The organism is Streptomyces sp. NPDC058008 (assembly GCF_042886395.1).
Lineage (GTDB): Bacteria > Actinomycetota > Actinomycetes > Streptomycetales > Streptomycetaceae > Streptomyces.
In genome coordinates this window covers 1-209,860 of record NZ_JBHVQX010000013.1, presented here as the reverse complement: position 1 = coordinate 209,860, position 209,860 = coordinate 1, and the positions used below count along the sequence as shown (strand labels likewise).

Annotated in this window: 167 protein-coding genes, 2 tRNA genes and 4 pseudogenes; 69 read left to right on the top strand and 104 right to left on the bottom strand. The window is 71.7% G+C overall.

Annotated elements, in window-relative coordinates; all coding sequences use genetic code 11:
- Positions 1-279 precede the first annotated feature (279 nt).
- Positions 280-1,290, bottom strand: a complete 1,011-nt coding sequence (locus tag ACFVS9_RS15885; protein ID WP_383117770.1) for a GlxA family transcriptional regulator — start codon at positions 1,288-1,290, stop codon at positions 280-282.
- 74 nt (positions 1,291-1,364) lie between these two features.
- Here ACFVS9_RS15885 and ACFVS9_RS15880 point away from each other — a divergent pair, with 74 nt between their 5' ends.
- Positions 1,365-1,949 carry a cysteine hydrolase family protein gene (locus ACFVS9_RS15880; RefSeq protein WP_389932643.1) on the top strand — a complete coding sequence of 195 codons (585 nt, stop codon included), beginning with the start codon at positions 1,365-1,367 and terminating at the stop codon, positions 1,947-1,949.
- 4 nt (positions 1,950-1,953) lie between these two features.
- Here the strand turns inward: ACFVS9_RS15880 and proC are convergent, their stop codons facing one another.
- From proC to ACFVS9_RS15850, 6 genes are all read right to left on the bottom strand, one after another.
- Entirely contained in the window at positions 1,954-2,763 is an 810-nt protein-coding gene (proC, locus tag ACFVS9_RS15875) for a pyrroline-5-carboxylate reductase (protein WP_389932640.1), read from the bottom strand.
- A 65-nt stretch (positions 2,764-2,828) separates the two neighbouring features.
- Complete coding sequence (locus ACFVS9_RS15870; protein WP_389932637.1) at positions 2,829-3,587, bottom strand: ABC transporter permease; 759 nt, start codon at positions 3,585-3,587, stop codon at positions 2,829-2,831.
- A complete protein-coding gene (locus ACFVS9_RS15865; RefSeq protein WP_389932634.1) occupies positions 3,584-4,411 on the bottom strand; it encodes an ABC transporter ATP-binding protein in 828 nt (275 codons plus the stop codon). The genes ACFVS9_RS15870 and ACFVS9_RS15865 overlap by 4 nt, the downstream gene beginning before the upstream one ends.
- Before the next feature lie 33 nt (positions 4,412-4,444).
- Positions 4,445-5,245 carry a class I SAM-dependent methyltransferase gene (locus tag ACFVS9_RS15860; RefSeq protein ID WP_389932632.1) on the bottom strand — a complete coding sequence of 267 codons (801 nt, stop codon included), beginning with the start codon at positions 5,243-5,245 and terminating at the stop codon, positions 4,445-4,447.
- Positions 5,246-5,333: 88 nt separating this feature from the next.
- Positions 5,334-5,873 (bottom strand): hypothetical protein, encoded by a 540-nt coding sequence (locus tag ACFVS9_RS15855; protein WP_383117776.1) that lies wholly within the window; start codon positions 5,871-5,873, stop codon positions 5,334-5,336.
- Positions 5,874-5,907: 34 nt separating this feature from the next.
- Positions 5,908-6,237 carry an SH3 domain-containing protein gene (locus tag ACFVS9_RS15850; RefSeq protein ID WP_383117777.1) on the bottom strand — a complete coding sequence of 110 codons (330 nt, stop codon included), beginning with the start codon at positions 6,235-6,237 and terminating at the stop codon, positions 5,908-5,910.
- Between the two features lie 123 nt (positions 6,238-6,360).
- Between ACFVS9_RS15850 and ACFVS9_RS15845 the strand changes: the two genes are divergently transcribed.
- Positions 6,361-8,502 carry a PQQ-binding-like beta-propeller repeat protein gene (locus ACFVS9_RS15845; RefSeq protein WP_383117778.1) on the top strand — a complete coding sequence of 714 codons (2,142 nt, stop codon included), beginning with the start codon at positions 6,361-6,363 and terminating at the stop codon, positions 8,500-8,502.
- Positions 8,503-8,536: 34 nt separating this feature from the next.
- Here ACFVS9_RS15845 and ilvD read toward each other — a convergent pair whose 3' ends face one another.
- From ilvD to ACFVS9_RS15825, 4 genes are all read right to left on the bottom strand, one after another.
- On the bottom strand, positions 8,537-10,387 hold the full coding sequence (gene ilvD / locus ACFVS9_RS15840) for a dihydroxy-acid dehydratase (RefSeq protein WP_383117779.1): 1,851 nt from the start codon (positions 10,385-10,387) through the stop codon (positions 8,537-8,539).
- A 207-nt stretch (positions 10,388-10,594) separates the two neighbouring features.
- Positions 10,595-11,218, bottom strand: coding sequence for a TetR family transcriptional regulator (locus tag ACFVS9_RS15835; protein ID WP_383117780.1), 624 nt, complete (start codon positions 11,216-11,218; stop codon positions 10,595-10,597).
- On the bottom strand, positions 11,215-12,024 hold the full coding sequence (locus ACFVS9_RS15830; RefSeq protein WP_383117791.1) for a sugar phosphate isomerase/epimerase family protein: 810 nt from the start codon (positions 12,022-12,024) through the stop codon (positions 11,215-11,217). Before ACFVS9_RS15830 ends, ACFVS9_RS15835 begins: the two co-directional genes overlap by 4 nt.
- A gap of 95 nt (positions 12,025-12,119) precedes the next feature.
- Complete coding sequence (locus ACFVS9_RS15825; protein ID WP_389932626.1) at positions 12,120-13,067, bottom strand: Ppx/GppA family phosphatase; 948 nt, start codon at positions 13,065-13,067, stop codon at positions 12,120-12,122.
- Positions 13,068-13,099: 32 nt separating this feature from the next.
- On the opposite strand from ACFVS9_RS15825, the gene ACFVS9_RS15820 reads away from it, so the two are divergent.
- Positions 13,100-13,942, top strand: a complete 843-nt coding sequence (locus tag ACFVS9_RS15820; RefSeq protein ID WP_389932623.1) for a hypothetical protein — start codon at positions 13,100-13,102, stop codon at positions 13,940-13,942.
- Between the two features lie 619 nt (positions 13,943-14,561).
- On the opposite strand, the gene ACFVS9_RS15815 is transcribed toward ACFVS9_RS15820, so the two are convergent.
- Positions 14,562-16,382 carry a hypothetical protein gene (locus ACFVS9_RS15815; RefSeq protein WP_389932620.1) on the bottom strand — a complete coding sequence of 607 codons (1,821 nt, stop codon included), beginning with the start codon at positions 16,380-16,382 and terminating at the stop codon, positions 14,562-14,564.
- 135 nt (positions 16,383-16,517) lie between these two features.
- On the opposite strand from ACFVS9_RS15815, the gene radA reads away from it, so the two are divergent.
- Both radA and disA read left to right on the top strand, forming a co-directional pair.
- Positions 16,518-17,930, top strand: coding sequence for a DNA repair protein RadA (radA, locus tag ACFVS9_RS15810; RefSeq protein WP_383117784.1), 1,413 nt, complete (start codon positions 16,518-16,520; stop codon positions 17,928-17,930).
- An 80-nt stretch (positions 17,931-18,010) separates the two neighbouring features.
- Positions 18,011-19,135: a DNA integrity scanning diadenylate cyclase DisA gene (disA, locus tag ACFVS9_RS15805; protein ID WP_383117785.1), complete on the top strand. Its 1,125-nt coding sequence runs from the start codon at positions 18,011-18,013 to the stop codon at positions 19,133-19,135.
- A 301-nt stretch (positions 19,136-19,436) separates the two neighbouring features.
- Here disA and ACFVS9_RS15800 read toward each other — a convergent pair whose 3' ends face one another.
- From ACFVS9_RS15800 to ACFVS9_RS15790, 3 genes are read right to left on the bottom strand one after another with little or no spacing between them, the layout of a single operon-like run.
- The gene (locus tag ACFVS9_RS15800) at positions 19,437-20,423 is read right to left on the bottom strand and encodes an aldo/keto reductase (protein WP_383117786.1); all 987 of its coding nucleotides are present in this window, start codon (positions 20,421-20,423) and stop codon (positions 19,437-19,439) included.
- A 46-nt stretch (positions 20,424-20,469) separates the two neighbouring features.
- Positions 20,470-21,237 (bottom strand): thioesterase II family protein, encoded by a 768-nt coding sequence (locus tag ACFVS9_RS15795; protein ID WP_389932615.1) that lies wholly within the window; start codon positions 21,235-21,237, stop codon positions 20,470-20,472.
- On the bottom strand, positions 21,234-22,472 hold the full coding sequence (locus ACFVS9_RS15790) for a cytochrome P450 (RefSeq protein WP_383117788.1): 1,239 nt from the start codon (positions 22,470-22,472) through the stop codon (positions 21,234-21,236). The genes ACFVS9_RS15795 and ACFVS9_RS15790 overlap by 4 nt, the downstream gene beginning before the upstream one ends.
- A gap of 262 nt (positions 22,473-22,734) precedes the next feature.
- Between ACFVS9_RS15790 and ACFVS9_RS15785 the strand changes: the two genes are divergently transcribed.
- From ACFVS9_RS15785 to ACFVS9_RS15745, 9 genes are all read left to right on the top strand, one after another.
- Positions 22,735-24,459 (top strand): condensation domain-containing protein, encoded by a 1,725-nt coding sequence (locus ACFVS9_RS15785; protein WP_389932611.1) that lies wholly within the window; start codon positions 22,735-22,737, stop codon positions 24,457-24,459.
- Entirely contained in the window at positions 24,459-27,893 is a 3,435-nt protein-coding gene (locus ACFVS9_RS15780; RefSeq protein ID WP_389932608.1) for an amino acid adenylation domain-containing protein, read from the top strand. Before ACFVS9_RS15785 ends, ACFVS9_RS15780 begins: the two co-directional genes overlap by 1 nt.
- Positions 27,890-29,071, top strand: coding sequence for a cytochrome P450 (locus ACFVS9_RS15775; RefSeq protein ID WP_389932605.1), 1,182 nt, complete (start codon positions 27,890-27,892; stop codon positions 29,069-29,071). The genes ACFVS9_RS15780 and ACFVS9_RS15775 overlap by 4 nt, the downstream gene beginning before the upstream one ends.
- Positions 29,072-29,073: 2 nt before the next feature.
- Complete coding sequence (locus ACFVS9_RS15770; protein ID WP_389932603.1) at positions 29,074-32,751, top strand: type I polyketide synthase; 3,678 nt, start codon at positions 29,074-29,076, stop codon at positions 32,749-32,751.
- Positions 32,748-34,106: an MFS transporter gene (locus tag ACFVS9_RS15765; RefSeq protein ID WP_383115591.1), complete on the top strand. Its 1,359-nt coding sequence runs from the start codon at positions 32,748-32,750 to the stop codon at positions 34,104-34,106. Before ACFVS9_RS15770 ends, ACFVS9_RS15765 begins: the two co-directional genes overlap by 4 nt.
- A complete protein-coding gene (locus ACFVS9_RS15760; RefSeq protein ID WP_389932600.1) occupies positions 34,106-35,353 on the top strand; it encodes a cytochrome P450 in 1,248 nt (415 codons plus the stop codon). Before ACFVS9_RS15765 ends, ACFVS9_RS15760 begins: the two co-directional genes overlap by 1 nt.
- A 1-nt stretch (position 35,354) precedes the next feature.
- Positions 35,355-36,089 (top strand): thioesterase II family protein, encoded by a 735-nt coding sequence (locus ACFVS9_RS15755; protein WP_389932598.1) that lies wholly within the window; start codon positions 35,355-35,357, stop codon positions 36,087-36,089.
- Positions 36,080-36,904: an SDR family oxidoreductase gene (locus tag ACFVS9_RS15750; protein ID WP_389932595.1), complete on the top strand. Its 825-nt coding sequence runs from the start codon at positions 36,080-36,082 to the stop codon at positions 36,902-36,904. Before ACFVS9_RS15755 ends, ACFVS9_RS15750 begins: the two co-directional genes overlap by 10 nt.
- 118 nt (positions 36,905-37,022) lie before the next feature.
- On the top strand, positions 37,023-39,740 hold the full coding sequence (locus ACFVS9_RS15745; protein WP_389932592.1) for an amino acid adenylation domain-containing protein: 2,718 nt from the start codon (positions 37,023-37,025) through the stop codon (positions 39,738-39,740).
- 19 nt (positions 39,741-39,759) lie between these two features.
- Here the strand turns inward: ACFVS9_RS15745 and ACFVS9_RS15740 are convergent, their stop codons facing one another.
- Positions 39,760-40,569 (bottom strand): hypothetical protein, encoded by an 810-nt coding sequence (locus ACFVS9_RS15740; protein ID WP_389932656.1) that lies wholly within the window; start codon positions 40,567-40,569, stop codon positions 39,760-39,762.
- Between the two features lie 261 nt (positions 40,570-40,830).
- Here ACFVS9_RS15740 and ACFVS9_RS15735 point away from each other — a divergent pair, with 261 nt between their 5' ends.
- The 5 genes from ACFVS9_RS15735 to cseC all read left to right on the top strand — a co-directional run bounded on the left by ACFVS9_RS15735 (position 40,831) and on the right by cseC (position 45,226).
- Positions 40,831-41,733, top strand: coding sequence for an A/G-specific adenine glycosylase (locus ACFVS9_RS15735; protein ID WP_389932589.1), 903 nt, complete (start codon positions 40,831-40,833; stop codon positions 41,731-41,733).
- 184 nt (positions 41,734-41,917) lie between these two features.
- A complete protein-coding gene (locus ACFVS9_RS15730) occupies positions 41,918-42,502 on the top strand; it encodes a SigE family RNA polymerase sigma factor (protein WP_383115585.1) in 585 nt (194 codons plus the stop codon).
- The gene (locus ACFVS9_RS15725; protein ID WP_389932586.1) at positions 42,490-43,185 is read left to right on the top strand and encodes a hypothetical protein; all 696 of its coding nucleotides are present in this window, start codon (positions 42,490-42,492) and stop codon (positions 43,183-43,185) included. Before ACFVS9_RS15730 ends, ACFVS9_RS15725 begins: the two co-directional genes overlap by 13 nt.
- Positions 43,186-43,196: 11 nt before the next feature.
- Complete coding sequence (gene cseB, locus ACFVS9_RS15720; RefSeq protein ID WP_383115583.1) at positions 43,197-43,907, top strand: two-component system response regulator CseB; 711 nt, start codon at positions 43,197-43,199, stop codon at positions 43,905-43,907.
- On the top strand, positions 43,904-45,226 hold the full coding sequence (gene cseC, locus ACFVS9_RS15715; RefSeq protein ID WP_383115582.1) for a two-component system sensor histidine kinase CseC: 1,323 nt from the start codon (positions 43,904-43,906) through the stop codon (positions 45,224-45,226). Before cseB ends, cseC begins: the two co-directional genes overlap by 4 nt.
- A gap of 91 nt (positions 45,227-45,317) precedes the next feature.
- Here cseC and ACFVS9_RS15710 read toward each other — a convergent pair whose 3' ends face one another.
- Complete coding sequence (locus ACFVS9_RS15710; protein WP_389932582.1) at positions 45,318-46,907, bottom strand: MDR family MFS transporter; 1,590 nt, start codon at positions 46,905-46,907, stop codon at positions 45,318-45,320.
- A 130-nt stretch (positions 46,908-47,037) separates the two neighbouring features.
- On the opposite strand from ACFVS9_RS15710, the gene ACFVS9_RS15705 reads away from it, so the two are divergent.
- Positions 47,038-47,622 carry a TetR/AcrR family transcriptional regulator gene (locus tag ACFVS9_RS15705; protein ID WP_383115580.1) on the top strand — a complete coding sequence of 195 codons (585 nt, stop codon included), beginning with the start codon at positions 47,038-47,040 and terminating at the stop codon, positions 47,620-47,622.
- Positions 47,623-47,647: 25 nt separating this feature from the next.
- Here the strand turns inward: ACFVS9_RS15705 and ACFVS9_RS15700 are convergent, their stop codons facing one another.
- Positions 47,648-48,337 carry a M23 family metallopeptidase gene (locus ACFVS9_RS15700; protein WP_383115579.1) on the bottom strand — a complete coding sequence of 230 codons (690 nt, stop codon included), beginning with the start codon at positions 48,335-48,337 and terminating at the stop codon, positions 47,648-47,650.
- 2,384 nt (positions 48,338-50,721) lie between these two features.
- Positions 50,722-53,247, bottom strand: coding sequence for an ATP-dependent Clp protease ATP-binding subunit (locus ACFVS9_RS15695; RefSeq protein WP_389932577.1), 2,526 nt, complete (start codon positions 53,245-53,247; stop codon positions 50,722-50,724).
- Positions 53,248-53,675: 428 nt separating this feature from the next.
- Between ACFVS9_RS15695 and ACFVS9_RS15690 the strand changes: the two genes are divergently transcribed.
- Entirely contained in the window at positions 53,676-54,260 is a 585-nt protein-coding gene (locus tag ACFVS9_RS15690) for an SCO3374 family protein (RefSeq protein WP_383115577.1), read from the top strand.
- Here ACFVS9_RS15690 and ACFVS9_RS15685 read toward each other — a convergent pair.
- The 11 genes from ACFVS9_RS15685 to ACFVS9_RS15635 form a co-directional block, all read right to left on the bottom strand.
- Positions 54,239-54,574 carry an Lsr2 family protein gene (locus ACFVS9_RS15685; protein ID WP_099173598.1) on the bottom strand — a complete coding sequence of 112 codons (336 nt, stop codon included), beginning with the start codon at positions 54,572-54,574 and terminating at the stop codon, positions 54,239-54,241. The two genes, ACFVS9_RS15690 and ACFVS9_RS15685, sit on opposite strands and share 22 nt — an antisense overlap.
- Before the next feature lie 144 nt (positions 54,575-54,718).
- The gene (locus ACFVS9_RS15680) at positions 54,719-55,336 is read right to left on the bottom strand and encodes an amino-acid N-acetyltransferase (RefSeq protein WP_383115576.1); all 618 of its coding nucleotides are present in this window, start codon (positions 55,334-55,336) and stop codon (positions 54,719-54,721) included.
- Between the two features lie 9 nt (positions 55,337-55,345).
- Positions 55,346-55,780, bottom strand: coding sequence for a BlaI/MecI/CopY family transcriptional regulator (locus ACFVS9_RS15675; protein ID WP_383115575.1), 435 nt, complete (start codon positions 55,778-55,780; stop codon positions 55,346-55,348).
- Positions 55,781-55,881: 101 nt separating this feature from the next.
- Positions 55,882-56,061 carry a hypothetical protein gene (locus ACFVS9_RS15670; RefSeq protein WP_383115574.1) on the bottom strand — a complete coding sequence of 60 codons (180 nt, stop codon included), beginning with the start codon at positions 56,059-56,061 and terminating at the stop codon, positions 55,882-55,884.
- A 66-nt stretch (positions 56,062-56,127) separates the two neighbouring features.
- A complete protein-coding gene (locus tag ACFVS9_RS15665; RefSeq protein ID WP_383115595.1) occupies positions 56,128-56,721 on the bottom strand; it encodes a hypothetical protein in 594 nt (197 codons plus the stop codon).
- A 140-nt stretch (positions 56,722-56,861) separates the two neighbouring features.
- Positions 56,862-57,659, bottom strand: a complete 798-nt coding sequence (locus ACFVS9_RS15660) for a type III pantothenate kinase (RefSeq protein WP_383115573.1) — start codon at positions 57,657-57,659, stop codon at positions 56,862-56,864.
- Positions 57,659-58,702 carry a carboxylating nicotinate-nucleotide diphosphorylase gene (gene nadC / locus ACFVS9_RS15655; protein WP_383115572.1) on the bottom strand — a complete coding sequence of 348 codons (1,044 nt, stop codon included), beginning with the start codon at positions 58,700-58,702 and terminating at the stop codon, positions 57,659-57,661. Before nadC ends, ACFVS9_RS15660 begins: the two co-directional genes overlap by 1 nt.
- A 2-nt stretch (positions 58,703-58,704) precedes the next feature.
- Positions 58,705-60,468: an L-aspartate oxidase gene (locus ACFVS9_RS15650; protein WP_389932569.1), complete on the bottom strand. Its 1,764-nt coding sequence runs from the start codon at positions 60,466-60,468 to the stop codon at positions 58,705-58,707.
- A complete protein-coding gene (panC, locus tag ACFVS9_RS15645; RefSeq protein ID WP_389932566.1) occupies positions 60,465-61,478 on the bottom strand; it encodes a pantoate--beta-alanine ligase in 1,014 nt (337 codons plus the stop codon). The genes ACFVS9_RS15650 and panC overlap by 4 nt, the downstream gene beginning before the upstream one ends.
- Complete coding sequence (locus tag ACFVS9_RS15640; protein WP_383115569.1) at positions 61,475-62,449, bottom strand: Rossmann-like and DUF2520 domain-containing protein; 975 nt, start codon at positions 62,447-62,449, stop codon at positions 61,475-61,477. Before ACFVS9_RS15640 ends, panC begins: the two co-directional genes overlap by 4 nt.
- A 398-nt stretch (positions 62,450-62,847) precedes the next feature.
- Positions 62,848-63,006: a hypothetical protein gene (locus ACFVS9_RS15635; protein WP_383115568.1), complete on the bottom strand. Its 159-nt coding sequence runs from the start codon at positions 63,004-63,006 to the stop codon at positions 62,848-62,850.
- Between the two features lie 104 nt (positions 63,007-63,110).
- Here ACFVS9_RS15635 and ACFVS9_RS15630 point away from each other — a divergent pair, with 104 nt between their 5' ends.
- Positions 63,111-64,223, top strand: coding sequence for a DUF5937 family protein (locus ACFVS9_RS15630; RefSeq protein ID WP_383115594.1), 1,113 nt, complete (start codon positions 63,111-63,113; stop codon positions 64,221-64,223).
- 60 nt (positions 64,224-64,283) lie between these two features.
- On the opposite strand, the pseudogene ACFVS9_RS15625 reads toward ACFVS9_RS15630, so the two are convergent.
- The 3 genes and pseudogenes from ACFVS9_RS15625 to ACFVS9_RS15615 all read right to left on the bottom strand — a co-directional run.
- Positions 64,284-64,865, bottom strand: a pseudogene (locus ACFVS9_RS15625) (ATP-binding protein); the annotation flags it as partial.
- An 11-nt stretch (positions 64,866-64,876) separates the two neighbouring features.
- A complete protein-coding gene (locus ACFVS9_RS15620) occupies positions 64,877-65,551 on the bottom strand; it encodes a response regulator (protein WP_383115567.1) in 675 nt (224 codons plus the stop codon).
- A 19-nt stretch (positions 65,552-65,570) separates the two neighbouring features.
- Positions 65,571-66,779, bottom strand: coding sequence for a sensor histidine kinase (locus tag ACFVS9_RS15615; RefSeq protein WP_383115566.1), 1,209 nt, complete (start codon positions 66,777-66,779; stop codon positions 65,571-65,573).
- Positions 66,780-66,875: 96 nt separating this feature from the next.
- Between ACFVS9_RS15615 and ACFVS9_RS15610 the strand changes: the two genes are divergently transcribed.
- The gene (locus tag ACFVS9_RS15610; protein ID WP_389932560.1) at positions 66,876-67,877 is read left to right on the top strand and encodes an SAM-dependent methyltransferase; all 1,002 of its coding nucleotides are present in this window, start codon (positions 66,876-66,878) and stop codon (positions 67,875-67,877) included.
- Positions 67,874-69,016: an NADH-quinone oxidoreductase subunit D gene (locus tag ACFVS9_RS15605; RefSeq protein ID WP_383115564.1), complete on the top strand. Its 1,143-nt coding sequence runs from the start codon at positions 67,874-67,876 to the stop codon at positions 69,014-69,016. The genes ACFVS9_RS15610 and ACFVS9_RS15605 overlap by 4 nt, the downstream gene beginning before the upstream one ends.
- Before the next feature lie 35 nt (positions 69,017-69,051).
- On the opposite strand, the gene ACFVS9_RS15600 is transcribed toward ACFVS9_RS15605, so the two are convergent.
- From ACFVS9_RS15600 to ACFVS9_RS15585, 4 genes are all read right to left on the bottom strand, one after another.
- The gene (locus ACFVS9_RS15600; protein WP_383115563.1) at positions 69,052-70,077 is read right to left on the bottom strand and encodes a hypothetical protein; all 1,026 of its coding nucleotides are present in this window, start codon (positions 70,075-70,077) and stop codon (positions 69,052-69,054) included.
- 104 nt (positions 70,078-70,181) lie between these two features.
- Positions 70,182-71,162, bottom strand: coding sequence for an ABC transporter substrate-binding protein (locus ACFVS9_RS15595; protein ID WP_389932557.1), 981 nt, complete (start codon positions 71,160-71,162; stop codon positions 70,182-70,184).
- Positions 71,163-71,219: 57 nt separating this feature from the next.
- Positions 71,220-71,894: an ABC transporter permease gene (locus ACFVS9_RS15590; protein ID WP_383115561.1), complete on the bottom strand. Its 675-nt coding sequence runs from the start codon at positions 71,892-71,894 to the stop codon at positions 71,220-71,222.
- A 3-nt stretch (positions 71,895-71,897) separates the two neighbouring features.
- A complete protein-coding gene (locus ACFVS9_RS15585; RefSeq protein ID WP_383115560.1) occupies positions 71,898-72,605 on the bottom strand; it encodes an ABC transporter permease in 708 nt (235 codons plus the stop codon).
- 141 nt (positions 72,606-72,746) lie between these two features.
- Here ACFVS9_RS15585 and ACFVS9_RS15580 point away from each other — a divergent pair, with 141 nt between their 5' ends.
- The 6 genes from ACFVS9_RS15580 (at position 72,747) to ACFVS9_RS15555 (ending at position 77,277) form a co-directional block, all read left to right on the top strand.
- Positions 72,747-73,922, top strand: coding sequence for a betaine/proline/choline family ABC transporter ATP-binding protein (locus tag ACFVS9_RS15580; RefSeq protein ID WP_383115559.1), 1,176 nt, complete (start codon positions 72,747-72,749; stop codon positions 73,920-73,922).
- Positions 73,923-74,218: 296 nt separating this feature from the next.
- The gene (gene folP / locus ACFVS9_RS15575; protein WP_389932553.1) at positions 74,219-75,079 is read left to right on the top strand and encodes a dihydropteroate synthase; all 861 of its coding nucleotides are present in this window, start codon (positions 74,219-74,221) and stop codon (positions 75,077-75,079) included.
- Complete coding sequence (locus ACFVS9_RS15570) at positions 75,076-75,558, top strand: nuclear transport factor 2 family protein (protein ID WP_389932550.1); 483 nt, start codon at positions 75,076-75,078, stop codon at positions 75,556-75,558. The genes folP and ACFVS9_RS15570 overlap by 4 nt, the downstream gene beginning before the upstream one ends.
- Positions 75,559-75,752: 194 nt before the next feature.
- A complete protein-coding gene (gene folB, locus ACFVS9_RS15565) occupies positions 75,753-76,112 on the top strand; it encodes a dihydroneopterin aldolase (RefSeq protein ID WP_383115556.1) in 360 nt (119 codons plus the stop codon).
- Positions 76,109-76,720: a 2-amino-4-hydroxy-6-hydroxymethyldihydropteridine diphosphokinase gene (gene folK / locus ACFVS9_RS15560; RefSeq protein ID WP_389932547.1), complete on the top strand. Its 612-nt coding sequence runs from the start codon at positions 76,109-76,111 to the stop codon at positions 76,718-76,720. Before folB ends, folK begins: the two co-directional genes overlap by 4 nt.
- A gap of 71 nt (positions 76,721-76,791) precedes the next feature.
- Complete coding sequence (locus tag ACFVS9_RS15555; RefSeq protein ID WP_389932544.1) at positions 76,792-77,277, top strand: DUF3180 domain-containing protein; 486 nt, start codon at positions 76,792-76,794, stop codon at positions 77,275-77,277.
- Positions 77,278-78,040: 763 nt separating this feature from the next.
- Here ACFVS9_RS15555 and folE read toward each other — a convergent pair.
- From folE to dacB, 6 genes are all read right to left on the bottom strand, one after another.
- A complete protein-coding gene (gene folE / locus ACFVS9_RS15550) occupies positions 78,041-78,646 on the bottom strand; it encodes a GTP cyclohydrolase I FolE (RefSeq protein WP_383115553.1) in 606 nt (201 codons plus the stop codon).
- A gap of 183 nt (positions 78,647-78,829) precedes the next feature.
- A complete protein-coding gene (gene ftsH, locus ACFVS9_RS15545) occupies positions 78,830-80,878 on the bottom strand; it encodes an ATP-dependent zinc metalloprotease FtsH (protein ID WP_383115552.1) in 2,049 nt (682 codons plus the stop codon).
- Positions 80,879-81,088: 210 nt separating this feature from the next.
- Positions 81,089-81,628 (bottom strand): hypoxanthine phosphoribosyltransferase, encoded by a 540-nt coding sequence (gene hpt, locus ACFVS9_RS15540; RefSeq protein ID WP_014155504.1) that lies wholly within the window; start codon positions 81,626-81,628, stop codon positions 81,089-81,091.
- A gap of 99 nt (positions 81,629-81,727) precedes the next feature.
- Positions 81,728-82,801: a tRNA lysidine(34) synthetase TilS gene (gene tilS / locus ACFVS9_RS15535; protein WP_389932540.1), complete on the bottom strand. Its 1,074-nt coding sequence runs from the start codon at positions 82,799-82,801 to the stop codon at positions 81,728-81,730.
- A 188-nt stretch (positions 82,802-82,989) separates the two neighbouring features.
- Positions 82,990-84,132, bottom strand: a complete 1,143-nt coding sequence (locus tag ACFVS9_RS15530; RefSeq protein ID WP_383115550.1) for a zinc-dependent metalloprotease — start codon at positions 84,130-84,132, stop codon at positions 82,990-82,992.
- A 48-nt stretch (positions 84,133-84,180) separates the two neighbouring features.
- Entirely contained in the window at positions 84,181-85,665 is a 1,485-nt protein-coding gene (gene dacB, locus ACFVS9_RS15525) for a D-alanyl-D-alanine carboxypeptidase/D-alanyl-D-alanine-endopeptidase (protein ID WP_389932536.1), read from the bottom strand.
- A gap of 86 nt (positions 85,666-85,751) precedes the next feature.
- Here dacB and ACFVS9_RS15520 point away from each other — a divergent pair, with 86 nt between their 5' ends.
- Both ACFVS9_RS15520 and ACFVS9_RS15515 read left to right on the top strand, forming a co-directional pair.
- Positions 85,752-86,246 (top strand): inorganic diphosphatase, encoded by a 495-nt coding sequence (locus ACFVS9_RS15520; protein ID WP_145809691.1) that lies wholly within the window; start codon positions 85,752-85,754, stop codon positions 86,244-86,246.
- Positions 86,247-86,443: 197 nt separating this feature from the next.
- The gene (locus ACFVS9_RS15515; protein WP_389932533.1) at positions 86,444-88,138 is read left to right on the top strand and encodes a threonine/serine exporter ThrE family protein; all 1,695 of its coding nucleotides are present in this window, start codon (positions 86,444-86,446) and stop codon (positions 88,136-88,138) included.
- A gap of 60 nt (positions 88,139-88,198) precedes the next feature.
- On the opposite strand, the gene ACFVS9_RS15510 is transcribed toward ACFVS9_RS15515, so the two are convergent.
- A complete protein-coding gene (locus ACFVS9_RS15510) occupies positions 88,199-89,608 on the bottom strand; it encodes a DedA family protein (protein WP_389932530.1) in 1,410 nt (469 codons plus the stop codon).
- A gap of 149 nt (positions 89,609-89,757) precedes the next feature.
- Here ACFVS9_RS15510 and ACFVS9_RS15505 point away from each other — a divergent pair, with 149 nt between their 5' ends.
- The 3 genes from ACFVS9_RS15505 to ACFVS9_RS15495 all read left to right on the top strand — a co-directional run bounded on the left by ACFVS9_RS15505 (position 89,758) and on the right by ACFVS9_RS15495 (position 92,261).
- Positions 89,758-90,123 (top strand): YbjQ family protein, encoded by a 366-nt coding sequence (locus tag ACFVS9_RS15505; protein WP_383114442.1) that lies wholly within the window; start codon positions 89,758-89,760, stop codon positions 90,121-90,123.
- 74 nt (positions 90,124-90,197) lie between these two features.
- Positions 90,198-90,821 (top strand): NAD(P)H:quinone oxidoreductase, encoded by a 624-nt coding sequence (wrbA, locus tag ACFVS9_RS15500; protein WP_389932527.1) that lies wholly within the window; start codon positions 90,198-90,200, stop codon positions 90,819-90,821.
- Positions 90,822-90,836: 15 nt separating this feature from the next.
- A complete protein-coding gene (locus ACFVS9_RS15495; RefSeq protein ID WP_389932524.1) occupies positions 90,837-92,261 on the top strand; it encodes a glutamate decarboxylase in 1,425 nt (474 codons plus the stop codon).
- 172 nt (positions 92,262-92,433) lie between these two features.
- Here ACFVS9_RS15495 and ACFVS9_RS15490 read toward each other — a convergent pair whose 3' ends face one another.
- The 4 genes from ACFVS9_RS15490 to ACFVS9_RS15475 form a co-directional block, all read right to left on the bottom strand.
- Complete coding sequence (locus ACFVS9_RS15490; RefSeq protein WP_389932521.1) at positions 92,434-93,075, bottom strand: PadR family transcriptional regulator; 642 nt, start codon at positions 93,073-93,075, stop codon at positions 92,434-92,436.
- 17 nt (positions 93,076-93,092) lie between these two features.
- Positions 93,093-93,647: a DinB family protein gene (locus ACFVS9_RS15485; protein WP_383114438.1), complete on the bottom strand. Its 555-nt coding sequence runs from the start codon at positions 93,645-93,647 to the stop codon at positions 93,093-93,095.
- Positions 93,648-93,743: 96 nt separating this feature from the next.
- Positions 93,744-95,201 (bottom strand): aldehyde dehydrogenase family protein, encoded by a 1,458-nt coding sequence (locus tag ACFVS9_RS15480; RefSeq protein WP_383114437.1) that lies wholly within the window; start codon positions 95,199-95,201, stop codon positions 93,744-93,746.
- Between the two features lie 54 nt (positions 95,202-95,255).
- The gene (locus ACFVS9_RS15475; protein ID WP_383114436.1) at positions 95,256-96,140 is read right to left on the bottom strand and encodes a helix-turn-helix domain-containing protein; all 885 of its coding nucleotides are present in this window, start codon (positions 96,138-96,140) and stop codon (positions 95,256-95,258) included.
- Positions 96,141-96,483: 343 nt separating this feature from the next.
- Between ACFVS9_RS15475 and ACFVS9_RS15470 the strand changes: the two genes are divergently transcribed.
- Entirely contained in the window at positions 96,484-97,023 is a 540-nt protein-coding gene (locus tag ACFVS9_RS15470) for an ATP-binding protein (RefSeq protein ID WP_389932516.1), read from the top strand.
- A 132-nt stretch (positions 97,024-97,155) separates the two neighbouring features.
- On the opposite strand, the gene ACFVS9_RS15465 is transcribed toward ACFVS9_RS15470, so the two are convergent.
- Complete coding sequence (locus ACFVS9_RS15465; RefSeq protein WP_383114434.1) at positions 97,156-97,398, bottom strand: DUF397 domain-containing protein; 243 nt, start codon at positions 97,396-97,398, stop codon at positions 97,156-97,158.
- 274 nt (positions 97,399-97,672) lie between these two features.
- Here ACFVS9_RS15465 and ACFVS9_RS15460 point away from each other — a divergent pair, with 274 nt between their 5' ends.
- Positions 97,673-98,161: a hypothetical protein gene (locus tag ACFVS9_RS15460; RefSeq protein ID WP_389932513.1), complete on the top strand. Its 489-nt coding sequence runs from the start codon at positions 97,673-97,675 to the stop codon at positions 98,159-98,161.
- A 16-nt stretch (positions 98,162-98,177) separates the two neighbouring features.
- On the opposite strand, the gene ACFVS9_RS15455 is transcribed toward ACFVS9_RS15460, so the two are convergent.
- From ACFVS9_RS15455 to ACFVS9_RS15445, 3 genes are all read right to left on the bottom strand, one after another.
- Positions 98,178-100,259: an FUSC family protein gene (locus ACFVS9_RS15455; RefSeq protein ID WP_389932510.1), complete on the bottom strand. Its 2,082-nt coding sequence runs from the start codon at positions 100,257-100,259 to the stop codon at positions 98,178-98,180.
- A 54-nt stretch (positions 100,260-100,313) separates the two neighbouring features.
- Positions 100,314-101,489 carry a DUF2786 domain-containing protein gene (locus ACFVS9_RS15450; protein WP_389932507.1) on the bottom strand — a complete coding sequence of 392 codons (1,176 nt, stop codon included), beginning with the start codon at positions 101,487-101,489 and terminating at the stop codon, positions 100,314-100,316.
- A gap of 454 nt (positions 101,490-101,943) precedes the next feature.
- Complete coding sequence (locus tag ACFVS9_RS15445; protein WP_389932504.1) at positions 101,944-102,873, bottom strand: NADP-dependent oxidoreductase; 930 nt, start codon at positions 102,871-102,873, stop codon at positions 101,944-101,946.
- 155 nt (positions 102,874-103,028) lie between these two features.
- Between ACFVS9_RS15445 and ACFVS9_RS15440 the strand changes: the two genes are divergently transcribed.
- Positions 103,029-104,735, top strand: a complete 1,707-nt coding sequence (locus ACFVS9_RS15440; protein WP_389932501.1) for a bifunctional 3'-5' exonuclease/DNA polymerase — start codon at positions 103,029-103,031, stop codon at positions 104,733-104,735.
- A gap of 86 nt (positions 104,736-104,821) precedes the next feature.
- Here ACFVS9_RS15440 and ACFVS9_RS15435 read toward each other — a convergent pair whose 3' ends face one another.
- Positions 104,822-106,189 carry an alpha-lytic protease prodomain-containing protein gene (locus ACFVS9_RS15435; RefSeq protein ID WP_389932498.1) on the bottom strand — a complete coding sequence of 456 codons (1,368 nt, stop codon included), beginning with the start codon at positions 106,187-106,189 and terminating at the stop codon, positions 104,822-104,824.
- A gap of 646 nt (positions 106,190-106,835) precedes the next feature.
- Here ACFVS9_RS15435 and ACFVS9_RS15430 point away from each other — a divergent pair.
- Together ACFVS9_RS15430 and ACFVS9_RS15425 are read left to right on the top strand one after the other, a co-directional pair.
- Positions 106,836-107,891, top strand: coding sequence for a DUF2804 domain-containing protein (locus ACFVS9_RS15430; RefSeq protein WP_389932495.1), 1,056 nt, complete (start codon positions 106,836-106,838; stop codon positions 107,889-107,891).
- A gap of 37 nt (positions 107,892-107,928) precedes the next feature.
- Entirely contained in the window at positions 107,929-108,633 is a 705-nt protein-coding gene (locus ACFVS9_RS15425) for a phosphotransferase (protein ID WP_389932492.1), read from the top strand.
- Between the two features lie 598 nt (positions 108,634-109,231).
- Here ACFVS9_RS15425 and ACFVS9_RS15420 read toward each other — a convergent pair.
- The 11 genes from ACFVS9_RS15420 to bldG form a co-directional block, all read right to left on the bottom strand.
- Positions 109,232-109,305 (bottom strand) — tRNA-Thr (locus ACFVS9_RS15420).
- A 98-nt stretch (positions 109,306-109,403) separates the two neighbouring features.
- Positions 109,404-110,933 (bottom strand): alpha/beta hydrolase, encoded by a 1,530-nt coding sequence (locus tag ACFVS9_RS15415; RefSeq protein WP_389932489.1) that lies wholly within the window; start codon positions 110,931-110,933, stop codon positions 109,404-109,406.
- A gap of 196 nt (positions 110,934-111,129) precedes the next feature.
- A complete protein-coding gene (locus tag ACFVS9_RS15410; RefSeq protein ID WP_389932486.1) occupies positions 111,130-112,335 on the bottom strand; it encodes a DNA polymerase III subunit delta' in 1,206 nt (401 codons plus the stop codon).
- Between the two features lie 118 nt (positions 112,336-112,453).
- Positions 112,454-115,576, bottom strand: coding sequence for a dTMP kinase (gene tmk / locus ACFVS9_RS15405; RefSeq protein ID WP_383114423.1), 3,123 nt, complete (start codon positions 115,574-115,576; stop codon positions 112,454-112,456).
- Between the two features lie 705 nt (positions 115,577-116,281).
- Positions 116,282-119,149 (bottom strand): type I DNA topoisomerase, encoded by a 2,868-nt coding sequence (gene topA, locus ACFVS9_RS15400; RefSeq protein WP_383114422.1) that lies wholly within the window; start codon positions 119,147-119,149, stop codon positions 116,282-116,284.
- A gap of 280 nt (positions 119,150-119,429) precedes the next feature.
- Positions 119,430-119,627: a hypothetical protein gene (locus tag ACFVS9_RS15395; RefSeq protein ID WP_383114421.1), complete on the bottom strand. Its 198-nt coding sequence runs from the start codon at positions 119,625-119,627 to the stop codon at positions 119,430-119,432.
- Between the two features lie 782 nt (positions 119,628-120,409).
- Positions 120,410-121,915, bottom strand: coding sequence for a methyltransferase (locus ACFVS9_RS15390; protein WP_383114420.1), 1,506 nt, complete (start codon positions 121,913-121,915; stop codon positions 120,410-120,412).
- Positions 121,916-122,543: 628 nt separating this feature from the next.
- Entirely contained in the window at positions 122,544-123,170 is a 627-nt protein-coding gene (locus tag ACFVS9_RS15385; RefSeq protein WP_383114419.1) for a small secreted protein, read from the bottom strand.
- A 313-nt stretch (positions 123,171-123,483) separates the two neighbouring features.
- Complete coding sequence (locus tag ACFVS9_RS15380) at positions 123,484-125,931, bottom strand: sodium-translocating pyrophosphatase (RefSeq protein WP_389932481.1); 2,448 nt, start codon at positions 125,929-125,931, stop codon at positions 123,484-123,486.
- Between the two features lie 1,385 nt (positions 125,932-127,316).
- Positions 127,317-127,766 carry an ATP-binding protein gene (locus ACFVS9_RS15375; RefSeq protein ID WP_383114417.1) on the bottom strand — a complete coding sequence of 150 codons (450 nt, stop codon included), beginning with the start codon at positions 127,764-127,766 and terminating at the stop codon, positions 127,317-127,319.
- A 206-nt stretch (positions 127,767-127,972) separates the two neighbouring features.
- Positions 127,973-128,326, bottom strand: a complete 354-nt coding sequence (gene bldG, locus ACFVS9_RS15370; RefSeq protein ID WP_078075833.1) for an anti-sigma factor antagonist BldG — start codon at positions 128,324-128,326, stop codon at positions 127,973-127,975.
- Positions 128,327-128,405: 79 nt separating this feature from the next.
- Here bldG and ACFVS9_RS15365 point away from each other — a divergent pair, with 79 nt between their 5' ends.
- Positions 128,406-130,913 carry a DEAD/DEAH box helicase gene (locus ACFVS9_RS15365; RefSeq protein ID WP_389932477.1) on the top strand — a complete coding sequence of 836 codons (2,508 nt, stop codon included), beginning with the start codon at positions 128,406-128,408 and terminating at the stop codon, positions 130,911-130,913.
- Between the two features lie 194 nt (positions 130,914-131,107).
- Here ACFVS9_RS15365 and ACFVS9_RS15360 read toward each other — a convergent pair.
- The 7 genes and pseudogenes from ACFVS9_RS15360 to ssd all read right to left on the bottom strand — a co-directional run.
- Positions 131,108-131,305: pseudogene (locus ACFVS9_RS15360) on the bottom strand (Rv3654c family TadE-like protein); the annotation flags it as partial.
- 77 nt (positions 131,306-131,382) lie between these two features.
- Positions 131,383-131,763, bottom strand: coding sequence for a TadE family type IV pilus minor pilin (locus ACFVS9_RS15355; protein WP_383114415.1), 381 nt, complete (start codon positions 131,761-131,763; stop codon positions 131,383-131,385).
- Complete coding sequence (locus ACFVS9_RS15350; RefSeq protein WP_383114414.1) at positions 131,750-131,995, bottom strand: DUF4244 domain-containing protein; 246 nt, start codon at positions 131,993-131,995, stop codon at positions 131,750-131,752. The genes ACFVS9_RS15355 and ACFVS9_RS15350 overlap by 14 nt, the downstream gene beginning before the upstream one ends.
- A gap of 341 nt (positions 131,996-132,336) precedes the next feature.
- Positions 132,337-133,152, bottom strand: a complete 816-nt coding sequence (locus ACFVS9_RS15345) for a type II secretion system F family protein (protein WP_389932473.1) — start codon at positions 133,150-133,152, stop codon at positions 132,337-132,339.
- Positions 133,149-133,970, bottom strand: coding sequence for a type II secretion system F family protein (locus tag ACFVS9_RS15340; RefSeq protein ID WP_389932651.1), 822 nt, complete (start codon positions 133,968-133,970; stop codon positions 133,149-133,151). Before ACFVS9_RS15340 ends, ACFVS9_RS15345 begins: the two co-directional genes overlap by 4 nt.
- Positions 133,971-134,014: 44 nt before the next feature.
- The gene (locus tag ACFVS9_RS15335; RefSeq protein WP_389932470.1) at positions 134,015-135,163 is read right to left on the bottom strand and encodes a TadA family conjugal transfer-associated ATPase; all 1,149 of its coding nucleotides are present in this window, start codon (positions 135,161-135,163) and stop codon (positions 134,015-134,017) included.
- Positions 135,160-136,233, bottom strand: coding sequence for a septum site-determining protein Ssd (gene ssd, locus ACFVS9_RS15330; protein WP_389932467.1), 1,074 nt, complete (start codon positions 136,231-136,233; stop codon positions 135,160-135,162). Before ssd ends, ACFVS9_RS15335 begins: the two co-directional genes overlap by 4 nt.
- A 565-nt stretch (positions 136,234-136,798) precedes the next feature.
- On the opposite strand from ssd, the gene ACFVS9_RS15325 reads away from it, so the two are divergent.
- Entirely contained in the window at positions 136,799-137,638 is an 840-nt protein-coding gene (locus ACFVS9_RS15325) for an HAD family hydrolase (RefSeq protein ID WP_383114410.1), read from the top strand.
- A 479-nt stretch (positions 137,639-138,117) separates the two neighbouring features.
- On the opposite strand, the gene ACFVS9_RS15320 is transcribed toward ACFVS9_RS15325, so the two are convergent.
- Positions 138,118-138,942: an oxidoreductase gene (locus ACFVS9_RS15320; protein ID WP_389932464.1), complete on the bottom strand. Its 825-nt coding sequence runs from the start codon at positions 138,940-138,942 to the stop codon at positions 138,118-138,120.
- Positions 138,943-139,044: 102 nt separating this feature from the next.
- Here ACFVS9_RS15320 and ACFVS9_RS15315 point away from each other — a divergent pair, with 102 nt between their 5' ends.
- Positions 139,045-140,040, top strand: coding sequence for an ATP-binding protein (locus ACFVS9_RS15315; protein ID WP_383114408.1), 996 nt, complete (start codon positions 139,045-139,047; stop codon positions 140,038-140,040).
- 28 nt (positions 140,041-140,068) lie between these two features.
- On the opposite strand, the gene ACFVS9_RS15310 is transcribed toward ACFVS9_RS15315, so the two are convergent.
- Positions 140,069-141,391, bottom strand: coding sequence for a hypothetical protein (locus ACFVS9_RS15310; RefSeq protein ID WP_389932462.1), 1,323 nt, complete (start codon positions 141,389-141,391; stop codon positions 140,069-140,071).
- 299 nt (positions 141,392-141,690) lie between these two features.
- Between ACFVS9_RS15310 and ACFVS9_RS15305 the strand changes: the two genes are divergently transcribed.
- The 6 genes from ACFVS9_RS15305 (at position 141,691) to ACFVS9_RS15280 (ending at position 150,017) form a co-directional block, all read left to right on the top strand.
- Positions 141,691-144,198 (top strand): SulP family inorganic anion transporter, encoded by a 2,508-nt coding sequence (locus tag ACFVS9_RS15305; RefSeq protein ID WP_389932461.1) that lies wholly within the window; start codon positions 141,691-141,693, stop codon positions 144,196-144,198.
- A gap of 185 nt (positions 144,199-144,383) precedes the next feature.
- A complete protein-coding gene (gene acs, locus ACFVS9_RS15300) occupies positions 144,384-146,351 on the top strand; it encodes an acetate--CoA ligase (protein ID WP_389932459.1) in 1,968 nt (655 codons plus the stop codon).
- Between the two features lie 412 nt (positions 146,352-146,763).
- Positions 146,764-148,164 carry a Na+/H+ antiporter NhaA gene (gene nhaA, locus ACFVS9_RS15295; protein WP_389932456.1) on the top strand — a complete coding sequence of 467 codons (1,401 nt, stop codon included), beginning with the start codon at positions 146,764-146,766 and terminating at the stop codon, positions 148,162-148,164.
- Positions 148,165-148,203: 39 nt separating this feature from the next.
- Positions 148,204-148,734, top strand: coding sequence for a phage holin family protein (locus ACFVS9_RS15290; protein ID WP_389932454.1), 531 nt, complete (start codon positions 148,204-148,206; stop codon positions 148,732-148,734).
- A complete protein-coding gene (locus ACFVS9_RS15285) occupies positions 148,731-149,708 on the top strand; it encodes an alpha/beta fold hydrolase (protein WP_383114401.1) in 978 nt (325 codons plus the stop codon). The genes ACFVS9_RS15290 and ACFVS9_RS15285 overlap by 4 nt, the downstream gene beginning before the upstream one ends.
- A gap of 105 nt (positions 149,709-149,813) precedes the next feature.
- Entirely contained in the window at positions 149,814-150,017 is a 204-nt protein-coding gene (locus ACFVS9_RS15280; RefSeq protein WP_383114400.1) for a hypothetical protein, read from the top strand.
- A 431-nt stretch (positions 150,018-150,448) separates the two neighbouring features.
- On the opposite strand, the gene ACFVS9_RS15275 is transcribed toward ACFVS9_RS15280, so the two are convergent.
- From ACFVS9_RS15275 to nth, 3 genes are all read right to left on the bottom strand, one after another.
- Positions 150,449-151,654 carry a MarP family serine protease gene (locus tag ACFVS9_RS15275; RefSeq protein ID WP_389932450.1) on the bottom strand — a complete coding sequence of 402 codons (1,206 nt, stop codon included), beginning with the start codon at positions 151,652-151,654 and terminating at the stop codon, positions 150,449-150,451.
- Between the two features lie 91 nt (positions 151,655-151,745).
- Positions 151,746-152,483: an NUDIX hydrolase gene (locus ACFVS9_RS15270; RefSeq protein ID WP_389932447.1), complete on the bottom strand. Its 738-nt coding sequence runs from the start codon at positions 152,481-152,483 to the stop codon at positions 151,746-151,748.
- Between the two features lie 120 nt (positions 152,484-152,603).
- Complete coding sequence (gene nth, locus ACFVS9_RS15265) at positions 152,604-153,422, bottom strand: endonuclease III (RefSeq protein ID WP_383114397.1); 819 nt, start codon at positions 153,420-153,422, stop codon at positions 152,604-152,606.
- 277 nt (positions 153,423-153,699) lie between these two features.
- Between nth and ACFVS9_RS15260 the strand changes: the two genes are divergently transcribed.
- Positions 153,700-154,374 carry a Crp/Fnr family transcriptional regulator gene (locus ACFVS9_RS15260; RefSeq protein WP_031090867.1) on the top strand — a complete coding sequence of 225 codons (675 nt, stop codon included), beginning with the start codon at positions 153,700-153,702 and terminating at the stop codon, positions 154,372-154,374.
- Between the two features lie 61 nt (positions 154,375-154,435).
- Here ACFVS9_RS15260 and ACFVS9_RS15255 read toward each other — a convergent pair whose 3' ends face one another.
- The 4 genes from ACFVS9_RS15255 to ACFVS9_RS15240 all read right to left on the bottom strand — a co-directional run bounded on the left by ACFVS9_RS15255 (position 154,436) and on the right by ACFVS9_RS15240 (position 156,908).
- Positions 154,436-155,266 (bottom strand): MBL fold metallo-hydrolase, encoded by an 831-nt coding sequence (locus ACFVS9_RS15255; protein ID WP_383114396.1) that lies wholly within the window; start codon positions 155,264-155,266, stop codon positions 154,436-154,438.
- A complete protein-coding gene (locus tag ACFVS9_RS15250; protein ID WP_389932442.1) occupies positions 155,263-156,162 on the bottom strand; it encodes an NUDIX hydrolase in 900 nt (299 codons plus the stop codon). The genes ACFVS9_RS15255 and ACFVS9_RS15250 overlap by 4 nt, the downstream gene beginning before the upstream one ends.
- A 117-nt stretch (positions 156,163-156,279) precedes the next feature.
- Entirely contained in the window at positions 156,280-156,750 is a 471-nt protein-coding gene (locus ACFVS9_RS15245; RefSeq protein ID WP_383114394.1) for a RidA family protein, read from the bottom strand.
- Positions 156,750-156,908 (bottom strand): DUF4177 domain-containing protein, encoded by a 159-nt coding sequence (locus tag ACFVS9_RS15240; RefSeq protein ID WP_003967454.1) that lies wholly within the window; start codon positions 156,906-156,908, stop codon positions 156,750-156,752. The genes ACFVS9_RS15245 and ACFVS9_RS15240 overlap by 1 nt, the downstream gene beginning before the upstream one ends.
- A gap of 71 nt (positions 156,909-156,979) precedes the next feature.
- On the opposite strand from ACFVS9_RS15240, the gene ACFVS9_RS15235 reads away from it, so the two are divergent.
- Together ACFVS9_RS15235 and ACFVS9_RS15230 are read left to right on the top strand one after the other, a co-directional pair.
- Positions 156,980-158,014 (top strand): ArsA family ATPase, encoded by a 1,035-nt coding sequence (locus tag ACFVS9_RS15235; protein WP_383114393.1) that lies wholly within the window; start codon positions 156,980-156,982, stop codon positions 158,012-158,014.
- Positions 158,011-159,447, top strand: a complete 1,437-nt coding sequence (locus tag ACFVS9_RS15230; protein ID WP_389932439.1) for an ArsA family ATPase — start codon at positions 158,011-158,013, stop codon at positions 159,445-159,447. Before ACFVS9_RS15235 ends, ACFVS9_RS15230 begins: the two co-directional genes overlap by 4 nt.
- 61 nt (positions 159,448-159,508) lie before the next feature.
- Here ACFVS9_RS15230 and ACFVS9_RS15225 read toward each other — a convergent pair whose 3' ends face one another.
- Entirely contained in the window at positions 159,509-159,871 is a 363-nt protein-coding gene (locus tag ACFVS9_RS15225) for a WhiB family transcriptional regulator (protein ID WP_383114391.1), read from the bottom strand.
- A 398-nt stretch (positions 159,872-160,269) separates the two neighbouring features.
- Between ACFVS9_RS15225 and ACFVS9_RS15220 the strand changes: the two genes are divergently transcribed.
- Entirely contained in the window at positions 160,270-162,501 is a 2,232-nt protein-coding gene (locus ACFVS9_RS15220; RefSeq protein ID WP_389932437.1) for a transglycosylase domain-containing protein, read from the top strand.
- A gap of 267 nt (positions 162,502-162,768) precedes the next feature.
- Here ACFVS9_RS15220 and ACFVS9_RS15215 read toward each other — a convergent pair whose 3' ends face one another.
- A complete protein-coding gene (locus tag ACFVS9_RS15215; RefSeq protein WP_356532350.1) occupies positions 162,769-163,233 on the bottom strand; it encodes a GatB/YqeY domain-containing protein in 465 nt (154 codons plus the stop codon).
- Between the two features lie 79 nt (positions 163,234-163,312).
- Between ACFVS9_RS15215 and ACFVS9_RS15210 the strand changes: the two genes are divergently transcribed.
- From ACFVS9_RS15210 to ACFVS9_RS15180, 7 genes and pseudogenes are all read left to right on the top strand, one after another.
- Complete coding sequence (locus ACFVS9_RS15210) at positions 163,313-164,251, top strand: metallophosphoesterase (RefSeq protein WP_383118787.1); 939 nt, start codon at positions 163,313-163,315, stop codon at positions 164,249-164,251.
- Positions 164,252-164,339: 88 nt separating this feature from the next.
- A tRNA-Pro gene (locus ACFVS9_RS15205) sits at positions 164,340-164,413 on the top strand.
- Between the two features lie 333 nt (positions 164,414-164,746).
- Positions 164,747-165,997, top strand: a complete 1,251-nt coding sequence (locus ACFVS9_RS15200) for a hypothetical protein (protein WP_389932432.1) — start codon at positions 164,747-164,749, stop codon at positions 165,995-165,997.
- A 501-nt stretch (positions 165,998-166,498) separates the two neighbouring features.
- Positions 166,499-166,786 carry a mobilization protein gene (locus tag ACFVS9_RS15195; protein WP_389932429.1) on the top strand — a complete coding sequence of 96 codons (288 nt, stop codon included), beginning with the start codon at positions 166,499-166,501 and terminating at the stop codon, positions 166,784-166,786.
- Positions 166,783-167,232 (top strand): annotated as a pseudogene (locus ACFVS9_RS15190) (mobilization protein); the annotation flags it as partial. The gene ACFVS9_RS15195 and the pseudogene ACFVS9_RS15190, both read left to right, overlap by 4 nt.
- A gap of 33 nt (positions 167,233-167,265) precedes the next feature.
- A pseudogene (locus ACFVS9_RS15185) lies at positions 167,266-167,688 on the top strand (ATP-binding protein); the annotation flags it as partial.
- Between the two features lie 289 nt (positions 167,689-167,977).
- Complete coding sequence (locus ACFVS9_RS15180; RefSeq protein WP_389932426.1) at positions 167,978-170,479, top strand: N-6 DNA methylase; 2,502 nt, start codon at positions 167,978-167,980, stop codon at positions 170,477-170,479.
- 452 nt (positions 170,480-170,931) lie between these two features.
- Here ACFVS9_RS15180 and ACFVS9_RS15175 read toward each other — a convergent pair whose 3' ends face one another.
- The 6 genes from ACFVS9_RS15175 to ACFVS9_RS15150 form a co-directional block, all read right to left on the bottom strand.
- Entirely contained in the window at positions 170,932-172,929 is a 1,998-nt protein-coding gene (locus tag ACFVS9_RS15175) for a hypothetical protein (RefSeq protein WP_389932423.1), read from the bottom strand.
- 1,788 nt (positions 172,930-174,717) lie between these two features.
- Complete coding sequence (locus ACFVS9_RS15170) at positions 174,718-176,049, bottom strand: MFS transporter (RefSeq protein ID WP_389932420.1); 1,332 nt, start codon at positions 176,047-176,049, stop codon at positions 174,718-174,720.
- A gap of 257 nt (positions 176,050-176,306) precedes the next feature.
- Entirely contained in the window at positions 176,307-177,257 is a 951-nt protein-coding gene (locus ACFVS9_RS15165) for a catechol 2,3-dioxygenase (protein ID WP_383117331.1), read from the bottom strand.
- Complete coding sequence (locus ACFVS9_RS15160; protein ID WP_389932416.1) at positions 177,238-178,371, bottom strand: 4-oxalomesaconate tautomerase; 1,134 nt, start codon at positions 178,369-178,371, stop codon at positions 177,238-177,240. Before ACFVS9_RS15160 ends, ACFVS9_RS15165 begins: the two co-directional genes overlap by 20 nt.
- A 490-nt stretch (positions 178,372-178,861) precedes the next feature.
- Positions 178,862-179,512 (bottom strand): GntR family transcriptional regulator, encoded by a 651-nt coding sequence (locus ACFVS9_RS15155; protein ID WP_383117333.1) that lies wholly within the window; start codon positions 179,510-179,512, stop codon positions 178,862-178,864.
- A 211-nt stretch (positions 179,513-179,723) separates the two neighbouring features.
- Complete coding sequence (locus ACFVS9_RS15150; protein WP_383117334.1) at positions 179,724-180,281, bottom strand: NAD(P)H-dependent oxidoreductase; 558 nt, start codon at positions 180,279-180,281, stop codon at positions 179,724-179,726.
- A 117-nt stretch (positions 180,282-180,398) separates the two neighbouring features.
- On the opposite strand from ACFVS9_RS15150, the gene ACFVS9_RS15145 reads away from it, so the two are divergent.
- Positions 180,399-181,040 carry a TetR/AcrR family transcriptional regulator gene (locus ACFVS9_RS15145; RefSeq protein ID WP_383117335.1) on the top strand — a complete coding sequence of 214 codons (642 nt, stop codon included), beginning with the start codon at positions 180,399-180,401 and terminating at the stop codon, positions 181,038-181,040.
- 20 nt (positions 181,041-181,060) lie between these two features.
- Here the strand turns inward: ACFVS9_RS15145 and ACFVS9_RS15140 are convergent, their stop codons facing one another.
- Positions 181,061-182,320 (bottom strand): damage-control phosphatase ARMT1 family protein, encoded by a 1,260-nt coding sequence (locus ACFVS9_RS15140; RefSeq protein WP_389932411.1) that lies wholly within the window; start codon positions 182,318-182,320, stop codon positions 181,061-181,063.
- Between the two features lie 269 nt (positions 182,321-182,589).
- Here ACFVS9_RS15140 and htpG point away from each other — a divergent pair, with 269 nt between their 5' ends.
- A complete protein-coding gene (gene htpG / locus ACFVS9_RS15135; protein WP_383117337.1) occupies positions 182,590-184,503 on the top strand; it encodes a molecular chaperone HtpG in 1,914 nt (637 codons plus the stop codon).
- 360 nt (positions 184,504-184,863) lie between these two features.
- A complete protein-coding gene (locus tag ACFVS9_RS15130) occupies positions 184,864-185,658 on the top strand; it encodes an SGNH/GDSL hydrolase family protein (RefSeq protein ID WP_383117338.1) in 795 nt (264 codons plus the stop codon).
- 758 nt (positions 185,659-186,416) lie between these two features.
- Here the strand turns inward: ACFVS9_RS15130 and ACFVS9_RS15125 are convergent.
- Positions 186,417-186,677 (bottom strand): hypothetical protein, encoded by a 261-nt coding sequence (locus ACFVS9_RS15125; protein WP_389932407.1) that lies wholly within the window; start codon positions 186,675-186,677, stop codon positions 186,417-186,419.
- 352 nt (positions 186,678-187,029) lie between these two features.
- On the opposite strand from ACFVS9_RS15125, the gene ACFVS9_RS15120 reads away from it, so the two are divergent.
- Positions 187,030-187,785, top strand: a complete 756-nt coding sequence (locus ACFVS9_RS15120) for a helix-turn-helix domain-containing protein (protein WP_389932404.1) — start codon at positions 187,030-187,032, stop codon at positions 187,783-187,785.
- 93 nt (positions 187,786-187,878) lie between these two features.
- Here the strand turns inward: ACFVS9_RS15120 and ACFVS9_RS15115 are convergent, their stop codons facing one another.
- Positions 187,879-188,298, bottom strand: coding sequence for a nuclear transport factor 2 family protein (locus tag ACFVS9_RS15115; protein WP_383117341.1), 420 nt, complete (start codon positions 188,296-188,298; stop codon positions 187,879-187,881).
- Between the two features lie 50 nt (positions 188,299-188,348).
- The gene (locus ACFVS9_RS15110; RefSeq protein WP_383117342.1) at positions 188,349-189,185 is read right to left on the bottom strand and encodes a class I SAM-dependent methyltransferase; all 837 of its coding nucleotides are present in this window, start codon (positions 189,183-189,185) and stop codon (positions 188,349-188,351) included.
- Positions 189,186-189,275: 90 nt separating this feature from the next.
- Between ACFVS9_RS15110 and ACFVS9_RS15105 the strand changes: the two genes are divergently transcribed.
- Both ACFVS9_RS15105 and ACFVS9_RS15100 read left to right on the top strand, forming a co-directional pair.
- Positions 189,276-191,132, top strand: a complete 1,857-nt coding sequence (locus tag ACFVS9_RS15105; protein ID WP_389932400.1) for a S9 family peptidase — start codon at positions 189,276-189,278, stop codon at positions 191,130-191,132.
- A 98-nt stretch (positions 191,133-191,230) separates the two neighbouring features.
- Positions 191,231-192,010, top strand: coding sequence for an SURF1 family protein (locus tag ACFVS9_RS15100; protein WP_389932397.1), 780 nt, complete (start codon positions 191,231-191,233; stop codon positions 192,008-192,010).
- Between the two features lie 345 nt (positions 192,011-192,355).
- Here ACFVS9_RS15100 and ACFVS9_RS15095 read toward each other — a convergent pair whose 3' ends face one another.
- The 7 genes from ACFVS9_RS15095 to ACFVS9_RS15065 all read right to left on the bottom strand — a co-directional run bounded on the left by ACFVS9_RS15095 (position 192,356) and on the right by ACFVS9_RS15065 (position 199,394).
- Entirely contained in the window at positions 192,356-193,513 is a 1,158-nt protein-coding gene (locus ACFVS9_RS15095) for a hypothetical protein (RefSeq protein ID WP_383117345.1), read from the bottom strand.
- 653 nt (positions 193,514-194,166) lie between these two features.
- On the bottom strand, positions 194,167-194,742 hold the full coding sequence (locus ACFVS9_RS15090) for a SigE family RNA polymerase sigma factor (RefSeq protein WP_383117357.1): 576 nt from the start codon (positions 194,740-194,742) through the stop codon (positions 194,167-194,169).
- Between the two features lie 359 nt (positions 194,743-195,101).
- The gene (locus ACFVS9_RS15085; RefSeq protein WP_383117347.1) at positions 195,102-196,166 is read right to left on the bottom strand and encodes an aspartate-semialdehyde dehydrogenase; all 1,065 of its coding nucleotides are present in this window, start codon (positions 196,164-196,166) and stop codon (positions 195,102-195,104) included.
- On the bottom strand, positions 196,163-197,434 hold the full coding sequence (locus ACFVS9_RS15080) for an aspartate kinase (protein ID WP_383117348.1): 1,272 nt from the start codon (positions 197,432-197,434) through the stop codon (positions 196,163-196,165). Before ACFVS9_RS15080 ends, ACFVS9_RS15085 begins: the two co-directional genes overlap by 4 nt.
- A 220-nt stretch (positions 197,435-197,654) precedes the next feature.
- On the bottom strand, positions 197,655-198,314 hold the full coding sequence (locus ACFVS9_RS15075) for a DUF5063 domain-containing protein (RefSeq protein WP_383117349.1): 660 nt from the start codon (positions 198,312-198,314) through the stop codon (positions 197,655-197,657).
- Between the two features lie 83 nt (positions 198,315-198,397).
- Positions 198,398-198,997, bottom strand: coding sequence for a recombination mediator RecR (gene recR / locus ACFVS9_RS15070; protein ID WP_358969837.1), 600 nt, complete (start codon positions 198,995-198,997; stop codon positions 198,398-198,400).
- Between the two features lie 61 nt (positions 198,998-199,058).
- Complete coding sequence (locus ACFVS9_RS15065; RefSeq protein WP_383117358.1) at positions 199,059-199,394, bottom strand: YbaB/EbfC family nucleoid-associated protein; 336 nt, start codon at positions 199,392-199,394, stop codon at positions 199,059-199,061.
- A 361-nt stretch (positions 199,395-199,755) separates the two neighbouring features.
- Between ACFVS9_RS15065 and ACFVS9_RS15060 the strand changes: the two genes are divergently transcribed.
- Positions 199,756-200,544: an SLATT domain-containing protein gene (locus ACFVS9_RS15060; RefSeq protein ID WP_383117350.1), complete on the top strand. Its 789-nt coding sequence runs from the start codon at positions 199,756-199,758 to the stop codon at positions 200,542-200,544.
- Positions 200,545-200,679: 135 nt separating this feature from the next.
- On the opposite strand, the gene ACFVS9_RS15055 is transcribed toward ACFVS9_RS15060, so the two are convergent.
- The 3 genes from ACFVS9_RS15055 to ACFVS9_RS15045 all read right to left on the bottom strand — a co-directional run bounded on the left by ACFVS9_RS15055 (position 200,680) and on the right by ACFVS9_RS15045 (position 203,677).
- The gene (locus tag ACFVS9_RS15055) at positions 200,680-201,330 is read right to left on the bottom strand and encodes a hypothetical protein (protein ID WP_389932391.1); all 651 of its coding nucleotides are present in this window, start codon (positions 201,328-201,330) and stop codon (positions 200,680-200,682) included.
- Between the two features lie 167 nt (positions 201,331-201,497).
- On the bottom strand, positions 201,498-202,211 hold the full coding sequence (locus ACFVS9_RS15050) for a GntR family transcriptional regulator (RefSeq protein ID WP_383117352.1): 714 nt from the start codon (positions 202,209-202,211) through the stop codon (positions 201,498-201,500).
- A gap of 92 nt (positions 202,212-202,303) precedes the next feature.
- On the bottom strand, positions 202,304-203,677 hold the full coding sequence (locus tag ACFVS9_RS15045; protein ID WP_389932388.1) for an aspartate aminotransferase family protein: 1,374 nt from the start codon (positions 203,675-203,677) through the stop codon (positions 202,304-202,306).
- Between the two features lie 679 nt (positions 203,678-204,356).
- Here ACFVS9_RS15045 and ACFVS9_RS15040 point away from each other — a divergent pair.
- Positions 204,357-206,147, top strand: coding sequence for a serine/threonine-protein kinase (locus tag ACFVS9_RS15040; RefSeq protein WP_389932385.1), 1,791 nt, complete (start codon positions 204,357-204,359; stop codon positions 206,145-206,147).
- A gap of 5 nt (positions 206,148-206,152) precedes the next feature.
- Here ACFVS9_RS15040 and ACFVS9_RS15035 read toward each other — a convergent pair whose 3' ends face one another.
- Entirely contained in the window at positions 206,153-207,604 is a 1,452-nt protein-coding gene (locus ACFVS9_RS15035) for a helix-turn-helix domain-containing protein (RefSeq protein ID WP_389932646.1), read from the bottom strand.
- 360 nt (positions 207,605-207,964) lie between these two features.
- Here ACFVS9_RS15035 and dnaN point away from each other — a divergent pair, with 360 nt between their 5' ends.
- A complete protein-coding gene (dnaN, locus tag ACFVS9_RS15030; protein WP_389932382.1) occupies positions 207,965-209,083 on the top strand; it encodes a DNA polymerase III subunit beta in 1,119 nt (372 codons plus the stop codon).
- Between the two features lie 120 nt (positions 209,084-209,203).
- Here dnaN and ACFVS9_RS15025 read toward each other — a convergent pair whose 3' ends face one another.
- Positions 209,204-209,695 carry a hypothetical protein gene (locus ACFVS9_RS15025; protein ID WP_383117356.1) on the bottom strand — a complete coding sequence of 164 codons (492 nt, stop codon included), beginning with the start codon at positions 209,693-209,695 and terminating at the stop codon, positions 209,204-209,206.
- Positions 209,696-209,860 lie beyond the last annotated feature (165 nt).

Below are 209,860 nucleotides of genomic sequence, written 5' to 3'. Positions count from 1 at the left end.
TTTCCCTTTCCGGCGAGTCCGACTCTATCAGATCCTTTCGGGCCTGATTCCCAGTCAGCGGGGTTCGTCTTCCCGGCCCTTGGGCCGTTCCGACGAGTGAGACTTTAGCGGAATCCCCGGCCCCGACGCTAATCGGGCTCCTTCGAACGCTGATTCCTCATTTCGCACGTGCGCACATAAAAACGCACGACAGATGTCGTTCGTTTCGAGTGGTTACTGCGGAATGGCTGTCCGGGGACCGACCGGAGTCGGAGCTCACGTCGGACAACTCGGAGCACACTACGGATGCATGCCGGGCGTGTCAACCCCGGTCGGGCCGCCCCGGTCGTGGAAGGCGCGCCTGTAGTCGCGCGGGCTGGTGGTCAGGTGTGTCGCGAAGTGCTGGCGCATCGTGATCTCGCTGCCGAACCCCGCACGACGGGCCACCTCGGGGAGGGGCAGGTCGGTTCTCTCCAACAGCTTCTGCGCTGCGGCGACGCGCTGGATGATCAGCCACCGCATCGGCGTCGTCCCGGTGGTGGCCTGGAACCGGCGGGCGAACGTGCGGGCCGACATGCCCGCTCCGGCGGCGAGGGTCGCGACCGTGTGCGGTTCCGCCAGACGGGTCAGTACATGGGCGCGGACCTCCGCCAAGGCGTCCGCGTCACGGTCGGCGCGTGGCGTGGGGTGCTCGATGAACTGCGCCTGGGTCCCCGTGCGGAACGGGGCCGTGACCATCGAACGCGCGATCGTCGCCGCCGCTTCGGCTCCGTGGGCGGTCCGCACCAGGTGCAGGCACAGGTCGATGCCCGCCGCGGTGCCGGCCGAGGTCCAGATGTTGTCGTCGTGGAGGAAGAGGGCGTCCCGCGTCACGGTCACCCGCGGATGCAGTGCCGTGAGCAGTTCGGTCAGGTCCCAGTGGGTGACGGCCCTGCGGCCGTCCAGGAGCCCGGCCTGGGCGAGGGTGAACGCGCCGCCGCAGAGCGCCGCGAGGGGAGTACCCCGGTCGTGGGCGCGTCGCAGTGCTTCGAGCACCGGACCGGGCGCGGGCGTCCGGTGGTCGTCGAGTCCGGGGACCACGACGAGGTCCGCGCCGGCGAGCCAGTCCAGGGTCCGGTCGGGGGCGAGGGAGAGCCCGCCCCTGAGCTGGACGGGTCCCGGCTCGCCCGCCACGCGCCGCAGCTCGAAGGCGGGTACCCCACGGTCGGTGCGGTCCACCCCCCACACCTCGGTGATGACCGAGACGTCGAAGGCGCGGATGCCGGGGAAGGCGACCAGGGCGATACGGGTGGGGTCCGGGAGCGCGGTCATCGTGGCAGTAAAACATCGATCGATGGCTTTCGCGCCTCTGGGAACGGTCCGCCGCCGGGAGCAGAGTGGCGTGCATGGAGATCGCGGAGAGCGCAGCGCTGGTGGTCGTCGACGTACAGCAGGGGTTCGAGGAGGAGGCGTACTGGGGGCCGCGTGACAATCCGGAGGCCGACCGGAACATCGCGAGGCTGCTCGACGCCTGGCAGCCGAGCGGCCGGCCCGTCGTCTTCGTACGGCACGACTCGCTCACGCCGGACTCACCCCTGCGGGAGGGATACCCGGGGAACGCGTTCAAGGGGTACGTCGAGGAGAGGCGGGGAAGGGGGCCGGGGCCGGAGCTGTTCCTGACGAAGTCGGTGAACTCGGCCTTCTACGGGACCCCCGATCTGGACGCCTGGCTGCGGGAGGCCGGGGTACGGCAGATCGTGGTGGCGGGGATCCAGACCAACATGTGCGCGGAGACGACGGCCCGCATGGGCGGCAATCTCGGCTACGAGGTCCTCTTCGCGCTCGACGCGACCCACACCTTCGACGCGGTGGGCCCGTGGGGGTGGAGGCTGAGCGCGCGGGAGCTGGCGCGTGCCACCGCCGTGACCCTGCACGGCGGTGGGTTCGCGAGTGTCGTGCGCACCGAGGACCTGGTGGCCTCGGTGGCGTAGCCGCTCAGCCGTTGCCGGTGGCCAGCTCGCGGCTCCGGTCGCGGGCGGCTTCGAGGGCCGCGATGAGGGCGGCCCGCACCCCGTGGTTCTCCAGCTCCCGGATGGCGCTGATCGTCGTGCCGGCCGGGCTGGTCACGGCCTCGCGGAGCTTGACGGGGTGTTCACCGCTGTCGCGGAGCATCACCGCCGCTCCGATGGCGGCCTGGACGATCAGGTCGTGGGCCTGGGCGCGGGGCAGGCCGAGCAGGATCCCGGCGTCGGTCATCGCCTCGACGAGGAAGTAGAAGTACGCGGGTCCCGAACCGGAGAGCGCCGTGGCCGCGTCCTGCTGGGACTCGGGGACCCGGAGCGTCTTGCCGACGCCGCCGAAGATCGACTCGGCGTGAGCGAGGTGTTCCGCGGTGGCGTGGCTGCCCGCGGAGATGACGGACATGCCCTCGTCGACCAGGACGGGGGTGTTCGGCATGACGCGGACGACCGGGGTGCCGGGGGCGAGGCTCTCCTCGATGAAGGCGGTGGTGATCCCGGCGGCCGCGCTGATGACGAGGCGGTCGGCGGTGAGGTGGGGGGCGAGCTCGTCGAGGAGCTTGCCCATGTCCTGGGGCTTCACCGCGAGGATGAGGATGTCGGCGCTCTTGGCGGCCTCGGCGTTGGTGACGGCCTCGACGCCGTAGCGCGTACGGAGCTTCTCGGCGTGCTCGGGGCGGCGGGTGGTCACCAGCAGGTCGCCCGGCCGCCATCCGGCCCTGATCATGCCGCTGAGCAGGGCCTCGCCGATCTTGCCTGTACCGAGGACTGCGACGGTCTGGGTCATGCGGTTCATCCTCCGGGTGGCGGTGCGCGGTACGCGGGGTGGTTCGCCATCCTCGCACCGCGCCGTCACGCGGTGCGGCGGCGGAGGGTGGCGGCGCCCAGGCAGAGGACGAGCAGCGCACAGCCGGCGACGATCAGGACGTCGCGCGTGAAGGCCGCGGTGACGCCGGTGTGGGTGAGGACCTGGTTCATGCCGTCGACGGCGTAGGACATCGGCAGGACGTCGGAGACGGCTTCGAGGACGGGGTGCATCCGGTCGCGCGGTGTGAACAGTCCGCACAGCAGCAGCTGCGGGAAGATCACGGCGGGCATGAACTGGACGGCCTGGAACTCCGAGGCGGCGAACGCCGAGACGAACAGGCCGAGGGCCGTGCCGAGGAGCGCGTCGAGCAGGGCGACCAGGAGCAGCAGCCAGGGGGAGCCGACGACGTCGAGTCCGAGGACCCACACGGACATCGCGGTGGCCAGGAGGGACTGGAGGACCGCGACGGCGCCGAAGGCCAGCGCGTAGCCGCCGATCAGGTCGCCCTTGCCCAGGGGCAGGGCGAGGAGGCGCTCCAGGGTGCCGGAGGTGCGTTCGCGCAGGGTGGCGATCGAGGTCACCAGGAACATCGTGATCAGGGGGAAGACGCCGAGCAGTGAGGCGCCGACGGCGTCGAAGGTCCCCGGGCCCGCGTCGAAGACGTAGCGCAGCAGCGTGATCATCAGGACCGGGACGGCCAGCAGCAGCGCGACGGTGCGGGGGTCGTGGCGGAGCTGGCGCAGGACGCGTGCGGCGGTGGCGAGCATCCGGGCCGGGGAGAGGGCGGGGGTGCGGGTGCTCATCGGGTCTCCTCCCGGCGGGCGGCGGCGTCTTCGTCCGCGTCGGGTGCGTCCGTGGGCGTCGGGCGCCCCGCGGCTCCGTCCACGAGCCGGAGGAAGGCCTCCTCCACGGTGGCGGAGCCGGTACGGGCGCGGAGGGCGTCGGGGGTGTCGTCGGCGAGGATCCCGCCCTCCCGCATGAGGAGCAGCCGGTGGCAGCGCTCGGCCTCGTCCATGACGTGGGAGGAGACGAGGATCGTGGTGCCCCGCTCGTCGGCCAGGGTGTGGAAGAGGTTCCACAGGTCGCGGCGCAGTACGGGATCGAGGCCGACGGTCGGCTCGTCGAGGACCAGGAGTTCGGGGGTGCCGAGCAGGGCGACGGCGAGGGAGACGCGGCTGAGCTGACCGCCGGAGAGGGTACCGGCGAGGGCGTCGGCCCGTGCGGTGAGGTCCACGTCCCCGAGGGCGCGGGTGACCGCTTCCGCGCGGGAGTCCCGGTGCCCGCGTCCCGGCCGGAGCACGGCCGCGAAGTAGTCGAGGTTCTGCCGCACGGTCAGGTCGGTGTAGACGGACGGTGCCTGCGTGACATAGCCGACGCGTGCGCGCAGGGACGGGTGGCCCGCGGGGCGGCCGAGGACGTCGAGCGTTCCCGTGACCTTCGCCTGGGTGCCGACGACGGCGCGCAGGAGGGTGGACTTGCCGCAGCCGGAGGGGCCGAGGAGACCGGTGATCCTGCCCGGCTCGACGGTGAAGCCGAGGCCGCTCAGGACGGTGCGGTCCCCTCGTACGACGGTGAGGTCACGCGCCCGGACGGCCCCCGCGTCCGTGGCACGCAGAGAATTCATCATGCGATGAATATTGATCCCGCCGAAGGGACCGCGTCAAGGGACGGCGTCCACCGGCGTACGGGGTCGGCGCACCAGCACCGCGAGCTCCACCACGTAGCGCTCCTCGACCCTTCCGTCGGGGAACACCCGGGCCAGATGTGCGCGCTCCTCGTCCAGGAACCGGCGGGTGGACTCCTCGCCGGCCGCGCCGCGCACGAGGAAGGCGGAGTGGCTGGAGAGGTTGGCGAGATGGGTGGCGGCCGGCACCGTCCTGGACCACCGCAGCAGCCGTCGTGTGAACGTGCCGCCGGACAGCCGCGCGAGGTTGCGGGAGCCGGCGCCGCCCGGAGTGCCGTGGGCGCTCTCGTCCGCCCCGAAGTGACGCCGCAGCCGGGCGTCCTGGTCGGCGGCCCAGCGCACGGAGTGGTCGGAGACGTTCCACCAGAGCGCGAGGGCGCCGCCCGGACGCAGGACGCGCAGCGCCTCGGGGAGGGCCAGCTCCGGGTCGGTCCAGTGCCACGACTGGGCGTAGGTGATCAGGTCCGCCGACGCGGTGGCGAGGGGCAGGCGGTTGCCGTCGCCCCGGACGAGCGGCACGGACGGCAGCGTCCTGTGCAGCTCGGCCGCCATCCCGGGACCCGGCTCGACGGCGGTGACCCGGGCGCCGCGGGCGTCCATCAGCCGGGTCGCGATGCCCGTGCCCGCGCCGACGTCGACGGCGCGGGCACCGTCCAGCGGGCGGCCGGCCAGTTCCTCGACGGTGTCCAGGAGTGCGGGCGGGTATCCGGGGCGCGCCGCCGCGTACAGAGCGGCGGCGCGGTCGAACGAGAGGGCGCGGGGCGTGGATGCGGGCATGGCCTCATCGTGCACGCACTCCGGCGTACGCGAGGCGGTTCCGGAACGTCACCCGCGCCCGGAGCGCTCCGCCCGCGTCAGGGGCGCGTCACCCGCGCCGCTTCCCCTTGGCGCCCTTGCGGGCCGCCGGGTTGCCGGTCCGGGCCGAGCGGCGCTTCGTGTACTGGGCCAGCGCCGTCTCGTACTCCGTGCGCCGCAGCTTCTCGCCCGGCGCCTCCTGGAAGGAGCGGATGAAGTAGGCGAGGAGCGAGCCGATGAAGCCGATCGACTTGAGGCCGCGCAGCCTGTCCTCGTGGGCCGGGTCGGCGGGGCGGCGGGTGAAGCCCTCCCAGGTCTTGCGGAAGGCGATGGCGCTGCACACGGCGAACATCAGCACGACCAGCATGCCGACGAGGCCGCCCACCTCGGCGATCTCCAGGCCCTGGTAGGCGAAGCGCAGGACCAGGCACGCGACGACGGCCGCGACGAGGGAGCCGGCGGTGGCGGCCGCGCGCCGCAGCCCGTACCCGCCGTCGTGGTCGACCCAGGTCGTACCGAAGAAACGGAGGGGTTCGGGCCGCGGCCCTGGCGCGGTGCCGCCCGAAGGCGTGGCCGGGGACGTTCCGGAGGCTTCGCTGTTCTCGCTCACGGAATCGATTGTCCCAGGACGCGTGGCGGTGCTGTCAGTCGCAGCGCGGCGCGATGTAGCCGTCACTGCCCGTTCTGACGTAGGCGTCCGACACGAACTGGCCGTTGGCGATGTTGTCCCAGATGTTCGACGTGCCGTACGGGCCGGAGACCCGCTCCCCCGGCTTCTGGCAGTACACCGGGACGCTCATGCCGTACGGCAGCGTCCGCACGATCCCGTACTGGGTGCCGGGCCCCCTGCGGACGTTGACGCGGTAGCCGGGAGCGATCGGGTAGACGACGGTGGCCGCGGCGAGCGCCGTCGCCTCCCCCGCCGCCGCGCCGTCCGCCGTGACCGTGCCGACGGTGTTCTCCTCAACGCCCATGAAGGCCTCCCCCGTTGAAAGTGGTGCGTGTGACGCGCAGGCTAACAAGCCCCACGTTCCTCGCACGCACCATCGACTAGGCTCCGTGCGTCGCGCTTGCGGACGAACACACGGGGGTGGGCGATGCCGCCGCTGCGAGGGACCGGATCACATCCGGAAGCGGAGCATCCTGAGTACGCCGGGCAGTACCGGCTGGAGGCATGTCTCGGAGCGGGCGGCATGGGTGTCGTACACCTGGCGCGCTCCGCCTCGGGGCTCCAGCTCGCGGTCAAGGTGGTGCACCGGCAGCATGCGGCGGACCCGGAGTTCAGGGCACGTTTCCGGCAGGAGGTCGCGGCGGCCCGGCGGGTCAGCGGAGCGTTCACCGCGCCGGTCGTGGACGCCGACCCGGGAGCGGTGCTGCCCTGGATGGCCACCCTGTACGTCCCCGGCCCCACGCTCTCCGCGCAGGTGAAGCGGAACGGGCCGATGAGTCCCGCCGAACTGCGCAGGCTGACGGCCGGGCTCGCCGAGGCCCTGCGCGACATCCACCGGGCCGGGGTCATCCACCGCGATCTCAAGCCGAGCAACGTCCTGCTCCCCGACTCCGGGCCCAAGGTCATCGACTTCGGGATCTCCCGGCCCTACGACAGCGATCTGCGCACGGAGACGGGCAAGCTGATCGGGTCGCCGCCGTACATGGCGCCCGAGCAGTTCCAGCGGCCCCGCGAGGTCGGTCCGGCCGCGGACGTGTTCGCGCTGGGGGCGGTGCTGGTGCACGCGGCGACGGGCCGGGGGCCCTTCGACTCGGACAGCCCGTACCTCGTGGCCTACCAGGTGGTGCACGACGAGGCCGACCTGGCCGGGGTGCCGGCGGACCTCGCGCCGCTGGTCGGGCGCTGCCTGGCCAAGGACCCCGCGGACCGTCCCACCCCGGACGAGATCATGGCCGCGCTGCACCCTCCGTCGTACGAGGCCGCCGCCTTCATACCCGTCCAGCGCAGGCCGCCGGCCGTCGAGTCGGTGGAGGCGGAGGAGGGGACCACGCACGTGCGGGCGGGCGACGGGCTGCCGACCGGACCCGGGACGGCCACGCGGCCTCGCGGGCGGCGTCGCCTCGTGGCCGCCGCGGCGGCACTGCTGGTGGTGGCCGGAGGCCTGTGGGCGGCCGGATTCCCGGGCGGCGCCGGAACCCCTGAGCCGGAGGCCGGAGCGCCGGAGGCCCGCCCGGCCGCGTCCCTGCCGTGGCGGACGGCGCTGCGCCCGGCGGGCGGCTCCACTCCTTCCTGCGTCCCGGGGGCCGACGCCGCGCTGTACTGCGTCACCGCCGGGGCCGGCACGTCCCGGCTGGATCCTTCGGACGGCGACGTCCTCTGGTCGCACCCGGACACGTCGTCGAAGGGACCCGGCGGCACGGTCGCCGCGGGCCCGGCCTTCACCGTCGTGGCCGGCGGCACGCTCCGGGCGTACTCCCCCGGTGACGGCGCGGAGCTCTGGCACACGGGGCTCTCCGCCTATCTGGACACCCCCCTCCCGGCGGGCGGCTCTCTGCTGGCGGTCCGCCAGGACGGGACGGTGCAGGCACTCGACGCGGCGACCGGCGGCTCACGCTGGCGGCACGCCGTCCCCGGGCACACGATGCCGGGGCTCGCGCTGTACGACGCGGAAACCGCTCTCGCGTACGCGTTCGAGGGCTCGGCGGACGGGACCACCACCCTGGTCACGGCCGTCGAGGCGGAGACCGGCGGCACGGTGTGGCAGCGCAGGCTGGACGGGATGCTCACCCCGGCGGGGGCGTCGGGCGGCGCGCTCCTGCTCACCGCCATGAACGAGCGCTCGCAGACCACCGCGCTGGTCCGCTACGACCCGGGAACGCGCGGCACGACCCGCATCGCGCTGCCCTTCCGGATGAACGGGCCGGAGACCGTGGTGGACGGGGACACGGCCCTGCTGCTGGAACGCGGCGGGACGCTGCTGGCCCTGGACACCCGTGCGGGCGCCGGGCGCGCGGAGCGGTGGCGGCTGGAGACGGCCGTCGGCATGACCTCGGCGCCGGTGCTCGGACCGGGCGGACGGCTGTACTTCTCGGCTGCCGACGGGCGGCTGCTCGCCGTCGGTACGGAGCGCGGGGCGCTCCTCGGGCAGACCCGCCCCCGGCTCACGGACGGGAAGCTCGGCCACGCCTCGTCCCTGCCCGCCCCCGTCGTGGTGGGCGGGAGCGTCGTCGGCACCGCCCCGGACGGGTCCGTCTTCGCCGTGGACGCGGACGACCCCGCCCGCTGGTGAGACCAGGGACGGGGCCGGACGGGACCGCCGGGGTTCAGCCGAGCTTGGAGACGTCGCGGACGGCGCCCCGGTCCGCGCTCGTGGCCATCGCCGCGTAGGCGCGCAGGGCCGCCGAGACCTTGCGGTCGCGGTTCTTCGGGGCGTACACGCCGTTCAGTGCCGCGCGGCGGGCGGCGAGCTCCTCGTCGCCGACGAGCAGCTCGATCGAGCGGTTCGGGATGTCGATCCGGATCCGGTCGCCGTCCTCCACGAGGGCGATCGTGCCGCCGGACGCCGCCTCGGGCGAGGCGTGCCCGATGGAGAGACCGGAGGTGCCGCCGGAGAACCGGCCGTCGGTGACGAGCGCGCAGGTCTTGCCGAGGCCGCGGCCCTTCAGGAAGGACGTCGGGTAGAGCATCTCCTGCATGCCGGGGCCGCCGCGCGGGCCCTCGTAGCGGATGACGACGACGTCGCCGTGCTCGATCTCCTTGCGGAGGATCTTGTCGACGGCGTCCTCCTGCGACTCGCAGACGACGGCCGGGCCCTCGAAGGTCCAGATCGACTCGTCGACGCCCGCCGTCTTCACGACGCAGCCGTCCACGGCGAGGTTGCCCCTGAGGACCGCCAGACCGCCGTCCTTGGAGTACGCGTGCGCCACGTCGCGGATGCAGCCGCCGGCCGCGTCCAGGTCGAGGGTGTCCCAGCGCTCGGACTGGGAGAAGGCGGTCGCGCTGCGGACGCAGCCCGGGGCGGCGTGCCAGAGCTCCACGGCCTCGGGGGACGGGGAGCCGCCCCGGACGTCCCAGTCCTTCAGCCACTCGGCGAGGGTGTCGGAGTGCACCGCGTGCACGTCCTCGTTGAGCAGCCCGCCGCGGTGCAGCTCCCCGAGCAGGGCGGGGATGCCGCCCGCCCGGTGGACGTCCTCCATGTAGTACGTGCCGCCGGGGGCCACGTTGGGGGCGACCTTGGACAGGCACGGGACGCGGCGCGAGACCTCGTTGATGTCGTCGAGGTCGTACGCCAGCTCCGCCTCCTCGGCGGCGGCCAGCAGGTGCAGGATCGTGTTGGTCGAGCCGCCCATGGCGATGTCCAGCGCCATGGCGTTGTCGAACGCGGCGCGGGTGCCGATGGAGCGCGGCAGGACGGTCTCGTCGTCCTGCTCGTAGTAGCGCTGGGTGATCTCGACGACCGTGCGGCCCGCGTTCTCGTACAGCGCCTTGCGGGCGGTGTGCGTGGCGAGGACGGAGCCGTTGCCGGGCAGAGACAGGCCCAGGACCTCGGTCAGGCAGTTCATCGAGTTGGCCGTGAACATGCCGGAACAGCTGCCGCAGGTGGGGCAGGCGTTCTCCTCGATGCGGAGGATGTCCTCGTCGGAGACGCTCTCGTCGACCGCGTCGCTGATGGCGTTGACCAGGTCGAGCTTGCGGACGGTGCCGTCGACGAGGGTGGCCTTGCCTGCCTCCATCGGACCGCCGGAGACGAACACCGTGGGGATGTTGAGGCGCATCGCGGCCATCAGCATGCCGGGGGTGATCTTGTCGCAGTTGGAGATGCAGATCAGGGCGTCCGCGCAGTGCGCCTCGACCATGTACTCGACGCTGTCGGCGATGAGGTCCCGGGAGGGCAGGCTGTAGAGCATGCCGCCGTGTCCCATGGCGATGCCGTCGTCCACCGCGATGGTGTTGAACTCGCGGGGCACCGCGCCCGCCGCCTTGATCGCCTCGGAGACGATCCGGCCGACGGGGGCGAGGTGGGTGTGGCCGGGCACGAACTCGGTGAAGGAGTTGGCCACCGCGATGATCGGCTTGCCAATGTCCTCACTGGCTACGCCGGACGCCCGCATAAGGGCGCGGGCGCCCGCCATGTTGCGGCCGTGGGTGACAGTGCGGGACCTCAGCTGGGGCATCGTCGCTCGCTCCTTCGACAGAAAAGACTGTCTCCGAGCGTACGCCTCCCGTGCCAAGATCTGGACATACTGTCCGGCACTCGGGACGGGGTGCCCGGTGGGCGGGCAGCGGGGAGGCCCCTCAGCGGCCGCCGGACCGCCACGGGAGCACCCGGCGGCGACGGGACCGGACCGGGGCCGGCCGGCCGGACCGCGGGCGGGCTGCCCTCACTCCTCGCAGAGGTACCGCTGGAGCGTGGGGGCGACCATCGCGATGATCTCCTCCGGGTCCGCCGACGCCAGGGGCTCCGCCCGGATCACGTACCGCAGGATCGCGATGCCGATCATGTGGGAGGCGGCGAGCTCCGCACGGAAGGTCGGGTCCGGCACCTCCAGGTCCGCCGCGATCCGCTCCAGCAGCCGGCGCAGCACGAAGCCGCGCAGCACCTTCGCCGCCGCCTCGTGCGTGAGCGCGGAGCGGACGACCGCCAGCAGCGGCGCCCGGGACGCCGGGTTCTCCCACACGCCGATGAAGTACCGGGCCAGCCGCTCCCCCCGGTCCTGGGAGGGGCCGCCCAGGATCTGGGGGATGACGAGAGCGGGCTCGAAGGAGACCTCGACGGCCGCGGCGAAGACCTCGTCCTTCGTACCGAAGTAGTGGTGGACCAGGGCCGCGTCGACGTCCGCCGCCCTGGCGATGCCGCGGACCGACGTCCTGTCGTAGCCGCGCTCGGCGAACTCCGTGCGGGCCGCCTCCAGGATCCGGGTCCTGGCGTCGGGGCCCCCGGCGTCCGCCGTGCGGGAGGGCCGGCCCCTGCGCCGGGCGGGCGGGCCGTCGGCGCCCGGGGTCACGGGCGGGGGGTCCGCGCCGGCGACGCGAGGTGGAGCCGGGTGAAGGCGAGCGCCTCCGCGAGGTCGGCCTCGCGTTCGGCCGACGACATGGCGCGGCGGGTGTTGACCTCGATGACCACGTGCCCGTCGAAGCCGGTACGGGCCAGCCGTTCCAGCAGTTCCGCGCACGGCTGGTCGCCCCGGCCGGGCACCAGGTGCTCGTCCTTGCCGGAGCCCTTGCCGTCGGCGAGGTGGACGTGCGCGAGCCGGTCGCCCATCCGGTCCACCATGGCCAGACCGTCGGTGCGCGCGGTCGCGGTGTGCGAGAGGTCCACGGTGAAGTGCCGGTAGTCGTCGTCGCTGACGTCCCAGGCGGGGGCGTACGCGAGCATCTCGCGGTCCCGGTAGCGCCACGGGTACATGTTCTCGACGGCGAAGCGCACATCGGTCTCGTCCGCCATGCGCCAGATTCCGCTGACGAAGTCGCGGGCGTAGTTGCGCTGCCAGCGGAACGGCGGGTGGACGACCACCGTCGACGCGCCGAGCGTCTCGGCCGCCGCCCTGGCCCGCTGGAGTTTGACCCAGGGATCGGTGGACCAGACCCGCTGGGTGATCAGCAGACAGGGCGCGTGCACGGCCAGGATCGGCACCTGGTGGTAGTCCGACAGCCGCCTCAGCGCCTCGACGTCCTGGCTGACGGGATCCGTCCAGACCATGACCTCGACACCGTCGTAACCCAGGCGCGCCGCGATCTCGAAGGCCGTCGCCGTCGACTCCGGATAGACGGAGGCCGTCGACAGGGCGACCTTCGCATCCGGGATGCGCACCACTGGTTCTGCCACCTGGCCAGGGTACGGGCAGCGGCAGGCGGCGCCGAGGGAGCCCGGCTGAAAGTGAGAAGGACCATGAAGGGGAGGCGGGGTCAGACCGTGGCGGCCTGCTCGGCCGGCAGGTGGTCGAGGCGGCGCAGGATGACTCCCTCGCGCAGCGCCCAGGGACAGATCTCCAGCTCCTCGACCCCGAAGAGGTCCATCGCGCCCTCGGCGACGAGCGCCCCCGCGAGGAGCTGGGCAGCACGCCCCTCGGTGACCCCGGGCAGACCGCCCCGCTGCTCGGCGGTCATCACCGAGAGCTTCGGCACCCACTCCTCCAGTGCCTTGCGGGTGAGGACGCGCTGTACGTACAGCCCCTCGCCGGAGCGGGCGGCGCCGGTGATCCGGGCGAGCTGCCGGAACGTCTTGGAGGTCCCGACGACGTGGTCGGGCGGTCCCAGCCGGGTGAACTCGCCGACCGTACGGGCGATACCGGCACGGACGTGGCGGCGCAGCGCCCGTACGGCCGCCGGGTCCGGCGGGTCGCCCGGGAGCCAGGCGGCGGTGAGGCGCCCGGCGCCGAACGGCAGCGAGACGGCGGCGTCGGGCTCCTCGTCCATCCCGAAGCCGACCTCCAGCGAACCGCCGCCGATGTCCAGGACGAGCAGCTTCCCGGCGGACCAGCCGAACCAGCGGCGGGTGGCCAGGAAGGTCAGCCGGGCCTCCTCCTCACCGCTGAGGACGGTGAGGGCGACTCCGGTCTCGTCCCGCACGCGGGCCAGCACCTGGTCCGCGTTGCGCGCCTCGCGCACGGCGGAGGTGGCGAACGCCAGCACGTCCTCGCAGCCCTTGTCCTCGGCCGCCTGGAGGGCGTCGGCGACCGTCGCCACGAGGCGGTCCACACCTTCGGGGCCGATCGCCCCGTCCTTGTCGAGGAGTTCGGCGAGCCGCAGCTCCGCCTTGTGCGAGTGGGCGGGCAACGGACGGGCGCCGGGGTGCGCGTCGACGACCAGCAGATGCACCGTGTTCGATCCCACGTCGAGGACTCCGAGTCTCATACGGGAACGCTACTGCGGCTTACTCTGGGCAGGTGCCAAAGACGAAAAAGGCGAAGCCGGACAAAGCCACGAAGAAGCAGCAGAAATCGAAGCGGGAGACGCAGCAGCCGGAAGCAACGGGGCCGGACGGGCCCGACGAGAAGGGCCTCGACTTCGCGCGGGCCTGGGCCGAGTTCCCCGACCCCGCCGACGACGAGCAGGTCTTCCGCTGCGATCTGACCTGGCTGACGTCCAGGTGGACCTGCATCTTCGGCAGCGGCTGCCAGGGGATCCAGGCCGGCCGTGCGGACGACGGCTGCTGCACGCTGGGCGCGCACTTCTCCGACAAGGACGACGAGAAGCGGGTGGCCGGGCACGTCGCGCGGCTCACACCGGAGCTGTGGCAGTTCCACGACGTCGGCACGAAGACCGGCTGGGTCGGTGTCGACGAGGACGGTGAGCGCCAGACCCGGCGCTGGGAGGGCTCCTGCATCTTCCAGAACCGGCCCGGATTCGCGGGCGGCGCGGGCTGCTCGCTGCACATCCTCGCCCTGCGGGAGGGCAAGGAACCGCTGGAGACCAAGCCGGACGTGTGCTGGCAGCTGCCGGTGCGCCGTACGTACGACTGGATCGAACGGCCCGACGACACGCGCGTGCTCCAGATCTCGATCGGGGAGTACGACCGCCGCGGCTGGGGTCCGGGCGGTCACGACCTGCACTGGTGGTGCACGTCGGCGACGTCCGCGCACGGGGCGGGTGACCCGGTCTACGTCTCCTACCGGCCCGAGCTCACCGAGCTGATGGGCAAGGAGGCCTACGACCGGCTGGCCGAGCTCTGCGAGCAGCGGCTGGCCGCGCTGCTGCCGATGGCACCGCATCCGGCGGATCCGGCCTGACCGGAGGGGTGGGAGCAGAGCTGGAGCGGGGCCGGAGCGAGGGTGGGGCGGCAGCGGAGGACGACCGGTGGCGGGGCTGAGAATGGGCTGAAAACAGCTGCTCGCCGACCCGCCGGAAGGCTCTGAGGGCCCCCGGCGGAGGCCCTCCGGCCCCTTCGAGGGCTGCGGGAGGACCCTGGTGGGGGTGCTCCGGCCCGCCGGAAGGCTCGGGGGAGAGCCCCGGCGGTGACCCCTCGCCCCGGGCGAAGGCTCCGGGAGGGTCCTGGCGGAGACCTCTCGGCCCGTCCGAAAGCTCCACAAGCGTCCCGGCGGAGACCCTCCAGCCCGCACGAAGGCTCCGCCAGGACCCCCGGCGGAGACCCCTCGGCCCGTCCGAAAGCTCCACAAGCGTCCCGGCGGAGACCCTCCGGCCCGCCCGAAGGCTCCGCCAGGACCCCGGCCCGCCGTGTACGGACGCCTCGGCCCGTTTCGCCGTCCGGTCCGCACCTCTGTGGCGTCCTTGTCCGCACCCCTGTGACGTCCTTGTCCGCACCCCTCCGGGGTCCCCGGTCCGCACCCCTGTGACGTCCCGGTGTGCGGCGCACAAACGTTCCGTCGTGCACCGGGGTGCCGTTCGCCGTCAGCCCGTGGGCCCGGACGGTTCGTCCGGGCTCGCCGTCGGGCCGGACGACGGGGTCGGTGAGGCGGATCCCTCCGAGGGCGACGGTGAGGGCCCGGGTGACTCCGGCGGGTCCGTCGCGGGATCCGTCGGTGTGGGCGTCGGGTCCGGCGTGCCGGTGGGGTCCGTGGGGCTCGGGTCGGGATCCGGCGACGGGGGCGGGGAGGACGACGAGGGGCCCGGGGTCCCCGTGGACGGCTCCGTGGCTCCGGGGCGCGGGGCCGTCGCGCCGTGACCGGTGATCGCCACGGCGGTCCCCGACGGGGCGAACAGGACGCGGGCGCCCCACGCCCCCCGCGGCTCGGCCGAGCGGTTCACGAGGACGTGCACGGTGGTGCTCCGGCCGGCCGCGAGCGTGCCCGACGTGCGGCTGAGGCGCAGCCACGCGGCGTCCCCCCGCGCCGACCAGACGACGGCTTCATCCCCCGTCGCGGTGAGCGTGATCACCGTACGGCCGCCGGACGAGCGGGCCGAGACCGCGAGCGAGCCCGGGCCGTCCGGATCCGCGCCGGCGCTCACGACCTCGGCCGACACGTCCGGGCTCCCGGCGCCGTCCGTGAAGCCGCCGTCGGGACCGGCCTCGCCCGCGTCCCCGTGGGGGCCGTACGGATCACCCTCGGTGCCGGGCCGCCCGGCCACGTCGCTCGCGGTGATCGATGTGCCGCGGCCCTCGCCGGTCAGCGGCGCGCCCCGGTAGGCGGCCCACAGGGCGATCACGGGGGCGGCGACGACGGTCGCGACGACCGTCGTCGTCATGACCCGGGCACGCAGCCGGTCCCGGCGCGCGGCGTGGTCCTTGGGGTCCAGCGGGAAGCCGGTCCGGCCGAAGCGCGGGGCGCCGGAGCGGGAGCGGCGCGCGTGCGTCAGGGCCACGCGGACCGAGGGGCGGGGCGCCTCGACCACCCGCAGCGGCGCGACCGGGGTGACGGTCGCCCCGGGCCAGGGGCCCGAGGCGCCGGCCCGCTCGGCGGCGCGGCGGCAGCGGGGGCAGTCGTCGACGTGCCGGACCAGCTCGCGGCGCAGGGCCGCCGAGAGCAGCACCTGGTGGGCGCCGGTGAGCCGGGCGACGGCCGCGCAGTTCCCCTTCTCCACGACGGCGAGGGCGGCGCGGGTCCGCTCCACCTCGCAGGCGGCTCCGGCCAGCAGCTCCCTGGCGCTTCCGGGGTCGAGGCCGAGGACGGCGGCGACACCGCGCGGGGTGAGCCCGTGGCGCACGGCGAGTTCGAGCGCCTCGCGCTGCTCGGGAGTGGTGCCGGCGGCCTCGGGCCAGGCCAGCTGCGCGAGTTCGCGCCGGCGCGCCTCGGTGACCGGGGACTCGGCGGGGGCCCCGGGAACGGCGGCGTCCTCGGGCGTGCCGTGGGTGCGGCGGGTGCCCCCGTGGGCCGCCGGGCCGCGCGGTGCGGTCGGGCGCCGGTGGGCCTGACGACCCCGCCGCTGCTCGGTGAGCGCCCGCAGACAGGTCCACCTGGCCAGGGCGTACAGCCAGGATTTACGTTCCTCCTCGGCCGCGGGGCACCGGCCGTCCTGCCGTTCGGCGATCACCAGGACCGAGCCGAGCGCCTCGGTGGCCGCCTCGTGGTCGCAGAGCACGGAGAGGCAGTAGGTGAAGAGGCCGTCGAGGTACGGCTCGTAACGTGCGGACGACCGCCGCGCCGGGGGGCCCGCCTCGCGGCGGTGCGCCCGGTGTGCGCCGGTGGTGTGCGTGGGGGTCCCCAGCCTGCTGCTCGTCACCTTGCGACCGTAGGCAGACGCGGGAGACACCCTGGCGGTACTTTCCGACATTTAACCCTTACGAGTGACGCTCCCCCTCGAAAGAGGACAGTGATCCCGGATTCCTCCGTAACCACCGCATCGGGCACATGTTCGCCTCCCGTGCCCACGCCCGGTGCTGTCGGTCCTCACCTATACGGTGACGCCATGGCTGCCCGTACGAAATCCGCGAAGGACCGGCCCTCCTACCGCTGCACCGAGTGCGGCTGGACGACCGCCAAATGGCTCGGCCGCTGCCCCGAGTGCCAGGCCTGGGGGACGGTCGAGGAGTTCGGCGGCGCCCCCGCGGTCCGCACGACGGCGGCGGGCCGGGTGTCCACCGCCGCCCTGCCGATCGGGCAGGTCGACAGCCGGCAGGCGACCGCCCGCTCGACCGGGGTCGGAGAGCTGGACCGCGTGCTCGGCGGGGGGCTCGTGCCGGGCGCCGTCGTGCTGCTCGCGGGCGAGCCGGGCGTCGGCAAGTCGACGCTGCTGCTGGACGTGGCGGCCAAGGCCGCGAGCGACGAACACCGCACGCTCTACGTCACGGCCGAGGAGTCGGCCAGCCAGGTGCGGATGCGGGCCGACCGGATCCGGGCGATCAACGACCACCTGTACCTCGCCGCCGAGACGGACCTCTCGGCGGTCCTGGGGCATCTGGACGCGGTCAAGCCGTCCCTGCTGGTCCTGGACTCCGTGCAGACCGTCGCCTCGCCGGAGATCGACGGCGCCCCCGGCGGCATGGCCCAGGTCCGCGAGGTCGCGGGAGCGCTCATCCGGGCCTCGAAGGAGCGCGGCATGTCCACGCTCCTGGTGGGCCACGTCACCAAGGACGGCGCGATCGCGGGGCCCCGCCTCCTGGAGCACCTCGTCGACGTGGTGCTCTCCTTCGAGGGCGACCGGCACGCACGCCTCCGTCTCGTGCGCGGCGTCAAGAACCGGTACGGCGCCACGGACGAGGTCGGCTGCTTCGAGCTGCACGACGAGGGCATCACCGGGCTGGCGGACCCCTCCGGGCTCTTCCTCACCCGCCGCGACGAGCCGGTGCCGGGCACCTGCCTGACGGTCACCCTGGAGGGCAAGCGCCCCCTGGTCGCCGAGGTGCAGGCGCTGACGGTCGACTCCCAGATCCCCTCGCCCCGGCGCACCACCTCGGGCCTGGAGACCTCCCGGGTCTCGATGATGCTGGCGGTCCTCGAACAGCGGGGCCGGATCAGCGCGCTCGGCAAGCGGGACATCTACAGCGCGACGGTGGGCGGCGTGAAGCTCACCGAGCCGGCCGCGGACCTCGCGGTCGCGCTGGCGCTGGCGAGCGCGGCCAGTGACACACCGCTCCCCAAGAACCTGGTCGCGATCGGCGAGGTGGGCCTCGCCGGTGAGGTCAGGAGGGTGACGGGGGTCCAGCGCAGGCTGGCGGAGGCGTACCGTCTCGGGTTCAAGCACGCCCTGGTCCCGAGGGACCCGGGGCAGGTCCCGGCCGGCATGAAGGTCACGGAAGTGGCCGACATGGGCGACGCCCTGCGAGTCCTCCCCCGCCGCTCTCGGCCGGACGGACCACAGGACGACGGCGCACGCCGGTAGACTTTGCCCTGGTCTCGCCCGCCCGTACGAACGGTGTGAGGGACGCAAGGGCACCGCAAACCTGTGACCGGAGGAGTGCAGTGGCAGCCAACGACCGGGCAGCATCGCCCGGAAAGTCCGGCCAAGGCACGGGTAACGAGGCGCTGATGCGCGCCTCGTTGAGCGCGGTCGCGCCCGGAACGGCACTCCGCGACGGCCTGGAGCGCATTCTCCGCGGCAACACCGGCGGACTGATCGTCCTCGGCATGGACAGAACCGTCGAATCCATGTGTACCGGCGGATTCGTGCTGGACGTGGAGTTCACCGCGACCCGCCTGCGCGAACTGTGCAAGCTGGACGGCGCGATGATCCTCGACAAGGAGATGACCAAGATCCTGCGGGCCGGCGTACAGCTGGTCCCGGACGCCTCCATCCCCACCGAGGAGACGGGCACCCGGCACCGCACGGCGGACCGGGTCTCCAAGGCGTGCGGTTTCCCCGTGGTGTCGGTCTCCCAGTCGATGCGCCTGATCGCGCTCTACGTGGACGGGGAGCGGCGGGTCCTGGAGGAGTCCTCCGCGATCCTGTCCCGTGCCAACCAGGCGCTCGCCACCCTGGAGCGGTACAAGCTCAGGCTGGACGAGGTCGCCGGGACGCTCTCCGCGCTGGAGATCGAGGACCTGGTGACGGTCCGGGACGTGACGGCGGTCTCCCAGCGGCTGGAGATGGTGCGCCGGATCGCGACCGAGATCGCCGAGTACGTGGTGGAGCTGGGCACCGACGGCCGCCTCCTGGCCCTCCAGCTGGACGAGTTGATCGCCGGTGTGGAGCCGGAGCGGGAGCTGGTCGTACGCGACTACGTCCCCGAGCCGACCGCCAAGCGTTCCCGCACGGTCGGAGAGGCGCTGGCCGAGCTGGACACCCTCACCCACACCGAGCTGCTCGAACTGCCCGTGGTCGCACGGGCACTGGGCTACAGCGGATCGCCCGAGACGCTGGACTCGGCGGTCTCCCCGCGCGGCTACCGGCTGCTGGCGAAGGTGCCCCGGCTGCCCGGGGCGATCATCGAGCGGCTGGTGGAGCACTTCGGCGGCCTGCAGAAGCTGCTCGCGGCGAGCGTGGACGACCTCCAGGCCGTGGACGGGGTCGGCGAGGCGAGGGCCCGGAGTGTGCGCGAGGGTCTCTCGCGGCTGGCGGAGTCCTCGATCCTGGAGCGGTACGTCTAGGCACCGGTAGCCGGCCGGAGGGCCAGGCCTACGCCGGACCGTGAGGGCCTGCCGTCCGCCCGCCGGCAGATCCGGCGGCGGTACGCCCGGCCCGCGCCGTGCGCTCCGTGCCGGAGGCAGGGCGAACGGCCGTAGGTCAGCGTGAACGGCCGGATCGCGGCCCCGGCCCCGTGAGCCGCCGGATCACGGCCCCGCCCCCGCGCGGCCGGTCCGCCGCCCGCCCTGTGCCGCCTCGTCACACACCCGAGCCCCGCCGGTCAGGACCGGCGGGGCTCGGGTGCTTCCCGGTAGGGCGTCGGACTCAGTTCGTGGAGTCGAGCTTCTTGCGCTGCTCCGGGGTCAGTTCGAGCTCCACCGCGGCCAGGCTCTCGTCGAGCTGTGCGATCGACGAGGCGCCGACGAGGGGAAGGATCGGGATGTCCCCGCCCAGCAGCCAGGACAGGACGACCTGGTTGACGGTCGCCCCGGCCTCCTCGGCCACCTCGGCGAGGGCCGCGAGGCGGGGCGCGGTGCCGGCGTGCTCGAAGCCGGGACCGAGCGGCTTGTCGTCACGGACGTACGCGCCGGAGAGCAGCGGGGTGTACGCGACCTGGGTGAGCGAGGGGGTGGCCCGCACATAGCTGAGCAGGTCACCGCTGACCAGGCCCTGGTTCCCGTCGGGGGAGCGCAGGCTCGGGGTGTCGGTGCGCTGGCGCAGGTAGCTGTGGTGGTGCTGGAGCACCTCGTAGCCGGGCAGCCCGGCCGCCGCGGCCAGGGCACGGGCCCGCTCCACGCGCCAGGCCCAGTGGTTGCTCGCACCGAGGAGTCCGGCGATGCCGTCGTCGACGACCCCGCCGAAGGCCTCGACGGTCTCCTCCAGGGGGGTGTTCTCGTCCATGACGTGCGCGTAGAGCAGGTGGATCCGCTCGATGCCGAGCCGCTCGCGGCTGCGCTCGGCGGACTCGCGGATCACCTTGGCCGACAGCCCCTCGATGTCGAGGCTGAAGCCGCTGGTGGGAGCGTTCGGGCGGGCGCCGAGCTTGGTCGCGAAGGTGATCTCGTCGCCGATTCCACGGCTGCGGATCCAACGGCCGAGCAGCTCCTCGCTTTCTCCGCCCTGGGTTCCGTTGACCCAGAACGAGTAGTTGTTGGACGTGTCGATGAAGGTGCCGCCCGCCTCGACGAAACGGTCGAGAAGGGCGAAGGACGTCGCTTCGTCGGTCACCGTTCCGAAGAGCATCGAACCGAGACTCACCACACTGACCTCGCGGCGGGTGCTCGGGTCGCTGCCGATGACGCGGTATTTCATGGTGGGTCCTATTCGGAGGGAGGGAACCGTACTGAAAACGGAATTGTTAATTCTGCGTTGACAATGTTTGAACGTCCGGAACCGACAGGGACATCGTTTCCGCTATGGCTTCGAGATGCGGGACCAGATAGAAGTGACCACCGCTGAAGACATGGAGCCTGAAGTCGTCCGTGGTGTGGTCGGCCCAGGCCTCCGCCATGGGGACGTCCACCCGCGGGTCGACGTCCCCGATGAACGCGGTGATCGGACAGTCGAGCCGGGGGGCGCCCTGGTAGCGGTACGTCTCCGTGGCGACGTAGTCGCTCCGTACGGCCGGAAGGATAGCGTCCAGCAGGTCCGGGTTCTCCAGCATCTGGGTACTGGTGCCGCCCAGGTACTCCATGTCGGCGATGAGCTTCTCGTCGGTGGCGAGGTGGACCGACCCCGGCGCGGGGACGGACGGGGCCCGCCGCCCGGAGACGAACAGGGCGGTCGCCTCGGCTCCCTGGGCCCGCAGCCGGCAGGCGACCTCGAAGGCCACGGTGGCGCCCATGCTGTGCCCGAAGAGGGCGAAGGGCTCACCGGTCAGGCCGTCCAGCTCGCCGGCGATGACGTCGGCCATCTCCGTCAGGCTCTCGATGCGGGGCTCGTTGAACCGCTCCTGCCGGCCCGGGTACTGGACGGCCAGCATCTCGATCCGGGGCGCGAGGAGCGCCGAGAGCGGGTAGTAGTACGAGGCGTTCCCGCCGGCGTGCGGGAAGCAGAAGAGCCGCAGCGCGCCGGGGTGCGCGGGGTGGAAGCGGCGCAGCCACGGAGTGGCGGGCGGTGGGGTCATCGGGGCCGGGCCGTGATGGGGACGCGCTTGTAGCCGGAGACGAAGTTCGAGGCCAGCCGCTCGGGCTTGCCGGCCGGCCGGAAGTCCTCGAACCGGGTGAGGAGTTCCTCGAAGAGGATGCGCAGGGTGATCCGGGCGACGCTGTGGCCGATGCAGTAGTGCGGGCCGATGCCGAACGCGATGTGCTTGTTGGGCTTGCGCCGGATGTCGAAGGTCGTGGCGTCGGGGAAGACGGCCTCGTCACGGTTGGCGGCGCCGAGCCAGACCACCACCGCGTCACCCGAGGCGATCGGGGTGTTGCGGATCTCCGTGTCGCACGTGGCGTAGCGCAGGAAGTGGTTGACCGGCGAGGCCCAGCGCAGCGCCTCCTCGACGGCGGTGGAGTTGACCTCCGGGTGCGCCGCCCAGTCCTCCAGCACCCCGCTGTCGATGAACTCGGCCATGACGTAGTTGGGTGAGTGCGGGGTGGTGACGTTGGCGCCGAGGAGCAGGCTGTAGCAGTTCGCCACGATCTCCCCGGAGTCCATGTGGCGGCCCTCGAACTCGGTGGAGATCAGCACGCTCAGCAGGTCGTCGCCGAGGTTGCCGCGGCGGAACCTGACCAGGTCCTGGAAGTAGGCGAACAGCTCCCGGTGCGCCGCCTCCAGGGTGGCCTCCTTGCCGCCCAGGTCCTGGTAGTCCGGGTCGTCGGCGGCTATGCACACCGTGGTGAGGCGGCTGAGCCAGGGCCAGTCGCTGCTGGGCAGGCCCATCATCGTGCCGGTCACGGACATCGGCATGGCCAGCATCGCCTGGGCGAAGTCGAAGGTGCCGCCGTCGCCGAGCGGGCTGATCAGGTCGATGATCAGCGGACGGATCATGTCCTTCTGCCGCTCGACGGCCTTGACCGCGAGCGCCTTCTTCAGCCGGGTCTGCATCTCGGTGTGCCGGGGCGGGTCGGTGACGGCCAGTTGCTTCCCGCCGGCCGGGTCGTCGGTGCCCAGGAGGTCCAGCATGGTGCCACGCTCGGAGGTGAAGACCGAGGTGTCGCGCAGTACCCGCTCGGCGTCGTCGAACCCGACGATGTTCCAGAAGCCGCGCTTGTCGTCGACCTCCTGCCGGGTCAGCGTGCCGAGGCTCCGCATCCGCTGCCACACGGCGTGGGCGTCACCGTCGCTGTAGAGCAGCGGGTCGACGAGGTCGGTGGCTCCCGGGTGAACGGGGCATCTGGAAATGGCGGCATCGTGGACTTTCAAGGGCTGTTGTCCTTCCGTCCGGTTCGGAGCCGACCCCACGGCATTCCTGTGGGAGGAGTGGCGCGGGACAACATACAGGCGGAATGCGAAGACGGGCATCGCTTTCCAGCCACGCGATGCCGGTCAAGTCACTTTGTCGAAATTTTATAAATGGCGCGTTCAGGACTGCGCCGAGCCCGGCAAGATCGCCCTTGACTCCCCATATTCGGGTGACGTAGCGTCCCCCCGGCTGAGAACAGGCTGCTTTCCCGTTCGGGTCCGAATGGGAAAGGTGGGGGCATGGGCGGCGGCTAACAGGGGGAGTTCTTCAGTGGTGCCCGATCGGCAATTGGAAGAGAATCCCTGGTATCCGGCTACGCCGATGCAGCAGGGCCTGTGGGTACTGGACCGGGACGAACTGCTGCGGCCCACGCAGCTGGTCCCCTCGGTCGTCGAGTTCACCGGCCCCGTCGATCATCCTCTGCTGGTCTCCGCGGTCCGGCGGGCCCTCGGCCGGCATCCCTCGTTACGGGCCCGGTTCCGGCTGGATCTGAAGCATCGCCGGGTCGAGTACAGCACCCATGGGGATCCGGCCGACGCCGGTTTCCTGGACGCGGCCGGCGAGGGCTGGACCGACGCCGAGACGGACCGGCTGGTGCGGGCGCTGTGCGCCACCCCGTTCGATCTGGCCGCCGAGCCGCCCGCGCGGGCCGAGGTCATCCGGACCGGCCCCGACCGCACCCTCCTGGTGCTCACCTCGCACCACATCGTGTTCGACGGGCTGTCGCGCACCATGCTGCTGGAGGAGATCTTCACCATCTACCGGGCCGGACTGGCGGGCCAGGAACCCCGGTTGAGCACCCCCGCCCATCCGGCCTCGGTGGTCACCACCCCTTCCGCGGAGGACGTGGCCGCGCAGGTCGAAGAGGTGGTCGCCCGGCTGCGCGGGGCTCCCACCGAGGTGCGGCTGCCCTTCGAGCGCTCCGCCGAGGCCAAAGAGGAAACGTCACTGCTCGGCACCACCCTCGCCACCGCCCTCGACCCGGAGCGGACCGCCAAGGCCGTGGCCGTGGCCACCGAGGAGGGCTGCACCACCTTCATGCTGGGCGTCGCGCTGCTGGCCGGGACCCTGGCCCGCCGCAGCGACCAGCGGGACTTCCTCATCGCCTTCGCCTGGCCGGGCCGCGACCACCCCGACGCCGCCGACGTCATCGGCATGTTCATCACGACCGTGGTGCTACGCGTGTCACTCGACGCGGACACCACCTGGCGTGAGCTGCTGGGCAACGCCCGCGTCGGCAGCATGGAGGCGTTCATGGACAGCGACGTGCCGCTGGACGCCATCTCCGCCGAGCTCAACCCCGACCGCAACGCCCTCTGGCCGCCCCTGACACCGGTGCTCCTCAACCTGGACGACGCGCCGCACGCCCCCGAACTCGCGCCGGGCGTCACGGGCCGGCTGCGTCCGCTCGATCCGCTGTACATCAAGTACGACCTCGCGCTGTTCGTCCGCATCGAGGACGGCGCCGAAGGACGGCGACTGGAACTGTCCCTGGACTACCCGGCAGACGTCAACGATCACTCCACCGTCTCCGCCTTCCTGTCGGATCTGCGGCGCAGTGCTGCGGACCTTGCCACTTCTCCGGAGGAAACCGTGCTCGAACAGTCCGTCAACGCGATCGACCTCGACGACCCGGCCGCCCGGCTCGACCTCGTACGGTCCATCTGGCAGGAGGTCCTCCAGAGCGACGACATCGACGACGACGTCAGCTTCTTCGAGTCGGGCGGCGACTCCCTCCTGCTCGTGATGCTCGTCGAGCGGCTGAGCCAGGCCTCCGGCCGGATGCTGCGTACCGTCGACCTCTTCCGGTCGGCCACGGTCAGCGGCCAGGCGGACCTGCTCGCGGCCCCCGCCGGGCAACCGCGCGCGGCGGCCGCGCCCGGCACCGACCGGCTCGGCATGCTCGACGCCGCCCGTAACCGGCGCACCGCCGAAGAGGCCGTCTGATGACCGGCGCCGACCTGGCCGTGTCCGTCCTCGGTGAGGGGACCGACCCGGCGGACTTCGCCACGGAGAGCTTCATCTCGCTCGGCGGCGACTCGCTGCGCGCCATGCGCCTGGCCGCACTGGTCCAGGAACAGCTCGGCCTGAGCGTCGCGGTGAAGGACTTACTGGGCGCGAGACCGCTCGCCGCGGTGCTCTCCGGGGCCGGTCCGGTGACGGACCCCGGCACGGAGCCCGCGGCCGGTGCCGCCCCGGACGACACCGCCCTCTCCCCGGCGCAGCGCGGGATGTGGCTCATCGAGAGCCTGGCCGGCGGTTCCCCCTACAACCTGGTGTTCAGCTGCTTCGTGGAGGAGGGCGGGCTGGACCGGGACTATCTGGCGAAGGCCCTGGCCGAGACCGTCGGCCGGCACGAGGGGCTGCGCACCGTCTTCCGCGAGACGGACAGCGACGTCGTGCGCGAGGTCCTGGCCGCCCACGTGCCCGAGCTGACGACGTACGTGTACGACGGCCCGGCGGACGGATTCGAGGAGTACGTGCGCCGCGAGGGCGCCGCGCGGGGACGCAGGCCCTTCGACCTGTCGGCCGCCCCCGCCTACCGCTTCCTGCACTTCTCCCGGCCCGGGGGCGGCGAGGCCGTCGTCCTGGCCGCGCACCACATGGTGCTCGACGGCCGGGCGGTGGGGCTGCTCCTCACGGAGGTCTTCGCCCGCTACGGCGCGCTGAGCGACGGCGTGTCCGAACCGGACCTCGGTCCGGACGTCCCGGTGGGAGTGCTCTCCCGCCGTCACGAGGCCCTGCGCGCCTCCGGCGTGTGGGACGGCCGGGCCGAGCTGTGGAAGCGTCAGCTCGACGGCGTGCCCACGGTGCTGGAGCTGCCCGCCGACCGGCAGCGCCCCGCCGTGCAGGACGCCCGCGGCAGCCGCAGCGCGCTGGACCTCGGGCCCGGGGCGACCGCGGCGGTGGCCGGCCGGGCCAGGGAGCTCGGCATCACCCCGTACGCCTTCCTCCTCGGCGCCTTCGGCCTGACCCTGGGCCGGCTGACCGGCAGCCGCAGCCTGCTCGTCGGCGTGCCGCTGCTGGGGCGGGGGTCGTCGGAGCTGGAACACCTGATAGCGGTGACGGGCAACCTCGTCCCCGTGCGCGTCGACATCGACGACGACGCGACCGCCGCCGGATACCTCCGCTCCGTGCACGCGTCCCTGGGGCGCAGCATCGACGCCGGGGACCTGCCCTTCGAGGAGCTGGTGGCCCGTCTGGGCGTCGAGCGGAGCCTCGGCTGCCACCCGCTCGTCCAGGTCTGCTTCGGCATGCACGACCAGCTCGTTCCGCAGGGGCTGCGTGCCGGGTCCGCCCGGCTGCGGGTCGAGGAGGGGCACGGCGGCGGTTCGCAGTTCGACCTCACGATGCTCATCGGGCACGCCGATCCGTCGTTCGCCGGTCATGTGGAGTACGCGACGGGCGTCTGGAGCGAGGACGAGACCCTCGCGTTCATCGCGGACTTCCGCTCCGCCGTCGAGCAGCTGGCCGCCGAGCCGGCCGCCCGGCTGGAGGACGTCCGCTGTGTGTCCGAGGGCAGCCGCGCCCGGATCGACGGCATCAACGCGTGGAGCGGGGACGTCCGCGAGACCTCCCTCGACGCACTGTTCCGGGAGGTGGCGGCGCGTACGCCCGACGCGGTCGCCGTGCGCGACGAGGCGTCCTCCCTCACCTACGCCCAGCTGGCGGACGCCGCCGCCGGGCAGGCCCGCCTGCTGCGGGAGGCGGGTGTCGGACCGGGCGACCGGGTGCTGGTCGCCGTGGACCGCTCGGTCGCCGAGGCCGTCGCCGTGCTGGGGGTGCAGTGGGCGGGCGCCGCGTACGTCGGAGTGGAACAGGGCGTGACCGACGCCCACCTGGCCGGGATCGTGGAACGCGCCGCGCCGGCCGCGGCGCTGGCGGGGCCGGTGTCCGGTCCCGCCGCGACGCGGGCCGCCGCGCTCGGCGTCGTCCCGGTCGCCACCTGGGAGCCGTCCTGGCCCGCCACGTCCGGGGACGACGCCGTACCGTACGCGCCCGAGGACCCCGCACGGCTCGCCTACGTGGCCTTCACCTCGGGTTCGACCGGTGAGCCCAAGGGCGTGTCCGTCCCGCACCGCGCCGTGATCCGGCTGACCGGCGAGCCCGGGTTCGTGACGCTGGGGCCCGGTGAGCGGATGCTGCGCCTCTCGCCGCTGGCGTTCGACGCCTCGACGCTGGAACTGTGGGGCGCCCTGCTGACCGGGGCGACCCTGGAGGTCCACCCGGCGGGTCTCGCCTCGCCCACCGAGCTCGGCGCGTTCCTGCGCGAGCGCGGGATCACCGTCGCCTGGCTGACCGCGGGACTGTTCCGGCTGGTCGAGGAGTTCGCCCCCGACTCGTTCGCCGGGATGCGCCGGCTGCTCACCGGCGGCGACGTCGTACCGCACGAGCACGCGGCACGCGCGCTCGCCCGCCACCCGGGGCTGGCCGTCACCAACGGCTACGGGCCGACGGAGAACACCACCTTCACCACCACCCACACCGTGCGGCGGCCCGAGGACATCGACGGTCCGCTGCCCATCGGCACCCCGGTGCCGGGCACGCGGGTGTACGTCCTGGACGAGCGCCGGCGGGTGGTGCCGGCGGGCGCGGTCGGCGAACTGTACGCGGGCGGCGCGGGACTGGCCGACGGCTACCTCGGCGACGAGGCGGAGACGGCGCGCTCGTTCGGGACGTTCTCGCCGGACGTGGCCGAACGCCTCTACCGCACGGGCGACGTCGTCCGCATGGACGGCCTCGGGCGGCTGCGCTTCCTCGGCCGGGCCGACGACCAGGTCAAACTGCGCGGCTACCGGGTCGAACTGGGCGCGATCGGCGACGTGCTGACCGCGCACCCGGAGGTGCGGGACGCCGTCGTGCACGTCACGGGCGCCGACAGCGCGGACAAGCGGCTGGTGGCCTCGGTGGTCCTGGCGCCCGGGGCGGAGACCGACGCGGTCGCCCTGCGCGCCCTGCTCCAGGAGCGGCTCCCGGCCTACATGGTGCCCGGCCTCTGGACCGTCGGGGACCGGCTGCCGCTGACGGCCAACGGCAAGGTCGACCTGCGCGCCCTGGCCGCCCTCGCGGTGCCGGCCGCGCGGGCCGGACGGCCCGTGGCGGCCCCGGCCGCCGCGCCCGCGGAACCGGAGGAGGCCGTGCCCTCCCTGACGGAGCGGATCGCGGAGCTGTTCCTCGCGGTCATCGAGAGTCCCGACCCGGCCGCCGCCGTCGCGCCCGACACCGACTTCTTCATGGTCGGCGGCAACTCCCTGGGCGCGGTACGGCTGATGCGCAGACTCAAGGGGGAGCTGGGGGTGAGCGTGCGGCTGCGCGACTTCCTGCTCTCCCCCACGCCCGACGGGCTGCGGGCCCTCGTGGAGAAGGCCGGCACCGAGTGAACCGCACGCGGACTCCCGCCCCGGCGCCGTCCCTCCCGGACGGCGCCGGGGCCCCGGAGTGGGACGAGGGGCTGGAGTGCTGGGTCGTCGCCGACCCGCGGCTGGCCCGGCAGGTCCTCAACCACCCCGGCTTCGCCTCCGGAACCTTCGCGCGCTCCTTCCAGCTGTACATGTCGGAGGCGTCGCGCGAGGAGTACCGCGCGCTCACCGACTTCCTGCGCCTCTGGTTCGTCCAGACCGACGCCCCGGAGCACACGGCGCTGCGCCGCCCCGTGCAGCGGATCATGTCGGCCTCGTACGTCCGCTCCCTGGCTCCGCGCGTCGAGGAGATCGTCGACGCCTGCCTCGACGACCTCGCCGCGGCCCGGCCGCACGACGTGATGCCGACGGTCGCCGACGGCATCTCCGGCAAGGTCATGGCGCACGTCGTCGGCGTCGACGAGGAGCCGGCGGTCCTGCACCGCTGGTCGCGGGCGCTGTCCCTGTTCATCGGGGCCATGTACCGGCGTGACCACGCGGAGCGGGCGCACACCGCCATGGAGGAGATGGCGGAGGCCCTGTCCCGGGCCTCCGCCCCCGCGGCCTTCCCGCGCGACACCCCGCTCGACCGGGCCCGTACGACCGCGACCTGGGCGATGAACCTCTTCGGCGGCCTGGAGACGACGGCGTCGCTGCTCGGCTCCGTCGTCCTGACCGCGCTCGGCGACCGGGCCGTGTGGGACGCGATCCGCGCGGAGCGGGAGGGCGCCGCGGAGGCGCTCGTGGAGACCGTGCTCGTGGCACGGCCCCCGCTGCGGCACCTGGGCCGTGTCGTCGCCTACGACCAGGAGGTGGCGGGGAGCCTGCTGAAGGAGGGCGACCTCGTGCTCGTCAGCCTCACCGGGGACGGTCTCCTCGCGGAGGAGGACGGACCGGCCGCCCCGCCCGCCGGCTGCCCGGTCACCGGAGCGGGAGCGGACACGGCGGCCGGGTCCGGCCGGCCGGAGCAGCACCTCGTCTTCGGCCACGGCCCGCACTACTGCGTCGGCGCGCCGCTGGCCCGCCTGGAGGCCGCCGTCCTGCTGCGCCGTTTCGCGAAGCGCTTCCCGGACGCCCGGCTCACCGGCGAGGCCGCCGTCTGGGGACCCAACCTCTCCTACGTCGGCCTCGACCACCTCTACGTCGACCTGGGGGTGTGACCGTGCCGACGGAGAACGCCGTCGCCGTGGTCGGCATGGCCTGCCGCCTGCCGGGCGCCGACGACACGGGCCGGTACTGGGAGGCGCTGACCGGCGGGGTGGACGGGATCAGCAGGTTCACCCCCGAGTGGCTGCTGTCCCAGGGGGCCGACCCGGACTACGTGGGCCGGGAGAACTTCGTCCCGGCCATGGGCGTCATCAGCGGCTCCCGCCGCTTCGACTGGACGTACTTCCGGTACAGCAGGGCCGAGGCCGCGGCGACGGACCCGCAGCAGCGCGTCTTCCTGGAGTGCGCGGCCACGGCCGTCGACGACGCGGGCATCGACCCCACCCGGTTCCCGGGCCGGATCGGGGTCTACGCGGGGGCCGACCGGGTCGGCCGCCGGGCCGACGACTCGCTGGGCGAACTCGCCCTCTACATCGGCCAGGAGAAGGACTTCCTCGCCACACGCGTCGCGTACAAGCTGGGCCTGCGCGGTCCCGCGCTCACCGTCCAGACGGCCTGTTCGACCTCGCTGACCGCGCTGCACCTCGCCGCGCGCGCCCTGGCCGGGGGCGAGTGCGACGCGGCGCTCGCCGGCGGTGTCACCGTGATGCCCAGGGGCGAGTGGGGCTACCTCCACGAGCCGGGCGGCATCCTGTCGTCCGACGGGCGCTGCCGGCCGTTCGACGCGCGGGCGGAGGGCACCGTGCCCGCCGAGGGCGTCGCCGTGGTGGTGCTCAAGCGACTCGCGGACGCGCTGCGGGACGGCGACCGGATAGCCGGGGTGATCGCGGGCAGCGCGATCAACAACGACGGCTCGGACAAGATGGCGTACACCGCGCCGTCCGCCACCGGTCAGAGCGAAGTGGTCCGCGCAGCCCAGCGGATCGCCGGGATCGACCCGGCGGACATCGACTACGTCGAGGCGCACGGCACGGCGACCCGGCTCGGCGACCCGATCGAGGTGGAGGCCCTGACCGACGTCTTCCGGGACTCCACCGACGCCACCGGATGGTGCCGGCTCGGCGCGGCCAAGGGGAACATCGGGCACACCGGCGTGGTGGCCGGAGTCGCCGGGCTGATCAAGACCGTACTCATGCTGGAGCGCGGGCAGATCGTGCCCACCGCCCACTTCACCGCCCCCAACCCCCTGCTGGACCTGGAAGGTTCGCCCTTCCGGATCGCCGCGGACAACGAGCCCTGGCCCGATCGCGGGACCCGTCTCGCGGCCGTCAGCTCCTTCGGGGTGGGCGGCACCAACGCCCACGTCGTGCTTCAGGCCGCGCCCAGCCGCGCACCGCGGACGGGACGGCCCGGCCCGCTGCCGCTCACCCTGTCGGCGGCCTCCCCGGACGCCCTGGAACGGCTCGCCGGGGCCCTGGCCGACCGGCTGGATCCGGCCACCCCGGACGCACCGGTCCCGGCGCTCGCCGAGGTGTCCCGCACCCTGGCCGAGCGGCGTGTGCACCGGCACCGCACGGCACTGGTGGCGGAGGACTCCGCGGCGGCGGCACGGCTCCTGAGAGGGACGGCAGCGGGCGCACCGCGCCGGAAGCTGGGCAAGGTCGCCTTCCTCTTCCCCGGGCAGGGCACCCTGCGGCACGGCGCGGGCGCCGCCGCGTACCGGCTGCTGCCCGGCTTCCGGGCGGCGTTCGAGGAGATACGCAAGACCGTGCGCGACGCGCACGGCATCGACCTGGCCCCCGTCGTCACCGAGGCGGCGGATCAGGACTGGTTCGCCGGCACCGTCCACCAGCAACTGGGCCTGTTCGCCCTCGGGTACGCCTTCGGGCGGCAGCTGGAGACCTGGTGCGTACGCCCCGCCGCGATGCTGGGCAACAGCGTCGGCGAGTACGTGGCCGCCGCCCTCGCGGGGGTCTGGGCCCCGGAGGACGCAGCGGACCTGGTGTACCGGCGCGCCCGCGCGATGTGGGACACCGAACCGGGCCGCATGGTGAGCGTCAGCGCCTCCGCCGAGGAGGTCGCCGCCCGGCTGCCCGAGGACGGCGAGGTCGTCATCGCCATCGAGGCCACCGGCTCCGTCGTCCTGTCCGGACCCGAGACGGCCATGACGGAACTGCTCGCGGGCCCCCGTCTGGCGGGCCTCGGAACCACCCCGATCCACACCCGGCGGGCCTTCCACTCGAAGGCCATGGACCGGGCTGCCGAGGAGGTGCGGGCCGCCATTTCGTCGATGCCCGCCCGCCCGCCTCGGCAGCCCCTCGTCTCCGGCACCACCGGCGACTGGGCCGACCCCCAGGAGCTGGCCGGCCCCGGCTACTGGGCCGCGCAGCTGCGCAGCCCCGTCCTCCTCGGCAGGGCGATGACCACCCTGCTCGGCTCGGGGTGCACGACGTACGTCGAACTGGGGCCCGGCAGCTCGATGATCGGCGGCCTGCGCCGCAACCCGGCCTGGGACAGCTCCCGCACCGCGGTGCCGCTGACCTCGCGGCGCGAGGACCCGGCCGAGGCCGGGCTGCTGCGCGCGCTCGGCACCCTGTGGGAACTGGGCGCGGACCGTGCGCTGGAGGACGTGCTCGGCACGGCGCCCGGCGCCGGCGGGGAACGGCCGGCGCGCTGCTCGCTGCCCGGGTACCAGTTCCTCGGCGAGGACCCGGAACAGGCCGCGGAGCCGTCCGTACCGGCGGTACGCCGCGCCGTGGCGTCCGCCCCGGCGCCCCGGCCGGGCCCGCCGGCCGGCACGCGGGACGTGCTGGCGGAGCTGTGGTGCCGCACCCTGGGCGTCCCGGCGGCGCTGGACGCCGACAGCTTCTTCGCCCTGGGCGGCGAGTCGCTCATGGCCGTCACGCTGACGGCACGGGTCAGGGAACTCACCGGCTGCGTGCTGTCCGTCACCGACTTCTCCCGGGCCCCGACGTTCGGCGGGCTGGTCGCGACCGTCGAGCGGCAGCTTCCCGCGCGGACCGCCGCGGGACCGGTGGACCCGCTCCCGGTCGAGGGTGTCGCCACCCTCGCCGAGGGCGGGACCGGACGGCCGCTGTTCCTCGTCGCGGACGCCACCGGCACCGCGCTCCCCTACCGGAGCCTGGCCGCCCTGCTGGCACCCCTCGCCGGGGACCGGCCGGTCCTCGGCCTGGAGGACCCCGGGGGCCCGCGCACCCGCACCGTCCCCGCCATCGCGGCGGCCCACGTCACCGCGCTGCTCCGCGCCCAGCCCGAGGGCCCGTACACGATCGGCGGCTGGTCCTTCGGCGCGGTCGTCGCGCATGAGATGGCGTACCGGCTCACCCGGCTCGGCAGGCGCGTGGACCTGCTCGTCTGCCTGGACGGCTTCGTCCCGGACACCGGCGGGCAACCGGTGGCCCTCGCACCCGAGTTCCTGCTCGCCGGCCTGCGGGCCCAGGCCGAGGCGCTGCTCGGGGTCGGGCCGGTCGCCCGGCGCCTGCGGCACGGTGCCGCGCTGCGCAAGCGGTTCACCGCGAACCAGGCGGCGCTGCTGCGCTACCGGCCGCGTCCCGTCGCGTGCCCGGCGGTGCTCTTCAAGGCGTCGAGCGGACCGGCGGAGGCGGACCGGCTGCGCGGCCGGCTGTCGGGGCTCTACGGGGACGGGATCCGGGTCGAGCCGGTCGGCGGCGACCACTGGTCGATGCTCACCGGCCCGCACGCGGAGGAACTGGCGCTGAAGCTGGCGCACGCGCTTCCGGCCGAAGCATCGGCCGAGCAGGGAGAGATATGACCAAGTCCGACACACCTTCCGGCGGGATCGACACCCCCGATCCCGGCGCCGTGACCACGGCGGGCCCGGACGGGGCACCGGGCGCGGCCCCCGCGGAGACCCCGCTGCTGCGCAACGGCGACTTCCAGGCGCTGTGGACCTCGGAGGCCTTCGCCGCCCTGGCCAAGGAGGCCGCGGAGGTCGCCTATCCGCTGCTGATCCTCACCACCACCGGCTCCGCCTTCTACGCCGGCGCGGTGGGGTCGGCGCAGCTGCTCACCGCGAGCGTGATGTCGATCCCGGGCGGCACCCTGGCGGACCGGGTCGACCGGCGGATGATGCTCATCGTCTGCAACCTGGTCCGCGTCGTCCTGCTCGGGCTGTTCGCCCTGCTGATCTGGACCGGGGACGTCAACCCGTTCATCATCTTCGGCATCGCCATCGGTTCGGCGGTCTGCCTGGGCATCTCGAACCCGACGGGCCTCGCGGTGATCAAGCAGCTGGTGCCCCCGTCGCAGCTCACCCAGGCCACCGCGCAGAACCAGGTCAGGTACTTCGCGGCGACCATGGGGGGCCCGCCCCTGGGCGGCTCCCTCTTCGCGGTCGGCCGGGCGTTCCCGTTCCTGAGCTCGGCCGTGGCCTTCCTGTTCTCCACGCTGCTGCTGCTGTTCATCCGCAAGCCCCTCAAGGTGGAGAACGCGGCTCCGGGGGAGAAGCGCAACGCCGTCGAGGGCTTCAAGTTCCTGGCCCGGCAGCCCGTCCTGCGCCTCCTGATCATCTGGATCATGGGCTCCAACATGGCGTTCACCCACACCGGGGTCTTCCTCGCGCTGATCGCCACCGCCGAGAGCCGGGGCGCCTCCCCGGCCTTCACCGGCATGCTGCTGTCCATCGCGGGGGTCGGCGGGCTGGCCGGGTCGCTGCTGGCGGGCCCGATCATCAAGCGCGTACGCCCGCCGGTGCTGTTCCTCACCGCCGCCTGGATCGGACCGGTGGCCGCCGTCCTGCTGGCGAACGTCTCCGGGCTGATCCCGCTCGGCATCATCGTGGCCTGCGTGTTCCTGCGCGGTCCGGTCACCAGCGCGCTGTTCCTCGCCTACCTGGCGGCCATGGCCCCCGACAAGGTGCAGGGCCGCGTGCTGGGCGCCGTGATGTTCATGTCGATGATCGCGGCACCGGTCGGTGTGTTCGCGGTCGGCACCATCTTCGACCTGGCCGGTGCCACCTGGGTGTTCACCACCATGGCGATCGTCTCGGCCCTCGCGGCCCTGCCCACGCTCAGCCCCGTCATCCGCAAGCTTGCCCCGCCCGAGCACTACGCCGAGGCCGGCGCCGAGGCCGCCCCCGACGCACACCCCACTCCCAAGGAGACGTGATGGCCGACACCGACCAGCTGCCGCCGGAGTTCTTCACGGCACCCGAGCCCGGCGACACCCACGCGGCCAACAAGCGCCTGCGCGCGGCCGGCTGCCCCGTGCGCGCCATCAACTACCCGCCCGGGGGCGACGCGTACGTGGTCGCCGACTACGAGACCGCGCTCAAGGGCTTCAGCGACCCCCGCCTCTCCAAGCAGGTCGAGAACTCCCCGGCCTGGTTCCGCGACCTCCTCGAGGACAGCAGCCCGGTCCTCATCCGCAACATGATCACCGCGGACGCGCCGGAGCACACCCGGCTGCGCAGGCTGGTGAGCAGGGCCTTCGTACCGCGCCGGATGGCGCTGTTGCAGCCCCGCATCCAGGAGATCACCGACGAGATCATCGACGACTTCCCCGAGTCGGGCGAGATCGACCTGATGGAGTTCGCGTTCACCCTGCCGATGCGGGTCATCTGCGAGTTCCTCGGCGTACCGATCGAGGACCGCCCCGAGCTGCACGCCTGGGGCTACTGGCTCAGCGGCGCCCCGTTCGCGGACGACGAGTCGAACCGGCAGCTGAAGCTGGCGAGCGACGGCATCGAGCGCTACCTCGTCGACCTGCTGGACCAGCGCCGGAGTTCCGGCCTCGGCGAGGACCTGGTCAGCATCCTGCTGCGCGCCGCCGACGAGGACGTCTTCACCAACGACGAGCTCGTCTCGACCCTCGTCCTGCTGATCATCGCCGGCCACAAGACCACGGCCAACCTGATCGGCAACGGGATGCAGGCCCTGTTCAGCCACCCGGACCAGCTCGAACTGCTGCGCGCGAAGCCGGAGCTGGCCGAGACGGCCGTCGAGGAGTTCCTGCGCTTCGAGCCGCCGGTCTACCGCGGCACGCTGCGGGTGGCCACCGAGGACATGGAGCTGGCGGGCTGCCCGATACCCAAGGAGGGCTTCGTCCACATCCTGATGGACTCCGCCAACCGGGACCCGGAGGCGTTCGAGGACCCCGACCGGCTCGACATCACCCGCACCTCCAACCGTCACCTGGCCTTCGGCCAGGGAGCGCACTTCTGCGTGGGCGCCCCGCTCTCCCGCGTCGAGGGGCTGGTGGCCTTCCCGACCCTGCTGCGCAGGCTGCGCGGCCTGGAGCTGGCGGTCCCGCACGACCAGCTCGACTGGGTCTTCGACAACTCCACCAGCCGCGGCCTGAAGTCGCTGCCGGTGCGGTACACGGCCCGGCTGGCCGCCGACGGCCTGGAGGGCTGAGATGTCCCTGCCCACCACCCTCGTCTGCCTGCCCTTCGCGGGCGCCGGCGCCTCCTTCTTCCGCCCCTGGCAACGGCTGGCCGACGACGGGCTGACGATCCTGCCGCTCCAGCTCCCGGGCCGGGAACGGCGGATCGACGAGGACCCGTACACGGACGCGGGGGCCGCGGCGGACGGCCTGCTGGCCGATCTCCGCCAGGCCCTGGACCCCTCCGGACGGCCGCACCGGATCGCGCTGTTCGGGCACAGTCTGGGTGCCGTGCTCGCCTACGAGCTGGCGCACCGGCTGACCGCCGAACCGGGCGTCGAGCTGGTCCGGCTGTTCGTCAGCGGATCCCCCCAGCCCGCCGAGCAGCGCTCCCGGCGCGCCACCGGTCTGCCGGACGACGCCTTCCTCGCCCGCGTCAACGAGTTCGCGGGCTACACCCACGAGGCCCTGGAAGACCCCGAGATGCGGGAGATGATCCTGCCGACCCTGCGGGCGGACGTCGAGATGCACGAGAACTACGTACCGGGCACGGATCTGCCGCTGTCCGTCCCCCTCACCTCGCTGCGCGCCGCCGACGACGAGCTGGTCAGCCGGGACGAGGCGGCCGCCTGGTCGAAGGCCGCCGGCGCGGGCTTCCGTTTCGTGGAACCGGCGGGCGGCCACATGTACCTCACCGAGTCGCCCCGGGGGCTGCTGGAGATCATCTCCGGCGAGCTCGGCGCAGGGACGGGCGAGCCGTGCGCCTGAAGGGGAAGACCGTCGTCGTCACCGGGGCGGCCCGCGGCCTGGGCCGCGCCACCTCGGTGGCGTGCGCGGCCGAGGGCGCCGACCTGATGCTGCTCGACCTCTGCCGGGACCTGCCCGGTGTGCCGTATCCGCTGGGTACGGCGGGCCAGCTGGCGCACACGGCGGCCCTCTGCCGCGAGGAGGGCTCCGCGGTGGCCACGGCGGAGTGCGACGTGCGCGACCTGGGGTCGGTGGAGGCGGCGATGGCCCTGGCCGAGGACCGTTTCGGCCGGATCGACGCCGTGGTCAACAACGCCGGGATCGCGGCCCCTTCGGGCAGGCCCGCGCACGAGATCGGCGAGGACGAGTGGTCGCTGATGATCGACGTGGACCTCTCGGGCGCCTGGCGGGTGATCCGTACGGTCGGCAGGGCGATGAGCGCCCGCCGTTCGGGCAGCATCGTCAACATCAGCTCCACGGCGGGCCTGGTCGGGTACCGGCACTTCGCCGGGTACGTGGCGGCCAAGCACGGCCTGATCGGACTGACGAAGGCCGCCGCCCTCGACTACGCCCCCACGAAGGTGCGCGTCAACGCCGTCTGCCCGGGGTCGGTGCGCGACGACCCGGTGGTGGAGGGCCGGATGCTGGCCGAGATCGCGCGGGCGCTCGACGTGCCGGTCAGCGAGCACGAACGGACCTTCGTCGAGGCGCAGCCGATGAACGCGCTGGTCGAGCCGGAGGACGTGGCCGCCGCCGTGGTCTACCTGGTCTCGGACGACTCCCGGCAGGTGACGGGATCGGTACTGACCGTCGACGGCGGGTTCACCACCCGTTGAGAACCCGCCGGAAGCCCGCCGGGGGCCCGGGCATCCCGCCGGAAGCCGCCCGGGGCCCGCGGGAGGCCCGTCGAACAGCCGGCCGGACGACCGGCCGAACAGACAGGGGAGGACACCCGTGCTGGGTGCACAGTGCCATGCGGTCCGCGTCCGGCTGACCGGGCCTCCGGTCCCGGAGCGGACTCTCGCCGACCGGTTGTCCGCCGCAGGTCCCTGGCGGCTGTGGGTGGACGACGTACCCGCCGGGGCGGAGGACCCGCTCGCCGTCCGCCGCCGGGAGGCCGAGCTGACGCGGCCCGCGTCCGGCGTGCGGTGCGTCCTGCTCCGGTACGCCGACGGCGAGGCGGACCTGGTGGCCGTCGCGGACCGGGGACGGCTCGACGTCCACGGACTGCGGAGGCTGACGGCGGTCCTGACCGGGACGCGCCCCGCCGAGGCCTGCCCGCCACCCGCCGCGGGCCCCGCCCTTCGGCCGTCCGAGGGGCCCGCGCCGGACTGGGGCCAGGGCGAGCCCGGCTCCCTCCGGCACGGTACGCACCACCTGGACCTGCCCCCGGGCCCGGCCGGACAGGAACGTCTGACGGCCGCGCTCGCCCTCACCCTGAGCCGGTACGACGGACACGGCTCGACGGGCGCCGTGACCGTCGCGGGCGCCCGTACCGGCACGCGGGAGATCACCGTGGACCCGGCCGCCACCCTCGCGGACCTCACCGCCCGGTGCGGGTCCGCCCCGGTCACCGTGGACCGTCCCGCCACCGTCGGACTGCTCGACGACCCCGGCACCGGCCGGGACGGGTCTCCGGGCGACGGCTACCGGCCCTTCCTGGCCCCCCTGTTCCCGCTGACGATCGCGCTCGTCCCACTGCCGGACGGGGGCTCGCGCCTGTGGTTCGCCTACCGGCGCAGCCACTTCTCCGCCGGGGCCGTCGAGGGGTTCGCCCGGCACCTGGCCCATGTGTACGCGCTCTCGGAGCACGCCCCGCGGACCACGGTCGCCGACGCGGAACTGCTGGACGCCGCCGAACAGGACCGGGTCGCACGGCTCGGCCGCCCGCGCGCCACGCTCGTCCCCGAGGAGATCTCACTGCTCGGAGCGTTCCGGCGGTCCGCGTCCGCGGCCCCCGACGCCGTCGCGGTGTGCGGGGACGGCGTCAGCCTCACCTACCGCGAACTGGACGACCGGGGCACGCTGCTCGCCGCGGGCCTGCGCGCCCACGGCGTCCGGCCCGGCGACCGGGTCGGCATCTGCCTGGAGCGGACCGTCGACCTGGTCGTCACCATGCTCGGCGTGCTCAAGGCGGGTGCCGCGTACGTGCCCTCCGACCCGGCCTACCCCGCCGACCGCCTGGCCTACACGGCGTCCGACGCCGGTCTGCGCGTGGTGGTCAGCGAACTCCCCGAGTTCCCGCGCGGCGAGGACACCGTCGTGCTGACCCCCGGCGCCCTGCTCGCGGCCGCCGCGGAGCCGGACGCTCCGGCCGCCGGCGCGGGGCCGGACCCGGGCCCGGACGATCCGGCGTACGTCATCTACACCTCGGGCTCCACCGGGCGCCCCAAGGGCGTCGTCGTGCCGCACCGCAACGTCGTCGCGCTCGTCGGGGCCACCCGTGACGAGTACCGGCTCGGCACCGGTGACGTGTGGACGCTGTTCCACTCCGGGGCCTTCGACTTCTCCGTGTGGGAGATCTGGGGCTGCCTGCTGACGGGCGGGCGGCTCGTGGTCGTGCCGTACTTCGTCTCCCGCGATCCCGACCGGTTCCGTGACCTGCTGGCCGCCGAACGGGTCACGGTCCTCAGCCAGACCCCGTCCGCCTTCTCCCAGCTGCTCCGCACCGACCACACCGGACTCCCGGTCCGGCTCGTGGTGTTCGGCGGCGAGCCGCTCGACAGCCGGATGCTGCTGCCGTGGTTCGACCGGCACCCGCAGGACACCTGCCGCATGGTGAACATGTTCGGCATCACGGAGACGACGGTGCACGTCACCGCCCAGACCCTCACCCGTGGACTCGCCCTGGCCGGGTCGCGTTCCGTGGGCCCCGCCCTCCCCGGCTGGCACCTGTACGTCATGGACGCGGGCGGGCGGCCGGTCCCCCCGGGGGTGACCGGCGAGATCTGCGTGGGCGGCGCCGGGGTCGCCGCCGGCTACCTCGACCGGCCCGAACTGACCGCGCAGCGCTTCGTGACCGACCCGGTCACCGGCGGGCGGATGTACCGCAGCGGGGACCTCGGGCGGCTGCTGCCCGACGGCAGGCTGGAACACCTCGGGCGGATCGACAGCCAGGTCAAGATCCGCGGGTTCCGCATCGAGCTCGACGAGATCCGCTCGGTGCTGCTGGAGGACCCCGACGTCCGTGCCGCCGCCGTCGTCGTACGCCGGGACGATCCCGACGACCCCGCCGCCGCCCGTCTGGACGCCTACGTCGTCCTGTCCGGGGGCGGGAGCGGCGCCGACACCTCCGGCATCCGCAAACGCACCGCGGAAGTCCTGCCCGGCCACATGGTCCCCACCACCGTCACCGCCGTGGACGCGCTCCCCCTGACGACCAACGGCAAGCTGGACACCGCCCGTCTCCCCGCCCCGGCCCGGCCCGCCGCCCCTCCGGCCCGCCCGGCCGGGCCGGGCGCGGACACGGGACTGTCCGAGGCGCTCCTGGACATCTGGGCGAGCGTCCTCGGCACCCCCGTGGGCCTCGACGACGACTTCTTCGAACTGGGCGGCAACTCCCTCTTCGCGGTCCGCGTCAGCGCCGCCCTGCGCGACCGCGGCCTGCCGTCCCTGCCCCTGCGCGACCTCTACCGCACCCCCACCATCCGCGCCCTGACCGAGGGCGTGTGACGGGGGCGCCGCCGGGCCGTCAGTCCTTGGCGAGGACGAACGAGGCCCGCTGGACGTTCTCGCCCGCGACCCTGGCCTCCAGCAGGTAGGTCCCCGGGGCGGCGGTGCGGACGGGCGGGGTGGCGCACGCGGGCGCGCTGCCCTTGCGGTCCCACTCCACGGTGTGGACGACCGTCGCCCCCGCCGGGACCCTCAGGAAGAGGGATCCGTTCGTCGGGCAGTCCTTGGAGGACCACACCTGCGCGTCGTCCTCGCCCGCCTCGGTGATGGTGAACACGGCGCTCTTCGGGCCGAAGTCGGCCTTGCAGTCGGCCGCCGAGGTGTTCCTGGCGCTCAGCCGGAACTCCGGCTCGTCGTCGGGCCCGTAGCTGAGGGCCGTCCTCAGGCTCAGCTGGAGGACGGCGGGTGTGCAGACGGGCAGCGGCGAACCGGCCGGCACCTGCTGGCCCGCCGTACCGCCGCCCCCGGTGCCCGCGCTCGCGTCCGGCGACGCGGAGCCGCCCGTACCCGCGGCGCCCGAACCCTCGGAGCCGCCCGTACCGGTGTCCCCGCCGCCCTCTCCGGAGCCCCCGTCCGTGCCGGGGTCCTCGGACTCGTCGCGTCCCCCGGGAGGCCGGCCGACGACGGGGCCGGAACCGGAGGGGCCGGGGGTGATGGACGGAGCGGGGCCGGAGCCTCCGGGCTTCCCGTCGTCCTGCCCGCCGCCACCGCCGCCGCGCGAGGTGACGGCCCACGCGGCCAGCCCCGCGAGCAGCGCGATCACCAGCACCGCTACTGCTCTCCGACGCCAGTAGATGCTGGAGGGAAGCGGCCCGACCGGATTGCGCATAGAACCCACGGACCGAACTGTACGAGAGATCACGGCCAACTCCGGCCCCCCAACCGCTGCTCCGGCCGACAAGTTTCCGGATCATCATCCCGGCGGTGCCGTTCGCGGGCGGTTCACGCCGCTTTGCACCGGTCCGGAGATGGTCCGCCCCGGACGAAGAGACAGAACGGGTGGCATTACCACCCTCAGAGCCCCCGGCCGGGCCCGACACCCCCGCAGCCGTCCCCGCCGTCCGGTCTTCCGTGCCAGGATCGTGGGGCGATGACTGCCACGACTGCGACACAGACGCCCCCCGCCTCCCTCCACGCCCCCGTCATCGGGTGGTTCGAGCAGCACGCCCGCGATCTGCCATGGCGCCGCCCCGAAGCGGGCGCCTGGGGTGTGATGGTGAGCGAGTTCATGCTGCAGCAGACCCCGGTGAGCAGGGTCCTCCCGGTCTACGAACAGTGGATGGCCCGCTGGCCCCGCCCCGCCGACCTGGCCGCCGACGCACCGGGCGAAGCCGTCCGCGCCTGGGGCCGGCTCGGTTACCCCCGGCGGGCTCTGCGGCTCCACGGGGCGGCGCAGGCGATAACGGAACGCCACGGCGGGGACGTGCCGAGCGAGCACGGCCAGCTGCTCGCACTGCCCGGCATCGGGGAGTACACGGCCGCGGCCGTGGCCTCGTTCGCGTACGGGCAGCGCCATGCCGTGCTGGACACCAACGTCCGCAGGGTGTTCGCGCGGGCCGCCACCGGCATCCAGTACCCGCCGAACGCGACCACCGCCGCCGAACGCAAGCTCGCCCGCGCCCTGCTCCCCGAGGAGGACGAGCGCGCCGCGAGCTGGGCGGCGGCCACGATGGAGCTCGGCGCCCTCGTGTGCACCGCGAAGAACGAGGACTGCACGCGCTGCCCGATCTCCGGGCAGTGCGCCTGGCGGCTGGCCGGGAAGCCCGCCCACCAGGGCCCGCCGCGCCGCGGCCAGACCTACGCCGGCACGGACCGGCAGGTGCGCGGGCGGCTGCTCGCGGTGCTGCGGGACGCGGTCACCCCGGTGCCGCAGTCCGCGCTGGACGCGGTGTGGGAGGAGCCCGTGCAACGGGCCCGCGCCCTGGACGGCCTGGTCGCGGACGGTCTCGTCGAGCCGCTGGCGAACGGCAGGTACCGGCTGCCCCTGACCTGACCCGCGGCCCCGGACGCACGGCTGCCCATCGGCTGTTACACAACCGATGGGCAGCCGTGCGTCCGCCTACGGGTGCTCCGCACACCCTCGTGACAACGCCTCCGTAACGTCACCGGACGTCGGCAACGGGACCAGCCGTCCGACGGGCGGTACACGGGGATCGACGGGGACGGAGGCGGTTGTAATGGCGCAGGGCGAGGTGCTCGGATTCGAGGAGTACGTACGGACCCGGCAGGACGCGCTGCTGCGCAGCGCACGCCGGCTCGTCCCTGATCCGGTGGACGCGCAGGACCTGCTGCAGACCGCCCTGGTCCGCACCTTCGGCCGCTGGGACGGCATCGCGGACAAGTCCCTGGCCGACGCGTATCTGCGCCGCGTCATGATCAACACGCGTACGGAGTGGTGGCGGGCCCGCAAGCTCGACGAGGTGCCCACCGAGCAGCTCCCCGACGCCAGCGTCGACGACGGCGCCGAGCAGCGCGCCGACCGCGCTCTGCTCATGGACGTCCTCGGGGTGCTCGCTCCGAAGCAGCGCAGCGTCGTCGTGCTGCGACACTGGGAGCAGATGAGCACGGAGGAGACGGCCGCGGCGCTCGGTATGTCCGCCGGTACGGTCAAGAGCACGCTGCACCGCGCGCTGGCACGCCTGCGCCAGGAGCTGGAGGACCGCGCGGCCCTCGGCCGCGAGGCCGAGGAGGCGCCGGCGGGGATTCCCACGCAGCGGAGGCGGCGTCATGACGAGCGGGGGCAAGAGCGGTGCGCGGCCTGACGGGCAGCACAGGAGGCACGGCGGCCGGCCGGGGAAGGCTCGGGGCCGGCCTGGTGGCGGGGAGTTCGGCGGTGGCCGGGCTCGCCGCCTTCGGGCTGTTGTGCGCCGGATGTTCCGCCGGGGGCACGGGCACCCGTGACGAGGGCCCGGCGAGCGCCCGGAAGGCCGCCCGCTCCACACCGTCGGACGTGGTTCCGGCGGGGACGGCCAACCCCTCCCCGCGGGTGAACGCCGTGACGCTCGTCAAGGGCGACCCCAAGGTGAGCCGTCAGCTCAAGGCCGACCTGAAGCCCTGTGCCGGTGACGAGTACCCGGTCGACACCTCGTACGGCACGCTCACCGGCGGTACCGCGCCCGATGTCGTGGTCAACGTGATGACCTGCGGCGATTCGGTGGGCGTCGGCACCTACGTGTACCAGCGGCAGACCGACGGCTCGTACGGCAACGTCTTCGCCGCCGAGGTGCCCGCGGTCTACGGCACGATCGACCGGGGCGACCTGGTGGTGACGACCCAGGTGTACGGGTCGAAGGACTCGCTGGCCTACCCCTCCGGCGAGGACGTCGTCACCTACCGCTGGGCCGCCGCCCGCTTCGCCGAGACCGACCGGGTGCACAACGATTTCAACCGGGCCGTCGGCAGCGGTGAGGGCGACCTCCCCACGCCCCGGACGACGACGAACTGAGAGCCGCGCGCATGGCCGAGACCCAGGTCCTCTTCGTCGAGGACGACGACGTCATCCGTGAGGCCACCCAGCTCGCACTGGAGCGGGTGGGCTTCTCCGTCACCGCGGTGCCCGACGGCTTGCAGGGCCTGGAGGCCTTCCGCGCGGACCGCCCCGACATCGCCCTGCTGGACGTCATGGTGCCGGGCCTGGACGGGGTCAGCCTGTGCCGCCGCATCCGCGACGAGTCGACCGTGCCCGTGATCATGCTGTCGGCCCGCGCGGACGCGATCGACGTGGTGCTCGGCCTGGAGGCGGGGGCCGACGACTACGTCACCAAACCGTTCGACGGGGCCGTGCTCGTCGCCCGCATCCGCGCCGTGCTGCGGCGCTTCGGCCACGCCGCCGGAGCGGCCGGTACACCCGCTGGGGCCGGCGGGGCACAGGACGGGGCCGGCGGGGTGCTGGTCTTCGGCGACGTGGAGATCGACACCGAGGGCATGGAGGTACGCCGGGGGGGCGCACACGTGAACCTGACACCGACGGAGATGCGGCTGCTGCTGGAGTTCTCCTCGGCGCCGGGCACCGTGCTCTCCCGGGACAGGCTCCTGGAGCGGGTCTGGGACTACGGCTGGGGCGGGGACACCCGCGTCGTCGACGTCCATGTGCAGCGGCTGCGCACCAAGATCGGGCAGGACCGGATCGAGACGGTCCGCGGCTTCGGCTACAAGCTGCGCCCATGAGGCGGCTGGCGCTGCGGACCGGGGTCCGCTGGAAGATCAGCATCGCGATCGCCGCCGTCGGCGCGCTCATCGCGCTGGCGCTGAGCCTCGTCGTGCACAACGCGGCCCGCGTCTCGATGCTGGAGAACGCGCGCGAGGTCCAGCTGGAGCGGCTGCTGTTCGCGCAGCGGCTGTACGAGGCGGGAACACCGAAGCAGTCGCCGAAGTTCGGCGCCAAGATCAACGACCCGGCGCTTCCGGCCAGTCTGCGCGGGCAGATCAGGGACAACCGGCGCGCCACGCACGTCGACGAGTACGAGGACGGGGTCCCCGACGTCTGGGCGGCCGTGCCGCTGGGCAACGGCGACATCCTGTCCCTGCACACCCGCTTCGCGGACCGCAGCGCCATGATCATGGGCGACCTCGACCGGGCCCTGGTCATCGGCTCGGTCTCGGTCGTCTTCGGCGGCTGCGCGCTGGGCGTCCTGATCGGCGGCCAGCTGTCCCGGCGGCTGCGCAAGGCGGCCGCGGCGGCGGGCAAGGTCGCCCAGGGCAATACGGAGGTACGGGTACGGGAGGCCGTGGGCGGGGTCGTACGGGACGAGACCGACGAGCTGGCCCGTGCCGTGGACGCGCTCACCGACGCGCTGAACGAGCGGATCGAGGCGGAGCGCCGGGTCACCGCCGACATCGCCCATGAGCTGCGCACCCCGGTGACCGGGCTGCTCACCGCCGCGGAGCTGCTGCCCCCGGGGCGGCCCACGGAGCTCGTCCGGGACCGGGCCCAGGCGATGCGGACCCTGGTCGAGGACGTCCTGGAGGTGGCGCGGCTGGACAGCGCCTCGGAGCGGGCCGAACTCCAGGAGCTTCAGCTCGGCGAATTCGTCAGCCGCCGGATCCGGCTGCTGGACCCGGAGGTCACGGTGCGGGTGGTGCACGAGTCCTGGGTGTCATCGGATCCCCGGCGGCTGGAACGGGTCCTGGGCAATCTGCTCGGCAACGCGGCCGAGCACGGGGCCGGCCCGGTCGAGGTCACCGTCGAGGGCCGGGTGGTGCGGGTCCGCGACCACGGGCCGGGGTTCCCCGAGGCACTGCTGCGCGAGGGGCCGAGCCGGTTCCGTACCGGCAGCAGCGACCGGGCCGGGCGCGGCCACGGCCTGGGGCTCACCATCGCGGCCGGGCAGGCGCGGGTCCTGGGGGCCAGGCTCACGTTCCGCAACGCGGGACCCACCGGGAGCACCGACGGCACCGGGGGAGCGGTCGCCGTGCTGTGGCTGCCCGAGCACGCGCCGACGAACACCGGGAGCTTCCCCGTGCTGCGGGAGCCGGGCACGGGCTGAGGGCCGGCCGCCGGGACGCCGCGGGACCCGGGGACATCGCGTCCCCGGGTCCCGTTCCGCCGTTTCCGGGGCCTGCGGCGCCCCCGCCCGGTCAGACGGACTGCGACTCCATCGCCGCCGCCGGCCGTCCCGGTGCCGTTCCGTCGCCGTCCGAGGACGCCTCGGGCTGCGCCATGCCGCGCAGCGGGACCTCCTTGACGAACAGGGCCGCCAGCAGGGCCACCACCGCGACCGAACCGCCCACCAGGAAGGCGAGGTGGGTCCCGGAGGCCACGGCGTACTCGTACGCCTCCCGCACGGCGGCGGGCAGCTTCGCCAGGCTCGTCGCGTCCAGCTGTGCGGAGCCCTGCGTGACGCCGCCGCCACCGCGCGCCGTCATCTCGTCCTGCACCCGTCCGGTGAACAGTGCGCCCATGATCGCGACTCCGAAGGAGCTGCCGAGGGTGCGGAAGAGGGTGGTCGCGGACGAGGCGACACCCATGTCCTTGAGCTCGACGCTGTTCTGCGCGACGAGCATGGTGATCTGCATCAGGAAGCCCATGCCGGCCCCGAGCACCGCCATGTAGACACCGGAGGTGAAGCGGGTGGTGCCGGTGTCCATGGAGGCGAGGAGGAACAGGCCCGCGACCATCAGGACGCTGCCCAGGATCGGGAAGATCTTGTACTTTCCGGTGCTCGTGGTGACGCGGCCCGCGACGAGCGAGACGACCATCATCGAGAGCAGCATCGGCAGGAGCAGCAGCCCGGAGTTCGTCGCGGACGCGCCCTGGACCGACTGCTGGTACAGCGGGAGGAAGAGGACCGCTCCGAACATCACGAAGCCGGCCATGAAGCCGACCACCGACATGAGGGTGAAGTTGAGGCTGCGGAAGATGTGCAGCGGCATGATCGGTTCGGCGGCCTTGGTCTCGACGAAGACGAACCCGACGAGGGAGGCCACCCCGAGCGCGATGAGCTCCATGATCACGGCCGAGCCCCAGGCGTACTCCGTACCGCCCCAGGTGGTGACCAGCACGATCGCGGTGATGCCCACGGTGAGGAGGGCGGCGCCCAGGTAGTCGACCTTGGCCGTCGAGCGCTCCTTGTGGGGCAGGTGCAGCACCGTCGTCACCATGGCGAGCGCGACCGCGCCCAGCGGGAGGTTGATGTAGAAGCTCCAGCGCCAGCCCAGGTGGTCGGTGATCGCACCGCCGACCAGCGGCCCGCCGATCATGGCGAACGCCATCACGCCGGCCATCATCCCCTGGTACCTGCCGCGCTCCCGGGGCGGCACGAGGTCACCGAGGATGGCCATCACGCCCACCATCAGACCGCCCGCGCCGAGGCCCTGGACCGCGCGGAAGCCGATCAGCTGGCCCATGTCCTGGGCCATTCCGCTCAGGACCGAGCCGATCAGGAAGATCACGATGGACGTGAGGAAGATGCCCTTGCGCCCGTACAGGTCGCCGAGCTTGCCCCAGATGGGGGTGGAGGCCGCAGTGGCCAGGGTGTAGGCGGTGACCACCCAGGAGAGGTGTTCCAGGCCGCCCAGATCGCCGACGATCGTCGGCATCGCGGTGCCGACGATGAGGTTGTCGAGCATCGCCAGCAGCATCGTGATCATCAGGGCGAGCACCACCACCCTGATGTTGCGGGCGCGTGGTCCGGCCGGTTCGGCCGCCGCCTTCTTGAGTTCCGCCATGTCGTCTCCCCTGGTCCCCTGGTGTCCGGTCCGCCGACCCGACACTTACTTGCCGCCCGGCTAGTTGGCTACACTGAGGAAAGTAGACCCGTAACTAGCCGGGCGTCAAGTAAGTTCTTGGGAGAGTCGCATGGGCACCACGCCGCAGCCGCGCCGGGGCAACACCCGCCAGCGCATTCAGGACGTCGCCCTGGAGCTCTTCGCGGAACAGGGGTACGAGAAGACGTCACTCCGCGAGATCGCCGAGCGGCTGGGGGTCACCAAGGCTGCGCTGTACTACCACTTCAAGACCAAGGAGGACATCCTCAGCGGCATCTTCGACGACCTGAACCGGCCGGTCGAGGAGCTCGTGGAGTGGGGCCGGGACCGGCCGCGGACCCTGGAGACCAAGAAGGAGATCCTGGTCCGCTACAGCGAGGCGCTCAAGGCCGCCGCGCCGCTCTTCGTCTTCATGCAGGAGAACCAGGCGACGGTGCGCGAGCTGAGCATCGGCCACACCATGAAGCGCCGGCTCGTCGGCCTGGTCGACCTGATCAAGGACCCCGGCGCCCCGCTCACGGACCAGGTGCGCTGCTTCACCGCGCTCTTCGCGATGCACGCCGGGATGATGGCCCTCAGGGACGCCGAAGGCGACCCCGAGGAGAAGCGCGAGGCTGCTCTCGAGGTCGCCATCGAACTGGTGACCAAGGCCCATGACCCGGGGCCCGCCGCCTGACCCGGCGACTACGGGGGCGCGTCGGTCAGAGGCCGACGTGCACGGTCTTCAGGAACGCGACCGGGTCGAGCGCGGAACCGTAGTTGGGCGAGTTCCGGATCTCGAAGTGCAGGTGCGGACCGCTGGAGTTGCCGGTGTTGCCGGACCGGGCGATCTCGTCGCCCGTCTTCACGTGGTCGCCGACCTTGACCTCGATCTTCGACAGGTGCGCGTACTGCGAGTACTTGCCGTTCGCGTGCTTGATCACGATGGCGTTGCCGTACGCGGGACCGTCGCCGCCGCCGTTCGGACCGGCCTTGACGACCGTGCCGGTGTTGGCGGCCTCGACCTTGGTGCCGACCGGCACCGCGAAGTCCTGACCGGAGTGCTTGTGGGCCCAGCGGTCACCGCCGGTGCCGTAGGTGGCGCTCAGCGTGTAGTGGCTGACCGGGGCCTCCCACGAGGTGGCCTTCTTGGCAGCCGCCTTCTTCGCGGCAGCGGCCTTGTCGGCCTTCGCCTTCGCGGCCTTGCTCTGGGCGGTCGCCTGCTGGGCGACGGAGTCGGCGGTGGCCGCGCCGGCGAGGGCCGCGGTGTCCGCGGTGCCCGTCGTGCCGGACGCGAACGCCGCGCCCGCGCCGAACACCATCGACGCACCCAGGCCTGCGGCCACGACGGCGCCGCTGACACGGGAGATGGACGGGCGGCGGGAGTGCTGGGACGTAACGCGCTTCGACATGCGGTGAGTACCTCCGGGGTGTCTGGACCCGGTGCTCGACCGGGCTTGCTCCACCTTGGTAACCCGCACCCCCGACAACACTCAAACACCCCATCTACGAACAAAAGCCGTAGCCAAGGGGCCGGGAATTCTCCGCGTCCACCGGGCCGGCCGCGACGGACGATCTTCGTGGCGTTTTTCGCGGGGCGCGTTTAACCCCAGGTCCGCAGCCACCCTTACCGGACACGGGACACCAATCCGGGCATATCAACCGAAACGCCGAAAGTCTCCATGCGGGCGGGACGAAAGTCCCTCGGCCGGTCACAGCCGTTTCCCCTAGCCCGCCTAGTAGGCCTCCGACGGCCTGTGCGCCTTGTCACCGCCGGTGGGCCGAAAGCCTGTCCGTTTCGGGACCTTCGGCGGCGGCCCGATCCCGCCGCCGGAGACCTGCCGGGCGCCCGGGACCGACGGCCGGCGACGGCACGACCGCCTCCCGGGGCAGCGCACGCCCGGCAGCCGCCGACTCCCACCCATAGGGCCGGGAACCGCCCACCCGCACGCCCATACAGCCGGGGGCCGGGGCAGGCTGCCGGTGCGGCCATACAGCTGGGGGCCGGGGGCCGGGGGGGCAGGCTGCCGGTGCGGCCATACAGCCGGGGGCCGGCTGCCTGTGCGGCCATACCAGGAGCATCCGCCCGTGCGGCCATACGGCCGGGAACACCCAGCCATGCGCCCCCGCACCCCCGGATCCCGGCAACCATGCACCGCGGCCGGCAGGATCCGGGCTCGACCGTGCTCCGGGGGTCCGGGCGCCGGAGGCGCCCGACAGCCGCCGACTCCCACGCATACGGCCGGGAACCGCCCACCCGCACGCCCATACAGCCGGGGCCGGCTGCCCGTGCGCCCTCACAGCCGGGAGCGTCCGCCCACGCGGGCCCCGCACTCCCGGATCCCGCCAACCACGCACCGCGCCCGGCAGGATCCGGGCTCGACGTGAGCGGGGGGCCGGGCACCGGCGTCCGGGCATCCGGCGTCCGGATCGGCTGTGATCCGGGCGTCCAGCGTCCGGCTCGACCGTGGTCCGGGCGGCCGGGCGTCATGGCGTCCACCGTCCGCCGTCCGGAACCACGCTGATCCGGCCGTCCGGGGGCGATCCGGGGGCGAGGCTCGGCGTCCGGGCATCCAGCGTCCCGATCGGCCGTGGTCCGGGCGGCCGGGCATCGTGGCGTCCGCCGACCGGATCGACGCTGATCCGGGCCCTCAACGTCCGGCTCGACCGTCGTGCGGGCGTCCGGATCGACCGTGGTCCCGACGCCGGCTGTCTGCGCGCACCTGCTGCGGACCTGCCGCCGAACGCCTCTCTGCGCTCCAGGTGGGGCGCGTCGGGCCCCGATCCCGCGAACACCGGGCGGACGCCGGCTCTCGCTGACACCGGGCAGACGGTTCCCCGACCGCGCGGTCGCGAGCTTCCCGTGTCCAGCCGTAGGGCGCACGGCACCACGTGGAGCGGGCCGGAGGGCCGGACCCCACGACGGTCCTGCCATGGGCGGGACGGACCCTCCCACCCACCAGAACCATGGACACCCCAGCACCCCGCCCAGCAGGCCGGAACCACGGGCAGCCCGGGCGGCCCGGCTCGGCGTCCGCCGGACCGGAACCCCACCACGGCCCCGCCGACGGCAGGACGAACCCTCCCGCCGGAACCACGAGCGAGCAGCCTGGGCGCACGGCTCTACGTCCGTCAGGGCCTGAACCCCACAACGCCCTGCCGACAGCGGAAACGAACCTTCCCACCCACCAGAACCACGGGCGGCCCAGCACCCTGCACCCCGCCCGGCAGGCCAGGGCCCCACCACGGCCCCCGCCAACGGCCCCAGTCACTCCCACCCACCGGAACCACGTGCCCAGCCCTGGGCACACGGCTCCGCCTACGACGCCCCCACCCACGCCCCCGCAGGGCTTCCGGCGCGAGCGGGGTACGTGGGGCGGCGATCGGCGCCGCGTACCGGTGTACGGCGGCTCCGGGCCGGGCCCACCGGGCCGACACGCCCCCGCGCGGGACCCCAGGCACGGGACAGCCAGGGGCGTCGGCACGGCGTACGCGAGCCCGGTGCCCCGGCCCCGCGCATCCGGGACCGGACGCGCGGGGCCGCTCCTCGTCCACCGCTCCCCGCCACCGGGGACCCCGGAGAGGGACCCGTTACGGACCCCAGGGGCGCGGCGGACCTGGCGCGGGCACCCCTGGGGGCCCACCGGGCCCCTGCCCGACCCGGTGATCCGGGCCCGCTGCGGAAACCGGCCCCGGATCAGCCGTCGGCGGGCGGGCAGAGGACGAAAAAAAGGGGCTGCCCCGGACCGTGACCGGTCCGGGGCAGCCCCTTCGACGCTCAGGCGCTACGCGCGCCCTACGCTTCCTTCGTCAGGTTCGGGCCGCCGCCCGCTGCCTGCTCGATCGGCGGGACGTCGGGCAGAGCCGACTTCTCCTCGCCGCGGAACGAGAACTTCTTCTCGTCCCCCTCGCCCTCGGTGCCCACGACCACGATCGAACCGGGCCGCAGCTCCCCGAAGAGGATCTTCTCGGAGAGGATGTCCTCGATCTCGCGCTGGATCGTCCGGCGCAGCGGCCGGGCGCCCATCACGGGGTCGTAGCCCTTCTTCGCCAGGAGCGACTTGGCCTCGGCGCTGAGCTCGATGCCCATGTCGCGGTCCTTGAGGCGCTCGTCCACCTTGGCGACCATGAGGTCGACGATCTGGATGATGTCTTCCTCGGTGAGCTGGTGGAAGACGACCGTGTCGTCGACACGGTTGAGGAACTCGGGGCGGAAGTGCTGCTTGAGCTCTTCGTTGACCTTGTTCTTCATCCGGTCGTAGTTCGTCTTCACATCGCCCTGGGCGGCGAAGCCCAGGTTGAAGCCCTTCGAGATGTCCCGGGTCCCGAGGTTGGTCGTCATGATGATGACCGTGTTCTTGAAGTCCACGACCCGGCCCTGGGAGTCGGTCAGGCGACCGTCTTCCAGAATCTGGAGCAGGGAATTGAAGATATCGGGGTGGGCCTTCTCGACCTCGTCGAAGAGGACGACGGAGAACGGCTTCCGGCGCACCTTCTCGGTGAGCTGGCCGCCCTCCTCGTAACCCACGTAACCGGGGGGCGAACCGAAGAGACGGGAAACCGTGTGCTTCTCGCTGAACTCCGACATGTCGAGGGCGATCAGCGCGTCCTCGTCACCGAAGAGGAATTCGGCCAGCGTCTTGGAGAGCTCCGTCTTACCGACACCGGACGGACCGGCGAAGATGAACGAACCACCGGGACGCTTCGGGTCCTTCAGGCCTGCCCGCGTACGGCGGATCGCCTGCGAGAGGGCCTTGATGGCGTCCTTCTGGCCGATGACGCGCTTGTGGAGCTCGTCCTCCATGCGCAGCAGACGCGAGGACTCCTCCTCCGTCAGCTTGAAGACCGGGATGCCGGTGGCGGTGGCCAGGACCTCGGCGATGAGCTCGCCGTCGACCTCGGCGACGACGTCCATGTCGCCGGCCTTCCACTCCTTCTCCCGCTTGGCCTTCGCCGCCAGCAGCTGCTTCTCCTTGTCGCGGAGCGAAGCTGCCTTCTCGAAGTCCTGGGAGTCGATCGCCGACTCCTTGTCGCGGCGGACGCCCGCGATCTTCTCGTCGAACTCGCGGAGGTCCGGCGGCGCGGTCATCCGGCGGATGCGCATCCGGGAGCCGGCCTCGTCGATCAGGTCGATCGCCTTGTCCGGCAGGAAGCGGTCCGAGATGTAGCGGTCGGCCAGCGTGGCGGCCTGCACCAGCGCCTCGTCCGTGATGGAGACCCTGTGGTGGGCCTCGTAACGGTCGCGCAGACCCTTGAGGATCTCGATGGTGTGCGGCAGCGACGGCTCCGCGACCTGGATGGGCTGGAAGCGGCGCTCGAGCGCGGCGTCCTTCTCCAGGTGCTTGCGGTACTCGTCGAGCGTCGTGGCGCCGATGGTCTGGAGCTCGCCTCGCGCCAGCATGGGCTTGAGGATGCTCGCGGCGTCGATCGCGCCCTCGGCGGCGCCCGCACCCACCAGGGTGTGGAGCTCGTCGATGAACAGGATGATGTCGCCGCGGGTGCGGATCTCCTTGAGGACCTTCTTCAGGCGCTCCTCGAAGTCACCGCGGTAGCGGGATCCCGCGACCAGGGCACCGAGGTCCAGGGTGTAGAGGTGCTTGTCCTTGAGGGTCTCGGGCACCTCGCCCTTGACGATGGCCTGGGCCAGGCCCTCGACGACCGCCGTCTTGCCGACGCCGGGCTCGCCGATGAGGACCGGGTTGTTCTTGGTACGGCGGGACAGCACCTGCATGACCCGCTCGATCTCCTTCTCGCGCCCGATGACCGGGTCGAGCTTGGACTCACGAGCGGCCTGGGTGAGGTTCCGGCCGAACTGGTCGAGCACCAGGGACGTGGAGGGCGTGCCCTCCGCGGGGCCGCCCGCTGTGGCCGCCTCCTTGCCTCCCGAGTACCCGGAGAGCAGCTGGATGACCTGCTGCCGCACCCGGTTCAGGTCGGCGCCCAGCTTCACGAGGACCTGGGCGGCGACGCCCTCGCCCTCGCGGATCAGGCCGAGCAGGATGTGCTCGGTACCGATGTAGTTGTGGCCGAGCTGAAGTGCCTCACGGAGCGACAGCTCCAGGACCTTCTTGGCCCGGGGCGTGAAGGGGATGTGCCCGGACGGGGCCTGCTGGCCCTGACCGATGATCTCCTCCACCTGCTGGCGGACCGCCTCGAGCGAAATCCCGAGGCTCTCCAGGGCCTTAGCGGCGACACCCTCACCCTCGTGGATCAGGCCCAGGAGGATGTGCTCGGTGCCGATGTAGTTGTGGTTGAGCATCCGGGCTTCTTCCTGAGCCAGGACGACAACCCGCCGCGCGCGGTCGGTGAACCTCTCGAACATCGTTAATCGCTCCTCAGAGCGGTCAGGCAGTAAGGGGTCGGTCCCCTCCCTGTCCTTCCGCAGCTTAGTCCCGCAAGCGGGGACCGCTCATTTCAACTGCCGACACCCGTCGTGGCCTCCTGCCCCGAACGCCGACAACTGCTCCAACCCGATGGTGCGAGACGATGTTCCCGCAGGCCAGGCAGATAGCCCTTTCGCCAGTACGCCGATGGCGAACGTGAGACGTTTTTGCCCGCGTGTCGCCCCTTCCCACTAGGGATGTCTTACCCGCACTCACCGACAGTCCATGCGGCGCACCCCCGTTTCCTCCGCTACGGGCGAACAACTTGGCGCCGTCGGACGCTTCTGTGCGCCCCCTTCACGGACACGCAGCGCATCCGGTCCGCGACGACGCGTAACTCCGGGGCGGGTTCGGCGTTTCATCGGACATGGCTTCCCTCGTCCCGCCTCCCCGCTCGTCGCCGGAATCCGGCGACCGCGCGCAGTGGTACGCCCGCGCACTCGACTGGGCCACGGCGGGCACCTCGCCGGTACGGCTGTTGACGGGGCTCCGCTTCGACGTGCTGGAGCTGCCCGCGGAGGCGGGTCACGCCACACTGCGCCGGATCGGACGCACCGGTCCGGTGGCGATGGCCGGGCGGCGGATGCGGCTCCTGGTGGCGGCGGGCAGTTCCGAGGAGCTGCCGGGCCTGCTCGACTGGCTGGAATGGGGCGGGATCGACCTCGACCTGTCCGCCCTCGGCGCCGGCGGGCACATCACGGCCCCGGCGCCGCCGGGCTGGGCGACGGGCTCACCGGGGGCCGCGTCCTGGCTGCGGCCCCCCGGACCGCGCCAGGAGACGGAACAGTCGCTCCCGGCCTTCGGCGGCCTCGGGAGCAGGGGTGGGGATGCTCCCGATCTCGTACGACTCGTGGACGCGGCGGCGACGGAATGCCACCGGGCCACGCTCGCGCGCGCCCGGGCAGGCCTGCGGACCCATCGGCCGACAGGTCAGCCGTTGGCCTTCTCGTAAGCCTCACGGATCTCGGCGGGAACGCGGCCGCGGTCATTCACGTTGTGGCCGTTCTCGCGCGCCCACCTACGGATCTCGGCCGTGTCCTTGTTGCCACCCGTGACGGCGCGACCCTTGCCGCGGCCGGTCGCGGCGCGGCCACCGGTGCGACGCCCACTCTTGGTGTACGGCTCGAGAAGACCACGGAGCTTGTCCGCGTTGGACGTGGTGAGGTCGATCTCGTAGGTCTTGCCGTCCAGAGCGAACGTCACGGTCTCGTCCGCCTCGCCACCGTCGAGGTCATCAACAAGAAGGACCTGAACCTTCTGTGCCACCGGATTTCCTTTCATCGAAAATGCAGTACGCGGAAAGGAAACCGCTTTTCCCCGGAAAACACAAACCCCTGGGAGAGGTTCAGCAGCGCTAGAACGCGGGAAACATGCGCGATTCGGACATAGGGTTCCGGCGCCTTCCACCGTTCACAGGTGCAGAAGCATCCGGCTGTTGCCCAAGGTGTTCGGCTTCACTCGTTCGAGACCCAGGAACTCGGCGACACCCTCGTCATAGGAACGCAGCAGCTCGCTGTAGACATCTCCGTCGACCGGCGTCTCCCCGATCTCGCTGAAGCCGTGCGCCGCGAAGAACTCGACTTCGAACGTGAGGCAGAAAACCCGGCGGACACCCAGCCAGCGCGCGGTCTGCAGGAGCTTGTCCAGGACCTGATGCCCCACTCCGGCGCCCCTGATGCCGTGGTCGACGGCGAGAGTACGCACTTCGGCCAGGTCTTCCCACATCACGTGGAGTGCGCCGCAGCCGACGACGCGGGCGTCCTCGTCGCGTTCGGCGACCCAGAACTCCTGGATGTCCTCGTAAAGCGTCACCGTCGCTTTGTCGAGCAGGATGCCTTCGGAGACGTAGCCGTCAAGGAGCGCGCGGACGGATGCCACATCGCTCGTCCTGGCGCGGCGGACGGTGATGGCCGGCCTATTTACCGACGGGCCGGTATGAAGATCTGCGCGAGATCCGGTTTCCGGCGTGCCGAGAGCCCCGGTTTGCGACTCGGCACGCTGCTCGGTATGCGACTGCTCTGAGGACATCCTCCGACGCTATCGCCCGTCCCCCGGCGGTGCTTCATCGGCCGTGGCCCCGTCGTCGGGCCGGCTCTCCGCGGGTTCGGGGAAGGTGGGTGCCACGACGCGCATCGCGTCCCTCAGCGCTTCGCGCTGCTCCGCGGACATCATGCCGAAGAAGGCGACCAGCGCGGCCGCCGGGTTGTCGCTCTGCGACCAGGCTTCGTTCATCAGTGCGGCCGAGTACGCGGCCCGCGTGGAGACGGCCGTATATCGATATGCCCGGCCGTCCACTTCCCGGCGGACCCAGCCCTTCTGATGGAGATTGTCCATTACCGTCATGACGGTCGTGTACGCGATGGACCGTTCCTGTTGAAGGTCCTCGAGAACTTCCCGCACGGTGACCGGACGGTTCCATTGCCAGACCCGTGTCATCACGGCGTCTTCCAGCTCTCCCAATTGGCGAGGCACAGTGTCACCTTAGTGCTATATGTCTGGAATGGGGTAATTCCTGGGACGCCAAAAGGGCGCACGGCTCCGAGGAGCCGTGCGCCCTTCGTGCTCGGTCCGGGTCAGACGCCCTCGGGCCGCGGAGCCTGCTGGGCCGACTCGGCGCGGGCGAGCGCCGCGTCCACCGCGGCGTCCTCCTTGGCCTTGTTCGGGCCACCCTGGCTCTTGATGATCGTCACGACGAGGCCGATGAAGAAGACGGCCATCACCACGGGGGGAACGAGCGCGGATACGTAGTCCATGCCGTCCAGGGTAGCGAGCCCGGCATTCCGGCCCCTCCCGGGCACCCCCCGGGCGCGTCGGCCCCTTCAGGAAGCGGCGCGCTCCTCGGGCGGGGGCGCCGGCGCGGGCCTGCGGCGGGGCGGGAAGACCTCGGACGGCTTGGGCATCGGGCGCTCCCCCGGGGCCGGCCGGGCCGGCACGGGCGGCTTCGACGGGGTCCGGGGCCGCTCGGGCTCCTTGGCCGCCGCCAGGCCGCCGGGGAGGGCCAGCAGCCTGCTCCGCGGCGCGGGTGTCGTCACGGACACCGCACGGCCGGCCAGGCGCGCCCGCACCGAGCGCTCGGCGAGCACCTGGCAGCGCTCCAGAAGGGCCGCGGCGACCGGCCCGGCACGCAGTGCGCGCAGGGCCGCGAGGTCGTCGGGGCGGGGGTCGTAGCCCGCCGCGAGAGCGTCCTGGAGGAGCTCCAGGTAGCCGCTGAGCGAGCCGGGGAGCGCTTCGCGGTAGCGGGCGAGATCGGCGAGGAGGAAGGCGCGCAGCCGGCCCGCCTCGCTCACCACCTCGTCCACCGCGCCCGCGAGGCGCAGGCAGTCCTGGACATCCTCTTCGGGCAGGGGCGTGGGGTGGAGGGCGTTGGCGAGAGCACGTCGGAGCACCCGGAGCTCGTCCGCGCTGAACGCCATGCCGCCACGTGATCCGTAGGGCGTGGGCATGACGCGACAATACGTGCTAAATGGACAAAATCCGTTTAACTCACCGCTCGGCGGCGCGCCGTCGGGCGCCGCGCCGCCGGGCCGTTCCCGCAGGTGGTCGCGGGCGCGCCCTACATCCGGGCCATGTTGCGCTCGTACACGAGGCGCAGCCCGATGAGCGTCAGCCAGGGCTCGTGTTCGTCGATGACGGAGGACTCTCCCAACACCATCGGAGCAAGGCCGCCGGTCGCGATGACGGTGACGTCGTCGGGGTCCGCCGCCAGCTCCTTCTTCATGCGCTCGACCACGCCGTCGATCTGGCCCGCGAAACCGTAGACGATGCCGGACTGCATGGCCTCGACGGTGTTCTTGCCGATCACGCTGCGGGGCCTGGCCAGCTCGATCTTGCGGAGCTGGGCGCCCTTCACCCCGAGGGCCTCCACGGAGATCTCGATACCGGGCGCGATCACACCGCCCGTGTACTCGCCGCGCGCGGAGACCGCGTCGAAGGTGGTGGCCGTGCCGAGGTCGACGACGATGGCCGGGCCGCCGTAGAGCTCGACGGCGGCGACCGCGTTGATGATGCGGTCCGCGCCAACCTCCTTCGGGTTGTCGGTCAGGACGGGCACGCCGGTCTTGACGCCCGGCTCCACCAGGACCGCGGGCACGTCGCCGTAGTAGCGGCGGGTGACCTCGCGGAGCTCGTGCAGGACCGCGGGGACGGTCGAGCAGATCGCGATGCCCTCGATGCCGTCGCCGAGTTCGACGCCGAGCAGCGGGTGCATGCCCATGAGTCCCTGGAGCAGCACGGCGAGTTCGTCGGCGGTGCGGCGGGCGTCGGTGGAGATCCGCCAGTGCTCGACGATCTCCTCGCCGTCGAAGAGGCCGAGGACGGTGTGCGAGTTTCCGACGTCGATGGTGAGCAGCATCAGGCGCCGGCCCCGTCGTTCCCCGCAGCCGCGCGGAAGTCCAGGCCGATGTCGAGGATCGGCGAGGAGTGCGTGAGCGCCCCGACGGCCAGGTAGTCGACCCCGGCCTCGGCGTAGGCACGGGCGGAGTCGAGGGACAGCCGGCCCGAGGACTCCAGGACCGCGCGGCCGCCGACGAGCGCGACCGCCTCGGCGGTGGCGGACGGGGTGAAGTTGTCCAGCAGGATCAGGTCGGCACCGGCGTCGAGCACCTCGCGGACCTGCTCCAGGGTGTCGGCCTCCACCTCGATCGCGAGCTCCGGGAACGCCTTCCTGACCCGCGTGAACGCCTCGGCGACGCCGCCCGCGGCGATCACGTGGTTGTCCTTGACCAGCGCCGCGTCCACCAGGGACATGCGGTGGTTGACGCCGCCGCCGCAGCGCACCGCGTACTTCTCCAGCGCGCGCAGCCCCGGAGTCGTCTTGCGGGTGTCGCGGACCCTGGCCTTCGTGCCCTCCAGCACGTCCGCCCAGGCGCGGGTCGCGGTCGCGATGCCGGAGAGCCGGCAGAGCAGGTTGAGCGCGCTGCGCTCGCCGGTGAGCAGGTCGCGGGTGCGGGTGGTGACGGTGAGCAGCTTCTGCCCGGCCACGACGCGGTCGCCGTCCTCGACGTGGCGCTCGACCTCGAACTCGTCGGTGCAGACGATCGACAGGACGGCCTCGGCGACGCGCAGACCCGCGACGACGCCCGCCTCACGCGCGGTGAAGTCGCCGGTGGCGACGGCGTCCTCCGGGACCGTCGCGACGGTGGTGACGTCCTCGCCCCCGTCGAGGTCCTCCTCGATCGCGACGTGGGCGATGTCCTCGACCTGGACCGGGTCCAGCCCGGCCTCGGCCAGCAGCTGGGCCAGGGCGGGGTCGAGGCCGCACTCCAGGCCGTCGGGGTCGTAGCCGTCACCGCAGCCGCAGCCGTCGCCGCAGCCCCCGGACTCGGCGGGTGCGCCGATGTGGATCAGCGGTACGTCCACGGGGGTGGGGCGCGGATTCTCTTCGGGCGTGCTCACGGTTACGGCTCCTCGGGGGCGTCGGCGGGGTGGTTCGGGAGGCCTGCGGGCAGAGCGGAGTCTGCCGGGTCTCCGGGGCGTACGGGCGGGAACGCGGAAGTGTCCGTCGTGCGGACGACGGGCCGCAGGTCCTGGTCGGCCCGGACGACCAGGTGACGGCGCCAGGCGTCGTCCCGCTCAGGGCGGTCCTCGCGCCAGTGGCAGCCGCGGGTCTCCTCGCGCTCCCGGGCGGCGGCGACCAGGACCTGCGCGACGAGGAGGAGGTTCGTGGCCTCCCACGCCTCCACCCCGGGTACGGCGTCCTTGGGGCCGTCCTCCTCGGCTGCCGCCGCGGCGCCCCGGAGCGCTTCCAGTTCGTCGGCCGCGCGGGCGAGGCCGTCGGCCGAGCGGATGACACCGGCTCCCCTGCTCATGACGCGCTGGATCCCGGTCCGGGACTCCGCGGTGAGCAGCGGGACGGTGCGGTCTCCGGCGGGGGGCACCGCCGGGACGGTCCGGGACGCGGGCGCGGCGTCGGTCCGGGGTCCGTCCACGATGTCCGCCGCGATGCGCTCGGCGAAGACCAGGCCCTCCAGGAGGGAGTTGGACGCCAGCCGGTTCGCGCCGTGCACGCCCGTGCAGGCGACCTCCCCGCAGGCGTACAGGCCGGGCACGGTCGTACGGCCGCGCAGGTCGGTGCGTACGCCGCCCGAGGCGTAGTGGGCGGCAGGCGCGACGGGGACCGGCTCCGTCACGGGGTCGATGCCGTGGGCCCGGCAGGCCGCCAGGATCGTCGGGAAGCGCTGTTCCCACATGGCGGCGCCGAAGTGGCGGGCGTCGAGGTACATGTGCTCGGCGCCCTGGAGGTGCATCTGACGGGTGATGGCCTTGGCGACGATGTCGCGGGGCGCGAGCTCGGCCAGCTCGTGCTGCCCGAGCATGAAGCGGGTGCCGGAGGCGTCCACGAGATGGGCGCCCTCGCCGCGTACCGCTTCGGACACCAGCGGCTGCTGGCCCTCGGATCCGGCGCCCAGAAACAGGACGGTCGGATGGAACTGGACGAATTCCAGGTCCGAGACCTCCGCTCCCGCCCGCAGCGCGAGCGCCACCCCGTCGCCCGTGGAGACCGGCGGGTTGGTGGTGGCGGAGAAGACCTGGCCCATGCCGCCGGTCGCGAGGACCACGGCCGGGGCGCGGACCGCGCCGACGCCGTCGTGCTGGCCCTCGCCCATGACGTGCAGGGTGACGCCCTCGGCACGGCCGTCGGCGTCCGTGAGCAGGTCCAGGACCAGGGCGTTCTCGATGATGCGCAGGGCGGCCGACCGGACCGCCCCGACCAGGGCGCGGGAGATCTCGGCGCCCGTCGCGTCGCCGCCGGCGTGCGCGATGCGGCGGCGGTGGTGGCCGCCCTCGCGGGTCAGGGCGATGGCACCCGTGTCGGTGGTGTCGAAGTGGGCGCCCGTGTCGATCAGCCGCCGGACGGCGTCGGGACCCTCGGTGACCAGGGTGCGCACCGCCGTCTCGTCGCAGAGGCCCGCGCCGGCGACCAGGGTGTCGTCGAGGTGCTGCTCGGGGGTGTCGCCCTCGCCGAGCGCGGCGGCGATGCCTCCCTGGGCCCAGCGGGTGGAGCCGTCGTCGAGACGGGCCTTGGTGACGACGACGGTCGCGAGGCCCGCCGCCGCGCAGCGCAGGGCGGTGGTGAGACCGGCCACGCCGGAGCCGACCACGACGACGTCCGCGTCGATGGCCCAGCCGGGGGCGGGGGCGGTCAGCCGTATTCCGGTCACGTGAGGGCTCCGAGGGTCAGCGGGATGTTGTCGATCAGGCGGGTGGCCCCCACCCGCGCCGCCACGGCGAGGACCGCCTCGCCGCTGACACGGTCGTCGGGGAGATCCGTGAAGTCCGCCGGATCCACGAGCGCCACGTAGTCCAGGGCGAGGGGTACGTCGTCCCCGGCTGCCTCGTCCAGGACGGCCCGGGCGGCGGCCAGCACCGCCGCGGGGACGACCGTCGGCCTGGCCAGCGCCACGGCCTGGGTGTCGGCGGCGGCGCGGGCCTCCCCGAGCCGGGTGAGCGCCGCGGCCCGGCCCTCGTGCTCCGGGACCGTCCGGGCGCGGGCGTGCAGCGTCTGCTGGGCGGCCAGCCGGTCACGGGCGGCGAACAGGGCCCTGGGCAGGGCGAGCGCGGTCCGGCGCTCCTCGGCGGAGAGGAAGCGGTTGCGGCTGGAGAGCGCCAGTCCGTCGGGGTCGCGGACGGTCGGCACCGCGACGATGTCGATGCCGAAGTTGAGGTCGCGCACCATGCGGCGGACGAGGGCGAGCTGCTGGGCGTCCTTCTGCCCGAAGAACGCCGCGTCCGGCCGGGTGAGGTGCAGGAGCTTGGCGACGACGGTGAGCATGCCGTCGAAGTGCCCGGGGCGGGCGGCGCCTTCCAGCCGCTCGCCCATCGGGCCCGCGGTGATCCTCACCTGGGGCTCGCCGCCGGGGTAGACCTCGTCCACGGACGGGGCGAAGACGGCGTCGGCACCCGCCTCCGAGGCGACGGCGAGGTCGGCCTCCAGGGTGCGGGGGTAGCGGTCGAGGTCGGCGGCCTCGCCGAACTGCAACGGGTTGACGAAGACGGTGACCACGACCTGGCCGCCGGGTCCGGCAGCGTCCCGTGCCGCGCGGATGAGGGTGGCGTGGCCGTGGTGGAGGGCGCCCATCGTCATCACGACGGCGCGGCGGGCCCCGGCCGCCCGGTCGAGGGCTTCCAGCTCCGCGGCGGACCGCAGGAGGGTGGCGGGTGCGGTGTTCATCGCTTCTCCCCCGGCCCGGACTCGTCCCGGCCGTGTGGTCCGTCCGTGCCGTTCACGGCGTTGCTGTCCGACAGGACGCCGAGGAGGTCCTCCGCGAACTCCGGCTTGAGCAGGCCGTGGTCCAGCGCCCGGTCGGCCGTGGCGCGCGCCATGGCGAGGTATCCGGCAACCGTCCGGGGGGCGTGCGCCCGCAGCTCGCGGATGTGCGCGGAGACCGTCCCCGCGTCGCCCCGGGCGACGGGGCCGGTCAGCGCGGCGTCGCCGGAGCGCAGGGCGTTGTCGAGCGCGGCGCCGAGCAGGGGTCCGAGCATCCGGTCGGGGGCGCCCACACCGGCCTGGCGGAGCAGGTCCATCGACTGCGCGACGAGCGTGACCAGGTGGTTCGCCCCGAGGGCGAGCGCCGCGTGGTAGAGCGGCCGGGACTCCTCGGCGATCCATTCGGGCTCGCCGCCCATCTCGATGACGAGCGCCTCGGCGGCGAGCCTGAGCTCCTCGGGGGCGGTGACCCCGAACGAGCAGCCGGCCAGCCGCTGGACGTCCACGGAGCTGCCGGTGAAGGTCATCGCCGGATGCAGGGCGAGCGGCAGGGCACCGGCCCGCAGGGCGGGGTCGAGCACCTTCGCGCCGTACCGCCCGGAGGTGTGGACGAGCAGCTGGCCCGGCCGGACGGCGCCGGTCTCGGCGAGGCCTTCGACCAGGCCGGGCAGCGCGTCGTCGGGGACGGTCAGCAGCACGAGCTCGGCACGGGCGAGGACCTCGGCCGGGGTCACCAGGGGGACATCGGGGAGCAGCGCGGCGGCCCGGCGCACGGAGGCGTCGGAGACGCCCGACACCGCGACCGGGCGGTGTCCGGCGAGCTGCAGCGAGGCGGCGAGGGCGGGCCCGACCCGTCCGGCGCCCACGACGCCGACGGTGAGGCGGGCGGGTCGGTCCCTCGCGTCGAGGGCTTCCTTGGAAACTGATGCGTTCACGCGGCGACGGCCTTCCGTTCCAGTCCGCGGGGGGTACCGGACGTTTCCTCTGCATGCTACGCCAGCGTTTCGCCGCACCCCCCAGCCGTCCACAGCCTGTGGATAACTTCTCGCGTGACGGGAACCCGCGAAAGGCGGCGTACTGGCGGTCCGGGTGGTGATCGTCCCACGGTGGCCGGCGCGGCAGGGGGTGCGGCGCATCGGACCCGGCGCACCTCGGCCGGGTGCGGCGCGCCGGGGAGGCGGCCGTCGCGTGCGCCTTCTCCCCGGAGGCGGCGCACCCGGGGCGCGGGCGCCGCCCCGCCGGGGCTTCAGCGCGCCGAGGCTCCGGCATCAGCGTCTTCCGCGCAGCGGGGCTCCCGCGCACCGATATCTCAGGGCCTCAGCACCTCAGGGCTTCAGGGCAGGGGCGGCCGGTACACGGCCGCCCAGGCGCGGATACGCCGGCGGATTCCGCGCAGGACGTCCCGGTCGCGGGAGCCGGGCAGCGGAGGCGGGGCCTCACCACGCTGCGCGGCGCGATAGCTGTCGAGCAGGTATTGCTGAACGGTGTCCATGAATCCAGCCTGACTCCGCCGCGAGGGGCGCGCCCGTGGATTGACGACCGCGGTCAAGTGTCACCGGAACCGGCGCCCGCACCCCGCACTATGGAGGGGTGAGCGTGCACATCGACATCGCGGGCCTGCCCCCCGGACGCATGGTCTTCGAGACCTCCCCCCTCGCCGAGCTGGGGCTCGCCCTCCACGCGCTCTCCGAGCCCGGGCACCACCCCGGCCTCCACGGCTGGGCGACCGCGACCTCCGCCGCCCTGGAGCCGGACCTCGCGGACCGGCTGCACGAGGCGGAGTTCCTGTGGCGGAACACCTTCTCCGACGTCTTCATGCCGTTCGCCGGTGTCCGCGGCGGGGACGGCAGGACCGGCTCGACCCTGGCCGAGGACCTGGACATCCTGGACCGGCTGGACGACGAGCGGTTCGTCTCGGCGGCTCTCGAGTTCACCTGCACGAGCCTGTACGGAACGGGGGCGCCCTCACCGCTCGCCGACGCCTCGATGCGGACCCGCGCCCTCGACATGGCATCGGCCAGGGGACCGAAGCAGCTCGACTTCACCCGGCAGCTGCTGGCCGACCCCGGCTCCGTACGCGGCTGGGTCCGGCGCCTCTTCGAGGACTGCGACCAGGCCTTCTTCGCCGACACCTGGCGCCGGGTCCGCGTCCAGCTCACCGCCGACGCCCGGCACAAGACGGAGGTGCTGCGGCGCAAGGGCGTCGGAGCGGCTCTGGAGGCGGTCTCCGCCGCCCTGTCGCTGGACGAGGAGACCGGCAGGATCAGTGTGGACAAGCTGACCACGGGCCGGACGGATGCCACCGGCTCGGCAGCGGGCACGGGCCTCACCCTCGTCCCGACCAGCTTCGGCTGGCCGCACCTCATGGTGCTGCACGCCCCCGGCTGGCGCCCGGTGATCCACTACCCGGTGCACCGCCCCGAGCTGCCCTCCCCCGCCCCGGTCGAGCTGCTCCAGCTCCGCATGGAGGCGCTGGCCCACCCCATGCGGATGCGGATCTGCCGCAACCTGGCCCGCTCCCCGTACACCACCGGGGAACTCGCCGAGTCGCACGGCATCACGTCCCCCGAGGTCTCCCGCCACCTGGCGCTGCTCAAGAAGGCCGGCCTGGTCACCACCCGCAGGCGCGGCCGGTACGTCCTGCACTCCCTGGACCTCACGGTCGTGGCCCGCCTGGGCAGCGACTTCCTGGAGGGCGTGCTGCGCTGAACAGCGGGTCCGCCCCTCGCCGCGCCCTGAGGACACGAACCGGCGGGAAGGACCGGTCCGGTCGAGGCGGATGTGCCTGAGGCCCGTCCGGGTGCGCCGGACGCGGTGCCGCAGCGGACCGTCCGCGTCCGGTACGGGCCGGAGCCCGGCCGACTCCGCGATCCGGTCGGCCACCTGGGGGACGGTCAGCCGGCCGGTGCGGATGTGCGCGGCGAACTCCGGTTCCCGCGGCCGCTCCAGGCGGTGGTCCAGCCGTCCCACGGCGAAGCTCTCGCGCTTCGGCCCGCGCCCCTCGCCACACTCCCCCAGCCCCCGCCCGGCGGGCGGCGCGAAGTGGTGCACCGTGTGCCCGTCCACGCGGAGCCGCCCGACGATCTCCTCGAAGTGACCGCCGTGGACGAGGGTCATCGGCGCGATCACGGGACCCGGGTGCCCCCGCAGGGCCAGGTCCAGGACCTCCCGTACGCCGTGGCGCCACGCGCCCAGGTCCTGGAAGTCGCCCCGCGGTCCGGGCGGCAGCATCCGGTGCGGGCCGGAACCGGGGTGCCCGGGGTCGCGGACCACACTGCCGGGCGGCCGGCGCCGCAGTTCGTACGCCGTCCGTGTCCTGCCACCGCCGAACGGTCCGTCGACCCGGATCAGGGGCGGTACCGTCAGCCCTGCCCGCCGCCTGCCCTGACCAGGCCCGTCTCGTAGGCGAGGACGACCACCTGGACGCGGTCGCGCAGGCCCAGCTTGGTGAGGATGCGGCCCACATGGGTCTTCACGGTCGCCTCGGAGAGCACCAGACGGCCCGCGATCTCGCCGTTCGACAGGCCCTGGGCGACCAGCAGCATCACCTCGCGCTCGCGCTCGGTCAGCTTCTCGACGTGCTTGTGGTGCGGCTCCTTCCTGCCGCTCGGCAGCATCGGCGAGAACCGGTCGAGGAGCCTGCGCGTGGTGGACGGCGCCACGACGGCGTCCCCGCTGTGCACCGAGCGGATCGCGGAGAGCAGCTCGCCGGGCGGCACGTCCTTGAGCATGAAGCCGCTGGCGCCCGCCTTCAGCCCGGAGAACGCGTACTCGTCCAGGTCGAACGTGGTGAGGATCAGCACCTTGGGCGGGTCGGTCCGCTCGCGGATGCGCCGGGTCGCCTCGACGCCGTCCAGCCGCGGCATGCGGACGTCCATCAGCACCACGTCCACGGCCGTGGACCGCAGGACCTCGACCGCCTCGGCCCCGTCGCCCGCCTCCGCCACGACCTCCATGTCCGGCTGGGCGGCGAGCACCATCCGGAAGCCGGTGCGCAACAGCACCTGGTCGTCGACGAGCATCACACGGATGGCCATGGGGTTCCCTGTCCTTCTGTCACTGGTCGGCCGGCTTGAGCGGAAGCAGGGCGCTGATCCGGAAGCCGCCGCCCTGGCGCGGGCCCGCGTCCAGCGTGCCGCCGACCATGCCGACCCGCTCGCGCATACCGATCATTCCCTGGCCCGCGCCGTCGGCCCCGCCGTCCTCGTAGAGCTCGTGCGGGGCACCGCGGCCGTCGTCCTCGACCAGCAGGCCCAGCCCGTCGTCGAAGTAGACGAGCCGCACGCTCGCCCCGGCGTCCGGACCGCCGTGCTTGCGGGTGTTGGTGAGCGCCTCCTGGACGATGCGGTACGCGGTCAGCTCGACCCCGCTCGGCAGCGGACGCGGGGTGCCCTCGATCTTGAAGTCCACCGTCAGACCCGTCTCCCTGACCTTGCCGACGAGCTCCTCGATCTGCTGGACGTCCGGCTGGGGGACGTACTCCCCGCTCTCCTGGGAATCACCGGTCCTGAGCACGCCGAGCAGCCGCCGCATCTCGGCGAGCGCCTGGCGGCCGGTGCCGGAGATGGTCTCCAGCGCCTGCCGGGCCTGGTCCGGGGACGAGTCCATGACATACGCGGCGCCGTCGGCCTGGACCACCATCACCGAGACGTTGTGGGCGACGACGTCGTGCAGCTCGCGGGCGATACGGGCCCGTTCGGCGGCCACGGCGACCTTCGCCTGCGCCTCGCGCTCCCTCTCCAGCCGGGCGGCACGCTCCTCCAGCTGGCTGAAGTAGGCCCGCCGGGTCCGTATGGAGTCCCCGAGCACCCAGGCCAGGACGAAGGGCACGGTCATGATGACGACGTACCCGGCGGCCTGCACCCAGCCGCCCGTCTCCACGTCGTGGGCCCAGCGCAGCCGGGAGATCCCCGCGGCGGCCAGGCTGCACCCGAGGGCGAGCCGGGAGGCCCAGCGCTCCCCCATCGTGGCCACGGTGTACGTGATCACCAGCATGGCGAAGTCCGCCACGTCGGGCCGCACGTCGAACACCAGCTGGGTGAGCCCCATCAGGACGGCGAGCAGCAGCATCTTCTCCGGCGCGCGGCGGCGCAGCGCCACCACGACCGACAGCCCCACGGCGACCGGCACCGCGACGACGCGCTCCAGGCCGCTGCCCGTCTGGCCCTCCACGATGGACACGCCGGAGAACCCGAGGAGGAGGACAGCCCAGAGGATGTCGACGCCCGTCGGGTGTCTGCGGATGAATTCGTAGAAGCGCTGCACGTTACCCAGCGTAGGGACAGCTGATCGGTGACCGGGTCAGCCGAAGGGCCGATCCGGGTCCTGGGACCGTACTCCCCAAGGTGGAGACTTGCCTACGTGACGTATGACTGGTGCCGCTGGCGGGAAGCCGCCGAGACCGCTTTGTACGGGGAAGGGGGGTTCTACCGGCGCCCGGAGGGCCCCGCGGGCCATTTCCGCACCTCGGTGCACGCCTCCCCCCTCTTCGCGACCGCCGTCGCGCGGCTGCTGGCCGCCACGGCGCGGGAGCTGGGGACCGACTCGGTCGGCCTGGTGGACGTCGGAGCGGGCCGCGGCGAACTGCTGACCGGAGTCCTGGCGGCCCTGCGCGACGGGACCCTGGCCCCCGGCCTCTCCGTGGAGGCGTACGCCGTCGAGGTCGCCCCCCGCCCGCCCGGCCTGGACCCGGCCGTCGAGTGGTGTGCCGAGCTCCCGCGGGGCGTGCGGGGGCTGCTGTTCGCCAACGAGTGGCTGGACAACGTCCCGACGGACATCGCCGAGGCCGACGCGGACGGGGTGCCCCGCTACGTCCTCGTACGGCGGGCCGACGGCACCGAGCGGCTCGGCGACCCGGTGACCGGGGCGGACGCCCGGTGGCTGGGCCGCTGGTGGCCGCTCTCCCGGCCGGGCGACCGCGCGGAGATCGGCCTGCCCCGCGACGAGGCCTGGGCACGGGCCGTCGGTTCGCTGGCCGGCGGGACGGCCGTGGCGGTGGACTACGCCCATGTACGGGCGTCGAGGCCGCCGTTCGGGACGCTCACCGGATTCCGGGGAGGCCGCGAGGTGCCGCCCGTGCCCGACGGGAGCCGGGACCTGACGTCGCACGTCGCGCTGGACGCCTGCGCGGCGGCGGCGGGCGGCGTGGCCGAACTCCTGGACCAGCGGACGGCACTGCGGGAACTGGGGGTCAGCGGCGAACGCCCCCCGCTCTCCCGGGCGTCGGCCGACCCCGCCGGCTATGTGCGGGCGCTCGCCTCGGCGGGGCAGGCGGCGGAGCTCACGGCGCGGGGCGGGCTGGGCGACTTCGGCTGGCTGCGGCATCGGGTCCCGGACCGTGAAGGGGGATACTGTCCCGCATGACGGAGACGACGATCGGCATCGGCGGCGCGGCGGAGAGCACCGACATGGTGCTGAACATCGGTCCGCAGCACCCCTCCACCCACGGCGTGCTCCGGCTGCGGCTCGTCCTGGACGGGGAGCGGATCCAGCAGGCCGAGCCCGTCATCGGCTACATGCACCGGGGCGCCGAGAAGCTCTTCGAGGCCAGGGACTACCGGCAGATCATCATGCTCGCCAACCGCCACGACTGGCTGTCGGCGTTCTCCAACGAGCTCGGGGTCGTCATGGCCGTCGAGCGGATGCTCGGCATGGAGGTCCCCGAGCGGGCCGTCTGGACGAGGACGCTGCTGGCGGAGCTGAACCGGGTCCTCAACCACCTGATGTTCCTGGGCTCCTACCCCCTCGAACTCGGCGGGATCACCCCGATGTTCCACGCCTTCCGGGAGCGCGAGGAGCTCCAGGCCGTGATGGAGGAGGTCTCCGGCGGCCGGATGCACTACATGTTCAACCGGGTCGGCGGCCTCAAGGAGGACCTGCCCGCCGGCTGGCTCGGCAGGGCCAGGGACGCCGTGGCGTCCGTGCGTTCGCGGATGGACGTCTACGACCGGCTGGTGCTCGGCAACGAGATCTTCCGGGGCCGCACCCGCGGGGTGGGAGTGCTCTCCGCCGGGGCCGTGCACGCCTACGGGGTGTCCGGCCCGATCGCCAGGGCCTCCGGGGTCGACTTCGACCTGCGGCGCGACGAGCCGTACCTCGCGTACGGGGAGCTGCGGGACACCCTCGAGGTCGTCACCAGGACCGAGGGCGACTGCCTGGCACGCTTCGAATGCCTCCTGGAGCAGACGCACAACGCGCTGGCCCTCGCCGACGCGTGCCTGGACCGGATGGCCGAACTGCCGCCCGGCCCCATCAACCAGCGGCTGCCCAAGGTGCTCAAGGCGCCCGAGGGACACACCTACGCGTGGACCGAGAACCCGCTGGGCATCAACGGCTACTATCTGGTGTCCACCGGCGAGAAGACCCCGTACCGGCTGAAGCTGCGCTCCGCCTCGTTCAACAACATCCAGGCGCTCACCGAGCTGCTGCCGGGCACCCTCGTCTCCGACATGGTGGCGATCCTGGGATCGCTCTTCTTCGTCGTCGGGGACATCGACAAGTAGCCCGGCCCTCCCGGCCGGGCCCGCCCGTCACGCGGCTACGAGGAGACCGCGCTGCGCAGCTCGACGACTTCCAGCTGCTCGGTGTCGTCGTGCGCCGTGAGGTCGATGACCTTGCCGACGGCCCGGTTCTCGGCCGTGCCCGTTCGGTGCGCCGCCAGTGCCTCCTCGCCCACCACGTCCGCGAGGTCCTCGTTCTGCACGGACTCGATCGCGGCGTCCGACTTCTGCGTGCCGAAGAAGTCGAAGCTCCCCTGCGGCACGAGGTGGCGGCGCGCGGCGTAGGGCACGACGGCGGACGCGGCGGGGACGGCCCGGGGCGGGCGCACGGGTGCGGGCGACAGCTGCGGCGCGGGCAGGGCGGCCTGGGGACGGCGGTGCTGGAGGTCACCCGCTCCGGCCACCGCCGCGTGCTTCCCCTTCGGGCCGTCGCCCTCCGGGTCCCGGTCGGCGGACCGGTCGGCGATGTCCCGCCGGCGGGCCGACTCCGCGGTACGGCGCGCCTCCTGGAGCGCGGCGTTGCGCGTCAGGTCCTGGAGGGCCTGGGCGGCCCGCAGGTACGAGCCCGGGGTGGGCGTCGAGCGGGCGGGGAGCAGCTCGCGCGGCGCGGTCGCCTCGATGGCGAGCTGACGGCGGCCCTCCAGCGCGCTGGCCCGCTCCGTCTCGGCGTTGGCGTACCGGCGCAGCAGCGCGGCGTGTTCGCCCCGCAGCCCGGCGAGCTCGACGCGCTTGCGGCGCAGCCGGTTCTCCAGCCGGGTGCGCAGCTCCCTTGATTCCTCGAGGTCCGCCTCGAGTTCGGCTATGCGCTCCTCGGTCTTCCACTCGTCGCTGGCCCGCGCACGGGTCAGCTCCGCGACGCGCATCCCCGCGGCCCGGTCCCAGCCGCGCATCAGGAAGGCACCGGTGACGGCGGCGGCCGCGGTCACGGCCACCAGGCCGCGCAGGGCGAGGGGTTCCGCGAGGAACCAGGCCCCGGCGGCACAGGCCGCCGGCACCCCGGCCACCACGGCGGGAGGCAGGATGCGGTGAAGGGGCGGCGAATGGCGGTGGCGTCCTCGTGGCATGGCCCGAAATTTACCGTGCGCACGGGTCACTTGGGAGACCGCCCGGCAATCTGTTCCCCGCCGGTTACCTGGCGGCCTCTCATGCGGCCCTCCGGTGCGCCTTTTTACTTCTTGATCAGCCCCTTCGACCGGAGATAGTCCTTGGCCGCGTCGGCGGGCTTGGCGCGCTCCGCGTCGACCTTGCGGTTCAGTTCCGCGAGATCCTCCGTGGTGAGTACGCCGGTGAGCTTCCCGAGCGCCTCCGCGATCTCCGGCGCGCCCGCGTCCTTGGCATTGAGAACCGGAAGGACGTTGTCCGCGTTCTGCAGCTTCTTGTCGTCGTCCAGGAACACCAGCCCGTAGCTGTCGAGCACCGCGTCCGTGGTGGTCGTGAGGACCAGCTGGTCCTTGCCGTCCTTGACCGCCTGCTTGGACTGCGGCGTACCGACTCCCTTGGGGTCGATCCCGGTGACGTCGATGCCGTACGTCTTCTTCAGCCCGGGCGCGCAGAACGGGCGCACCTCGCACTCGTCGCCCGCCGCGATCTTCACCTTGATCTTCGAGCTGCCGAGGTCGGAAAGCGTCGTGAGGCTGTTCTTCTCCGCGAATTCCTTCGAGACCGCGAAGGCGTTCTGGTCGACCGCCTCGCCGGCCGGAAGGACCTTCAGCCCGAGCGGGGTGGCGAGCTTCTCCAGAGCGGCGACGGTGGCCGTCACGTCACCCGAGGCGACCGGCTTCTTCTCCGCCTCCGCCGCGCCGTTGACCTTGGCGTTGAGGAATTCCGCGAGGGTCGCCGCGTATTCCGGGACGACGTCGATCTCGCCCTTCTCCAGCGACGGCTCGTACAGTTCGCGGTTCTTCACCGTGGTGATCGAGGCGTCGTATCCGGCGTTGCCCAGGACCTGGGCGTACAGCTCGGCGAGCACCTTGGACTCGGTGAAACCGGCCGCGCCCACCACGAGCGAGCCCTTCCCCGAGCCGGCTCCGGCGCCCGTGTCCGAGCCGCCCTTCTCCTTCTCCAGGCTGTCGCCGCCGCAGGCGGCGAGCGATCCCGCCAGGACGACCGCTCCGACGACCGCGCCCGCTATTCGCGAGGTCCTGCTCATGTCTGTTCTCCGTCCGAGGGAAAAAATGGTGTGCACAGTCCGGGGTGTCCGCGCGGCTCACACGGTCCGGCGCCGGCGCAACGGCGACAGCAGCCGGTCCAGCGCCACGAGGACGCCCTCCACCACCAGGGCGAGGAGGGCGACGAGCACGGCGCCCGCGAAGACCTGCGCCGTGTCATAGGTGTTGAATCCGGCGGTGATGATCCGGCCGAGACCGCCGAGACCCACCATCGCCGCGATCGAGGCGGTGGCGATCACCTGCACGGCGGCGGACCGGAGGCCGGTCATGATCATGGGGTAGGCGAGCGGGAGCTCGACCCGCACGAAGAGCTGCGCGCCGGACATCCCCATGCCCCGCGCGGCCTCCAGCACCGACCGGTCCACCTCCGTCATGCCGACGTAGGCGTTGGTCAGCAGCGGGGGCACGGCGAACAGCACCAGGGCGATGACGGTGGGCAGATAGCCGGAGTTGCGCAGGGGCGTCATCATGAAGAGCGCCAGCACCGCGAAGACCGGGACCGCGCGGCCCACGTTGGAGATGTTGACGGCGAGCCCGCCGCCCTTGCCCGCGTGGCCGAGGTACAGGGCGACCGGCAGCGCGATGACGCAGGCCACCGCGAGGGCGATCCCGCTGACGTACAGGTGCTCGGCCAGCCGGTGCGCGGCCCCGCCCTCACCCGACCAGTTGGCGCCCGTGGTGAGCCAGGCCCAGGCCTCTCCTACGACTCCCATGGGTCAGCCCGCCTCCGTCTTCGTGGGGCCCGCCCCGGCGGGCGTCCGTATCCGGGTCCAGGGCGTGAGCAGGCGCTGCACACCGAGCAGCAGCAGGTCCGCGGCCACCGCGAGCAGCACGCAGAGCACGGACGCGGCGAGTACCTGGGCCTTGAAGAAGCTCGGCAGCGCGTCCTCGATGAGATTGCCGAGCCCGCCCTTGCCGACGAGGGAGCCGACCGTGGTCAGCGCGACCGTCGACACCGTGGCGATCCGCAGCCCGGCCATCAGCGCGGGCAGCGCGAGGGGGAGCTCGACCTCCCACAGGAGCCGGACGGGCCCGTACCCCATGCCCTGGGCCGCTTCCCTGGCCTCCTGCGGGACCGCTTCGAGGCCGGCCAGGATGTTGCGCACGAGAATGGTCAGCGAATAGAGCACCAGGCCGGTGACGACGAGCGCCGCCGACAGCCCGAAGAACGGCAGCAGCAGCGAGAACATCGCCAGTGACGGCACGGTGTAGAGCACGGTGGTCAGCCCCAGCACGGGGCCCGCGAAATGCCGGCCCCGGCGGGCGAGCAGGGCGAGCGGGAATGCCACCGCGAGCCCTATCAGCACGGAGAGCGCCGTGATCCAGATGTGCTGGACGGCCGCCTCGGTCAACTCGTGGCTGCGGGAACGCAGATACTCTCCGCAGATCCAGTCGTTCGCCACCAGGCAGTTCTGCTCGGCCATCCGCCCCCACCTCCTGTTTGCCGTCGTGATGCCGTCCCGGTTCCGGTCCTGGGTGACCCTATCCCCGACCACCGACAATCGCCGAGGCTGTCGCATTCCGGCAACATGGCCTTCACAGAACCCGCGTCACAATGGGGAATCATGATCCGTTTCGAGCACGTCACCAAGCGGTACGCGGACGGCACCACCGCCGTCGACGACCTTTCCTTCGAGGTCGCCGAGGGGGAACTGGTCACGCTCGTCGGACCTTCGGGCTGCGGCAAGACGACCACCATGAAAATGGTGAACCGTCTCACCGAACCGACCGGCGGCCGGATATTTCTCGATGGGGACGACATATCCGCCATCGATCCCGTCCAGCTCCGCCGCCGTATCGGCTATGTGATCCAGCAGGTCGGGCTCTTCCCGCACAAGACGGTCCTGGAGAACACGGCGACCGTTCCGCATCTCCTGGGCTGGGGGCGGGAAAAGGGCAGGAAGCGCGCGGCCGAACTGCTCGACCTCGTCGGACTGGACCCGTCCCTCTACGGCAGCCGCTATCCCGAGCAGCTTTCCGGCGGTCAGCGCCAACGCGTCGGCGTGGCACGCGCCTTGGCCGCGGACCCGCCGGTCCTGCTGATGGACGAGCCTTTCGGCGCGGTCGACCCGGTCGTGCGGGAAAGGCTGCAGAACGAATTCCTGAAACTACAGGCGCAGGTCCGCAAGACCGTGCTGTTCGTCACCCACGACATCGAGGAAGCCGTCCGGCTCGGCGACCGGATCGCCGTGTACGGGCAGGGCCGGATCGAGCAGTTCGACACCCCGGCCACGGTGCTCGGGGCTCCCGCGACACCGTACGTCGCCGACTTCGTCGGGGCGGACCGCGGGCTGAAGCGGCTCTCGGTCACGCCCATCGAGGAGAGCGACCTGGACCAGCCGCCGGTCGTCCATCTCGACGACCCGCTGGCGAAGGCCACCGAGCGGCTGCGGGCCGAGGGGGCTCGCTGGGCGGTCGTCCTGGACGGCCAGGACAATCTGCACGGCTGGATCCCGGCGGGCGACGGGGCGGCGGCCCGGGGCACGGTCCGTGAGCACGCCCGCCGCATGGAGGCCTGGCTCCCGCTCGGCGCGCCGCTGAAGCAGGCCTTCGCCACGATGCTTCAGCACGACGCCGGCTGGATCGCCGTCATCGACGAGGAGGGCACCGGCCGCTTCCTGGGCGTCCTCACCCCGGCCCGCCTCCACGAGGCCCTGCGCCGCTCCATCGACGCGGACGCGCAGGACGTGCCGCGCGCCGAGGTCGCCGTGGAGACCGTGGCGGGCACCGGCTCCTCCTGAACCGTCGTAGGCGCACCCACGCGCCGCTCCCCCGGGGGGACGGACGGGGCCGGCCCCGTCCGTCCGGCTGAACCGGGGCGGACGGATCACGGAGGGCGGGAGCCCACGGGGCGGCCCCGCCCCGAGGGCCCTCCGGGCAGGGCGCCCGGCCCGGCAGGGGGCGGATCCGCCGACGGCCACCGCGCCGACGGCGCCCGGCCTCCCCTCCCCGGGCCCGGGGTCCTCCGTCCGGGTCGGGGCCTGGCCGGGGCGCGCGAGCCCGGCACGACCCGAACGGGAGGCCCTAGGCTGGTCGCATGAGTACGTTGCGAGGACGGGGCACGGTGCGGGGTCTGCCGGAATGGGACCGCTGCGCGGTCATGGGGGTCGTCAATGTGACGCCCGACTCCTTCTCCGACGGGGGCCGCTGGTTCGACACCACGGCGGCGATCAAGCACGGCCTCGAACTGGTGGCCGAAGGCGCTGACCTCGTCGACGTCGGCGGTGAGTCGACCCGTCCGGGCGCGAGCAGGGTGGACGAGGCCGAGGAGCTGCGCCGGGTCATCCCCGTCGTGCGCGGGCTGGCCTCCGAGGGCGTCACCGTCTCCGTGGACACCATGCGGGCCGTCGTCGCCGAGCAGTCCGTCTCCGCGGGCGCGGCCCTGGTCAACGACGTCAGCGGCGGTCTCGCCGACCCGGACATGGTCCGGGTCGTGGCGGACGCGGGGGTGCCGTTCGTCGTCATGCACTGGCGCGGTTTCAGCGAGTCGATGAACAGCCGGGCGGTGTACGGGGACGTCGTCGGCGATGTCCTCGCGGAGCTCCGGCAGCGCATGGAGGCCGTCGTCGAGGGCGGCGTGGACCCCGGGCAGCTGGTGATCGACCCGGGGCTCGGCTTCGCCAAGGACGCCGCCCAGGACCTCGCGCTCGTCGCCCGTCTCGACCGGCTGCACGAACTCGGCAGGCCCCTGCTGGTCGCGGCCTCCCGCAAGAGGTTCCTCGGCCATGTCCTGGCGGGTGAGGGCGCGGCCCCGCCGCCGGCCCGCGAACGGGACGCGGCGACGGCCGCCGTCTCCGCCCTCTCCGCCGCCGCCGGCGCCTGGGCGGTGCGGGTGCACGCGGTCCGGCCCACGGCGGACGCGGTCCGCGTCGTCCGGGCCGTCGAGGGAGCCGCGTGAGCGCCGCCCGCGACGAGCACGAGGAGGCCGCGGCCGACATCGCCTCGGTGGAGCGGGCGAACACCGCCTTCTACGAGGCGCTGGAGCGCGGCGACTTCGACGAGCTCTCCGGGCTGTGGCTGCCCGGCGAGGACCTCACCGTCTCCTGCGTCCACCCGGGCTGGCCCGTGCTCACGGGCCGCGGCGAGGTGCTGCGGAGCTACGCGCTGATCATGGCGAACACCGAGTACATCCAGTTCTTCCTGACCGACGTCGGGGTCGCCATGACCGGTGACACCGCCCTGGTGACCTGCACCGAGAACATCCTCAGCGGGGGCCCCGCCGAGGAGGGCAACGCGCTCGGCCCGCTCGTCGGGCAGCTCGTCGTCGCCACCAACGTGTTCCGGCGCACCCAGGAGGGCTGGAAGCTCTGGTCCCACCACGGCTCCCCCGTACTGGCCGAGAGCGGCGAGGAGGAGGACGAGGAGCCGACCGTCTGAGCGAATGGCACGGATCACAGGATTGGGCTCCCGGATCACGGGGTATACGCGGCTACCAACCCCCCACGCAGGGCCGGTCCGCGCCCCCGCGGGCAGGCGCTGTCGGTGCTCGCGGGTAGATTCGGAAGATGGCACTTCGCCGCCCGCACGCGGCCGGGTGCCTCCAGAGACGACGAACAGCAGGAGTGATTCGCGTGGATCGTGTCGCGCTGCGCGGCCTCAAGGCCCGTGGGCACCACGGTGTCTTCCCCAAGGAACGGGAAGAGGGCCAGACCTTCATCGTGGATCTGGTGCTCGGCCTCGACACCCGGCCCGCGGCAGCCGCGGACGACCTGTCGAAGACCGTCCACTACGGCGTGGTCGCGGAAGAGGTCGTCGACGTCGTCAGGGGTGAACCGGTCGATCTGATCGAGACCCTCGCCGAGCGCATCGCGCAGCAGTGTCTCAAGCACGAAGGGGTCCAGGAGGTCGAGGTCGTCGTCCACAAGCCGGACGCCCCCATCACCGTCCCCTTCGACGACGTGACCATCACCATCACCCGGAGCCGAGCATGACAGCGTTTTCCACCGAGGGGCAGAGCGACCCGACCGTACAGCCGGTGCCCGCGTCCGTGGTCGAGCAGGTCGACGCGGCGGACGTCACCCTCTCCAACCCCAAACTGGCCGTGATCTCCCTCGGCTCCAACCTCGGCAACCGCCTCGAAACGCTCCAGGGCGCCATCGACGCGCTGGAGGACACCCCCGGCCTCCGGGTCAAGGCGGTCTCCCAGGTCTACGAGACGGAGCCGTGGGGCGTCGACCCGGGCTCCCAGCCGTCGTACTTCAACGCGGTGATCGTCGTGAAGACGACCCTGCCCCCCTCGTCGCTGCTGGAGCGCGGCCAGGCCATCGAGGAGGCCTTCGACCGGGTCCGCGAGGAGCGCTGGGGGCCGCGCACCATCGACGTCGACATCGTGTCGTACGCCGACGTGGTCTCGGACGACCCGCTGCTGACCCTCCCGCACCCGCGCGCCCGCGAGCGCGCCTTCGTCCTCGCCCCCTGGCTGGACGTGGACCCGGAGGCCCAGCTGCCCGGCGCCGGACCGGTCTCCGGCCTGCTGGAGGGCGTCGGCTGCGAGGGCGTGCTTCCCCGGCCCGACCTGGAACTCCGTCTCCCCGAGTAGTCGTTAGGCTCATGGACGACCGCCCGTGGGCGGACGGCACGGGCGAACGGCGATGAAGGGCGGCACTCTCGGTGAAGCAACTACGGCTCGGCCTCCTGGCCGGACTCTTCGCCGGAGCCGGCGTTCTCTCCTGGGGCGCGGCCCGCCTCTGGGACGCCTTGGGGACGCTGCCGAGCGTGCCGCTCGCCGCGCCCATCGTGCTGGCCGCGATCGCCGTCGTGCTGCTGGCCGCCGCCCTGTCGATCCGCGCGCGGCTCCGCGCGCAGCGGGAGCGGCGTCCCGGGGCGAAGGGTGTGGAACCGATGATGGCGGCGCGCGCCCTGGTCTTCGGCCAGGCCAGCGCGCTCGTCGCCGCGCTCGTCGCGGGAATGTACGGCGGCACGGGCGTCTTCCTGCTGGGCTCCCTCGACATCCCGCCCCGGCGGGACCAGGCCATCTACGCGGGCTTCGCCGTCCTGGCCGCCGTCGCGGTCATCGCCGCGGCCTTCTTCCTCGAACGGGTCTGCAAGCTTCCCGACGACGGGGACGACGAGCGGCACAACGCCCAGGCCGCCTGAGGGCCCGCCCCTGTCCCTGCCCGCCGTCATGGACGCGGCAGCTGGACCGCGCGAGGGACGCCCCCGCAAGCAGGCCGGCTCGGACCGCGCGGACGAAGGCCCGGCCGAACCGCATCACACCGTGAGGTCTGAGCAGACCCGACCGGATGCGCAGGGCCACCGGGGCGTCTGGGCTTCGGGCTTCGGGCTTCGGGCTTCGGGCTTCGGGCTTCGGGCTTCGGGCTTCGGGCTTCGGGCTTCGGGCTTCGGGCTCCAACGGGTCACCGCGACCCTGATCACGCCTGCGCGGCCATCGTCAGGGCCAAGGGCAGCAACGAGCCGGGCCGGGCCGGGTGCCCCTGGACCGCTGGGCGGCCGGCCCCCTGGACCTGAGAACGCCCGGTCCGGTCCATCCGCCACCAGGTCGGGCGATACACCCGCCGCACGCCACCGGGCGACACGACACCCCTCGGCCAGGCGCACACACGCGGCCACAGGAAGGCCGACGCCCGGCATGACCCTGGCCCGCTCCCCTCGGACCCGCCCCGTGGAAGGAACGCATGGGGCCGCCCGTACCGCGCGCCCACCCACGCGTCGGCCGCCACGGATGACAGACCACACAGCGCAGGAGCATGAGCTGACCCGGCACCCGGCACCCGGCACCCACGAGCGGCCCTCGGTGGATCCGGCCGCGCCGGCCGCTTCCGCCGCCAGGGTCTCCCCCACCGCGCGATCCCACCGCCTCCCGGCTTCTCGGGAGGCGGTGGGATCGGCAGAGGTCCGGCTAGCGGGCCATGATGAGGCTCATCGCCTCGGCACGCGTGGCCGGGTCGCGCAGCTGGCCGCGGACCGCGGACGTGAGCGTCTTGGCTCCGGGCTTGCGGATGCCCCGCATCGACATGCACATGTGCTCGCACTCCACGACCACGATGACCCCGCGCGGTTCCAGGATCGACATCAGGGACTCGGCGATCTGCGTGGTGAGCCGCTCCTGGACCTGGGGCCGCCGGGCGTACACGTCGACCAGCCTGGCCAGCTTCGAGAGCCCCGTGATCTTCCCGCTGGTCGCCGGGATGTACCCCACGTGCGCGACCCCGCGGAACGGCACCAGGTGGTGCTCACAGGTGCTGAACACCTCGATGTCCTTGACCAGCACCATCTCGTCGTGACCCAGGTCGAACGTCGTCGTCAGGACGTCCTCGGGCTCCTGGTAGAGGCCCGCGAATATCTCCTTGTACGCACGTGCCACCCGCCCCGGCGTCTCGCGCAGACCCTCGCGGTCCGGGTCCTCCCCGACCGCGATGAGGAGCTCCCGCACGGCGGACTCGGCCCTTTTCTCGTCGAATACGCCGATCGGGCCCTGCCCGTCGAGCGTCACGGGGTCGGTCATTCTGTGCCTCGTTCCTCTGTGCAGTCACATACGCGGACCCGCCCGGCCCTCACCGAGTCACGGCAGGCACAGCGCGGGCGTACGAAAAAGCCGCGCCCCCACAGGCTAGAACCTGGGGGGCGCGGCATCCATTCCGGGCCTGGTGGAGCCCCCGTGACAGGGGACACACCGGGTCAGGGCGGGCTAGCTCTCGGGGCGGTCCTCGGGACGCGCTTCCGTGGAGTTGCCGTTGTTCTTCGTCAAGTCCGTCGGAGCGATCTCCGGAGTGCCCGAGCCGTTGGCGGAACCATTGGTGAGGGCGAGCTCCTTGGGGGAGAGCACGGGCGGACGCGTCGACGGGGTACGCCGGGCGGAACCGGTCCACGCCGGACGAGCCGGGCGCTTCACGATCGGGGCGAAGATCTCGGCGATCTGCTCCTTGCCGAGCGTCTCCTTCTCGAGAAGCTCCAGGACCAGGGCGTCGAGGATGTCGCGGTTCTCGACGAGGATCTCCCACGCGTCGTTGTGCGCGGTCTCGATGAGCTTCTTGACCTCTTCGTCGACGAGCGCCGCGACCTCTTCCGAGTAGTCGCGCTGGTGGCCCATCTCCCGGCCGACGAACGGCTCGGTGTTGTCCCCACCGAACTTGATCGCACCGAGGCGCTCGGTCATGCCGTACTGCGTGACCATCGCGCGGGCCGTGGCGGTGGCCTTCTCGATGTCGTTCGCAGCACCGGTCGTCGGGTCGTGGAAGACCAGCTCCTCGGCCGCGCGCCCGCCCAGCATGTACGCCAGCTGGTCGAGCATCTCGTTGCGCGTCGTGGAGTACTTGTCCTCCTCCGGGAGCACCATCGTGTAACCGAGGGCACGGCCGCGGGAGAGGATCGTGATCTTGTGGACCGGGTCCGACTGAGGTGAGGCCGCCGCGACCAGGGCGTGTCCGCCCTCGTGGTACGCGGTGATCTTCTTCTCCTTCTCGGACATGATCCGGGTCCGCTTCTGCGGGCCCGCCACGACGCGGTCGATGGCCTCGTCGAGCATCTGGTTGTCGATCAGCTTCTTGTTGCTGCGCGCCGTCAGGAGCGCCGCCTCGTTCAGCACGTTCGACAGGTCGGCACCGGTGAAGCCGGGCGTACGACGGGCGACCGCGTTGAGGTCGACGTCCTCCGCGACCGGCTTGCCCTTCTGGTGCACCTTGAGGATCTCGAGACGGCCCTGCATGTCCGGCCGGTCGACCGCGATCTGCCGGTCGAAACGTCCGGGACGCAGCAGCGCCGGGTCCAGGATGTCCGGGCGGTTCGTGGCGGCGATCAGGATGACGCCGCCCTTCACGTCGAAGCCGTCCATCTCGACGAGCAGCTGGTTGAGGGTCTGCTCCCGCTCGTCGTGGCCGCCGCCCATGCCGGCGCCGCGGTGGCGTCCGACGGCGTCGATCTCGTCGACGAAGACGATCGCCGGGGCGTTCGCCTTGGCCTGCTCGAAGAGGTCACGCACACGGGAGGCACCGACACCGACGAACATCTCGACGAAGTCGGAACCGGAGATCGAGTAGAACGGGACACCCGCCTCGCCGGCGACGGCGCGGGCGAGCAGCGTCTTGCCCGTACCGGGCGGCCCGTACAGCAGGACGCCCTTCGGGATCTTGGCGCCGACGGCCTGGAACTTCGCCGGCTCCTGGAGGAATTCCTTGATCTCGTACAGTTCCTCGACGGCCTCGTCCGAGCCCGCCACGTCGGCGAACGTCGTCTTCGGCGTGTCCTTGGTGATCAGCTTGGCCTTGGACTTGCCGAACTGCATGACCTTGGAGCCGCCGCCCTGCATCTGATTCATCAGAAACAGGAACACGACCACGATCAGGACGAAGGGCAGCAGCGAGAGAAGGATCGAGACGAACGGGGACTGCTTCGACGGCGAGACGGTGTAACCCTTCTCGATGTCACCGCTCTCGAACTTCTGCTGCAGTGTGTTGGCGAGCTCGACACCCTGGTTGCCGATGTAGCTCGCCTGGAACTTGGTGCCGGACTCGCCCTGGAGCTTCTGCTTGTCCTTCAGCTCGATCTTCAGGATCTGTTCGTCACCGGTGGTCAGCTTGGCCTGCTGCACCTGGTTCTTGCTGATCGCCTGGATCACCTTGCCGGTGTCCACCGTCTTGTAGCCGCCGGACGAGCCGACGACCTGCATCAACACGACCACGGCGAGGACGGCCAGCACGATCCACATGACCGGCCCACGGAAGTATCGCTTCACGTCCATCCATACGGAGCGAAGTCGCCCCGTCCCTCCTGCCCGTAGGTAAATGCTGCTGTGAGAAAAGAGTGTTCTTCGGACGGTACCCCAGCATTGTCACCCGTGACCGCAGGGGAGGTCTGACAAACCCGTCTCCGAAGGCTCCAACGGCGGGAACACCACGAGGGTTCCCAGGAGTCCGGCCGGGTTCGGCCGGGTCCCGTCGGGGCGGTCGCCTCAGCCGCCGTAGACGTGAGGGGCGAGCGTACCGACGAAGGGGAGGTTGCGGTACTTCTCCGCGTAGTCCAGCCCGTAGCCGACCACGAACTCGTTGGGGATGTCGAAGCCGACCCACTTCACGTCGATCGCGACCTTTGCGGCATCCGGCTTGCGGAGCAGGGTGCAGACCTCGAGGCTCGCGGGTTCGCGCGAGCCGAGGTTGGTCAGCAGCCAGGACAGGGTCAGACCGGAGTCGATGATGTCCTCGACGATCAGGACGTGCTTGCCCTTGATGTCGGTGTCGAGGTCCTTGAGGATCCGGACGACGCCCGAGGACTGGGTGCCCGCGCCGTACGACGAGACGGCCATCCAGTCCATGGTGACGGGGGTGGACAGCGCACGGGCCAGGTCCGCCATGACCATCACCGCGCCCTTGAGCACGCCGACGATGAGCAGGTCCTTGCCCGCGTACTCCGCGTCGATCTTCGCTGCCAGCTCGACGAGCTTCGCGTCGATCTCTTCCTTGGTGAGGAGCACCGACTGAAGGTCGGTGCCCATGTCCTTCTCGTTCACCCGCGTCTCTTTCTCTGCCCTGCCGGACCCGGACTGTTCCCCGGGCCGGACCGGCGTTTCGCCTGCATGTCAGCCGCTTGCGCTTCAGCTCTGCCGAATCACCAGTCTGCCACCCTGCCGCCGCACCTCGACGCGGCCGGGCAGGTTGATGGCGCCCTGGCCCCGCCAGCCGGTGATGAGCCGGTCGACTTCCTCGATGTGACGGGCGAAGAGCGAACCCGCCGGGGACCCGGCGTCGATCACGGCCCTGCGCAGCACCCGGCGGCGTACCGCGGGCGGCAGCACGGAGAGCTTGGAGCACTCCAGCCGGCCGGCGTCGTCGCGGACCGAGCGGGCGGCCTCGGCGGCCCAGGTGTCGAGGGCGTCGGCGTCGTCACGGGAGAGCTGCGCCGTCCGGGCGAGGGCCTCCACGACGCCCTTGCCCAGCGCCTTCTCCAGGGCGGGCAGGCCCTCGTGGCGCAGCCGGGAGCGGGTGTAGGCGGGGTCGATGTTGTGGGGGTCGTCCCAGACGGGGATCGACTGGACCAGGCAGGCCTTGCGGGCGGTCTGCCGGTCGAGCTGGAGGAAGGGGCGGCGGTAGCGGCCGGCCGGCCCGGAGGCGGCGGCCATCCCGGAGAGCGAGCGGATGCCGGATCCCCGGGCGAGGCCCAGCAGGACGGTCTCGGCCTGGTCGTCGCGGGTGTGGCCGAGGAGGACGGCGGCGGCGCCGTGGCGCTCGGCCGCGGCGTCCAGAGCGGCGTAGCGGGCGTCGCGGGCGGCGGCCTCGGGACCGCCGTCACGGCCGACCCGCACGGCGACGGCCTCGACCGGGTCGAGGCGCATCTCGGCGAGCCGGGCGACGACCTCGTCCGCGCGGAGGCCGGAGCCCGGCTGGAGGTTGTGGTCGACGGTGATGCCGCCGGCGCGGACGGGCAGCTTGCGCGCCTCGAAGGCGAGGGCGGAGGCGAGAGCCATGGAGTCGGCGCCCCCGGAGCAGGCGACGAGCACCAGCGGGGTGTCCGGCCGTTCGGGAAGCGCGGAACGCCGCCCTCCCGCCCCGGCTTCGGCGAACTCGGCGTGTCCCGCCTGTTCGGTCTGACGGTGGTGTTCGGTGACGACGTCGTGGAGTACGCGGCGGACCGCCAGGCGTATCGCCGCGACCGCAGGATGGGGACCCATGTCCGGTGCCCTTCGGGTGAAGTTTTGGGGGGTGCCTCGGAGCGCGCGGGAACGGGTCCCGTCACTCAGAGTGCGTCGATGGTGACAGAGCAAAGCCGTTCACCGAGCATTGCACGCCTTCCCATGCCCCTACGGTCCCTCGGATGGGTGATTGGGGAGGCAATCTTCCGCCACCGGACCGGCCAAGATCACGAATCTGCCTTACGGTGCACCCGCGCCACCCAGTCCGCCGGAGCGGCGATCTCGGCTTTGGTGGGAAGGGTGTTGGGGGAGGTCCACACCCGGTTGAACCCGTCCATACCGACCTCGTCCACCACGGCCCGCACGAACTTCTCACCGTCGCGGTACTGCCGCAGCTTGGCGTCCAGCCCCAGGAGCTTGCGCAGCGCGAGGTCCAGCCGGCTCGCGCCGCGTGCCCTGCGGCGCTGGAACTTCTCCCGGATCTCCGCGACGGAGGCGACCACGTCGGGGCCCACCCCGTCCATCACGAAGTCCGCGTGCCCCTCCAGCAGGGACATCACCGCGGTGAGACGGCCCAGGATCTCGCGCTGGGCGGGCGTCTGGACGATCTCGACGAGGCTGTGCCCGCCGTCGCCCTCCTCGCCCTGTTCGCCCTCGGGCCGGCTGCCGCCCGAGAACGCCTGCGCGGCCTCACGGAGGCGTTCGAGCATGGTCATCGGGTCGACGTCGGTCTCGTCGAGGAACGACTGGATTTCGCCCTGCAAGTGGTCGCGGAGCCAGGGGACACCGGTGAACTGGGTGCGGTGCGTCTCCTCGTGGAGGGCCACCCAGAGCCGGAAGTCGTGCGGGTCGACCTCCAGTTCGCGTTCGACGTGGACGATGTTCGGGGCCACCAGCAGCAGCCTGCCGCCACCCTTGGCCGACGCGGGCAGTTCCCGGGAGGCGGGGGCGAAGGTCTCGTACTGTCCGAGGACCCGGGACGACAGGAACGACAGGAGCATGCCCAGCTCGACGCCGGTCACCTTGCCGCCGACCGCGCCCAGCACGGCGTTGCCCGGACCGCCGCCCCGGCGGTCCTGCATCTTCCCGAGCAGCGGACGCAGCAGCTCACGGAAGCCCGCGACGTTCGCCCTGATCCATCCGGCCCGGTCGACGACCAGGACCGGGGTGTCCTCGGGTTCGTGTCCCTCCGGAATCATCCGGGTGAACGAACGGACGTGCTCCTCCGAGGCCTTGGCGTGCCTGCGGAGCTCCGCGACGACGGCCCGGGCCTCCTCGCGGCTGATCTCGGGACCCGGCCGCACGAGGCGGGTCGCGGTCGCGACCGCGAGATTCCAGTCGACCATCTCGGCACCACCGATGCTCGTCATGCGTCAACCGTACGTGAGGTGGTCGCTCCGTGGTGGGGTGTCAGCCTCTCACCCGGCGCCCCGGGTGAGAGCGGTGGCCAGGGTGTCCAGCGAGTCCTCCGCCGCGTCCGGGGAAGTGGTGCCCGAGGCCAGGAAGGCGAAGGCGAGGAGTCTGCCCCGGGCGTCGACCGCGGTCCCCGCGAGGCTGTTCACCCCGGTGAGGGTGCCCGTCTTGGCCCTGATCAGGCCCGTCGCCGGGGACGTCGCGTCGTAGCGGTCCCCGAGCGTGCCGCTGAATCCGGCGACCGGGAGGCCGGTGAGGACGGGGCGGAGCTCCGGGTGGTCGGGTCCGGCGGCGAGCGCCAGCAGCCGGGCCAGGAGACCCGCCGTCACCTTGTCCGCGCGGTCCAGACCGCTGCCGTCCGCGAACCGGGCTCCGGCCAGCGGCAGGCCCAGGGCCTTCAACCGGGCGGTGACGGCGTTCCGGCCGCCGGCGAAGGAGCCCGGCTGCCCGGCCTTCAGCGCGGTCTGCCGGGCCAGGGCCTCGGCGATGTCGTTGTCGCTGTTGGTCAGGGCCCGCTCGACCAGCGCGGAGAGCGGCTCCGACAGATGGGTCGCCACCGTCCGGGAACCGGCCGCGGTCCTCCCGGACGCGGGGGCCGCCCGGACGGCGGCACCCGCGTCGCCCAGGAGACCGGCGAAGGTGCGCGCGGCGTCACCCGCCGGGTCGTCCGTACGGGGGGCGGGTCCCCGGTCGCTCCTGTCCAGGCGGCCCTCGTCGGCCATGAGCGCGCTGACGGGCGCGATGTTCTCGTTGGGGCCGATGGGGTGGAGCGCGGGCCCGGAGTAGCGCGAGGTGTCGTACGTCAGGCGGACGGGCCCGGTGCCGCCGTCGCGCAGGGCGCGCGCCGTCTCGGCGGCCAGGGCGCGCAGGGCCGCCTTGTCCAGGGTGGGATCGCCGCCGCCGACGAGGGTGAGCGTCCGGGAGTCCGGGGAGAGCGCCACCGTCGTCGCGATGCGGTGGTCGGGGCCGAGCGCGGAGAGCGCGGCGGCGGCCGTGGCGATCTTCACCGTGGAGGCGGGGGTCATGGGGGTCGTCGCGCCGCGCGCGTACAGCTGCTCGCCGGTGGCCGCGTCGAGGACCACGGCGGTGCGTACGGAGCCCAGGGCCGGCACGTCCAGCAAAGGGGTGAGAGCGGTCTTCAGGCCGCCCGCGCCCGCTGCGGCCGGACGGCCGTCGGTGGCGCCGAGCGCGTTCAGGACGGGGGGCGCGCTGGGAGCGGCCTGCGGCCCGTCGGGCGCCGTCCCCTCGTGATGTGCGCCACCTGCGCGCTGCTGCACGGCCGCCCGGTCCCGCTCGGCCTTACGCTGACCGGAGTCCCAGGGACCGGTGGCCAGTACGGCGCCGGCGGCGACCACCAGGCCGAGCACCGCGGAGCCTGCGGCGAGCCGGAGACCGTCAGGGTCGCTCCCCCGCTCCAGGAACTTCGGGACCCGCCACCTGTTCCACCTGTTCAACGGTTCGTCCGTCGGTCTCTCCACCGGCTCGGCCACCGTCGACCAGCCCCTTTCGCGAGCACTCGTCTGCGTGAGGGACACTTAACCACCAGTCGTATGTGTTGATCATGGAGGAGCCACCCGTGGAGTTCGACGTCACCATCGAGATCCCGAAGGGTTCGCGGAACAAGTACGAGGTGGACCACGAGACCGGTCGGATCCGCCTGGACCGTCGACTCTTCACCTCGACCAGCTACCCGGCCGACTACGGCTTCGTCGAGAACACCCTCGGCGAGGACGGCGACCCGCTGGACGCGCTGGTCATCCTTGACGAGCCGACCTTCCCCGGATGCCTGATCAAGTGCCGCGCCATCGGCATGTTCCGGATGACCGACGAGGCCGGCGGCGACGACAAGCTGCTGTGCGTCCCGGCGTCCGACCCCCGGGTGGAGCACCTGCGCGACATCCACCACGTGTCGGAGTTCGACCGCCTGGAGATCCAGCACTTCTTCGAGGTCTACAAGGACCTGGAGCCGGGCAAGTCCGTCGAGGGCGCCGACTGGGTCGGCCGCGCCGAGGCCGAGGCCGAGATCGAGGCCTCCTACAAGCGCCTCGAGGCGCAGGGCGGCTCGCACTGACGCGGTTCCCCCGGCCCCGCTCATGAGCGGGGCGGCGCGGATCGCGGCGCACGGGGCCGACCGGCCCAGCTGACCGTACGGACGACGGGCGGCGCACCTTCACCGGTGCGCCGCCCGTCGCGTGTGGTGGCCCATGTCCGTGCACATACTGGGCAGAAGCGCTCCCGTGACGGGCGGTCGAGAAGGAACGAGGTCGAGTGGTGGCGGAACAGGGCGGTCCCGAGGACCAGAAGCCCCAGTCCGACGAGGCGCGCAGCGCCTTCGTCCCGCCCGCAGGCGTGGAGCAGCCGGCGGCTCCCCAGGAGGACGACCACCCCACGTCGGAATTCGCTCTTCCGGCCGGTCTGCACACCGACCCTTCGGGGGCCCCTGACGGGCCGGGGAACGGTTCCAACGGCGAGCATCTGTCGTCCGCCTTCGTTCCGCCGAGCGGGTACAACGCGCAGCACCAGCCGCCCGCGTTCACCCCGGCGCACGGCATTCCGATGGTCCGGCTGACCAAGGAGGCCCCTTGGCAGGACCGGATGCGCACGATGCTGCGGATGCCGGTGTTCGAGCGTCCGGCACCCGAGAGCGTGCAGAAGACCGACGACTCGGGACCCGCCGTCCCCCGTGTGCTCGACCTGACGCTCCGCATCGGTGAGCTGCTGCTCGCCGGCGGTGAGGGCGCCGAGGACGTCGAGGCGGCCATGTTCGCGGTGTCGCGTTCGTACGGGCTGGACCGCTGCGAGCCGACCGTCACCTTCACGCTGCTGTCCATCTCGCACCAGCCGTCGCTGGTCGACGACCCCGTGACGGCGAGCCGCACCGTACGCCGTCGGGGTACCGACTACACCCGGCTGGCGGCCGTGTTCCGGCTGATCGACGACATCACCACGGCGGAGCACGTCGAGGTCTCGCTGGAGGAGGCCTACCGGCGTCTCGCCGAGATCCGCCGCAACCGGCACCCCTACCCGGGCTGGGTGCTGACGTCCGCCGCCGGTCTCCTCGCCGGCTCCGCTTCGGTGCTGGTCGGCGGCGGGGTGCTGGTCTTCGTCGTGGCGGCGGCGGGCGCGATGCTCGGGGACCGGCTGGCCTGGCTCTGCGCCGGGCGCGGGCTGCCCGAGTTCTACCAGTTCACGGCCGCGGCCATGCCGCCGGCCGCGATGGGCATCGCGCTGACGCTCACCCATTCGACCGATGTGCGGCCCTCCGCCGTCATCACCGGTGGACTCTTCGCGCTGCTGCCGGGACGAGCCCTCGTCGCCGGGGTGCAGGACGGCCTGACCGGCTACTACATCACCGCGGGGGCCCGGCTCCTGGAGGTCATGTACTTCTTCATCGGGATCGTGGCGGGCGTGCTGCTGATGCTCTACCTGGGCGTCCAGCTCGGCGCGCAGCTCAACCCGGAGGCCCGGTTCGTGCCCAACGACCGGCCGGTGCTCCAGATCCTCGCCTCGATGGCCCTCACGCTGGCCTTCGCCATCCTGCTCCAGCAGGAACGTTCCACTGTGCTGGCCGTGACCCTCAACGGCGGGGTGGCCTGGGTCATCTACGGGGCGATGGCCCGGACCGGGGGCATCTCCCCGGTGGCGGCGACGGCGGTCGCGGCCGGCCTGGTGGGGCTGTTCGGCCAGCTGTTCTCGCGCTACCGCTACACCTCGTCGCTGCCCTACATCACGGCGGCGATCGGCCCGCTGCTGCCCGGTTCGGCGACCTACTTCGGTCTGCTCGGCGTGGCCCAGAACGAGGTCGACGCCGGACTCACCTCGCTCTTCACCGCTGTCGCCACGGCGCTCGCCATCGCCATCGGGGTCAATCTGGGGAGCGAGATCTCCCGGCTGTTCATGCGGGTGCCGGGCGCCGTCGAGGGCCCGTCCCGCCGGGCGGCCAAGCGGACCAGAGGCTTCTGACCCACGGACGGCGCCCCGGCCCCCTGAGGGGACCGGGGCGCCGTCGGCGTGCGCGTGGGGTCAGCGCCTGTCCTGCCACCCGTACTGGCCCGGGTCGTCCTCCTGGCCCTCGGCCGGACGGGGCGCGGGCCGGGCGCCGTACCGGCCGCCCTGGTCGCTGCCGTACTGGCCCTGGCCGCCGTACTGACCGGCCTGCTGGCCGCCGTACTGGCCCTGCCCGCCGTTGTACTGACCGTTCTGGTCCGCGGCGCCGTACGAGGGGCCGCCGCCGTACGGGCCGGCCTGGCCGGGGCCGTACGAACCGCCCTGGTCCGAGCCGTACTGACCGCCACCGTACGGGGCGCCCTGCGCGGCACCGTACGGGGCGCCCTGGCCGCCGCCGTACTGGCCCTGACCGCCGTACTGACCGCCCTGGTCGGCGGCGCCGTACTGACCGCCGCCCTGCTGAGCGCCGTACTGGCCGCCACCCTGCTGGGCGCCGTACTGGCCACCGCCCTGCTGAGCGCCGTACTGACCGCCACCCTGCTGGCCGTACTGGCCACCGTCGTACTGCTGGGGACCCTGGCCGCCGTACTGGGCGCCCTGACCGCCGCCGTACTGACCGCCTTCCTGGGCGCCGTACTGACCCGGCCGTCCGTCGCCGTACGGGGCGTCCTGGCCGCCGTACGGGGCCGCCTGGCCCGTGCCGTACTGGCTGCCGTACTGGGCGCCGCCGTACGGGGCAGCCTGGTCGCCCGTGTACTGGTGGGCGGCCGGGCCCTGGCCGTCGTGTCCCGCTCCGCCCCGGGGGCCGGCGTCGGGACCGCCGTCCTCGGGACCGTGGCCGTCCGCCTGCAGGCGGGCTTCCTTCTTCGACCTGCTGCGGGCGCGCAGGAACTCGATCACGATCGGCACCACGGAGATCAGCACGATCAGGATGAGGATCATCTCGATGTTCTCGTGCACGAAGTCGATCTTGCCGAGAGCCGCGCCGAGCAGCGTCACACCGACGCCCCAGAGGATGCCGCCGATGATGTTGAACGTGATGAACGAGCGGTAGTCCATCCGGCTCACACCGGCGATGATCGGCGTGAACGTCCGGACGATGGGCACGAAGCGGGCCAGCACCAGGGACTTCGGACCGTACTTCTCGAAGAACTCGTGGGCCTTCTCGACGTTCTCCTGCTTGAAGAGCCGGGAGTCCGGGCGCTTGAAGAGGGCCGGGCCCACCTTGCGGCCGAAGAGGTAGCCGACCTGGTCGCCGATGATCGCCGCGAGGGCGACCAGGACACAGACCAGCCACAGGGGGTACTTGAGGTCGCCGGTCGTCACCAGGAGGCCCGTGGTGAACAACAGGGAGTCGCCGGGCAGGAAGAACCCGATCAGCAGTCCGGACTCGGCGAACACGATGAGCAGGAGGCCGGGCAGCCCGAAGGTGTTGAGAAGGTAATCCGGGTCCAGCCAGCTCGGGCCGAGCGCAAGCGTATTCAAGGGTCCGGGCTCCAGGGTTGGTCGATGTGCGCGGCTGCGTGGCCGCCCCAAGCTATCAACGCCGCAGCGGATCCCTGGGTTCCACTGGCGTAAGCGAGGATGCGCACGGCACGAACCGGGGCAAAGCTTTCCGCAGGAGGTGCCACATCATGGGCATTGAGGACTACGGCGGCGGTCAGACGCCCCGGGCTGACGTCCTGGTCGTCACCACGAACGACGTTCCCGGCTACCGGGTGACCGAGGTCATCGGCGAGGTGTTCGGACTCACGGTCCGCTCCCGCCACCTCGGCAGCCAGATCGGCGCGGGCCTGAAGTCGATGATCGGCGGCGAGCTCAAGGGGCTCACCAAGACCCTGGTCGAGACCCGCAACCAGGCGATGGAGCGGCTCGTCGACCAGGCCAGGGCGCGTGGCGCGAACGCGGTGCTGATGATGCGGTTCGACGTGAGCGAGGCGGCGGACGTGGGCACCGAGGTCTGCGCCTACGGAACGGCCGCGGTCATCAGCGCCACCTGATCCGCACGCCCCCTCTCCCCCGGCCTCACGGCTCCCCCGCAGTCCGCCCCGCGTCCACGTCCCGGAGGTCCCCCATGCCCACGTCCGTCAACGTCGCCGTCATCTACTACTCCTCCACCGGCACCGTCTCCACGATCGCCAAGGCCGTCGCCGGGGACGCCGAGAGCGCGGGCGCGCAGGTACGCCTGCGCAAGGTGCCCGAGCTCGCCCCCCAGGCGGCGATCGACTCCAATCCGGCCTGGGCCGAACACGCCAGGGCGACCGCCGGCATTCCGGAGGTCGTGCAGGACGACATGGTCTGGGCGGACGCGGTCATCTTCGGCACGCCCACCCGGTACGGCAACGTCACCGCCCAGCTCAAGCAGTTCCTGGACACCCTGGGCGGCCTCTGGCAGGAGGGCCGGCTCGCCGACAAGGTGTACAGCGGATTCACCGCGAGCAGCACCACCCACGGCGGCCAGGAGTCCACCCTGCTGGCCCTGTACAACACGATCTACCACTTCGGCGGCATCCTGGTCCCCCCGGGCTACACCGACGCCTCGAAGTTCGTCGACGGCAATCCCTACGGCACCTCCCACGTCTCGGGGCAGGGCGACATCCCGGTCGCCGAGCAGACCCTGACCGCCGCGCGGGTCCAGGCCGAGCGCGTCGTGAAGTTCACCCGGGCCATCAAGGCCGGACTCGCGGCAGAGAACTGAGGGGACGGCTCACCGATGGCACTGCACCAGGGACGGCACGGCAAACCGGCACCGTCCGAGGAGCACCGCAGGCTGGCGCTCAACCCGTTCTTCGGCGAGGCCGACCCGACCGCCCCGATGGTCGCGGCGCCGCCCACGCACCGGCTCCCGGACGGCCCGCTGCCGCCGTCGACCGCCTACCGGCTCGTCCACGACGAGCTGATGCTCGACGGGAACTCCCGGCTCAACCTCGCCACCTTCGTCACCACCTGGATGGAGCCCCAGGCCGGTGTGCTGATGAGCGAGTGCCGGGACAAGAACATGATCGACAAGGACGAGTACCCGCGCACCGCCGAACTGGAGCGGCGCTGCGTGGCCATGCTCGCCGATCTCTGGAACGCGCCCGACCCCACGACCACGGTGGGCTGCTCGACCACGGGTTCCAGCGAGGCCTGCATGCTGGCGGGCATGGCGCTCAAGCGGCGCTGGTCGTCCCGGAACGGCGACCGCTATCCGGCGACGGCGCGGCCCAATCTGGTGATGGGCGTCAACGTGCAGGTCTGCTGGGAGAAGTTCTGCACGTTCTGGGAGATCGAGCCGCGCCAGGTCCCGATGGACGGTGAGCGCTTCCATCTGGACCCGCAGGCGGCCGCCGAGCTGTGCGACGAGAACACCATCGGGGTGATCGGGATCCTCGGCTCCACCTTCGACGGGTCCTACGAGCCGATCGCCGATCTCTGCGCCGCGCTCGACGACCTCCAGGAGCGCACGGGCCTCGACATCCCGGTCCACGTGGACGGGGCGTCCGGGGCGATGATCGCCCCGTTCCTCGACGAGGACCTGGTCTGGGACTTCCGGCTGCCCCGGGTGTCCTCGATCAACACCTCGGGGCACAAGTACGGGCTGGTCTACCCGGGCGTCGGCTGGGCACTGTGGCGTTCGCCGGCCGAGCTGCCGGAGGAACTGGTCTTCCGGGTCAACTACCTCGGCGGCGACATGCCGACCTTCGCGCTGAACTTCTCCCGGCCCGGCGCGCAGGTGGTGGCGCAGTACTACACCTTCCTGCGGCTGGGCCGGGAGGGCTACCGGGCCGTGCAGCAGGCGTCCCGGGACATCGCACGCCGGCTGGCCACGGAGTTCGAGGCCCTGGACGACTTCCGGCTGCTGACCCGGGGCGACGAACTCCCGGTGTTCGCCGTGACGACGAAACCCGAGGTGAAGGCGTACGACGTCTTCGACGTGTCGAGGCGGCTGCGCGAGCGCGGCTGGCTGGTGCCCGCGTACACGTTCCCCGCCAACCGCCAGGACCTCTCGGTGCTGCGGGTCGTCTGCCGCAACGGCTTCTCCTCGGACCTCGCGGAGCTGCTGCTGGACGACCTGCGCACCCTGCTGCCGGAACTCCGATCACAGCCGCATCCGTTGAACCGGGATCCCGGGGTCCAGACGGCCTTCCACCACTGAGCACCCGACGGGGCTCCGGCGGCCGGGAGGGGGCACGTCCCCGTTCCTTTCCGGCGGACGACGCCGCAGCGAACCCCACCGGCCCGACGCGTGACGGACGTTCGGCGGTCCGGGTCCTCTCCCGGGCCGCCGGAGGGGCCGCGTACCGGCGCCACCCGTGCGTCGCACGGGGTCAGCCGTCGTCCCCGCGGCCGGGGACTCCGGTGGCGTAGGGGTTCTTCCGGCCCTCGGCGAGCACCCCGACGAAGGGGGCGCCCTCGCCCGCGAAGGTGTAGGCCCCCGCCTCGATGCGCGCGATCAGGCCGCGCGTCCACTCGGCACCCGCGTCCGCCGAGTGGACCCACATGTTCATGATCTCGCCGATGTGCCCCAGGGACTCCGGGCCCTCCGACGGCGTGTAATGCCCGGCGACCGTGGCCCGCCAGCCCTCGATGGCCGCGACACGCTCCCGCAGCAGGGCCACCGCCTCGTCCCGCTCCAGGTCGACGATGAAACCGATGCCGGCCGAGAGCACGTCCACGCTCTGGTCGTACGAGGTCAGCGAGGCCCGCAGCAGGGTGAAGAACTCCTCGGTGCCCCGGCCGGTGATCTCGTACTCGGTGCGGGGCGGGCCGCCGGCAGTGGACGGGGCGACCTCATGGGCGAGGAGCAGCCCCTGCTTGGCCATCTGCTTGAGCGCGTGGTAGATCGATCCGGGCTTGGCGTTGGACCACTCGTGGGCCCCCCAGTACTCCAGGTCGTTGCGCACCTGGTAGCCGTGTGCGCGGCCGTGCTGGCGCACAGCGCCCAGGACCAGGAGACGGATCGCCGACATACCACCCACCCTTGCACTCAACCCCGACCAGAGTAGCCCGCCTCCTCGGCCACCAGATCGAGGGCCTTCCTGCCGTCCAGCATCTCCCGCAGCATGTCGGCGTGCCCCGCGTGGCGGCCGGTCTCCTCGACGAGATGGACCAGCAGCCAGCGCATGGAGCAGCGTTCGTCCTCGGGGAACCAGGGCGCCGGGGGCAGCGGGAAGGTGTCGTCCATGCTCTCGACGTCGTACCGGATGAAGGACTCCGTCTCGGCGGCGGTCTTCGCCCAGAACTCCAGCGTCTGCGGGATCGTCTCCCCGTCGAGGAGCCGGAAGCTGTCGCCCCGGTTCTCGGCGGTCCGTGCCCTCTCGTTCGGACGCTGCTGGGCCATCCGCAGCCAGTTCAGCTCGGTCTCGGCGACGTGCTTGAGCAGTCCGGAGAGGGTGAGTTCGCTGACCCCGGGACGGCTCGCGGCCTGTTCCTCCGTGAGGCCGAGGACCGAGCGCCGGACCGCACCGCGCTGCGCCTCGACGAAGGCGAGGAGTGCGCCGCGCTCGTCGCCGGGAGCCTCTGAGGGAACGTGGGTGACCATGATGTGCTTCTTTCGGTGGTACGTGACTGCGCTTGCCTTCCTGCGCCGTCAACGTACCGATCCATCAGGTCGGATTCCGTCCTCGTTCCCGCCGCGTCAGAAGGGAAAAACCGTTCGCCCGTGCTGCACCGAGATCCACTTCCGGGTGGTGAACGCCTCCACGGCGGCCTCGCCGTTGAGCCGTCCCATGCCGGACCTCTTCTCGCCGCCGAAGGCGACCGCCGGATCGTCCTGCACGGTCGCGCCGTTCACATGGAACATCCCGCCGGTGATGCGCCGGGCGAACCGCACACCGCGCTCCGCGTCCGCCGTGTGGACGGCGCCGCTCAGCCCGTAGGGGCTGTCGTTGACGATGCGTACGGCGTCGTCCTCGCCGTCGAACGGGACCAGCAGCGCCACGGGGCCGAATATCTCCTGCTCCAGCAGCGGTGACCCCTCCGGCAGCCCGGTCAGCACGGTCGGCTCGACGAGATTGCCCCGCGTACGCCCCCGTACGAGCGCGGTGGCACCGGCCTCGACCGCCCCGTCGACCAGCGCGGTGAGCGCCTCGGCCTGGAACGTGCTGATGACCGGGCCGATACGGGTGCCGGGGTCACGCGGATCGCCCGTCGGAAGGGCGGACACCGCGGCGGTGAACCGCCCGGTGAACTCCTCCTCCACGGACCGGTCCACCAGGATCCGGTTGGCGGCCATGCTGACCTGCCCCTGGAACAGGAAGCGGCTGTAGACGGCCGCCCGGACCGCGTGGTCGAGGTCGGCGTCCTCCAGCACGACGAGGGCGCTGTTGCCGCTCAGTTCGAGGATGGTCCTCTTGAACAGCCCGGCGGCGACGGCCGCGACATGCCGGCCGACCCGGTCCGATCCGGTGAACGAGATCACCTTGGGCACCGGGTGCCGGATGAAGGAGTCACCGATCTCGGCGCTGTCGGTGACGACGACGTTGAGGACCCCCGCGGGCAGTCCCGCGTCCTCGAGGATCCGGGCGACCAGGCCTCCGCCGGCGACCGGGGCGTTCTGATGGGGCTTCACCACGACGGCGTTGCCGAGCGCGAGTGCCGGCGCGGCGGTCTTCATCGTCACCAGGAAAGGGAAATTGAAGGCGCTGATCACCCCTATGACCCCGACGGGGATCCGGTAGACCCGGTTCTCCTTGCCGTCGGTGACCGAGGGCATCAGCCGGGCCTCGGGGCGCATCGCCTGCCCGGCGGCCTCGCGCAGGAACTCCTGCGCGGCACGCACCTCGTATTCGGCCCTCGGCCGGGTGGCGCCGAGTTCATCGATGATGAGCTCGGTGATTTCACCGGCACGTTCCCCGACGAGCCGCACGGCGTTCTCCAGAACGTCACGCCGCGCATAAGGACCGGCCTCGGCCCATTCCCGCTGAGCGCGTTCGGCCGCGCGGTAGGCCTGATCCACTTCCGCCGCGGTGGCCACGGTGACGGAGCAGAGTTTCTCGCCGTTGTAAGGGTTGAAATCAATGATGTCCCACGCACCGTTGCCGGTCAGCCACTCGCCGTCGATGTACTGGCGGGCCAGTTCACTGGGGAAGGACATGCAATCCCTTACTGCAGGCGCAGATTCCTGTCAGTAAGTCACCTTACCGGCGAATCAGGTCAGTTGAAGGAGTCCTCGGAGAAGATCCCGGCTCTCCTCGGGCCCCGGGCTGTCCTCGTGGAGGCGGACCATGGCTTTCTCGTACTGGGCGACTTCTTCTGCCTTGTCCAGATAGAGCGCACTTGTCAGCTGCTCCAGGTAGACGATGTCCGACAGATCGGATTCCGGGAATCGCAGCATCGTGAAAGCCCCGCTCTCACCGGCATGACCGCCGAAGCTGAAGGGCATCACCTGGAGGGTGATATTCGGCTGCTCCGACATATCGATCAGATGCCGCAACTGCGCACGCATCACCTCGCGCCCGCCGTACGGGCGGCGCAGGGCCGCCTCGTCCAGCACGGCGTGGAAGCGGGGCGCCCGTTCGGAGACGAGCGCCTTCTGCCGCGCCAGCCGCAGCGCGACCCTGCGGTCGATCTCGGCCGCGGGCGCGCCGGGCATGCCGCGGGTGACGACGGCATGGGCGTACGCCTCGGTCTGCAACAGCCCGTGGACGAACTGCACTTCGTAGATCCGGATGAGCGAGGCCGCCCCCTCCAGACCGATATACGTCTGGAACCAGCCGGGCAGCACGTCGCCGTAGCTGTGCCACCAGCCCGCCACATTGGCCTCACGGGCGAGACCGAGGAGCGATTCCCGCTCCGCCTCGTCCGTGACTCCGTAGAGCGTGAGCAGGTCCTCGACGTCCCTGGCCTTGAAGCTCACCCGTCCCAACTCCATGCGGCTGATCTTCGATTCGGAGGCACGGATGGAGTAGCCGGCCGCCTCACGGGTGATGCCGCGCGACTCGCGCAGGCGTCTGAGCTGTGAGCCCAGCAGGATGCGCCGCACCACAGAACCACTCGACTCGCCTGCCGACACCGGCTTCCCAACCCTCCCCATCGCTTCCCGTACTCCGGAGTTCCCCCGAACCCCGGAGGCGGATTCTGCCACCAAAACGCTTCAGCCCGTACTCATTCGATTACAGAGATGGCCAGACTTTCTCAAAGCTTCGGATCAGGGAAGCGGAAGAAATGAGTCTGAACCGGCACGCTCCCGGGCAGACCCGTCACGTGCACGTGCATCTGCCCTTGCATCTGCTCTGCGCATTCGGAACCATGGTCCTCGCGCAGCTGCGTGCTTGCTCGTTCGTGTTGTGCCGCTGTACCCGCAGTGCCCGCCAGAAGCAGTGCCGCTACAGCCGCGAATCCCGGGAGTGCCTCGCATGGGGACGAATGGATCGACGATGCTCGAGCCGTTACGGCAGGGGCTTCCCCCCATCGACCCGTCGGCGATCGCCGGTTCGGCGTCCTGCACGCTGCCGGCCCGGTTCGAAGCGGTGGGCGGGGCACGGAGATTCACCCGTACGACGATGACCTCGTGGGACCTGGGCGACCGTTTCGACGATGTCGCCCTGGTCGTCTCCGAGCTGGTCACCAACGCGCTGCGGCACGCCCTCCCGGCCGAGGCGGCACGGGAGAACCAGGACTCCTGCGTCCGGCTGCACCTGATGCGCTGGACCTCGCGCCTGGTGTGCGCGGTGCGCGATCCCAGCCGACGGGGTCCGGTCGTGGGCGAGGCGCCCGATTCGGCGGAGTCGGGGCGCGGGCTCTTCCTCGTCGAGTCGTTCAGCGACTCCTGGGGCTGGCACCCCTCCCCCGTACCGGCCGGGGACACGGCGTCCGAGGGCGGGCTCGGCAAGGTGGTCTGGGCCCTGTTCCGGCTGACGGACCACGCGGTGCCGGAGCGCCCCGTACCGTTCGGCGCGCTCACCGACGGCCTGTAGGACGCGGACGGCGGGCGCAGGCCCGCCCACGGACGGTCACGGGCCGGGCGGGCAGGCGTGCGGGATCTCCCCGCGCGCACAGGGCCGTGGGCGGCCGCGGAATTGTCCTCCCGGGCCGAACGGGCCCTGGGATCAGGCCCCGGCGGCCAGGTGGTCGAACTCCCCGTCCTTGACGCCCAGCAGCAGCGCCTCGATCTCGGCCGGTGTATAGACCAGCGCGGGCCCGTCGGGGTGGCGCGAGTTCCGCATCGCCACATTCCCTCCGGGCAGTTTCGCGAACTCCACGCATGATCCCTGTGAGTTGCTGTGTCTGCTCTTCTGCCAGACGACCCCGCGAAGCTCTGTGGCCGCCATGCCGTTGTACACGTCGTGCACAGGACGCTCCCCGAGTTGCAAGGTGCAAGTGTCAACTAGCTCGGATCATAGCTGTGTTCATATGCCAATGCATGAGCAGATGCACGTGCACGCGGGGTGCGCACGCGATTACAGTTTTCCCCGATCGGTCCGTCCCTCGGCCCGCCGTTCCCCCGCCTCTATGAGGAACAGACGAACGGCACGCCAATTTGGCTCCCAGTTCCGCGAGTTGTTCTGTTCGTGCCTGGTAGCTTGGCGCCGTCTTTCGGCCGTGAATCCACAAGGGGGAACTCCAATGGACAGGCTCACGCGCTCCGGCGCCCTCGCGGCCGCCGGTCTCGCCGCCGCGCTCGCACTGACCGCCTGCGGCAGCGACGACCCCGCCGCGGACAGGACGTCGGACGACCGCCCGGCCACCGCCTCCGGGCCGGCCACCCCCTCCGGGGCCGCCACGGCGGACGCCGCGGTCGCCGCGGCGGCCGCGGCGCTCGCGGGCACCTGGACGGGTACCTCCGACGGCCTGCCCGTCGTGCTGTCGGCCACCTCGGGCAAGGTGGCGCTCTCCGCCGGACAGCACATCTGCCAGGGCGAGTTGAAGAACATGGGCACGGTGATGATCGCGCTGAAGTGCCTCGACGGGGACACCGCCCGCACCATGGGATCCATCGAGTCCAACGACGGCGGGAAGCTCGTCGTCTCCTGGAACGCGGGGGCCACGGACACCCTGTCCAGGGCCGCCGACGCGAAGCTGCCGAAGGACCTGCCCACGCTGCCCGCCCCCTGACGCGGCGCGGCCCTCCCTACGCCCGCCCGCTGCTGATCTCCAGCGCCCGGGAGAAGTCCTCCAGGGCGCGGAGCAGCAGGACGGCCCCGTTGCGCACGAAGGCGTCGGGCGGCGGCCCGGGCTCGGCGTCCCGGCGGTCCAGGGCCTCCCTGACGGGCCCCCACTCCGGTACACGGCGCTCCCGCACCGCCTTGGCCCCCTCCTCGGTGGCGCGGCGCAGGGCCTCGGCCAGCGCGGCGGCCTCGGGGACCGGGGTGGCGGACACGGCGGGCAGATGGGCCTCCATGAGCATCGCCACCCTGCCGAACTGGGCCAGCGCGTCCTGGGCGTCCGCCGCGGAGGTCCGGGAGATGCCCCGGTGGCGTACGGGCTCGTGCCGGGCCGTCTCCAGCGCCTCCTGCCAGACGACGCGGGCCTCCCGGGTGGTGAGCAGGGCGGCGCGCACGTCCTCCAGGCTCCTGGAGGCGGGATCGGCGTACCGGTCGAGGACCGTGGCCGCGTAGCGCCCGTCCGTGACCACCCAGCCGGCCAGCCGGTCGCGCAGCCTGGGCGTCTCCCAGGCCGGGTAGAGGGCGTACGCGATCATCGCGAGGAGCCCGCCGATGAGGGTCAGCACGACGCGCTCGGGCACGGTCTGCGACCAGTCGTCGCCCGCCATGCCGAGCAGGAAGACGACGTAGGCGGAGACACAGACCTGGCCGACCGCGTACCCGGTGCGCATCAGCAGGTACATCAGGCCCGCGCTGAGGACGGCGAGCAGGGCGGACAGTTCCGCGTTCGGGTGCGCGGCCTGCACGATGCCGGTGGCGACGGCGACGCCGACCACGGTCCCCATGAAGCGGGCCACGGACCGGGAGTACGTCTGGGTGAACTCCGGGCGCATCACCATCACGGCGGTCATCGGCGCCCAGTAGCCGTGGCCGAACGGCAGGACCGCCCCCAGGAGGTAGCCGGCCGGGGCCACCGCCGCCACCCGGATCGCGTGGCGCAGGATCGTCGACCCCCGGCGCAGTTCGCGGCGCATGGAGCGGTAGACGACCGGGACCAGCCGCAGCAGGGTGGGCCGCCTGCGGTGCGGTACGAGGGGCTCGCCGGGCGTCCGGTCGTCGGTGCCGGTCCCCTCGGCGATCTCGATGACGTCGGCGAGCAGCGAGGTGAGCCGGTCGGCGGCCCGGCGGGGCGGGCCCGTGAGGATGACCTCGGTGTCGGGGGACTTCAGCACGGAGAGCGCCGTCTCGTCGAGCCGCACCGGGTCCCCGTGGCGCACCGCGCGGGCCGCGGAGTCCAGGAGGGACCCGGCGGCGCCGAGGATCTCCCGCGCCCAGTAGCGTTCGGGCCCCTCGGCCGGGACTCCCAGGGCGGGGTCCGCCAGCGAGGCGAGGACCGGCCGCAGCCGTTCGGCGACCCCACGGGCGCCGTGCAGGTCGGCGGGTCGGCGGCGGGCCTGGCGCGGGGTGACGGCGGCGGCGTTGCGGGCGGTCATCAGCGGTACGGGGTCGAAGGGCGCGACCGGGTCGTGCCGCAGCCTGCGGGCGTAGTCGGCCACCCCGGCCAGCGCGTCGGCGAGCGCGTCGCGCTGGGCGCCCCATCTGCGGACCGGGAACAGCACGATCAGCGCCGCCTGGACGAACCCGCCGAACGCCATCATCCCGGCGTGGGCCGCCGCGTCGGCGACGGAGGTGGGCAGGGTGATCGTGACCAGCATGATCGAGACGTTGGACCCCGCGATGATGCCGCCGGTCGGGCCCGCCGCCCAGGCCATCCCGGCGGCGAACGTCCACAGGACCAGCAGGATCAGGAACAGGACGGTGTGGGACACGGTGACGTAGCCGACGAACGTCGACACGGCCAGGCTGACCCCGGAGACCAGTGCGAGCACGGGCCGGGGGCGCCAGCTGCGCTGGAAGGTGGCGATGGCCGCCTGGAACGCGCCGAACGCCGACCCGGCGGCGATCACCGGGCCGAAGAGCGCCAGGCTCACCCCGACGACGAGGGCGAGACCCGCGGCGCCGCGCACCGCGATGAGCGGTTCGAGACGCCGTCGCTCGATCTCCAGCCCCGACCGGGCCGTCTCCCTCAGCGCCCGGAGCCAGCTCATGGGCAGAGCCTAGCCGGATTACCCCACAACCCCGGCTTATGCCGCTCTACGGATCTAGCGGCTGATTTCCGGACCTTCCCGGCCCATCCGCGCACGGTCCGCCGCGGCCGTGCCGTGCGTCCAGCCCTCGGCGTCCGTCGCCCCGCGCAGCCGGGTCGTGGTGGTCCTCGGGAACATCCGCTCCGCCGTGTCGGTGACGGCGACGTCCCGGGCGGCGAGGACCGGGAGCAGGTCGCCGGGGCCGCCGGCCGGGCTCCCGGAGCCGGTCCCCGAGCCGGCCTCGGCGGTGACCCGCGCGGTGTCCGCCGCGAGACGGCTGCCCAGGCGCTGGGCGTACGCCATCAGGAAGGACTGCCGGAAGGTCTTGGTCCGCTTGCGCCCGCCGGCCCGCTGCCCGGCCTCCGCCTTCGTCATCGCGGCGGTGCCCTGCACCAGGAGGGAGGTGAAGAGCAGCTCCACGGCGTCCAGGTCCGGGTCGAAGCCGACGACCGTGGTGAAGCCCAGGTCGCTGTTCCACACGGCGCGGCAGCGGTTCGCGGAGGCGACCGAGTCGAGCAGGACGGCCTTCGCGCTCTCGTAGGGCGCGTCGACGCCGATCCGGACGGCCCCCGGCGTATCGGCGCTGTGCGTACGGGCGGCGAGGAGCGCCTCGTCGATGCTGTGCCGGGCCATCAGCTCCTGCGCCTTGGTGGTGAGCGCCTCGGCCTCCTCCGGGAAACCGGTCGCCTCCGCCTTGGCGAGCAGCGCCCGGATCCTGGTGAGCATGCGGGGTTCGCCGTGGGCCGGGGGCCGGTGCGGGGCCTCGGCGGCCGTGCCGGGCGGCGGCCCGGCCGGCTCGATGACCGGGAGCCGCAGCAGCAGCCGGTACAGCCCGAGGAGCTCGGAGGCGTACGTGAACCGGTCGGGACGGTTGCGCGGCGCCGGGGCGGGCAGCGCGGCGAGCTGGTCGGCCCAGCGCGGGGGGAGCTGCCCGTACGCCGCCGTCTCCGCCGTGATCAGGGCGGCCACGAGCGCGGCCCCGGCCTCGTCCAGCTCGCGCCGGACGGTCCGTACGACGTCGGCGGGCTGCCAGCCGCGCGCCCAGGCCCGCCGGACGAACTCCTCGCCCCGGCGGTGCAGCTCCTCGTCGGCGGACGGGTCCGCCGCGAGGAGGGAGGCGCCGGTGTCCAGGCCCGCGTCACCGTCCGAGTACAGGGCCGCGGCGCACGCCCGGTCGATCACCGATTCCATCGGGCCAGGCTAAGGGCTGCCCCGGCCACGATCGGCCGGCGGCCCCCGGGGACGCCGGCGGCACGCAGCTGGGGGTGGGGGGCGGGGTGGGGCGGGGTAGGGCGCGTGGGTGAGGGGGTGCGTGCGGTAGACCCGGGCAGCGTGGGTGAGGGACCTCGTGCATGCGGCCGACGCGGGCCGTGCAGGCGGTGGGCGGGGCCTCGCTCGTGCGGTGGACGGGGCGTGTGCGTGGCGACGAGGCCTCGCCCGTTGTGGACGGGGCCGTGGCCGCGGGCCGCGCGTGCGGCGGACCGGGGCCGCGTGGCCGACGGACGGCGGCCGACGCGGGCCGTGCACGCGGTGGACCGGGGCCTAGCGTGCGGCCGACACGGGCCGTGCACGCGGTGGACGGCGGCCTTGCATGCGGCCGGTGGGGCTGTGCACGCGGTGGACGGGGGCTCGTGTGGGTGGGGGCTCAGTGCTCCCCGGGGAGCAGGATGAGCTTGCCGCGTACGTGCCCGGCTTCGCTGGTCTCCTGGGCGCGCGCCGCCTCCGCCAGCGTGAACGTCTGCTCCACGGGGATGCGCAGGCCGCCCGCCGCCGCGGTCTCGGCGTACTCCGCCAGCCTCCTGCCCTCGCCCGGAGAGGTTCCGCCGCCCGCCGAGAACGGCACGCCGTAACGCGCCGCGTCCGGGTCGGCGATGGTGGAGATCCGGTCGGCCGTGCCGCCGCGCAGCTCGACCGACTCCCCCAGGACCCCCTTGCCCGCCACGTCGAAGACCGCGTCCACGCCCTGCGGCGCGGCGTCCCGCACCCGGTCCACCAGCCCGGGCCCGTACGCCACGGGGACCGCGCCGAGCACCCGCAGATAGTCGTGGTTGGCCGGGGAGGCCGTTCCGATGACGGTGGCACCCCGGGCGGCGGCCAGCTGGACCGCGGCGGAGCCGACCGCGCCGGACGCCCCGTGCACCAGCAGGGTCTCGCCCGCCGAGACCCCCAGCTCGTCCAGCACCCGGGTGGCGGTCGCGGTCGCGAGCGGCAGCGCGGCGGCCTCCGCCCAGTCCAGTCCCTCCGGCTTGCGCGCGACGGCGCCCACGTCGGCCAGGGCGTACTGCGCGTACGCCCCGCTCGTGCTCCGGCCGAGGACCTCGTCGCCCACCGCGAACTCCGTGACGCCCTCACCGGTCTCGTCGACGACCCCGGAGAACTCGCTGCCGGGTGTGGCGGGCAGCGGGGTGGGGAACGCGGCCTCCATCCAGCCGTTGCGGATCTTGTAGTCGACCGGATTGACCCCTGCCGCCCTGACCGCCACCCGGATCTGCCCGGGGCCCGCGTGGACGTCCTCGACCCGGTCCAGGCGCAGGACGTCGGGGCCGCCGAACTCCTCGTACACGATCGCTTCCATCACCGTCTCCTCCGCTGTCTTCCGGGTTCCCGGCACGCGCCACGCGCACCCTCCCTCCGATCCTCCCGGCAGTCGGGCCCGCCCGCCCGGTGAGCCGGGGCCCGTCTGCCGGTGAGCCGGGGTCCGCTGTCAGTGCCGGGTGCAAGACTCGGCCCATGACCGAACGTTGGGCTCTGGCCATCGCGGAAGGGGGCGGCGCGCTCCTCGTGCCGCTGACGCGCGACGGCCTGCCCGCCGGTCCCGTCCTGGCCGAGCCGGACCTCGTGGAGGCCGTCCGCTCCCGCCCCGGAGTGGTCCGCTGGGTCTGGCGTTCGACGGCCGCGGTCTACCCCCGCCTGCTCGCGGCGGGCGTGCGCGTCGAGCGCTGCTACGACATCGAGTGCGCCGAGCTGCTGCTGCTCGGCCACGAGGGGCGGCTCGGGGAGCCGCGCTCGGCCGCCGCGGCCTGGGCCAGGCTGTGCCACGCCCCGGTGCCGCCCGACCCGCCGCCCCGCTCGGCGGAGCCGGGCTCCCAGTCCTCCCTCTTCGAACCGCGCTCCGGCACCGACCTGCCCTTCGAGGCGCTCCTCCAGGTCTACGCCGACCAGCTGCGCCGCCACGACGCGGCGGAGCACCCCGGCCGGATGCGGCTGCTCACGGCCGCCGAGTCGGCGGGCATGCTGGTCGCCGCCGAGATGAACGGATCCGGGCTTCCCTGGCGGGCCGACGTGCACCGCGAGGTGCTGAACGGCCTCCTCGGCGAGCGGTACGCGGGCGGCGGCGAGCCCCGCAGGCTCGCCGAGGCCGCCGACGAGGTGTCCGCGGCGTTCGGGAGACGGGTGCGCCCCGACCTGCCGGCCGATGTCGTGAAGGCGTTCGCGCAGGCCGGGATCAAGGTGAAGTCGACCCGGCGGTGGGAGCTGGACAAGCTCGACCACCCGGCGGTCGAGCCGCTGATCCGCTACAAGAAGATGTACCGCGTCTGGACGGCCCACGGCTGGAGCTGGCTCCAGGACTGGGTGCGCGACGGCCGCTTCCGCCCCGAGTACCAGCCGGGGGGCACGGTCAGCGGCCGCTGGACGACCAACGGCGGCGGGGCGCTCCAGATCCCCAAGGTGATACGCCAGGCGGTCGTCGCCGACGAGGGCTGGCGGCTGGTCGTGGCGGACGCCGACCAGATGGAACCGCGCGTGCTGGCCGCGATCTCCCGTGACCGGGGGCTGATGGAGGTGGCCGGACACGAGGGCGACCTCTACAAGGCACTGTCCGACCGGGCGTTCCACGGCGACCGCGACCACGCCAAGCTGGCCCTGCTCGGCGCGATCTACGGGCAGACCTCGGGCGACGGCCTGAAGAACCTGGCGGCGCTGCGACGACGGTTCCCGCACGCCGTCTCCTACGTCGACGACGCAGCGAGGGCCGGCGAGGAGGGCCGCCTCGTCCGCACCTGGCTGGGCCGCACGAGCCCGCCCGCCGCCGGGGCGGACGAGGACGGGGAGGCGGGCATCCCGCAGGAGAGCGAGGAACCGCCGGCCGGGGAGGAGACCGGCGGCCCCGGCTTCACCCCGGGGTACGCCTCGTCGAACGCCCGGGCCCGGGGCCGCTTCACGCGCAACTTCGTGGTCCAGGGCAGCGCCGCCGACTGGGCCCTGCTGCTCCTGGCGGCGCTGCGCAAGACGCTCGCCGACGGGGGGATGCGCGCCGAGCTGGTGTTCTTCCAGCACGACGAGGTGATCGTGCACTGCCCGGCCGGGGAGGCACCCGCGGTCGTGGAGGCGATCCGCGAGGCCGGGGAGCTGGCCGGCCGGGTCGCGTTCGGGGAGACGCCGGTGCGGTTCCCCTTCAGCACGGCGGTCGTCGAGCGGTACTCCGACGCCAAGTAGCCCGGACGCCGAGCAGCGCGCCCCGTTCGGCGACGGCCGGATGCCCGGACCGGGACGTCACCCCGGTCCGGGCCCCCGCCTCGCGCCTACCCGCGCTCCCACAGCGCGGGGACGAGCGGCGGCTCCCAGCCGGCCTGCGCCCGGTGCCCCTGGAGACAGCGGTAGCGCGTGCCGCCGTAGGTCACGACCGCTCCGGCGGCGTACGTGGTGCCCGCGGCCCAGGTGCCGCCCGGCTCCGTCGGCGGGTCGGTCGGATCGGTGGGCGGGTCGGTCGGCGTACCGCTGGTGACGAGGGTCAGTCCGTACGCGGCCAGCGCGGGGCCGACCGGCTGGTAGTACGTCGTACCGCCCTGGGAGCAGTTGCCGGAGCCGCCCGAGGTGACGCCCTGCGCCTGGCTGCCCGAGATGAACGAGCCGCCGGAGTCACCGGGTTCGGCGCAGACGCTGGTGCGGGTCACGCCGGAGATGGTGCCCTCCGGGTAGGTGACGCTGCTGTTGTGCTGCTGGATCGTGCCGCAGTGCCAGCCCGTCGTGGAACCCGACCGGCAGACCGAGGAGCCCACGACGGCCTGGGTGGATCCGGTGACGGTCACATCGCCGTTGCCGTATCCGTTCACCAGGGCGCGGGGCGTCCAGTTGGCGTTGACCGCCACCCAGGCGTAGTCGCGGCCGGGGAAGGTGGAGCCCTGGAAGGACCCCTGCGCCTGCTGGTCGAACCCGCTGGTGGTGACGCCGGGCGTCCCGCAGTGGCCGGCGGTGACGAAGCCGTTCTGGGTGCCGCGCCTGACCGGGAAGCCGATGGAACAGCGGCCCGTTCCGTTCATGTAGTACGCGTCACCACCGCGCAGGTCCGCGTAGGCACGCGGCTGTTCGGACGAGCGGTCGATCCGCACGAGAGCGCGGGGGACCCCCGCGGCGGCGAGGAGGCGGTCCGCGGCGGCCGTGCGGGCGGCGTTCACGACGAGCCGGTTGGCACGGAGGTCGACGTACCAGGACGGCACCTCCCGCGGGGCCTTCTTGAGCGCCACCTCGTCCAGGGCCGCCTTGGCCGCCTCGAGACGGTCCAGGCTGTGGCCGACGACCTCGGCGCGGGCTCCCGCCGCGTCGATCCGGGCGACGTCGGCGGGGTCGGTCGTGGAGACGACCAGGACCGACGGGTCGTCGCCCAGCCTGGCTCCGGCGAAGTCGGCACCGAGTGACTTCTCCAGCGCCGCCGCCAGGGCTGCGGCCCGGCGCTCGTGCGCTATGCGGGCCGTGGCCTCGCCGGCGTCGAGGCCGAGGTCCCGCCTCATCGCGTCGGCCAGTCCCTGCGGGAGCCGCTCGGCCACGGGCACGGCGCCGCGCGCCTGGCCGGCCGAGGCGACACCGGTCAGACCGGCGAGGGCGAGCGCGCCCACCGCCACGGCGGCGGCTGCTGAGGCGAACGCGCGTCTGCGGAGCACGGTTGTCTCCACGTCACTCTCCTTGGGCTCGGGGGCGTCGGGCTCCGGGGGAGCGGAGACCCGAGGGGGGTGGGGAACTGCCGGAAACGTAGCCGCGCGCACCCCCGCCGCAGGAGATCCCGTCCGCCCCCTACCACCGCGTTATGGCCCCCTCGTACGGCGGTTGGGGGGAGTGTGCGGGGCAGGCGGGCTCGGGGTGGTGAGGGTGGGGATGTACGGCGGCCTGGGGGGTGGGGGCGTGCGCCGGTCGAGGGGGGCGGGCTGGAAGCGCGCGGGAGCGGGGAAGCCGGGCTGGGCGGGAGGGCGCTGCGGTCGGGGAGGGGAGCCGGGCAGATGGCGGGGTACTGCGGCCAGGCCGGACAGCAGGACAGGCCCGTCCCGCGACTGGCCGAGTGCGGGGCCCGGCACCGGCGTACGGCAGGCGGGAAGCACGGCCGGGACGGGCAGGAGGCGGGGTCGGTAGTGACGGAACACGGCACGGGCAGCAGGCAGCAGGCGGGGCCCGGTACCGGCGGAACACGGCACAGGCAGCAGGCAGAGTCAGGTCCCGTACTGACGGAACACAGAACACGGGGCCCGGCGCGGACCGGAGGCGGGTGCGGGTCCAGCTGCAACCGCCGCCCCTTTCACGGTCCCTGGCCGCTATAGGCTCCGGGCCATGGCGACGCACGAGCACGAGATCACCGGGCCCGTCGACCTGTGTCTGCCCGACGGCAGCCTGAACCCGGCGGCCGTCGGCTGGTCCAGGACACCCCTGCACCGGACCGGGATGCGGGGCTGGGGCCGTACGAAGCGGTGGGAGTACTGGTGCGTGACCACGCCCACCCACCTGGTGGCCCTGACGGTCAGCGACCTCGACTTCATGGCGCTGAACACGGTCTACCTGCTGGAATTCGGCCCCGGTGGCCGCGAGTTCGAGCGTTCCTCCGTCATCCCCCTGGGCCACGGCGTGCGGCTCCCGGACGCCGTGGCCGGGGCACCCGGCTCCGAGGACGTGACCGTCGGCCCCGCCCGGCCCACCGGGAACAAGGTGCGCGTCGAGATCCGCGACGAGAACTCGGGAACCAGGCTGCGGGCCCGTTGCCTGACACCGGACCGGCAGCCGGTGGAGGTCAGCCTGCTGGTGTCGCGGCCGGACGGCCATGAATCGCTCTCGGTGGTCGTGCCGTGGAACGGCCGGCGCTTCCAGTACACGTCCAAGCACACGGCCCTCCCCGCCCGGGGCAGTGTGCGCATCGGCGGCGAGACCGTGGAGTTCGGCGGGGAGGGCTCCGAGAGCTGGGCCGTCCTGGACCACGGCCGGGGGCGCTGGCCGCGCACCGCCGACTGGAACTGGGGTGCTGCGTCCGGCCGTACGGGCGGCCACACGGTCGGCCTCCAGTTCGGCGGGCGCTGGACGGAAGGCACCGGATCCACCGAGAACGGCCTCTGCGTGGACGGCCGGGTCACCAAGATCGGCGAGGAGCTGGACTGGCGCTGGTCCGCCGCCGACCCGCTGGCCCCCTGGACCCTCCGGACCCCCTCGTCGGACCAGGTGGACCTGACGTTCGAACCGTTCCACAACCGCACCGCCCGCACCGACCTCGGCCTGCTCGCCAACCGGACCGACCAGTGCTTCGGGCACTACAACGGCCGGATCAGGACCGACGACGACGAGGAGATCGCGGTGGAGCAACTCCTGGGCTGGGCCGAGGATGTTCACATGCGCTGGTGACTCCCCCGCGCGGGACGGCGCGGGTAGGTTTCCCCTCATGCATATAGGCCCACTCCTGGGCTCGGGACGCACCGCCGACGTCTACGCACTCGACGGCCCCTGGGTCCTGCGCCGCCACCGCCACGGCATCGACACCACCGGTGAACTGGCCGTGATGTCGTACCTCGCGGCCTCGGGTTTCCCGGTCCCGCGCATCGGGCCGCCGGGCGAGGACGCCCTGCCCACGGACCTGGTGGTGCAGCGGCTGGAGGGGCCGACACTCACCGAGGCGCTGCTGGCGGGCACGGTCACCGAGGCCGCGGGCGCGGACCTGCTGGCGCGGCTCCTGCGGGAGCTGCACGCGATACCCCCACGGCTCTCCCAGGACCCCGAGGACCGGATCCTGCACCTGGACCTGCACCCGGAGAACGTGATCCTCGCCCCCGAGGGCGCCATGGTGACCGACTGGCTGACGGCCCGTGAGGGGCCGGCCTGCCTGGACCGTGCCATGACCTCCCTGATCCTGGCCCAGGTGGCGCTCGACCCGTCGTTCACCGAGGGCGGGCACCTGCGGGGCCTGCTGGCGGCGCTGCTCTCCCGCTTCGCAGCGGACGGCGGTGTACCCGCCGACTGCCTGGCCCGCGCGACCGCCCTGCGCGCGGAGGACCCACGGCTCACCGCCCACGAGACGGCCGCACTGGACGAGGCCGCGGGCCTGGTCGCATCACTGACGGACCCGGGCGCCGCCCACTCGCGGAGGTAGGCCGGCACCGCAAGGACCTGGCGGTTCGTCTCATCGGCCGGAGAAGGTCCGGCTGGGCGGTCCAGCTGGGCAGGGGACCCGGCCGAAGTGCCCGCCGACCGCACCCCCGCTGACCGCCAGCACCCCGGCAACCACGCCGATCGACCGGCCCTCCGCCATCGGGGCCGCCGCCTCCCGCTCCGGAGCGGTCAGCCGTGGCAGCGGATCGCGACGGTGCCGCAGGAGCGGACGCGCCACCTCCGAACCGACGACCGCGACCGACGACCGGCAACCGGCGACCGGCGACCGGCGACCGGCGACCGGCGACCGGCGACCGGCGACGATGCCACCGCCGACGCACCGCTGGAGCGAGGCCGAGCCCCAGACCCGCTCGACGCAGCCCTCGCCGGGAGCCGCGGCCGGGGGCGCTCAGGCTCCACCGCCGAACCTGGTCCACCGCCGGGCCCCGCCGATCCCTGTGACACCACTGCCGCAGCCGATCCGCGCCCCCACCAGCACCCCGAACCTCCACGGCGCGCCAGACGCACAGACCTCACCCGCGCCGCTCCGGGCATGAAAAAACCCCAGGTCACGGCGAGTGAGTCCTGGGGTAATTCCGAGCCGCCTTCGGGATTCGAACCCGAGACCTACGCATTACGAGTGCGTTGCTCTGGCCAACTGAGCTAAGGCGGCACGCTCTGTCGCACCATGGTGCGGTCAGCAGCGACGCCAAGTCTACACAGTTTCCAGGGGTGCTCCGCACCGCCCGCCCTCGTGGCCGTATCCGCAGGTCAGGTGCACTTCTTGCCGTCCCTGGGCGGCGTGCCGTCCAGGAGGTAGGTGTTGATCGCCGTGTCGATGCAGTCGCTGCCCCGGCCGTACGCCGTGTGCCCGTCGCCCTGGTAGGTGAGCAGGGTGCCGGAGGAGAGCTGGTCGGCGAGGGACTCGGCCCACTTGTAGGGGGTGGCCGGGTCGCGGGTGGTGCCGACCACGACGATCGGGGCGGCGCCCTTCGCCTCGGTGCGGTGCGGGGTGCCGGTGGGGTCCACGGGCCAGGAGCCGCAGTTCAGGGCGGCCCAGGCGAAGCCACGGCCGAAGACCGGGGACGCCTTCTCGAACTCCGGGAGCGCCTTCTCCACCTCTGCGGAGCTGGTGAAGGCGGGAGCGAGGTCGAGGCAGTTCACGGCGGCGTTGGCGAACATCAGGTTGGCGTACGTCCCGTTCGGCCCGCGCTCGTAGTAGCCGTCGGCCAGGGCCAGGAGGCCGGAGCCCTCACCGCGCTGCGCCCCGGCCACGGCTTCGCGGAGCTGGGGCCAGGCGCCCTCGTCGTACATCGCGGCGATCACGCCCGTGGTCGCCAGGGACTCGGTGAGCTCCCGGGTCTCGCCGGTCGGCACCGGCGTGGCGTCCAGGTCGGTGAAGAGCTTCTTCAGCGCGGTCGCCGCAGCGGCCGTGGTCGTGGTGCCGAGCGGGCAGTCGCTCTGCTTGACGCAGTCCGCGGCGAAGGACTGGAACGCCGTCTCGAAGCCGGCGGTCTGATCGCGGTTGATGTCGACCGCGGGGATCGACGGGTCCATCGCCCCGTCGAGGACGAGCCGCCCCACCCGGGAGGGGAACAGGTCCGCGTAGGTCGCGCCGAGGAAGGTGCCGTACGAGGCGCCGACGTAGTGCAGCTTCTCGTCCCCCAGCAGGGAGCGCAGGATGTCCATGTCACGCGCCGTCTCCACGGTGGAGACGTGCGGGAGGATCTTGCCGGAGCGCTTCTCGCAGCCCTTGGCGAACTTCTCGAAGGACGCGTTCAGCTCGGCGACCTCACCCTGGTCGTCCGGGGTCTGGTCCACCTGCGTGTAGGCGTCCATCTCCTTGCCGGTGAGGCACTGGACCGGCTCGCTGCGGGCCACCCCGCGCGGGTCGATGGCCACCATGTCGTACCGGGCCCGGACCGGTGCGGGGTAGCCGATCGCCGCGTAACCCTGGAGGTAGTCGACGGCCGACCCTCCGGGGCCGCCGGGATTGACCAGGAGCGAACCGATCCGCTTGCCCGGTCCGGTGGCCTTCTTGCGGGAGACGGCCAGCTCTGCGTCCCCGCGCTCGGGCTGCGCGTAGTCCAGCGGGGCCTTCATCGTGGCGCACTGGAAGCCCTCGACGCCGCAGTCCCGCCAGCTGAGCTTCTGCCCGTAGTACGGCTCGAGCTCCTCGGCGGCGACCGATCCCTGCGCCGACGCGCTCGGCGCCGAGCCTCCGCTGCTGCAACCGGAGACGAGAAGGCCGGCAGTGCCGAGCGCGGTGGCGAACGTACGGAGCAGGCGCCTGGTTTCCATCCCCGGAGCGTAGCCGCCGAGTGACGACTCGACCGATTCCCTGCTCATACGGGTGAATTCACTCAGCCCCACGGCACACACGGGCCAGGCGGGCCAGCTGCGGGCCGGACACCAGGGCACCCCGGCACCCTGCATCCTGGCACCCCCGCACCCCGCACCCCGCACGATCGCGGTACGCCGCCGGGGACTCCGGTCGTCAGCCCGCCCGCAGCGCCATCGTCATCGACTCGACGGCGAGCAGCGGCGCGACGTTGCGGTCGAGGGCGCGGCGGCAGGCGAACACGGCCTCTATCCGGCGCAGGGTGCGCTCGGGGGTGGACGACTCGGCGATCCGGTCGAGGGCGTCCCGTACGTCGGTGTTGGCGAGGGCGATCCGGGAGCCGAGCTGGAGCGCCAGCACATCGCGGTAGAAGCCGGTGAGTTCGCTCAGTGCGAGATCCAGGCTGTCGCGCTGCGTACGCGTCCTGCGGCGCTTCTGCCTGTCCTCCAGCTCCTTCATCGCTCCCGCCGTCCCGCGCGGCATGCGGCCCCCCGCCACACCGCCGAGCGCCGCCTTCAGGTCCTCCGTCTCCTTGACGTCGATGTCCTCGGCGACCTGCTTGGCGTCGTCCGTCGCCGTGTCGATCAGCTCCTGGGCCGCCTTGAGGCAGCCTCCGACGTCGTGGACGCGCAGCGGGAGCTTCAGCACGGCGGCACGGCGGGCGCGCGCCCGCTCGTCCGTGGCGAGGCGGCGCGCCCGGCCGATGTGTCCCTGGGTGGCGCGGGCGGCGGACGCGGCACGCTCGGGGTCGATGCCGTCGCGTCTGACCAGCACATCCGCCACGGCGTCCACGGGAGGCGTACGCAGGGTCAGGTGACGACAGCGGGAGCGGATCGTCGGCAGCACGTCCTCCAGGGACGGGGCGCAGAGCAGCCACACCGTGCGCGGCGCGGGCTCTTCCACCGCCTTCAGCAGGACGTTTCCCGCGCCCTCGGTGAGGCGGTAGGCGTCCTCCATGACGATGACCTGCCAGCGGCCCACGGCGGGGGACAGCTGCGCGCGGCGGACGAGCTCACGGGTCTCCTTCACGCCGATGGAGAGGAGGTCCGTGCGGATCACCTCGACATCGGCGTGGGTTCCGATCAGCGCCGTGTGGCAGCCGTCGCAGAAACCGCAGCCGGGCGCTCCGCCCAGCGCCCGGTCGGGGCTGGTGCACTGGAGCGCCGCGGCGAAGGCGCGGGCGGCCGTGGCCCGGCCGGAGCCGGGCGGGCCCGTGAACAGCCAGGCGTGGGTCATCTTCGAGCCGGGGGGCACCGGCTGGCCCGCGGACTGGGCGGTGACCAGCGCGTCGGCGTCCCGGGCGGCGGCACCGAGCTGCTCCTGCACCCGGTCCTGTCCGACCAGGTCGTCCCAAACGCTCATGGTCACCGCCCTTCCGGTGGTGTGGTGCGGGAACGCCGGTGTCCCGGCGCCCCCCTATTGTGCGGGGTGGGTCCGACAATCCCGGCGTTCCTCCCCGGACCCACCGCCCATCCGCCGTTCAGCGGCGCGGCTTGCGCCCGCCCCGTCCGGAACCGCCCTCGTCGTCGTCCTGGCCACCGAGGAGTTCGTCGGCCAGGGACGGCAGGTCGTCCAGCGGCGTCTCCTCGGCCCAGTCGGAACGGGGCCGCTTCGGGCGCGGAGCGTCCTGAGCCGCGCGTCCGGCCTGCGGGTCGTCGCTGACCTGCGGCAGTTCACGCGTGCGCTCGTTCTCGCTCTCGGCGGGGGACGGCCGGCGCTCGTCGCGGAAGACGCCCGGCGGCACCCGGTCGGACGGGTCCTCGTCCCGCACGGCCGGCAGCACGGTGGTCTCCTCGGCGTCCCGCACGGCCGGCAGGACCGTCGTCTCGTCGTCGTCCCGCGCGGGACGGTCCGGACGGGCGACCGGCACGGGCTGCGTGATCTCGTTCGGATTCACGACCGGCGTGGGGACGGTGAGCTCGTTGTCGGGCACGGACGGCCCCGACGACCGTGTGGACCCGCCGGACCGGCCCGGTTCCTGGGAGCGCTGCTCCGCCGAGGCGGCCGCGGCCGCCTCGGCACGGGCGGCCGCCTCGGCCTCGGCGCGGCGGCGGGCCTCCTCGGACCTCACCAGCGCCTCTTCAGCCCTGCGCTGCTTCTCCAGGCGGAGTTCCTCGGCCTCCTTGCGCAGGCGCGCCTCCTCCTGGGCCTGCCGGCGCAGCCTTTCCTGTTCGGCCTCGCGTACCCGCTCCTCGGCCTCCAGCCGGGCCCGCTCCTCCTCCGCCCGGCGGCGGGCCTCCTCGGCGCGCTGCCTGGCCTCCTCCGCCTGCCGTTCGGCCTCGCGCTGCCGCGCCTCTTCCTCCTCGCGGCGCTTGCGCTCCTCCTCCTCGGCACGGAGCTTGGCGAGCTGGGCCTGCCGCTCACGCTCCAGCCGCTCCTCCTCGGCCTTGCGGGCGGCCTCCTCCTCGGCCTTGCGCCGGGCTTCCTCCTCGGCGGCCTTGCGGGCCTCTTCCTGGGCCTTGATCTCGGCCTCGGAGAGGGGCAGGAGCCGGTCGAGCCGGTGGCGTACGACCGTGGTGACCGCTTCCGGTTCCTGACCGGCGTCCACCACGAGGTAGCGGGCCGGGTCGGCCGCCGCGAGGGTGAGGAAGCCCGCGCGCACCCGGGTGTGGAACTCGGCAGGCTCGGACTCCAGCCGGTCGGGCGCCTCGGTGAAGCGTTCCCGAGCCGTCTGCGGGTCGACGTCCAGGAGCACCGTCAGATGCGGTACGAGCCCACCCGTCGCCCAGCGTGAGATCCGGGCGATCTCGGTCGGGGCGAGGTCGCGGCCCGCGCCCTGGTAGGCGACGGACGAGTCGATGTAGCGGTCCGAGATGACGATCGCGCCGCGCTCCAGCGCCGGACGGACGACCGTGTCCACGTGCTCCGCCCGGTCGGCGGCGTACAGCAGGGCCTCGGCCCGGTTGGACAGACCGGCCGACGAGACGTCGAGCAGGATCGAGCGCAGTCGCTTGCCGACCGGGGTGGCCCCCGGCTCCCGGGTGACGACGACCTCGTGGCCCTTGGCGCGGATCCATTCGGCGAGCGCTTCGACCTGGGTGGACTTGCCGGCTCCGTCGCCGCCCTCCAGGACGAGGAAGAAACCGTTCGTCGCCGGAGCGACCGCGGGGTCTCCGCCCCGCATCGCCTCGCGCAGGTCGCGGCGCAGCGGGACACCGGCACGGTCGTCGGTCTTCGCGAGGACGACGACCGCGACGGGCAGCAGCAGGGCGCCGATGAGCATCAGCGCGAAGGCCGCGCCGCCGTGCGCGAAGACGAAGTCGCCGGAGCCCAGACGGTGCCGTCCGATGGCGGCGGCGAGCAGCGGACCGCCCACCGCGCCGAGCGCGACGAGCACCCGGACGACGGCCTGGAGGTGCTCCGTGGTCCTGGCCTGGCGGAAGGCCTCCGTCTCCTGGTCGATGACCGCGTGGCCGGTGTGGGCGGCGACCCCGGCCGCGTAACCGGCGAGCAGCGCGATCAGCAGCCCGGTGGCGGTGTCCGGCACCAGGCCGAGCGCGAGGAGCGCCACGCCCGTGACGGCGACCGCCAGGGCGAGCAGACGGCGCCGCGACAGGGCGGGCAGCACCTTCCGCGCGGTACGGATACCGAGCGCGGTGCCACCGCTCAGGGCCAGGATCAGCAGGGCGAAGGTGGCGGGTCCGCCGCCGAGGTCGGCGGCGTGGAGCACGGAGACGGCCGCGGCGGCGGCGATGGCCCCGGCGACCGCGGAGCACGCCGCGACGACCAGCGGGATGCTGCCGGTGCGGCCCTTGTCGGTGCCCGTTCCGGTGGTGGGACGGCGCAGGCCCTCCAGGGGCGAGCGGGGACGGGGCGTCCGGGTGGCGGGGAGTTCGAGGAAGTACAGGGTCGAGACGGAGGCGGAGAAGAGCCCCGCCGCGATGTAGGAGCCCAGGGCTGCCTGGTGGAAGGAGAACCAGTCGAAGCCGGTGCCCAGCAGTTCACCGATCAGTGCGGCGACCACGAGTACGGCCGCGGCCGCGGGGACCGACAGGAAGTTCGTCCGCAGGGAGAGCCTGCGCAGGGCGTCTAGGTGGTCCGGCAGCGGACGCACGGCAGCGCCCTCCGGGGGCGGTGCCGGGAGCAGCGCGGGAGCCGCGCTCTCCTTGGCCACGGCCCACAGGCGCTCGCCGACACCGGCCACGAAGACGGTGATGAGGATCATCATGAGTGCCTTGTCGGGCATCCAGTCGATCCACAGGGGCGCGACGACCAGCAGCGCGAGCCGCAGCCCGTCCACCCCGATCATCAGCCACCGCCGGTCGACCGGACCGCCCGGCGCGGTGAGCGCCGTCAGGGGACCCAGTAGTACGGCTCCGAAGAGCACGGTGGAAAGAATCCGGGCACCGAAAACGGCGGCCACGGCAAAGGCCGCCCCGCGGTATCCGGCCCCGAAGGAGCCCTCCAGGACCGCCGCCTGCAGCGACAACAGCACCAGCACGAGAAGGGCGAGTGAATCGCCGATACTTCCGACGAGCTGGGCGCTCCACAACCGCCTGAGCGGGGGAACGCGCAACAGTGCTCGTACGGCGCGCTCGCGTGAGTCTGCGGCAAGTGTGTCGGAGGTGGGGCTCACGACCGGTGGCTGCTCGGCTCGCGTCATCCGCCCAGCCTATCGGGACCGGTGCGCTACCCGGGGGCCGCGTCCGAACATATGACCACGGGAAGCGCGGAGCGCCCCTCCCAGCGATGCCGGAAGGCCCGGGTCTCCCCGTACCTCCCGGCGTCCGAGCACGTCCGACGGCCGCGTTTCCCACCGTCCGGTGTCCGCCCGGCCCCGAGGGCAGAGGGCCGACAGCCCACTGCGGGCCCTGCCATGGCGGACCGGGGCGGGCCGCACGGCGGGCACCCCGGCGGCCGGAGCCAGCAACCGGCTACCAGGCCGACACCCGGCAGGCAAAGGGCCGACAGCCCACTACGGGCCGTGCCATGGCGGACCGGGGCGGGCCGCACGGCGGGCACCCCGGCGGCCGGAGCCAGCAACCGGCTACCAGGCCGGCACCCGGCAGGCAAAGGGCCGACAGCCCACTACGGGCCGTGCCATGGCGGACCGGGGCGGGCCGCACGGCATGCATCCGGCGGCCGGAGCCGGCAACCGGCTACCAGGCCGGCAACCGGCATCCGGCGGTCAGATCCGCACGGCCGGTTCACACCGACGGAGCTGCGCGGCCGAGCGGACCACTGCCACCCGCACCGCCGCCGGTTCCCTCGTCGGCCGGCCATCCGTCCCCGGTCGACGCGACCGGCCGACACTCCCCCGACGCGAACGGCCGACCACCGGCCGCCCGTGCCCTTGACTCCCTGGAGGTCAGCTCTCCTCGGACGAGGCCGAGGCCGTCTTCCTCGCCGTGGCGGTGGCCTTCTTCGCAGGCGCCTTCTTGGCGGCGGTCGTCTTCTTCGCGGCCGTCGTCTTGGTGGCGGTCGTCTTCTTGGCCGCCGTCTTCTTGGCCGTCGTGGCCTTCTTCGCAGGCGCCTTCTTGGCCGGGGCCTTCTTCGCCGTCTTCTTCTTCGCGGGACCCTTGGCCCGCTTCTCGGCGAGCAGCTCGTAGCCGCGCTCCGGCGTGATCTCCTCGACGCTGTCGTCGGTGCGCAGCGTCGCGTTCGTCTCGCCGTCGGTGACGTACGCGCCGAAGCGGCCGTCCTTCACGACCACCGGGGCCCCGCTCACGGGGTCCGTGCCCAGTTCCTTCAGCGGCGGCTTGGCGGCGGCCCGACCGCGCTGCTTCGGCTGGGCGTAGATCGCGAGGGCCTCGTCGAGCGTGATGTCGAAGAGCTGGTCCTCGGACGTCAGCGAACGCGAGTCCGTGCCCTTCTTGAGGTAGGGACCGTAGCGGCCGTTCTGTGCGGTGATCTCGACGCCCTCGGCGTCCTCACCGACGACGCGCGGCAGCGACATCAGCTTCAGCGCGTCGGCCAGCGTCACCGTGTCGAGCGACATCGACTTGAAGAGGGACGCGGTCCGGGGCTTCACCGCGTTCTTGCCCGTCTTCGGAGTGCCTTCCGGCAGCACCTCGGTGACGTACGGGCCGTAGCGCCCGTCCTTCGCGATGATCTGGTGACCGCTGACCGGGTCGGTGCCGAGCTCGAAATCGCCGCTCGGCTTGGCCAGGAGTTCCTCCGCCAGCTCCACGGTCAGCTCGTCGGGCGCCAGGTCCTCCGGCACGTCCGCGCGCTGGTGGCCCTCGGAGTCCTTCTCGCCGCGCTCGATGTACGGGCCGTAGCGGCCGACGCGGAGCTTGATGTCGTTGCCCACGGGGAACGAGGAGATCTCGCGGGCGTCGATCGCGCCCAGGTCGGTCACGAGCTCCTTGAGACCGCCGAGGTGGTCCCCGTCGCCGTTGCCCGCGTCGGAGGCCGCTCCGGCACCGGTCGTGTCGTCGCCCGCACCGAAGTAGAAGCGCCGCAGCCACGGAACGGACTGGGCCTCGCCCCGCGCGATGCGGTCGAGGTCGTCCTCCATGCGGGCGGTGAAGTCGTAGTCGACGAGCCGGCCGAAGTGCTTCTCCAGCAGGTTCACCACGGCGAACGAGAGGAACGACGGCACCAGGGCCGTGCCCTTCTTGAACACGTAGCCGCGGTCGAGGATCGTCCCGATGATCGAGGCGTACGTCGACGGACGGCCGATCTCGCGCTCTTCGAGCTCCTTGACCAGCGAGGCCTCGGTGTAGCGGGCCGGGGGCTTCGTGGCGTGGCCGTCGACGGTGACCTCGTCGGCGGTCAGCGCGTCGCCCTCGGCGACCTGCGGCAGCCGGCGCTCACGGTCGTCGAGCTCGGCGTTGGGGTCGTCCGCGCCCTCGACGTACGCCTTCATGAAGCCGTGGAAGGTGATCGTCTTGCCGGAGGCGGAGAACTCGGCGTCGCGGCCGTCGCTCGCCCGGCCGCCGATCTTCACCGTGACGGAGTTGCCCGTGGCGTCCTTCATCTGGGAGGCGACGGTCCGCTTCCAGATCAGCTCGTAGAGCCGGAACTGGTCTCCGGTGAGCCCCGTCTCGGCGGGCGTGCGGAAGCGGTCGCCGGAGGGGCGGATCGCCTCGTGCGCCTCCTGCGCGTTCTTCACCTTCGCGGCGTACGTGCGGGGCTTCTCGGGCAGGTAGTTCGACCCGTACAGCTGTGTGACCTGCGCACGGGCCGCGGAGACCGCGGTGTCCGAGAGCGTCGTGGAGTCCGTACGCATATAGGTGATGAAGCCGTTCTCGTACAGCTTCTGCGCCACCTGCATGGTCGCCTTGGCCCCGAAGCCCAGCTTCCGGCTCGCCTCCTGCTGGAGGGTGGTGGTGCGGAAGGGGGCGTACGGCGAGCGGCGGTACGGCTTCGACTCGACCGAGCGGACCGCGAACGCGGAGTCGGCGAGCGCCGCGGCCAGGGCGCGCGCGTTCTCCTCGTCCAGGTGCAGCGTCTGGGCGGAGCCCTGCTTGAGCCGGCCGTCCGGGCCGAAGTCACGGCCCTGGGCGATGCGGCGCCCGTCGACCGCGCTGAGGCGCGCGGTGAGCGTCGACGGGTCGGAGGCGTCACCGGTGCGCCCGGTGGCGAAGGTGCCGGTCAGGTCCCAGTACTCGGCGGAGCGGAAGGCGATGCGCTCGCGCTCCCGCTCGACGACGAGCCGGGTGGCGACGGACTGGACACGGCCCGCGGAGAGCCGCGGCATGACCTTCTTCCACAGGACCGGCGAGACCTCGTAGCCATAGAGGCGGTCGAGGATGCGGCGGGTCTCCTGGGCGTCGACCATGCGCTGGTTGAGCTCGCGCGGATTGGCGACCGCGGACCGGATCGCGTCCTTGGTGATCTCGTGGAAGACCATCCGGTGGACGGGGACCTTGGGCCTGAGGACTTCCTGAAGGTGCCACGCGATGGCTTCGCCCTCGCGGTCCTCATCGGTGGCGAGGAAGAGTTCGTCGGACTCGGCGAGGAGCTGCTTGAGCTTCCTGACCTGGGATTTCTTGTCAGCGTTGACGACGTAGATCGGCTGGAAGTCGTTTTCGACGTCCACACCGAGGCGGCGCACCTCGCCGGTGTACTCGTCTGGCACCTCGGCGGCGCCGTTCGGCAGGTCGCGGATGTGCCCGACGCTCGCCTCGACGACGTATCCGGGGCCGAGGTAGCCCTTGATCGTCTTCGCCTTGGCAGGCGACTCGACGATGACGAGTCGGCGGCCTGCGGTTTCGCTGGTCGGGGACAACTTCGCTCTTCTCTCCGGTCGGCACTCGTGGGCATCCGGGCAGCGGTCTGGCGCTGCCTGCGGTGCTGTCGCTGCGGAGTGTGACGGTACAACCCGCCCCCGTGTCAAACGGCAAAAGCCCGCAACGGCCACTCGAACGGTAACCCGACTTCCGCCATTCCTGCCGCCCGGACTGCCGGGTCCGCACCTGACGGGCCTGTCGCCTGCGGGTTTCCCGGCCCGGTCGGGGGAACCTCCGCGCCGCCCGCCCGGCGGCCGGCGCCCCTGCCGGAGAAGTGGATCAGACGCGGGTGAGGCACCACACGCCGAGGGCGAGGAAGAGTACGCCGAAGAGCGTGGCCAGAGCGGTGGAGGCGGCGGGGCTCACGCCGAGCGCCACCGGCGCGCGCTGGATGGTGCGCGCCCCCGTCCAGACGAGGAGGGCGGTGCCGAACAGGGCGAAGGTCGCACCGGCGAAGACCGCGGTGGCACTCTCCATGTGCGTACTCCTCACGCTCGTCCCCTCGGGTGCCGCCGTGGCGTTCGCACGCCTTCGCGCCTCCCGTGCCGTCGCGCGGTGCGCGGCCTCGGCAGTGGGGAGGCTGCCAGCGCGGGGCGTCGTGGGCACGAACCCCGGATGAACGCCCTGCGGCCCCTCTCGGAACGGCCGTGAGCGGACCTCTTCGGGTGAGGTCCCGACCGGGTCGCACGCCCGGTGTCGAGTCGCGTGCGGGGTCACGTCGTGAGCCACCCCCTGAGTGCCGTCCCGGGGCACGTCCTGGGCCACGTCGAGGCGGCGTGAGCGGAATCCCCGTGCGACGCGGGGACGGAGGGCGAGCAGGCGGGGAAAGCCCTGGCCGGACGGGTGTTGAGCGTGGTGGAGAGCAGCTCCGAAGGGCCGGAACGGAGGGAACCGGCCCCTGTGACGCACGGGGGCGGCGGCGCACAGGGGCGGCGGCGACCGGGGCTCGGAGCAACGGACCGCACGCGGGTGCCTGCGGCTGCGGGCACCACCGAGGGCTGTCGGCAGGACCGGGAGCACTGGGGCTGCTGGGGCTGCTGGTTCTGCCGTCGGCTCCCGAGGGCACCGGAGCCGTTGACGCCCTGGTCGTGCCGGGCCGCCGGCATCGGAGCCACGAGGGCTGGGGCCGTCGGTTCCGCTCCGCCACCAGGAGCTGTTGAATCGATGGTCGCACCAGGCCACCGGCACCGGGGCCGTCGGCTCCGCGGGCCATCGACGCCGCCAAGGCCGCCGGTGCCTCCGGCCCCACCAGGTCCGCGTCAGCGCACGGGCTCCAGGAAGCCTTCCTCCACCAGCAGCCGGATCGCCTGCGGGGTGCGGTCGCGCAGCAACACCGGGTCCTCGGCCATCAGCTGCGCGATGGCGTCCAGAATCCGGCCTGCCGGCAGCGAACCGTCACACACACCCGCGAACCCCGCCCCGACGGCGTCCACCTTCGTCGCCCGGCGCATGCCACGGTTCTGACGCAGCACCACGTGCTCGGGGTCCTCCGCACCCGGCAGCCCGACCTGCTCCTGCACGACCTCCTCGGCGAGGGTGAAGTGCGCGGCCAGCAGAGCCGCGTCGTCGTGCTCCCGCAGATAGTCCTGCCGGGCGAAATGGGCCTCGACGGCGAGGCCGAGTGGCTGCTCCACCGCGTGCGGCCACTCCTCGGCCACGACCGAGGGATTCCCGGCGGCCGCCGCCGCGGACTTCCGGAGCGTGATCCACCCGAAGCCGACGGCCTTGGTGCTGCGGGCCTCGAACTCGTCCAGCCAGGCCTCGTACCGCTCGGCGTACAGGGCGGGGTCCGTGCGGTGGTCACCGCTGTCGCGCAGCCACAGCTCGGCGTACTGCGTGACGTCCTGCACCTCGCGCTGCACGATCCAGGCGTCACAGCCCGCGGGCACCCAGGAACGCACCCGGTCCTGCCACTCCTCCCCCTCCACGTGCTGCCAGTTGGCGAGGAACTGGGCGTACCCGCCCTCGTCGAGCCGGGCACCGGCCTGCCGCACGAGCGTCCGGCAGAGGTCGTCCCCGCCCATGCCCCCGTCGCGGTAGGTCAGCCGGGCGCCGGGCGAGATGACGAAGGGCGGGTTGGACACGATCAGGTCGTACGTCTCCGTGCCGACGGGCTCGAAGAGGGAACCCTCCCGCAGGTCCGCGGGGGCCGCTCCGGACAGCGCGAGTGTCAGACGGGTGAATTCCAGGGCACGCGGATTGACGTCCGTGGCCGTGACCCGGGTGGCGTGCCGAGTGGCGTGCAGAGCTTGGATCCCCGAGCCCGTACCGAGATCGAGGGCGGAGGTCACGGGCCGTCGTACGGTGATTCCGGCGAGCGTGGTGGAGGCCCCGCCCACGCCCAGGACCACGCCTTCCTCGTGCGAGCCGATGCCCCCGGCACCGCCGACCGCGCATCCCAGGTCCGAGACGATGAACCAGTCCTCGCCTTCGGGACCGCCGTAGGGCCGCACGTCCACGGTCGCTCTGACCTGGTCACCCTCGCGGACCGTCCAGCCGTCCTCCACGCACTCCTCCAGCGGGAGGGCCGCGGCGGCCTCACGGGCCGGAACGGGGTGCTGCAGAAGGAAAAGCCGCACCAGCGTGTCGAGCGGCGAATGCCCGCGGGTGGCCCGGAGCGCCGGGACGGTCTCGCTGCGGGCGAGCGCGGCGTACGCGGGTGCGCCGAGCCTTTCGAGGAGGCCATCGGCGGTGAAGGCGGCGGCGATCAGGGCTTCGCGGAGCCGGGGGGCGCGGTCGGATGCGGGGAGGCTGGTCGTACTCACCCGACCATTGTGGCCGCTCCCGCCGACAACGGCAGCGGCCCGGCGTCCACGGGGGACGGCCGGGCCTCTGCGGGCGGATGACCGCCGCTGCGGCTGAGCGCCGGTCACACCCTTCCGGCGCCGGACACCCACCGGCAGAGCGGCTCCCTCGTCACGGACGCAGGGATGGTCCACCGGGGCAGAACCCGCGCGCCAACCGGCCGAGGGAGCCCCCACAGCACTGACACGACCGCTGAGGTCTCCGCGAACGGGCCCTCGTGCGGCCGCCCTGGGACCCGTTCATGGCCCACAGATGCTCGGCCACGCGTAACAGACCCACACGCACACCGCCGGGTGCTCGACCAGGCACTCCCGGCCCACACGCACACCGCCGGGTGCTCGACCAGGCACTCCCGGCCCACACGCACACCGCCGGGTGCTCGACCAGGCACTCCGGCCCACCCGCAGGTCCACAGGTCGTCGGCCGTGCGGCGCGCCTGGAAGCCCACCCGGCCCGCATGGTTTCACGTGATCGCCGGCGCGGCCGCCTTCGCGTGCGCTCCCGTGCCGGCAACGGATTCCGGGGAGTGCCGCACGTGGCCGCCTGCGTCTCCCCGTCAGCCGCTCGCCGTTGCCCGCCCTCCGGTGTCTACGACTTCTCGCTCGCCGAGGCAGAAGGAGACGCGGGCGTCGACTCCGGGGCGGACGGCGCGGAGGCGGGCGGCGCCGAGGCCGTCGGCTTCTGGCAGCCCTTCTGCTTCGCCATCGCGGAGCCGACGTCGCCGGACTGGAGCTTCTTCAACGCCTGGTCACCGTTGGTGCTGATCTTGTTCAGCTCGTCGGCGATGCCCTTGAGGCCGTCCGCGAACTTCGCCTGGTCCTTCGTGTCGAGCGCGTCGACCTTCGTCTTCAGGTTCGCGTAGGCGACCGAGGAGGCGTTGAGCTCCTTCACGGCCTCCTTCTGCGTGGTCTCCCCGTCGTCCACGGGCGGCGGACCCGCCGACTCCACTGCTGAACCGAGCGACTTGTACGCCTGCGAGATCTGCTGGAAGGCCGCCGAGTCGGTCTTCTGGACGTCGACGGGCTTGCTGTTGTCGGCCGTCTGCTGCTGGATCGCGGCATTGGCGTTCGCGATCTTCTGCAGCTGCGGCTGAACCTGGTCGCAGACCTTCTTCGCCCAGTCGTTCACCTTGTTGTCGCTGTCGTCGCTGCAGCCCGACAGCGTCAGTACGAGTACCGCACCGCCGGACAGTGCGGCTGCAAGCTTCTTGTTCACCGGATTGGGTCCCTTCCAAGGCTCTCGGCCCCGGAACTTACACGCCGAGCGGACGACAATCAGGCGCCCGGCATCCGATATATATTCTTTTGCAGCCATTTGCACCAAGAGGGCCGAGGGAGATACAACTCACCTGCCCGCCGCGACGCATGCGCGGAACGCCCGGCCGACCGGGGAACGGCCGGTTCTCACGGCGACTTCACCGGAACCCCTCCCGGACGGAGGAACAGCGGACGGCACATCAGAACGCGCCGTCCGCCCTTCTGCTGACCTCACGTCATGTACGCGTCCGGCCACTTCCCCGGCGCGAGCCTCACGACACAGCCGCAGGACCGCTGGACCTGGCCGGGCCACCACCGCTGTCGCCCCCGTCACCACCCTCCGGGCCGCCTCGGTCACCCACGGCGATCCCCCGTCGCTTGGACGCGTAGACCGCGCCGATGATGACGGCGACGGCGATGACCGCCACCAGCGCCCGCACACCCGGGCTCGCGTCGGCGCCGTAACTGAACTGCACCACCGCGGGAGCGATGAGCAGGGCCACGAGATTCATCACCTTGAGGAGCGGGTTGATGGCCGGGCCCGCCGTGTCCTTGAACGGGTCGCCGACCGTGTCGCCGATGATCGTCGCGGCGTGGGCCTCACTGCCCTTGCCCCCGTGGTGGCCGTCCTCGACGAGCTTCTTGGCGTTGTCCCACGCGCCACCGGAGTTGGCGAGGAAGACTGCCATCAGGGTGCCCGTGGCGATGGCACCCGCGAGGTACGAACCGAGGGCCCCGACGCCCAGCGTGAATCCCACCGCGATCGGCGCCAGGACCGCGAGCAGCCCGGGGGTGGCCAGCTCGCGCAGTGCGTCCTTGGTGCAGATGTCGACGACACGGCCGTACTCCGGTTTCTCCGTGTACCCCATGATCCCTGGGTGCTCCCGGAACTGCCGCCGCACCTCGTGGACCACGGCACCCGCCGAACGGGCGACCGCGTTGATGGCCAGCCCGGAGAAGAGGAAGACGACCGCGGCACCGAGGATCAGGCCCACCAGGTTGTTCGGCTGCGAGATGTCCAGACTCAGCCCGAGCTCCCCCGCCCGGGCCCCCACGTCGTCGACCGCGGTGGCGATGGCGTCCCGGTACGACCCGAAGAGCGCCGCAGCCGCCAGTACCGCCGTGGCGATCGCGATGCCCTTGGTGATGGCCTTGGTGGTGTTGCCCACGGCGTCCAGGTCGGTGAGTACCTGGGCTCCCGCGCCCGTGACGTCGCCGGACATCTCGGCGATGCCCTGGGCGTTGTCGGAGACCGGGCCGAAGGTGTCCATCGCGACGATGACGCCCACGGTGGTGAGGAGGCCGGTTCCCGCCAGGGCCACCGCGAAGAGCGCCAGCATGATCGACGTCCCGCCGAGCAGGAACGCCCCGTAGACGCCGAGACCGATCAGCAGCGCGGTGTAGACGGCCGACTCCAGCCCGATGGAGATACCCGCGAGCACCACGGTCGCCGGACCGGTCAGCGAGGACTTCCCGATGTCCCGGACAGGGCGCCGGCCGGTCTCGGTGAAATAGCCGGTCAGCTGCTGGATCAGGGCGGCGAGCACGATCCCGATGGCCACGGCGACCAGGGCGAAGACGCGCGGGTCCCCGCCGTGGGCGGTGATGGCACCGTCGGTGACCCCGTCCAGCCCGGCGTACGAGGACGGCAGATAGACGAAGGCGGCCACCGCCACGAGGACGAGCGAGATCACGGCCGAGACGAAGAATCCGCGGTTGATGGCACTCATCCCGCTGCGGTCGGCGCGCCGGGGAGCGACGGCGAAGATCCCGGCCATCGCGGTGACCACACCGATGGCCGGAACCAGCAACGGAAAGGCGAGCCCCGCGTCGCCGAAGGCGGCCTTGCCGAGAATGAGCGCGGCCACGAGCGTCACGGCGTACGACTCGAAGAGGTCGGCGGCCATGCCCGCGCAGTCACCGACGTTGTCGCCCACGTTGTCCGCGATGGTCGCGGCGTTACGCGCATCGTCCTCCGGGATGCCCTGTTCCACCTTGCCGACGAGGTCGGCACCCACATCGGCGGCCTTGGTGAAGATGCCGCCCCCGACCCTCATGAACATCGCGATCAGCGCGGCGCCGAGGCCGAACCCCTCCAGCACCTTGGGCGCGTCGGCGGCGTAGACGAGCACCACGCACGAAGCCCCCAGCAGTCCGAGGCCCACCGTGATCATTCCGACCACGCCACCGGTGCGAAAAGCGATCTTCATCGCTTTGTGCGAGACCGTGGTGAGATCTTTCTCCGGTTCACCCTCGCCGGGAGTCGCTTCACGCGCGGCCGCGGCCACGCGCACATTACTGCGTACGGCGAGCCGCATACCGATGTATCCGGTGGCCGCCGAGAAAAGCGCACCCACCAGGAAGAACAGTGAGCGCCCGATGCGCTGCGCCCCGTTGTCGGCCGGAAGCAGCAGGAGCAGGAAGAACACGACGACGGCGAAGACGCCGACGGTGCGCAGCTGCCGCGCCAGATAGGCGTTGGCGCCTTCCTGGACGGCCGCCGCGATCTCTTTCATGCGTTCGGTGCCCTCACCGGCCGCCAGCACCTGCCGTACGAGCAGCTGGGCCACGACCAGCGCGGCAACGGCGACGACCACGATGACGACGACGATCAGCCGGTTGCTGTCCGTGAGTACCGCGGCTGCGAGTGAGGTGGACCGGCCGGAAGGTGCGGGAACGTGCGTCAGTTCTGCCAGTGGGGTGTTGAAGAACTCCGCCATACGTCCTCCTTGACGCTGAGCGCTCAAGTCGTGGACGGATTGTAGGGAGCGGAAGCAGATCAAAACAGTGGGTGGTCAATGAAATCGACTTTCGTCCACCCAATGGCAAATGATCTCGCTCGCATCTGTACCCGAATGCAGTAATGGGGCTGGCACATGGCGCACAGGAAATTACCGGAGATCACTGGTCGAGCGAAAAGGAAAAGCCCTGCTCAACAGTGCCGGAAATGCGATCACGTCGCTCCCCTCTCCGCTCCCGAAGGACCTGGAGATCCGCCGGTACGGGTCGAGGAGCTCGCGCACCCGCCCGGGCGGGAAGTGAGCGCCGCCAGGTCGACCGGCACCGACTGACCACCGGTCGGCGAGCCACACCTGAACGCCGCACCTGGACGAAGCCGCCCTCTCGGAGCCTGGGTCGTACGGGTCGAGCGCAGAAGGGGCACGGCGCAGTGGGGCACGGCACAGCAGGAGCACGCACGGCGCAGCCGGGGCTGAGCGGCTCAGCGGCTCAGCGGCTCAGCGGCTCAGCGGCTCAGCGGCTCAGCGGCTCAGCGGCTCAGCGGCTCAGCGGCTCAGCGGCTCAGCGGCTGAGGCTAACGCGAGGTGGATAGGCCGGGCGGGCGGGTTGCGAGTTGTGGGGCGGGGGAGCCGGGTGAAGGCGGGGCGGAGTGGGGGGGGCTGGGGTGCGGGAGGGCAGGGAGAGCCGGGGGAGGGACGGGCGGAGTGGGGGGAAGCCGGGTGAGGGCGAGCGGGGCGGAGTGGGGGCGGGGTGCGGGAGGCCGGATGCGAGAGGGGCGGGGCGGAGCTCACGTGCCGGACCGGGCGGGCCGGAACTCATCAAGCCGAATGGGGGGAGCGGGCCGGGCAGGGCACTGTGAGGGCGAAGCTCAGCTCGCGAACCGGGCCGGCGGAGTACGCCGCACAGGGCACCGTGAGGACGAAGCAGAGCTCGCGAACCGGGCCGGAGAAGTGGGCCGGGCAGGGCGTGCCAGACCGAGCTGGCCGTCGGACCGGGCGCCATGGACGGACCGGGCCGCCTGGGCCGTACGGGGTAGACCTCCCTGAAAGGCGGCCCACGTCAGCCGCCGCACCGAGCGGGACGGGTCACCCAGCGGGATGGCCGTCACGAAGCACGATGCAGGACGACCAGCGGCCTCCCCAGCGGGATAGGCCAAACGGGGCAGGTCATCGCGCACAAGAACCTTGAAGTCGCCCCAGGGAGCGAAGAGGGCGCATCCCAGGACGTCAGAGGAAGCGAGGAGCGACACCGCCGTGTGCCGCGCCCGAGCGAAGGGGCATGGGAAACGGCCCAGCTCTCCGGCTCCGCCGCTGGGACTCCACGCGAAGGAGGGCCAGGGCCGAGCCGACGAACCGTGAGCGGTGGATCAGGGAAGTACCACGGCGGGAGTCGTCGGCCAGGTCATGCGGATGACTCCGCCGTCCACACCTGTACGGACCTCCACGTCGTCGACCAGGCCGCTGATGACAGCGAGGCCCATCTCATCCTCACTGTCGGCGTCGGTCTCCGGGGCGCCCGGACCTCCTCCGCCGGTCGCTCCCGCCACGGAGGCATCGGCCCCCGGGGCGATGTGCCCGTCGCCGACCTCGATGGAGAACGCTTTCTCCTCCTCGATCAGAACGACCGTGACGGGGGAGGCGATGTCATGGCTCCTGTGCAGCCCCACGGCGCGGCTACAGGCCTCTCCGACCGCGAGCCTGACCTCGTCGAGCACCGCCTCGTCCACGCCTGCCCTGCGCGCCACGGCGGCTGCCACGAGGCGGGCCGTCCTGACGTGTTCGGGCTGAGCGCTGAAGCGGAGTTCAACGGTTGGCATGCCATCCCCCTCGAACGTATGGGTGTGCATCTCAGGGGCCCGGGCTTGACGCCCGGTACCCCTGCTCTCATTCTCCCCCGGAAACCGACGAAGCCGGCAGCCGGCCACTTGGCCGACCGCCTGCCCATGGCGGCCCGTCTGCTGCCGCCTGCCGGTCTGTCGCTGCCATGCCTGCCGGTGTTCGAGACACCGGCCTGCACCGACGGTCAGTCGGTGGCCGCGACAGCCTCCTCGACCGTGGTGTGGATGGGAAACACCTTGGTCAGACCAGTGATCCGGAAGATCTTGAGAATGCGCTCCTGGTTGCACACCAGGCGCAGCGAGCCCTCATGGGCCCGGACACGCTTCAGGCCGCCCACGAGCACGCCGAGGCCGGTGGAGTCGAGGAAGTCGACGCCTTCCATGTCGACAACCAAGTGGTAGCTGCCGTCATTCACCAACTCGACCAACTGCTCGCGCAGCTTGGGCGCGGTATACACATCAATCTCGCCACCGACCTCGACGACCGTACGGTCGCCACCAGGCCCGGACACATTGCGAGTCGACAGGGACAGGTCCACGGATCCTCCAGCACCTTGCTATCGAGCGGTCGCCCCTCGGTCTCCCCGACGGAGGCCAGGGGACGGATCGCCAGCCGCGATGGCATTCAATCACTTACCAGCAGCCATGCACGACGCCTTGGGACCATTGTCCGTCACGCCAGTGACACACTCGATGCCGATGGCCAAGAATCACCGCCCCAGTCGACCACCCGAGAACGCGGGCTCGCGCCCTTCTCCGGCAGTGGTTCTCGACCGGCTCGCCGCATCGGCGGGCCGGGCAGCGCGCATCACTCATACGGAGCACTTGCCCCCGCGTGAGGGAACCCATGCCATCTGGCCTGATCGCATCCGGCCAGAAGTGATCTCGGCAATCGGCCGGGCCGGAATCGACCATCCGTGGACGCACCAGGCCGCTGCGGCCGAGCACGCCCTGGACGGCGAATCCGTCGTGATCGCCACCGGGACGGCGTCCGGCAAGTCACTCGCCTACCTCGCTCCCGTACTGAGTACCCTCCTCGACGGCTCCGAAGCCCCGAACGGCCGCGGCACCACTGCCCTGTACCTCGCCCCCACCAAGGCCCTGGCCGCCGACCAGCGGCGCGCCGTGAAGGCACTCGCGGCGCCCCTGGGCTCCGCGATCCGCCCTGCGGTCTACGACGGGGACACGCCGGTCGAAGAACGCGAATGGGTGCGTCAGTACGCCAACTACGTCCTCACGAACCCCGACATGCTCCACCTGGGCATCCTCCCGTCCCACCCCCGCTGGGCCTCTTTCCTCCGCTCCCTCCGCTTCGTCGTCATCGACGAGTGCCACACCTACCGGGGTGTCTTCGGATCCCATGTCGCCCAGGTGCTGCGCCGCCTTCGCCGCCTCTGCGCCCGCTACGGATCCGATCCCGTCTTCCTGCTCGCCTCCGCCACCTCGGCGCACCCCTCGGTAGCCGCAGGCCGTCTCACGGGGCTTCCCGTCAAGGAGGTCGCCGACGACGCGTCGCCCAGGGGCGAGATGGTCTTCGCCCTCTGGGAGCCGCCGCTGACCGAGTTGCACGGCGAGAGGGGGGCTCCGGTGCGCCGTACCGCCACTGCCGAGACCGCCGACCTCCTGACCGACCTGACCGTTCAGGGCGTGCGCTCGGTCGCCTTCGTACGCTCCCGGCGGGGTGCCGAGCTCATCTCCGTCATCGCCAAGGAACGGCTCGCCGAGGTGGACCGCTCGCTGCCCGGGCGCGTCGCCGCCTACCGAGGCGGTTACCTGCCCGAGGAACGCAGGGCCCTGGAGAGGGCCCTGCACTCCGGGGACCTGCTCGGACTGGCCGCCACGACCGCCCTGGAGCTCGGCATCGACGTCTCCGGTCTGGACGCCGTCGTCATCGCCGGCTACCCCGGCACCCGCGCCTCCCTCTGGCAGCAGGCAGGCCGCGCCGGACGCTCCGGGCAGGGGGCCCTCGCCGTGCTCGTGGCCCGGGACGACCCGCTGGACACCTTCCTGGTCCACCACCCCGAGGCACTGTTCCAACAGCCTGTGGAGTCGACCGTCCTGGACCCGGACAACCCCTATGTCCTCGCCCCCCACCTGTGTGCCGCAGCGTCGGAACTCCCCCTCACCGAGGCTGACATCGCGCTCTTCGGCCCCGCTGTGCCGGAGCTTCTGCCGCAGTTGGAGGCCGCGAAACTCCTACGCAGACGGACGACGGGCTGGCACTGGACCCGGCGTGAACGTGCTGCCGACCTCACCGATATCCGCGGCGGGGGCGGCCGCCCGGTACAGATCGTCGAGGAAGGCACCGGCCGACTGCTGGGAACCGTCGACGAAGCGGCGGCGCACACCTCCGTCCACGAGGGGGCCGTCCACCTCCACCAGGGCCGGACATACCTGGTCCGGACGCTGGATCTGAAGGACTCCGTTGCGTTGGTGGAGGAGGCCGTACCTCCCTACTCCACCAACGCACGCGACACGACCGCGATCGCCGTGCTGGAGACCGACACCGAGATCCCGTGGGGCGACGGCCGGCTCTGCTTCGGCTCCGTCGAGGTCACCAACCAGGTCGTCTCCTTCCTGCGACGCAGACTGATCACGGGAGAGGTCCTGGGCGAGACCAAACTCGACCTGCCGCCCCGGACCCTGCGTACCCGCGCCGTGTGGTGGACGGTCACCGAGGACCAGCTCGATGCCGCCCGGATCGGCCCGGAGATCCTCGGTGGCGCCCTGCACGCCGCAGAACACGCCTCCATCGGAATGCTCCCGCTCTTCGCCACCTGCGACCGCTGGGACATCGGGGGTGTCTCCGTTCCGCTGCACCCCGACACGCTGCTTCCCACGGTGTTCGTCTACGACGGTCACCCGGGTGGTGCCGGCTTCGCCGAGCGGGCCTTTCACACCGCCCGCACCTGGCTCACGGCGACGCGTCAGGCCATCGCGTCCTGCGAGTGCGAGGCGGGCTGCCCTTCCTGTATCCAGTCCCCCAAGTGCGGGAACGGCAACGACCCGCTGCACAAACGAGGCGCCGTACGCCTCCTGACCGAACTGCTCAGAACGGCTCCGCCGGATCCCGGAGAAGGGCTTCCGGGACGAACCACCGAGAGAACCTCGGAGCAGTCGGAGTAAGCCTCGGAACAGCCGAGGCCTGATAGCGCCGGGTGAGGGAGGGAGCAGCGCACGTGCCCCGGCTCCTCGGCGGCCGAGGGCGTGACCGGACGCACCCGATGTGTCCGGGCCGCTGGAGTCAGCGGAGTCTCCGGAGGACCGGCTCGCGACCTGACCTCAGGTGCGTACGGGCCGAACCGGGCGCGGGCGGTCACGTCGGCGATCTCACCCACGACCCCGCAACGCACGATTTCCGCTCCCTGCGCACCCGCGACCTCCCCCGCGACGCCGCAGGCCGCCTCCGCACCCAGCAGCGCCCGGTCTGCTGCGGCGAGTGCCGCCAGATCCGCCGCCCCGCCGGCTCTGTGGCGGGCTGACACCGCCTGGCCCAGAGCGAGCACCGTCCCGAACACCACGCAGAGCGTGGCCGTCGTGACGGCGACCCAGACCGTCGCCAATCCCTGGTCTCCCGAGACCTCTCCGCCCCTCCTCACGATTCGGCCCGCACGGTGTCCTCGGCCAGCGCGGCCGCCTCCGCACTCAGCGTCAGGCCCAGCGATCGCGGCCCCGGCGTGGGCGCCTCCACCCTGACCCGCCACAGTTCACCGGCCCGCTCCACCGCCACCCTGGCCCTGTCAGGCGCGGCCTCACGAGCCACGGACCGTACCGCCTCCGCCGGCTCCGACCGGGCTGCGGCCCGCGCTCCGGCCCGCGCGGCATCCACGCAGCGAATCTGGTCCGCCGCGGCCAACAGCGCCCACAGGAGAGCAAGGACGAACGCGACCAGCACCGGAAGAGCCATGGCCGCCTCCGCCGTCACGGCCCCTTTGTCGCTGCTCCCGTACCGGCGGACGCCCTCAGAACTTCGCACTGAGCGCGTCCTTGATCAGCGACTGCAGCGCCGTCAGCACCGCCCCGCTGTTGACCACCTTGTAGAGCACTGCGGCGAACGCGCAGGCGGCGATGGTTCCCACGGCGTACTCGGACGTCGTCATCCCCCGGTCCAGGCCGCGGCACCGTGCTCCGGAACCGAACCGCCTCTCCCAGGCGCGACGCACCGCGCACCAGGATCGCCCCTTGGCCTTACCAGCCTCTTCAACCATTTCAGCTCCCCGTTCAGATCCATGTCGTTTCGTTCGAAATTTCGGTTCAAGGCTCCGAGCGCACCGAAGCCCGGCTTGTCCGCACCGGCGGGAACCGGTAGGCGTCACGTGTCAGACGGTGGCCGGGATCACTGACGAGCTTCAGCAGGGTTCTCCCAAGCCCCGGACCTCCGGGGCCCTCAGAGGCTCGGGCCTCACTCGGGCTCCGGGCCTCGGCCCGGCCCGTCGCCCAAGTCCCGCTGAGGTTTCAGATCCTCGCCACGGCCATCGCCAAGGTCCCAGCCACTGATCGGGAGCGACCCGCTTGCGGAACCGCCCCCTGAGGGGGCCGGGCTTGCCGGTCAGCTGCCGTGCACCAGGCCGGCCGCCAGGCCTATCACCACCGGTGCCACGCCCACCGTCAGAAAGGCGGGCAGGAAGCAGAGCCCCACAGGCGCGGTGATCAGCACACCCGCCCGCTGGGCACGCGCCACAGCGGCACTCGCCCGCTCGGCGCGCATCTCGTCGGCCAGCCTGGAGACCGGCTCCGCAGCGGGCGCCCCCGTCGACGCGGCACGTTGCAGGCAGCGGGCGAGGGACGCGGCACCCGGCAGTTCCCCGAACCGGCGCCACGCCTCGTCCGGCTCTCCGCCGAGCAGGATCACCGCCGCCGTACGGGTCAGCCGCTCGCCGACCGGGCCACCGATGGATTCCCCGACCGCCTCAGCCGCTTCCCGCGGCCCCGCGCCCGCCGAGAGGCAGGACGCCAGAAGATCGGCGGTTATCGGCAGTTGCCCGGCAATCAGAGAAGCTTCGTCTTCCTGGCCAGCACCGGTACGCCGCCCCCTTCCGGAGAGCTGCCACCGTCGCACCGCGTACGCCACGGCAAGGCCGACCGCGCATCCGGCGGCTCCACCGACGAGGATCCAGCCGACCGCCCAGGCGGCCAGGGACACCGCCCAACACCGCGCACGGACCCAGTCCGGACCGCACCGTTCACGCCACCCCTGCCTCCCCCCGCTCGCGGAGGATCCGGTCAGCAGCGCCCCCCGCGCGCGTACCGCTCGCTCGTGCCGCAGGACGGTCAGGGTGAGAGCGAGATAGGTGACCGTGCCCAGCGCCGCCCCCACCACCCCGGCCGCTGCCGGCCAGTTCCCCGCAGTCGGCGTCCCGCTCATGCCGCTTCCCCCGCCCGCACGATCCGGGACGCCCAGAACACTCCTGCGGCCTCCAGGAAGCCGCCCGTAACCAAGCAGACGAGCCCGCCCGGGCTGTGCAGCAGCACGCGCAGCGGATCCGCACCGAGTGCCGCCCCCAGCCCCAGACCCAGCACCGGCAGCAACGCCAGGACCACGACCGTCGACCACGCACCGGCCAGCTGTGCCCGCAGCTCCTCCCTGCGCCGCTTCTCGCCCCGCAGCGCGCTCTCCAGCCGGGTCAGACCCGCCACAAGACCCGCCCCGCCGTCCACGGCAACACGCCAACAGGCCGCCACCCCCGCGAGCCCGTCAAAGCCGGGTCCCGCCGACGCTTGCCTCAGCGCGGTCGGCACGTCACCGCCGAACCGCGCGGCGGCCAGCACGGCGGATTCGGTGGAGCCCAGCGCGTCGACGTTCCGCGCGGCAGCGAGCAGAGCCTGTCCTGGCTCCCGCCCTGCGCGAAGTTCGCCGACCAGCGCGCCGCAGAGCGCCGCCACCGCGTCAGCCGCCCTCTCCCGCTCACTCCGCCGCATCCGCTCTCGCAGCCGATGTCTCACCAGCGGGACCGCCACAGCGCCCCCGAACAGGGGCAGCACCGATTCGCCCAGCACAGCGAGACAAGCCGCCACGGGGACACACAGCCACTCCCGCCGCCCGTCGAGGAGCGTGCGGACCCCGGCCCACGTGAACAGCCTCCACAGCCCCTCACGTCGCTGATCCATCAACGCGCGAGCCCGCCCCGCCCCTGGGGCCTGTGCCACGGACAGACCGCCTGCCAGGCCCGTGCAGCCCGCCATCACCCACGTCACCACATCCGCCGGCGCGCCCAGGTCCGGCGCCGTCACCGCTCCTCCCCGATCAGTGCGCCGAACCGCCCCCAGCCCCGCTCCGGTGTGAACCCCCCGGAGCCCCAGCGCAGGGCGGGCACCGTGACGACCAGTCCCGCGGAATCCCGCTCGAGCACATGCACTTCGGCCAGACGCCGCTGACCGCCCCGGTCCCGGGCGAGGTGGACGACCACGGACAGTGCCGCCGCCAACTGGCTGTGCAAAGCCGCCCGGTCCAGGCCTGCCGCCGTGCCGAGTGCCTCCAGACGCGCCGGAACGTGCTCTGCCGCGTTGGCGTGCACCGTGCCGCACCCGCCCTCATGTCCGGTGTTGAGAGCGGCCAGCAGCTCCGTCACCTCGGCGCCCCGGACCTCTCCCACCACCAGCCGGTCGGGACGCATACGCAGCGCCTGGCGCACCAGGTCCCGCAGCGTCACCCGGCCGGCACCTTCCTGGTTGGCGGGACGCGACTCCAGTCGGATCACATGTGGGTGGTCCGGCCGTAGTTCCGCCGAATCCTCGGCCAGCACGATGCGCTCCCGCTCACCGACCGCACCGAGCAGGCTCGACAGCAAGGTCGTCTTCCCCGCGCCCGTTCCTCCACTGATCAGATACGAGACCCGGGCCTCGACCAGTGCTTTCAGCAGCCGGTCACCGCCGGGCGGAACGGTCCCCGCCGCCACGAGTTCCGTCAGCGTGAAGGCCTTGGGCCGCACCACCCGCAGCGAGAGACACGTCGAGCCGACCGAGACCGGGGGCAGGACCGCGTGCATGCGTGTCCCGTCCGGCAGCCGGGCGTCCACCCAGGGGCGGGCGTCGTCCAGTCGGCGCCCGGCCACCGCCGCCAGCCGCTGAGCCAGCCTGCGGACCGCCGCCGCATCCTGAAAGACCACTCGGGTCAGCTCGAGTCCACCGCCGCGGTCCACCCATACCCGGTCCGGGGCGGACACCAGCACATCGGTCACCGCCGGGTCGGCCAGCAGCCGCTCCAGCACTCCCGTGCCTACCAGTTCCCCTCTCAGCTCCTCGGCCGCGCCGAGGACTTCCGCGTCGCCGAGCAACCGGCCCTGCTCCCTCAGCGCGGCAGCCACTCCAGCAGGGGTGGGCGCCGCACCGCTGCGGGCCAGCCGTTGGCGTACGGCATCGAGCAGCGCGTCGGTCACGGCGCCCCTCCCACACGGGGCCGGGCCTGCACGGTGTCCGAGCGGGCCGGGGCATCGGCCAGCTCCCAGAAGGCCGTGCAGAAGCGGGCCAGGGCTCCGCGCGCGTTGCCTCCCGGCGGCTCCCCGCTGTCCCGCGCCGAGGGCAGCCCGGCCTCTGCCGGCAGATCGCCCATGAGCGGCAGTCCGAGAGACTGGGCCACCCACTGCTCGTCCAGTCCCGCCGCGTAGGGGCCCCTGGCAACGACCCGCAGGTCATCGAGGACCATCCGGGCCGCCGATGCCACGCGCTGCGCCGCGGCAACGGCTCTCAGCTCCCCGGGCACCACCAACAGCCCGACGTCCAGCTGCGCCAACGCCTCCACCACACTCTCGTCGACCCGCCTCGGCAGGTCGACGACGACCACACCGCCGAGTCGGCGAGCCGCGGCGAGCACCGACCGCATGGCTTGCGGCGGAACGACAACCTGGTCGTCCCGGCCCCAGCTCAGCACCCGAAGCCCGTGCAGCGCCGGCAGGGACTCCTCCAGCGCCCCTCCGCCCAGCCGCCCCTTGGAACGGGCGAAATCCGGCCACCGCATGCCCTCACAGGTCTCGCCACCGAGCAGCACATCGATCCCGCCACCCAACGGGTCGCCGTCGATCAACAGGGTCCGTCGGCCGGACCGCGCGGCCGTCACAGCAAGCGCGCAGGCCAGCGTGGATGCGCCGGAGCCGCCGCGTCCCCCCATCACGCCCACGGTGAGCGCCGACCGGCCGACACCTTCCACCGCGTTGGCGATCTGGTCGACGAGCCAGCCTTCGGAATCGGGCAGCCTCAACACATATTCGGCCCCGATCTCCACGGCGCGGCGCCATACGTCCGGGTCGTCCTGGTCCCGTCCGACGAGCATGACCCCAGGCCTGCGCGGCACACCTTGACACCTTCGCGCCGCATCGTCGCCCACCAGAACCATCGGGGCCCGCTCCCAGCCGGCCCTCTCCCCCGGAGGCCCGTGATGCACTTCAGGCACCGCACCGGCCGCCGCGCACAGCCTGAGCAGATCGTCGAGCAGCTCGGCGTCCTCGGTCACGATCAACGGCCCCTCGCGCCGTCCCGCAGCGCTCGACGGACCTTCGTCCGCGAATGATCCAGCCACGATCTCCGCCCCCTCCGCTGTCCCTTCAGTACGGTTTCGCGTCGATCTCGAACGCTTCCGAGATGCACGATTCCGGAACCCGCGGACTTCGCGGGTGGAATCAACATGCATCCGCACGGAAAAAGATGTGGATCTTGCTCAAAAACTGTGGACAACTCCAGCGTTGTGAATATCTCGGTACCTCATACAGGGGACATTCACCGCGCAGCCCTTCCGCTACACACGGTGACGAGGCATGATCGGATGCGTCAGCACGAGGAGGAGCAGGCAGATGCGGGCGAGGGAGAGGACACCTCGATCCCCGGCCGAAAAACGCATCCGGACATGCGACGACCCCCGCCGGGGGGGAGAGCGGGGGTCGTCCCCACGGCCGACTCGGGGGGGGGAGGAGTCGGACCGGGTTAGCACGGTCGCGAACGATCCGTGACTTCCATGGTGTACCCGAGCACCTTCTCAGGCAAACCCACCCGCCGGACTTTACGCCGAATGGCGGGCCCCTATGCTCACCTTTGTGGAAAACTGCTTCTCACCGCGCACAGCAGCCTTCTTTGACCTGGACAAGACGGTCATTGCGAAGTCATCGACACTGACCTTCAGCAAGTCCTTCTACCAAGGCGGGCTGATCAACCGCCGTGCCGTACTGCGCACCGCGTACACCCAGTTCGTGTTTCTCGCCGGAGGTGCCGATCACGACCAGATGGAGCGGATGCGTGAATACCTCTCAGCGCTCTGCAAGGGATGGAACGTCCAGCAGGTCAAGGACCTCGTCGCCGAAACCCTGCACGACCTGATCGACCCGATCATCTACGACGAGGCGGCCACCCTCATCGAGGAACACCACACCGCCGGGCGCGATGTCGTCATCGTCTCCACCTCCGGCGCCGAGGTCGTCGAACCGATCGGGGAACTGCTCGGCGCCGACCGTGTCGTGGCGACCCGGATGGTCGTGGGCGAGGACGGCTGCTACACGGGCGAGATCGAGTACTACGCCTATGGACCGACCAAGGCCGAAGCGATCAGGGCGCTCGCCGAATCCGAGGGCTACGACCTCTCGCGCTGCTACGCGTACAGCGACTCCGCCACCGACGTGCCCATGCTGGAGTCCGTCGGGCACCCGCACGCCGTCAACCCGGACCGCGCCCTGCGGCGCGAGGCCACCCTCAGGGAGTGGCCGATTCTCGTCTTCGACCGACCCGTCCGCCTCAAGCAGCGACTGCCCGCGTTCTCGATGCCGCCTCGGCCGGCTCTCGTGGCCGCAGCAGCACTGGGTGCGGCTGCCGTGACGGCCGGACTGGTCTGGTACACCAACCGCCGCCGCGCCTCCGCGCTGAGCACCTGAGCACCTGAGCACCTGAGCACCTGAGCACCTGAGCACTCGATCATCTGACAGAGCCCCATGCCGAGGTATCTCCGTCCCCTCAACGACGGAGCCACCATCACCCGCACGAGTGGCAGATCCGACCCGCCCGTATATGAACGCAAAAGTAAAGAAGCGGGGCCAAGCCTTCCGCTTGACCGGGCCCAGGAGTACAAAGGAGTCAACGGCCCGCGAGACCAAGGACATCCGCGAGGATCACCTTTCACGCACAGAAGGCCCCACGGACCGCGCATGAAAGCCGGGTACCCACGCGACGTCGACCCGTCGATTACGGGCCAGCCGCACCAGGTGACGGGCAGAGAACCCGACCTGATGGGCGTATCTCGAGGACGCTTGGTAACTGGGCGGACGTGCCAGCGGCGGTACCGGACCCGGTACCGCCGCAACTCTTTACACCGGCGCGTCGGCCGGCAGCCCTCACACCACCATGGCGGGCCTGCTCATGCGGCGCCGCGCTGCAGCGCTTCGCACACGGCCGTGGATTCCCTGACGCCCAGTTCCACGGAACGCCCACAATGGGCGATCCACGCGGCCATGCCTTCCGGGCTTCCCGACAGATACCCCTCGAAGGCCGCGACGTAAGCCGCGCGGCCCTGCTCCGCGTGGCCGACCTCGGCGGGGCAGATCGACTTGGGGTCGAGCCCGCTGCCGATCAGCACGATCCGCTCAGCCGTCCGGGCGACCAGGCCGTTGCGCGAACCGAAAGGCCGCAGAGCCAGCAGTTCACCGTGCACCACGGAGGACGTCACCAGCGCGGGAGCGGAGCTGCCGGCGATGATCAGCCGGGACAGCCCTTCGAGCCGCCCCGCCACCTCGTCCGCCTCGGGCAGGGGCGCTTCGATCAGCGGCTCGTCGACCGGCTCGCCCGTCAGCCGGGGCCTGCCGACCGCGTCGTCGGGGGTCGCACCACCGGCCGCCACCAGGTGCAGTCGGGCCAGCACACGGAGCGGCGACTGCCGCCAGATCGAGAGCAGTTGCCCGGCCTCCGCAGTGAGCCTCAGGGCGGCACCGACGGTGCGCGCCTCGTCCTCGCCGCTGAAGTCCGTGCGCCGACGCACCTCTTCGAGATTCCAGTCGGCGCCCGAGAGCGCCGCGGAACCGCGAGCCCCTCGCAGGGCCGCCTCCGCGGTGACCTCGTTACTGCGACGCCGCATGACCCGGTGCCCGTAGACGCGGTCCACGGCCTTGCGTACGGAGTCCACCGCATCGGTGACCCCCGGCAGGTCACCCAGGGCGGCAAGCGGGTCCGGGGAAGTCGTACTCATAAGTAGGGAGGCTACGCGCCCCGGGTTCGCATCCCACCCAGGAGTGGCCTTCTTCACGAAGGATGACAGCACTGGGCGATTACACCGCTACCCTAGGTGAACATGAAGATCGCTTTCGTGGGGAAGGGCGGCAGCGGCAAGACGACGCTGTCCTCGCTCTTCATCCGCCACCTCGCCGCCAATGAAGCCCATGTCGTCGCGGTGGACGCCGACATCAACCAGCACCTCGGGGCCGCCCTAGGCCTGGACGAGGCGGAGGCCGCCGCGCTGCCCGCCATGGGAGCCCAGCTTCCCCTGATCAAGGACTACCTCCGGGGAAGCAACCCCCGCATCGCATCCGCCGCGACGATGATCAAGACGACACCGCCCGGGGAGGGATCCCGGCTCCTGCGCGTCCGTGAGGACAACCCGGTCTACGACGCCTGCGCCCGCACGGTCCGGCTCGACGACGGGGAGGTGCGGCTGATGGCCACCGGCCCGTTCGCCGAGTCCGACCTCGGCGTCGCCTGCTACCACTCCAAGGTCGGGGCGGTGGAGCTCTGCCTCAACCACCTGGTCGACGGCCCGGACGAGTACGTGGTCGTCGACATGACGGCTGGGTCGGACTCGTTCGCGTCAGGAATGTTCACACGCTTCGACATGACCTTCCTGGTCGCCGAGCCGACCCGGAAGGGCGTCTCCGTCTACCGCCAGTACAAGGAGTACGCGCGGGACTTCGGTGTCGCGCTGAAGGTGGTGGGCAACAAGGTGCAGGGCGAGGACGACCTCGAGTTCCTGCGCTCCGAGGTCGGCGACGACCTGCTGGTGGGGGTCGGTCAGTCCAACTGGGTCCGGACGATGGAAAAGGGCCGCCCGGCCCCGTTCGACCTGCTGGAGGCGGACAACCGAATGGCGCTGCAGGCCCTGCAGAACGCCGCCGAGGACTCCTACGAGCTACGCGACTGGGAGCGCTACACACGGCAGATGGTCCACTTCCATCTCAAGAACGCGGAGAGCTGGGGCAACGAGAAGACGGGCGCCGACCTGGCTGCCCAGGTCGACCCCGCCTTCGTCCTGCACGAGCACCGCGCGGAAGCGGAGGCCGCCCAGCCGGTCTGACCCGGAGGGGCGGCGCCCGGAGTGATGCCTAGTCCGCGCTCCCGGCGGCTCCCGTGTCCGCCGGCTGCTCAGTCGGCCGGGCAGGCGCGGAGCTGCCGGCGGGCTCGGCCGGAGCCGTTCCCGTCAGGAACGCGGGCCAGCCCGGCTTGGGCGCCTGCCCCACCTTCAGCTTCCCCAGCCGGGCGAGCGTCGCGGGGTCCTGCGCGTCCAGCCAGTCGGCGAGCTGGCGGAAGGAGACGCACTGCACGTCGCGCTGGGTGCACACCGTCTTGATCGTCTCCTCGATCGCACGCATGTAGGTGCCACCGTTCCAGGATTCGAAGTGGTTGCCGATGATCAGAGGGGCACGGTTCCCGTTGTAGGCGCGGTCGAACGCCTGGAGCAGGCCGTCCCGCATCTGGTTGCCCCAGAACTGGTGCTGGTCCTCGTCGCCCTGCGTCGTGCCTGACTGGTTGAACATGAAGTTGTAGTCCATCGAGAGGGTCTCGAACGCTCGCCCCGGTACGGGGACGAGCTGTAGGGGAAGGTCCCAGAGCCCGTCCTTCTTCGCAGGCCAGACCTGGTTGCCGATGCCGCTGGAGTCGTAGCGGAATCCCATGGTCCGCGCGGCGGCGACCATGTTCTTCTGCCCCTCCAGGCAGGGGGTGCGGGCGCCGATCAGTTCCTTGTCGTAGTCGAAGGGCAGCGGCGCTTCACCCTTGAGGGCCGGGGTGTTGGTCTTCCAGCTCTTCACGAACGACTTCGCCTGGTTGATCTCGCTCTTCCACTCCTCGACCGACCACGTGCCGACACCCCCGTCGGGCCCGCAGAAGTGCCCGTTGAAGTGAGTGCCGATCTCGTTGCCGTCCTGCCACGCGGCGCGCAGCTCGGTGAGGGTGTCGCGAATGCCCTTGGTGTCGTTGAACCCGATGTCGGAACGGCCCGCCGAGTGCTGGGGCGGATCGTAGAGCGCCTTCTTCTCCTCCGGCAGGAGGTACACGCCGCTGAGGAAGTAGGTCATCTTCGCGTCGTACTTCTTCGCGACCGCGCGGAAGTGCGAGAAGAGCTTCTGGCTGTCCTCGCCCGCGCCGTCCCACGAGAACACCACGAACTGCGGCGGCTTCTGGCCCGGCTGGAGACGCTTGGCCGCGGGGAGTTTCGGCTGGGTCCCGGTGAAGGCGGTGGAGCCGTCACCGATGAGGCCGACCGCTCCCTTCGGTGCCGCCGCGGGCGAGTTCCCCTCCGAAGGGGCCGACTCCTTCCCCGCTCCGGGCCCGGGGCTGGCGTCCCCCGAACCCGAGCAGCCGGCCAATCCGGCGACCAGCGCCGTGACCACGGCGCCCAGTGCGATCCGCTTCGTGGCGGCCATCATCCGTCCACCCTCTTCCTCACAGGATTCGTGCGTTGAAGTGCCGACACGGCGCCGTCAACGTCACACGCAGCCCCATCGGAATCAGTACGACAAGCCGAATGAAAAGCTGCTTATTCACTTGAAAGGGTGACTCAATGGGCTATTTGCTCGAAAGCATGGACACCTTTCTTTACTCTCCATTACGATTCGTTTACGGAGAGTTGAAACATCCCGCCGCTGTACCCCACCGCCGCAAGCCGTGATCCACGGCCGCCGTCACTCACTTACCGCGACCGCGCTGCCCCGGAGGAGACGGGAACATGTCTGCCTGCGTCCCTACCCGCAACGACCACTCATCCCGTAGTCCGCACTCTTCACGCGCCTCGGGACTCAAGCGTCCACACAGCCCGCCACCGCCCCACCGCGGACGTTTCCGCGTCTCGGGAGCGGATCTGTCCGCGTCGATCACCGTCTTCCTCATCGCCGTTCCCATGTCGCTCGGCCTCGCCGTCGCCATGGACGCCCCACTGGCCGCCGGCCTGGTCTCGGCGGCGATCGGCGGCATCGTCGCCGGCCTCCTGGGCGGCACACCGCTCCAGGTGAGCGGCCCTTCCGCCGGACTCACCGTGGTCACGGCCGAATTGATCCAGATCTACGGCTGGCGCACCACATGCGCGATCACCATCGGTGCGGGGCTCCTGCAGATCCTGCTGGGCACGCTGAAGGCCGCGCGCAGCGCCCTCGCTGTCAGCCCGGCCATCGTGCACGGCACGCTCGCGGGCATCGGTGTGGCCATCGCCCTCGCCCAGCTGCACATCGTGCTCGGCGGAGCCCCGCAGAGCACAGCACTCGACAACGCCCTCTCGCTCCCCACGCACCTCACGCAGGCCAAACCCGCCGCCCTCGCCATCGGAGCCCTGACGGTCCTCCTCCTCGTCGTGTGGCCGCGCCTGCCCAGCCGGATCGGCGCCTCACTCCGCAGAATTCCGGCCGCCCTCGCGGCCGTGGTCATCGCGACGGCCGTGGCAGCCGTCGCCATGCCGGGAATCGCCCGCGTGGACCTCCCGTCATGGCGGGCACACGCACTGCCCGAGCTGCCGCAGGGCCCGGTGGCCGCGCTGGCAACGGCGGTGTTCACGGTCATGCTCGTCGCGAGCCTCGAATCGCTGCTCGCCGCGGTCGCCGTGGACAAACTGGCCGCGGACCGGGCGACGGCCGCCACCAAGGCCGGAGCCACACCGCCCGCCCCCGTCGAGCGGGCCGACCTCGACCGGGAGCTGCGCGCCCAGGGCATCGCCAACGCGGTGTCAGGACTGGCCGGAGGACTTCCCGTGTCCGGCGGTGCCGTGCGCAGCTCCGCGAACGTACGGGCGGGCGCGGAGAGCCGCGCCGCCACCGTGCTGCACGGTGTGTGGGTGCTGCTGGCGGCCTTGTTCCTGGTGACCGTGCTCGAATGGATCCCGCTGGCGGCGCTCGGCGCCCTGGTGATGGTCGTCGGCATCCAGATGGTGAACTTCGCCCACATCCGCAAGGTCCACCGACACCGGGAGTTCCTGGTGTACGGCGCGACGATCAGCGGCGTGATCCTGGCCGGGGTGCTCAAGGGCGTGGCGATCGGCATCGTGGTGGCGGTGGCGGTTGCCCTCCACCGGCTGGCCCGGACGAGGATCACCGTGACGGAGCGGGACGACGGCCGTTACCTGGTGGCCGCACGCGGCCAGCTGACCTTCCTTGCCGTCCCCCGGCTCAGCCGCGTACTCGGAAGGCTCCCCCACGGGATCCACGCCGTGGTCGAGTTGGACGGCTTCTTCATGGACCACGCAGCGTACGAGACGATCCAGGACTGGTACGCGGTGCAGACCGCGATGGGTGGCCGCATCGAGTTCACCGGGCGTTCCGGAGGCCGGATCGCGGAGCCTGCGTCCGCGAGCCACTCCTGCTGCCGGCCCTGGACGCCGTGGCGCAACCATCACTGCCATCACCAGCGACAGGATGCCGCAACGACCACCGCCGTCGCCTCGCACACCCTCTCGCAGCCGGCCTCCTCCGCTGGCTCCGAACGCGCCCAGGTCCATCGGCGCGGTTCCCACCGGCTTCTCAGCGGCCTCAGTTCGTTCCAGCGCACCACAGCGCCATTGGTCCGTGAGGAGTTGGCCCGGCTCGCCACCGAAGGGCAGCGGCCCTCGCAGCTGTTCCTCACCTGCGCGGACTCCCGCCTGGTCACCAGCATGATCACAGCGAGCGGCCCGGGTGACCTCTTCACCGTGCGCAACGTCGGCAATCTGGTGCCGACACCGGGCACCGGGGAGTCGACGAGCGGCGACGAATCCGTGGCTGCCGCCATCGAGTACGCGGTGGATGTGCTGGAGGTCGAATCCATCACGATCTGCGGACACTCCGGATGCGGGGCCATGCAGGCCCTGCTGGCAGCCCCGCCGGAGACTCCCCGGACACCACTGTGGCGCTGGCTGCGGCACGGCCTGCCGAGCCTGGAACGCATGCGTTCCCGCCACCACTCCTGGGCGCGCATCGCCGGACGGCTGCCCACCGACGCGGTGGAACAGCTGTGTCTGACCAATGTGGTGCAGCAGTTGGAACATCTGCGCACCCATGAGTCGGTGGCCCGCCGTCTGGAGGCGGGCACCCTGCACCTGCACGGCATGTACTTCCACGTCGGTGAGGCCCAGGCCTATCTGCTGACCGAGGGCGCGAGTTCCGGAACGGGGCCCGACGAGGTCTTCGCCCGGGTCGCTCCAGGAGCGGTATGGGGTGCGGAGCCCGCCACGGAAGAGCCGCGCGTCGCCCCCGGCAGCACCGTGGGCGCCTGAACCACTCGCATTCCTGGTCCGTGAGACCTTGTGGTCCCGCTTCCACATCGCAGAGTGCTGCTTGAGGAAGCGGGGCCCGTGACTCCGCGCGCGGGACACAGGTCTAAACCAATTTCCGGCAGACACTTGTCACCTGGCCCGCGGCCTGATGAGCTGTCCCCCGGGACACAACGGACACCCTGGGAATGGGAGATGTCGTGAGCAACGAAAGTCTGGCCAATCTGCTCAAGGAGGAGCGGCGGTTCGCACCGCCTGCCGATCTGGCCGCGAACGCCAACGTGACGGTGGAGGCGTACGAGCAGGCCGAGGCGGACAGGCTGGGCTTCTGGGCCGAGCAGGCCCGCCGCCTGAGCTGGGCCACCGAGCCGACCGAGACGCTCGACTGGAGCAACCCGCCCTTCGCGAAGTGGTTCGCCGACGGCAGGCTCAACGTCGCGTACAACTGCGTGGACCGTCATGTCGAGGCGGGCAACGGCGACCGGGTCGCGATCCACTTCGAGGGTGAACCCGGCGACAGCCGCGCCATCACCTACGCGGAGCTGAAGGACGAGGTCTCCCGCGCCGCCAACGCGCTGACCGAGCTCGGTGTCGGCAAGGGGGACCGGGTCGCCGTCTACCTGCCGATGATCCCGGAGGCCGCCGTAGCGATGCTGGCCTGCGCCCGCATCGGCGCAGCGCACTCGGTGGTGTTCGGCGGTTTCTCCGCGGACGCCATCGCCGCCCGCATCCAGGACGCCGACGCCAAGGTCGTCATCACCGCCGACGGCGGCTACCGCCGTGGCAAGCCCTCGGCACTCAAGCCGGCCGTGGACGACGCCGTGTCCCGCATCGAGAGCGTCGAGCACGTCCTCGTGGTCCGGCGCACCGGGCAGGACACCGCGTGGACCGAGGGCCGTGACGTCTGGTGGCACGAGATCACCGCGAGGCAGTCCGCCGAGCACACGCCCGAGGCCTTCGAGGCGGAGCAGCCGCTCTTCATCCTCTACACCTCGGGAACCACGGGTAAGCCGAAGGGCATCCTGCACACCTCCGGGGGTTACCTGACCCAGGCGGCGTACACCCATCACGCGGTCTTCGACCTCAAGCCCGCGACCGACGTGTACTGGTGCACCGCCGACATCGGCTGGGTGACCGGACACTCGTACATCGTCTACGGGCCGCTGGCCAACGGGGCGACCCAGGTCATGTACGAGGGCACGCCCGACACGCCCCACCAGGGGCGCTTCTGGGAGATCGTCCAGAAGTACGGGGTCACGATCCTGTACACGGCGCCGACGGCGATCCGTACGTTCATGAAGTGGGGCGACGACATCCCCGCGAAGTTCGATCTGTCCTCGCTGCGTGTCCTCGGTTCGGTCGGTGAGCCGATCAACCCCGAGGCCTGGATCTGGTACCGCAAGCACATCGGTGCCGACGCCTGTCCGATCGTGGACACCTGGTGGCAGACCGAGACCGGCGCCATGATGATCTCGCCGCTGCCCGGGGTCACCACGACGAAGCCCGGTTCGGCGCAGCGTGCCCTCCCCGGCATCGCGGCCACGGTCGTCGACGACGAGGCGAACGAGGTTCCGAACGGCGGGGGCGGCTACCTCGTCCTCACCGAGCCGTGGCCTTCGATGCTCCGCACCATCTGGGGTGACGACCAGCGCTTCATCGACACGTACTGGTCGCGCTTCGAAGGCAAGTACTTCGCGGGCGACGGGGCCAAGAAGGACGACGACGGCGACATCTGGCTGCTCGGCCGGGTCGACGACGTCATGCTCGTCTCCGGGCACAACATCTCGACCACCGAGGTCGAGTCGGCACTCGTGTCGCACCCCTCGGTCGCCGAGGCCGCCGTGGTCGGGGCCAACGACGAGACGACCGGTCAGGCCATCGTCGCGTTCGTGATCCTGCGTGGCACCGCCACGGCCTCCGAGGAACTGGTCGCCGAGCTGCGCAATCACGTCGGCACGACCCTCGGGCCGATCGCGAAGCCGAAGCGTGTGCTGCCGGTGGCGGAGCTGCCGAAGACCCGTTCGGGCAAGATCATGCGCCGCCTGCTGCGCGATGTCGCCGAGAACCGCGAGCTGGGCGATGTCACGACGCTCACGGACTCCTCGGTGATGTCTCTCATCCAGACGCAGCTGCCTTCCGCCGCCTCCGAGGACTAGCCCCGCCCGGGCCAGGACCGCCGGAGTGACGGGCGGTCCGCCCCGCGGGCAGGAAGGGGCACCCGGCAACGGCCAAGGGTGTCCCTTCCTGCGGGACCGGAGTCGGGGGCTGCCACGGGGGACGGAGAACACCCGGGCACGCCTGACTGCGGGGTGATGACCGGCCGGGCGGCGGACACGCGGCCGGCCACCGGGCGGTGGGTACCGGATCCGGATACGTTTCCGGTACCCCAGGTAGAGTGGTGATCTCGTCGGGCGCAGCGCTCGGGCACGTTCACGTGCCGGCCGGTGCGCAGGGCGAGGACCGGGAAGACAACGACATAGAAAATCTCCACAGGGGCGCCGGGAAGTCTGGTCGGCATGTGTATCCGCCATGCCACCACTGCCGTCATCAGACCCGGAGGTCTCCCCCGTGGCCCCGCCCGTTCCCCCGTCCGGCCGCCGCCTTCTGCTCGGCCGGCTGCCCCTCCCCGAGCGCAACTACGTCGCCGAAGCCCTTCGCACCGAGACGGTCGGCGGCGTCATCCTGCTGGTCGCGGCCGTCGCCGCGCTGATCTGGGCCAACACCTTCGGCGCCGCCTACGCGGCCGTCAGCGGCTTCCACTTCGGCCCTCAGGCGCTGGGCCTCGACCTCTCCGTGTCGCACTGGGCGGCCGACGGACTGCTCGCCGTCTTCTTCTTCGTCGCGGGCGTCGAACTCAAGCGTGAACTGGTCGCCGGTGAACTCCGTGACCCCCGCGCCGCGGCCCTGCCCGTCGCGGCGGCGCTCTGCGGCATGGCCGTCCCGGCCGTCGTCTACACGGTGACCGCCGTGGCGGGTGGCGGCTCCCTCTCCGGTTGGGCTGTCCCCACCGCCACCGACATCGCGTTCGCGCTCGCGGTCCTCGCGGTCATCGGCACGTCGCTTCCGGCCGCACTGCGTGCCTTCCTGCTGACGCTCGCCGTCGTCGACGACCTCTTCGCGATCCTCATCATCGCGGTCTTCTTCACCGACAGCATCGACTTGCTGGCCCTCGGCGGAGCGCTCGCCGGACTGGCCGTGTTCTATGTACTGCTGCGTACCGGGGTGCGGGGTTGGTACATCTACCTGCCGCTCGCCCTGACGATCTGGGGGCTGATGTACAACAGCGGCGTCCACGCGACGATCGCGGGCGTCGCGATGGGGCTCATGCTGCGCTGCACCAGGCGTGAGGGAGAGGCGCGCTCGCCGGGCGAACACATCGAGCACCTGGTGCGTCCGCTCTCGGCCGGCGTCGCGGTTCCGCTGTTCGCGCTCTTCTCGGCCGGTGTCACCCTCAAGGGCGATGCCCTGGCCGGCGTCTTCACCCGGCCCGAAACGCTCGGGGTGGTGCTCGGCCTGGTCGTCGGCAAGACCATCGGTGTCTTCGGCGGCACCTGGCTCGTCACCCGCTTCACCAAGGCCGAACTGAACAAGGACCTCGCCTGGGCGGACGTCTTCGCCGTCGCCACACTCGCCGGTATCGGATTCACCGTCTCGCTGCTCATCGGCGAACTCGCCTTCGCCGGCGACGACGGCATGATCAACGAGGTCAAGGCCGCGGTCCTCGTCGGATCCCTGATTGCCGCCGTACTCTCCGGTGTACTGCTCAAACTGCGGGTACGGACCTACAGGACGCTGTACGAGGCCGAGGAACTCGACGCGGACTCCTCGGGGGTGCCCGACGTCTACGAGCAGGACGACCCGGAGTACCACCTGCGCATGGCCGCGGTGCACGAGAGGAAGGCCGCGGAGCACCGCCGCCTTGCCGAAGAGGCGGGGGCAGCGAGCAGCAAGCCGGACAGTCCGGCATGATCGGACATCGGATGTACGGAAGAGGAGAGGGAGTCAGGGATGAGCGACCCCGGCAACTACGCGGGCAGCACCGACCGTAGTCTCGGACAGCTGTTCGCTTCGGCCACGGCTGAGATGTCCGCGCTGGTGCACGACGAGATCGCCCTGGCGAAGGCCGAGGTGCGTCAGGACGTGAAGCGCGGGGTGATCGGCAGCGTGGCGTTCATCGTCACGGGTGTGCTGATCCTGTTCGCGATCCCGGTGCTGAGCTTCGCCGCGGCCTACGGGATCCACAATCTGGGGCTCGGTCTCGCCTGGTCGTTCCTGATCGTCGGCGGCGCCTTCATCCTGCTGGGGATTCTGCTCGCCCTGTTCGGACTCGCCAAGTTCAAGAAGGTCAAGCCGCCGGAGAAGTCCATCGCCTCGGCCAAGCAGAGCGCCGCGGTCCTGCAGGGCGTCAAGCCGCACCCTCGGCCGGCCGTCGGCGCGCGGGCGATCGAACAGGCCCAGGGCAGCACGGTCTCGGACAGGGCCATCGAGAACCGTCCTGTCCAGGACAAGGCGGTCTCTGTGACACGCTCGTCCACATGACCGACCCCGATTTCAGCGCATCCGGCCCGGTGGGGCCGCTGGGGCCGGCTGCCGGTTCCGGCGGCCCCGTGCGGCTCGACGGTCCGTGGACCCACCGCGATGTGGCGGCCAACGGCGCACGCTTCCACATCGCCGAGCTGGGCGACGGACCGCTGGTGCTGCTGCTGCACGGCTTCCCGCAGTTCTGGTGGACCTGGCGCCATCAGCTGACCGCCCTGGCCGACGCCGGGTACCGCGCGGTCGCGATGGACCTGCGCGGGGTCGGGGGCAGCGACCGTACGCCGCGGGGTTACGACCCCGCGAACCTGGCGCTCGACGTCACCGGTGTGATCCGGTCCCTCGGCGAGCCGGACGCCGCGCTCGTGGGGCACGACATGGGCGGCTACCTCGCCTGGACGGCGGCGGTGATGCGGCCGAAGCTGGTTCGGCGGCTGGTGGTGTCGTCGATGCCGCACCCGCGCCGCTGGCGTTCCTCCATGCTGTCGGACCCCGCGCAGTCCCGGGCCGGTTCGCACATCTGGGGTTTTCAGCGCCCCTGGGTCCCGGAGCGTCAGCTCGTCGCGGACGACGCGGCGTTGGTGGGCCGCATGATCCGTGAGTGGTCGGGGCCGCGCACCCCTGACTTCCCCGACGACCGCACCGTGGACGTCTACCGGCGTGCGATGTGCATCCCGTCGACCGCGCACTGCTCGATCGAGCCGTACCGCTGGATGGTGCGCTCGCTGGCCCGACCGGACGGGGTCCAGTTCAACCGGCGGATGAAGCGGCCGGTGCGCGTACCGACCCTGCACCTCCACGGTTCGCTCGATCCGGCGATCCGGACGCGCAGTTCGGCGGGGTCCGGCGAGTACGTCGAGGCGCCGTACCGGTGGCGACTTTTCGACGGTCTGGGGCACTTCCCCCACGAGGAGGATCCGGTCGGGTTCTCGACCGAACTCATCAACTGGCTCAAGGATCCTGAGCCCGACCGGTAGGCGACGGGAACGCTCGTCCGACGAACAGCCAAGTGCCCACCGCATAAGCCAATTGGCTGACTCCCGCACGATTACCGACCTTGGGTCACGGGCAGACGTCGGGGTATGGGCTGGACGCGCGACTTCAATGACGCAGCACGCAACCGCCGCTCGACCGCTCCTGCTGGTCAGAGCATTCACGAGGGGGGCGGCTCCCGGAGCCGGGTGCACGATGTGAGCGATTTCCATGATCTCCGGCTGGGTATTCCGCGCATTCTCCACCGCCGGGCCCGCTGGGTCTCGGCGCGTCTGCGCCATCCCCGTGGCTGACACGGGGAACGACAGCCGGCACACTCCGCGCAGGTTCCCGGATCCGTCAAGATCCGGGGGCCCGTGCACGCCGCCCGCACGGTGGCCTCCGGCTCCCTGGGGCGGGCCCGCCTCCGGCCGGAAGTAACCAGCGGCGTCGGTAGCCGGGAGCCCGTCCTGGGCGATCACCACGGGCGGCCCCTGCGCCCCGCTGGTCTCACCGCCGGCGACCGGTGGTCCCCGGCTTCCCCGTCTCCGCCCGCGGCACCCGACGGCCTTTGAGGCGCCCCGGTCCCGTCCGTCGGCGCCCCGTGCCCTCCGGGGTCCCGGGCTCCGTCCGGCAGCCGGACACGTCCGTGCCCCCGAGGGGGGCCACCGCACCGGGCGATCGCAGCCGGGCGTCACCGTTCCGGAGGGAGGCCCCGCGCCCGGACGGAGGCGGGCTCAGTGCCTCAGAGCGCGCATCCCTGGCTGTCGACCTGCTGGGCCGCGGACCTGCCGAGGGCGATGTCCTGTCGGATCTCGTCGGCCGTCAGCGCGTAACCCGTCTCCGGGTCGTCGAGCGACTTGGCGAACACCACCCCGTACACCTTGCCGTCCGGAGTGAGCAGCGGGCCGCCGGAGTTGCCCTGGCGGATGGTCGCGAACAGCGAGTACACATCGCGCCGCACGGTGCCCCGGTGGTAGATGTCCGGGCCGTTGGCGTCGATACGGCCCCGGATGCGGGCGGAGCGTACGTCGTAGGCGCCGTTCTCCGGGAAGCCGGCGACGATGGCGCTGTCCCCGGTCTGCGCGTCCTTGTCGGGGGCCGTGAAACGCAGCGGCTCGGCCTTCAGGTCCGGGACGTCCAGTACGGCGATGTCCCGCTGCCAGTCGTAGAGGACGACCTTGGCGTCGTACAGCCGGCCCTCGCCGCCGATCTGGACGGTCGGCTCGTCGACGCCGCCGACCACGTGGGCGTTGGTCATCACCCGGCGCTCGGAGAAGACGAAGCCGGTTCCTTCGAGGACCTTGCCGCAGCCCGGAGCCATGCCGACGACCTTGACGATGGACTTCTTGGCACGGGTGGCGACCGGGCTGGAGGCCAGTGCCGGATCGGGGGGCTCCACCTCGGTGATGGTCTCGTTGGCGAAGGGGCTGAAGACCTGCGGGAAGCCGTTCTGCGCCAGGACGGACGAGAAGTCCGTGAACCAGTTGGAGGCCTGATCGGGCATCACGCGGGACACCCCGAGCAGGACCGAGGAGCTGCGGACCTCCTTGCCCAGCGTCGGCAGCGACGTGCCGGCCAGTGCGGAGCCGATCAGCCACGCGACCAGGAGCATGGCCACCACGTTGACCAGGGAGCCGCCCGTGGCGTCCAGGGCGCGCGCCGGTGACCACGTGATGTGCCGGCGGAGCCTGTTGCCGAGGTGGGTGGTGAACGCCTGGCCCACCGAGGCGCACACGATCACGATCACGACCGCGACGATGGCGGCGGTGGAGGAGACCTCCGACCCGTCGGTCACCTTGTCCCAGATGACCGGCAGCAGGTAGACGGCCACGAGACCGCCGCCCACGAAACCGATCACGGACAGGATGCCGACGACGAAACCCTGGCGGTAGCCGATGACCGCGAACCACACGGCGCCGACGAGCAGCAGGATGTCCAGCACGTTCACCGTCTATAGCCTCGCAGATTCGTCACCTGGCCCGTCCGGTTCGACGGGGTCCGGGCCAGGCCCGGAACAGCGCAGCACGGGAGTCAGCCTGTCATGCGCGCCGGTCGAGCGGCACCTGCCTGGTCCTGTCCCAGGGGCGTTCCCACCCCGCGTAGTGCACAATCCTGTCGATCACACCTGCCGTGAATCCCCAGACCAGAGCGGATTCGACCAGGAACGCGGGACCTTGGTGGCCGCTCGGATGGACGGCCGTCGCCCGGTTGGCCGGATCCGTGAGATCCGCCACGGGGGCGGTGAAGACCCGTGCGGTCTCGGCCGGGTCCACGACTCCCACCGGGGAGGGCGTCCGCCACCAGCCGAGGACGGGGGTGACCACGAAGCCGCTCACCGGGATGTAGAGCCGGGGCAGCACCCCGAAGAGCTGGACACCGCTCGGATCGAGGCCCGTCTCCTCCTCGGCCTCCCGCAGGGCGGCCCTGAGCGGCCCGGTGGTCGTGTGGTCGCCGTCCTCGGGGTCGAGGGAGCCCCCCGGGAAGGACGGCTGTCCGGCATGGGAGCGCAGGGAGCCGGAACGCTCCATCAGGAGCAGCTCGGGACCGCGCTCACCCTCGCCGAAGAGGACCAGGACGGCCGACTGGCGTCCGGCACCGCTCTCCGGCGGCAGGAAGCGGCTGAGCTGCGTGGCCCGGACGGTCCGTGCCGCACGGGCGACGGGCTCCAGCCAGCCGGGCAGGCCCTCGGCCGAGACGGTGAGCGTGCCGTCGTCCGGCGCGCCCGTCCCCGTGGTGGCCGCGTCGGCCGCGGCCCGTGTGCTCTGTGCGTGCGTCATGGGCACCCCCGTCGTTCCAACGCCTGTCGTCGGCCATTTCGTTCCGCACGGACCCGCCCCGCGGCCCGGTGGGGGCCTCGCCGACCGCGCTCCGCCGGGGCGCCCGGGCAGGACCGCCGCTCATCCGGCTCCCAGCGGCGGCGCGGGGCTGCCCGGGTAGTCCGGGGGCGGGCTGAGGCGCTGGCCCGGATAGCCGCCCATCTCGTACTTCAGGAGCTTCTTCGCCTTCTCGGGGTCCGTCTCCCCCTCCCCGTAGGCGGGACAGAGGGAGGCGATCGGGCAGGCGCCGCAGGCGGGCTTGCGAGAGTGGCAGATGCGCCGGCCGTGGAAGACGACGCGGTGCGAGAGCATCGTCCACTCGCTCTTCGGGAAGATCGCTGCGATCTCCGCCTCGACCTTCTCCGGGTCCTCCTGCTCGGTCCACTTCCACCGGCGGACCAGCCGCCCGAAGTGGGTGTCCACCGTGATGCCGGGCACGCCGAACGCGTTGCCGAGGACGACGTTGGCCGTCTTGCGCCCGACGCCTGGCAGCTTCACGAGATCCGCCAGCCGGCCGGGGACCTCACCGCCGAAGTCGTCCCGCAGGGCGGCCGACAGCCCCATGAGTGACCGCGCCTTGGCCCGGAAGAAACCGGTCGGCCGGATGATCTCCTCCAGCTTCTCGGGAACGGCGGCGGCCATGTCCTCGGGCGTCGGGTAGGCGGCGAAGAGCGCGGGGGTGGTCTGGTTGACCCTCAGGTCGGTGGTCTGGGCGGAGAGGACCGTGGCCACCAGGAGCTCGAAGGGATTGCGGAAATCCAGCTCGGGGTGGGCGTACGGATAGACCTCGGCCAGCTCGCGGTTGATCCGGCGGGCGCGACGGACCATCGCCAGGTGCGACTCCTGCTTCGCGGGCTTGCCCGACGCCGCTCCCGTCGAGCGTTTCGCGGCTTTCTTCACACTTCGTACAGTCTGTTCGCCCACAGCGGAATCCCTGCCTTCCGACACCCCATCAGCCCCCTTGGCCTGCGCTCTCACCGGCGTACCGGACACCCGGCCAGCCTAGGGCCCGGGGCTGACATCCGCCCCGGTCACCACGTATCCACGCCCGATCGGCCCCCTGCCGTAGGGTCCGGCACGCCCGTGCGTCAAACTGGTTTGTGATCGATCGCACGGTTTTACCGTCCGGCATCATGGAAACGACGCTTCCCTGAACAGGCCGACAAGGAGAGAACTCGTGGACGACGTTCTGCGGCGCGCCCCGCTTTTCGCGGCGCTCGATGACGAGCAGGCCGCGGAGCTCCGCGCCTCGATGAGTGAGGTGACCCTCGCGCGCGGTGACGCGCTGTTCCACGAGGGCGACCCGGGCGACCGCCTGTACGTGGTCACCGAGGGCAAGGTGAAGCTCCACCGCACCTCTCCCGACGGACGGGAGAACATGCTGGCCGTCCTCGGCCCCGGCGAGCTGATCGGTGAGCTGTCGCTCTTCGACCCGGGCCCGCGCACCGCGACCGCGAGCGCGCTCACCGAGGTCAAGCTCCTCGGCCTCGGCCACGGAGACCTCCAGCCCTGGCTGAACGCGCGCCCCGAGGTGGCCACCGCGCTGCTGCGCGCCGTCGCCCGCAGGCTGCGCAAGACCAACGACCAGATGTCCGACCTGGTCTTCTCCGACGTACCGGGACGCGTCGCCCGTGCACTCCTCGACCTGTCGCGCCGCTTCGGCGTGCAGTCCGAGGAGGGCATCCACGTCGTCCACGACCTGACCCAGGAAGAGCTCGCCCAGCTGGTCGGCGCCTCCCGCGAGACCGTCAACAAGGCGCTCGCGGACTTCGCGGGCCGCGGCTGGCTGCGGCTCGAGGCGCGCGCCGTGATCCTGCTGGACGTGGAGCGGCTGGCGAAGCGCTCCCGCTGACGCCCCACCGACACCGGAAGGCCCCGCCCTCGGGCGGGGCCTTCCGCACGGGACCGGCCGGTCAGATCAGGCCGTGCTCGGCCAGGTACTCCAGCTGGGCCCGCACCGACAGCTCCGCCGCCGGCCGGAGGGAGCGGTCCACGTCCGCGTACACCGCGGCCACCACCTCGGCGGGGGTGCGGTGCCCCGCCTCCACGGCCGTCTCCACCTGGGCCAGGCGGTGCGCGCGGTGCGCCAGGTAGAACTCGACGGCGCCCTGCGCGTCCTCCAGCACCGGCCCGTGCCCCGGCAGCACCGTGTGCACCCCGTCGTCGACCGTCAGCGAGCGCAGCCGGCGCAGGGTGTCCAGGTAGTCGCCCAGCCGCCCGTCCGGGTGCGCGACGACGGTGGTGCCCCGCCCGAGGACCGTGTCGCCCGTCAGCACGGCCCGGTCGGCCGGCAGGTGGAAGGAGAGCGAGTCCGCGGTGTGCCCCGGGGTGGGGACGACCCGGAGTTCGAGCCCGCCCGTGGTGATCACGTCGCCGGCCGCGAGCCCCTCGTCGCCCAGGCGCAGCGCCGCGTCCAGGGCGCGCACCTTGGTCCCCGTGAGCTCGGCGAACCGGGCGGCGCCCTCCGCGTGGTCGGGGTGCCCGTGGGTGAGCAGGGTGAGGCCGACACGCCTGCCCGCCCTCTCCACGGTGTCGACGACGGCCCGCAGGTGCACGTCGTCGAGCGGCCCGGGGTCGATCACGACCGCGAGGCCGGAGCCCGGTTCCGCGACGATCCAGGTGTTCGTGCCGTCCAGCGTCATGGCCGAGGCGTTGGGTGCCAGGACGTTGACGGTCCGGGTGGTGGCGGGCCCGGAGAGGACCCCGCCGCGGGGCTGCCCGGGCAGTGCGGCCGCGTCGCTCATGCGGGGTCCCCGTCGGCGCCGCCGGCCGCCGGGACGTGCCGGGTGAACTCGTCGTGCCCCGGCCAGGTCAGCACCAGCTCGTCGCCCTCCATACGGGCCTCTGCCAGTACGGGAGCCAGGCTCCGGGATTCCGCCGCCTCCAGCGCCTCCGCGGCCGTCCCGTACGGCCTCAGTGCCCGCAGGGTGGCCACGGTGGGCGGCATCATCAGCAGGTCACCCCTGTCGTAGCCGTCGGCCGCGTCGCCGGGCCGGATCCACACCGTGCGGTCGGCCTCGGTGGAGATGTTCCTGGTGCGCTGCCCCTGCGGGAGCACGGCCACGAAGAACCAGGTGTCGTAGCGCCGCGGCTCGAAGGCCGGGGTGATCCAGCGGGCCCACGCGGCCAGCAGGTCGGAGCGCAGGACCAGGCCGCGGCGGTCCAGGAACCCGGCGAAGGACAGCTCCTTGGCGACCAGCGCCTCGCGGTCGGCCTCCCAGTCGGCGCCCGTGGTGTCGCTCACGACGGTGCCCGCGGTCGGTCCGGCCAGCAGCACGCCGGCCTCCTCGTACGTCTCGCGGACGGCCGCGCAGACGACGGCCTGGGCCTCCGCCGCCGTACCGACGCCGAGCCGTGCGGCCCAGCTCTCCAGGGACGGCCCCGCCCAGCGCACGAGCCGGTCGTCGTCGCGCGGGTCGACCCCGCCACCCGGATAGGCGTACGCCCCGCCGGCAAAGGCCATGGACGTCCGCCGGCGCAGCATGTGGACGGCCGGACCGGTGGTTCCCGGCCCCGGGGCGTCGTCCCTGAGCAGCATCACCGTGGCGGCGCGCCTGGGGGTCACGGCCGTCAGCTCGCCGCTGTCGAGGGCCCGGATCCGGGCGGGCCATTCCGGTGGGTACCACTGACCGTTGGGCATGGCCGGAGGCTATCCGGAACCGCGCCGATGTTCGAGAGGTCCCGGACGCGGTCTCTGCCCCTTACACGCATGATCCCGCCCGGTCGCGGGACCGGGCGGGACCGAAGGGAGCGGAGATCAGGCGTCGACGAGCTCGACCTGGATCTCGACCTCCACCGGCGCGTCCAGCGGCAGCACCGCGACGCCCACGGCGCTGCGGGCGTGCACGCCCTTGTCGCCCAGGGCCGCGCCCAGGAGCTCGCTCGCGCCGTTGATCACGCCCGGCTGCCCGGTGAAGTCGGAGGCGGAGGCGACGAAGCCCACGACCTTCACGACGCGGGCGATCCGGTCCAGGTCACCGGCGACCGACTTCACGGCCGCCAGGGCGTTCAGCGCACAGGTCTTCGCCAGTTCCCTGGCCTCGTCCGCCGTCACCTCGGCACCGACCTTGCCGGTCACCGCGAGCTTGCCGTCCACCATCGGGAGCTGGCCGGAGGTGTAGACGTACGGCCCGGACCGCACGGCCGGCTGGTAGGCGGCCAGCGGCGGTACGACGTCGGGGAGCGTCAGGCCGAGCTCGGCCAGCTTCGCCTCGACGGCGCCCGCCACTACGCCTTCTCCCGCTTCAGGTAGGCCACGAGCTGCTCGGGGTTGTTCGGGCCGGGAACGACCTGGACCAGCTCCCAGCCGTCCTCGCCCCAGGTGTCCAGAATCTGCTTGGTCGCGTGCACGAGAAGGGGCACGGTCGCGTATTCCCACTTGGTCATGAGCCGACTGTAATGCCTGGCACACGCGGCCTCGTGCGTAGCCTGCCTGCCGACTGGTTAGGCTCGAAGACGTGAGCAGGTTCCAGGTCGTCAGCGGCAAGGGCGGGACCGGTAAGACCACGGTCGCCGCCGCACTCGCGCTAGCCCTCGCGACCGAGGGCAGGCGCACTCTCCTCGTCGAGGTCGAGGGCAGACAGGGCATCGCCCAGCTCTTCGATTCCGGACCACTCCCCTACGAGGAACGCAGGATCGCCGTGGCACCCGGCGGCGGCGAGGTCCACGCGCTGGCGATCGACGCGGAGCGCGCCCTCCTGGACTACCTCCAGATGTTCTACAAGCTCGGCAGCGCGGGCCGGGCGCTGAAGAAGCTCGGCGCGATCGACTTCGCCACCACCATCGCCCCTGGGGTCCGGGACGTCCTGCTGACCGGCAAGGCCTGCGAGGCCGTGCGCCGCAAGGACAGGCAGGGCCGGTTCGTCTACGACCACGTGATCATGGACGCGCCCCCCACCGGCCGCATCACCCGCTTCCTCAACGTGAACGACGAGGTGGCGGGGCTGGCGCGGATCGGCCCGATACACAATCAGGCGCAGGCCGTGATGAGGGTCCTGAAGTCCCCCGAGACCGCGGTGCACCTCGTGACACTCCTGGAGGAGATGCCGGTCCAGGAGACCGCGGACGGCATCGCCGAGCTGCGGGCCGCCGAACTGCCCGTGGGCCGGGTCGTCGTGAACATGGTGCGGCCGCACCTGCTGGACGAGGACGCGCTGCGCACCGCGTCCGGCGGCCGCCGCAAGGAGATCGCGAAGACGCTCACCCGCGCCGGGGTGACGGGCTCAGCCGCGCTGGTACGCCCCCTGGTCGCACAGGCCGCCGAACACGCCCAGCGGGTCGGCCTCGAACGGGAGCAGCGCGCGGTGCTGGCCGGGCTGGGGCTGCCCATGGCCGAGCTCCCGCTGATGGGCGAGGGCGTCACCCCGGCCGCTCTGGAGGAGCTGGCGCAGGAGTTTCGCAAACAGGGTGTGGGCGACGGGACCGCGGACGCGGCGGGGCAGAAGCCCCGGGGCGGGAAGCGGGACGGCTCCGGACGAGGGGTGGGGTCATGACGGTGGACACGGACATCGCACCGGGACTGGAGACCGACGCCCTCCTGGACGACCCGGACATCCGCATCGTCGTCTGCTGCGGCTCCGGCGGCGTGGGCAAGACCACGACGGCGGCGGCACTCGGCGTACGGGCGGCCGAGCGCGGCCGCAAGGTCGTCGTCCTCACCATCGACCCGGCCCGACGGCTCGCCCAGTCGATGGGCATCGACCGGCTGGACAACATCCCGCGCCGCGTCGAGGACATCGAGGGCGACGGCGAGCTGCACGCCATGATGCTCGACATGAAGCGCACCTTCGACGAGACGGTCGAGGCGCACACGGATGCCGAGCGGGCCCGCGCGATCCTGGAGAACCCCTTCTACCAGTCGCTGTCGGCCGGGTTCGCGGGCACGCAGGAGTACATGGCGATGGAGAAGCTCGGGCAGCTGAGGGCGCGCGACGAGTGGGACCTGATCATCGTCGACACCCCGCCGTCCCGCTCCGCGCTGGACTTCCTGGACGCGCCGAAACGTCTCGGCTCGTTCCTGGACGGGAAGTTCATCCGGCTCCTGATCGCCCCGGCGAAGATCGGCGGACGGGCGGGGATGAAATTCCTCAACGTCGGGATGTCGATGATGACGGGGACGCTCGGCAAGCTGCTCGGTGGGCAGTTCCTGCGCGACGTACAGACCTTCGTCGCGGCGATGGACTCGATGTTCGGCGGATTCCGTACCCGGGCCGACGCGACGTACAAGCTGCTCCAGGCGCCCGGCACGGCGTTCCTCGTGGTGGCGACCCCTGAGAGGGACGCGCTGCGTGAGGCCGCGTACTTCGTGGAACGGCTGGCCGCGGAGGAGATGCCGCTGGCCGGCCTGGTCCTCAACCGCGTGCACGGCAGCGAGGCCTCCCGGCTCTCCGAGGAGCGGGCACTGGCGGCCGCAGAAAATCTTGAGGGCGTCGGCATTGTGGATCAGGCGGGCGGGAAGGCTGGCCTTGGTGACCCGGCGGACCCGGTGGCCGCCACCTCTCCCGAAGACCCGGAGTCACCCCCCTCCCCCGAGCACAGCAACGAGCCCGCACCGCACGAGCCGTCACAGCAGGAGCCGCCCCAGCACGACCGGACACCGCGCACCTCGGAACCGCACGGCCGTGGCCGGAAGTCGTCTGACCCGTCCGTGCCATGTACGGACGCGGACGGTCCGGACAAGCCCGCCCCGGACTCCGTACCGGCCGAGGTATCCGTCGAGCAGCTGACCGCAGGACTGCTGCGGCTGCACGCCGAGCGGATGCAGGTCGTCGCGCGCGAACAGCACACGCGCGACCGCTTCACCACGCTCCACCCCGAGGTCCCGGTGGCCGAGGTGTCCGCGCTGCCCGGTGACGTGCACGACCTCTCCGGCCTCAGGGCCATCGGGGAACTGCTCGCGACCGGTTCGGCTTCCGCCCCGGCCTGAGCTGTGCGGGAGCGCTCCGTGCGCTCCCGGGCCGCCCCACGGACGGCCGGTGTCGCGGCGCCTACCCCACGGCGGCGTACGTCTCGTGCATCTCGTCGTCGTGCAGTTCGTCGTCCAGGCCCACCGCTGCGGGCAGCATGCCCGTGGACCGCTCGTACTCACTGCGCGCGGTCTCCAGCAGGCGGCGCCAGGACGTGACGGTCGGCCGTCGGCGCAGCAGCGCGCGGCGCTCCCGTTCCGTCATCCCGCCCCACACGCCGAACTCGACGCGATTGTCCAGCGCGTCGGCCAGGCACTCGGTCCGCACCGGGCATCCGGTGCACACCGCCTTGGCCCTGTTCTGCGCTGCCCCTTGTACGAACAATTCATCCGGATCGGTAGTGCGGCAGGCTGCCTGCGCACTCCAGTCGGTTACCCAGCCCATGCCGGCGCCGTCCTCTCCCGAATCGAGGCTCCCCCACGGCGGCAGCGGCATATTCACCGCTGCCAGTTGAGGACGTTACGGAAGGTGGCGACAGCACAACACCCCCTTCGGGCCCAATCTTGGATGGCCCGAACGGACTATGCGTACGCGGTAGATCACCCAGAGGAGTGACGTGAGGACATACGTCACCATCCCGCCCACAAAGGGACGGAAACCTCAATTCACAACGGACATTCAGTGACACGCAAGGCGAATTCGGGAGCGCCTCGGTGGGTGGCTGAATTCCATTGAGGGCCATGCACGGGGGTTGATACGCCATCGGACTGCTGTGACAGTTGAGAGCAGCTTAGGCCAAGGCCTATACGCGTGTCCGGCGAATGAGAACGTAGGCTGCCCCCATGCCAAAGAAGCGCTCAGGCGGGGGTCTGACGACGACCCAGCAGGCCGCCAAGTTCCTCGGTGTCGCCGCGCTCTCCGGAGCTGTGCTGGCGGGCATCGCCCTGCCGGCCGCCGGCGCACTCGGGCTCGCGGCCAAGGGGACAGTCGAGGGATTCGACGAGATCCCCTCCAACCTCAAGACACCGCCGCTGAGCCAGCGGACCACGATCCTGGACAACGAGGGCGGCGCGATCGCCACGGTGTACTCGCGTGACCGCACCGTCGTCCCGCTCAAGGACATCTCCCCGTACATGCAGGACGCGATCATCGCGATCGAGGACTCGCGCTTCTACGAGCACGGCGCGGTGGACCTCAAGGGCATCCTGCGCGCGATGAACCGCAACGTGCAGGAGGGCGGCGCGGCGCAGGGCGCCTCGACGCTCACCCAGCAGTACGTGAAGAACGTCTTCGTCGAGGAGGCGGGCGACGACCCGGACAAGGTCGCGGAGGCCACGCAGCAGACCATGGGCCGCAAGGTCCGGGAGCTCAAGTACGCGATCCAGGTGGAGGAAGAGCTCGGCAAGAAGAAGATCCTGGAGAACTACCTCAACATCACGTTCTTCGGACAGCAGGCCTACGGGGTCGAGGCCGCGTCCCAGCGCTACTTCTCCAAGCACGCCAAGGACCTCAAGGTCGGGGAGGCCGCGATGCTGGCCGGCCTCGTCCAGTCGCCGACCCGGTACGACCCGGTCAACGACGCGGAAGAGGCGACCAAGCGTCGCAACACCGTGCTGCAGCGCATGGCGGCCGTCGGCAGCATCTCCAGGAGCGAGGCCGACGAGGCCATCGCCTCGCCGCTGGAGCTGAAGGTCCGCAAGCCGAAGAACGGCTGCATCACGTCCGTCAGCGGCGCCGGGTTCTTCTGCGACTACGTGCGCAAGACGATCCTCTCGGACCCCGCGTTCGGGAAGACCGCGGAGGACCGCACCAAGCTGTGGAACCTCGGCGGCCTGACCATCAGGACGACGCTGTCGCCGCGCGCCCAGGAAGCGGCCAACGAGGCCGCGACCTCCAGGGTCAACAAGGACGACAAGGTCGCCGCGTCGGTGGTCCAGGTCGAGCCCGGCACCGGCAAGATCCTCTCGATGGGCCAGTCCAGGCCGTACGGGCTGGACCAGAAGAAGAACGAGACAGTCCTCAACCTCGGCGTCAGCAACAAGATGGGCGGCAGCACCTACGGCTTCCAGGTCGGCTCGACCTTCAAGCCGATCACGGCCGCCGCCGCCCTGGAGAAGGGCATCAGCCCGGCGCAGAGCTACAGCACCGACTGGAAGCTCTCGGTGCCGATGAACTCCTTCCGGAACTGCAAGGGGGCACCCGCCGGAAACGGGAACTGGGACCTCCAGAACGAGATGGAGTCCGAGAAGGGCGCCTTCGACATGACGAGCGCGCTCGGCAAGTCGATCAACACCTACTTCGCCAAGCTGGAGCAGCAGGCCGGGCTGTGCGAGACGGTCACCATGGCGAAGAAGCTCGGCTACGAGCGGGGTGACGGCAAGCCCGTCTCGGACAGCAACCCGTCGATCACGCTGGGCGGCACGGAGAGCACCCCGCTCGGCATGGCGGCCGCGTACGCGACGTTCGCCAACCGCGGCACGTTCTGCACGCCGGTCGCGATCGAGGCCATCACGGACGCGAACGGCAAGAAGGTCGACGTCCCCAAGTCCTCCTGCTCGCGGGCGATGAGCGAGAAGACGGCCGACACCGTCAACCAGATGCTCAAGGGCGTGGTCGAGGACGGCACCGGCACCCAGGCCGGCCTGACCGACCGCGACAACGCGGGCAAGACCGGTACGACCAACGACCGCGTGGACGCCTGGTTCGTCGGTTACACCCCGAACCTGTCCACCGCCGTGTGGGTGGGCGCGGACGTCGGCAAGAAGGTGCCGATGTACGACATCACCATCGGTGGCCAGTACTACGACAAGGTCTGCGGCGGCTGCCTGCCCGGGCCCATCTGGCGGACCGCGATGACCGGCGCGCTGAACGCCTCCGAGACCCCGTCCTTCAACCCCGTCTCGGTGCCGCGCGCCAAGGAGAAGGAGAAGGACAAGGAGAAGGACGGCGGCGACCAGGACACGGGCGACGACAACGAGAAGCCCGGCACCGACCCCATCGGCGGCATCACCCTGCCGCCCGGCATGATCGGCGGCAACCACGGCGGCGGTCGTGGCGGCGGCAACGGTCACTGACCGGTCGGGGCCGCGCGAAGGGGCCCTGATCGGCTCGCGGCAGCCGCCGTCATGACGATGCCATGGTCGCAAGAGCGGCCATGGCATCGTCATGACGCCGTCCTGGGGCGTCGCGAGAGGCTGCGTCGTCGTGATTCATGAGTCCTCGCCTCGCGATTCACGAACCACGAATCGGGAGTCGTGAGTCGGGAGTCGGGAGTCGGGAGTCGTCATGACGAAGGAGGGGCGCCCCCGGCCGGGGGCGCCCCTCCTTCACGCGTCGGTCCTTCAGCCCGCGAGCAGCCTCTTCACCGTGGCGGCGACCCGGCCGCCGTCGGCGAGCCCGGCCACCTTCGGGTTGACGATCTTCATGACGGCGCCCATGGCCCGGGGGCCCTCCGCGCCGGCGCTCCTCGCCTCCTGCACGGCCTGCGCGACGATCACGTCCAGCTCGTCGTCGGAGAGCTGCTTGGGCAGGTACGCGTCGAGCAGCTCGCCCTCCGCCTTCTCCCGCTCGGCCTGCTCCGCCCGGCCGCCCTGCGCGAAGGCCTCGGCCGCCTCACGGCGCTTCTTCGCCTCCTTGGCGATCACCTTCTGGACCTCGTCGTCGGAGAGCTCGCGCGACGTCTTGCCGCTGACCTCTTCCTTGGTGATCGCGGTCAGGGTGAGGCGGAGGGTGGACGAGGTGAGCTCGTCACGCGCCTTCATGGCCGTGGTGAGGTCTTCCTTGAGCTTGGACTTGAGCGTGGTCATGCGTCGATTGTGTCAGGTACCGGGCACCCGCCGCCCTCCTGTTTTCGTCCCACCGCGGCATTTCTGCGACGATGGGAACATGCGCGCACGCTACGGAGTACCCCTGAAAGTCACGGCAGTCGGCGCAGCGGCCGGTGCCGCCGGCCTCGTGTACGCGGCCGGATTCGAGGCCCGCTCGTTCCGCCTCCGCCGGATCGCGATTCCCGTACTCCCGCAGGGGGCGCGCCCCCTGCGCGTCCTCCAGGTCTCGGACATCCACATGGTGAGCGGCCAGCGCAAGAAGCGCGCCTGGCTGCAGTCGCTGGCGGGTCTGCGCCCGGACTTCGTGGTGAACACCGGCGACAACCTCTCCGACCCGGAGGCGGTGCCTGAGCTGCTCGACGCGCTCGGCCCGCTGATGGAGTTCCCCGGGGTCTACGTCTTCGGTTCGAACGACTACTACGGCCCGAAGCTCCGCAACCCGGTCCGCTATCTCCTGGAGAAGACGCAGGGCAAGCACGGGCTCAACGGAAACGCACCGGCGGTCGGCGTCGTCCACAACCCCTGGGAGCCGATGCGGGACGCCTTCGACGAGGCCGGCTGGCTGAACCTCTCCAACACCCGGGGCCGGCTCAAGGCCGACGGGCTGGAGATCGCCTTCACCGGCCTGGACGACCCCCACATCAAGCGGGACCGGTACGCCGAGGTCGCGGGCGGCCCCGAGACGGGGGCGGACCTCTCGGTCGGCGTCGTCCACGCCCCGTACCTGCGCTCCCTGGACGCCTTCACGGCCGACGGCTACCCCCTGATCCTGGCCGGCCACACGCACGGCGGGCAGCTCCGCATCCCCTTCTACGGCGCCCTCGTCACCAACTGCGACCTGGACACCGACCGGGCGCGGGGCCTCTCCGGCCACACGGTGGGCGACCAGCGCGCCTACCTCCACGTCTCGGCGGGCTGCGGCACGAACCGCTACACCCCGGTCCGCTTCGCCTGCCCGCCCGAGGCCACCCTGCTGACGCTGACCCCCCGCGACTGAGGCTCCCGCCCGGCGGCAGAAACCGGATTTCGCCTCCGGGCGCAGGTGGGCTAAGGTTATCGATGTCGCCGGGACAATCGGTGGACATCGGGGTGTAGCGCAGCTTGGCAGCGCGCTTCGTTCGGGACGAAGAGGTCGTGGGTTCAAATCCCGCCACCCCGACAGCTGAAACACCAGGTCAGGGGCCTGATCCACTTAGTGGATCAGGCCCCTGAGTGGTTTCCGGGGGCGTCTTGGGAGCCGTTTGGGAGCCGATCTCGGAATCCGGCTCCCCGTTGGCTCCCGAAGCAGTTCGGCATTTCTACGATTCGGCGAGATAGCCCTCGTAGAGGGACCCCGCCCGCGTACGCTCTGGGCGTCCGACTCACCGCGCCGGGCGCACGAGGGGGTATCGTGGATCATCTCTTCACCGTGGACGGCCGGACGGCCACGCCGAGATCGCACATCGGGCTCGCCGCCGAGAGCCTGCTGGAGCGGCAGCACCTCCAGGAATAGGTGATCGCCCATCCCCAGGTGCTCGGGGAGTCAGTGCTCGTGATCACCGCGGAGTGCGACCGGTGGGCCGACACCGACGGAGTACCGGCCCGCGACCGGCTGGACGTGCTCGGGTTGGATGCGACAGGGCGCCTCGTCGTGGTCGAGCTGAAGCGGGGGACGGCCGACCGGGACGTGCACCTCCAGGCGATCACCTACGCCGCCCTGGTGTCCCGCTTCGACCTCGACACCCTCACCCAGGCGCACCGCGACTTCCTGTCGCGCAGGGGGCAGACCCTCGACATCGGCGCGTGCAGGCAGCGGCTGCTCGACCACGTGGACGGGGAGTGGAGCCCGGCGTTGCTCCAGCGGCCTCGGCAGGTGATCATCGCCGCCGACTTCCCCAAGCAGGTCACCCACTCCGTCGTCTGGCTTTCGGAGATGGGCATCGACATCGACCTCGTCCAGGTCGGCCTGTGGCGGGTGGAAGGGCATATCGTCGCCGGGTTCACCAAGGTCTATCCGACCCCGGAGGTCGAGGAGTTCACGCTCACCCCGACCCGGGTCGAAGGCGAGGCGGCGGCCAAGAAGCTGCAGGAACGCTCGCGTTCACGCAACGCCGTCCACGTGCTTGTCGGCGCGGGCCTGTTGCCTGATGGGACGAGGCTGCTAATGACACCGCGCCACGGTGTGACGGAAGCGATCCGCGCCGAGATCCGGGCGTGGGTGGGAGTCGGCCAGCGCCAGCGCGAAGTGCTGCTGCAGCAGCTCGCCGTTCGCCGTCACGCGACGGCGCTCGCCATAATCGAGCTGGCATCCCCTTGGACTGCTTCCGCATTGGATGAGGGCGCGATATGTCGCGGCGAGACGACGAAGCCATGGCGCAGCCAGCAGGGTGGCGGCTATGTCGGGGAGAGCGAGGGAGCCACGGAAGAACCCGGCTCCGGCCCTCGTTCCGAGATCCTGCCTCCTCGATCCGTGCAGAACCAACTCCCTCTGCACGATTCGGCCCCTGCTCGCGAGATCACCGAGCCGTCCCCCGAGGACGACGTCCCCGCGGCGCAACGCTACGGGCGTCCTCCCGGCGCCGAAATGGACGAACTTCTCGCGATCGGCCGCAGGGCCGTCGCCATGCATGGAACAGCCACCCGCGCCGTGCTGCGGAACGCCATCCGCAAGGCGGAACTCACCATCTCCGAAGACCGGCTCACCGAACTCAAGACCCGCCTAGCTGCAGAGCAGGGCGCCGGGACCAGCATCCCGACGGGTTGACCGGATATCCGGTCAACCCCGAACGCCCCCACGGGGACCTGTGGACCAGCAACGTCGTCCGGTCCACGGCCCCGCCTCATTCCCGGCGCTACTCCAGGCGCGCACAGCCCTCCCCCGCCGCTCTCCGCCCGAACCAGCGGGAGGCGGGCCTGCTGCCCGTCCGTCGGCCTGGTGTGCTCTTTCCTCCCCTATCAGGAGCTGCTCTCCATGCAGGATTCATGCACCAACAGCCCAGGAAACCAGAACCTGCCCCAAGCCACGCCAGCCCAAAGCGGAGCAAGTTGGAGGTTCGGACACTCCCCCGCAGGGGGACCGACCAGCGCCATGGGGCGCCGGTCGGGAGGGCTGCGACCGAGGGCGGATCGCAGCCAGGTACGGCCGTCCGCAAGCGTCGGCCCAAGGGAAAATCGCGCCCGCGTCACAAAACAGCGCCCCGCCCAGAGCGTCCGCCTCAACGAACGCGAACACAGCATCATCCAGGCCGGCGCCGACGCAGTCGGCATGAGCATCGCCGGATTCCTCGCCCATTCCGCCCTGGCCGCCGCCCGCGACCAGACCCGCACCGCCGCAGCTATCGCCGCCGACCACGACATCCTCACCGAGCTGTTTACGACCGGCCGAAATCTCGGTTGGGCCGGCAGCAACCTCAACCAGATGGCCAAGACCCTCAATTCGGGCGGCGACGTCACCCACATCGAGGAAACCCTCGCCGACGTCCGCCGCGCGGCCACCGCCACCCGGGCGGCCGTCGAGCGGATCAACAACCGCCAGAAAGACGAGACCGCTTGATCCCCCGCATCCACAAGCAAGGCAGCAGCACCCGCGGGCTGCTCAACTACCTCTACGGCAAGGGCGCCCGCGAAGAGCACGTCGGTCCGCACCTGGTCGCCTCCTTCGACTGCCTGATGGCACCCGGCCCCTCCGCGACGAAGGAAGACCTCCAGCGGCTTCTCGACCAGCCACTGCACCTGCTCGACGCAGACCAGCGGCCCGACCGGCACGTGCGGCACTGTGTCCGCGCGGCAGCCACCGACCGCGTCCTGAGCGACGAGGAGTGGGGCGACATCTCCCGCCGCATCGTGGCAGCCACCGGCATCGACTCCGGCGGCACAGACGACGCCGGGTGCCGGTGGTCCGCAGTTCGCCACGCCGACGACCACATCCACATCTTCGCCACCCTCGTACGTGAGGACGGCCGCCGCCCCGACCACCACCGCTCCGGCCAACGCGCACGCCACTCCGTCGACGTCCTCTAGCGCTGGCGCTTCCCCGACGAGGCCATCGAAGTCGCCCGCCTCCTCATCTCTGAACTCACCACCAATGCCATCCGACACGCACGCCCCACGACGCCCGCCAATATCGACAGCGCCAAATCCGCAGACCCCGGCACCATTGTGCTCAGGCTCTGGCCAACTGAACGTGGCGTCGTCATCTCGGTCACCGACCGCGATCCACAGCCACCGACGCCCCGCACCAGCGACAACAGCGCCCCCGGAGGCCGCGGACTGCTCCTGACCGAAGCCATGGCGAACTGCTGGGGCTACTACCCAACCCAGCTGCACCCAGGAAAAATCGTCTGGGCTGAAGTGCCAACCCACCCCAAGCCGGCAATCAGCGAGTCTGGCGTCGGCGGCCCGGAGGTCACAACATTGGTGATGGGGCAAGTGCTCACAGCGCTTCGCGACCTGTAGCCGCGTCGGTTGACTACGCTCGACGGCTCGAAGCTGTATGGGTTGGCGCCCAGTGCGCATTGGAGGCTGCGGCTGCCACCGTTCTATGGCATGGCGGCAAAAGACGGCACCCAGCCCCGTGGAGGCGCTCCTGCACCCCGACCCTCTGCTAGATCCGTCTGCCCGAACCGGGGCGCTCTGCCTGCGTACCGGGTCGCCACCCCATCGAATCGAGCGTGGTTGGCGGCCTGCCCTGAAGGGTGAGCGATAGGATGCCGCAGTCAGAGCAGTACAGGTGGTAGGGAGTCTGGTGGGCACGTCGATGATTCAGACAGAGACTGAGACGGTAATCACTAAGATTCTGCCCTACCTCAAGCGTCGAGGGTACGACCCCGAGAAGGATTTCTCCTACGAATCCGCTCTGACCCATACCGAAAGGTACGGCAAGGGCTACGTCGACATCCTAGTCAAGGCTGGCAAGCAGAAGCCGGTCTTCCTTGTAGAGGCGAAGCGCAGCAGTAAGAGGCTGACCGCGAAGGATAGGGATCAAGCGCTCGGCTATGGCAAGTCGGTCGGAGTTCCGTTTGTGGTCGTCACGAATGGCGCTGACATTCAATGCTTCAACGTCAAAAACAGCCAGGCCATCCGTTGGGACGGGAAACTTGAGGCGAAAGTCCCCCGACGTGACCAAATTCCTCTCGTTGTTCGCACGCTGAAATCAAACCCGAATGCCCTTGACATCGCCCTCTCCGACAAGGGAAGCCTCCCATTTCGACCCGGCTTGCCGCTCAAACAGCTAAACGCCCTTTTCTACCGGTGCCACAGCAAGATAAGGAACATCGAGAAGAGCGAAGAGACTGCATTCTCTGATTTCTCAAAGATCCTGTTCCTGAAGCTCCTTGAAGAGAAGGCTGACACCGACACCGCAGACTTCAATCTTCCTTATTCCTACAGGTTCCACGAGCTTGCCGCGCGGCCGGACGCCGAGTCGGACCAGGTTCGCGATGCCATTAGGGGCATGCTTAAGTCGATTCGGGACATGGGGTACGGGGACGTCCTGATCGACCCTATCCACCTGAAGAACGCTGCAAGCTATAAATACCTGGTCGCAGAGCTCTCGCGCGTTTCCTTCGAAGATAGCGGCCTGGACACAAAGGGGGCAGCCTTCGAGTACTTCGTTCGAGCGACCCTTAAGGGTAAGAAACTCGGCCAATACTTTACACCTCGGCCCCTAGTGGAGCTCATGTACTCGCTAGTAGGAGAGGAATTCGTAGTCGATAACCTTCGGGGTGGCGACGAGGTTCGGGTACTGGATCCTGCTTGCGGCACAGGAGGGTTCCTCGTTTACATGATGAAGGAATCTCTAGCCCAGATCAACACCCTTTTCAAGGATCGCAAGATCGCTGCACCTAAGCGTGATGAATTGGCGCGCAAGGTGATGGAAGAAGTGTTCCATGGCGGCGATGCGAATGACGGCGTCGCCTCGACGGCAAAAATGAACATGATTATCGCCGGTGACGGGCATACCAATATCAAGGCGGGGGACTCCCTCAGCTCGGCATCCGAAATCTGGAGCTTCGACAAGCCTCGCTACCAGCTGATCATGACCAATCCCCCATTCGGTACTTCGGAGTCTGCCTCTCTACCCGACTCCGATAAGCAGCGCTTCGACATCCCCACCACCAAGGGGCAATTGCTATTCTTGCAGCGAATGGTAAAGGCTACCGTTCCAGGCGGGCTTATTTGCAGCGTAATTGATGAGGGCGTACTCAATACTGAATCTTCCGCAGATCTGCGCCGCTGGCTACTAAATAAGGCTCAGGTCGTGGCGGTTGTCGAACTTCCCGATGAGACATTCAAGCCGAATAAGATCAACGTTCGTTCAAGCCTACTCTTCCTACGAAAGCGGGAAGAAGATGACATTGACGGCGAGGACGACGCGCCTATCACTTTCTGCAGGCTAGACAGCCTGGGTTACATCGGCTCGGGCGAGAAAATTCGTAAGTTCGACTTTGCCCAGTTGAGGAATGATTTTGCGAGCCAAGTCTTGGATACCAAATCTGGAGCCGTTCGCTCTGGTGCACATTGGCGCGCAGCTGACGTATCGCATCAACTGATCCTTAAAGATTCCGGGTGCCGACTCGACTTTAAGTATTGGGACCCGATTGTTCGCGATGGAATTGCAGAACTCAAGCGAAACCTCGGTGTTTCAATTGCGCAGATCAACTCACTTGAGACCAATCGAGGGCGCAGCCCTTCGGCCACCGACTACGTCGACCGCACTGACGGATATGCGATGGTAGTCAAATCCGGAACAAATATTTCCAAGTATGGCGAGATCGTCCCTGATGGAGCCGATTGGATTCAGAAGGATGTGTTCGATGATCTCCCTCAACGCGTTGTGCTCAAGAAAAGCGACGTGTTGGTTTCGTCCACGGGAGACGGCACTCTAGGTAAGACTGCTGTCTACGATCTTGACTTTCCTGCCATAGGGGACGGCCACGTAGCCATCATCCGAGTGAAGGAAGAGTTGGGTATCGACCCCTACTATCTGGCCGACTATCTGCGTTGCGGATTTGGACAGCGTCAAATTCAGCGTCTTTTCACTGGATCGACGGGACTCATCGAATTGACGACAGAAGCCCTCGAGGGAGTCGTCGTGGACCCTTTGTCAGGCGTGAAAGAGCAGCGAGCCGTATCTGCTGCGCTCCGGAAGGCCGAAATTTCCTACGCACGACAGCTCACCGAAGCGGAGCGAGGGCTGCAGGCCGCTCGCGAGATCTTCGCGAAGGTCGAAGTCGAAAACGATTAGCAGTACGGACCGTTTCGCTTTTCCATAGCGAGCAGTGGGCAGAACGGCGGCCCAGCTGTCTTATTCAATTTCTCCGATCGGGACAGTTCTGCTTGCCGGACCGGAAAGTTGATGTTCAGCCGGAATTCGATAGTGGAGTGAGTCGGTCCAGGGCAGCGGCGATGCAGTAAGGCCAGCCCGGTTGAGGGGGAGGGACGTTGGAGGTGGCCGGTGGCGAAAGTTGCCTCGCACCTGCCTGACATGTTCCGGGGCACGTCTGGCGTGACGGCACGCGACAGCAGATCGCGATTCGACGCCGAAGCGTACCGGCTTTCCGGGCTCGAGCCCGGAAAGCCGGCGTTGCTGCCTTCGCCCTGTTGCAGTGAGTGGGACTCACGGTCTACCCGCGTCGCTTTCCCAGCCCTCGGCCGGGTTGCTATGCCCGTCCGGAGAACCCGAGAGGCATAAGCGATTTAGGTGACTTCATCCGATGCGGGGGTTTCTCTACCGATCGGCTCACCGTCGAACGCGTCGTCTGACTCCTCTCCTTCCTCGTCGCGGTTTGCGTCTAGGTCGTACGCGTCCTCGATGAGGATCCCGTGTCGCTGGGCGCTCCGCTGTTGCCAGACGGGCAGCTTGAATAGAACATCCTGCAGGATGTTCCGCCACGCCTCGCAGTCCGCTCGGTCGGCGCCCAGCGAATCGACAGCACGGGTCCCGTCGTCGGCCCTGACCGCTTCTACGACCTTGACTGCACCCTCGACCGCTTGGATTGAAATAGCCAGGTCGTGCAAAGCATTTCCGAGAATCTCAGCTGCGTTCTGGGGAGCAGGCGTCAGTGATGGGCCTTCACCAGCGGGTGGGAAGGTACGACGAAGGTTCGCGTCAGTGACGAGGATGTCACGGCCGTCGTCGTTCTGAGTAATCTGGCCCGTCTCGTCCACCTTCCGGGCCCTGCGCCCCATCGAGGAATCGAGCAGTGTCTGCTTCAGCTGGTGTACACCGTGCAGGGTGCTGCGCATACGGTCGATGACCTCGCCTGGGTGTCGACGATCGGGTTGATCATTATTGCTCGAGCCACGGTCACCCGTGAGCTGGCCGCTGACCACTAGGGGATAGGCGCTGCGGGCCGCGAGTTCTCGGGTCGCCACGTCTGGCTCCCCTTTTGCTACCTCTTCAAGCGCGACCTGGGCCAGCTCCTCCGCGCCCCGAAACGTGGCCTGCCATTCTTTGGCCAGCTCACCCGGGAACGCCGACCTCAGGTACTTCCGCATCCGCTCCCGCTTGCGGGAGTCCTCTTCCGAAACCGAGCGCATGACGAGAGAGGAAGCTACGTCGAGCAGCAGCTTGGTGGTGATGTTCTTGCGGGTGCTCTGTCCGGTGATTGCGACCCGCACAGCGGCGTGAATCGACTGATCACGCTCAGCGAAGAGCCGGACGATTGCCGCCGCCCGGACTGACGGGTCGTCGCTGAATCCGGCGGCTACCGCCTGGTCGGGGGTGAGTGCACCGCGTAGCCATCCTGCCCTGTTGGTAGTGATCAGTTGCCGTCGCTCGATTTCGTCCACCACGGCGTCGGCGAGGGCCTCGTTCTCCGCGGCTTCACCCCACGGCTTCGGGGAGTCGACGTGCCGGAGCGCGACCAACGACTTCACGGCGACGCCGAAGTCAGCAGTGGTGCCGTCGTGCGGCTCGAAACCGACGAGCAGCAGCGCCGGAAGCCATTCGCAGCGCACGGTGACCGCCACCTCGGGGTCAACCTGTGCTGGGTCGCCCGCTGTCGTGATCGTCTCGTTGAGTTTGCGAATATGGGAACGCAGCTTCGCCGTGTCCCGGATGTACGGAACATCAGCGGATCTGATGTCTAGCAGGTCGTGGGCGCACGTCACCCGACTCGACCCCTCGACCGTAACCGGAACAGTTACTCCTGGTGTGTTGTCCTCGTGCTCAAAGGTCGTCGCTGCCAGCCAGACCTCTGTCATCACTCCCTGATGACGGAGGGATTCGCGCCAGTCGTTATGGTCGAGTACGTACTCCTTGGACAGTTGCGCCGCCCACGCGAGGTGTTCCTGGTTCGCAAGCCTCTGCACGAGTTCCGGGCGCATCCCTGATGCCGCGATCGGCTCGGTCAGCGGCCGGAAGCGCGTACTTTCGCCGGTCCCAATCAGGTTCGAGGCCGGGTGTCGGCGCGACGGACCGATCCGCGGGTTCCGCGGATCCGGGATGATATAGCGCGCCCAAACATCAGCTCGAATTACAAGGATCACGCCGCCTGGCACCCTCAGCCGCTCTGGAGCCTCCGCCGCTTGGCGGGCTGCGGATGGATCGACGACAGCCTGCGAGAGGGCCAATGCGGCAGCCTCGCCCATAGAGAAGCGCTCGATGAGCTTGTCGACGAGCTTCCGTGTTGCGGCCGCCAATGCTGGCAAGGGCAGCGCTTCGACAGGGCGGGGCAGCACGGTCTCGCCCATGACGGATGATGACTCCATCAGTGTTCTCCGATCTGTTGTCCCTGTGTCCATCCAGGCACGCACCCGGACGCCGTGGTCGTCCAAGGAGATCGGTCACGCAATTACCCGTTCTCCCCCTCGGCTCGCCCAGGCAAGGCCCAATGTGTCCGAGACGGCATCAGCACACTCGACTGCGCTTCCAAGACGTACCGGCTTCAGCTGCCGGCGTTGCCGCCCACCGCCCCATGGCGAAGGTGAAGAGCTTGAGTCCACTGATGTGACTGCTCAAAAAACGCTAGCAGCGGGGGCAACGGCTCCTCAGAGTCCTGTCGTTTCCGCCCTGTTAGCCGCGTAGGTGTGCTAAGCGGTGTTCCCTGGAACGAAGCTCTCCTGTAGCCGCTCACGCCGCCTGTCAGGACCCGCCAAGTGGTGTAGGTATCCGAGCCCCGTCGACCCGGGTGCCCTATGCACGATCGGCGCAGCCGAGCAAACCGGACAGGAGCAAGTCAGGGCGGCTTGCGCCCTCCACGGTGATCTGCACCGCTGGTCCAGTACCGCGTTTCCGTGTGCGCCATTACGGCGGTACGAACGAACTCGGCGCCCCTTAGCTGGTGCCCCGCGGGGAGCCATTTGGGAGCCGATCCGCTCCCCGAGCCCCTTCGAGGCCACACGGGACCACTCCACCCCAGCACCCTGACCAGGCAAAATAGCGAACCGGCAGGTGTCGATCTTGACCGACCCTCATTCGGGACGAAGAGGTCGTGGGTTCAAATCCCGCCACCCCGACAGCTGAAACAGCAGGTCAGAGGGCCCAGTGCATTGGTTGCACTGGGCCCTCTGCCGTTGCTGTGCGCAGTTCTGTGTGGCCACCGCTCGTGATCCTGGTCCAGGACGCGGTCCATGACCGTGGTGCCGGCCCGGAGCTCAGGCCGGATCTGGTGGAGAGGCCTCGTCGGTCACGCCGGGCAGGTCGACGCGCCACCGGGTCCCGTCCGGCGGGACACCGCGGTCGGACAGCGCGGAGAGACGCCGCACCGCAGCCCCGAGGTGTCCGGCACAGCAACGTTCCATGGTCATCCCCGGCGGAACCTCCGGTGCGGCGGCCAGGTGCCGCAACCCTGGCAATCACCTGCGGACCCGTAGCGTCATCCGGGGCCTGGTGACGGTGGAGCGGCCCTCACGGGACGGCCTGCCGTGTCTACGGATCGTGTGGCCTCCGTGAAACGGGGGACGGTGCGCGCGGTCGGCTCTGACAGGTCGTCCGCCGGCCATCGACGAAGCCCGGCCGTCGGCTGGGTCCCGGACGTTTCTCCGGGCCGCCCCCGGACAGGCCGGGGATGCAACCATTCCTTTCGGAGCTGGAACCCCCGAAAGCCGACCGCGCACCGGGGATCCTGGGCGCCAACACTGACAACTACCGCGTGAGCCACGGGCCGTTGAGCGGGGAGCGCCCGACCGCGTGAGCACCGGCGCAGCGACCCCGCCGACGAACAGACGACCAACAGACGACGGACGGACGAGCGACGGACGAGCGCGGGCGTACGCCGGACCACCGGCGGAGATGGGGCGGAGCCGGAGCGGCTGAGGGCGGAACGACCGTCCACGTCGTGCCTGGCTGAGCGCCCCGTCCACATCGCGCCGTGGCGGAGCGCCCCCTCCACATCGTGCCTGGCGGAGGGGTCGCGGCACGGCACGGCGGAGACGGTCGCCGTCCGGCCGGAAGGATCCGCGGCGAGGGCAGGCACTCGGCTCAGCACCTGCCCTCGCCGCCCGTCGCCGGTCCCTCGGACCGATGGCGTCGCCCTGCCCTCACCCCGCGGCCGAGAGCGGGCGTGCGGGTCCCGCACCCGTGGAGCCCTTCACGGCGGGCAGGCCGGTCAGGCCGATGAAGATCAGGGAGAAGACGCCTGCCGCCGCGAACACGGTGAAGCCCGTGGTGGTCGAGCCGGTGGCGAGGAGCTGGCCGCCGAGCCAGGGGCCGAAGACCGCTCCGAATCGGCCCATGCCGGAGGTCCAGCCGACCGCCGTGGCACGGTTGCCGTCGTCGGAACGGGCGGCCACCGTGGCGTAGATCATCGCCTGGGCGCTGAAGAGGAAGAGGCCCGTCAGGAAGACGACGGTGTAGGTGACGGCCAGCGGCATGTGGACGCTGAGCGTGTAGACGCCGACGGCGGTGGCGGCGAACCAGATCGCGCCGACGCGCGCCCCGCCGAACCGGTCGGTGAGCCGGCCGCCCACGAGCATGCCGACGATGCCGCCGAGGTTGATCACGATGACGAAGCCGAGCGACGAGCCGAGGTCGTATCCGGCCGCGCGCATCATCGAGGGCAGCCACTGGGAGACCCCGTAGACCAGCAGGAGTCCGCCGAAGGACGCCAGCCAGAAGCACAGGGTCTGCGCCCACAGTCCGCCGCGGAACAGCGCGGCGAGCGCGCTCCACCGCTCGGTGGCCACGGGACGCTTCCCCTCGCGGGCGGGGGCGGGCGCCTCGACGCCGTAGCGGCCGGCGAGGGCCAGGGCCTCTTCGGTTCGCCCCTTGGCGCGCAGGAACGTCAGCGATTCGGGCAGGAACTTGATGGCCAGCGGGACACCGACGAAGAGCGGGACCACACAGATCCAGAAGGAGACGCGCCAGTCCCCGGTCCACAGCGCCACGAAACCCGCCACGATGCCGCCGGCCTGGTGGGCGGTCATGAGGGAGCCGACCATCAGTGCCCCGTGGCCGCGCGGAGCGTACTCGCTGACCAGGGTGATGGCGCTCGGCAGGAGGCCGCCGAGGCCCAGCCCCGCCAGGAAGCGGCCGAGGCCGAACACTCCGAGGCTGCCGGCCATGGCGCAGACGGCTGAGGCCAGCGAGAAGACGGCGGTGGAGACCACGATCGTCCTCTTGCGTCCCGCCCAGTCGCTGATCGTGCCGGAGGACAGGGCTCCGAGCAGCATGCCGAAGGTGGCGTACGAGCCGATGTCACCGGCCTTTCCGGGGTCGATGCCGAGCGCCCCGGTCTCCAGCATGTGCGGCAGGACGGAACCGTAGATGAACATGTCGAGGCCGTCGAAGAGGACGACCAGCCAGCACAGGCCTACGGCCAGCAGGGCGAGCCGGCTGCTGCGGGCGCCGGTGGCGGGGGTTCGGGAGGGCATCGCGGTGTTCCTCTCGTCCGGGACAGCTCTGTCCCTGAGGGAGCTTCGGCAGAGGCGGGCCGGTGGGGCTCGATCGCTGCGGGCCCGACGTGCCGATGACGTTAAGGACCCCGGCATGAGGCGTCAACGTTTTTGTCAACAATCTCAGGAACAATTCGGGGCCGTCTCGCGCCGCTGCCTCTCGTACCGGTCATGACGAAGGCGGGGCGGGCGGCACACCGTCGTGTGCCGCCCGCCCCGCCGGTCGCGCCCGCGGTTCAGTCCAGCGGCGGGGTGCCGTGCGTGTGGAAGGACTCGATCGTCCGCAGGCCCCACGCCTGCCCCTTGGCGCGCTCGGCCTCGGTCCAGGTGACCAGCGGCCAGTCGGGGGCGAGTACCAGCCGGGTGAGCGGGTTGCAGAGCTCGACGCGGTTGCCTCCGGGCTCGTAGACGTACAGGAAGAAGGTCTGCTGGATGGCGTGCTTGTGCGGGCCCGTCTCGATGAACACGCCGCTGTCGATGGCGAGATCGGCCGCGCGCAGGATGTCCTCACGGGTGTCGGTGGCGAACGCGATGTGGTGCAGGCGCCCGCTGGAACCGGTCCGGTCGGCGGTGTAGACGACGTCGTACGACTTGTTGTTGAACGTCAGCCACTTCGCGGCGATGCGGCCCGTGTCGAGCTGTATCTGCTCGGTGGGCCGGGCGCCGAGGACCTGGTGCTGGAAGTCGGCGTTGGCGGCGACGTCGGCGGCCAGGTAGTTGATGTGGTCGAGGCGCCGCACTCCCACACCCCGGTTGGGCTTGGCCTGGGGCTGGTTCTTCAGCGCGGGCCGCAGCTCCGGCGGAGCCTCGTAGTACTCGGTCTCCCAGTACAGGGCCATCTCGTGGCCGTCGGGATCGGCGGTGAGGTAGAGCCTGCCGATTCCGGGCTCGTCCTCGGCCCAGCGGCCCGCGTGGCCGGCCGCCTCCAGTGCGGCGACCCGGCGCAGCAGGGCCTCCTCGCCGGAGGTCCGCAGAGCGGTGCGGCGCAGGCCGGGCTTCTCGGCGGCGGTGAGCACCAGGCTGTGGTGCTCGTAGTCGTCGAAGGTGCGCAGGTACACCGAGTCGCCGGCCTGCCCGTTGACGGTCAGGCCCAGGTAGTCGGTGAAGAAACGGACGCTGGCGTCCAGGTCCGGGGTGAGCAGTTCGGCGTGGCCGAGGTGGGCGATGTCACCGAGCGGGGGAGTCATCTGCGTCTCCTTGCGGGGAGGGTCCGGCCGTCGGAGCGGCCTGCCCGGAGCGGGGGAAGACGGTGCCGTCGAAGATCTTCCGTGCGGTGCGCACCACCGCGGTGCGGCTGACGGACGGGGTTCCGTCCGCACCGGTCCCGACACCCGTCTCGATGTCGAGGAACCCGGTGGGGTGTTCGATGCGCAGCCGGTCGCCGTGGGCGGGAAGCCGGGCGATGCCCTCGGCGATCCCTCCGGCGACGCGCAGCCCGGCGGCGACGCCCGCCGCGCCGAGGACGCCGATGGAGGTGTGGCAGCGGTGCGGAATGAACGTGCGGGTCGTCACGGCGCCGCCGTGGGCGGGCGGGGACAGCAGGCTGAGCTTGGGCACCGTGGTGCCGCGTACGTCACCGAGGCCCATGAGGGGGCCCGCCTCGACGCGGATCCTTTCGAGGCGGTCGCGCACGGTGGCGTCGGCCTCCAGTTCCCGTGGCGTCTCACGGCCCGTGAGGCCCAGGGCGTCCGCGGGGATGAGGACGGTCGGCATGCCGTTGTCGACGCAGGTCACCGACGTGCCGGCGATGACGTCACGGGCCCGGCCGGTGGGCAGCAGAGGGGCGGTTCCCGGTGCGAACTCGATCACCACGGGCGCGGCGGTACCCGGTACCCCGGAGATCTGTGCCGTCCCGGTGTAGTCGACGCGCCCGTCCGGGGTGGGGAAGGTCGCGGTGGCGAGATCTCCGGTGTTGAGCATGCGGATGCGTACGGAGGTATGCGCTCCGGAGGCGGCGACCAGGCCCCGTTCGACGGCGAAGGGGCCGACCCCGGCGAGCAGGTTGCCGCAGTTCTGGCGGTCGGAGACCTCCACGGTGTCGACGGCCACCTGGAGGAAGAGGTAGTCGACGTCGGCGGCCGGGTCGTCGTCCGGCACGGAGACGACCGCGACCTTGCTGGTGAGCGGGTGCGCCCCGCCGAGGCCGTCGATCTGCTGCGGGTCCGGGCTGCCCATGATCCGCAGCAGCAGGTCGTCACGGGCCGCCGGGTCCTCCGGCAGGTCGTCGGCCAGGAAGTAGGCGCCCTTGGACGTGCCGCCGCGCATCAGGAGGCAGCGGACTTCAGTCGGCTCCCCGGTCATGCGGCAGCCTCCCGGGTACGACTCCTGCGGCTCTCGCGGCCCGCTTGGCTCCCTCGGCTCCCGCAGATCCCGTACGAGACGCGGCGTCCGCCCGGGTCACCGGACTCCCCGGCCGGGCTGTACCGGAGCCGGGCCGGAACGGGCCGGGCTCCGGGGGTGGCCGCGCGTGCCGAGGTGTCCGTACCGTCCACACGCCCCGCGTCCTGCGCAGCCACCGGCGTCCCCGTGGCCGGCACGCGGGCACGCACCGCTTCACGGGCGGGGTGCGGTGCCGGACCGTCGCGGCCCGGCACGCCTCGCGTCGCGGCCGTACCGCCGCGGCCGGTGAGCGTCTCGGCGCTCCGCGCTTCCGCCACCGGCGGGCCGGTGGTGATGCCGCCGCTCATACGGGCCGCCCCAGGATGGGCGCCGTGTCGGTCGTCATGGCTCACTCTCCTTGCTGGACGGGGCTTCGGCCCACCAGCGCGGCGCGTCGACCGGACGCGGCGCGTCAGCCGCGCAGCGCCTCGATCACGCTCGCCAGGTGGGAGCGGACGGCCGCCTCGGCCGCCTGCGGATCCCTGGCCCTGATCGCGTCGATCATGGCCAGGTGTTCACTCAGGGACTGCTGGGGGCGGCCGGGCCTCAGGGCGAGCTGGAACCTGTGGCGCACCAGCTGGCCGTTCAGCCGCTCCAGAAGCGCCACGGCCGTCTGCTGGCCGGAGAACTCCCGCACCATGGAGTGGAGTTCATGGTTCAGGTCGGAGTAGAGCATCGGTTCGCCCCCGGCGACGGCCTTGGCCATGGCCTCGCCGATTCCGGTGAGCCGGCCGAGCTGCTCGTCGTCGGCCGCGAGAGCCGCCTTCGCCGCACAGAGTCCTTCCAGGGCCATGCGGCACTCGGTGATGGCGACGGCTTCGTCGACACTCACCACCCGCACCCGCGATCCACGGTTACGGATCCGCTCGACCAGCCCCTCCGACTCCAGCTCGATCAGCGCCGCCCTGACGCTGGCCCGCGTCACACCGAACTGCTCGGCGAGCTCGTTCTCCACCAGCCGCTGGGCCGGCGCCATCTCGCCGCGCAGGATCGCCTGCCGGAGCCGGGCGAGAGCCAGCTGCCTGGCCTGCTCCCCACTGGTCGGTGCGGCTTGCTCCGGCATCGTTGCCCCCCTGAGTGAGTGCCTGTCGAACCTAAATCTAGGCCAACAGGATTGTCAACAATTCTGTTGGCCATAGTGCCGGAGCCTTCAGGACGCTCCCGCCACCCATGCCCGCGTACGCGTATGGGCCCGGCTCCTCTCCTGGGAGAGGGGCCGGGCCCATGGGTGCACCGGACCGCAACGGTGCCGCACACCGTCGCGAAGCGATGGATCAGGCGGCCGTCGCGGTGCCCTCGACGACCTGGCGGAGCACCTCGGTGAGCGAGGTGACGACCTCGGCGTCGTCCGCCGGGTGGAGCTCGGCGAAGCGGGTCACGGAGCCGGGGATGGAGAGCTTGGCCTCCGCGAGGACCGCACCGCCCGCGATACCGGCGGCCTTGCGGGCCTCGTCCTGGGCCCAGACTCCGCCGAACTGGCCGAAGGCGGTACCGACCACGGCGACCGGCTTGGCGGTCAGGGCGCCGGCGCCGTACGGGCGCGACAGCCAGTCGATGGCGTTCTTCAGCACGGCCGGCATGGTGCCGTTGTACTCGGGCGAGAACAGCAGGAACGCGTCCGCCTGGCCGGCCGACGCGCGCAGCTCGGCAGCGGCAGCGGGGACGCCGCCCTCGACGTCGATGTCCTCGTTGTAGAACGGGACCTCGGCGAGACCCTCGTACAGCACGACCTCGACACCCTCGGGCGCGTGCTTGACGGCGGCCTCGGCGAGCTGACGGTTGTGGGAGCCGGCGCGGAGGCTGCCGACGAGGGCGAGGATGCGTACAGACATGGGGGAAGCTCCTGGGAGACGGAGACTGCAGAAGTAAGTGGACCACGGTCCGTTTAAAGTTGTACCACCTAAGCGGACCGCGGTCCACTTATCTCGGACCGGGGCTACCCTGAAGCCATGACCGCTCCCCTTCCCCCGCCGCACGGCCCCGGCGAGGCGCGCACGAGTCTCACGCTCGCCGCCGTCGGCGGACCGGAGCTGCGGGCGGACGCGGCCCGCAATCGAGCCCTCCTGCTGGACGCCGCCTCCCGCCTTCTGGCCAGCTGCGGCGCGGCGGACCTCACGATGGAATCGGTGGCCGCCGCGGCCGGGGTCGGCAAGGGCACGGTCTTCCGGCGCTTCAAGGACCGCACCGGCCTGCTCATCGCACTCCTCGACCACCGCGAGTCACTGCTCCAGGCCGCTTTCCTCTCCGGGCCGCCTCCCATGGGCCCGGACGCCCCGGCAGCCGAGCGTCTGCACGCCTTCGGCCCCGCGCTCATGCGGCACGAGAGCGATCATCACGAGCTGATCCTGGCCTCCCGCACCGACCCGCTGCGGACCTACACCGTCCCCGCGCAGCGACTGCGGCTCAGCCATGTCGCCCTGCTCCTGCGGCAGGCGCGGGCCGACGGCGAGCCGGAGCTGCTCGCGCACACCCTGCTCGGGTCGGTCGACGCTCCGCTGGTCCACCATCTGACCTGCGAACGCGGCCTGCCCGTCGCACAGTTGGAGCGGGGCTGGCACGACCTCCTCGAACGGTACGGCGTCGTGCGCTGACGCACCGGCAGGACGGGCCGCTACGGGGCGCCGTGCGCGGGAGCGTGGGGCCTGTCCCGCACCTGGACCAGGGCGTGCGTGCCGCTCGTACGCCACGCCCGTCCGGACCGCTCCAAGCCGTCCAGGGTCCTCGGGCCGAGGCCCACGACCACGTCCGACTTCAGCGTGCGCAGCGCGGCGACAGGGCTCGGGAAGTACGCGGTGAGGCCGGCGAACGAGGTGGTCGCGGGCCACAGCCGGTCACCCACCAGGCGCCGGTAGTTGAGGTCGCCCTTGAGGATCGTGAGGGTGGCCGCGCCGAGTTCGGCCCGGAGGTCGTCAGGCATCCGCTCGTACGGAAACGGGGCGCAGAAGAAGGCGTGGGCGCGCACATCGAGCCGGCCGGTGCCCATGGCCTCACGGACCCGCCCGCCGATCGCACCCGCCTCTCCCGGGGCCCGTTCCAGCCGGCGCAGGCAGTCGACGACATCGGCCGTCGTCGCGTCCGAGACGTAGTACGGATCCGGCTTCACATGGAGCACCACCCGGTCGGCGTGGCCGTGCTGGAGCATGTGGTCGACGAGGACGAGGTCGGGGATCAGCTCGCGCCCGGTGTTGTCCGCGATGACGGCGACGGAGGCCCCGGACCCGGGCGGCAGGAGGGCCCACAGCGCCGCGCTGTCGTCGGCGACGAGACCGGGAGCGGTCCCGCCGTCGCCGGATCCGCCCGGACCGGCCGTGTCCGACGCAGATGCGCCGTCCGGGCCGTGGAAACCGAGGTCCGCGCGGTTGCCCCAGAGCGAGGCCTGGAGAAGCGCCTCCGCCCTCCCGGCCGCGGGGACGCCGGCGAGGTCGTCCAGCGCGCGCAGCTCCTCCTCGACCGTGCCGCCGCGGAGTTCGGCCCGCTTGAAGGGGGCGAAGGGGTCGATGCCCTGCCACGGACCCCCGAAGTAGCCGACGGCTTCCAAAAGCCTGCGGTAGAAGTAGCTCTCGGCCCAGAGGAACGGGGCGTCGAACCAGGAGCGCCCGAAGTGGTCCCGTCCCCGCACCAGCCAGAGGTCCCGGTCCGGGCTTCCCGTACCGGGCGGTTCGACGACGCCGTGGATGATCTCGTGCGACAGGGCGTCCAGGGCCCGGTGCTGCCGGGGGCCGTACGGAAAGGCGTCACGCACCTGCTCGATCAGCGCCGGGTGGCGCTCGGCCATGACGCTCCGGGCGAAGCTACCGGGCTCCCGGCAGGTGATCACAGGAGGAGGGCCGGTGTCCCGCCCGGTGCCGGAAGCCGCTGTCGTATCGCCCATGCGTCCCAGTCTGCCCGGCGCGGAACTCTCGCGTCCGACCGCGGGGAGCGCGTGTCCGGCCCCGGGAGCGCGCGCCCGCCCCCCTCGGGGGCGGGATTCCGCCGAACGCCCGGAGCGCTCGGCCGCGAACCGGGCGGCGCGCGCCTGAACCGGCAGCACGGGAGCGCGCGTCCAACGGCCCTGTCCGATCCGGCACATGGGCGGCCCGGTGCCTGGTTACGATGAGCAGCGGCTCAGATGACTTACCCCAGGAAAGGGAATCCGTACCCATGCCGGCCGAGACGTTCGAGTTCCAGGTAGAAGCCCGCCAGCTCCTGCAGATGATGATCCATTCGATTTACTCGAACAAGGATGTATTTCTGCGTGAGCTCATTTCCAACTCTTCGGACGCGCTGGACAAACTGCGGCTGGAAACCCTCCGCGACGACACCCTCCAGGCGGACTCGTCCGACCTCCATATCGCCATCGACGCCGACCAGGAGAAGCGCACGCTGACCGTGCGCGACAACGGCATCGGAATGTCGCACGACGAGGTCGTGCAGCTGATCGGGACGATCGCCAATTCCGGCACGGCCACGTTCCTCAAGGAACTGAAGGAAGCCAAGGACTCCACTGCTTCCGAGGAACTCATCGGGCAGTTCGGTGTCGGTTTCTATTCGAGTTTCATGGTCGCCGACGAAGTCACCCTGCTCACGCGGCGAGCCGGCGAGGACACCGGCACGCGGTGGCGGTCCAGCGGCGAGGGCACCTACACCGTCGAGTCGGTCGACGACGCCCCGCAGGGCACCTCCGTCACGCTGCGGCTGAAGCCCGAGGACACCGAGGACAAGCTCTTCGACTACACGTCGCCCTGGAAGCTCAGGGAAATCGTCAAGCGCTACTCCGACTTCATCACCTGGCCCATCCGCATGGCCGCGGCCGGAGGCGAGGAGGGGGCGGAGCCCGAGACCGAGACGGTCAACTCGATGAAGGCCCTCTGGGCCCGGTCGAAGGACTCCGTGACCGATGAGGAGTACAGCGAGCTGTACAAACACATCAGCCACGACTGGACCGACCCGCTCGAAACCATCCGCATGCAGGCGGAGGGGACCTTCGAATACCAGGCGCTGCTCTTCCTCCCGGCCCACGCGCCGCAGGACCTGTTCATGCAGGACCACAAGCGTGGAGTACAGCTCTACGTGAAGCGCGTATTCATCATGGACGACTGCGAAGCGCTCATGCCGACCTATCTCCGCTTCGTCAAGGGCGTGGTCGACGCACAGGACCTGTCGCTCAACGTGTCGCGCGAGATCCTTCAGCAGGACCGCCAGATCGAGATGATGCGGCGCCGCCTGGTCAAGAAGGTGCTTTCGACGGTGAAGGACATGAAGTCCGCCACCCCCGAGAAGTACGACACGTTCTGGAAGGAATTCGGCCGGGTCCTCAAGGAGGGCCTGTTCCAGGACTTCGAGAACCGTGACGCGATCCTTGAGATCTCCTCGTTCGCCTCGACCCAGGACGAGGAGGGGCTGACCGGTCTCCGCTCGTACGTGGAGCGGATGAAGGAGGGCCAGGAGCAGATCTTCTACATGACGGGCGAGTCGCGCGCCTCGATGGAGAGCTCGCCCCACATGGAGGCGTTCCGCGCCAAGGGCTTCGAGGTCCTCCTGCTGACCGACCCCGTCGACGAGGTCTGGGTCCAGTCGGTCCCCGAGTTCGACGGCAAGCCGCTCCAGTCCATCTCCAAGGGCGAGGTCGACCTGGACACCGACGAGGAGAAGAAGGAGGTCGAGGCCGAGCGTGAGAAGCAGCAGCAGGAGTACGCCGGTCTGCTGACCTGGATGACGGAGCAGCTCGGCGAGACCGTGAAGGAGGTCCGCCTCTCCTCACGGCTCACCGTCTCACCGGCCTGCGTCGTCTCGGACACGCACGATGCCACCCCGGCGCTGGAGAACATGTACCGCGCCATGGGCCAGGAGGTGCCGCAGATCAAGCGCATCCTCGAACTCAACCCCTCGCACGCGCTGATCAGCGGACTGAACAAGGCCTACACCGCGCAGAGCGGCGAGGAAGGCGCCGGCACCGCACTGGCCGAGACGGCCGAGCTCGTCCACGGGCTGGCCCTCCTGTCGGACGGTGGCGAGCTGAGTGACCCCGCACGCTTCAGCCGGCTGATGGCGGAGCGCCTGGAGCGCACGCTGTAACCCCCGCCCGCCTTCCACGACTGCGGCCGCCAGGATTCCTGGCGGCCGCAGTCGTGTGCTGGGCCCGGGAGTCGTGAAGAGGGGTCCGGAAGCGGAGAGCTGTCGGCGTTCGAACAGATGGCGCTCCCCCCAAGGTGACTCAGAGGAGTCGTCAGGGGTGCGGCAACGACCCGGAACTTCACTACTTCGAGGGCCCGTTGAAGGTTTATCTACGCGCGGAGCATCGCCCACCGAACGATCCTTCGGGCATATCAGACGACTTTCTCCGGGGCCATTACCGCCGAGTACCGGAAGCTGCTAAAAACGTGCTCGCCCCACGAACTCCCCCCTCGTCCCCCACATTTCGAAGGGCTGGCAGCCATGTCAGTACGAACCTTCCGGGCCTCCGTCGTCACTCTCGCGATCGCCGCCGTGGCCGCGCTCGGCATCGCGCAACCAGCATCCGCCGCCGGCGACAACTACGTCGCTCTCGGTGACTCCTACTCCTCCGGAGTGGGAGCCGGCAGCTACACATCGGAGAGCGGCGACTGCAAGCGCAGCACCAACGCCTACCCCTACCTCTGGAAGAACGCGAACGCTCCGTCCTCGTTCACCTTCGTCGCCTGCTCGGGCGCGACGACGGCCTCCGTTTCCAGTGGCCAGCTGAGCGCCCTGAGTTCGTCGACCACACTCGTCAGCCTCACGGCCGGCGGCAACGACGTCGGGTTCGCCGATGTCATGCAGACCTGCGTCCTGCAGAGCGAGGCCACCTGCGTGAGCCGGGTGAACACGGCGGTCTCCGCGATTCAGAACTCCCTGCCCGGGAAGCTCGACTCCCTCTACACGGGCATCAGGTCGCGGGCCCCGCAGGCCCATGTGGTGGTCCTGGGATACCCCCGCTTCTACAAGCTGTCGGGCACCTGCATCGCAGGCCTCACCGAGACCGAGCGCGGCGCGATCAACAACGCCTCGGACGTGCTGAACGGGGTGCTCGCCAAGCGGGCGGCCAACGCGGGATTCACGTTCTCCAGCGTCGTGGACGAGTTCACCGGGCACGAACTCTGCTCGGGTGACGCGTGGATCCACAGCGTGTCCATCCCGGTCACCAACTCGTACCACCCCAAGGCCATCGGGCAGTCGAACGGCTATCTGCCGGCCTTCCGCTCCGTGGCCTGACGCGCGTAGATCGACCTGCCCGTCGGGCTCCGTGGCCTGACGCGCGCAGAACGCCCCCTCCGCCACACGCGGCACCGCCCTCCCCCCACATCAGGGGGCGGTGCTGTCGGCGGTAGGCGGGATCTGCCCGTGGCCGGCTCCCGTCGGTGGGCGGGCTCCGCTCGTGGCCGGCCCCCGTCAGCGGGCGGGCTCCGGCCGACGGGATTCCTCGACCCCGGGGAGACCCCGGCTGTGAACTCCGGCCCCTGGCTGAGTTCTCTGCACTCCGGGCCCTGGGCACCGCACCGTGATCATGGCGTGCGACAACTCGACCACCCCGCCCCGTACGCCCGCGCGCCAGCCAGGACGTACGGATCCCGGCATCGCGCGGGGCCGCGCACTCCGGGTACGGCCCTGATCGTGGGCCGCGGTACAAGCGTCCTCGCGGCCGGAGCCATCAGCAGCGCACCGTCCGCACCGCGCGGCCCCCGAAGAAGTGACGGCCCGTCGAGTGCCGCGACTCCCCTCGGCCCCTCCCGCCCACAGGTGACGCACCGCCGCCCTGACTCACGTTCGGTCGTCGCCCACCACTGGCTCTGCCCCGTCCCGCCGGGCAACACAGCCGTGGGGGCGGCCACGAGGCAGTGGCCCAGGAGCCGGTGACAGGCAGTCAACGGAGTTGAGCCAGGGCCTTGGTGTCCACCGGAACGCGTAGCCGGTCCGGCCCGCCCCTCCGCGCCGACGAAGGCTGCGTACGGTGATGGCGCCGTAGGGCATGATCACGCGAAGGCCGAATCCGGCGGCTCCCCCGATCGCGGCGGGACAACGCGCGCGGCGTCATCGATCCGGATCCGGCGGTCGCGCGCCGGGAAGCTGACACCGTCGAGATCGGGACAACCCACTTCGCGGATCTCAGATCCGGCCGTCTCGACCTGGACGTGGGATCCGGCGGGCGAGCCCACGGTGACCGGCACCGATCCGGAGGAGCCGAAGAAATGGCCGCCGAGGCCAGGGGCGAGTCCGCGTGGGCGAGCCTGCACGCCCCGGCTCCTGGAGAGGACAGCGCCCTCGACACTGGCGTCGGCGCGGTTGTCTGCGATCAGCGCGACGGCCCCGGACCCTGCGACGGTCCCGGACGGGGTGCCGAAGTCCCGAGCACACCCTCTTGCGCCCTTCACCCTTTCCCACACCAGAAACGCTACGTTGCGTTCACCGTTTCATCAACACACCCGTTGCATTAAAGCTCCATACACACAGACGAAGTGCACTTACCAGTTGCATTGGCTGTGAGAACAAAGCAACGCTCACCGCACTACGCATTGCATGGAGCAGACGACGAACACTACGGTGGGCCCATCAGGACCGCCGCGAGGGATCACCGAGGAGACCGTCATGCCGGGAGGCAGGCTCACCCAGCAGGAACGTCGGCAGATCGCGCTGGGGCTGGCCGAGAGCCTCCCCTACGCGGAGATCGCCCGAGGCCTCGACCGTCCGACGTCGACCGTCACGCGCGAGGTGATGCGCAACGGAGGGCCCACCGCCTACCGCGCCGAGATCGCCCACCGTTCCACCGAGCAGCGCACCCGCCGCCGTAAGCAGTCCACGCCTCGGGGGGCGGAGGCAGCCCCGCAGCCGTACGGCCGCGATGCCGAGGCGGTGCACGCCTTCGAGGAAGTGTTCACCACCTTCATGATGGCTTCGGGCATGTCCACGATGACGGCACGGGTGATGGCCCGCCTCATACTCACCGACTCCGGCAGCCTCACCGCGTCCGAGCTGGCCCAGGGCCTCCAGGTCAGCCCCGCGTCCGTCTCCAAGGCGATCACCTTCCTGGACAGCCAGGGATTCATCCGCCGGGAACGCGACGAGCGCCGCCGGGAGCGCTATATCGTCGATGACGACATCTACTACCAGTCCATGATGGCCAGCGCCCGTTCCACCGCCCAACTCGTCGCCACCGCACGCCAGGGCGTGGGTGTCCTCGGTTCCGGAACCCCCGCCGCCATGCGCCTGGAGAACATCGCGCGCTTCCTCGACTTCGTGTCCGAGAGCATCACGCGCGCCGCCGACCAGGCCCGCGACATCCTTCACACCAAACCAGGAACGGCCTCGGAACCGGCTGCCGAATCAAGCCCGGAACACGGATAGTTCACGGCCTGTGCACGTGATGGCGGGGGTGCACCGGCCGTTCGGGTGGCCGTCTCCTCCATGCCGGGCACACGCACGACCGGGCTCCCGGGCTCAGTACCGCTCGACCAAGTGCTCACGGGCCGCCGGGGGTTCGTAGGGCTCGGACCGGAAGTCCGTCACTCCGGCGATCAGGCCGTCCGTGTCGAAGGTGAGGAAGTGGACGGCGGGTATCTCCTCCCGGCCGACGGTGACCAGCTCCCGGACCGCGGCCTGCCGGCCCTCGCCGTCGGCCACGATCCGCTCGATGCGGACATGCCGGTCCCCCGGGAGGTCCCGCGTGAACCGGACGTAGCGGTCGCGGCCGGCTATGCGCTCACGGCGCTGCGGCAGGTCGTACACCATGTCCTCAGCGAGGGTGGCGGCGAAGGCAGTCCAGTCACGGGCGTTCACGGCAGCCCGGTACGCCTCCACGGCGGCCCTCACCTCGGCCGCTTCCCACGTCACGTCCACACCGCCGGTCGTCTCGGTCATGTCTCCGAGTGTGGCGCCCGCCACTGACAATCGGGGCGGGCCGCCTCCGGTCAGCCGCTGACCGGCCGGGATGCCTTGATCGAGTACATCATCGGGATGCGCGGGCGGTCGGCGGGAAAGCGGTAGTACCCGTCCGGCTGCCGCTCCAGCGCCCGGTACCGGGGGAAGAGCGACGCGTCGTGCTCGTGCAGGAACTCGATCCGGAGCCCCGCCGCCGCCAGCGCCGAGACCACCTCACCCACCGGGTGCTGCCACTCGACGCTGCGGTTGTGGACGGTCGGGGCGTCCAGGTCGGCGTAGGTGCCGGGGGAGTCATCGACCCAGGCGTCCCGGCTGAAGTAGTCGTACGTGACCGTGGATCCGGTCTCGTCGTCCAGGCAGTCGGTGAACGGATGGAACTCCGCGAGGTAGAGAAAACCTCCGGGCGCCACCAACGAGGCCGCGACCTCCGCCCAACGGGACACGTCAGGAAGCCAGTTCAGCGCCCCGAGTCCGGTGTAGACGATGTCGTACGCGGAGTCCGGGACCGCCTGGGCGGCGTCATGGACGTCTGCGGCGACGAAGGCCGCGCGCTCCGGCGTCAGGCCCATCGTGCGCGCCAGGCCGCGCGCCGTCTCGACCGCGGGCTCGGAGAAGTCGAGGCCGACGACGTGAGCCGCTCCGTGCCGGGCCCAGGAGAGGGTGTCCACCCCGATGTGGCACTGCAGGTGCAGCAGCGTGCGGCCCGTCACGTCCCCGACCTCCGCGAGCTCGAAGTCACGCAGTGCGTCCCGGCCGGCGAGGAAGGCCTCCAGGCCGTAGAAATCACCGGCCGCGTGGATGGGCACGCGCTCGTCCCATCGTGCGCGGTTGATCTCGTGCCAGTCATCCGGCGTCGCTGCGTACATGCCGGGAAAGTTACCCACAGGCCGGGGGCGGACGCGAACAGTTATCCACAGGCCGCACGGCGTTGTGGCCACATCGGGTTGGATGGGGTCATGAGCGACACACAGAACGACGCGTCCGTATCCGAGCGGGAGCAGGAGCCGCCGCAGTGGGAGCAGCGTTTCCGCGCCGCGCGGGTGTCCCTGCCCGACTGGGCCGAGGACGCTCCCGACCGTGCTCTCTTCGTCTCCAACGCCACCGGCACGTACGAGCTGTACGCATGGGACCGGGCGACCGGGAAGCAGCGCCAGGTCACCGACCGGCCCAACGGGACGACCGACGGCGTGCTGCCGCCGGACGGCCGGGCGGTCTGGTGGTTCGCCGACACCGACGGCGACGAGTTCGGTGTGTGGATGCGCCAGCCCTTCGAAGGGGGCGCCGACGAAGCGGCCACGCCCGGTCTGGAAGCCTCCTACCCGGCCGGGCTCGCGATCGGCCGTGACGGCACGGCCGTGGTCGGCCGCTCGACCGACGAGGACGGCACCACCGTTCATCTGGTGCGCGCCGGGGCGGAGCCGGTCGAGATCTATCGGCACCGGGAGTCGGCCGGGGTCGGTGACCTGTCCCACGACGGGACGCTGATCGTCCTGGAACACACCGAGCACGGCGACGCGATGCACTCGGCGCTTCGGGTGGTGCGGCCCGACGGCTCGACGGTCGCCGAGCTGGACGACACCGAGGGCGGCACGAAGGAGCTGGGTCTGTCGGTGCTGGGCTTCGCCCCGGTGGCGGGCGACTCCCGGCTGCTGGTCGGGCATCAGCGGCGCGGCCGGTGGGAGCCGATGATCTGGGACCCGGTGGCGGGGACGCAGACGGATCTGCCGATCGATCTGCCCGGTGACGTGGGAGCGGAGTGGTATCCGGACGGATCGGCGCTGCTGATCGAGCACAGCTTCGAGGCCCGCAGCGAGCTGTGGCGCTTCGAGCCGGGCTCCGAAGGCCCGGTCAGGGTCGAGACCCCCGCCGGCACGGTGTCGGGCGCCACAGCACGCCCGGACGGCTCGGTGGAGTATCTGTGGTCGTCGGCCGCGCAGCCGCCCGCCGTGCGCTCCACCACGGGTGCCGTGGTTCTCGACCCGCCGGGTGCCAAGGCTCCGGCGTCGGTGCCGGTGCGGGACGTGTGGGTGGACGGCCCCGGAGGCCGTGTCCACGCCCTCGTGCAGACGCCTGCGACCGGTGACGGTCCGTTCCCCACCGTCTTCGAGATACACGGTGGTCCCACCTGGCACGACAGCGACGCCTTCGCATCAGGTCCGGCCGCGTGGGTGGACCACGGCTTCGCCGTCGTCAGGGTCAACTACCGAGGATCGACGGGCTACGGCCGGGCCTGGACCGACGCGCTCAAGCACCGGGTCGGGCTGATCGAGCTGGAGGACATCGCGGCCGTTCGGGAATGGGCGGTCACCTCCGGGCTCGCGGACCCGGAGCGGCTGGTGCTGGCCGGTGGCTCGTGGGGCGGCTATCTGACCCTGCTCGGGCTCGGTACGCAGCCGGACGCCTGGGCCCTGGGGCTGGCGGCGGTCCCGGTCGCCGACTACGTCACCGCCTACCACGACGAGATGGAAGCCCTGAAGGCGATGGACCGCACACTCCTGGGCGGGACACCGGAGGAGGTGCCCGAGCGCTTCGAGGCCTCGTCCCCGCTGACCTACGTGGACGCCGTGCGTGCCCCGGTCTACATCTCCGCCGGTGTCAACGACCCACGCTGCCCCATCCGTCAGGTGGAGAACTACGTGGACCGTCTCGCGGCCCGTGACGCGGTCCACGAGGTGTACCGCTACGACGCGGGGCACGGTTCGCTCGTCGTGGAGGAGCGGATCAAGCAGGTGCGCCTGGAGCTCGACTTCACCCTGCGCCACCTCGGGCGGACCCCCGCCGAAGGGCGTCCCGAGGACCGGGGGGCGAGCTGAGGGAAGGGCCGCACGGAAGAGGGACCGGCGGCATAAGGTCCGGATAAATGGTGCACCCCGCTCCGGGGGCCCGGAGCGGGGAACCGTACCGTGGAGGGGTGTACCGGTTCCTGCTGACCCCGCGATGGTGGGGGATCAACCTCTTCGTCGTGCTGGCCATCCCGTTCTGCGTGTTCATGGGCACCTGGCAGCTCGGCCGCTTCGAGGACCGCATGCAGACGCACCAGAAGGCCGAGGAGCGCCCCGCCCCGGGCACCCGCACCCCGGAGCCGCTCGACGAACTGCTCCCCGTGAGCACGGAGACCTCAGGGCGCCCGGCCGTGGCGACGGGCTCGTACGCCGACCAGTTCCTGGTCCCCGGCCGCAAACTGGACGACCGTGACGGCTTCTACGTCCTGGACCTGCTGCGCACGGACACCGGCAAGGCACTTCCCGTCGTGCGGGGCTGGATGGCCGGCACCCCGGGCAGCACCGCGGTGCCGGCCGCTCCGGCAGGCGAGGTCACCGTGACCGGCGACCTCCAGGCATCGGAGAACAGCGGCACGAACGGCGTCGACCTCAGCGGCGGGCTCCCCAAGGGTCAGCTCGGCATGATCAGCGCGGCGTCCCTCGTGAACCTGGTCCCGTACGACGTGTACGACGCCTGGGTGACCCTGCCGGGTCCGGAGGCGGGTGGCACGGACGGCGGCCTGAAGCCGGTGCCCGCGGCAGCGGCGCAGGGCAGCGGCCTCGACCTGAAGGCCTTCCAGAACCTCGGCTACACCGGCGAGTGGTTCGTCTTCGGCGGCTTCGTCCTCTTCATGTGGTTCCGGCTGCTGCGCCGCGAAGCGGAAGCCGCCCGCGACGTACAGCTGGGTCTCGCGGCCGACGCCGACTGACGGACTTCGTCGCCGGAACACCGGCAGGGCCCGGCCGACAGCCACGTCGGCACGGGCACAGGTGCAGGCGCGGGCGCGGGCGCGGGCGCGGCCGGTGGAGGCAGCACGGCCGGGGAACGGGTTCGGGCATCACCGGAGCAGGTCGCACCGCACAGCCAGGCTCGCGCGCCCGCATCCCCCGCCCGGGTCTCGCGCATGGAGCGGGTCCAAGGACGGGCCCGGGCCGGGGCGCGATCCGGGATCCCAGAACGGCACCGGGATCCTCCGGGACGGGGCCCGGGACGGCCCCGGGGCCGCCCCGGACGGTTCCGGGGCGCGCCGCAGAGCCGGTGATGTCCGGTGCGGTCAGGACGCGTCCAGTACGCCCGTGCGGTAGATCGTGCCTGCGCAGGCGTTGGCGATCGTGGTCTCCGCCGTCGGCGCGCCGGCCTCCGGGGTGTGCGTGACCGCGATGCTGCCGTCCGCCGGGCCCTCGTCCGGGCTGCCGAGCTGCGCCGTGGTGTTCGTCGCTCCAGCATCGCCCCCTGCACCCTCGCCGCCGCCCCCGTCACCGACCGTGGGCGTCGGGCTGGGTGAACCGCCGCTCGTCGGACAGGTGTCGGACGGTACCCAGGCGAAGCGCACCTCGTACGTCATCGACGGCTTCAGGAACACGGTTCCCGGCTCCAGCGACGGATCGGGCAGTCCGCTCGCGGGGTCGCTCGCGGTGTGCTGCACGACAGTGATCTTCAGCGGGTCGGCGGCACCCGCCGCCTGGAAGCCGACCGTGCCGTTGCTCGTCACCGAGCAGGCGTTGCCGGACACGTTGGCGATCTTGAAGGTTCCGTACACGGTGCCGTCCGCACCGGCCGCGCCCGACTCGGCGGAGGCGACACCGAGCTGACTCGGGTCGCAGGCCTTGGCGGCGGCCGCGTCGGAGCCCGGGGGGTCGTCCACCCCCTTCGTGCCGCTGGTCTCGGCGCCCAGGTCCGATCCTCGCGGCGGAATCGCGGAGTGACCACTGGTCTCGCCCTCGGCGCCTTCGCTCTGGCGGCTCGCGGGCCCGGCCGTCTTACCGCCGTCGGCCTCACCGGTCGCGTCAGCGCCGCTGCCTCCCTGGGCCTGCTCGCCGTGGCCGGCGATGGCGGTGTCGGCGGTGGATGAACCGTCCGAGTTCGCCACGTGGACGAATGCCGGGATCGCGGTCCCGATCAGCAGCGCGGCAGCCGCGGCACCGACCACTCCCTGCCGTCGCTTCGCTCGCCGTGCGGGAACCGCTCGGTGCAGACGGTCGAGGGTGCCGTCGGAGGGTTCAAGGCCCTGGACGGCGCCGTGCAGCATGCGGCGCAGCGCGACCTCGTCCATGGCCTCGCCACCGGAGCCGCCCGGGCGGCCCGCGCCGCCGGGCGCACCCGACCCGCCGAACCCTCCGGAGGCCCCCGGCCCGACCGGCTCATCCGGCCTGCCCAAGGCACCGCCGCCGAAGAGATCGGTCAGTGTGCCGCCGGTGCCGAACCCGGCCACCGGGCGGCCGAGTTCACGACCACTCAGTTCACGACTGCCTGACTCACGACTGCCGGACTCACGACTACCGGACTCCCGGCCGTCGGCATCCCGGTCATCGGCATCCCGGCCACCGACGTCACCACCGTCCGGCCCACCACCATCCGGCCCACCGACGGACGGCTCAGCGCCAGCCGGCTCTCCCCCGGCGGGCTTCCGCTTCCCACCCGTCGGCTTTCCAGTGCCCGCCTGGTCACCCTCCGGCTCACGGCCGCCCAACTCATCGGCCTCCGTACCGTGAACCGCCGAACCATGAACACCCGAACCGCGAGCATCCGAACCGCGAGCAACCGAGCCACGGCCATCCACGTCATCAGCGTCCGAGCCGCACGCGTCAGCGGCACGGTCGTCCAATTCGTCGGCACCCGCGCCGTGAGCCCCCGCCCTGCGAGCTCCCGCCCTGCGAGCTCCCGCACCACGAGCACCCGCGCCGTCCGCGCGTGCGACCGCCCCGGGGGCGGGGGGGCCTGAGGCGGCTTCCGCACCGTCGAGCGCGTCCTGGTCCTGCTTCCGTTCACCGTCCCGCTCCGGATCGGCGTTCGGGATGTTCTCCGGCCCGTGGTTCACAATTCCGTTTCCAGTCCGGTCATCGTCGTGCCTGTGTTCGGCCCCGCTCATGCCTGCGCCTCCATCACGACGCGCAGCGCCGCGATCCCCCGGGAGCCGTAGGCCTTCACCGAGCCGAGCGATATCCCCAGGGTCTCCGCGACCTGGGCCTCCGTCATGTCGGAGAAGTAGCGCAGCACCAGAACCTCGCGCTGACGCCGCTGAAGCCCTTTCATCGCCTTGATCAGCGCGTCCCGCTCCAACTGGTCGTACGCGCCCTCCTCCGCGCTCGCCATGTCGGGCATCGGCTTCGAGAGGAGCTTCAGGCCGAGGATGCGCCGACGCAGCGCGGAACGGGACAGGTTGACCACGGTCTGGCGGAGATACGCGAGCGTCTTCTCCGGATCGCGCACCCGGTTCCGCGCCGAGTGGACCCGGATGAACGCCTCCTGCACCACGTCCTCGCAGGACGCCGTGTCGTCCAGCAGGAGAGCCGCGAGGCCCAAAAGTGAGCGGTAATGGGCGCGATACGTCTCGGTGAGATGGTCGACCGTCGTTCCTGCCGCCACCGTCCCCTCAGCGCCCTCGCGCTGCGAAGGCAGCCGGGTGGGTCGCGCAGCGGGCATGGGCGCGATCACCGGCATACCGCCGGGTGCGCGGGGCCGCCGGAGCGGACGCACCGAAGCGCCTCGCAACGGGCCCACCACTGTGATGTCGAGAACCTCTGCCACGCCAGTTGGACACACTTCCCCCCGTCAGGGTTGTACGCATACGGCACCACTTTCGATGCTGTGCGACATGCCCTCATTCGTACCTGCTCTTCCCCAAATGCCCCGATAGCACATCCAGCCACGCAAGACGTGACGACTGAGACGCGTCGCATCCGCCCAGCGGTTGCGGGGGGCCAGGAGATCATCGTCGGATATGACAACGCCCCAGCTCAAGAGGTTCAGAGCGGCAAGTTACTCACAGGGCGCTCACAGATCCTACAAAACAGGTTCGATCAGGTACGAGGGAATTCCCCGGCCACCGACTCGGCGATCTGGGCCACATTGAGGGCCGCGCCTTTTCGGAGATTATCGCCGCAGATGAACATTTCGACGGCATGCGGATCGTCCATCGACTGCCGTACCCGGCCCACCCAGGTCGGGTCGGTGCCCACCACATCGGACGGTGTGGGGAAATCGCCGGCGGCGGGGCTGTCGAAGAGGACCACCCCGGGCGCGGTCGCCAGGACCTCGTGCGCGCGGGCCACGGCCACCTCGTTCTCGAAGCGGGCGTGCACGGACATGGAGTGCGTCGCGACGACGGGTACGTACACACAGGTCGCCGTCACCTTGAGGTCCGGCAGGCCCAGGACCTTCCGGCACTCCTCACGGATGGCCAGTTCCTCGGACGACCAGCCGTCCCCGGCGTCGGTCCCGGCCCACGGGACGACGTTCAGCGCCACCGGCGCCGCGAAGGGGCTCTCCTCCCCGTCGCCCAGGGCCCGCCGTACGTCGCCGGGGCGTGTGCCCAGCTCCGTGCCCGCCACCAGGGCGAGTTGCTCACGGAGCACGGCCACACCGTCACGCCCCGCGCCGCTCACCGCCTGGTAGGAGGAGACGATCAGCTCCCGCAGACCGAATTCGGCGTGCAGGGCGCCGACCGCGACGATCAGCGACAGCGTCGTGCAGTTCGGGGACGCGACGATGCCGCGCGGTCGCAGCCGCACGGCATGGGGATTGATCTCGGGGACGACGAGAGGCACGTCGTCGTCCAGCCGGAAGGCCGCCGAGTCGTCGACGACCACGGCGCCACGGGCGGCGGCGACGGGCCCCCACCGTGCGGACACCTCGTCCGGCACCAGGAACAGGGCCACGTCCACGCCGTCGAACACGTCCTCGGCAAGCGCGAGGACCTCGGTCTCCTCACCGCGTACGACCAGCTTGGTGCCGGCCGCACGCGGGGAGGCGACGAGTCTGACCTCGCCCCAGACGTCCGCGTGCTCGGAGAGGATCTGGAGCATGACGCCGCCGATCGCCCCGGTCGCACCGACGACCGCGAGTGAGGGGCGGCGTCCCGTCATCGGCCGGTGCCCCCGTAGACGACGGCCTCGTCCGAGTCGCTGTCCAGGCCGAAGGCGGTGTGCACGGCACGCACGGCCTCGTTGACGTCATCCATACGGGTGACCACCGAGATGCGGATCTCGGACGTCGAGATCAGCTCGATGTTCACTCCGACGTTGGACAGCGCCTCGAAGAAGCCCGCCGTGACCCCGGGGTTGGTCTTCATGCCCGCGCCGACGAGGGAGATCTTCGCGATCTGGTCGTCGTAGCGCAGGGACTCGAACCCTATGCCGGCGCGGCTCCGCTCCAGGGCGTCGATGGCCTTGCGGCCCTCCGCCTTCGGCAGGGTGAACGTGATGTCCGTCAGGCCGGTCGAGGCGGCGGAGACGTTCTGGACCACCATGTCCATGTTGATCTCGGCGTCCGCGATGGCGCGGAAGATCGCGGCGGCCTCGCCCGGCTTGTCGGGAACGCCGACGACCGTGACCTTGGCCTCGGAGACGTCGTGGGCGACTCCGGAGATGATGGCGTGCTCCACCTGCTGGTCCCCTTGCGGCTCGTTGCTGACCCAGGTGCCGCGCAGTCCGGAGAAGGACGAACGGACGTGGATCGGGATGTTGTAACGGCGTGCGTACTCGACGCAGCGGTGCAGCAGCACCTTGGAACCGGACGCCGCCAGCTCCAGCATGTCCTCGAAGGAGATCCAGTCGATCTTCCGGGCCTTCTTCACGACCCGGGGGTCGGCGGTGAAGACACCGTCCACATCGGTGTAGATCTCACAGACCTCCGCGTCCAGCGCGGCGGCCAGCGCGACGGCGGTCGTGTCCGAGCCGCCGCGGCCGAGGGTCGTGATGTTCTTGCCCTCCTGGCTCACGCCCTGGAACCCGGCGACGATGGCGATGTTGCCCTCGTCGATCGAGGTCCGGATGCGGCCGGGCGTGACATCGATGATGCGCGCTTTGTTGTGGACCGAGTCGGTGATGACACCGGCCTGGCTGCCCGTGAACGACTGGGCCTCGTGGCCCAGGTTCTTGATCGCCATCGCCAGCAGGGCCATGGAGATCCGCTCTCCGGCGGTCAGCAGCATGTCGAACTCACGCCCGGCAGGCATCGGGGATACCTGCTCGGCGAGATCGATCAACTCGTCCGTCGTGTCGCCCATCGCGGACACCACGACAACCACCTGGTTGCCGTTCTTCTTGGCGTCGACGACTCGCTTGGCGACACGCTTGATGCCTTCGGCATCGGCTACGGAGGAGCCTCCGTACTTCTGCACGACAAGGCCCACGTGCGCTCCTCGCTCAATAATGGTGCGGTCGGCTCAGTTTAACGAGCAGTCCGGAATCGACCCGTCGATACCGGATGATGAGATGTCCCGCTCACCACATGGTACGGAGCGCAGTCCCGGACTGCTCGTACCGGACTGTTGCCCACGTCCCCGCACCACACGCCTCTTTGTGTCCCAGGACACAACGGGCACAGCCGCCCCAGGCGCCACGGAACGGCCCTCAGAGGACCGGCCGGAGGCCCAGCGGGCCCGCGATCTCCTCGGCCATCACCCGGCCCGCCTCCTCGGCCAGGTCCCCGTCACCCGGGTCCTGGTCCGTGTCCAGGCCGTCGAGCTCCTGGAGCGGCTGGTTCAGCCGGATGTGGGCGATCAGCGACTGGAGTGCGCGCAGGGACGCCGACGCGGTGGAACCCCAGTTGGAGAAGTACGAGAACTGCCACCACCACATGGCCTCCGCCGTGCGGTCCGCCTCGTAGTGCGCGAGGCCGTGCCCGAGGTCCGTGACCAGGTCGGCCAGGTCGTCGGAGATGCGGTGCGGCACGGGGGCCTTGCGGGGCTCGTACGGGTCGAAGACCTCGGAGTAGACGTCGATGGGCTCCAGGAGCTCCGCGAAGCGCTCACGCAGCCCGTCGGCGTCCGGTTCGGCGCCCAGGTCCGGCTCGTAGCGCTCGTCCGGGAGGATGTCCTCGTACGCGCCGAGCCTCCCGCCGGCCAGCAGGAGCTGGGAGACCTGGAGGAGCAGGACCGGGACCGCCTCTTCGGGTTCCTCGGCCTTGGACACCTCGGTCACCGCGACGATGAACGTCTTGATCTGGTCCGCGATCTGGACGGCGAAATCGTCCGGATCCTGCGTGACGGAGTTCAGCGTGGCGTCAGACATCGAGGGGACCTCCCGTGGGCACGGTCGCGAACGGTGGGTAGAACATAGCGCCGTCACATGTAAAGCCGCGGTCAGACGCCGGATCACACATCGAGCAGCCGCCTCCCCTCGAACGCGCGGCCGAGGGTGACCTCGTCCGCGTACTCCAGGTCGCCGCCCACCGGGAGTCCGCTGGCCAGCCGGGTGACCCGCAGGCCCATCGGCTTGACCATGCGGGCGAGGTACGTCGCGGTGGCCTCGCCCTCCAGGTTGGGGTCCGTCGCCAGGATCAGCTCCGTGATGGAGCCGTCCGCGAGCCGGGCCAGCAGCTCCCTGATGCGCAGGTCGTCGGGGCCGACGCCCTCGATCGGGCTGATCGCGCCGCCGAGCACGTGGTAGCGCCCCCGGAACTCACGGGTCCGCTCGATCGCCACGACGTCCTTGGGTTCCTCGACCACACAGATGACCGTGCGGTCCCGGCGCGCGTCCCGGCAGATGCCGCACTGCTCCTGCTGGGCGACGTTGCCGCAGACCTCGCAGAACCGGACCTTGTCCTTGACCTCGAGGAGGGCGTGGGCCAGACGGCGTACGTCGGTGGGCTCGGCCTGCAGGATGTGGAAGGCGATCCGCTGCGCGCTCTTGGGACCGACGCCGGGCAGCCTGCCCAGCTCGTCGATCAGCTCCTGAACCACGCCTTCGTACAACGGAACGCCTTTCCTCTTCTCCGGCTCGTACCGTATCCGGTACGCCCGGGTAGCTACAGGGTCAGAACGGGAGGCCCGGCATGCCGCCCAGGCCCTGGGCCAGCGGGCCCAGCTTCTGCTGTGCGAGCTGCTGCGCGTTCTCGTTCGCCGCCTGGACCGCGGCGACCACCAGGTCGGCGAGCGTCTCGGTGTCCTCCGGGTCCACCGCGCCCGGGTCGATCACCAGGGCGCGGAGCTCGCCGGACCCGGTCACGGTGGCCTTCACGAGACCACCGCCCGCCTGTCCTTCGACCTCGGTCCTGGCCAGCTCCTCCTGGGCCACGGCAAGATCCTGCTGCATCTTCTGGGCCTGCTGGAGCAGCTGCTGCATGTTGGGCTGGCCACCACCGGGAATCACGGTCACTCCTGGCATTTCGACGACAGATTGTTTCGGTACGCCGAGCCTACGTGTTCGCCGGACGCCGTGCCCCACCCGCAGGGGACCAACTCTTTCGGGTGAGTTCTGAAACGGGCCTGCCGTGCTCCTATACCTGACCAGAGGCCGTACCCACGCGGGAATCCCGCGATTTCGACCCCGCGGCCCACCATTCGGCGGTAGGAAGAGCATGCGTATCCGTACCCGTACGCACTGTGAACGTAACGCAGAGTTACGCGGTGGGGGCCCCGGTCATATGCCGGTATCCGGTCCCCTCCGTGACCGAGAACCGCGCCGATCCGCGTCCATACGCGCCGACCGCAGAGTGCAGAGGAGTGCCCGGGTGAGTCAGCCGGAGATGCAGCCCGAAGGGCCGCACCGCAAGGAACCCGGCGCGGGTTCCGGTGCCGGCACCGGAACCGGACGGTCCGGTTCGCGCTACGCGTCGGGGCCCCGGGACCTGACCGGCCGCGCCTTCCCCCTCGGCGACTGGGGCGAACCCGCCGAACGGCTCGACGAGCTGTACCGCTGGGTCGAGGCCGGAGCGATGGAGACCGCCGACTGGTATCTGCGCGACCGGATCCTCAAGCGGCGCACGGCCAGGCTGCTCCGGCTCGGTACCGCGGCCGGGGTGGTCGCGGGCGCGGCCCTGCCCCTGCTCGACCTGACGGGCGAGATGCACGGGTCGGCGGGCTGGGGCTATCTGTCCCTGCTGCTGGGCGCCGCGTGCATGGCGTGCGACCGGTACTTCGGACTGACCTCCGGCTGGATAAGGAATCTCGCGACGGCACAGGCCGTGCAGCGGCGCCTCCAGGTGCTGCAGTTCGACTGGTCCTCGGAGTGCGTCCGCGAGGTGCTCGGGCCCACCGAGGGCACCGCCAGCGAGGCGGCGGAGCGGTGCCTGGGGGTGCTGCGGCGGTTCTCGGAGGACATCACCGAGCTCGTCCGGATGGAGACGGCGGACTGGATGGTGGAGTTCCGGGCCGGGCCCGCGCCCATGGGGACGCAGTCGCTGGTGACGGGAGGGCCCGGCGGCCGCCCGGAGCCGGGGGCCGTGCCGGGCAGGCTGACGATGCCCGCGGTGGCCCGGCCGAACATGCCGCGCCAGCGCCCGCCGGAGCCGCCCCGCTGAGGCCCGGGCCCGCGCCGGCCCTTCGCCGGGGCCGGGGCCCCGCCCGGAGCTCCGTCATCGAGACACGGCCGCCCGGTGCCACCGGAGCGCCGGGCCGCCCGCCGCCCCGCCGGTGGAGCGGGGCGGCGCGGCGGGTCAGCTGAAGATGATCATCGAGCCCTGCGCGAGGCTGCGGGTGACCGCCGCGTGCAGACCGAGCCAGACGTGCCGCTCCCGGGCGAACGGGCTCTCGTCGTACGGCGCCGGGGAGGCCGGCTCCTCCAGGGTGGTCGGGCCGGCCGGCGGGGCCGGGGCGGCCGGCGGGTTGGCCGGGTCGATGCCGAGCGACGGCGCGACGAACTCCAGCTCGCGCAGCAGGCCGTGGGAGGAACCCAGCGGACCGCCGCCCTCCAGGAGCTGGTCGTCGGAGAGCGGACGGGGGAAGTCCACCGGGACGTACGCTCCGGCGTGGTCGTAGTGCCAGACCAGGTGCGATTCCTGTGCGCTCTGCTCGAACATCTCCAGCAACTGCTCGTAGTCCCCGCCCAGTTCGCCGACGGGTGTGACGGCGAGCCCGCTGAGCTGGAGCAGGTAGGCGCGGCGCAGGTAGTGCAGGGCGTCGTAGTCGAAGCCCGCGACCGGGGCGACGTCCCCGGTGAGCCCTGGCATGTAGGCGTAGACGGGCACGGGCGGCAGCCCCGCCTCGGTCAGCGCCTTGTCGTAGACGGCGATCTCTTCGGCGAACGGATTGTCGGGGCTGTGGCACAGCACATCGACGAGGGGGACCAGCCACAGGTCACAGGCCACGAAGTCTCGCTCTCCAACGGGTTCGTGCGATGGTCGGGACAGCGTAATGCGGCCGGGACCCCCGAGCACAGGGTGCGGGCCCGTCGCAGGGGTGCGTGACCGTTCCGGGCGGGCCGGGCGGCGGACACCGGGGCCCGGAGCGCGGCAGCCGAAGGGCCGGTACGCGTTCAGCCGTGGCCGGGATGCGGGGGGTCGTCGGCGGCCAGCCGGTCCGCCCAGTCCAGCCCGTGCGCGTGGTAGGCGTCCAGCACCGCGCGTACGGCGGGCCCGTCGGCGGCCGTGATCGCCTCCACGAGTTCCTGGTGGCCGTTCCACAGCCAGTCGCACACGTCGGCGTCGCCGCGGAGGTAGGGGACGGCGAAGACCCATGCCTGCATCCGGAGCCGTTGCAGGAAGTCGTTGATGTAGGCGTTGCCGATGACGACGCCGAGTTCCCGCCAGAACCTCAGGTCGTAGCCGATGAGGATGTCGAGGTCGCCGCCACGCGCGGCCCGGGTGGCCTCCTCGGCCCGGCGGCGCACGGAGACGAGGGCGGGCCGGTGGAGGGCGAGCACGTCGGGCACCGAGCCCGTCCCGTCGAAGAGTTCCCGGAACACCCCGTCGATGACCAGGGTCCGGGCCTGCACCATCGCGCGGTAGTCGGCGACCGTGAACTCGCGGACCCGGAAGCCGCGGTGCTGGTCGGATTCGAGCAGCCCCTGCGCGGAGAGGTCGAAGAGCGCTTCCCGCACGGGTGTCGCGGACACCCCGTACTGCTCGGCGATCTGTTTGACGGTGAACTCCGTCCGGGGCCGCATGCGCCCCGCCAGGACCTCGTCGCGCAGTGCGTCGGCGATCTGCTGGCGCAGCGTACTGCGGGTCACGCCTCCGCCGGCACCCATGACGCCCCCTCCCGTTCTCGGCTTGGGTCACCTTAAGCCAGGGCGGGTGCCCGGTTCCGGGCACGGGGGAGGGCGTCGCGTCCGGCGCCGGTCTACACGGTGTGCTCGTCGGCGACCGAGAGGGCCGCGTCCAGGGCCGCGAGGCCCTCCTTCGCCTCGGCCTCGGTGATGTTGCAGGCGGGGACGACATGGGTGCGGTTCATGTTGATGAACGGCCACAGACCGTTCCTCCTGCACGCCGCGCCGAAGGCCGCCATCGGGGCGTTGGCCTCACCGGTCGCGTTGTACGGGACCAGGGGCTCGCGGGTCTCCCGGTCGCGGACCAGTTCGAGCGCCCAGAACGCGCCGAGCCCCCGCACCTCGCCGACCGACGGGTGCCGGTCGGCGAGCTCGCGCAGGCCGGGGCCGAGCACGTGCTCGCCGAGGCGCGCGGCGCTCTCGACGGTCTTCTCCTCCTCCATCACGTTGATCGTCGCGACGGCCGCGGCGCAGGCCAGCGGGTGGCCGGAGTAGGTGAGTCCGCCGGGGTAGGGGCGGGTCTCGAAGGTCGCGGCGATCTCCGCGCCGATGGCGACGCCGCCGAGCGGCACGTAACCGGAGTTGACGCCCTTCGCGAACGTCATCAGGTCCGGCACGACACCGTCGTGGTCGGCGGCGAACCACGTCCCGGTCCGGCCGAATCCGGCCATCACCTCGTCCAGCACGAGGACGATCCCGTACCGGTCGCAGAGCTCGCGGACACCCGCGAGATAGCCGGGCGGCGGCGTCATGATGCCGGCCGTCCCGGGGATGGTCTCCATCACCACGGCCGCGACGGTCGCCGGGCCCTCGAACACGAGGGTGTCCTCCAGGTGCTGGAGCGCGCGGGCGCACTCCTCGGCCTCGGTCGACGCGTGGAAGGGCGAGCGGTAGAGGAACGGCGCCCAGAAGCGGATGACGCCCGCCGAGCCGGTGTCGGACGCCCAGCGGCGTGGGTCGCCGGTGAGGTTGATCGCGGTGGCGGTGGCCCCGTGGTACGAGCGGTAGGCGGAGAACACCTTGGGGCGTCCCGTGTGCAGCCTGGCCATCCGGACGGCGTTCTCGACGGCCTCGGCGCCGCCGTTGGTGAAGAAGATCTTGTCCAGGTCCCCCGGGGTGCGCCCGGCGATGAGGCGGGCCGCCTCGGACCGCGCCTCGATGGCGAAGGCCGGGGCGAACGTGGCCAGCTTGCCGGCCTGTTCCTGGATCGCGGCGACGACGGCGGGGTGCTGGTAGCCGATGTTGGTGAAGACGAGACCGCTGGTGAAGTCCAGGTAGCGGTTGCCGTCGTAGTCCCAGAAGTACGCCCCCTCGGCGCCGGCGACGGCGAGCGGGTCGATCAGGCCCTGGGCGGACCAGGAGTGGAACACGTGCGCGCGGTCGGCGGCCTTCACGGCCGCGCCCGCTGCGGGGTCGGTGTACGGGGCGCGAGGGGCATCGGGGCTCATGCGGCGAGCGTATGCGGCGGCGGGGTCCGTCCTCCATGGCCACTCTGTACGACGTGGGCCGTCCGACTCGGCAGGGTGTCGGGTGCACGCCCGGTACGGCTCCTCCGCGACCCGGCCCCCCGAGCGCCTACGAGGTGCCCGAAGGACGCTCCGGGCGCCGTGGACCCCGCGCTGTTCGGCCGGACCGCGCCCGGGGGTTCCGGCTCGACGGCCGGTCCGTCGCGGACGAGCCGGCCGGACCCGCCGGGCTCACGGCGGCCCGGTGGCAGGTGCTCGGCGCGGTCCTGACCGGGCCGCTCCCCGGCTCCGGGACCGATCGCGCGACGGGGATCACCGGGCAGAGCGTGCGGCGGATCGCCGCTCCGCCGATGGACCGGGGCCTCGCCGGACACGTCGCGAACCCGGCGCACCGCCGGGACGGGCTGCTCCGGCCACCCCGGAGGGCCGGGCCGCGGGGAGCCGGATCGGCCCCGCCCCCGCCGAGTGCGGCGGCGCGGCCGGCCGGGGAACCGGGCGGAGGAGTCCACGCGGACCCTCCAGGTGTGCGGGCGTCGCCCGGCCGCCCCGGGCACCGTGACGGCCCCGGCCGGAGGCCCCAGGGGCTGAGCGGCCCCGGGGCAGCGCCCGCGGCTATTCTCGACCCACGGTCCGACACGGCCGCACGGGGAGGAAGCGCACCATGGAGAAGCTGGGCTCCGGCGATCCGCAACGCATCGGCAGCTACCGCCTGTTGGGGCGTCTGGGCGCCGGCGGGATGGGTCAGGTGTTCCTGGCCCGCTCGGACCGGGGCCGTACCGTCGCCATCAAACTGGTCCGCCCCGAGCTCGCCGAGCAGCAGCGTTTCCGCGACCGTTTCCGGGCGGAGGTGCGCGCCGCGCGGAAGGTCGGCGGCTCCTGGACCGCGCCGGTCCTCGACGCCGGGGTGGACGCCGCGGTCCCGTGGGTGGCCACCGGTTACGTCGCCGGCCCCTCGCTGCACCGCATCGTCTCGGGGCGTCCGGGCGCGCCGGTGACCGACTCGGGGGCGTACGGTCCGCTCCCCGGGCGCTCGGTCCGCATCCTGGGTGCCGGGCTCGCCGCGGCCCTTCACGACATCCACGGCGCCGGGCTGATCCACCGCGACCTGAAACCGTCCAACATCCTGATCACGATCGACGGCCCCCGGGTCATCGACTTCGGTATCGCCCGCGCTCTGGACACCGTGGGCGAGGACGCCCTCACGCGCACCGGCACGATGGTCGGCTCGCCCGGCTTCATGGCGCCCGAGCAGGTGCGGGGCGAGCGCGTGACGGCCGCGTGCGACGTGTTCTGCCTGGGCTCCGTGCTGGCGTACGCGTCGACCGGGCGGCTGCCGTTCGGTACGGCGGACACCGGGATCCACGCGCTGATGTTCCGGATCGCGCAGGAGGACCCGGACCTCACCGGCGTACCCGCCGATCTGGTCGGGCTGATCCAGGACTGCCTGACGAAGGACCCGGCCGCCCGGCCCTCCGCTGACGCCGTACGGGAGCGGCTCGGCGACACGGACACGGCGGAGCCGTGGCTGCCGGGCGCGCTGATCGCCCAGTTGGGCCGGCACGCCGTGGAGCTGCTGGACTCCGAGGACCCGGAGGAGGACGGCCCGGACGGGGAGCGCCCCGCGGACGGCGGTCCGGAGCAGGGCGGTTCGGAGAAGGAGCACCCGGCGGACGGCGCCCGTGCGGTGGCTGCCGCGGCGGACGGCTCCCCGGTGAGCAGGGCCGGAGCCGGGAGCACCGAGGCGGACAGCCCCGGGGTGGCACCCACGCCCCCGGCCCCCGCTCCCACCGCACCGGCCGGCCCGCGGACACCGCCGCCGCCCACGTACGGCTATCCCCAACACCCCACTCCCGCCTACGGATACGGGCCCACTCCCCCGTACGGACCGTCCGTCCGACCGCCCGCCCCCGAGCGCCGCAGGACGGGCTCCACCGCGCTGCTCGTCACCGTCGCGCTGCTCGTCGCGGTGGGGGCCGGCTGGGGGGTCTTCGCCTTCATGGGGAGCGGGGGCGGCGGTGCGAGCGCGTCCTCCTCCGGTTCCGGATCCGGCACCTCCCAGGGCGGCTCGGACCAGGGCGCCGGGAGCTCCGGCGGTACCGTCCCCTCCGGATTCCTGGGCACCTGGTCGGGGACCGTCGACGGCGGGGGCGGAGGATCGGTCCGCGAACTCGTCATCCGCCAGGGCGGGGTGGGTGACGCCGTGCTCTCCCTCACCGCCGAGGGCCCGCTCGACACGGGCGGCTCCTACCACTGCGTGTTCCAGGCCGACCTGGAGAACGAGCCCTCCGACGAAGGGCCCCTGCGCATCGGCCCCTCCCGGGTCACCGAAGGCGAGCCGGCGACGTCGTGCACCCCCGGGGAACCGACCGTCCTGACCCTGCTCTCCGACGGCACCCTGCACCGCGAGATCACCTCCACCGGCAAGAGCCTGACCTACACGAAGGCGGACTGAACGGCTCAGACCGCGAGGTCCACCGCCCGGAAGGCGAGCCACAGGTCGTAGCGCGCGCTCGGCGTCCGGAGCAGCGACCGGCACAGCAGCGCCTCGAGCCGGGTGAGGCGCTTGCGCGCGCCGGGCACGGAGAGGCCCAGTTCCGCGGCGGCCGGGCTCAGCTGGGCCTCGCAGCGCAGCCATGTCCGCAGGGTCTCCTCCCCCGTGGGGCCGGCCTGCGCGAGGGGACGCAGCTGCTGGGCGGCCCAGTCCTGGACGCCGGGGGCGCGGAGCACCGCGTCGAGGTCCCCGGACGCCTCCGGGCGCCCGGAGCGGGGACGGTGCGGCGCAGGGGCCGCCCTGATCCGCAGGGCCAGGTCGACGGCGGCCTGGTCGGAGACGCGGTTCAGGTCCAGGCCGAGGAGTTCGCCGACGAGCTTCAGGCGGGCCGCCAGGGTGTTGCGGTGGATCTTCAGGTGCCGGGTGGCGTGGGAGGAGAACGCCAGCCAGGACGCGACGGTCGCCGAAAGCTCCTGGCTGCCCGGGTCCTGCGAGCGGCGCGGCCGATGGGCCAGGAGGGGTGCGAGCAGGGCGTCGGCCCACCGTGCCCCTGCGGCGCCGACGACCAGCGCGGGCTCCGGGGCCGAGCCGAACCCGGCGTGGCGGCCCGGGAGTCCACGGGCGACGGCGAGGGCGTGGAAGGCCTGCTGGTAGGCGGTCGCCGTGTCGGGCAGCCGCACCTCCTCGCTGACGCCCACGACGCAGTCGTCCACGAGCCCGGCGAGGGCCGGGCCGAGGGTGCGCCCGCTCTCCGGTGCCTCCGCCTCCTCGTCCGCCGGCATGATCAGGATCAGGTGGCGGGCGTAGACCGGGCAGCGCACGATCCAGGTCCGGCCTCCGGAGGCGTCCGCGCAGATCCGGGCCACCTCGTCCCGCTGTCCGCCGGAGCACTCGACGACGCAGACGCGTACGGGGTCGGGCAGCCTCGGCCGCAGGGCACCGGCGACCTGGTGGGCGATGGAGAGCTGGCCGGTCATCAGCAGGTGCAGCACGGCCTCGCGGCCCCGGGACTCCGCGAGATCCACCCGCCGCCGCTTGCGTTCGACGCTCTCCGACGCCCAGGACAGGGCCAGCGGCATCACCGCGTCGGCCATCAGCGTGGCGAGCCCGCCGGGCAGCGGCCCGGGCCCGACGAGGGCGAGGACCGGCCCGTGGCCCCCGGCCGGCCGGTCGAGGGGGAGCAGCAGCGCGCCGCACTCCCCGGTGTCGAGTGCGTACGAGCCGGTGCCCCGGGCGGTCAGCTCCCGCGCGGCACGGGCGGCGATCCCGGCCGCCTCGTGGACCGGCCACCGGGCGTTCCCCGCCACGGCCCGGAGCACCGTGCCGTCCGCGTCCAGGATCCCGGCCCAGCCCTCCGCCCGCCGGGCCAGCCTGCGCAGCAGTTCGGACGAGCCGCCGGTGCGGGCCAACCGGTACATCAGCAGTACCTCGTCGGCCCGATCCCCCGCGCGCACGTGTCCTCCGATCCTCCCGGACGGTCCTCCTGAAACCGGAGTGCACAGTACCGGTCCGGCTGTGCGGTCTGATACCCGTCCGGAACCCCACGGTGCGAATTGAACCTCCCGGCCCGCGGCCCCGCACCCTAGAGTCCCCAGCGTGTTCCGGAACGTCCGGGGGAGTCAGGACTCCGGATACGGGGGACGGACGTCCCGGGGCGTCCGGCGGCGCGGCGGCAGCGGCTCACGGGGGTGGTCGCTGTCGCCGGCCCGCGGCGACTGTCAGTGGTGCCGCCTAGCGTGGTTCGCGACCGTGCCGTACACCGGACGAGGGGCCCTGGCGTGGAATTCCGTATGGAGCGTGGCGCACTGACCGATGCCGTCTCCCGGGCGGCCCGGGTGCTGCCCGCGCGCTCGCCCGTCCCCGTGCTCGGCGGGCTCCTCCTCGAAGCGGACGCCGGCCGGCTCCTGGTCTCGGGGCTGGACTTCGAGGCGTCCGCCCGCGTCGGGGCGGAGGCCCACACCGTCCGGCCCGGGAAGGTGCTGGTGATGGGGCGACGGCTGCTCGACATCTGCAAGGTGCTGCCCGAGGGCCCCGTGGAGTGTGTGGTGGAGGGCTCCCGTCTCACGGTCACGGGAGACGGCTCCCGCTTCGGCCTCTCGGTCCTGCCCCTCGACGACTACCCCGCGCTGCCGCCGCTGCCGGAGCTGCGCGGAGCGGTGGACGCGGCGGAGTTCGCCTCGGCCGTCGCACAGGTGTCGGTGGCCGCGGGGCGGGACGACACCCTGCCGACGCTCACCGGGATCCGGCTCGGACTCGACGGCTCCGCGATGACCCTGGCGGCCACGGACCGCTACCGCTTCGCCGTGCGCACCCTGCCGTTCGACGCGAAGGGGCCCGATGCGACGGCCGACGTCGTGGTGTCGGCCCGCAGGCTCACCGAGATCGCCCGTTCGCTGGGCCGGTCCGGGCAGGTCGATGTCGCGGTGGACGGGGGGTCGGTCGGGTTCGAGCAGGCCGGGACGCGCACGACGGTGCGTCTGCTGGACGGCCGGCTGCCGCGCCACGACAAGCTGTTCGCGATGGCGGACCCGGTGGCCGCCGTGGTGGACCGGGCCCTCCTGGTGGAGGCCGTCAGACGGGTCTCCGTGGTCGCGGACGGCGGCAGTCCGTTGCAGATGACGTTCTCCGGGGGGCCGGACGGTTCGGTCCTGCTCCAGGCGGGTTTCGAGGACGACGTGGCCTCCCAGCGGCTGCCGGCGGCCTTCGACGGCGCCGAGGAGATGACGGTGGCCTTCAACCCGGGGTATCTGATGGACGCCCTGTCCTCCTTCGGGGGCTCGACGGTCCGCGTGAAGCTGATGGGACCGGGGCAGCGGGCCATGATCACGGACGGCGAGGACACCGGACCCGCCACGCACGAGCACCTGCTGATGTCGGTGAAGCCGGCGCTGCTCTGACCACCGGGGCCGCCGGCCGGCATCCGGCTCAGCGGGCCGCTCCCGGGCCGGAGTCCGCCGCTCCCGGCCGCAGGCCACGCCTCGCGGGCCGCGCTTCCCGGCGGGCGCCCGGGGCGGGGCTCACCCGGGGAGCGTCGCCACCTCCCCCACCGCGGCGAGCAGCCAGAGGGGGAACTCAGGATCGGCCTGACCGACGGCGAGGCCGAGCCACCGTGTGCCTCCGGGCACGCGCCAGACCTGCATGCTCCCCGCCAGGTTGCAGAGCTGGCCCATCGGTTCGGGAACGGCGCCCGCGCCCTCGTCGTCCGACTCCAGGAACGGCCAGAGGTCGACGGTCTCCGGCTCGCCCCACCGCTCGCTCAGCACGGTCGCCAGCGCGCTGAACCCGTCCTCGATCTCCTGCTCGGCGGGCTCGACGGTCTCGGGCGAGCGGTCGTCCCAGAAGTCCTGGCTCGCCCGCAGGATCAGCAGGTGGTGTCCGGGGCCGCTGCTGCGCGCGCCGCTGTCCTCGCTCTCCTCCCCCTCGGGGAAGGGGCGGGCGAGGATGCCGTCGATCTGGGCGAGGTGGTCCCCGGTGGTTGTGGGCGGGGTGCCGGAGCTGTCGGTGTTCATGGTGCGTGATCCTGCCAACCACCCCGCGGTGGAGACGAATCGGGGCGGGGACCCCGCGCGGGACGCACGAAACAGGGGCGGGGGGGGCCCCCGGCCCCCCCCCCCCCCACCCCCCCCGGGGGGCGGGGTGAACACCCAAACATAGAGGCCCGGGTGGTGGACCCG

Excerpts from the sequence above, each read along its gene's own strand:
- ACFVS9_RS15885 (WP_383117770.1), bottom strand. The coding sequence starts at position 1,290 with ATGACCGCGCTCCCGGACCCCACCCGTATCGCCCTGGTCGCCTTCCCC.
- ACFVS9_RS15880 (WP_389932643.1), top strand. The coding sequence starts at position 1,365 with ATGGAGATCGCGGAGAGCGCAGCGCTGGTGGTCGTCGACGTACAGCAG.
- proC (WP_389932640.1), bottom strand. The coding sequence starts at position 2,763 with ATGACCCAGACCGTCGCAGTCCTCGGTACAGGCAAGATCGGCGAGGCC.
- ACFVS9_RS15870 (WP_389932637.1), bottom strand. The coding sequence starts at position 3,587 with ATGAGCACCCGCACCCCCGCCCTCTCCCCGGCCCGGATGCTCGCCACC.
- ACFVS9_RS15865 (WP_389932634.1), bottom strand. The coding sequence starts at position 4,411 with ATGATGAATTCTCTGCGTGCCACGGACGCGGGGGCCGTCCGGGCGCGT.
- ACFVS9_RS15860 (WP_389932632.1), bottom strand. The coding sequence starts at position 5,245 with ATGCCCGCATCCACGCCCCGCGCCCTCTCGTTCGACCGCGCCGCCGCT.
- ACFVS9_RS15850 (WP_383117777.1), bottom strand. The coding sequence starts at position 6,237 with ATGGGCGTTGAGGAGAACACCGTCGGCACGGTCACGGCGGACGGCGCG.
- ACFVS9_RS15845 (WP_383117778.1), top strand. The coding sequence starts at position 6,361 with ATGCCGCCGCTGCGAGGGACCGGATCACATCCGGAAGCGGAGCATCCT.
- ilvD (WP_383117779.1), bottom strand. The coding sequence starts at position 10,387 with ATGCCCCAGCTGAGGTCCCGCACTGTCACCCACGGCCGCAACATGGCG.
- ACFVS9_RS15825 (WP_389932626.1), bottom strand. The coding sequence starts at position 13,067 with ATGAGACTCGGAGTCCTCGACGTGGGATCGAACACGGTGCATCTGCTG.
- ACFVS9_RS15815 (WP_389932620.1), bottom strand. The coding sequence starts at position 16,382 with ATGTCGGAAAGTACCGCCAGGGTGTCTCCCGCGTCTGCCTACGGTCGC.
- radA (WP_383117784.1), top strand. The coding sequence starts at position 16,518 with ATGGCTGCCCGTACGAAATCCGCGAAGGACCGGCCCTCCTACCGCTGC.
- ACFVS9_RS15800 (WP_383117786.1), bottom strand. The coding sequence starts at position 20,423 with ATGAAATACCGCGTCATCGGCAGCGACCCGAGCACCCGCCGCGAGGTC.
- ACFVS9_RS15795 (WP_389932615.1), bottom strand. The coding sequence starts at position 21,237 with ATGACCCCACCGCCCGCCACTCCGTGGCTGCGCCGCTTCCACCCCGCG.
- ACFVS9_RS15785 (WP_389932611.1), top strand. The coding sequence starts at position 22,735 with ATGGGAAAGGTGGGGGCATGGGCGGCGGCTAACAGGGGGAGTTCTTCA.
- ACFVS9_RS15780 (WP_389932608.1), top strand. The coding sequence starts at position 24,459 with ATGACCGGCGCCGACCTGGCCGTGTCCGTCCTCGGTGAGGGGACCGAC.
- ACFVS9_RS15765 (WP_383115591.1), top strand. The coding sequence starts at position 32,748 with ATGACCAAGTCCGACACACCTTCCGGCGGGATCGACACCCCCGATCCC.
- ACFVS9_RS15760 (WP_389932600.1), top strand. The coding sequence starts at position 34,106 with ATGGCCGACACCGACCAGCTGCCGCCGGAGTTCTTCACGGCACCCGAG.
- ACFVS9_RS15755 (WP_389932598.1), top strand. The coding sequence starts at position 35,355 with ATGTCCCTGCCCACCACCCTCGTCTGCCTGCCCTTCGCGGGCGCCGGC.
- ACFVS9_RS15740 (WP_389932656.1), bottom strand. The coding sequence starts at position 40,569 with ATGCGCAATCCGGTCGGGCCGCTTCCCTCCAGCATCTACTGGCGTCGG.
- ACFVS9_RS15735 (WP_389932589.1), top strand. The coding sequence starts at position 40,831 with ATGACTGCCACGACTGCGACACAGACGCCCCCCGCCTCCCTCCACGCC.
- ACFVS9_RS15730 (WP_383115585.1), top strand. The coding sequence starts at position 41,918 with ATGGCGCAGGGCGAGGTGCTCGGATTCGAGGAGTACGTACGGACCCGG.
- cseB (WP_383115583.1), top strand. The coding sequence starts at position 43,197 with ATGGCCGAGACCCAGGTCCTCTTCGTCGAGGACGACGACGTCATCCGT.
- cseC (WP_383115582.1), top strand. The coding sequence starts at position 43,904 with ATGAGGCGGCTGGCGCTGCGGACCGGGGTCCGCTGGAAGATCAGCATC.
- ACFVS9_RS15710 (WP_389932582.1), bottom strand. The coding sequence starts at position 46,907 with ATGGCGGAACTCAAGAAGGCGGCGGCCGAACCGGCCGGACCACGCGCC.
- ACFVS9_RS15705 (WP_383115580.1), top strand. The coding sequence starts at position 47,038 with ATGGGCACCACGCCGCAGCCGCGCCGGGGCAACACCCGCCAGCGCATT.
- ACFVS9_RS15700 (WP_383115579.1), bottom strand. The coding sequence starts at position 48,337 with ATGTCGAAGCGCGTTACGTCCCAGCACTCCCGCCGCCCGTCCATCTCC.
- ACFVS9_RS15695 (WP_389932577.1), bottom strand. The coding sequence starts at position 53,247 with ATGTTCGAGAGGTTCACCGACCGCGCGCGGCGGGTTGTCGTCCTGGCT.
- ACFVS9_RS15690 (WP_383115577.1), top strand. The coding sequence starts at position 53,676 with ATGGCTTCCCTCGTCCCGCCTCCCCGCTCGTCGCCGGAATCCGGCGAC.
- ACFVS9_RS15680 (WP_383115576.1), bottom strand. The coding sequence starts at position 55,336 with ATGTCCTCAGAGCAGTCGCATACCGAGCAGCGTGCCGAGTCGCAAACC.
- ACFVS9_RS15670 (WP_383115574.1), bottom strand. The coding sequence starts at position 56,061 with ATGGACTACGTATCCGCGCTCGTTCCCCCCGTGGTGATGGCCGTCTTC.
- ACFVS9_RS15665 (WP_383115595.1), bottom strand. The coding sequence starts at position 56,721 with ATGGCGTTCAGCGCGGACGAGCTCCGGGTGCTCCGACGTGCTCTCGCC.
- ACFVS9_RS15660 (WP_383115573.1), bottom strand. The coding sequence starts at position 57,659 with ATGCTGCTCACCATCGACGTCGGAAACTCGCACACCGTCCTCGGCCTC.
- panC (WP_389932566.1), bottom strand. The coding sequence starts at position 61,478 with ATGAACACCGCACCCGCCACCCTCCTGCGGTCCGCCGCGGAGCTGGAA.
- ACFVS9_RS15635 (WP_383115568.1), bottom strand. The coding sequence starts at position 63,006 with ATGGACACCGTTCAGCAATACCTGCTCGACAGCTATCGCGCCGCGCAG.
- ACFVS9_RS15620 (WP_383115567.1), bottom strand. The coding sequence starts at position 65,551 with ATGGCCATCCGTGTGATGCTCGTCGACGACCAGGTGCTGTTGCGCACC.
- ACFVS9_RS15605 (WP_383115564.1), top strand. The coding sequence starts at position 67,874 with ATGACGGAGACGACGATCGGCATCGGCGGCGCGGCGGAGAGCACCGAC.
- ACFVS9_RS15600 (WP_383115563.1), bottom strand. The coding sequence starts at position 70,077 with ATGCCACGAGGACGCCACCGCCATTCGCCGCCCCTTCACCGCATCCTG.
- ACFVS9_RS15595 (WP_389932557.1), bottom strand. The coding sequence starts at position 71,162 with ATGAGCAGGACCTCGCGAATAGCGGGCGCGGTCGTCGGAGCGGTCGTC.
- ACFVS9_RS15590 (WP_383115561.1), bottom strand. The coding sequence starts at position 71,894 with ATGGGAGTCGTAGGAGAGGCCTGGGCCTGGCTCACCACGGGCGCCAAC.
- ACFVS9_RS15585 (WP_383115560.1), bottom strand. The coding sequence starts at position 72,605 with ATGGCCGAGCAGAACTGCCTGGTGGCGAACGACTGGATCTGCGGAGAG.
- ACFVS9_RS15580 (WP_383115559.1), top strand. The coding sequence starts at position 72,747 with ATGATCCGTTTCGAGCACGTCACCAAGCGGTACGCGGACGGCACCACC.
- folP (WP_389932553.1), top strand. The coding sequence starts at position 74,219 with ATGAGTACGTTGCGAGGACGGGGCACGGTGCGGGGTCTGCCGGAATGG.
- folK (WP_389932547.1), top strand. The coding sequence starts at position 76,109 with ATGACAGCGTTTTCCACCGAGGGGCAGAGCGACCCGACCGTACAGCCG.
- folE (WP_383115553.1), bottom strand. The coding sequence starts at position 78,646 with ATGACCGACCCCGTGACGCTCGACGGGCAGGGCCCGATCGGCGTATTC.
- ftsH (WP_383115552.1), bottom strand. The coding sequence starts at position 80,878 with ATGGACGTGAAGCGATACTTCCGTGGGCCGGTCATGTGGATCGTGCTG.
- hpt (WP_014155504.1), bottom strand. The coding sequence starts at position 81,628 with ATGGGCACCGACCTTCAGTCGGTGCTCCTCACCAAGGAAGAGATCGAC.
- tilS (WP_389932540.1), bottom strand. The coding sequence starts at position 82,801 with ATGGGTCCCCATCCTGCGGTCGCGGCGATACGCCTGGCGGTCCGCCGC.
- ACFVS9_RS15530 (WP_383115550.1), bottom strand. The coding sequence starts at position 84,132 with ATGACGAGCATCGGTGGTGCCGAGATGGTCGACTGGAATCTCGCGGTC.
- ACFVS9_RS15505 (WP_383114442.1), top strand. The coding sequence starts at position 89,758 with ATGGGCATTGAGGACTACGGCGGCGGTCAGACGCCCCGGGCTGACGTC.
- wrbA (WP_389932527.1), top strand. The coding sequence starts at position 90,198 with ATGCCCACGTCCGTCAACGTCGCCGTCATCTACTACTCCTCCACCGGC.
- ACFVS9_RS15495 (WP_389932524.1), top strand. The coding sequence starts at position 90,837 with ATGGCACTGCACCAGGGACGGCACGGCAAACCGGCACCGTCCGAGGAG.
- ACFVS9_RS15490 (WP_389932521.1), bottom strand. The coding sequence starts at position 93,075 with ATGTCGGCGATCCGTCTCCTGGTCCTGGGCGCTGTGCGCCAGCACGGC.
- ACFVS9_RS15485 (WP_383114438.1), bottom strand. The coding sequence starts at position 93,647 with ATGGTCACCCACGTTCCCTCAGAGGCTCCCGGCGACGAGCGCGGCGCA.
- ACFVS9_RS15480 (WP_383114437.1), bottom strand. The coding sequence starts at position 95,201 with ATGTCCTTCCCCAGTGAACTGGCCCGCCAGTACATCGACGGCGAGTGG.
- ACFVS9_RS15475 (WP_383114436.1), bottom strand. The coding sequence starts at position 96,140 with ATGGGGAGGGTTGGGAAGCCGGTGTCGGCAGGCGAGTCGAGTGGTTCT.
- ACFVS9_RS15470 (WP_389932516.1), top strand. The coding sequence starts at position 96,484 with ATGCTCGAGCCGTTACGGCAGGGGCTTCCCCCCATCGACCCGTCGGCG.
- ACFVS9_RS15460 (WP_389932513.1), top strand. The coding sequence starts at position 97,673 with ATGGACAGGCTCACGCGCTCCGGCGCCCTCGCGGCCGCCGGTCTCGCC.
- ACFVS9_RS15455 (WP_389932510.1), bottom strand. The coding sequence starts at position 100,259 with ATGAGCTGGCTCCGGGCGCTGAGGGAGACGGCCCGGTCGGGGCTGGAG.
- ACFVS9_RS15450 (WP_389932507.1), bottom strand. The coding sequence starts at position 101,489 with ATGGAATCGGTGATCGACCGGGCGTGCGCCGCGGCCCTGTACTCGGAC.
- ACFVS9_RS15445 (WP_389932504.1), bottom strand. The coding sequence starts at position 102,873 with ATGGAAGCGATCGTGTACGAGGAGTTCGGCGGCCCCGACGTCCTGCGC.
- ACFVS9_RS15440 (WP_389932501.1), top strand. The coding sequence starts at position 103,029 with ATGACCGAACGTTGGGCTCTGGCCATCGCGGAAGGGGGCGGCGCGCTC.
- ACFVS9_RS15430 (WP_389932495.1), top strand. The coding sequence starts at position 106,836 with ATGGCGACGCACGAGCACGAGATCACCGGGCCCGTCGACCTGTGTCTG.
- ACFVS9_RS15425 (WP_389932492.1), top strand. The coding sequence starts at position 107,929 with ATGCATATAGGCCCACTCCTGGGCTCGGGACGCACCGCCGACGTCTAC.
- ACFVS9_RS15415 (WP_389932489.1), bottom strand. The coding sequence starts at position 110,933 with ATGGAAACCAGGCGCCTGCTCCGTACGTTCGCCACCGCGCTCGGCACT.
- ACFVS9_RS15410 (WP_389932486.1), bottom strand. The coding sequence starts at position 112,335 with ATGAGCGTTTGGGACGACCTGGTCGGACAGGACCGGGTGCAGGAGCAG.
- tmk (WP_383114423.1), bottom strand. The coding sequence starts at position 115,576 with ATGACGCGAGCCGAGCAGCCACCGGTCGTGAGCCCCACCTCCGACACA.
- ACFVS9_RS15395 (WP_383114421.1), bottom strand. The coding sequence starts at position 119,627 with ATGGAGAGTGCCACCGCGGTCTTCGCCGGTGCGACCTTCGCCCTGTTC.
- ACFVS9_RS15380 (WP_389932481.1), bottom strand. The coding sequence starts at position 125,931 with ATGGCGGAGTTCTTCAACACCCCACTGGCAGAACTGACGCACGTTCCC.
- ACFVS9_RS15375 (WP_383114417.1), bottom strand. The coding sequence starts at position 127,766 with ATGCCAACCGTTGAACTCCGCTTCAGCGCTCAGCCCGAACACGTCAGG.
- ACFVS9_RS15365 (WP_389932477.1), top strand. The coding sequence starts at position 128,406 with ATGGCATTCAATCACTTACCAGCAGCCATGCACGACGCCTTGGGACCA.
- ACFVS9_RS15350 (WP_383114414.1), bottom strand. The coding sequence starts at position 131,995 with ATGGTTGAAGAGGCTGGTAAGGCCAAGGGGCGATCCTGGTGCGCGGTG.
- ACFVS9_RS15345 (WP_389932473.1), bottom strand. The coding sequence starts at position 133,152 with ATGAGCGGGACGCCGACTGCGGGGAACTGGCCGGCAGCGGCCGGGGTG.
- ACFVS9_RS15340 (WP_389932651.1), bottom strand. The coding sequence starts at position 133,970 with ATGGCGGGCTGCACGGGCCTGGCAGGCGGTCTGTCCGTGGCACAGGCC.
- ACFVS9_RS15325 (WP_383114410.1), top strand. The coding sequence starts at position 136,799 with ATGCTCACCTTTGTGGAAAACTGCTTCTCACCGCGCACAGCAGCCTTC.
- ACFVS9_RS15320 (WP_389932464.1), bottom strand. The coding sequence starts at position 138,942 with ATGAGTACGACTTCCCCGGACCCGCTTGCCGCCCTGGGTGACCTGCCG.
- ACFVS9_RS15315 (WP_383114408.1), top strand. The coding sequence starts at position 139,045 with ATGAAGATCGCTTTCGTGGGGAAGGGCGGCAGCGGCAAGACGACGCTG.
- ACFVS9_RS15310 (WP_389932462.1), bottom strand. The coding sequence starts at position 141,391 with ATGATGGCCGCCACGAAGCGGATCGCACTGGGCGCCGTGGTCACGGCG.
- ACFVS9_RS15305 (WP_389932461.1), top strand. The coding sequence starts at position 141,691 with ATGTCTGCCTGCGTCCCTACCCGCAACGACCACTCATCCCGTAGTCCG.
- acs (WP_389932459.1), top strand. The coding sequence starts at position 144,384 with ATGGGAGATGTCGTGAGCAACGAAAGTCTGGCCAATCTGCTCAAGGAG.
- ACFVS9_RS15290 (WP_389932454.1), top strand. The coding sequence starts at position 148,204 with ATGAGCGACCCCGGCAACTACGCGGGCAGCACCGACCGTAGTCTCGGA.
- ACFVS9_RS15285 (WP_383114401.1), top strand. The coding sequence starts at position 148,731 with ATGACCGACCCCGATTTCAGCGCATCCGGCCCGGTGGGGCCGCTGGGG.
- ACFVS9_RS15280 (WP_383114400.1), top strand. The coding sequence starts at position 149,814 with ATGGGCTGGACGCGCGACTTCAATGACGCAGCACGCAACCGCCGCTCG.
- ACFVS9_RS15270 (WP_389932447.1), bottom strand. The coding sequence starts at position 152,483 with ATGACGCACGCACAGAGCACACGGGCCGCGGCCGACGCGGCCACCACG.
- ACFVS9_RS15255 (WP_383114396.1), bottom strand. The coding sequence starts at position 155,266 with ATGAGCGACGCGGCCGCACTGCCCGGGCAGCCCCGCGGCGGGGTCCTC.
- ACFVS9_RS15250 (WP_389932442.1), bottom strand. The coding sequence starts at position 156,162 with ATGCCCAACGGTCAGTGGTACCCACCGGAATGGCCCGCCCGGATCCGG.
- ACFVS9_RS15240 (WP_003967454.1), bottom strand. The coding sequence starts at position 156,908 with ATGACCAAGTGGGAATACGCGACCGTGCCCCTTCTCGTGCACGCGACC.
- ACFVS9_RS15230 (WP_389932439.1), top strand. The coding sequence starts at position 158,011 with ATGACGGTGGACACGGACATCGCACCGGGACTGGAGACCGACGCCCTC.
- ACFVS9_RS15225 (WP_383114391.1), bottom strand. The coding sequence starts at position 159,871 with ATGGGCTGGGTAACCGACTGGAGTGCGCAGGCAGCCTGCCGCACTACC.
- ACFVS9_RS15220 (WP_389932437.1), top strand. The coding sequence starts at position 160,270 with ATGCCAAAGAAGCGCTCAGGCGGGGGTCTGACGACGACCCAGCAGGCC.
- ACFVS9_RS15215 (WP_356532350.1), bottom strand. The coding sequence starts at position 163,233 with ATGACCACGCTCAAGTCCAAGCTCAAGGAAGACCTCACCACGGCCATG.
- ACFVS9_RS15210 (WP_383118787.1), top strand. The coding sequence starts at position 163,313 with ATGCGCGCACGCTACGGAGTACCCCTGAAAGTCACGGCAGTCGGCGCA.
- ACFVS9_RS15195 (WP_389932429.1), top strand. The coding sequence starts at position 166,499 with ATGAGCATCGCCGGATTCCTCGCCCATTCCGCCCTGGCCGCCGCCCGC.
- ACFVS9_RS15175 (WP_389932423.1), bottom strand. The coding sequence starts at position 172,929 with ATGGGCGAGACCGTGCTGCCCCGCCCTGTCGAAGCGCTGCCCTTGCCA.
- ACFVS9_RS15170 (WP_389932420.1), bottom strand. The coding sequence starts at position 176,049 with ATGCCCTCCCGAACCCCCGCCACCGGCGCCCGCAGCAGCCGGCTCGCC.
- ACFVS9_RS15165 (WP_383117331.1), bottom strand. The coding sequence starts at position 177,257 with ATGACTCCCCCGCTCGGTGACATCGCCCACCTCGGCCACGCCGAACTG.
- ACFVS9_RS15160 (WP_389932416.1), bottom strand. The coding sequence starts at position 178,371 with ATGACCGGGGAGCCGACTGAAGTCCGCTGCCTCCTGATGCGCGGCGGC.
- ACFVS9_RS15155 (WP_383117333.1), bottom strand. The coding sequence starts at position 179,512 with ATGCCGGAGCAAGCCGCACCGACCAGTGGGGAGCAGGCCAGGCAGCTG.
- ACFVS9_RS15150 (WP_383117334.1), bottom strand. The coding sequence starts at position 180,281 with ATGTCTGTACGCATCCTCGCCCTCGTCGGCAGCCTCCGCGCCGGCTCC.
- ACFVS9_RS15145 (WP_383117335.1), top strand. The coding sequence starts at position 180,399 with ATGACCGCTCCCCTTCCCCCGCCGCACGGCCCCGGCGAGGCGCGCACG.
- ACFVS9_RS15140 (WP_389932411.1), bottom strand. The coding sequence starts at position 182,320 with ATGGGCGATACGACAGCGGCTTCCGGCACCGGGCGGGACACCGGCCCT.
- htpG (WP_383117337.1), top strand. The coding sequence starts at position 182,590 with ATGCCGGCCGAGACGTTCGAGTTCCAGGTAGAAGCCCGCCAGCTCCTG.
- ACFVS9_RS15130 (WP_383117338.1), top strand. The coding sequence starts at position 184,864 with ATGTCAGTACGAACCTTCCGGGCCTCCGTCGTCACTCTCGCGATCGCC.
- ACFVS9_RS15120 (WP_389932404.1), top strand. The coding sequence starts at position 187,030 with ATGCCGGGAGGCAGGCTCACCCAGCAGGAACGTCGGCAGATCGCGCTG.
- ACFVS9_RS15115 (WP_383117341.1), bottom strand. The coding sequence starts at position 188,298 with ATGACCGAGACGACCGGCGGTGTGGACGTGACGTGGGAAGCGGCCGAG.
- ACFVS9_RS15110 (WP_383117342.1), bottom strand. The coding sequence starts at position 189,185 with ATGTACGCAGCGACGCCGGATGACTGGCACGAGATCAACCGCGCACGA.
- ACFVS9_RS15105 (WP_389932400.1), top strand. The coding sequence starts at position 189,276 with ATGAGCGACACACAGAACGACGCGTCCGTATCCGAGCGGGAGCAGGAG.
- ACFVS9_RS15090 (WP_383117357.1), bottom strand. The coding sequence starts at position 194,742 with ATGCCGGTGATCGCGCCCATGCCCGCTGCGCGACCCACCCGGCTGCCT.
- ACFVS9_RS15085 (WP_383117347.1), bottom strand. The coding sequence starts at position 196,166 with ATGACGGGACGCCGCCCCTCACTCGCGGTCGTCGGTGCGACCGGGGCG.
- ACFVS9_RS15075 (WP_383117349.1), bottom strand. The coding sequence starts at position 198,314 with ATGTCTGACGCCACGCTGAACTCCGTCACGCAGGATCCGGACGATTTC.
- ACFVS9_RS15050 (WP_383117352.1), bottom strand. The coding sequence starts at position 202,211 with ATGGGTGCCGGCGGAGGCGTGACCCGCAGTACGCTGCGCCAGCAGATC.
- ACFVS9_RS15045 (WP_389932388.1), bottom strand. The coding sequence starts at position 203,677 with ATGAGCCCCGATGCCCCTCGCGCCCCGTACACCGACCCCGCAGCGGGC.
- ACFVS9_RS15040 (WP_389932385.1), top strand. The coding sequence starts at position 204,357 with ATGGAGAAGCTGGGCTCCGGCGATCCGCAACGCATCGGCAGCTACCGC.
- ACFVS9_RS15035 (WP_389932646.1), bottom strand. The coding sequence starts at position 207,604 with ATGTACCGGTTGGCCCGCACCGGCGGCTCGTCCGAACTGCTGCGCAGG.
- ACFVS9_RS15025 (WP_383117356.1), bottom strand. The coding sequence starts at position 209,695 with ATGAACACCGACAGCTCCGGCACCCCGCCCACAACCACCGGGGACCAC.